The sequence below is a fragment of the Salinivibrio kushneri genome, from assembly GCF_005280275.1.
GTDB classification, from domain to species: Bacteria; Pseudomonadota; Gammaproteobacteria; order Enterobacterales; family Vibrionaceae; genus Salinivibrio; species Salinivibrio kushneri.
Map to the genome: position 1 here is coordinate 310,057 of NZ_CP040021.1, position 230,686 is coordinate 540,742.

Sequence of the window (230,686 nt, forward strand, 5' to 3'; positions counted from 1 at the left end):
GCTGTAAACCGTGTTTCTAAAACGGTTAAAGGTGGTCGCATCTTTACCTTCACCGCCCTGACAGTGGTAGGTGACGGTAACGGTCGCGTCGGTTTCGGTTACGGTAAAGCCCGTGAAGTCCCCGCTGCGATCCAAAAATCAATGGAAAAGGCGCGTCGTAACATGATTACTATCGCGCTGAAAGACGGTACTCTGCACCACGCTGTTAAAGGCCGCCACACTGGTTCAAAAGTGTACATGCAGCCAGCATCAGAAGGTACAGGTATCATCGCCGGTGGTGCGATGCGTGCCGTGCTTGAAGTAGCAGGCGTTCAAGACGTTCTGGCGAAAGCATACGGTTCGACCAACCCAATCAACATCGTTCGTGCAACGATTGATGGTCTGGGTGGTACGAAGTCTCCAGAGATGGTAGCTGCGAAACGTGGCATGCCTGTCAACGAAATTCTGGGGTAATACGACATGGCTAAGACAATTAAAGTAACTCAGACTCGTAGCGCTATCGGCCGCTTGCCGAAGCACAAAGCGACCCTGCGTGGCTTGGGCCTACGTCGCATCAACCACACTGTTGAACTTGAAGATACACCGTGCGTGCGCGGTATGATCAACAAGGTCAACTACATGGTTAAAGTGGAGGGGTAATCACATGCGTTTGAATACTCTATCTCCGGCTGCAGGCTCAAAGCCTTCTGCGAAGCGTGTAGGCCGTGGTATTGGTTCAGGCCTGGGTAAAACCGGTGGCCGTGGTCACAAAGGTCAGAAATCACGTTCAGGTGGTTCAGTACGCCCAGGTTTCGAAGGCGGTCAAATGCCTTTGAAACAGCGTCTGCCAAAATTCGGTTTTACTTCGCGTAAAGGCCTCACTTCTGCTGAAGTTCGTCTCGGCGAGCTAGCAAAAGTTGACGGTGACGTGGTAAGCCTTGAAACACTGAAAGCAGCGAATGTTATCGCACAAGACACCCGTACGGCGAAAATCGTACTGTCTGGTGAAATCGCTCGCTCAGTGACAGTGAAAGGTGTTCGTGTCACTAAAGGCGCTAAAGCGGCAATCGAAGCTGCAGGCGGTAAAATCGAGGAATAATTTAGCTCGAGGACGAGGTACAGATGGCAAAACAACCAGGACAAAACTTCAGTAGTGCAAAAGGCGGAGTTGCGGAGCTGAAAAGCCGCTTACTTTTTGTAGCAATGGCATTATTGGTATTCCGTGCCGGCTCTTTTGTACCCATTCCTGGTATTGACGCTGCTGTACTTGCCGATCTGTTCGAACAGCAACAAGGGACCATCATTGACTTGGTTAACATGTTCTCTGGTGGTGCCCTTGAGCGTGCTTCGATACTGGCACTGGGCATTATGCCGTATATTTCGGCATCGATTATTGTTCAGTTATTGTCAGTGGTTCATCCCGCGTTAGCGGAGTTGAAAAAAGAGGGTGAATCTGGCCGTCGCAAGATAAGTCAGTATACCCGCTACGGCACGCTGGTGTTGGCAACGTTCCAAGCAATTGGAATCGCGACCGGGTTACCGAGTATGATGCCAGGTTTGGTGATAAATCCAGGCCCTGCATTTTACTTTACTGCGGTAGTGAGTTTGGTCACAGGTACCATGTTCTTGATGTGGTTAGGTGAGCAAATTACTGAACGCGGCATTGGTAACGGCATTTCGTTGATTATCTTCACCGGGATTGTCGCGGGTCTGCCACCCGCAATTGGACAGACAATAGAGCAAGCGCGTCAAGGCGACATGTCTCCGCTTCTCTTGCTAGGTATCGCAGTGATCGTATTGGCGGTCGTCTACTTTGTGGTCTTTATGGAGCGTGGTCAACGTCGTATCGTTGTTAACTACGCGAAGCGGCAACAAGGTCGCCGTGTCTTTGCAGCGCAAAGCACGCACCTGCCACTTAAGATCAACATGGCAGGCGTTATCCCTGCGATTTTTGCATCAAGTATTATTTTGTTCCCTGGCACGCTTGCTAACTGGTTTGGTAAGGGTGATCAGACAAGCTGGCTAACCGATGTGTCATTGGCACTGAGTCCGGGGCAACCAGCGTACGTAATACTTTATGCGGCAGCGATTATCTTCTTCTGCTTTTTCTATACGGCGTTGGTGTTCAACCCGCGAGAAACAGCAGATAATTTGAAGAAGTCAGGAGCGTTCGTACCTGGTATTCGCCCGGGTGAGCAGACTGCTAAATACATTGATAAAGTGATGACACGGTTAACCCTTGCTGGCGCCATGTATATTACCTTTATCTGTCTGATCCCCGAGTTCATGATGATTGCGTGGGATGTCCACTTTTACTTTGGTGGTACATCACTACTTATCGTAGTAGTCGTAATCATGGACTTTATGGCTCAAGTTCAGACTCATTTGATGTCTCAACAATATGAGTCCGTGTTGAAAAAAGCCAACCTCAAAGGCTACGGCCGCTAATAGGTTGTCTATTTACGGAGTTTAGCAATGAAAGTTCGTGCTTCCGTTAAGAAAATCTGCCGTAACTGTAAAGTGATCAAGCGTAACGGTACCGTTCGTGTGATCTGCAGTGAGCCAAAGCACAAGCAACGCCAAGGCTAATAGCAGAATATTTTTCTTGCAAAATGAGGTCAGGCTGGCTACATTAGCCAGCCCACCTTTTGTATGTGCAAAAGAAGTGGTTATGCCGCTGCGTATCCTCGACGGGCTCTGCAGCGGTTCTACTTGAAAAGTACTAGGAGTGAATAGTGGCCCGTATAGCAGGCATTAACATTCCTGATCAAAAGCATGCTGTTATCGCATTGACTGCGATTTACGGCGTCGGCAAAACCACCTCTCAAGCTATTCTAGCTGAAGTAGGTATTGCTGAAAGCACTAAGATCAGTGAACTATCAGAAGAACAGATCGACCAATTGCGTGACGGTGTGGCTAAATACACCGTAGAAGGCGATCTACGTCGTGAAATTTCCATGAACATCAAGCGTCTTATGGACCTTGGTTGTAACCGCGGTATTCGTCATCGTCGCAGCTTGCCACTACGTGGTCAGCGTACGAAGACCAATGCTCGTACCCGTAAGGGTCCGCGCAAGCCGATCAAGAAATAATCGGGGTAGATAAGTACTATGGCTAAACAAGCAACTCGTGCACGCAAACGCGTACGCAAGCAAGTCGCTGATGGCGTCGCGCACATTCATGCGTCTTTCAATAACACAATCGTGACGATTTCTGACCGTCAAGGTAACGCTCTTGCATGGGCGACCGCCGGTGGTTCAGGTTTCCGTGGCTCTCGTAAGTCAACTCCATACGCTGCGCAGGTTGCTGCAGAGCGCTGTGGTGAAATGGCGAAAGAGTACGGCCTGAAAAACCTCGAAGTGATGGTTAAAGGTCCAGGTCCAGGTCGCGAGTCTACTATTCGTGCCTTGAACGCAGCGGGCTTCCGCATCACTAACATTGTTGATGCGACGCCAATCCCGCATAACGGTTGTCGTCCACCTAAGAAACGCCGCGTTTAATACGCACTAGCGCTGTTTCTTAGAATATTGGAGAAAGATCATGGCAAGATATTTGGGTCCTAAGCTGAAGCTTAGCCGTCGCGAAGGTACTGACTTATTCCTTAAGTCAGGCGTACGCGCGATTGATACCAAGTGTAAAATCGATAACGTCCCAGGCGTTCACGGTCAGCGTCGCGGCCGTCTGTCTGACTATGGCGTTCAGCTTCGCGAGAAGCAAAAAGTACGTCGTATGTACGGCGTAATGGAAAAGCAGTTCCGTAACTACTACAAAGACGCTGCCCGCATCAAGGGTAATACAGGTGAAAACCTGCTTCAGCTTCTTGAAGGTCGCCTAGACAACGTAGTTTACCGCATGGGCTTTGGTGCAACACGCGCCGAATCACGTCAGCTGGTAAGCCACAAAGCGATCCTCGTTAACGGCAAAGTAGTTAACGTACCTTCTTTCAAGGTTTCGGCAAACGACGTGATTAGCATTCGCGAGAAAGCTAAGAACCAGGCGCGTATCAAAGCAGCTCTAGAAGTTGCCGCTCAACGCGAACTGCCAACTTGGATCGAAGTAGACAGCAAGAAGATGGAAGGCACATTCAAGCGCCTACCAGAGCGTTCTGATTTGTCTGCTGACATCAACGAACACCTGATCGTCGAGCTTTACTCTAAGTAAAGCTGAACTAAAGAGAGGACATAATGCAGGGTTCTGTAACAGAATTTCTTAAGCCGCGTCTAGTTGATATTGAACAAGTTAGCTCGACGCACGCAAAAGTAACTCTTGAACCCCTAGAGCGTGGCTTTGGCCATACTCTGGGGAATGCGCTACGTCGTATCCTACTTTCATCTATGCCAGGCTGTGCGGTGACGGAAGTTGAAATTGACGGCGTATTGCACGAGTACAGCACCAAAGAAGGGGTTCAGGAAGATATCCTGGAAATCCTACTTAACCTTAAAGGCCTAGCCGTTAAGGTTGAGGGTAAAGATGAAGTTATCCTTACTCTGACCAAGTCTGGTGCAGGCCCTGTTGTTGCAGGCGACATCACCCATGATGGTGGTGTTGAGATTGCGAACCCAGAACACGTTATCTGCCACCTGACTGATGCAAGCGCTGAAATTAGCATGCGTATCAAGGTAGAACGTGGTCGTGGCTATGTACCAGCGTCTGCGCGTATCGATAGCGAAGACGACGAGCGTCCAATCGGTCGCCTACTTGTTGACGCAACGTTCAGCCCAGTAGATCGCATTGCTTACAAAGTGGAAGCAGCGCGTGTCGAACAGCGTACGGACCTCGACAAGCTGGTCATCGATATGGAAACTAACGGTACACTGGATCCTGAGGAAGCGATTCGCCGTGCGGCAACCATCCTAGCAGAGCAGCTAGATGCGTTTGTTGACCTGCGTGATGTACGTGTCCCTGAGGAGAAAGAAGAGAAGCCAGAGTTCGATCCGATCCTACTGCGTCCTGTAGACGATCTTGAACTAACTGTTCGCTCTGCTAACTGTTTGAAAGCAGAAGCGATTCACTATATCGGTGATCTGGTACAGCGTACCGAGGTTGAGCTTCTGAAAACGCCAAACCTTGGTAAGAAGTCTTTGACTGAAATTAAAGACGTGCTGGCATCACGTGGTCTGTCTCTAGGTATGCGCCTAGAAAACTGGCCGCCAGCATCCATTGCTGAAGATTAATCAGAGACTGATTATTTAGTTAGAAGGATTAGGTCATGCGCCATCGTAAGAGTGGTCGTCAACTCAATCGCAACAGCAGCCATCGTAAAGCGATGTTCAGCAACATGGCTAGCTCGCTGGTAACTCACGAAGTTATCAAAACAACTTTGCCGAAGGCAAAAGAGCTGCGTCGCGTCATTGAACCGTTGATTACCTTAGCTAAAAACGACAGTGTTGCTAACCGTCGTGTAGCATTCGCTCGTACTCGTAACGACGAAGTTGTAGCGAAACTGTTTAATGAACTCGGCCCACGTTTTGCTTCACGTGCTGGCGGTTACACTCGCATTCTGAAATGCGGTGTTCGCTCTGGTGATAAAGCCCCAATGGCTTACATCGAGCTTGTTGATCGCCCAGAGCAAGACGCTGAGCAAGCTGCAGAGTAAGTTTTATTACTTATAAGCAGCACCCAGAAAAGCCAGGCAATTTGCCTGGCTTTTTCTTTATCTGGCCCTTCACCATCGCGTTGTAAAAACGGTCCACGCTTTTCGCGTATAGCCTCACTTTTCGTTTAACTAAGGTGGATAGGTGCTGCGGATAAGAACGAGTCGCGAAATAGTAACTTTTGGTGCTTAGAGAGTAGAAACGGGCATTATTGGCTAAAACAGAGCAGATCGACTAAAAATAGAGCGCTTAAAAGAAAAGTGAAAATTAATGATTGACGCTTGTCACAAACGCTTTAGAATGCCGCCCTACTTAACGCAGACAGCGCGTTAGGGGAGTCAAAAAGAGGTTTTGTTTCACCCGGTTGGGTTGAAAATAAAAGATAAAATTTCTTCTTGACTTTAACGGTAAGGCGCGTAAGATACGCAGCCCTGACCAGGCGAAGCGCCGCTTCGCACAGTCAACGCTCTTTAACAATTTGACCTATGCAATCTGTGTGGGCACTCGTTAAGAATAGACAAAAAGATTTATTCGATGAACTGAGTGACCAAACGACAACTTTTACAGTTGTTCGGCACAGTCAATTCGTTTGTCTCTTCGGAGATAAACAGTAATCAGTATTCATTGAGCAGTTTCTACGGAAACACCAAACTTAAATTGAAGAGTTTGATCATGGCTCAGATTGAACGCTGGCGGCAGGCCTAACACATGCAAGTCGAGCGGAAACGGCAGCATTGAAGCTTCGGTGGATTTGCTGGACGTCGAGCGGCGGACGGGTGAGTAACGGCTGGGAACCTGCCCTGACGCGGGGGATAACCGTTGGAAACGACGGCTAATACCGCATAATGTCTTAGTTCATTACGAGCTGGGACCAAAGGTGGCCTCTACATGTAAGCTATCGCGTTGGGATGGGCCCAGTTAGGATTAGCTAGTTGGTAAGGTAATGGCTTACCAAGGCAACGATCCTTAGCTGGTTTGAGAGGATGATCAGCCACACTGGGACTGAGACACGGCCCAGACTCCTACGGGAGGCAGCAGTGGGGAATATTGCACAATGGGGGAGACCCTGATGCAGCCATGCCGCGTGTGTGAAGAAGGCCTTCGGGTTGTAAAGCACTTTCAGCAGTGAGGAAGGTGGTGTACTTAATAAGTGCATGGCTTGACGTTAGCTGCAGAAGAAGCACCGGCTAACTCCGTGCCAGCAGCCGCGGTAATACGGAGGGTGCGAGCGTTAATCGGAATTACTGGGCGTAAAGCGCATGCAGGCGGTTTGTTAAGTCAGATGTGAAAGCCCGGGGCTCAACCTCGGAACCGCATTTGAAACTGGCAGGCTAGAGTCTTGTAGAGGGGGGTAGAATTTCAGGTGTAGCGGTGAAATGCGTAGAGATCTGAAGGAATACCAGTGGCGAAGGCGGCCCCCTGGACAAAGACTGACGCTCAGATGCGAAAGCGTGGGTAGCAAACAGGATTAGATACCCTGGTAGTCCACGCCGTAAACGCTGTCTACTTGGAGGTTGAGGTTTAGACTTTGGCTTTCGGCGCTAACGCATTAAGTAGACCGCCTGGGGAGTACGGCCGCAAGGTTAAAACTCAAATGAATTGACGGGGGCCCGCACAAGCGGTGGAGCATGTGGTTTAATTCGATGCAACGCGAAGAACCTTACCTACTCTTGACATCCAGCGAATCCTTTAGAGATAGAGGCGTGCCTTCGGGAGCGCTGAGACAGGTGCTGCATGGCTGTCGTCAGCTCGTGTTGTGAAATGTTGGGTTAAGTCCCGCAACGAGCGCAACCCTTATCCTTGTTTGCCAGCACATAATGGTGGGAACTCCAGGGAGACTGCCGGTGATAAACCGGAGGAAGGTGGGGACGACGTCAAGTCATCATGGCCCTTACGAGTAGGGCTACACACGTGCTACAATGGCAGATACAGAGGGCAGCGAAGCTGCGAAGTGGAGCGAATCCCTTAAAGTCTGTCGTAGTCCGGATTGGAGTCTGCAACTCGACTCCATGAAGTCGGAATCGCTAGTAATCGTGGATCAGAATGCCACGGTGAATACGTTCCCGGGCCTTGTACACACCGCCCGTCACACCATGGGAGTGGGCTGCACCAGAAGTAGATAGCTTAACCTTCGGGAGGGCGTTTACCACGGTGTGGTTCATGACTGGGGTGAAGTCGTAACAAGGTAGCCCTAGGGGAACCTGGGGCTGGATCACCTCCTTACTGACGCTATTGTTGCGAGTGCTCACACAGATTGTATAGGTTGAAGTTATAAAGAGGATATGTTCCCAAACATATCAGCGTGTCCCATTCGTCTAGAGGCCTAGGACACCGCCCTTTCACGGCGGTAACAGGGGTTCGACTCCCCTATGGGACGCCATTGGGTTGTTAGCTCAGTTGGTAGAGCAGTTGACTTTTAATCAATTGGTCACAGGTTCGAATCCTGTACAACCCACCACACTATCGTGGGCGATTAGCTCAGTTGGGAGAGCACCTCCCTTACAAGGAGGGGGTCACTGGTTCGAGCCCGGTATCGCCCACCACGCTTTAAAGGTTTTTGCTTAAGAATCTTTAGAACGTGGTTTATTTAGCAATAAACGACATGCTCTTTAACAATCTGGAAAGCTGACAAAGTCATTCTTTAAGAATGACAGTAAAGTTCTCAATCAGTGACATGTAATGTCACTCACACAATCAAGTGTGCTTGGGCTTTGTCTTAGTAATAAGCAAAGTCTCTATTTTGAGTCCGGCAAAAACAAAACCTTAATTGGTTGATGATTCAACACTCAGTGGTTTTGCGACGCAGATTTCTTTTTAAGACAGTCTCGCGCAAAAAAAAACCTCTTGGGGTTGTATGGTTAAGTAATTAAGCGTAGACGGTGGATGCCTTGGCAGTCAGAGGCGATGAAGGACGTACTAACCTGCGAAAAGCGATGGTGAGCTGGTAAGAAGCATTTGAGCCATCGATGTCCGAATGGGGAAACCCACCTGCATAAGCAGGTATCTTAGCGTGAATACATAGCGCTAAGAGGCGAACTCGGGGAACTGAAACATCTAAGTACCCGAAGGAAAAGAAATCAATTGAGATTCCGGCAGTAGCGGCGAGCGACCCCGGAGCAGCCCTTAAGCGGCTTAGGCGTTAGGTGAACAGGTTGGAAAACCTGGCAATAAAGGGTGATAGCCCCGTAACCGACGGCGCCTTAGGCGTGAAAACGAGTAAGACGGGACACGTGATATCTTGTCTGAACATGGGGGGACCATCCTCCAAGGCTAAATACTCCTGACTGACCGATAGTGAACCAGTACCGTGAGGGAAAGGCGAAAAGAACCCCTGTGAGGGGAGTGAAATAGAACCTGAAACCGTCTACGTACAAGCAGTGGGAGCCCCATCACTAAGACACTTCATCTTAGTGAGACGCTATCACTTTGTTGATTGGGTTAACCACGCGCAGCGTGGGTCAACCGCCCAATCCAGCAGAGGTGACTTAGTGATGGGGTGACCGCGTACCTTTTGTATAATGGGTCAGCGACTTAATGTAAGTAGCCAGGTTAACCGCATAGGGGAGCCGTAGGGAAACCGAGTCTTAACTGGGCGACAGTTGCTTGCATTAGACCCGAAACCGAGTGATCTAGCCATGGGCAGGTTGAAGGTTGAGTAACATCAACTGGAGGACCGAACTCACTAACGTTGAAAAGTTAGGAGATGACCTGTGGCTAGGGGTGAAAGGCCAATCAAACTCGGAGATAGCTGGTTCTCCCCGAAAGCTATTTAGGTAGCGCCTCGGACGAACACTACTGGGGGTAGAGCACTGTTAAGGCTAGGGGGTCATCCCGACTTACCAACCCTTTGCAAACTCCGAATACCAGTAAGTGCTATCCGGGAGACACACGGCGGGTGCTAACGTCCGTCGTGGAGAGGGAAACAACCCAGACCGCCAGCTAAGGTCCCCAAGTTATCGCTAAGTGGGAAACGATGTGGGAAGGCTCAGACAGCCAGGATGTTGGCTTAGAAGCAGCCATCATTTAAAGAAAGCGTAATAGCTCACTGGTCGAGTCGGCCTGCGCGGAAGATGTAACGGGGCTAAGCGATACACCGAAGCTGCGGCAATGTCCTTATGGATATTGGGTAGGGGAGCGTTGTGTAAGCTGTTGAAGGTGTGCTGAGAGGCATGCTGGAGGTATCACAAGTGCGAATGCTGACATGAGTAACGATAAAGGGGGTGAAAAACCTCCTCGCCGGAAGACCAAGGGTTCCTGTCCAACGTTAATCGGGGCAGGGTAAGTCGGCCCCTAAGGCGAGGCCGAAAGGCGTAGTCGATGGGAAACGGGTTAATATTCCCGTACTGCTGCTTACTGCGATGGGGGGACGGAGAAGGCTAGGTGGGCCTGGCGATGGTTGTCCAGGTTCAAGTGCGTAGGCTGATTTCTTAGGCAAATCCGGGAAATCAAGGCCGAGACACGATGTCGAGCCACCAAGGTGGTGAAGTCATTGATGCCATGCTTCCGGGAAAAGCCTCTAAGCTTCAGGTAAGTAGGAACCGTACTCCAAACCGACACAGGTGGTCGGGTAGAGAATACCAAGGCGCTTGAGAGAACTCGGGTGAAGGAACTAGGCAAAATGGTACCGTAACTTCGGGAGAAGGTACGCTGCCCGCGGTGAAGTCCCTAGCGGATGGAGCTATGGGCAGTCGCAGATACCAGGTGGCTGCAACTGTTTATTAAAAACACAGCACTGTGCAAAATCGAAAGATGACGTATACGGTGTGACGCCTGCCCGGTGCCGGAAGGTTAATTGATGTGGTTATCGCAAGAGAAGCCATTGATTGAAGCCCCGGTAAACGGCGGCCGTAACTATAACGGTCCTAAGGTAGCGAAATTCCTTGTCGGGTAAGTTCCGACCTGCACGAATGGCGTAATGATGGCCACGCTGTCTCCACCCGAGACTCAGTGAAATTGAAATCGCAGTGAAGATGCTGTGTACCCGCGGCTAGACGGAAAGACCCCGTGAACCTTTACTACAGCTTGGCACTGAACATTGAGCCTACATGTGTAGGATAGGTGGGAGGCTTTGAAGCGGCGACGCCAGTTGCTGTGGAGCCATCCTTGAAATACCACCCTTGTATGTTTGATGTTCTAACTTAGCCCCATTATCTGGGGTGAGGACAGTGCCTGGTGGGTAGTTTGACTGGGGCGGTCTCCTCCCAAAGAGTAACGGAGGAGCACGAAGGTGGGCTAATCACGGTCGGACATCGTGAGGTTAGTGCAATGGCATAAGCCCGCTTAACTGCGAGAGTGACGGCTCGAGCAGGTACGAAAGTAGGTCATAGTGATCCGGTGGTTCTGAATGGAAGGGCCATCGCTCAACGGATAAAAGGTACTCCGGGGATAACAGGCTGATACCGCCCAAGAGTTCATATCGACGGCGGTGTTTGGCACCTCGATGTCGGCTCATCACATCCTGGGGCTGAAGTCGGTCCCAAGGGTATGGCTGTTCGCCATTTAAAGTGGTACGCGAGCTGGGTTTAGAACGTCGTGAGACAGTTCGGTCCCTATCTGCCGTGGGCGTTGGATGATTGAGGGGAGCTGCTCCTAGTACGAGAGGACCGGAGTGGACGAACCGCTGGTGTTCGGGTTGTGTCGCCAGACGCATTGCCCGGTAGCTAAGTTCGGCACAGATAAGCGCTGAAAGCATCTAAGCGCGAAGCTGGCCCCGAGATGAGTCATCCCTAGAGCCTCGAGCTCTCTAAAGGGTTGTTCTAGACGAGAACGTTGATAGGCAGGGTGTGTAAGCGCTGTGAGGCGTTGAGCTAACCTGTACTAATGGCCCGTGCGGCTTAACCATACAACACCCAAGGGGTTTTGGGTTGGACTCAAAATAAGCCAGTTGATTGTGGCGAGAACGAACAGCTTTCTAGATTTGTGTTTTGACTGAAAAGTGAAGACACACCAAATTTTGCTTGGCGACCATAGCGCTTTGGACCCACCTGACTCCATGCCGAACTCAGTAGTGAAACGAAGCAGCGCCGATGGTAGTGTGGGGTCTCCCCATGTGAGAGTAGGACATCGCCAGGCTCTCATTGCTTATCTTGTTGATAGCTCGATGCTTTTGATATCTGCGATGCTCATGTATTGGCATACACTGCGCGTCTCGATTCAAAATCCTCATCGCATCAAACAAGATAACCTAATTAGAGCTTACTGTTAGGCTTTAGTTAGTAACAATTTAATCATCAAAGCGGATATGCGTAAGACTTTGATGACGCGTTTTCGCTGATATAGCTCAGTTGGTAGAGCGCACCCTTGGTAAGGGTGAGGTCGGCAGTTCAAATCTGCCTATCAGCACCAGAATTTTCTTGGCGGCCATAGCGTAACGGCACCACCTGAACCCATGCCGAACTCAGAAGTGAAACGTTGCTGCGCCGATGGTAGTGTGGGGTCTCCCCATGTGAGAGTAGGCCACTGCCAAGAGTTTTTTCGAAGCCCTCCGCATTCGCGGGGGGCTTTTTTCGTTTCTATCTTTCTTATCAATACTGTCTTCTCCTATGCTTAAAACAATGTTGGTCTAAGGGTGATCACTGCTTGAGCTTAATCAGTGACTAGGTTATGTTATTAGATATCTGGACGTCTAAACATCTCTAGGAGGCAGTAATGCCGATTAAAATCCCGGATCAGCTCCCCGCGACTAATATCCTAAGGCGTGAAAACATATTCGTAATGACCGAGACGCGCGCGGTGAGTCAAAACATCCGCCCGTTGAAGGTGCTGCTGCTCAACCTGATGCCAAAGAAAATCGAGACGGAAACGCAATTTATGCGTCTACTCTCTAACAGTCCTTTGCAAGTGGATGTTGAGCTTTTACGGATAGATAACCGGCCAAGCAAAAATACGCCAACCGAGCATCTCGATACCTTCTACCGTCAGTTTGAGGCCGTTCGCGGACGTAATTTCGATGGCCTTATCGTGACAGGCGCGCCACTCGGGTTGGTACAGTTCGAGGATGTGATTTACTGGGAGCATTTACAGGATGTGATGAATTGGGCGCACCAACACGTTACTTCAACCCTCTATATTTGTTGGGCCGCGCAAGCGGGCTTAAAGCTACTTTACGACTTGCCTAAGAAAACTCGTAAGGAGAAGTTATCGGGTGTCTATCAGCACGACATTAATGCTGACTTATGCAAACATCCGCTATTACGCGGCTTTGATGATAGTTTCTTAGCGCCCCACTCGCGCTATGCGGATTTTTCGCCTAACTATCTTGCAGAGCATACGGATCTCGACATCTTAGCAACCTCTAATGAAGCGGGTACCTATCTGGCGGCGACGAAAGATAAGCGCAATGTGTTTGTCACCGGTCACCCTGAGTATGATTCTCATAGCTTGCATCATGAATATCATCGGGATTTAGAAGAAGGGATGGAGCCAGCGGTTCCCCTTAACTATTACCCGGATGATGACCCCTCGCAGCCACCGTATGTGAGTTGGCGCAGCCATGGCCATTTACTGTTTGCCAACTGGCTGAACTATTGTGTTTACCAACAAACGCCCTTCGACTTGGATACCTTCTCTGCGTCTAACTTTACCCTGGATGAATAAAAAAGGCGCCCGCGGACGCCTTTTGCTTTGGGAGCTGTGTGGATTTAGGTTTGATGTGTATCCATTTCGTCTTGTGCTGCGTTTGCTTTATCAACCATGCCTGTCATGGTTGAGCCTTGCACCAAAATGGAAAACACCACCACCGCGTAGGTCATGATGAGGATCAGCTCGCGGACATCGATATTTTTTTCCGGCACCACCATGATGCCAGCGGGCACGGCCATCGCCATCGCCAGTGCGAGACCGCCACGTAACCCACCCCAGCTTAATATACGCACCGCCCAAGGGTTATAAGAACGAAAGCGGTTGAAACCGAGATAGCACATTTTCACGCTAATAAAACGGGCGAGAAGCACAATAGGAACCACCGCCGCCATAATGATCCAGTCTTCTTTATGGAAACTGATTTGCAGCAAGCTAACCCCGATGAGGAGAAAGAGTAGGCTGTTAAGAAATTCATCGACTAATTCCCAGAAGTGGTCGAGGTGATCTTCACTTTCTTTGGAAAAGCCAATAAAGCGGGTCCAGTTACCGATCATGATCCCCGATACCACCATTGCCAGCGGGCCAGAGACATGCAGCATATCGGCCAAGACATAGCCAGCGCTGGGGATAGCCAGCGTTAATAGCAATTCCATCGAGTGATCGTTAGTGGCACAAATCAAGCGATGGAAAAGATAGCCCAGCACTAGGCCATATAAAACCCCGCCAACGGCTTCTTGTAAAAACAAGGCAATGGTACCGCCCACCGTCGGGTTGTTGTCGCCAAAGGCTAGGGTAAAAAGGGTCACAAAGATCACGATACCCACACCATCATTGAATAATGACTCTCCCTCAATTTGTGTGGTGATCCGCGTCGGTGCTTGCAGCTTTTTGACGATAGCAAGCACAGCGATGGGGTCGGTGGGCGATATCAGCGCGCCAAATAACAGGCAGTAGAGGAAATCAAAGGGGATGCCAATTAGCTGAAACACGCCCCAGATACCGGAGCCGATTAACAACACAGAGACCAATAGCCCGCCGATCACCAGGGTTGTGATCTCCCACTTTTGGTCGGAGAAAGAGGGAAGCTTGACGCCAATCCCCCCTGCGAAGAGCAAAAAGCCGAGGACGCCTTTGAGCAAAAACGTATCAAAGTGGATATCTGTCAGTATCTGCTCGGCCATGGCTTTTAGTGGAATTGCTTGGTATTGACCGGCGATCACTATCAGCAAAGACAGTAGGAGCGAGCTGGCGGTGATGGCGATCGTGGTTTGTACTCGGCTTATTTTACTATTAATAAAAGCGATAAAGATGGCTGCAGCAGCCATAAAGCTGAGGATTGCGTAGGTTGACATGCCGCTTCCTAGTGCAACGAGGGAATGAAAAAGTGTGTCGAAATATTAATAGAAATCGCTTTCAAAACGAACAGCTGAATTGAAATAGATCAAAATAAATTGTTATTTATAGACGTCTAGATTTCCATTTCCGCTGTGGTAGGATGAAATGACTGCAACGAGGAAGATGATAAGCGTAATAGTATGGACCGACTAACACAGCAACTGCGCGACCGTATTCTAGTGATCGATGGTGGCATGGGCACCATGATCCAAGGTTTGGCACTGAGCGAAGCCGATTATCGTGGCCAACGTTTTAAAGATTGGCACTGTGATGTGAAAGGCAATAATGATCTCTTGGTGCTGACGCAGCCTGATAAGATCGCTTCGCTACACAGTGATTATCTGGCGGCGGGCGCGGACATTATTGAAACCAACACCTTTAACGCCACCCAAATCGCGATGGCTGATTACGACATGCAGGCGCTGAGTGCGGAAATCAACGGCGCGGCAGCTCGGCTTGCGCGTGAGGTTGCTGATTCGTGGACGGCGAAAACGCCGGATAAACCCCGTTTTGTCGCGGGCGTGTTAGGGCCGACGAACCGAACGTGTTCAATCTCTCCAGACGTGAATGACCCGGGCTTTCGCAATGTCAGCTTTGATCAGTTAGTCGACGTGTATGCCGAGTCCACCGAAGCGCTCATTGACGGCGGTGTTGATATCATCATGTTGGAGACCATTTTTGATACCTTGAATGCCAAAGCCTGTGCATTTGCGGTTGAAAAGGTCTTTGATGCCCGCGGTTTTCGCTTACCCATTATGATCTCCGGCACCATCACTGATGCGTCTGGACGCACCTTATCCGGACAAACCACCGCCGCTTTTTATCACTCGTTGCGTCATGTCGAACCACTGTCGTTTGGCTTAAACTGCGCACTTGGGCCAGCTGAATTGCGCCAGTATGTCAAAGAGCTGAGCGACATTTGTGAGGGCTTTGTCTCCGTCCACCCCAATGCGGGGTTGCCCAACGCCTTTGGCGAGTATGATCTTTCTCCCGAACAGATGGCGACACACATTGATGAGTGGGCGGCGTCTGGCTTTATCAATTTGGTCGGTGGTTGTTGTGGCACCACGCCTGAGCATATTCAAGCGATTAGCGACGCGGTGAAAAAACATGCGCCACGCTCTCTGCCTGACCACCCTGTGGCCTGTCGCTTATCTGGGCTCGAGCCCCTGACCATTAATGCCGATAGCTTGTTCGTTAACGTGGGTGAGCGCACCAATGTGACTGGCTCAGCACGCTTTAAACGCTTAATCGTTGAAGAGCAATACGACGAAGCGCTGGAAGTGGCATTGCAGCAAGTGGAAAACGGCGCCCAAATCATCGATATCAATATGGATGAAGGCATGTTGGATGCCGAAAAGGCCATGGTGCGCTTCCTCAATTTATGCGCGGCCGAGCCGGATATTGCCCGTGTGCCTGTGATGATTGACTCCTCTAAATGGGAAGTGATTGAAGCTGGCCTAAAGTGCATTCAAGGGAAAGGCATCGTCAATTCTATTTCGCTCAAAGAAGGAGAAGAGGCTTTTCTTCACCAAGCACGTTTAGTCCGTCGTTATGGCGCGGCGGTGATCGTGATGGCGTTTGACGAACAAGGTCAAGCCGATACTCAAGAGCGGAAAGTGGAAATCTGTACGCGCGCTTATCATCTTCTGGTCGAGCAAGTCGGCTTTCCACCGGAAGACATTATTTTCGATCCTAATATTTTTGCGGTTGCCACCGGCATTGATGAGCATAATAACTACGCGGTCGATTTCATCAACGCGGTGGCCGATATTAAACAAACCCTGCCGCATGCCATGATCTCGGGCGGCGTCTCCAATGTGTCGTTTTCGTTTCGAGGCAACAACCCCGTCCGCGAGGCCATTCATGCGGTGTTTTTGTATCACTGCATCAAAAATGGCATGGACATGGGGATCGTCAACGCCGGTCAATTGGCGATTTATGATGATTTATCCGAGTCTTTGCGCCTAGCAGTGGAAGATGTGGTGCTCAACAAAGACGATGGGGCGACAGAGCGTTTGCTGGACATCGCCGACAGCTATCGCGATAGCGGGGAGAGCGAGGTCGCAGAAACTGCAGAGTGGCGTAGTTGGCCAGTGGAAAAGCGCCTTGAACATGCACTGGTCAAAGGCATTACCGAGTTTATTGTTGAAGATACCGAGCTGGCTCGCGCCGCGGCAAGTAAACCTCTAGAAGTGATTGAAGGCCCGTTGATGGCAGGCATGAACGTGGTCGGGGACTTGTTTGGTGAAGGCAAGATGTTCCTGCCACAAGTGGTGAAGTCGGCACGGGTGATGAAGCAGGCAGTGGCCTACCTTGAGCCCTACATCAATGCTGAAAAGCAGCAAGGACAGACCAATGGCAAGATCTTGCTCGCCACGGTCAAAGGGGATGTGCATGACATTGGCAAAAACATTGTTGGTGTGGTGCTGCAATGTAATAACTTCGAGATTATTGATCTCGGCGTGATGGTGCCGACCGATAAAATCCTGTCGGTGGCCCGAGAAGAAAACGTCGATATTATTGGTTTATCAGGCCTGATTACCCCATCGTTAGATGAGATGGTGAACGTGGCGAAAGAGATGGAACGTCAAGGGTTTGATATTCCTCTACTTATTGGCGGTGCGACCACGTCCAAAGCCCATACCGCGGTGAAAATTGAGCAGCATTACCATGCGCCCGTGGTCTATGTGCCCAACGCGTCACGTGCGGTTGGGGTATGCTCATCGTTATTATCCGAGACGCAGCGACCGGATTTTGTAGCCCGTTTAGCTAAAGACTATGCGGCGGTACGTGAGCAGCACCAGCGTAAAACCCCGCGCACGGCACCAGTATCCCTTGAGCAGGCGCGCGACAATAAGTGGCAAACGGACTGGGCAAACTATGTGCCTCCGCAACCGGTGAAGCCGGGCGTCCATGTTTACGATGATGTCTCGATAGCGACCTTACGTCAGTATATCGACTGGACACCCTTCTTTATGACTTGGTCACTCAGTGGCAAATTCCCGGCGATTTTGGATCACGAACTGGTGGGTGAGGAAGCGCGTCGTTTGTACCAGGACGCCAATGCTTGGCTCGATCGTTTCGAGGCAGAAGGCTTGGTGGCGGCAAAAGGGGTGTGTGGCCTCTTTCCTGCCAATAGCATTGATGATGATATTGAGGTCTATGGGGATGGGTCTCGCCAAGCGACGCTCACCGTACTGAACCACTTGCGGCAGCAAACGAAAAAGCCACGTGGTGCCAACTATTGCTTGTCGGACTTTATTGCGCCAACAAGCAGTGGCCAGCCGGATTGGATTGGCGCATTTGCGGTCACAGGTGGTATTGGCGAATATGCCTTGGCGGAAGAATACAAAGCGAAAGGGGATGATTATAACGCGATCATGATCCAGGCGGTCGCCGATAGACTCGCAGAAGCCTTTGCAGAGTACCTCCATCAGCAAATTCGGATCACCTTGTGGGGCTATGCGCCCGATGAGACGCTCGATAACGACGCGCTGATCCGCGAGCAATACCAAGGAATCCGGCCAGCGCCGGGTTATGCCGCCTGTCCTGAACACAGTGAGAAAGGCAAAATTTGGCAATTGCTATCGGTAGAAGCGCATACGGGGATGACACTCACTGAAAGCTACGCGATGTGGCCGGGGGCGTCAGTCTCAGGTTGGTATTTTTCCCATCCTGAGTCACGTTACTTTGCGGTGGCGAAGATCCAAAACGATCAGCGAGACAGCTATGCAGCACGCAAAGGGTGGAGCAGCGAAGAAGCGGAAAAATGGCTCGGGCCGAACTTAAACGGCTAACGAAAGAAGCCAGCACATCAATGTGCTGGCTTCTTTCTTCACTCAAATAAGTCCGCGTGTAACCGCTGCACCACCTGGGTGGCATCGTCATCTTCAACCACAACACAGACATTGTGGTTGCTGGCACCGTAGCAAATCATGCGTAGTTTGTGTTGTGCTAAGGCACTGAACACCGGCGCTGTCGCGCCAGCAGTATGATTCATATCATTGCCAATCAGCGCCACCACCGCCAGGTTCTCGCAGATCTCGACATGACATAACTGGGTCAGCTCGGCGATAGCCGCTTCTGGCAGCTGCGGTGCGTCGCCCTGAGTGTTGGTTTGATCAAGGGTTAAAGCGACACTGACCTCTGAGGTGGTGATCAAGTCCACCGAGATTTCAAATCGTGCCAAAACCTCAAATACTTTGGCCAAAAAGCCATATGCATGGAACATGTTTAAGCTGGTCAGTGTCACCATGGTTTGGTTTCGTCGTAAGGCGACGGCACGAAACAGCGGTGCCGAGTGCGCTTGTTCGCGGATCCAGGTGCCGCCTTGCTCAGGCGCGCTCGCAGCCCCGACAAACACAGGAATATGTTGGCGCACTGCAGGCACTAAGGTGGATGGGTGCAGGATTTTGGCACCAAACGTGGCCATTTCTGAGGCTTCGCTAAAACTAATTTCACTGATTGGGCGCGCTTGGTCGGCAATCCGCGGGTCGGTGGTATAAATCCCCGGTACATCGGTCCAAATGGCCAAACTCTCTGCGTCCACGGCTTCGGCGAACAGTGCGGCACTGTAGTCGCTACCACCACGGCCTAAGGTGGTGGTTTGTCCGTGGGCATCCGCGCCGATAAACCCTTGGGTGACCACTCGGTGTGTGGCTAAATGCGGAAGCAATTGGTCGTGGCACTGTGTTCGCGTCTGCTGTGGGTCAGGCTGGGCACAGCCAAACTGGCTGTCGGTGCGCAGCAATTCACGCGCATCGGCCCGTATTGTTGCCATACCTCGGCTGTTGAGTAAATGGGTGAAAATATGGGTCGAGATCAGCTCGCCGCAGGCTACCAACGCATCGGTTAAGGCCGAATCCGGGGTGACAGCTGCTTTTTCGGCATACTCGGCAATGGCGAGATGCCAGTGTTCGACGGCTGTTTGCGTGTTTTGGCAATCAGGAAGTTGCTGCAATATGGCTTGGTGAATGGCATGAATGGCGTCTAATTTGGCTTGGCGCGCGTTAGGGTCGCTGATCCCTTTTGCCAGCGCGACCAAATGATTGGTCACACCGGCGCACGCACTGATCACGATTAAACGGGTTTGCGGGTTTTGCTCGATAACAGCGGCGCTTTGCTGCATCGCCGCTAGCGTCCCGACACTGGTGCCGCCAAACTTAGCGACTGAAATTGATGGTAATGGCCTCACGTCCTTTCCCCTCTCTGGCTAGCAGAGTCAAAAAATTAAAAATGATGGGGAACATCAGAAGTCACATCGTGACCGCGATAAATACCGCGACAAGGTAGGAAGAGCAAACGGCAGGTGTAGTCTGCCAGAAGCGCTCCACCTGTCTGTCCATATGGATGACAAGTGACAGCCTGAAGGATTCAGCCTTCAAGGCCGGCAGCGTATCGACCCCGATCGTACGCCACCTCGGCATTGTCTCCCCTGGTTATCATGCTTAGGAGTGGGGCTCCGCTTGATAACTGCCTGAGAAATGCACCTCTTCTGCATGTTCAGTCATGGGTTGATAACCGCATGAACAGTTTTAACATTACGGGTGTGATCGCAGGGTGTCAACCGTGTTTTTACGCTCGATAGGAGCGCTGCCCAGCGCCTGCCTCTCACCCAGGCAAGAAAAGGCCATTGCCCATTATCGACCCTGACAAGAAAAGCAAATCGACGCTAGCGATCACACAGTTCATGTGCCAGAGGCTAGGGGGATGGCGAAAAAATATGCTATAACGGTGAGCTTCGGTACCAACAACAAGGATTCGTGATGGCTCGTGCAATTTCCGATATTCAGTCTTTTCAACCTGTCGCTCGCACACTGATGGGGCCAGGCCCTTCTGACATTTATCCATCGGTGCTGCAATCATTGAGTAAGCCGACATTAGGGCATCTTGATCCCTTATTCATTGGCATGATGGATGAGGTCAAGCAGCTACTGCAGTACGCTTTTCAAACCGAAAATCCGTTTACCATTGCGGTCTCTGCCCCCGGGAGTGCGGGGATGGAAGCCTGTTTTGTCAATTTGGTGGAGCCTGGTGACACAGTGATCGTGTGTCGCAATGGCGTGTTTGGCGACCGGATGCGAGAAAACGTGGAGCGTTGTGGCGCACACGCGGTGATGGTTGATGATGCTTGGGGCGATCCGGTCAATCCTGAAAAGGTTGAAGCGGCTTTGAAGGCGCACCCGGAGGCTAGCATTGTCGCATTTGTCCATGCTGAGACGTCCACAGGCGCTTGCTCAGATGCACAGGCCCTTGCCACCTTGGCGCGCGAGCATGGCTGCCTCACTATTGTCGATGCGGTGACCTCGCTCGGTGGCGTGCCGTTGAAAGTCGATGAATGGCAGTTGGATGCGGTTTACTCAGGCAGTCAGAAGTGCTTATCGTGTGTGCCGGGCTTATCGCCCGTGACATTCTCGCCCCGTGCAATAGAAAAAATGCAGGCGCGCACTCACAAGGTGCAAAGCTGGTTTCTCGACCAAAGTTTGGTGTTGGGGTATTGGAGCGGCGACGGCAAACGTAGCTACCACCATACGGCACCCGTGAATAGTTTATATGCCTTACATGAAGCCCTGCTTAGATTGTATCAAGAAGGGATTGAAAACGCGTGGCAGCGCCACCGCACGATGCATCAGCGTTTGAAAGCGGGATTAGACAACCTAGGAATTGGCTTTGTGGTCGATGAACCCTATCGTTTGCCCCAGCTTAACGCCGTTTATATTCCTGAGGGCGTGGATGATGCCGCCGTGCGCCAGCATCTTCTCAACACCTATAACTTGGAAATTGGCGCAGGACTGGGCGATCTCGCCGGCAAAGCCTGGCGGATCGGCTTAATGGGCTATGGCGCAAGGGATGAGAACATTGCCCTGTGTCTTAAAGCCCTTGAAGAGGCATTACGCTAGGGCGTCGCATGGTTTGGGAGGGTATGGCGGGTTGTCCATACCTTCGCCGCGTTTGGATACAAATAACGCGCTTCTTGCTGGATATCGCGAGCCCGTTGACGGTCACCGATTTGCAGAGCCACCTGATAGGCGTGCTGGTAGCCAGCAAAGCGTGGTCTTTGCGCCACTTGACGCAATAATTGGTTAAGATGTTGCTGGCGCTCAGTGTCAGAAAAAGTCGCCAAGTTAGCCTGAAAGTGACGGCTTTGTTGTGCGTGGGCCAGCTTTTGCTGCCACCATGGGTGCTGCTGATACAAGGCAAAGCGTTGTGAGCTGAGTAAAGAGTCGCGCAAATAACGATTGGCCAAATACACGGACGACAGGCACACGAGTGTCGCGATGACGAGGGCAGTGATCACGGTGCGACTGGCGATACGTTGGCTGTAACCATGAGTGAGGACTGGGTAGCGGCGATATTTACTGGTGAGGTTATCAAGCCAGTATAGCCAAAGGAGTAACAATATCCCATTAAACCACTGGGTGCCGCTCACCGGATAGATCATCAGTCCTGTGAGCGGAGGAAGCACTAAAGCAATCAAGATCCGCCGTGTTCCTGAGGGCGCACGAAAGATCCTGACGCCGATAGCCATGATCACCAACACATAGCCCAATCCAATCAATAAGCCTCCTTCCAACAGCCAAAATAGCAGTGCACTGGGCAGGTTCACTGGACCCAGATGGCCGGGTTGTGAAGCAGAAAGCAATAGCAAGGCCTGCTTGCCATTCCCCATGCCTACCCCAAAAAACGGCGTTGTCTGCCATTGTTGCCACGCTAACAACAACGCACGTTGCTCGCTGGCGCTCAGCCATTGCCAATTATCTTGACCACTGAGGAAAAATACCGCCAGGATAGCGCCGAGACAGACCGCCACAAGCCAGGCTTTGTGCTGGCGCCTGGAGGCAAAGCGAGCCAAATAGGCTTGCTGTAACACGACGGCACACAAGGCAAAGAGCAGCAGCAGGGGCTGACCTTGCATCGCTAATACGGGAATAAAAATGAAGGGGGTGACGGCCAATAAGCTTTGGCTGATAGGGTGGCGATAGCGGCCACTCGGCTCTCTGGCGAGAATGTATGCGGCTAACGTCAGCCCCGTGAGCAGCAGGGTATGCGTGACCGCTGGGGGCAAGTGAGGCACCCAGTTGTTAAACATAAAAGGTGCCATGCCCGGTGGTGATTGATTGCCCAACACCGACAGCACCGCGAGCCAAGAGGCGAGCAAAAATACCCCGAGTAGCTTTTGCCGCTGCGAATGGTTAAAAACAAACTGCTGAAGGCTGGAGAAGAAACCGAGGCTCAGTATCAAGGCGGCCATAGCATAACCACTATTGAGTGCCTCTGCGTGCGGATAGTAATAAGGAATAATCGCCAGGCCCGTTGCCAAACCAAGCATCCAGGTTAGTCGGCTTGCCCGCCAGGTATGTTGACGCACGACTTCCAAGCAGGCAAACCCTAAGGTAAACGCCAAGGTCAGTAGTGATAACGCTGCCGCAGGGTGACGAATGCCCACTAACGGGAGAGACACCGAATAGAGGGGCAAACAGATTAACCACAAGGCCGCTAACGCAAGCAGAAATGGGGCTGTTAGCGGCTTTCTTATTACGCGACTCGGCGGCAGCGCTGAGGTCATTATCGCTCCAACATAGGTTTGAGGAAGTGAGCGGTGTGGCTACCCAAAACATCGACGATGTCTTCTGGCGTACCTTGCGCGATGATTTCACCGCCGCCGTTACCGCCCTCAGGTCCTAAGTCGATGATCCAGTCCGCGGTTTTTATCACATCCAGATTATGCTCAATCACCACGATAGTGTTGCCCTGTTCACGCAAGCGATGCAAGACATTAAGCAGTTGTTGAATATCATGGAAATGAAGCCCTGTGGTCGGCTCATCGAGGATGTAGAGCGTTTTACCCGTATCCCGTTTAGACAACTCTCGGGCTAACTTAACCCGCTGTGCTTCACCGCCCGATAAGGTGGTGGCGGCTTGGCCTAGACGAATATAGCTCAGGCCCACATCCATCAACGTCTGTAGCTTGCGCTTGATCGCGGGCACGGCGTCGAAAAACTCACGCGCGTCCTCGACAGTCATCTCAAGGACTTCATCGATGGTCTTGCCTTTATAGCGTACTTCCAATGTTTCCCGGTTATAACGCTTGCCTTTACACACATCACAAGGCACATACACATCGGGTAAGAAATGCATTTCCACTTTGATTACGCCATCCCCTTGGCAGGCTTCACAGCGACCGCCGCGCACGTTAAAGCTGAAGCGACCCACTTTATAGCCGCGCGCACGCGCTTCTTGCGTGCCGGCAAACAGCTCACGGATCGGGGTAAAGATCCCCGTATAAGTGGCTGGGTTTGAGCGTGGGGTACGGCCAATAGGACTTTGGTCAATATCGATCACCTTATCAAAGTGCCCCAAGCCATCAATCGATTGATACGGCGCGGGATCAGCGGTGGTCGCGCCGTTCAATTGCTGGTGGGCGACTTTAAAGAAGGTGTCATTGATAAGCGTTGACTTGCCTGAGCCTGACACACCCGTCACGCAGGTAAGGAGTCCGACAGGTAGGTGGAGATCAACGTTTTTCAGGTTGTTGCCCGTTGCCCCTTTCAGGGTCAACATTTTGTTCGGATCGCGCTCAATACGCTTTGCGGGAACCTCGATGGCTTGCTTGCCACTTAGATACTGGCCTGTCAGTGACGACTCACTGGCGAGTATGTCCTCTAAACTGCCTTCGGCAACAATGTGGCCCCCATGTGCCCCGGCCCCCGGGCCAATATCAATGATGTAATCGGCTGCACGTATGGCATCTTCGTCATGCTCGACCACCATCACGGTGTTCCCTAGATCGCGCAGGTGCTCCAAGGTGTCAAGCAAGCGGGCATTGTCACGCTGGTGCAGGCCAATAGAGGGCTCATCCAGGACGTACATGACGCCCACCAAGCCCGCGCCAATTTGGCTGGCCAGTCGAATACGCTGTGCTTCACCGCCAGAGAGGGTATCGGCACTGCGCGATAAATTCAGGTAGTTAAGCCCCACATTGACCAAAAACCGTAGCCGGTCATGGATCTCTTTCATCACCTTTTCGGCAATCTTGGCGCGTTGCCCGGTCAAGGTCAGTTGTTCAAAGAAGTCCAGCGCCTGTTGAATGCTCAGCTCACAAATCTCGGGTAGATTGTGGCCGTCGATAAACACGTGACGAGCTTCTTGGCGTAAGCGTGAGCCACCGCAGCTGGCACAGGGTTTAGTAGCGATATATTTGGCCAGTTCATCGCGCACGGCATTCGATTCGGTGTCACGGTAGCGACGCTCCATATTGTTGAGGATCCCCTCAAACGGATGTTTGCGTACACGAATATCGCCCCGATCGTTGACGTATTTGAACTCGATCTCTTTCGGCCCTGACCCATACAAGAGAATGTCCTGAATGGTGCCGGAGAGATCCTGCCATGGCTCTTCCAAATCAAACCCGTAATGCTCAGACAGCGAGCGTAGCATTTGGAAGTAATAAAAATTACGTCGATCCCAGCCGCGGATCGCGCCCCCCGCCAAGCTAACCGCTGGGTTTTGAATCACGCGTTTAGGGTCAAAATATTGTTGCACCCCCAAGCCGTCACAGGTACCACAGGCACCGGCTGGATTATTAAAGGAGAACAGGCGAGGTTCAAGCTCTTGCATGCTGTAACCGCAGTGTGGGCAGGCAAAGTTGGCGGAAAAGATGATCTCTTCCCCTTCACCGTCCATCCAACTGATCACCGCGCTGCCGCCGGTGAGTTCGAGCGCGGTCTCAAAAGACTCGGCCAAACGCTGTTGCTGATCATCGCGCACTTTAAAGCGGTCGACCACCACCTCAATGGTGTGCTTTTTCTGCAGCTCGAGTGTCGGCGGATCCGACAGATCGCACACTTCGCCATTGATCCTTGCACGGATAAATCCCTGCGCGGCGAGGTTCTCAAGGGTCTTAACATGCTCCCCTTTACGGTTTTTAATGATTGGCGCGAGCAGCATCAGCTTGCTGCCCTCTGGCAGCGCAAGCACTTTATCGACCATCTGACTAATGGTCTGAGCGGCCAAGGTCACATCATGAGTGGGACAGCGTGGCTCACCGACACGGGCATAGAGCAAGCGCAGGTAATCATACACTTCAGTGATGGTGCCGACCGTTGAGCGTGGATTGTGCGAGGTGGACTTTTGCTCTATCGAGATGGCAGGCGACAGGCCCTCAATATGGTCAACATCGGGTTTTTCCATCAAGGAAAGAAACTGGCGTGCATACGCTGACAAGGATTCAACGTAGCGGCGCTGGCCTTCTGCGTATAAGGTATCGAAAGCCAATGATGACTTGCCGGAACCAGACAGGCCAGTGATCACGATCAGCTTGTCGCGAGGGATGGTGAGGTTGATGTTTTTGAGGTTGTGCGTGCGCGCGCCTCTGACGTCGATATTGTCCATTATTATCCTACTACTCAGTCAGCTCACTGGTTGGTCGCCTAGTATGGCATAGACATGACCATGACCAAATAAAAAGGCTGTATATTTACACAGCCTTTACATGAAGGAGAAAACACGCGATCCGACGCGATTAACGTTATCGGCGATTTTTCACCGTCGCTTCGTCTTTATTGCGTCCGCCAAGGTAGTGATGTTGGTAGCAGTGGTTAGTGGCTTCAATAAAGCCTTCCACGCTGCCACAATCAAAGCGCTCACCTTTAAATTTGTACGCCAGTACACAGCCTGATTGTGCCTGTTTGAGCAGCGCATCGGTGATCTGCACTTCGCCGTTTTTACCCGGCGGGGTCGTTTCTAACAGATCAAAGATATCTGGCGTCAGAATATAGCGGCCAATGATGGCAAGGTTGCTTGGCGCATTGCCCGGATCGGGTTTTTCCACCATATTATCTACGCGGAAAAGGTCATCTTTGATCTCTTGGCCGGCAATCACACCATATTTATGGGTCTCATCTTCCGGCACCTCTTCCACCGCGACAATCGAGCAACGGAATTGATTATATAAGGCCACCATTTGTTTGAGGACGCCGTTATCAGGATGGATGCAAAGGTCATCGGCGAGTACGACGGCAAAGGCTTCGTCGCCAACCAGTTCACGGCCGGTTAAAATCGCATGCCCCAGACCGCGCATTTCGTGTTGGCGAATGTAAGTGAAAGAGGCTTTTTCGATGGTGTTGCGGATGTCATCGAGTAGCACTTCTTTGTTGGTGCCACTGATCTGATGTTCCAGTTCATAGTTCTTATCAAAGTGATCCATGATGGCATGCTTACCACGCCCCGTGACGATACACATGCCGTTGATACCCGCTTCCAAGGCTTCATCCACGCCGTATTCAATCAAAGGCTTGTTGACCACTGGCATCATCTCTTTGGGCATCGATTTGGTTGCCGGTAAAAAGCGGGTGCCATAGCCAGCCGCTGGGAACAGACATTTTTTAATCATCTCAGATCCTTTCTTTTATATTGGGTGGCGACGGATCTTTATTCGGTCGACACCACCAAGCGGGTTGCTAGCAAGCGGCTGCTAACAATGTTATCTGGGTCAATAGTTTGCTGGGTTCAGTGCAGCTAAGCAAGTCCTACGCACCAATGCCCACAGATAGCGTGACCACACCCGCGTTGCTTAGTCCGCATGGGCGGAAAAATGTGTCATAAATGCATCGGTAAAGGCCGATAAGGATGCAGAGGGAAGGGCATTAATCCCCGCTGCGGCGGCCCGCCCTCCGCCCGTGACAAACTGCTCTGCCAATTGCGCGGCCCCAGTGGGGCGATTTAAAGGGGCACGAATGCTGACCATCCACTCTCCTCCGGGCATAGGGGTGAGCACAGCATGGGCGCGGTCAGGGTGGTGGTTGGCTAATTGGTTGCCAAGCATGCCGCTGATTCTCCGTGCCCACGCGGTATCAGGGAGCAGATAGACCTGGGCGTTTTCATCGCTAAGCTCGGGGCTGAGGGTTTGGGCGCGCTCCCGATCGTGTTGATACGCATTAGCTAATTCCATCACCATGTCCGGATAAGCACGCATAAAATCATCGGGGGTCGAAAAGCCACACAGGTGGCGGTATAACACCGCGGGCGGGATAATCAGATCATCCAAGCTCGCGCCATAGCTATTGTAGTTGAGGTAGTGGCCGAGCTGCTCTAAGCGTGCACGGGTATGTTCGTCAATACCCGACTGTCGGGCGAGGGCATTAGCCGTGCGATCCAAGTTATCGCCATATGCGCCAACCAACGCCCATTCTCGATACTGGCCACCGAGAAGCTTGTCGATAATAAGCGCGGTACAAGTATTGGCACGGGTATGAATATGCGCGTCTAACAACGGCGAGTCAGGGATGGGGCCACTTTGGTGATGATCGGCGTAGAAAACATGCGCGCCCGAGGCGAGCAGTGTGGCAAGTGGCTCTTGATTTTTCGCCATCGAAATATCGAGTACAGTGACCTGTTCGGTGTCGGTGGGTACCTGTTTTAACAGGGCAATATCGCGTTTCACCCCAGTCACTAACGTGGTGGCTTGTGGGTGTGCTAAGCGCCATTGCACCAGCGCGGTAAGCCCATCTGCATCCCCGTTAAAGACATCAAACCCCATACCGTGACTTCCTTGTTAATTGAGTGACGCGCCATCTTACCTTGATTGACGAGCTTGGCCCAACTAGCGGTGATCGTCGTCAGCGCCAGGGTAGGCCTCAAGCCCTGTTGAGCCAATTAAGGATAAATTGTTTTTCGCCCAAAACACCGCTTGCACCCGGTTTCTGACATTGATTTTCTTGAACACATTATAAAGATGCGACTTGACGGTGTGTTCACTGACGTCCAATGCACGGGCTATATCTTGGTTGGAAGCGCCCGTGACTAGGTGGCGTAGGATTTGTTGTTCACGGTTGGTCAGGACAATGGTCTGCTCATCGATCGCTTGTTGGTGGTGCTGCTGATAATAGTGAATTAACGCGGCCATTTTATGACGGGGTAGCCAGTACTCGCCAGAGAACATTTTTTCGATGCCGTAACACAGATGCCGGATCTCATCTTCTTTTTTGAAGACCCCTTTGATAAATGGCCAGCTGGCGAGTTCTTTGGCACTTAAATCATGTGCATTGAGCAGCGCAAAGACATGTTGGTCGGCAAAGGGGATCAGCGATTGTTTTAGCTGCTCGGTGGCCATATCATCAAAGGCGTTTAAGTCGACCAGCACCAGGCCTGGGCGGGCGGTGAGCTTGTCGGTGATCGCATCGGGCGTGACGAGCTCAACCTCGCTATGGATTTCTTTTTCCAAGCATGTCATCAGTGCAGACACAGACATGCTGGGCTGAGAGATAAGAAGCAGAGTGTAACTATCTGAGGTGGTTTCGGCCTGGTTCATAAGCATCCTACTGATGATGACTCAACATGCGTATCCGCGCGTGACGTCAGTGGGGTGATCACCGACGTCAAGGCTGGGCAAGCTTTCCATCAGTCTAAACCATTTTTATCTTTAAGGTATACGTTGCGAGGGATAACCCATTGTGCCGACGCGTTAACTGCAGAATATGGAAACAGATCGCGTGGAAAAGCTTCGAACCTCTGGGGTGCTCGTGCTAGACTTCCTCCTTATTTATCCAGTTTGCGAAATCGTTTCGCGCGCAACCAAGAAAAGTGGGAGTCACCTATGGCCAGCCGTGGCATAAACAAAGTCATCTTGATTGGTAATTTGGGCAACGATCCGGAAATCCGTTACCTCCCCAACGGCGGTGCGGTGGCGAACCTCAGCCTCGCGACCTCAGAGTCATGGCGTGATAAAAACACCGGTGAGATGCGTGAGAAAACAGAGTGGCACCGTGTTGTGCTGTTCGGTAAAACCGCCGAAGTGGCGGGTGAGTATCTGCGCAAAGGCTCTCAGGTGTATATCGAAGGTCAACTGCAGACACGTAAGTGGCAAGACCAAAACGGGCAAGACCGTTACACCACGGAAGTCGCGGTACAGCCGTTTAGTGGCAGCATGCAAATGCTGGGTGGCCGTGGTGGTCAGAACCAAGGTCAGCCCATGCAGCAGTCACCGCAGCAGCAAGGTGGATGGGGACAGCCTCAGCAGCCTAAGCAACCACAGCAAAACTTTAACCAACAGCCACCGCAACAACAGTCGGCACCACAGCCACAGTCGCAACCTCAGCAGCAATATAACGATTTGCCTGATTTTGACGACGACATTCCGTTCTAAAACGCGCGGCGTGAAATGGCGTGTCAACGCCAAGGTTGTTGCAACGAAAAAGCCCCGGTTGGGGCTTTTTGCGTTTTGGCATGGTCGGTCACTGAACGGAAGGAGTTAGGCGACGCCAGGCCCTGCTTTTAAGAAGTGTGGCAGTTGTGTCGGCGTTGGACATTTTAACTGGCCCATCACTTGCGTCATTTGTTGGGTGAGCATGTCTATTGCATGCTCACCGCCGTGGTGACCCACCGCGCCACAGGCATAGACAAAAGTGCGGCCTAGCAAGGTAAAGTCAGCGCCCATGGCCATCGCTTGGGCCACATTCCCGCCGCTTTGTACGCCACTGTCCATCAATAGTTTAATCTTGTCACCATATAAGCGCTTGATGGTTTGAATGGTATCCAGTGGTGACTCACCAACATCTAACTGACGCCCCCCGTGGTTAGATAAGACCACCGCGTCGGCCCCGAGCGCAACCGCTTGTTTGACATCGTCTGGGTTGACCAAGCCTTTTAGTACCAAGGGGCCGTCCCAGTTGTCGCGGATCACCTTAAGGCTGTCGAAGTCGACGGCGCCCATCACCGTATTGTTCATAAAGTTCGCCAGTTCGCTGGTGGGCATGTTTTTTGGCATGTAAGGCTTGAGGGTTTGCATCTCAGGCACGCCGGCCAGTAACGTCTGCCAGCTCCACGCCGGACACTGCATCATTTGCAGGATATTGCGCAGGTTCATTTTCGGCGGCATCGCCAAGCCATTTTTTATATCGCGCGGACGATAACCGAAGGTCGGCACATCCACGGTCACCACCAGTACCTTATACCCTGCGCGTTTGATACGCCCCATGAGATCCTCACGGATCTTGGCATCCGTCGGATTATAGAGTTGATACCACGCCGTTCCCTCAGAGATCTCGGCGATGGTTTCAAGACTCGCTGAGGATACGGTGCTGAGTACATAAGGAAGCTTTGCTCGATAGGCCGCTTTCGCTAGAATTTCCGGGGCCTTGGGCCACATTAACCCTTGAAGTCCCACAGGGGCGACACCAAACGGCGCGGCATAGCGTTGGCCAAATAACTCGACGGATAAGTCGATCTCTGGGGTAGGTGCAAGCAAGTCAGATTGCAGTTTTACGTGTTCAAACGCCCCGGCATTGTGCGCCACGCCAATCTCATCATGGCAACCGCCACAAAGGTAATCAAAGGCGAACGCGGGGATACGCCGCTTTGCGGCGCGTTTGAGAGAAGGAGTATCAGGGTATTTAGGATTATAATAGGCCATGGGTCTCGTGCCTTGTTGCGGTGAGTGTCTTGGCTCACCCTAGCGCAGTGATTGTTATCGATATATAGATAAAAGATAAAATACTTTTTCCAAAATCGGCTAAGCCCTGATGAAGCTTGGTATTACCTATGCTCTAACGGCACACTAAACGTACAAGCCTTTAACTTTTTGTTTAATAAAGTCGATGAATAATTTGGTTTTGGTGTGGTTGTACTCCAGCTTAGGGTAGTAGGCGTAGGCCGATAACCGTGGTTGCTTAAGGGCTGGCAGCACCGGGACCAATAAGCCTTGGTCGATTTCTTTCTGCACTGTCCCGGCGCCCCCCAAAATGATCCCCATACCAATCACGGCAGCACTGACTAAGGCTTCAGGGTTAGGTGAGACAAAATTCCCGGATAATTGTAAGCGGGTGCCGTCTTCAAACACCCGCTCTTGAGGCTGATGTGAATTACCGTACAGCAAAATATTGTGTTGGGTTAATTGCTCGGGCGCGGTGATAGGAGGATGGCGTTCGAGGTAGGCAGGGGCGGCAAAAAAGCCAGGTTGAAAATCAAATAACTTAGCGGCGATGTAGCTGGCGGAGTTAAAATATTCGAGTTCACGGCTGATCACCACGTCTAGGTTCAGATCCGGCAGCTGACCAGGGGTGAGGGTGGTGAGTTCGACTTTGATTTTCGGGTAAATCTCAAGAAACTCAGCAATAAAGTTGACCAGAAAGCGGTTCCCTGTCACCAATGGTGCCCCGATACGCAACACACCACTGACCTCACCAAAGGTGGAGGTGGTCTCACTGACTAATTGTTGCCAGTCGTCGACCCACGTCTTGGCGCGATGGTAGAAGAGATCGCCCGCATCCGTCATCGACAGACTGCGCGTGGTGCGTTTGAGCAATTGCACGCCCAATTGGCGCTCTAGCCAGCTTAAGCGTTTTGAAAGGGCAGAGCTTGAGGTGTGTAGCTTGGTAGCCGCTTGGGCTAGCGAGCCATGATCCACCACGCAGATAAAGCTTTGTGTACAGGTAATCCAGTCCATGAGTCCTCGTTGCGTAAAAAGACAGCCACCGATTCGTGGTCTAGGCATTCACATTATGATAACCAAGCCTGATAATAGCGGCTATTAGCCCCCAAAGGCGACCCAAGTCAGCAGAGAATCATGGATAGAACAGCCAATGCGATCAAAGTCAGCGGTATGAAGCTGACCAACCGACTCGTAGCATTTGTCACCCTTATTGTGGTGTGCGCCATTTTTGTGTTGTTTATTGGCGGTGCGATCAGTTTTCGCCAGTTAGGGATTGATTTTATCTCGCATTATGTCGATGGCATGGTGGAGGTCATCGATCAAGAGATGGCAGGCGATCAGCGCGATAACCAATACTTTTCGCGTTGGCTCCCCAAGATGTTGAAAGCCAGTGATGTAACGTCCCTAACGATTTACTCGGACGCTGGCATTTTGTATCAATACGAACAAATTCAGTACCAGACAGTTGCTAACCAGCAGGTGATCTCGCGCGATATACCTTTGGAGAGCAACCCTGGTTTTGCCGTCAAATTGACCTTCGTACCGCCTTATGCGGAGTTTGCCTATTCGATTGGTCCATTGTCCTCGTTATCGGCGGCGATTTTGGTGATTGTATTGGGGCTCACATGGGGGATCCGTTGGCTCCGGCGTCAGTTGTATGGCAGTGAGGTGCTCGAGCAGCGTGGCCGACTGATTTTAGCAGGGCGACTCGACGATGCGCAGCAAGGCGATCCCCGCGAGTGGCCAATCCCTGCCAGTGCGGCGTTAACGCAACTGATCGAAGAGCTTAAAGAAGCCCGCCAAGAGCGAAGCCGCTTTGATACCTTTATTCGCACCAACACCTTTTTAGACCAACTTACCGGCGCCGCGAATCGAGTGATGTTTGATAATCGCCTGCATACCCTGGCCAGTGATGATGCCAGCCAAGGTAGTGTGATCTTGGTGCGAGTGGCAGAATGGGAAGATTTGGTGGCGCAGCATGGGCAAGAAGCCGCCGACCAACTGATTCAAGCGATTGGCAATGTCCTGTCTAATGCGATTCAGCGCTTTCCGGATGCGGTGCTGGCGCGCTATTTTGCCTCGGATTTCGCCATTTTACTGGTCAACCAAGCTGGAGACGAAGTGCATCCCTTTTTAGCGCAAATCACCAATGCATTAGATAAGCTCGCCCCCCCGGAGGCACTGGATCAAGACAACTGGTTTCACCTTGGCATGACCTCGTTTGGTGCCAGTGAGCGACGTGGACGATTAATGGACGAAGCCGAACGCGCCCTTAAAGCGGCGGTGCTAACCGGCCAGAATGGTTGGTCACAGTTCGATAAGCAACTCAGCCAACTGGATAAGCGGGGCAGTGTGCGTTGGCGGACGTTGCTCGAGTCGGTGATGGCAGGAGAGGGACCAATGCTTTATCGCCAACCTGTGTTTGCGCGAGATGGCAAAACCCGCCTTCATTATGAACTTTTAGGCCGAATTAAGGACGAAAAAGGCAAGGTACTCAAGGCTTCGCGCTTTTGGCCAGGCGTCGAGTGGGTCGGTATGGATGTGGCGTTTGACAAGGCGACCATGGGTCGCGCGCTGTGGTGGTTAAAAACGCGTGACTATATCGATAACTACGCCGTCAATGTAAGTGCATACTCACTTTGTCAACGTGAGTTTGTGGTGTGGCTGCGCGATATCTTGCTACAAACTCCACGCAGTACCTTGAATCGCTTACTGGTGGAAGTGTCTGAAGGCGCTTTGGTTTCACACTTTGATGCGGCGCGGCCTTGCTTACGAATGATTGCCGCGTTAGGGTGCCGTCTAGTTGTTGACCAAGCAGGTAGAACGATAGTGAGCACTCACTATGTTAAGGATATTCAACCAGCCTATATCAAGCTTCACCGTAGTTTGGTGCGCAATATTGACCAACGACCAGAGAACCAGCTGTATTTACGCAGCGTGTTAGGTGCTTGTGAGGCCACCACTACCGAGGTACTGGCGGTGGGCGTGGAAACCAATGAGGAATGGTCTGTGGTGAAAGAACTGGGTGTCGCGGGCGGACAAGGGCGGCTGCTTGGGGCGGAAATGTCGCCGCATCCGGCACAGAGAAAACGCCGCCGATGGGGGAAGCGATGAGTCCAGCCATCAAGCTCTCCCATCAACAAGGACGCGGATGGTTAGAAGCCTTACTCGTCGTCAGTATTTTGTCGGTGCTGGTGGTGATTGCGATCCCGAAGTTCTACGATTATGAGGCGGATGCCAATGTGTCAGCGCTTAAAGGCTTAAAAAGCGGTATCGAAAGCGCCATGACGCAAACACACGCATTGGCCGAAAAGAAAAAGGTCAGTGATCAGGCTGAACACACACTGACCGTCAATGGCACGTCCATTCGCGTTTCTTATGGCTACCCCGAGATCAGTGCCCTGCCTGAGTTAGTGACGGCGCTGAAGGATGCAACGCGTTGGCAGTTACGACGCTATCCAGATAAGAATCGGGTCGACTTGATCTGGCTGTTCCATGAGCAGCCCGCGACGGATTGTTACTTAACGTATAACGAGGCAACGGCGTCAACGAAGGCATCGACGCAGTTGGTGATCCATCAGTCATGCCAATCACCAACCCGAGAAAGACAACAGGAATAATGCGTTGTTGATGGAAAAATCATCAAAATGACAGCGCATTGAAAAAAAACACAGATCTCATTCAGGTTTACAGCACCGTATCTTGCCGCTTACCTTGCGCGTTGATACATTTAGCTCAATTTGTCTGATTTCATAGCTTGCAGGATTAATCGACCATCATGTTTAAGAAACTTCGCGGGATGTTTTCCAACGATCTATCCATTGACTTGGGAACCGCCAATACACTGATTTACGTAAAAGAACAGGGCATTGTTCTGGATGAGCCGTCTGTTGTTGCTATTCGCCAAGACCGTGCAGGCTCTCCCAAGAGTGTGGCTGCTGTGGGTCATGATGCGAAGCAGATGCTAGGTCGAACACCGGGGAACATTGCCGCGATTCGTCCGATGAAAGACGGTGTGATTGCTGATTTCTACGTCACAGAAAAAATGCTGCAGCACTTTATCAAATCGGTACACGATCACAGCTACATGCGTCCAAGCCCGCGCGTCTTGGTGGCGGTACCTTGTGGCTCAACCCAAGTTGAACGCCGAGCCATCCGTGAGTCGGCATTAGGGGCCGGTGCCCGTGAAGTCTACTTAATTGATGAGCCGATGGCGGCAGCGATTGGCGCAGGCTTGCCCGTGTCCGAAGCCACCGGTTCGATGGTGATCGATATCGGCGGCGGTACCACAGAAGTGGCGGTCATTTCGCTTAATGGCGTGGTGTATTCATCGTCGGTCCGTATTGGTGGGGATCGTTTTGATGAGTCTATCATCAATTATGTTCGCCGAAATTATGGCAGCTTGATTGGTGAAGCCACCGCAGAGCGGATTAAGCATGAAATCGGGTCCGCTTACCCAGGCGATGAAGTGCGTGAAATTGAGGTACGTGGTCGTAACCTCGCTGAAGGGGTGCCGCGTAGCTTCACGCTTAACTCCAATGAGATCTTAGAAGCCCTGCAAGAGCCGCTAACTGGGATTGTCTCTGCGGTGATGGTGGCGCTCGAGCAATGCCCACCGGAGCTCGCATCTGATATTTCTGAGCGTGGCATGGTGATCACCGGCGGTGGTGCGCTGCTACGTGATCTTGATCGCTTGCTGACCGAAGAAACCGGTATTCCAGTGGTCGTTGCCGAAGATCCACTGACGTGTGTCGCGCGTGGCGGGGGTAAAGCGCTGGAAATGATCGATATGCACGGCGGTGATCTTTTTAGCGAAGATTAACGTGACTGCGCCTACAAACAGGTCGTTTTCATTATGAAACCTATGTTTGGCAGAGGACCCTCTCTGCAATTGCGCCTGTTTTTCGCTCTTTTACTATCAGTCAGCCTTATGCTGGCTGATAGTCGTCTTGATGCGTTCGCTGGGGTGCGTTATTTCCTAAACACGTTGGTGGCGCCGCTACAATATGCGTCCAACGTCCCGCGCGACACGCTAGATGAACTGGTGATGCAGTTTCGCTCTCACCAACGTTTGGTGGCAGAGAACCGTGCATTGCGAAAGCAGGTGTTACAACTGGAAAGTGATCAGCTTCTGTTAGCGCAGACAGAGCGTGAAAATCAGCGTCTACGCGAGCTGCTGGGCTCGTCGTTTATTCGTGATGAACGCAAAATGGTGGCTGAAGTCATGGCCGTTGACTCGGACCCTTATAAACATCAAGTCATGCTAGATAAAGGGCGGACCAATGGCGTTTATGAAGGGCAACCAGTGATCAACGAGCACGGGGTAGTTGGCCAAATTGCGTATGTGGGTGCCCACAATAGCCGCGTGCTACTGCTGACCGATCCCACCCATGCGATCCCCGTTCAGGTCATGCGCAATGATATTCGGGTGATTGCGTCTGGGCGCGGGTCGACCCACTACGTCGGGTTGGACAATATTCCTAGCAGCACAGACATTAAAGTGGGTGACAAATTAGTCACCTCAGGACTGGGCGGTGTCTTTCCTGAAGGCTACCCGGTTGGCACGGTGACGGAGTTTTCGTTTGATAACAAGCGCCCGTTTGCGCAAGTGCGCGCCACCACAGCGGTGAAGTTTGATCGTCTGCGTTATCTGCTTTTGGTGTGGCCTACTCCCGAAAAGGGCGAGAACGCGCGCCCGGATCAGCCTGTCGCGCAGCCGTCGTCAGACACCGCACCATCACCTGATACAGCGCCATCGTCAGATGGTGAGGGAGAAGCGCCGTAATGGCAAATGTGACATTTCGTGGCCAGTTTGTCATCTGGCTCTCTTTTATCATTGCGCTGATTTTGCAAGCGGCTCCCTGGCCGGGGGAACTGGCTCCCTTTCGTCCTTCTTGGGTCTTGCTCGTCACGTTTTATTGGGTGCTGGCATTACCCCATCGGGTGAATGTTGGTACGGCGCTAGTACTCGGCCTGTTATGGGATTTAATGTTGGGCTCAACCCTTGGGGTGCGCGGCTTGATGATGGCGATTTTGGTCTACATCGTGGCGCTGAACTTTCAATTGTTACGCAACATGTCGTATTGGCAGCAGGCACTCTTGTTGGCATTACTGACCTTGGCGGGAAAATTGATCGAGTTCTGGGCGGAGTACTTGGTGTCTAACGTACAGTTTAACCCAGAGCAGCTTTGGGCCGGTGTGCTTAACTTTATACTCTGGCCTTGGATCTTTCTGTTATTGCGCCGTTTACGTCGTCGCTTTGCCATTCGCTAACGCACTAATCGTAAAGAGGTATCATGAGCTGTGACTTATATCTGGCCTCGGGGTCGCCTCGACGTCATGAATTACTCACCGAAATGGGGGTGAATTTTTCCCGTGTGGTGGTCGATGTAGCGGAGCAACAACAGGCCGGTGAGTCCCCTTACGCCTACGTGTCGCGCTTATCGCAAGACAAGGCACGAGCAGGGGTGGTGCAAACCGGTGGCCATACCCCGGTGCTCGGTGCGGATACTATTGTGGTAGATGGCGAGCAGGTACTCGAAAAGCCTGATGATAAAGCGGAGGCAGTCCGAATGCTTAAGCAACTGTCAGGACGCGAGCACCAAGTGATGACCGCGGTCACTGTCGCCAATGCCATGAAGCAGATCACCACTGTGGTGACCACCAAGGTATGGTTTTGTACGCTCAGTGATGAGCAGATTGAGGCGTATTGGCAATCGGGCGAGCCCGTCGATAAGGCTGGCGCCTATGCGATTCAAGGGCTGGGCGGTAAATTTGTGACACGTATTGATGGTAGCTATCACGCCGTGGTTGGTTTGCCACTGTATGAAACCGAGCAGCTGCTCAAACAATTTTCGGTCTGAGCGCACATCTGTCGCTAGGCCCCACTTTTGAGAGATTCGGGGAAACCATGAGTGCGGAACTGCTAATAAACGTCACCCCTAGCGAGACGAGGGTGGCGATGATTGATGGGGGGAACCTCCAAGAAATCCATATCGAACGTGAAGCAAAGCGTGGCATTGTAGGCAATATCTACAAAGGCAAAGTCAGTCGTGTGTTGCCTGGCATGCAGGCAGCCTTTGTCGATATTGGCCTAGAGAAAGCGGCGTTCTTACATGCCTCAGATATTGTTCCTCATACCGAGTGCGTGTCGGAAAATGAGAAGCAACAATTCCAAGTGCGCGATATCTCCGAACTGGTTCGCCAAGGGCAAGATATTGTGGTGCAAGTGGTCAAAGATCCGCTGGGCACCAAGGGCGCGCGTCTTACCACCGATATTACCTTGCCTTCGCGTTATCTGGTCTTTATGCCGGGAGCGGCCCATGTTGGGGTATCACAACGCATTGAAAGTGAAGATGAACGTAAGCGCCTAAAAAGCATTGTCAGTGATTACTGTGACGAATTGGGTGGTTTTATTATCCGTACTGCCGCTGAAGGGGCAACAGACAATGAGATGGCACAAGACGCCGCTTTTTTAAAGCGTTTGTGGAATAAGGTGTTAGAGCGTCGCACGCGTTATCCCGCCAAATCCATGCTGTATGGTGAGCTGGCACTGGCACAGCGCATTGTGCGTGACTTTGTCGGGACCGAGCTGGATTTAATTCGGGTGGATTCCAAGCAAGCCTATGAAAAACTCCAAGAGTTCACCTCTGAGTTTGTGCCGGAGCTGGCCGGTAAATTGGTGTATTACGACGGCCAGGTGCCGATTTTTGACATGTACGACACCGAAAATGAAATCCAACGCTCATTGGAGCGAAAGGTTCAGCTCAAGTCTGGCGGCTATCTGATTATCGATCAGACCGAGGCGATGACCACCATTGATATTAATACAGGTGCGTTCGTCGGGCGTCGGAACCTGGATGAGACTATCTTTAATACTAATATTGAGGCCACACGTGCGATTGCTCGCCAATTGCGGCTAAGAAACCTAGGCGGGATCATCATTATCGATTTTATCGATATGAGCACCGATGAGCACCGGCGTCGCGTGTTGCACTCACTCGAGCAGGCGCTCAGCCAAGACAGGGTAAAAACCAATATCAATGGCTTCACCCAGCTAGGGCTAGTGGAAATGACACGCAAACGCACGCGAGAAAGTATTGAACATGTGCTGTGCGGTGGCTGTCCAACCTGTGACGGACGAGGCTCGGTCAAAACGGTAGAAACCGTCTGCTACGAAGTGCTACGTGAAATCACGCGCGTTAACCGCATTTATGAAGCGGATAAGTTTGTGGTGTACGCGGCCCCGGCGGTGATTGAGGCATTGGCAGAGGAAGATTCGCACCTTGTGGCGGAGTTGGAAGTGTTTATTGGCAAGCAAGTGAAAGTGAAATCCGAGCCTTTATACACGCAAGAACAGTTTGATGTAGTAATGATGTAATCCATGGCCTGGATGAGAAAGGGTATGCGCTGGCTAACGGTCAGCGCCATCAGTGTCATCGTGATAACCGCCTTGCTAATCGGCGGTTTGCGCTTTCTATTGCCCAATATGGATATATTGCAAGCCCCATTGCGGCAATGGGTGTCTGAGCAAACCGGCTTTAGTGCGCAAGTGGAAGGCATTGCCGGCCAGTGGCGCAATCTAACGCCGTCATTGCAACTTGAAAACGTCGCGCTCGCCACCAGCGACAACGGCCCCCCGCTGTTAACCGCTCGCGCCATTAATTTGCAATTGGATGTCTCTGCCACCCTCATTCGGCGTCAGCCCGTCTTTTCTCATGTCACCCTCGATGGACTGGTGTTCGATACCGGTCAACTACCCGATAAAAACACCCAAGCGGGTGTGCGAGAGCGACTAGAAGACTTATTCTTGGCGCGGTTGGGACAATTTTCCATCCCCAATGCCAAGGTGATCCTGGTCACCCCTTCGCTGGAAACCCAAACACTGGTGATCAGTGATTTGTTTTGGCGCAATAACCAAGGTGAGCACCAGGTACAAGCCAGGCTTGGCATGCAAGGCACGCAACTCGATAAGGTCCGCGTGAATGCCGCTTTCCGCGAAACGGACGGCTTGAGTACGTTAACGGGCGACGTTTATTTGGCCAGTGAGGCGATGGATATTGCCCCTTGGCTGACGGAAAAGCTGACGCCATCCGCCACGATCAACACCGCGCGTTTAGACGCAAAAGCCTGGGTCAGGGTGGAGCAGGGGCGTGTCGACAATGGGCTATTGTCGATTGATCATTTCGCGTTAGCGTGGCAAGAGGATGAGCACCAAGCGAAGCAATGGGCGATAAAAGACAGTCAGGTTCAGTGGCAGGCCGTCGATGAACAGACGTGGCGTCTCGACACGGATGGGCTATGGGTACAAACCGGCGCGACCACTCAGGCAGCGCTGTCACAGCTCTCTTGGCAGGGGGCGCTCGACAACTGGCGTCTCAATGCGGCGAATGTTGATATTGCCTCTTTACGGCCTTTGCTTGGGCTTGCCAGTCAATCGGCGCAACAGCACAGTGTGGCGGCCGCTTTATCGCCATCAGGCCAGATCCGTTCGTTGGCGTTGAGTAAAGCACCTGACGCCCCGTTGCGTTATCAAGCGACCCTGGATAAGGTCTCAGCCAAGCGCTGGGGCTATCTGCCTGCGTTCCAAGGCCTGAGTGCAACCCTCTCTGGGCAAGGTCAGCAAGGGCAAGCACAGCTTGAGCTTGGCGCACAATCCTTGCCTTACGGCGACTTTTTTCAAGCGCCGCTGCCGCTTGAACACGGTGCGTTGACCCTCAATTGGCAGCCCACCAAACAAGGCTTGTCAGTATGGAGTGAGCAGGCAGTGGTTAAGGGGGCAGACGTGCAAGGGCAAGGCGCATTTCGTCTGGATATTCCCTCAAAAGGCGCGCCTTTTTTGGCGTTATACGTGCAGGCCGACGTATCGGATGCTGGGCAGACATGGCGCTATCTCCCTACCCGGGCATTGCCTGACTCGTTAACCGATTACCTTTCTCGCGCCATTCAAGCCGGACGGGCCAAAGACAGTGAAATTCTTTGGTTTGGTGCCCTCGATGCGTTTCCTTACCAGGATCACAGCGGCATTTTTCAAGCCAAGGTACCGCTTCGCGGCGGGGCGTTTAGCTTTAACACCGCTTGGCCGACGTTGACGGAGCTCGACGCCCGTTTACTGTTTGAAAATGCGCGCTTAGCGATTGAGGGGGACCATGTTCGTTTGGGCGACGCCGTCAGTCGCCAAGTGCAAGCTGAGATTGCCGATATGACCCAGCCGGACAGCGAACTCGATATTCACGCGTCATTGGCGGCAACCGGATCGGCTGTCCGCCAATACATGCTGGCGACGCCTTTAGTAGACACGGTGGGGGCGGCCTTGACTCATGTGCAAGTCGATGGGCTGGTTAATGCTAACCTAGGGCTCAATATCCCGCTCAATGGTGAGCAGCCTCATGCCGAGGGGAGAGTGCGCTTTACCGGCAACCAGGTATCGATTCAGGCACCCGATATGCAACTGGATAACCTATCCGGCGAGCTGGCCTTTAGCGACGACACCCTCACCACTCAGTCGATGCAGGCTCAATGGTTAGGGCAGCCCGTCAACCTCCAGTTTACGGGTGAAACCGTAGCGGCCGGGTATCAGCTTGACTTAGGTATGGATGCGGATTGGGATGTGGTGCCATTGCTGGACATGCTTTCGTTGCCACTTGACGCTTACCTGGCGGGCGGTGCACGTTGGCAGGCGGGGCTCGATTTAACCTTAAATGATACCGGTTTTGATTATCGGCTCGGTGTGGATGTCGATACCACGCCGCTGCAGTCGACGTTGCCCGCGCCACTTAACAAACCACGCTGGCAAAAAGGGCAGGCCCGTATCGAGGCGACCGGGAACAGTGAAGGCTTGACCGGGCGTGTGGCGCTTCCTGGTGTGAATTATCAAGCGCGCATCAATACCCAAGGCCGGCGTCCGCAGTTTACTGCCAGTCAATGGCAGATTGGTGAGCAAGGTAGCCGCTTATTGGCAACGCGTGGTCATCGTTTTGATCTAAAGCTTGAGCAACTCGATCTCGCGGCTTGGAAGCGAGTTTGGCAGCAGGCCAGCCAATCCTGGCCGAGCGGAAGCGGGCCATATCCTGCTTTACCCATGCCGCAGCGTATTAATGCCAAGATCGAGACGGTGAGAGCAGACCCTTTAGCGTTTCACGATGTGTCTTTAGCGGCGCGACACAAAGCCGAGGGCTGGGATCTGTTAATGGGCAGTCGTGAGCTAAGCGGGCAAGCCATGTGGCCGACACAGGGGCGCTTGAACGTTGAGATTGATCATTGGCATATCAATCGTCGGTTAACCGAGGACGAACAGACGACGGATAAGCCGCTTTTTGAACCTGTGGATACCCGGGCGAGTCCGGAAGAGAAAGCTTTGCTTGCTGCGATTCCGCCGACACACTTGGTGATTGAGGATCTGTGGTTGCAAGGGTATCGGCTCGGGCGCGTTGAGGCGGTACTCGATAAGAAAGCCTCACAGGTCGACCTGACTTCTCTGACGCTGGAGAGTGGGAAAAACCACGCGTCCATCAGCGGCCATTGGTTGATTGATGAGCAAGGCCATCATCAAACCGCGTTAACCCTCGCGCTAGGCGGGGAGAGTACGTCAGATCTCATGGGACGATTTGGTATCAGTGGCGGGATCCAAGATGCCAGCTTCACAACGCAAGCCTCGTTAGATTACGCGGGTCTGCCTTGGAAAGTCGATATTGCCAGCCTTAATGGTGATATCCGCTCTGATGTTAAAGACGGCTATATAAGCGGGGTGGGAGGCGCTGGGAAGCTGTTAGGGCTTTTCAGTCTCGACTCCATTCTGCGTAAAATTCAGCTCGATTTTTCGGGCGTATTTGAAGATGGTTTGGCCTTTGATGACATTACCGGGCGGGCTGTGATCACAAATGGCGTGGTTGTGACGGATAATATCCGCATGGATGGGATTGCCGGTGATATGGTTATTAAAGGGATTGCCAATTTGGTGACCAATCGCGTGAACGCCGATGTGCGGTTTACGCCGGATATTACCTCTGGGATCCCAGTACTGAGCGCATTTGCGGTCACGCCGCAGACGGCGCTGTATGTGTTAGCGGTCACCACCGCCATTTCACCCGTGGTGGACGTTTTCACCCAAGTCCGTTATCAAGTAAGCGGGCCGATAGGGACGCCCGATATCCGGGAAGTGTCGCGTGATAAAGAGGCACTCGCTTTGCCAGCCGACGCGACGGAACGATTGCGCCAACAAGCAGAAAACGCCAAGGAGTGAGCATGATGAAAGCAGGTGTTGTCCAGATGACATCCAGCGCCGATCCCAGCCACAACATGAAGGCATTGCAAGCCAGTTTACATCGGTTAAGCGAGCAAGGGGTGAAACTGGCTCTCACCCCAGAAAATGCCCTAGTGTTTGGCGGCAAACAAGATTATCAGCGCCATGCAGAGCGATTGGGTCATGGTCCACTGCAGCAACAGCTTGCCGAACTGGCCCATCATTACGACCTTTGGCTGGTGGTGGGCGCCTTTCCGATTCAAAACGACAATGGCATGTTAAGCAGTACGAGCTTGGTGTTTGACAACGCCGGACACCTGCGCGGCAGTTACGACAAATTGCACTTATTTGATGTAGAAGTGGCCGATGCCCACGGACGGTATTGCGAGTCTGACTACTTTGAGGCCGGTGATCGTCTCGCCACACTCGATACGCCGTTCGGCTGCCTTGGATTAAGTATCTGCTACGATGTTCGCTTTGCCCCCATGTATCAAGCGCTACGCGCCCAAGGTGCCGATATCATAACCGTGCCAGCGGCCTTTACCCGCGTGACCGGTCAAGCGCATTGGGAAACCTTGTTGCGGGCGCGAGCAATAGAAACCCAATGCTGGGTAATTGCGGCAGGGCAGTGTGGTGAGCATAGCAAAGGACGCCAAACTTGGGGACACTCGATGATCATCGATCCCTGGGGACAGGTCGTGGCGTCGCTGGGAAGTGAGCCCGGCGTGACCTGGGCTGAGCTTGATTTAAGCATGGGGGAATCCATTCGGCATAAGATGCCCGTACTGTCTCATACCCGGTTGCAAAGCCAACTGAAATAGCGCACCCTCGGCGCGTTATCTTTTTTCTCGGCTGCCGGCTCGGCAGCCACAACCAAGAGTAAACGAATGAGTCTGGAACAGGTCGAAGAAACCTTGCTGCGCCCGGCGGGCGTGAGTGAGTCGCAACTGCATGCGACACTGGCGCACCTGAGCGGTCGCCAGATTGACTACGGTGATATTTTCTTCCAATCCACCTGGCATGAATCCCTCGCCTTGGAAGACAGCATCATTAAAGACGGTTCATTTAATATCGACCGCGGGGTCGGTGTGAGAGCGATCAGCGGTGAAAAAACCGGATTTGCCTATTCGGATCAGCTCACCCCCGATGCCTTGATGCAAAGTGCCACTGCAGCACGTGGGATTGCCCCGGCTGGCGGGCAAGGCAAAGTGAGCGCGTTTTCTGCGGTGCACGCAAGGCCGTACTATGGTCCTATCGATCCGCTCGCGAGCCTAACCCGCGAGCAGAAAATCGCTCTACTCAAAGAAATAGACAGCTACATCCGTGCCAAAGAGCCACGGGTGAAAGAAGTGAATGCCAGCCTGAACGGCCTTTATGAGCAAGTGCTGGTGGCCGCCACCGATGGCACCTATGGCGCCGATATTCGTCCATTGGTTCGCTTGTCGGTTTCTGTATTGGTTGAACAAGATGGACGCCGTGAACGCGGCAGTGCGGGGGGCGGTGGCCGTTATGGCTATGACGTATTCTTGCAAGAGGATGCCGGTAAGTCACGCGCGCTGCAGTTTGCCGATGAAGCGATTCGCCTAGCCCTGGTCAACCTACGCGCCGACGCGGCACCGGCAGGCACCATGCCCGTGGTGTTGGGGGCCGGCTGGCCAGGCGTCTTATTGCATGAAGCGGTTGGACACGGCTTAGAAGGAGACTTTAACCGTAAAGAGTCATCGGTATTTACCGGTCGCCTTGGCGAGCAGGTCACCTCACCGCTGTGTACCATTGTTGATGATGGCACCATGAATGATCGCCGCGGCTCAATGAGCATCGATGATGAGGGGGTGCCGGGTCAGTACAATGTGTTAATCGAAAAGGGTGTGCTCAAAGGCTATATGCAAGATAAGCACAATGCCAGCCTCATGGGCGTCGCACCCACCGGTAATGGCCGTCGTGAGTCGTATGCGCACCTGCCGATGCCGCGGATGACCAATACCTACATGCTAGGCGGTGAAAGCTCGCCAGCGTCGATGATTGCCAGCGTGGAGCGTGGCTTATACGCGCCAAACTTTGGCGGCGGTCAGGTCGATATTACCTCGGGTAAGTTTGTATTCTCCACCTCAGAGGCTTACCTGATTGAAAACGGTGAACTGACCACGCCAGTGAAAGGGGCGACCTTAATTGGCAGCGGCGTCGAAGCGATGCAGCAAGTCTCGATGGTGGGGAATGATTTGGCCATCGATCCCGGTGTTGGGGTGTGTGGTAAAGCTGGGCAAAGTGTTCCAGTGGGGGTTGGACAGCCGACCTTGAAGCTGGATGCGATGACGGTCGGAGGCACTGAGTCCTAAGTCTGCACGCCAGTGCGGGGCACTGGCGTGGCAATTTACAGGCTTTGGTCGTAAAAGCTTTTGAGATACTGGAAAATCTCGCGATACGCCTTGGGCGGTTTGTTTTGCTGCTGCTCTTTTTTAGCCTGGCGTGCTAGCTGACGTAAACGTTGACGATCGGCATCAGGGTACTGCAACAGCACATCGCTAATCGCACTGTCGCCTTGGTCAATGATGCGGTCACGCAGTTGCTCAAGCTTGTGAAGCTCGACCGTTTGCTGAGCATGCTTATTTTGCAACTTATCAAGCGCAGCCTGAATCGGCTCAGGGTCACGAGAGCGCATAAGCTTGCCAACATATTGCAGTTGGCGACGGCGCGCTTCGTTCTTCAAGCGTTGGGCGTCTGTAATCGCGCTGAGCAAGTCATCGTCGAGCGGGAATTTTTCTAACACGGCTGGTTTGAGTTTGACCAGTGCTTCGCCAAGTTCTTGCAAGGCAAGCATATCGCGTTTCATCTCGGACTTGCTGACCCAGATGATCTCTTCCTCTTCCTCCCAGGGAGCGGGTTTATTTTTACGGCCCATGTTCAACCTCAGTGAGAATGTGCAATGACACGTATGTTAACAAGAAATGCGCCCAAACGCGGGCTTTTTTATCATAGGCGCGTGGCGCTGAGTGTGTCGAACTTGAATGCGAATCAAAAAGGTCAACTATGAGTGTGAAACAACAAGTCGCCGAGCAAGAGCAGCAACTTCGTCAAGCTGTCAGCCGTGCGCTCGACATGGCATCGGCCAAAAGTGACCAGGCGGAAGTGGCGATTACCAAAAGTACCGGCATCAGCGTCAGCTCGCGGATGGGCGAAGTCGAGAACGTGGAGTTCAATCAAGATGGTGCCCTTGGGATCACCGTTTACCGGGATCAGCGCAAAGGCAGCGCATCCACCACTGATTTGTCGGACAAAGCGATCGCGAAAACCGTTGAAGCGGCGCTTGAGATCGCAAGCTATACCTCGCCGGATCCTTTCGGAGGCCCAGCACCTAAAGCGTTAATGGCCTTTGACTATCCTGACCTCGATTTATTCTATCCCGATGAGCCCGAGCCGGATACCGCCGCCGCGTTGGCGATTGAAGCCGAGCAAGCGGCACTGAGCCATGACAGCCGAATCAAGTTCAGCGATGGTGCCAGCTATGACAGCCACTATGGGGTGCGTGTCTATGGCAATAGCCATGGCATGCTCGGCAGTTATCCCTCGAGCCGCCAAGCGCTAAGCTGCTCAGTGATAGCGGAGAGTGACGCAGGGATGGAGCGTGACATGAGCTACACGGTGGCACGGGACAAAGCGGACTTATGGACACCGGCCTTTGTGGGAGTCGAAGCGGCCAAACACGCTGTGGCGCGCTTAAACCCACGCAGTGTGGCGACATGCCAAGTGCCAGTGATGTTCGATCGCAGTGTGGCTACTGGGCTGTTTGGCCATTTGGTGATGGCGATCAGCGGTTCAGCGCTTTACCGCAAGTCCTCTTTCTTATTGGATAAGAAAGGCGAGCAGATCTTCCCAGATTGGCTCACCATCAACGAGTTACCCCATGTACGAAAAGGCGCCGCGAGTGCACCCTTTGATAGTGAAGGAGTGATCACACAAGACAGGCGCATCATTGAAAAGGGGGTATTAAACACCTATCTCGCCACCAGTTATGCCGCGCGTAAGCTAGGCATGGAACCAACCGGCCATGCCGGCGGCATTCACAACTGGTACGTGAGCCACACCGGTCAAGATGCCGATGCCATGCTAAAAACCTTAGGCACGGGATTATTGGTGACTGAGTTGATGGGACAAGGGGTGAACCCAGTGACTGGCGATTACTCACGCGGTGCCGCCGGCTTTTGGGTGGAAAATGGTGAGATCCAATACCCGGTGAGCGGGATCACCATTGCCGGCAATCTCAATGAGATGTTTGCTAACATTGTCGCGATTGGTACCGATATCGAAACGCGCAGCCAAATTCAAACCGGCTCAGTGATCATTGATGGCATGAAGGTGGCCGGAGAGTAACGCCTCGGTCAGCCACCCATTCCTGACGGAGAGACCACCAAGCACGTGTATCGTGCTTGGTGTTTTTTTATCCGGCGATAAAGGCGAGTAACAGCACACCCAATACCAAGCGGTAGATCACGAAGGGTAACATGCCCACCCGTGTCACCAGCTTTAAAAAGGCGTGAATACACGCGTAAGCACTGACAAACGACACCAATAGCCCAACACCGATCGCATCCATGGCCACCGGCTCTGGGCTGGTCGCCAATTGCAGCCCCAGATAGGAGCCTGCGAGGGTAATGATAGGAATCGACATCAAAAACGAAAATCGTGCCGCGGCTTCGCGCGTATAACCGAGCATTAATGCCGCAGTGATGGTGGCGCCTGAGCGCGACGTCCCAGGAATCAAGGCAAGGGCTTGCGCCACACCTATCAGTACGGCGCGGTAGGACGTGGTTTGATACTCATCGCATGTTTGGGTCGCTTTGCGATCCGCCCACCACAATAAGCCACCAAAAATCAGTGTGGTTGCCGCGATTACCCAGGCCGCACGCAGGTAAAGCTCGATCACGTCTTTTAAAAACAAACCGGCCACACACGCTGGGATCGTGGCTAAGACGATCATCCATGCCAATTGACTATCCGAGCTGTGCTCACCTTTGAGAGAGGCAAAAAAGGCTTTAAGGAGATTCCACACTTCACGGCGAAAATACCCCACCACTGCGGCCAGTGTGCCGACGTGTACAGCAACGTCAAAGGCAAGGCCCTGATCGGCCCAGCCAAAAAGCTGTGAAGGCAGAATAAGGTGCGCGGAGCTAGAAATAGGAAGAAACTCGGTTAATCCTTGAATCAAGGCCAAAAAAAAGGCTTCAAAGAGGCTCATGGTGCTTAAATATCCTTCAAATACGTCGGCGTCTCAATCGGCCATAGTGGTTGATCTTGGTCAAAGGCTTGCCAAAGCTGGGAGAACGTCCGGCCATCGCCAGGAATGGCTTGGTCAGGGCAGAGCTCGGCGAGTGGCCACAGGGTAAAGGCAAATTTGTAGATATCATTGCGTGGCAACGTTGGCCCTTTTTCCTGGCAGTGTTCGCCAAAGGTGAGTAGGTCTATGTCTATGGTGCGATCGCGGCATTTGGGGTCGTTGCGCTCTCTTCCTTGTTGCGATTCAATGTCACGAACGGCTTGCCAAAAGTCGTGCAACGGAAGCGAGGTGTGAAGCTCGGCAATCAGGTTGTAAAAGTGAGGGCCTTCAAACCCGACTGGTTCGGCTTCAAAAATGCGGGAAAAGCGGCAGTGTGGGTCAAGCTGGCGCAAGGCTTTAACGGCCTGTTCGATGTGATAATCGCGCTCGATATTAGAGCCGATACTAAGTAATGCTTGTGTCACCGTGTGCCTCGCTCTATGACTACACCCACGTTACGAGCCTGAGCGACTGCGCCTGGCTTGGCCACCCGCACTCTAATCCAGCTGACGCCAAACTGGGTTTGAATTAATTGAGCAACCTCTTCCGCCACGCGTTCGATCAACGCACAGCGGCTGGCCTGTACATGGGCGATAACCGCCTCACTGATACTGGCATAATCAAGCGCTAGCGCCACGTCATCCTGCTGGGCGGCGGGTTGATTATCGTGCGCCATTTCAATATCGAACACCAACTTTTGCTGGATGGTTTGTTCCCAATCGTAGACACCGATAGTGGTGTACACGTCGAGTTGCTCTATGAATACGGAATCCATGTTTTTTCACACTCCGTGACAGGTCGGATACCACTGTGGTAAGAAAGTTCGTATTATTGGATGTGTTCATTGACAGATGGATACGCAATGCGTTCCGATCCATGATAGGTTTATCGATGAACGTCGGCGCACTATAGCAACGAATGCGGCACAAACTCTAGGGATTTCACATGACTGCACTGGCCATTGCCATCATCATCGCTGCCTACTTACTTGGCTCTGTGTCCAGTGCCGTGTTGGTTTGTCGCGCGTTTGGCTTGCCAGACCCAAGAGATCAAGGGTCGAAAAACCCAGGGGCGACGAACGTTTATCGTCTCGGTGGGCGCTTTGCTGCGGCCTGGGTGCTGCTGTGTGATATGCTAAAAGGGATGATCCCCGTTTGGCTAAGCTACCTGATTGGCATTAATCCATTTCTACTGGGCCTTATCGCCATTGCGGCCTGTCTAGGACATATTTACCCGGTCTTTTTCCATTTCCGTGGCGGCAAAGGGGTGGCGACCGCACTGGGCGCCATGGCCCCGATTGGTTTGAGCTTAACTGGCCTGCTGGTGGTGACCTGGGGGTTGGTGCTTGTGTTGACGGGCTACTCGTCACTCAGTGCGATTGTGACAGCGATCGTCGCCCCGCTATTTACCTGGTGGATAAAGCCGCAATTTACCATGCCCGTTGCCATGCTTTCGTGTTTGATTTTGTTTCGTCACTACGACAATATCCGGCGCTTGCTGGATGGTGATGAAAAACCTGTGCTTCTTGGTTGGTGGCGACGTTAGCGACGGGTGAGGGGCAGGTTACGCTAGCGCGTTCGCAGCAAAAAAGGCAGCCTCAGGCTGCCTTTTGTCTGTCTGGTTTGACCAACGACTATGCGTCGGTTTCGACCGCGGCAAGCGTGTCGAGTGGCCAACGTGGCTGGGCTTTTACACCGAGACCCAGATGCTCGCCGTTTTTAAGCCGCTGCATGCCCGCGTAAGCGATCATTGCGCCATTATCGGTACAAAACTCAGGACGAGGATAGAACACATCGCCGCCGCGCTTTTGCGTCAGCGCCTCCAGCTTTTCCCGTAAATGACGGTTGGCACTCACGCCGCCCGCGACCACTAAGCGATTCAGACCGCACTGATCGAGCGCTCGCTTACACTTGATAGCTAAGGTATCGACCACGGCATCTTGAAACGCATAAGCAATATCGGCGCGCGTTTGTTCGTCCGTCTCATTAGCGGCGATGGTATTGGCGGCAAAGGTTTTTAAGCCGGAGAAGCTAAAGTCTAACCCGGGGCGATCGGTCATCGGGCGTGGAAAAGTAAAACGGCCGTGGGTGCCGTTTTCTGCCAATTTCGACAGCAAGGGGCCACCGGGATAATCGAGATTCATCAGTTTAGCCGTTTTATCAAACGCCTCACCGGCGGCGTCGTCAATTGACTCACCAAGAATGCGATATTGACCAATGCCTTTCACTTCGACCAGCTGTGTATGGCCGCCCGAGACCAATAGAGCAATAAATGGAAAAGGCGGCGGGTTATCTTCTAGCATCGGGGCGAGAAGGTGACCTTCCATATGGTGAACGCCCACCGCGGGGACTTGCCATGCATAGGCCAGACTGCGTCCAATGGTTGAGCCAACCAGCAAGGCACCGACTAGGCCGGGGCCCGCGGTATAAGCAATTCCATCAATCTGAGCTGGGGTGAGGTTTGCCTCCGCCATGGCCGCTTTAATCAGCGGCAAGGTTTTTTTAACATGATCGCGCGAGGCAAGTTCAGGCACCACGCCACCATAATCAGCGTGAAGCTTGACTTGGCTGTAAAGTTTATGTGACAGAAGGCCCGCTTGGTCGTCGTAGATGGCGACGCCGGTTTCGTCACAAGATGTCTCTATGCCTAGAATGCGCATCATAACCTCAGAATAACAGCCGATAGATGGAGTGCTTACAGTCATGCTTCACGTATATTGTGATGACCAAAGCGAAGAAGACAGTGTCAGCGCAGGCTGACCGTGCGCGCAATCTTACATGGCTTAGAAGTAATTCGCCAGATGCGCTTTACAATCACCCCCTATTCGGATTAGAATTTCGCACCATTTTTAATCAAGGCTGGCCAATTGTTCGCCAGCAGTAACTGACAACCCCCGAGGTGAAAGGCACATGCCAGTAGTTAAAGTACGTGAAAACGAACCATTTGACGTAGCACTGCGTCGCTTTAAGCGCTCTTGTGAGAAAGCCGGTATTCTTTCTGAAGTTCGTCGTCGTGAGAACTATGAAAAGCCAACGACCGTTCGCAAACGCGCTAAAGCTGCCGCTCAGAAGCGTCACCTGAAGAAGTTGGCCCGCGAAAACCAACGCCGCGTACGTCTGTACTAATAAAGACAGATTCAGGAAGGTGCTATGGAATTGCTTGAACGTCTAAAAGACGCCCAAAAAACGGCGATGAAACAAAAAGACAAGGCGCGTCTCGGGACGCTTCGCCTTGTGATGGCAGCGATTAAACAGCAAGAAGTGGATACCCGTCAGTCGCTAAGCGACGAAGCTATCCTGGCTGTGCTGACCAAAAATGTGAAGCAGCGCCGTGATTCCGTAGCCCAGTACCAAGCAGCCGGTCGTGATGATCTTGCCGAGACAGAGCTTGCCGAGATTGCGGTGATAGAAGAATTTCTACCCCAACCGTTAAGCGATGACGAGGTCGATGCATTGGTGAAAGCAGCGGTTGAGAAAGCCGGTGCATCGTCAATGCAAGACATGGGCAAAGTAATGGGGGTGTTAAAACCCCAAGTTCAAGGCTGTGCTGATATGGGAAAAGTAAGCCAGCGTGTTAAAGCACACCTAGGCTAGTCTTTTCCCACTCTATAACAAGCCGTGCTTTCCTTATTTGGACGGCGCGGCTTGTTTGCTTCTCTCCCTATAAATTTCAGGTTATGGCAGGCAGAATCCCGCGCGCATTCATTGATGACTTGCTTTCACGTCTCGACATCGTTGAGATCATTGATGCACGGGTCAAGCTCAAGAAAAAAGGCAAAAACTACAGTGCCTGTTGCCCTTTCCATAACGAAAAGACGCCTTCATTCAGTGTAAGCCAAGACAAGCAGTTTTATCACTGCTTCGGATGTGGTGTGCACGGCAATGCTATCGACTTTGTGATGGAATTCGAGCGACTGGAGTTTCCTGATGCCATCGAAGAGCTCGCCAGCACCTTAGGCTTAGAGGTACCTCGTGAGCAAACCGGGGGCGGCAACACGCGTCCGAGTATGCCCAGTGATGACAAGCGTCAGATCTACGAGATGATGGAAGCCATTGCGCGTACCTACAGTGGCGAACTACGCACTGATGCGGGGCAAGTGGCCATTGATTACCTCAAACAGCGTGGTCTATCCGGCGAAGTAGTTAAGCAATTTGGTATTGGCTTTGTCCCGGATAAATGGGACACCATTAAGCGCCGCTTTGGTCGCAATCAAGCTGATATTCGTCAGTTGCTCACCGCTGGCATGTTGATTGAGAACGATAACGGCCATAGCTACGACAGGTTCCGTGGCCGCGTGATGTTCCCAATCCGTGATCGCCGTGGGCGAGTAATCGGTTTTGGTGGCCGTGTATTAGGGGATGGCACCCCCAAATACCTTAACTCGCCAGAAACGCCGATTTTCCATAAAGGGCGTGAGCTATACGGCTTGTATGAGGTGATGCAACGCTATCGCCATCCCGAGCGTATACTCGTGGTAGAAGGGTACATGGACGTGGTCGCGTTGGCGCAATTTGGCGTGGATTATGCGGTGGCCTCCTTGGGCACCTCGACCACGGGCGAGCATATTCAAACCCTTTTCCGGCAAACCGGTACTATACTGTGTTGCTACGACGGCGATAGAGCAGGACGCGATGCCGCTTGGCGGGCGATGGAGCAAGCGCTGCCTTATATCCACGATGGCCGCCAGTTAAAATTTATGTTTTTGCCTGACGGTGACGACCCGGACTCTATCATCCGCCAAGAAGGCAAAGAAGGGTTTGAGCAGCGTCTGGGCGAGGCGCAGAGTTTATCGACCTTTATGTTTACCACCTTGCTCAAGCAGGTGGATACCAGTAGCCAAGAGGGGAAAGCCAAGCTGGCGAATTTGGCGGTGCCGCTGATTGAAAAGGTGCCGGGTGATACCTTGCGGCTTTACTTGCGTAATACCCTAGGACAGAAGCTGGGGATTATGGATGATCATCAGCTTGATACCCTGATTCGTCGTCAGGGTCAGCCGGTGAAAGTGCATGGTCAACAGGACATTAAGCGCACGCCGATGCGTGAGGTGATTGCGCTGTTAGTGCAGTACCCCAAACTCGGCCAAGAAGTGCCGCCGTTGCCATCGGCCGATACCATTGATTTACCCGGGTTAGCGTTGTTAAACCCCATCCTTGAGATTTGCCGACAGCGCCCCCATATCACTACCGGTCAGTTGCTAGAGCACTGGCGGGGAACCAAGCAAGAAGCCTTGCTAGCCCGGTTGGCTGGCTGGGATCTACATGTTGACGATGAAAATGCGTCAGAACTTTTTTGCGATTCACTGGATAAAATACTCGCCCAGTGTGTCGAACAACAAATAGCCAAGTTGCAAGCGAAGTCAAATACCGTCGGCTTATCAGTCGAAGAGAAGCGGGAACTGATGCTACTGATACAGAGCCAGTCCGTTTAGAAAGTAGCCAGCAAAGGTGACATTTGTTAAAATTGGCGGTTTGCGTTTCCGCATACTAAATTCTTCACTCAGACCCGAAGTTGGATATCGTCTATGGATCAAAATCCGCAGTCACAGCTGAAGTTGCTTGTCGCAAAAGGCAAGGAGCAAGGCTATCTGACCTATGCCGAAGTTAATGACCACCTCCCGGAAGACATTGTCGATTCCGACCAAATAGAAGACATCATTCAGATGATTAACGACATGGGCATTCAAGTGGTGGAATCCGCCCCTGATGCCGATGAGCTAATGATGTCAGAAACCGTGGCCGACGAAGACGCAGCCGAAGAAGCGGCGGCGGCACTTTCTAGCGTGGAGAGTGAAATCGGTCGCACCACGGATCCTGTTCGCATGTATATGCGAGAAATGGGCACGGTTGAGCTGTTGACCCGTGAGGGTGAGATCGATATCGCCAAGCGTATCGAAGACGGCATCAACCAGGTGCAGTGTTCGGTGGCAGAATATCCGGCCTCGATTGCCTCACTGCTTGATCAGTTCGATAAAGTGGAAGCGGAAGAGCTTCGCTTAACCGACATTATTTCTGGTTTTATCGATCCAGACCAGGATGACGTCGCGCCCACGGCGACCCATATCGGCTCCGAGCTCAGCGAAAAAGAGCTTGATGACGAAGATGATGAAGACGAAGAAAAAGACGATACCGACGAAGACGATGAGAGTGATGAAGATGTTGGTATCGATCCTGAACTGGCGCGTGAGAAGTTCAGCGAGCTTCGTCGTACCTATGCGGCGATGGAAACCGCGATCCAACAGTACGGTCGTTATGATGAGCGTACTAAAGCGTCGATCGATGCGCTGTCTGAAACGTTTAAGCAGTTCCGTCTGATCCCCAAGCAGTTTGATCGTCTGGTTAATGACATGCGTCAAACCATGGACAAGGTGCGCACCCAAGAGCGTTTGGTGATGCGTCTTTGTGTCGACCAGGCCAAAATGCCGAAGAAAACCTTCGTGCAACTGTTTGCGGGCAATGAGTCATCGGATGCATGGATTGACGAAGCGCTGAACTCTGGCAAGCCTTACGCAGAGCGTGTGGCGCGTTACGAAGAAGATCTTCGCCGCTGTGTGCAGAAGCTGAAGATTATCGAAGAAGAGACGGGCTTGTCGGTCGAGCGGATCAAAGACATCAGCCGTCGCATGTCTATCGGTGAAGCGAAAGCACGCCGTGCGAAAAAAGAAATGGTTGAGGCCAACCTACGTCTGGTTATTTCGATTGCTAAGAAATACACCAACCGTGGCCTACAGTTCTTGGACCTTATCCAGGAAGGTAACATTGGCTTGATGAAAGCGGTCGATAAGTTTGAATATCGCCGTGGCTATAAGTTCTCAACCTATGCGACTTGGTGGATCCGTCAGGCAATCACGCGCTCGATTGCTGACCAAGCGCGAACCATCCGTATTCCGGTGCACATGATTGAGACCATCAACAAGCTCAATCGCATTTCGCGTCAGATGCTTCAGGAAATGGGCCGAGAGCCGTTGCCTGAAGAGCTGGCTGAACGGATGTTGATGCCGGAAGACAAAATTCGCAAGGTATTGAAGATCGCTAAAGAGCCGATCTCGATGGAAACCCCAATTGGTGATGACGAAGATTCACACTTGGGTGACTTTATCGAGGACACGACCTTGGAGCTACCGATGGATTCGGCGACGTCGAACAATCTTAAGATGGCGACCAATGATGTGCTGGCCGGTCTGACACCGCGTGAAGCGAAAGTCCTGCGTATGCGCTTTGGTATTGAAATGAATACCGACCATACCCTGGAAGAAGTGGGTAAGCAGTTTGATGTGACCCGTGAACGTATTCGCCAGATTGAGGCGAAAGCGCTGCGTAAGTTACGTCACCCAAGCCGCTCTGAGACATTGCGTAGTTTCTTGGACGAGTAATGACGCGGTTTCAAGCTATCCAATGAGAAAGGCGAGCCAGGTGGCTCGCCTTTTTTATACGACAGAGGCTAAGTAATAAATAAGGTAGCCAGCCCTAAAAAGGCGAGCAGACCGACCACATCGGTGACCGTGGTCAGCGCCATCCCCCCGCCAATGCCGGATCGATATTGTACTTTTTCAGCAACGTCGGTATCGCTACCCCAGCAATACCTGCGACAAACAGGTTAACCATCATCGCGCCTGAGATGATCAAGCCCAGCTCAATATTACCTTTCCATAACACCACTACACCGCCAATGATCATCGACCACACTAGGCCGTTAATCATGCCGACAGTGGCTTCTTTGGCCAACAGCCAGCGGGTGTTGGAATCACCAATATGGCCAACGGCCAGGCCGCGAATCACCAAGGCGACGGTCTGGTTACCGGCCACACCGCCCATGGAGGGAACAATGGTCATCAACACCGCAATCGCCGCCATTTTATCCAGGGTCCCTTCAAACATGTTGGACACCGAGGCCGCGGTTAACGCTGCCAACACATTGATCCCTAGCCAAATACTACGGCGACGCGCACTTTTAAACGCGGGGGCAAAGGTGTCTTCCTCGTCATCAAGACCTGCCATGCTCATCATTGAGTGTTCAGCGTCTTCACGAATAATGTCTACCACATCATCAATGGTGATCCGACCAACCAAGTGATTATGCTCATCCACCACGGGCGCAGAGACCCAATTACGGCGTTCAAACAAGCTGGCGACATCCCCGTCGTCCATGGTGACACTGATCGCTTCATCCGGGGCATCCATGATGTCAGCGATATCGGTATCCGGCTGGTTAACCAACAGGGCACTGATCGGCAAGTTACCAATCAAGCGGCCGTTGGGGTCGATCACATACAGGGTATCTGTGGTGTCGGGTAACTCACCGCGCATCCGCAAATAGCGCAATACCACATCCACGGTGACATCATCACGGATAGTGATGACGTCCGTGTTCATGATCCCGCCAGCGGACTCCTCGGGGTAAGAAAGGGCTTGCTGTACCCGCGTCCTGTCTTGGGCGTCCATTTCCGCCAGCACGTCTTGGGACACGTCTTGCGGTAGGCTGCGGAGCAAGTAAGCCACATCATCGGTTTCCATCCCCTCCGTCGCTGCCGCGAGCTGGTCAGGGGCCATGCGAACCATGATGCCGTCTTTCACATCTTCTGATAGCTCATCAAGGATCTCACCTTGATCTTCAGGATCGGTGAGCTGCCAAAGCACTAGACGGCCTTTCGGTGGAGAGGCCTCTAAAAGGTGTGCTATGTCTTCTGGCTCCATGTCCTCGAGCATACGGCGTACGCGAACGAACATCCCTTGCTCGAGCAATTGAGTGACTTCTTGGAGCCGTTGGTGGGTTAGGTTACTTTGTTCTTGTTCTAGTGTTTCTGCCATCGGCCACTCCCCCAAATGCAATGACTAAAATTCTAACCCAATCAGGGGAGTCTGTCGCATGACAAATCGGTTATCGGCGGGATTTAGCGCGATTCAACGCGCTGGTCTGCGCAGTGGCATAGAAGGGGAGACGATTTAGCTGTCTTCGTCGAAGCCGGCTTCAAATAATGCTTTCACGGCATCGAGAGCAGGCGATGCTTGTGGGCCAGTGGCTGAAACGGTAATGGTTTCACCTTGCGCCGATTCCAGCATCAGCATCGCCATCACACTGTCAGCCGTCGCGGATTTATCCGCGCTTTGCAGTATCACATCAGCATCATAATCTTGCATCAGTTCCACTAATTTGATCGCCGCGCGCGCATGCAAACCTAAGCGGTTACGAATACACACTTGAGCCGATATCGAGGTCACTGTTTTTGCTCCAAGGTACGGTGACGTGTTTGCACTTGCTCGCCCAGCTCCTGAAAATAATCCGATAAGTATTGCGCGACATACACCGAGCGGTGTTTGCCCCCAGTACAGCCAATCGCCACGGTGACATAACTACGGTTGTTATTTTTAAGCGCAGGTAACCAAGACTCGAGAAACCCTTTAATCTGCGCCACTAACATTGCCACGTCAGGCTGGGCGGCAAGAAACATACGCACCGGTTTTTCCAAGCCAGTATGAGGGCGGAGCGCGGGCTCCCAGTGTGGATTGGGGAGAAAGCGAACATCAAACACATAATCGGCATCGGCAGGCAAGCCATGTTTAAAGCCAAAAGATTCAAACACCATCACCAAATCACTACTGGTGCGACCTAGCACCAATGAACGTACGGACTCACTTAAGTCGTGAATCGACAAGCCCGTGGTGTTAATCACCCGATCCGCGTGCTCTTTAATTGGCGCCATCTGCTGACGCTCGGCCAAAATGGCTTGCTCTAAAGAAAGGTTTTGGCGAGACAGTGGATGCAACCGACGCGTTTCACTGAAGCGTTTAATCAGATCTTTATCGTCGGCGTCTAAATAGTACACAGTAACATCGCAGATGTCGCGCAGCGCCGCCAAGGTGTCGGCAACCGGTTCTTTAGCGTTAGGGAAATTGCGAATATCGAGACTGACCGCAATCTTGGCGTCCACATCGTCTTGAGAGACCACAAAGTCACGCAGTAAGTTGACGGGCAGGTTATCAACGCAGTAATAGCCAAGATCTTCCAGCACCCGCAATGCCACTGACTTTCCTGAGCCGGAACGGCCACTAACAATTTTTAGCATCATAGTTCGCTCCCGTCAGCATTGCCCATTATTGGGTAATGATATTGTACAGCTCTTGGTCTGAATTAGCATTGCGCAGTTGACGACACAGCTTTTTGTCATTCAACTTCTCGGCAATCGCGGACAGGGTTTGCAGGTGTACCTTGCACTGCTCGTCGGGCACCAGTAGCGCGAACAGCAGATCGACAGGCCGTTTGTCCACCGCATCAAACTCAATGGGCTGGGCGCATTGTAGCAGCACCCCCACGGCATGTTGGCTATCGAGTGTGCGACCATGGGGAATGGCAATCCCCGCTCCTATGCCGGTCGTCCCCAGCTTTTCGCGACTTAGCATGCATTCAAACAAGGTTTGTGCGTTGGTGCCTAGCTTGTCCGCAGCAACCTGGCTGATAATTTCCAGTGCGCGTTTCTTGCTAGAGCAGTGGACGGCACTGCGGGTGCAGTCCACTGACAGTACTTCTTTCAGTTCCATAGCTTAGTGCTGTTTGAGCTTTTCTTTGTGTTTACTCAGTTGCTTGACCAGCTTATCGGTCAGCCCATCGATGGCCGCATACATATCATGCGATTGTGCTTTTGCATGGATCTCCCCGTTGTTGACGTGGAGCGTTGCTTCTGCAATCTGGTCGAGCTTTTGGACATTCAGTACAACATGGACATTATTAATGTGCTCGAAAAAGCGCTCGAGTTTAGCAAACTTGGTCTCCACATACTCGCGTAGTGGTGGCGTGACGTCGACAGACTGTCCGGTCAGATTGATTTGCATACACACTTTCCTTCTGTTGAGGCGCCTATAGTAGACGCTTACGCTGGTTTGACGGTGCAATACCTAGAGATTCTCGGTACTTAGCAATGGTCCGTCGTGCAACTTTAATGCCTTGCTCGGCCAGCAATGTGGCAATCTTACTGTCGCTAAGCGGCTTATTAGCCGGCTCGTCAGCGACCAATTTTTTGATCAGTGCGCGAATTGCTGTGGATGAGCACTCGCCGCCATTGTCGGTACTGACGTGACTAGAGAAAAAGTACTTCAGCTCGAAAATACCGCGTGGCGTATGCATGAACTTTTGGGTGGTCACACGGGAGATGGTTGATTCATGCATATCGACATCCAAGGCGATGTCGTTAAGCACCATCGGCTTCATGGCCTCTTCCCCATACTCAAAGAAGTCATGCTGATGTTCGACAATACAGCGTGCTACCTTCAGCAAGGTGTCATTGCGGCTCTCGAGGCTTTTGATCAGCCACTTGGCTTCTTGCAGGTGTGAGCGAATAAACTGGCTATCAGAAGGGCTACACCCATTACGGCCATAGGCGGCGTATTGCTCATTCACTTTTAGTTTGGGCACACTATCTGGGTTGATTTGAACCACCCACTGACCTTGATGCTTAAACACGGAGACATCAGGGACGACGTATTCGGCCTCGTTGGTCACAATCAAGTTACCTGGGCGTGGCTCGAGGCTATGAATCAATTGCATCACGGATTTAAGCTCAGGCTCTTTTAGCCGGGTTTCACGCATCAACTGGCGATAATCACGGTTGGCGAGCAAGTCCATGTGTTCGGTGAGCACCTTCCGCGCGTCATCCAGCCAAGGGGTATCGGCGTCGTAGGTTGCCAGTTGCAGCATCAAGCACTCTTGCAGTGTGCGAGAGGCAACGCCTAGGGGATCAAAATGCTGCACGCGTTTGAGCACCGCTTCGACTTCGTCAAGTTCAATCTCTTCGCTGCCTAAGCTATCGAGGATCTCTTCGGTACTCACTGACAGGTAACCTTGATCGTCCACCGCATCAATGATCGCCATCGCAATCACCTGATCGTTTTCCGAAAAAGGCGTCAGCTCGAGCTGCCATTTTAAGTAGTCGTATAGCGTTTGGGTGGTTTCGCCTTGATAAACCGGTTGGTCGTCGTATCCGCTGGCACCTGCGCCCGTGTTGCCCGTGCCAGCCGAGTAGAGATGATCCCAGGTAGTATCGACCGGGAGATCGTCTGGCATTTCGTTCTTTTCAAACGCGTCAGAGGTTTCCATGGTGTCGGCGCTGGCGGTTGCAGTTTCTTGTGCGTCCGCGTCTTTATCATGGGATGGCTCGTGCTGAGTGGCCTCTTGCTCTTGGCCCTCGTCATGCTCCAACAGCGGGTTACTTTCCAACGCTTCTTGGATTTCCTGTTGCAAGTCCAGCGTCGACAGTTGCAACAGACGGATCGCCTGTTGCAACTGCGGTGTCATTGCGAGTTGTTGTCCAAGCTTAAGCTGAAGCGTGGGTTTCATAGAGGCGGTACACCTTTCCTTATTTCAACGACCGAAGAGGTTAAAAACGCTTGCTCTGGCTAACAGGGCAAGCGCTCTTTAGTAACTATAGCCTTGATTGGCAGTTTGTAGCGTGAGCCAGTCCACTATATTTTATCCGAACACGCTCACCAAGCTGGCATGATCGGGCGCACTAGAGTTTGAATTGATCACCCAAATAGACCCGTTTGACATGCTCATCATTAAGCACTTCATCAGGGGTGCCGTGTGCAATCAAGTGTCCTTGGCTGACAATGTAAGCATGTTCACAGACACTGAGCGTTTCGCGCACATTGTGGTCGGTGATCAATACGCCTAAGCCACGATCACGTAAATGCTCGATGATTTTCTTAATATCGATCACCGATATCGGATCGACCCCGGCAAAGGGCTCATCCAGCAAAATAAATTTCGGATTGGCGGCCAATGCACGCGCGATTTCTACCCGACGGCGTTCACCGCCGGATAAGGCCATCCCCAAGCTGTCACGGATATGCTGGATATTAAACTCATCGAGCAAATCTTCTGCCTTGTCTTGGCGCTCTTCTTTGCTTAGCGACTTACGGGTTTGTAGCACCGCCATCAGGTTATCGTAGACGCTCAGCTTACGAAATATCGACGCCTCTTGTGGCAAGTAGCCGATCCCCAAGCGTGAGCGGTTATGCATCGGCTGAATGCTGATGTCTTTGTCATCGATATAGATGGCCCCTTCGTCACGAGCGACCAAGCCGACAATCATGTAAAACGAGGTGGTTTTACCCGCACCGTTAGGGCCTAAAAGACCAACAATTTCACCGGATTTCACTTCTAAGCTGACATCGGCGACCACCTTTCGCCCTTTATAACTTTTGGCCAGATTGGCCGCTGTGAGTGTTGCCATGTCGCCTCTTATTGCTCGTCTGACGTGGATGCATCCTGAGAGGATGACGACTTGGTGCTCGGCTGCAAAATCGTGGTGACGCGTTTGGTGCTATCACTTTCTGCCACAAGCTGTTGCTTGTCGATTTCATAGGTGATCACGTTGCCTTCCACCTGATTGCCACTTTGCTCAAGCATCGCATTGGTCGACATTTTAAGAAATTCATTGCCCACTTCGTAGCGCAGCTTGTTGGCTTCGCCATGAATCTCTTTGCCATCGTCCATGGTTTGCTCAAACGTGGCCGGCTTGCCATAGGCTTCGATGGTTTCATCCCCCTCTTGGCCCTCCGGGCGAATCACGATCAGTTTATCAGCCAAGATTTTAATGCTGCCTTGGGTCAGGACCACATTCTGGGTAAAGGTCACCGTGTTGGTGGCCATATCCAGGTGCTGGCTTTCTGATTGAATGTGAATAGGTTGCTCAGTATCACTGCTTAGAGCCAGTGAGTAATGCGACAGTAGCAACATGGCACCTGCCAGCGCTTTAACGAGGGGTCGTTTCATATCGGCCTCTAACATCGTCTAACAATTCCATCTGGTGGTTACCGAAATTTCCTTTCACCCGTTGACCTTTGGTTTGAAAACGGGTGCCGGTGATCGTCGTCGGACTCTCAGACCAAAAATCTCGCGTGGTGAGATTCAAGGTCACCGAATCAGTGGCTACCGAATCTATTTGTGCATTCGGTAGTAGGTTAAAAATGCGCACGTTGCCCGTCATGGTCAACAGGTGGTCATCGGACAATATTGCGTAGTCTGCACTCACCCGCCACTCTTCCTCTGTGCCTGCTTTGTACGTCCACAGAACGGGTTCATTAAAGTGGGTTTCATCAATCTTGGCATAATGCTCAAGATGCTTGGCGTGTACGGTGTAGCTGCGCACACCATCCGCATCATATTGCACAGTTTGGATCGCTTCGCCAGTAAAAAGCGGCTTTTCAGCATCAGGGGTAACCTGTTGTACTTGCTGCCAGCCATGCTGCACCAATAGATAGTAACCGCTTACGCTACAAAGCACGACCAATAGAAGCAGGCCAAGCCGCCGGATCATAAACTCAAGCCCTTGTGTTGGTCGAGTTCACCACGCGCCTCTAACATGAGATCGCACACTTCACGCACGGCGCCGAAGCCACCGCCTGTTTGCGTGACAAAGTGCGCGCGACGCTTAAGGAGTGGATGACCATCCGCGACACAGCAGGCAAGCCCGACTTTCTCCATCACCGGCCAATCAATTAAGTCATCGCCCATATAGGCGGTGTGGGCGGGTAAAACATCAATATGGCGGCACAAGTCTTGATACGCCGAAAGTTTATCACTTTGTCCTTGATACACATGTTGGACACCGAGCGCCTGCATGCGGTTCGCGACAATCTGCGATTGGCGGCCAGTGATCACCGCGACCTCAATGCCGGCATTCATGATCGATTTGATGCCATACCCATCACGGGTATGGAACGCCTTGAGCTCTTCGCCATGATTGCCCATGTAAACGCGACCATCGGAGAACACGCCATCAATATCACAAATCAGCAACTTTATCGCCGCGGCACGTTGAAATACGTCGGCGGCTACAGGGCCATAAAGGGTGTCAATCACAGTGGAAGCCATTACATTACTCCGGCTTTTAAAAGGTCATGCATGTTAAGGGCGCCAAGCAGCTGGCCGTTTTTGGCAACCAGCAACCCGTTAATTTTACGCTCTTCCATGAGTTTGAGTCCTTCTGCCGCCAGCAGTTCCGGCTCAATGGTGACCGGGTTTTTCGACATCACCGAGCCGATGGTGGTGGTGTGCAGGTCAATGCGCATATCCAGCAAGCGGCGCAAATCACCATCGGTAAACACGCCCGTGAGTTGCCCATGACTATCAACAATCGCTGTCATGCCTAGGCCTTTTTCTGACACCTCTAAAAGCGCATCACGGACGGTGGCGGAGTCCTCAACCACGGGTAAGCGCTCGTCTTGGTGCATTAAATCACTGATACGTAATAATAGCTTACGCCCCAGTGCGCCGCCGGGGTGGGAGAGGGCAAAGTCGTTCGCGGTAAAGCCTCTGGCTTGCATCAACGCCATCGCGAGGGCATCGCCCATCACTAAGGTGGCGGTGGTGCTGGAGGTGGGGGCCAAGGCCAATGGGCAGGCTTCTTGCGGGACATGAATATTAAGATTCACTTTCGCGAGCTGACCCATGCTGGAATTAGGGTTGCCGGTCATACAGACCAAGGGGATCCCGAGGCGTTTAATCACGGGCAGCAAGGTTAAGATTTCACCGGCTTCCCCCGAGTTGGAAATGGCCAGTACCACATCACCTTGGTTTATCATTCCCAGATCGCCGTGGCTGGCTTCCCCTGGATGGACAAAAAACGCGGGCGTCCCCGTGCTGGCCAATGTCGCGGCGATTTTTTTACCAATATGGCCGGATTTACCCATGCCCATCACCACCACTTTCCCCGTGGCATGTAAGATGAGTTGGCAAGCGGCCGCGAAGTGGTCATCGATCGCCGTTTTTAGCTGCGCAATCGCGTCTTGCTCAATGTTGAGCACATCAAGCCCTGCGCGGCGAAAATCAAAACTGTAATCACTCATACTCGTGTCCGTTTAGGCTGCTGCGTTAACAAACAGGTAGCCTTGATAGCCGATATAACAAAGGAGAAAAACAGCGCCTTCAATGCGGTTGATGCTACGTGATTTACCGAGTGCAAAAATCAGCAACATGATGGAAAGCACCAACATAATATAATAATCGCGGCTCATGGCATACTCACTGATCGCTGAGGGGTTGAGTAATCCTGGGATCCCCATCACCGCGAGAATATTGAACACGTTTGAGCCGATAATATTGCCGACGGCCAAATCATCTTCCCCTTTCATTACCCCCGCTATCGACGCGGCGAGCTCAGGCAAGCTGGTGCCAATGGCGATGATGGTCAAGCCGATCACCAAATCGCTCATGCCAAAGTACTGCGCGATGGTCACCGCCGAGTCAACCACTTGATCGGAAGAGACCAGCAGCAATGGCAAACCAATGATGATCCACAGCACCGCTTTCAGGTTACTGACATCATTAGGAATATCCGACTGTTGGTCGGCCAGTATTGGATCGGTGCCACCCGAGTCTTTGCCGATTTTTAGCATCATTAGGATGAAAATCACAAACAGGGTGAACAGCCCCACCCCTTCAAAAAAGCCCAGGTGGTTGTTCCAAAGCAGCACCCCAGCCAAGACGGTGACCCCTAACATCAAAGGCAGCTCGCGGCGAATAATGGTCGAGCCGATAGAAAGGGGCTTGATCAACGCGGTAAAGCCGAGGATTAACGCGATGTTGGCGATATTCGAGCCCAACACATTTCCTACGGCGGTGTCGGTTTTATCTGCTAAGGCAGCATTGGCCGAGACCATCATCTCGGGGGCGGAGGAGCCCATGGCCAGAATAGTCATCCCGATCACCAGCGGAGAGACGCCGTAGTTTTTCGCGATTGCTGCCGCGCCGAACACTAATCGGTCGGCACTCCACACTAGCACGATGAGTCCAACAATGAGTATGGCAACCGCTATGACCATGACACCTATCCTTTGCGTTTATTGATTGGGTTCAAATGAGGTGCAATTCTGACGGCTAACGGGGTAAATGTGAAGCGAAAAGCCCGTGCTTTAGCGATGAAATCAGCGATTTCATTCATCAACATGAGAGTTGTCGCCGTGAAACGGTCGCCATGAAATGGTCGCCATGAAAGAACACGATAAAACGATAGCCACGAAAGGATGGTTAGCCATACAGAGGCTGTCGGCAGTGGTTATTGGCTGACCGGGATCGCGTTTGGCAATACCTGGGCGTACTTGGCGTTACATTTACCGGACGTAAGCTGACCGATGTCTGACACGAAAAGCGAAAAGAAGCTGCTATTATCAGGGATAAGTCACGTCCTGCGGGCGCTGAGGTGCGGCGTGGCTTGTGTTAGGGTGGGTGACGCCTTATTATCAGCCACTTCATTTTGTTCCTTTATAACCATGAGATGCGGCCATGGCAGCACAGAGCCTGATAGATATCAGTGGGATGACTTTCTCACGGGGCAATCGATGCATTTTTGACAATATTGATTTGCAAGTGCCACGTGGCCAGGTAACCGCGATCATGGGGCCATCAGGCATTGGCAAAACCACCTTGCTACGTTTGATTGCCGGTCAGCTTAAACCGGATGCGGGCGAGATTGTGTTTGATGGTCACGCCATTCCTACTCTAGGACGACGCAAGCTGTTTGAAGTCCGTCAGCGTATGAGTATGCTGTTCCAATCAGGGGCGCTGTTCACCGATATGTCGGTGTTTGACAATGTCGCCTTTCCGCTGCGCGAACATACCGCTTTAGACGAGTCATTGATCCACACCATCGTGATGCTTAAGTTAGAAGCGGTGGGGTTGCGTGGTGCACACGACTTAATGCCCAGTGATCTGTCTGGCGGCATGGCACGTCGTGCAGCACTCGCACGCTCGATAGCCCTCGATCCTGAACTGATTTTGTTTGATGAGCCCTTTGTCGGCCAAGACCCGATTACCATGGGCGTACTGGTCACCTTGATCCGCCAACTCAACCAAGCACTAGGGTTGACCTGTGTGGTGGTCTCACACGATGTCCCTGAGGTGATGAGCATTGCCGATCAGGTTTATTTACTGGCTGATAGCCGCATTATCGCCAGTGGCTCGCCCCAGTCGCTGCGTGACAACCCTGATCCATGGGTCAAACAATTCTTAGAAGGCCATCCCGATGGCCCTGTGCCTTTTCGCTATCCCGCTGGCGAGTTAACGCAGGAGATTTTCCGGTGATCAGAACACAAATTGAAGATGTGGGCCGCCGGGCGATGCGTGTGGCCGAGTCCATGGGCCGTGCAACCTTTGTGATGGCAGGCGCACTGATTGGCCGTCCGCAGCCGAGCAAAACCTTTCCATTGTTGGTCAAACAGCTTTATTCGGTGGGCGTTCGCTCACTGGCGATCATCATGGTGTCCGGCTTATTTATTGGCATGGTACTGAGCTTGCAAGGCTATCTGGTATTGTCAGACTTTGGCGCGGAAACCAGCCTTGGGCAAATGGTGGCCTTGTCGCTGCTGCGTGAGCTTGGCCCCGTGGTGACCGCCTTGCTGTTTGCCGGACGCGCCGGGTCAGCACTGACCGCAGAAATAGGCTTGATGAAAGCCACCGAGCAGCTCTCTAGCCTTGAAATGATGGCGGTCGACCCGCTACGCCGAGTGATTGCCCCGCGTTTTTGGGCGGGCGTAATCGCCATGCCACTGCTGGCCGTCATTTTTATGCTGGTGGGCATTTGGGGTGGCGAGTTAGTTGGCGTCGACTGGAAAGGCATTGATCACGGCAGTTTCTGGTCAGTGATGCAAGCGTCGGTTGATCTGGGTTATGACGTGGGCAACGCCCTGATCAAAAGCGTGGTATTTGCGGTGGCTGTGACCTGGATTGCGCTTTTTAACGGCTATGATGCCACGCCGACATCGGAAGGGATCAGCCGCGCCACCACACGTACTGTGGTACATTCATCGTTGGCCGTGCTTGGCCTTGACTTTGTCCTTACTGCACTCATGTTTGGGAATTAATCATGCAACAGAGTCGTAAAACAGAATTTTGGGTAGGCTGCTTTGTCATTGCGGGCATTGCAGCGTTATTGGTCTTGGCGTTTCAAGTGGCAGATGTCCAACGTTGGGGGCGGGCGGATACCTATACCTTAACCGCTGAGTTCGACAATATTGGTGGTTTGAAAGTACGCTCACCCGTCAAGGTGGGCGGCGTGACAGTCGGCCAGGTCACAGATATTTCTTTGAATGCAGAGACGTATGTCCCTCAGGTTACCTTGCAAATAAACGCGGACGCCGGGCGCTTTCCGGAATCAAGTTCGGCCTCGATTTATACCGCGGGGTTATTGGGCGAGCAGTACATTGGTATTACCCCAGGTTTCGTGGATGAAGCCCTCGGCATTGGCTATCTCGAGGCGGGAGATAAAATTCAGGACACCAAATCGGCACTGGTGCTAGAAGACTTGATCGGTCAATTCCTCTACAGCATGGGTGACAAGGAGTAAACAGCATGAAGAAGACATTGATCGCACTGGGTAGCGCCATTTGCTTAATGGTTTCTAGCCTTAGTTCTGTGGCGCAGGCCAGTGAGCCGGTTGATCAATCCAACCCTTATCAGCTGATTGAGCAAGTTGCGGACAACACGTTTAGTCGCTTGCGTAAAGATCGCACCTTATTCCGCGCCGATCCGGACTTGCTGCGAGATGTGGTGAAAGACGAGTTGCTGCCTTATATCCATACCCGGTATGCGGCATCGTTGGTGTTAGGGGCGCAGTATTATCGCAAAGCGACACCGGCGCAGCGTGATGCCTTTACCGAGGCCTTCACTGAATACATGATTGCTTCTTATGCCCAAATCCTGCTCGAATATGATGACCAGGCCGTCGAGGTACAAAAAGATCAGCCGATTGCCCCGGACGATAAAATTGTCAAAGTGCGGGTGGACATTACCGACCCATCACGACCGCCAATTCGCCTTGATTTTAGTTTACGTAAAAATTCTCGGACAGGAAATTGGCAAGCCTATGACGTCACCGCTGAGGGGGTGAGTATGATCCAGTCTAAGCAGTCGGAGTGGAAAGCGCCGCTACGTCGTGATGGCATTGATTCGGTCATCGAACAATTAAAAACCTTGGCTGAGCGCCCCATCCGTCGCGAAGACAAGCAAAAACAGGACGCCTCATGAGCATCCGCTTAACCGCCGGGGACGGGCAACAGTATCACTTGTCAGGGCGATTAGATCGTGACACAGTGCCTGACTTTTGGCGTCAGCGTGACCAGTGGCTCCCCGCCGACACCGCCTTTAGCCTGGATTTAAGCGCGTTGTCACGCGTCGATTCCGCCGGTATGGCGATGTTGCTACACCTTGATAAGCAACTACGTAGCCAGGGGCAACAGGTGCGTTATCAAGGGGTGCCCGAGCAACTTAAATTGTTGTTAACGCTGAGTAATTTAGACACATTTTTTGACGATGCTGAGCATCAAGAAGGGGTTTAAACGTGGAAGCAAGCGAAGTTAAAGCCATTTTAGAGGCCGCTTTTTCAGAAAAGGCTTTGTCAGTGGACGAGCTGCACGTCAAAGGCGATGGCAGCCACTTTGAAGTGATTGCTGTGGCAGAGATGTTTGACGGGATGTCACGTGTGAAAAAGCAACAAACGATCTATGGTCCGCTAACGGATCACATTGCGCGTAATGATATTCATGCGGTCAGCATTAAAGCGATGACACCAGCTGAGTGGGCACGCGATAAAAAGCTGATGCAGCTGTAAGAGGGTCTGATGCAAAAGTTTCGAGTGACGGGCAATGGCCCGCTAAAAGGTGAAGTGGCCATTTCCGGCGCGAAAAATGCCGCCCTCCCGATTTTATTTGCTTCATTACTCGCTGAAGAGCCGGTCGAGGTGGCGAATGTCCCTAAACTGCGTGACATTGATACCACCATGGCACTGTTATCTCGCCTGGGTGCCAAGGTGAGCCGCAACGGCTCTGTCCATGTGGATGCCAGTGACATCACCGAGCTGTGTGCGCCGTATGATTTAGTCAAAACCATGCGCGCGTCTATTTGGGCGCTTGGGCCTTTGGTAGCACGCTTTGGTAAAGGCGAAGTGTCATTGCCAGGCGGCTGCGCGATTGGTGCCCGCCCAGTAGACTTGCACATTAATGGCCTTGAGCAGCTGGGTGCCACTATTACCTTGGATGAAGGCTATGTGCGTGCGACCGTGGATGGCCGCTTGCAAGGGGCGCATATTGTGATGGACAAAGTCAGCGTCGGCGCGACGGTCACCATCATGAGCGCGGCCACTCTGGCTGACGGCACCACAGTGATTGAAAACGCGGCGCGTGAGCCAGAAATCGTTGATACTGCCAAGTTCCTCAACATGCTGGGTGCCAAGGTGTCAGGTGCAGGCACGGATCGGATTGAAATTGAGGGGGTAGAACGCCTCGGCGGCGGCAAGCACTCAGTGGTGGCCGATCGGATTGAAACCGGCACCTTCTTGGTGGCCGCGGCCGTGTCTGGTGGGCATATTATTTGCCGCCATACCTCGCCCGAGTTACTCGAAGCGGTATTGCACAAGCTCGAAGAGGCGGGGGCGAAGGTCGTCACCGGTGATGATTTTATCGAACTCGATATGACCGACCGCGAGCTAAAAGCGGTGAATGTACGCACCGCACCGCATCCCGGGTTTCCGACTGATATGCAAGCCCAGTTTAGCCTGCTTAATTTGGTGGCCAAGGGCACGGGCATTATCACCGAAACCATCTTTGAAAACCGCTTTATGCATGTGCCTGAACTGCAGCGCATGGGCGCTCATGCAGAAATTGAGGGCAATACCGTGATCTGTGGTGACACCGACAGCTTAAGCGGGGCGCAAGTGATGGCGACCGATTTGCGCGCCTCGGCGAGCCTCGTGATTGCAGGTTGTATCGCCAAGGGCGAGACCATTGTCGATCGCATTTATCATATCGATAGAGGCTATGAGCGTATCGAGGATAAACTTCAAGCCTTGGGCGCGAAAATAGAGCGGATTGACGCGGCGTAACCTCGCCTGCACTCGATACACAAACGCCAGCACCCAGCTGGCGTTTTTGATGGCGTGAAGCGATAAGCGCAGAGACCGACAGCGTTAGCGGCGCTGCCTTTCATCGCCCACCTTGACCGGCAGAGTCAGGGTCTCACCATCACGAATAAGGGTCACATCTAGCGTGGAGCCTGGGCGCGTATCGGTGACCATATCCATGGCACTGCGTGCGCCACGTACCGCTTGCCCATCAATCTTAATAATTAAATCTTGCGGTTGGATGCCGGCTTTATCCGCCGGTCCCCCTTGGTCAACTCCAGACACCATCACTCCTCGTTGCTGCTCGGCATCCAGCAGGCGCGCCATTACCGGATTCACATCACGACCATCAATCCCGATATAGCCTCGGATCACTCGGCCATCGGCAATCAGTTTATTCATGATTTTTTCAGTCAACCCGTAGGGAATAGCAAACGAGATGCCATAGGTTTCCAAATCGGTGGCTTGCTGGAATGAGGCGGTATTAATACCCACCAACTCGCCGCGGCTGTTGACCAAGGCGCCGCCAGAGTTCCCTCGGTTGATCGCGGCATCGGTTTGTAAAAAGTCTTGGCGGCCATAAAAGCTCATCCCGGTACGCCCGGTCGCGGAAATAATGCCATAAGTGGTGGTTTGGCCGAGGTTATAGGGGTTACCAATCGCGAGCACCGTATCGCCCACCGCGGGCTGATAGCGCTCGTTGACCGGGATCACGGGTAAGTTATCGGCTTGTACTTTGATCACCGCTAAGTCGGTGCGCTGGTCTTTACCCACCATCTGGGCGGTGAAAATACGGCCATCTTGCAACGCCACAATCACCTGATCGGCCTCGGCGACCACGTGATAGTTAGTGACAATATAGCCCTTAGCGCTCATGATCACCCCAGAGCCTAACCCCTGAGTGTTGAGGGCTAATCGTTCGTTACCAGTGTAGTTGCGGGTGTAAATATTGACCACTGCCGGCGACGCGCGCTTAACCGCGTAATTGAACGACACCAGCTCCACGGGATCGTCCTCGATGCTGTCTGCCATTGAAAAGCCGGATAGCAGACCCGAGCGTAAGTCTGGCACCGCTACCAACAATAAAGCAGCCGTCACCAAGCCAATAATCACAGAGCGAATCAATAACGCCAGCATAAATAATGCCATCCTCAAGCAACTTAACGCGGAGCTAGAGAATAGCATTGTCAGCGCGGGTTGGGGAAATCATCACCGCGGTCTGACCAAAAAAATGCCTGCCGAGAAGGCAGGCATCAATCGATGAACGCCAGGCCTGTTCGCGGTCTAGCGGATCACCAGGTACAAGGAGCTGTTGTCGCGGACGATATTGAGCGCCAGCACACTGGGTTTGTCTTCCAGCAGTTTGCGCAGATCGCCTAAGTTCTCAACCTTGTGACGATTAAGACCGACAATCACATCCCCTTCACGCAGCCCATAGCGCGCGGCGAGTGAACCTTCTTCAATCGCCGTCACTTCTACCCCAGCGGGCTTGGTGTCGTGATTTTTCAGCTCAGCACCGGTGAGGGCTTTGTGTAAGTTGTCGGCCTTGGTTTGCGTTTGGCTCGCCTCTTTAAGGGTGGTGTCCATTTCTAGGTTTTCACCGTCGCGGATAACCCCCAAGGTCACTGGCTTGCCCGCGCCCAAGGTGGCAATTTTAGCGCGTAGCTCGCCAAAGCTGCGGATGCTCTTGCCATTAACCGAGACGATGATGTCCCCGGCTTCCAAGCCTGCCTCTTCTGCTGCAGATTCAGGCATGACTTGGCTGACAAAGGCACCGTGTTTTGTAGCAAGGCCAAAGGCATCGGCCAGCTCCGATGTTAGCTCGCGACCGGTTACTCCCAGCATACCGCGGCGCACTGAGCCGTATTCGATAATTTGGTCGACTAGGCTTTTCGCCATATTGACTGGAATCGCAAAACCAATCCCGACGTTACCGCCATTTGGGCCTAAAATAGCGGTGTTGATCCCCATTAGCTCGCCATTAAGGTTAACCAGGGCACCGCCCGAGTTACCACTGTTGATCGCCGCATCGGTTTGAATAAAGTTCTCAAAGTTTTCCAAATTCAAACCACTGCGCCCTAGTGCAGAGATGATCCCCGAAGTAACGGTTTGCCCAAGCCCAAACGGGTTACCAATCGCCACGGCAAAATCGCCCACGCGCAGTTCGTCGGAGTCCGCGAGCGGAATTTGGGTCAGGTTATCGGCCTCTTCTTCGAGCTGAAGAAGGGCGATGTCAGACATTTCATCGCTGCCAATCAAGGTGGCATCGTACTCGCGTCCGTCTTTGAGCTGCACGCGAATTTGGTCGGCATCATCAATCACATGGTGGTTGGTGACAATATAGCCCTTATCCGCGTCGACAATCACCCCTGAGCCGAGTCCGCGAAATGGGCGCTCTTGGGCTTGTTCTGGCGGTATGTTGGGGCCGAAGAAAAAACGAAAGGCTTCTGGAATACGCTGCTTGGCGACTTTATTGCCTTCAACGGCAATGCTCACCACCGCAGGAGACACCTTCTCTAGCATGGGCGCTAAGCTGGGCATCGCCTCACCGTTAACGGTTTGCGGCAAGGCTGCGTGGCTCGGGAGAGGGGAAAAAGCCGCGCCAAGAGTCAGCGCGGCGATACTCATCGCTAGTAAAGACTTCTTCATCATAGACTCACACTCCGATTGTCGAGGTATGAAGTGAGAGTGGGGGCTATCTGAAAAAGTTCAATCCTCCATCAACTTGTCGCGCGTGACCCTTCGCCGCTTTTGAGCAGTCCAGAGGCGCTGCCTGAGTAGTCTCTTGGCGGCTCACTGGTTGTCTCGGCTTTCACTTCAGTGATTTTACCCAGCCGCTTGGCAAACGGATTATCCTGATCGGGCAAGTTGGGCATCAAATCAGTCGAGGTCTTTGCCATGTGTTGATAGAGCTTGTTGTAATCTTTGGAAAGGGTATCGAGCAGCTCCGCGCTTTGGGCAAAATGATCAACCAGTTCTTGGCGATATTGCTCCAGCTCGTAACGTGACTTTTCTAGCTCCCTTTTCATGTTTTTTTGTTGTTTGAGATCGCGTGTCGTCATGCGGGCAATGAAGAAGCCTACCGCGATACCGATGACGAGAAAGATCAGGCTATTAATCCAGGCCATAACTGCTCCTTGTAGTCACAAGTTGACTGTCCACAGATACCACTGGCGGGTCAGTCAAGACAAGTAAAATCACTTGCCTACCTAATAATATCGTACATTCCCCAATAGCTCAGCAAGGGGGATTCGCTTACTATACACGTCGATGCGTCCTTGCGGTACTGGCAGCGGACGGATTGTGGGTTGGGGCGAGTCCTCTCCGGTTTGGCGGATATGTTACGTTTTGTATCGGGCGTGTTAATATGCGTGCGAGGCGATAATCAATGAGGCTTTCACGGAATGACGCCACTCGAGCATTACAATAACGATCTGACCCATAACGATTTTATTGAAGACCCCGCGCAGCGTATGGCAGTAGAGAAACTCGATGATCTCTACCATCGCTTAGTTGCCAACCCCATTGTTCCCGCCACGCCGGAAAAGCGCAGCTGGCTGCCTTGGCGTAAGCGCGAGCCGGCTTCTGTGACCCCTGTAAAAGGCTTATATTTCTGGGGCGGGGTGGGGCGCGGCAAAACCTACCTAATGGATACGTTTTTCCACGCTTTGCCGTTTGAAAACAAGATGCGGATGCACTTTCACCGCTTTATGCATCGCGTGCACCAAGAGCTGAAAACCTTGGATGGCGAGGTTGACCCTTTGCCACAAATTGCCGATAAGTTCGCCCAAGAAACCCGAGTACTGTGCTTTGATGAGTTTTTTGTCTCTGACATTACCGACGCGATGATTTTGGGGACGTTAATGGAAGCCTTGTTTGCGCGTGGCATTACCTTGGTGGCCACCTCTAACATTGTGCCAGATGAGCTTTACTGGAATGGGCTACAACGTGCCCGTTTCTTGCCTGCGATCGCCTTGATTAACCAGCATTGTGAGGTGGTCAATGTCGACTCAGGCGTCGATTACCGCTTACGCACCCTGGAGCAAGCCGAGATCTTTCACCACCCTTTAGGTGATGCTGCGACTGCGCAAATGCACGCGTATTTTAAGAAGCTTAATGGCGAGGGCGGGTTGAAGCAGGATGTGATCGAGGTGAACCATCGACCGCTGCAAACCATCGAAAACGGTGATGGAGTGGTGCATTTTGGTTTTGCTGAGCTGTGCCAATCAGCACGTAGCCAGAGTGACTATATGGAGCTGGCACGCCTTTATCATACCGTGTTGGTTGCTGATATGCCTCAGCTGACTGGCTTGCAAGACGACGCTGCACGGCGCTTTATTGCCTTGGTGGATGAGTTTTATGAGCGCAGCGTGAAGCTAATTATTTCGGCGGCGGTACCCATGGATAGCCTCTATCAAGGCGAGCGGCTGGCGTTTGAATTTCAGCGCTGCCAATCACGCCTTATTGAGATGCAAAGCCATGACTACCTCGCCTTGCCGCACTTGCCCTAAATAGGATAAAAAGCGGGGCGCAAGCGTTCTGATGGTGCGTGTCCCGCCCTACAGTGGCGTGCAGTAGCCAAACAATCACCAACTTAAAAAATCCATCGAATTTTTTTGCCAAAAGGAGGTGATTTTTTCTCCACTCTTCCCTATAATCTCGCGACCCACCGTTACTGTTGAAAGGCTTAGGCCGAGTGTACCACCACTCGAAGGGGTGATGTATGGGCGCTTAACAGTGGGAGCTTAGGCTCCTGAAGTGAAACTTATTAATCGGGTAATCATTAGCATGAAAACTTTCGTTGCTAAACCAGAAACTGTAAAACGCGACTGGTTCGTTGTAGACGCTGAAGGCAAAACGCTGGGCCGTCTGGCCACTGAAATTGCAACGCGTCTGCGTGGCAAGCACAAGCCAGAATACACTCCTCACGTTGACACCGGTGACTACATCGTTGTTGTCAACGCTGAGAAAGTGGCTGTTACTGGCCGCAAAAAGTCTGACAAGATGTACTACAGCCACACTGGCTACATTGGTGGCATCAAGTCAATCAGCTTTGAAAAACTGATCGCGGAAAAACCTGAACTGGTTATTGAAAAAGCCGTTAAAGGTATGTTGCCACGCGGTCCTCTAGGTCGTGCTATGTACCGTAAACTGAAAGTTTACGCAGGTTCTGAGCACAAGCACGCGGCACAACAACCGCAAGTACTAGACATCTAAGAGGAATAAAGCAATGGCAGAACAATACTACGGCACCGGCCGTCGCAAAAGCTCCGCAGCGCGTGTCTTTATCAAGCCAGGCAGCGGTAACATCGAGATCAACAAGCGTTCTCTCGACACTTACTTCGGTCGCGAAACCGCTCGCATGGTCGTTCGTCAGCCGCTTGAGCTGGTAGAAATGACCGAGAAGCTAGACCTGTACATCACCGTTTCTGGTGGTGGTATCTCTGGTCAAGCTGGCGCAATTCGTCACGGCATTACTCGTGCCCTGATGGAGTATGACGAGTCACTACGTCCTGCGCTACGTGCAGCTGGCTTTGTTACGCGTGACGCTCGTCGCGTTGAGCGTAAAAAAATTGGCCTACGCAAAGCACGTCGCAGCCCGCAGTTCTCGAAGCGTTAATCGACGTTTCAGTCAGATTTGCTGCAAAAAGCCTGGTGGCAACGCCAGGCTTTTTTTATTCATCAATTTAACCAGCATTCTCGCGTGTAATACTCATTTATTTCCTTTCAAAACAGTGTATAAGCACTCACTTTCCAACATTTTTATTACCCTTTCCTCAATTCTGTGCACACCGCTCACATTTGTTACAAAAAGGTAGCTTTATCTTGTCAAAAAGTAGGGTTTTCTCTATCATCTAGCCGACGTAATAGCAGCTAAGATTTAATCGAACTGATCCCAGTCAGCCGTTATTACATATTCGTTTTTAAGTAAGCCGTACGCTCCATGGACGCAAAGGACACAATAAAAATCCAAGCGGGAGCACATGGGAGAATGTTGGATGAGCAATGCGCCAGTGAATACCGGCCGACGCCGTTTCCTGACTGCGACGACGTCAGTTGTTGGCGGTTTAGGGGCCGTAGCAGTTGCCGTACCTTTTATTAAGTCTTGGAACCCAAGCGCGAAAGCCAAAGCGGCGGGCGCGCCTGTCGAAGTCGATATCAGCAAGCTACAAGACGGACAAATGATCCGTGTTGAGTGGCGAGGAAAACCTGTATGGATCGTGCGTCGCAGTGATGCGGTCGTCGAAGAGCTGTCTAGCTTCGAGGACCAGCTTCGTGATCCCGGTTCGGCACAGCCGCAACAGCCAGAATACGCAGCCAACCAGACCCGCTCTATTAAACCTGAAATTTTTGTCGCGGTTGGTATCTGTACCCACCTAGGTTGCTCGCCAACCTATCTGCCTGACAGCTTCAGTGAGCAAGTGAGTGGGGTGAAAGCCGGGTTCTTCTGCCCGTGTCATGGTTCTAAATTTGACATGGCAGGACGCGTATTCCAAGGCGTACCTGCACCACTGAACCTGGTCGTTCCACCTTACATGTACTTGGACGACAAACGGGTACTCGTGGGACAAGATGAGGGGACTGCGTAATGGAAAACTTGCTGAACTGGGTTGAGAAACGCATTCCAGCGATGAATGCGTATCGCAAACACATGACTGAGTACCCCATGCCGAAGAACTTCAACTTCTGGTATATGTTTGGTGTGCTCGCAATGCTGGTTCTGGTTAACCAAATTCTGACTGGGATTTGGCTAACGATGAACTACGTACCGTCAGCGGAAGGCGCGTTTGCGTCTGTTGAATACATCATGCGTGATGTGGAGTACGGTTGGCTCCTCCGATATATGCACTCCACTGGGGCCTCGGCCTTCTTTGTGGTGGTCTACCTGCATATGTTCCGCGGCCTCATTTACGGCTCCTACCAAAAGCCACGTGAGCTGTTATGGCTATTTGGTATGCTGATCTTCCTGGTGCTGATGGCTGAAGCCTTTATGGGCTATCTGCTGCCATGGGGGCAAATGTCGTACTGGGGGGCACAGGTTATCATCTCCTTGTTCGGGGCTATCCCAGTTATTGGTGATGATTTGACGCTATGGATCCGTGGCGACTACGTTGTCTCTGGCGCGACCTTGAACCGTTTCTTTGCGCTTCACGTGGTTGCACTACCGATTGTGCTCTTGCTGCTCGTGGCGTTGCACGTACTTGCACTGCACGAAGTGGGCTCCAATAACCCGGATGGTATCGACACTAAACTGCCGAAAGGTGAGGCAGACGACGATGGCCAGCAGTCACAGTTCAAGTTCCACCCTGACTACACCAAGAAATATAAGATCATTGATTCGATTCCTTTCCACCCTTACGGGACAGTGAAAGATTTGATTGGTGTGGGTGTGTTCGGCATCTTGTTTGCCTACGTGATTTTCTTTAATCCCGAAATGGGCGGCTATTTCCTTGAGCCACCCAACTTTGAAGCGGCTAACCCGCTGAAGACCCCTGAGCACATTGCCCCTGTTTGGTACTTCACGCCGTTCTACGCGATTTTGCGTGCGATCCCAGACAAGCTAATTGGTGTGATTGCCATGGGCGCGTCGATTGTGATGCTGTTCATCCTGCCGTGGCTTGACCGCTGCCGTGTGCGCTCATACCGCTACCGCAGCAAGCTGCACTTGGCGAACATCGTCCAATTTGTGATTGCCTTTATTGCTCTGGGTATTCTGGGTGCGTTGCCAGCAACCCCAACCTACACCTTGCTGGCGCAGATCTTCAGCTTCTGTTACTTCATGTTCTTCGTGCTGTTGTTCTTCTACAGCAAAAATGAGGCAACAAAACCGCTACCAGAGAGGGTGACATTCAAATGAGAAAATGGATTGTAATCTTGTGCGCGCTGTTGCCCTCTTTGGCGATGGCCGCCGGTGGTAATGTCCACTTGGACGAAGCCAACAATGATTTGACGGACAAAGCCTCATTGCAACGTGGCGCCAAACTGTTCATGAACTACTGTTTTGGTTGCCATGCTACGCAGTATCAGCGTTATCAGCGTGTGGCCGAAGATCTCAATATTCCTAAAGACTTGATGGAAGACAACCTGATTGTCGATAAGAATGCCGATTACGGCGAGTTGATGAAAAACGCCATGACACAAGAGGCGGGCGCGCAATACTTCGGTGCACCGGCACCTGATCTAACCTTGGTGGCACGTGTACGTGGCGTGGATTGGCTATATACCTATTTACGTTCGTTCTACGTCGACCCATCGCGTCCATTTGGCGTGAATAACACCGTGTTCCCGAACGTGGGTATGCCACACGTGCTTGAAGAGCTTCAAGGCACACCCCGTAAAGTGTACGAAACACGTATGGTGGACGGTGAGCCGGTGGAAGAGTTTGTTGGCCTTAAATCTGACGGCAATGGCGAACTCAGTGCCAGCGAGTACGATAATGCGGTGCGCGATCTGGTTAACTTCCTTGAATATTCAGGGGAGCCGGTGAAGCTAGAGCGCCAGCAGTTAGGCTGGTGGGTGATTGGTTTCTTCGTGGTATTCTTGATTTTGGCGTACTTCCTCAAGAAAGAATATTGGCGCGATGTGCACTGATCGGTTAATCTAGTGTGTTGCTAATCCGCAATGGGGACTTTAGGTCCCCATTGCTTTCTATTGATATTGAACATCCTGGAGGGGTTGATGGCTGTTGCTGCCAATAAACGCTCGGTGATGACGTTATTCTCTGACGCATCTGATCTCTATAGTCATCAGGTACGCATCGTCCTCGCAGAGAAAGGTGTCAGTGTAGAAATCGAGCTGGTGGATCCGAATAATCTGCCAGAAGACCTGGTTGACTTAAATCCTTATAACTCTGTTCCAACCTTGGTAGACCGTGAGTTAGCGTTATATAACGCGGATATCATCATGGAATACTTGGATGAGCGTTTCCCTCACCCGCCATTGATGCCGGTATACCCTGTTGCTCGTGCACAAAGCCGTTTGATGATGTATCGCATCAAGCGCAACTGGTATACCTTGGTTGACCAAATTATGGAAGGCAGTGCTGACGACGCTGATAAAGCGCGTAAGCAGCTGCGTGAAGAGCTTCTGGCGCTGGCACCGGTATTCGCCGAAGATCCATACTTTTTAAGCGAAGAGTTTAGCCTGGTAGATTGCTATTTAGCGCCGCTGCTGTGGCGTTTGCCTGCGCTAGGCATTGAGCTAACTGGCCCAGGTGCGAAGCAAGTAAAAGATTACATGACGCGTCTGTTTGAGCGTGATTCGTTTCTCGCCTCACTGACAGAAGCTGAACGTGAAATGCGACTAACAGGTCAATAATGTCTACATCAGAATTTGCGATGACACCACGCCGCCCGTATTTAGTGCGTGCGTTTTACGACTGGTTATTAGATAACGATCTCACCCCCCACATGGTGGTGGACGCGACTTTGCCGGGCGTACAAGTGCCGTTTGACTACGTTAAAGACGGGCAAATTGTCCTCAATATCGCCCCGCGTGCGGTCGGTAACTTGGAACTGAGCAACGAGCACGTGTGTTTTAATGCGCGCTTTGGCGGCAAGCCCCAGCAAGTGCTGGTGCCTATGGCGGCGGTGCTCGCCATCTACGCACGTGAAAATGGCGCGGGCACCATGTTTGATATGGAGCCAGCCTATGCCCACGCTGATGATGAGGAGATGTTTGAACAAACCGCCCCATCCAGCGAGGGAGAAGACGATGAAGAGCCGTCTTTAGTATCAGTCGACAGCGTTGACGATCCTGAGGCGTTGCCGCAAGCCGATGACGAAGACGACACGCCGGCCGCGCCAAACAAAAAAGGCAAGCCGACGCTCACCGTGGTGAAATAACCGCATCGCACGTTCTCCTTGAAGGTGAGACACAAAAAACCAGCACGCATGTGCTGGTTTTTTTATGCCCAAGCGTAGTGCTCATCGCACAGGTGCGAAACTAAGGCGCCTCACGACGCCTGTATCCGCTGCGGGGGTATCAGTGACGCTCAGTCATGATTTCGCGTGAGAATACTTTCTCACAGTATTTGCAGCGCAGCTTCACATCATCTGCTTCACTTAGCACGCGGAATGAGCTATCGACCGCCGGCTCACCGTGGGCAATACAGTTAGAGTTTGGGCAGCGGAATACGCCTTGAATCACTTCCGGCAAGGTCAGTGGCAGCTTGGCCACTACTTGATAGTCTTCGATTTGATTCACGGTCGCCTGTGGTGCATACAGTGCGAGTTGACTGGCCTGATCTTCGCTGATCACCACATTCTCGATTTTGATCAGATCTTTGCTGCCCAACGCCGACGAGGGCAGGTTCAGACCAATGGTGATCCGCTGATCGCTGCCGTGCATTTGAAACAGGTTTAAGATCTTAAAGCCAATATGCGCCGGGATATGATCGATCACTGTGCCGTGACAGATGGCTTCAACTTGTAGTTTGTTATCCGTGCTCATTGTGCAACTCCTTCAACCTGTTCGTTTAACACCAGTGCCAGCAGGGCTTCTCGGGCATAGACGCCGTTCTCGGCTTGTTCAAAGTAATAGGCGTGTGGGGTTTTATCGACATCCACGGTAATTTCATCCACGCGCGGCAGCGGATGCATCACCTTCATGTTGGGTTTGGCATCACGCAACATGGCCGCATTTAAAATGAACGCCGCTTTAATGTGCGCGTATTCTGATTCATCAAATCGCTCTTTTTGCACTCGTGTCATATACAACACATCCAGCTCAGGCACCACATCGGTGATGCTACTGTGAAGGCTATACGGGTGGCCCGCGGCAGTCAGCTCATCAAGGAGGTGCTCAGGCATCGCCAGCGCATCTGGGGCGATATAGAAAAAGCGGTTCCCCTCGAACTTTGACAAGGCTTGCGTCAGCGAATGCACGGTACGGCCATATTTTAGATCGCCCACCATGGCAATATTGAGATTATCGAGCCGGCCTTGGGTTTCGTAAATTGAGAACAGATCGAGTAGGGTTTGGGTTGGATGCTGGTTAGCACCATCACCGCCGTTGACTACCGGCACACCTTCAGAGAACTCCGAGGCCAACCGTGCGGCACCTTCTTTTGGATGGCGCATTACAAAGCCATCGACATACGAGGAAATCACCCGGACTGAGTCGGCCAAGGTTTCGCCTTTTTTGCCTGACGAGGTATTGCCACCGTCGGGGAAGCCGATCACCGAGCCGCCCAGGCGCTGAATCGCGGTTTCAAACGACAAGCGTGTACGCGTCGACGCCTCAAAAAAGCAGCTGGCAATCACTTTATTTTTTAATAGCGTCGGGTTAGGGCGCGCTTTTAGCTCGCCCGCCGTGGCGACGATTAACGCCAGCTCGTCGCGGCTGAGCTCGGGAATGGAAATAATATGTTTGTTATAAAGCGTATTGGCCATAACGCGAGTCCCTTTCTTTGCAGTGTGCTACAGGCAAAAAAAAACCTCCGAAACGGAGGTTTTTACGATCACGACCAATGCGGATACCGTCCCGCAATGGGGCGGATAAATCGCTGTTTGTAGGTGGAATAACCAACATAACGTCTGGCCGTGTAATGAAATCTGGCCGAATTATACGCCCCTATTTATGTCGTGCAAGCAAAAGTGCAATCGTTTACGTGCTTGCGTTGACGAGTGTGGCAACCATCACAGCCTTGATGGTATGCAGTCGGTTCTCTGCCTGATCAAAGACGATCGACTGCTCAGATTCGAACACCGCGTCGGTCACTTCCAGCCCATTGAGCCCGTATTGATCGGCAATTTGTTTTCCTACGCCAGTCTCATCGTTATGAAAGGCAGGCAAACAGTGCATAAACTTAGCATGTGGGTTTGCGGTGGCGGCCATTAAGCTTGGATTCACCTGATAAGGGATGAGATCAGCCACGCGCTGCGCCCAGGCCGATTCGGGTTCACCCATCGACACCCAGATATCGGTATACACAAAGTCACAACCGTTCACCGCTGCGGTGTCTTCGGTTAAGGTGAGCGTTGCGCCAGTATTGGCGGCGATATCTTGGCAGGTCGCGATCAAATCGGCCTCAGGCCAATAGGCTTTAGGGCCAATCAGGCGCAGATCCATCCCCATTTTCGCCGCGCCGACCAATAGCGAATTACCCATGTTATTGCGCGCATCCCCCACATACGCAAACGCGATTTGATTAAGCGGCTTGTCACTGTGCTCTTGCATGGTGAGCAGATCAGCCAACACTTGGGTGGGGTGAAAATCATCGGTTAAGCCATTCCACACCGGCACCCCGGCATGCGCGGCGAGCGTCTCGACCACTTCTTGACCGAAGCCACGGTATTGAATGCCATCGTACATTCTCCCTAATACCCGCGCGGTATCCTTCATGGTTTCTTTATGGCCAATTTGGGTGCCGCTAGGGCCGAGGTAACTGATTTGCGCGCCTTGATCAAACGCCGCCACCTCAAAGGCACAGCGCGTACGGGTCGAGGTTTTCTCAAAAATCAGCGCAATGTTTTTGCCCGTTAGCTGTGGGGTTTCCTCTCCGCGGGCTTTGGCCGCTTTTAGTGCGGCGGCATCATCAATCAGATCGTAGATTTGCTGAGGTGACAAGTCGAGTAAGGTGAGCAGTGATTGCTGGTAGAGGTCGCTTTTCATATCTATCCCTAAATAACGCGTTAAATTGAATATTAAATCGATATTTTTGTTTAATTATTCTTTGATGGTAAAGCGCGTGCCAGTAAGATGCAAGCGACAAAACCGAGCGTAAAGGCCATCAATTAACCATCAACACACCGTATTGATGGTTTTATGACCGCGAAAGAGGGATTTAATCAAGCGCTGACAATGCTGATAAATTGGCGACAAACTAGACAATCCTTTTACCGCCTTATAGCGAGAGGATGACAGGGCCGCGCGATGAGTACGAGATAGTGTTCATGTCCTCAAGGGCAAACGACAATACTAGGAAGGAGAAGATGATGAAAACACAAAACAAAGCACTGACTCTTAGCGCGCTCATGATGATGGTTGGCCTCGCCGGCCCCGCGATGGCCAACGAAGCCAGCCAACCACAAGGCGACCAGCCCGTGGTAACTTGCCCAGACGGCGACACGGATTGCGACACGCAGCCAATGCCAGAAGACGACAACAGTACCTGGCCGGCGGAAGAAAGCCAAGACCCCGCCATGCAATAAGGCGGTAACCTCCTAAGCAAGCAAAGCGTGAGTGCCGCCACATTGGCGGCGCTTGTTTATCCCACCACACGCTAAGTGCTCAAAAAGCATACTGAATTCGCCCCCCTTACAGCTAGACACCCTGTGAGCCTTCCCCTATAATCCCATTCCATTCGGCCCCTTAGCTCAGTGGTTAGAGCAGTCGACTCATAATCGATTGGTCCCCAGTTCAAGTCTGGGAGGGGCCACCAGATATAGCAAGGCGTAGCAGGTTAGTACCTACTACGCCTTTTTTGTACCTGCTGATTTTTAGTCAAACAAGGAACGGGTACAACTTCCGTTTTCGCATTAGAAAAAATCAGCGGGGTAACACTGAGAGATGCTCAACACTCCGATCCTGCTAGCAGTCCTATTTTCCCTGGCTGATACAAACGCCCACTAAAATGATTTATCCGTTGCGCCTAGGTAACTTCTTGTACCCATCTCACAAAATATGGCTTATCTAACACTTTGGACAATAGCGCACGAAAACCAAAACAGCCCTTGATACACTAGCTTCAAATCTACCAACTCGATGGCGTGTTAGGTGCCGACAACTGATCGGCGGTAGCATGGCTAAACACTGGACGGTTAACCAGCTTATCTGCCAGATACACTCATTAGCGTGCGCCGTTTATCCGTGACCGATTCACACTATCCCAGAACGGATGATTAAAAGAGCTTATTAGTCATATAGTTACAGATTTGTGTTTGGGGATAGTGTGAATACCAGAATAGAGATAGGCGGCATGCACACTTTCGCGGAAGAGCAGTATCCACTAGAGGTGAGAAATTCTATTGGTAACAGCCAGTTAGGTAGAAGAGAGTGCGGATAACGGTTTTGGGAAATCGTGCGTGCGCACTAATACAATGTTATAACTTTTATTGGGAAAACGAGTGAGAAATAGAAATCAGGAGTTACTTGAGATTTTAGTTGGTCTGATAGGGGACTTAACTATTTCAGTTAGCCTAATACGCGAGTATGAGTCGAAACCATACATGCATAAACCAGAATTAAAAACTAGTCGACAATGCATATGGAGACTTTGTTTTAACTCTATTGTTTTAAATTGCTGTAAGTACGTTGAGTTAAACCGTAAGTATTCACGCGAATTCAACGAGATGACGAATGAGCTCAATCAACTCCGTGGTCAATTCAATGAGCAAATTACAAGCAATAAGTCTTTATTAATTCTGCGCGATGACTATGTCGCTCATGTGAACTCGAAGAAAACAAAGAAGAGTTTAACTCCTAGTGAAGTCCAAGAACATATTATTACAATGATTGGCGGCAGCACTAACGCTGCTAAGTTTCTGGATTGGGTTTGTCCAGACAGTTTCGAAGCGTCGAACCCGAATGAAAGTTTGGTCGGTGTGGTAACTCAGCTAAGAGATCTGCTGGCGTCAAAGTTATAACAATAAAATTTAAGGGTGATTCACAACGCTAGGCACCCTCACTTCAAGCAAGCTTAGTGTTTATGGCACAATGCTTTAGGTAGATGGTTAGCGTTGTTCACACCTTAATTTGTCGTTAGCTTCATCTAGAGTGGCTGGTAAAAATTTTTGTTGAGTTAAAACAGTTAACATTGACTATATAGGGAAATTAATATGACTGAATATACAGATAGCGACCGTAATAATTTTGTAGATAAAGCTTTAAGGGAGGGGCGTCATGCCGACATTGTGAAGACTAAGTTTGCTAATGAAGCTCAGGTTGTTCAATATTTGCGAAGTTTAGCGGATAAAATAGAAAATGGGGCTTGTCACGTTGATGAATCATCGGTATCAATTGAGAAGCTTACTCAGCAGTATTCTCTTGAAGTTAAATTAACTGACACCAATTAGTTGTAATTTCGACTTCTTAAAGAAAAAAGCTAACAAATAAGAATCAGTGTCGCGCAGCCGACACTTTATTTGGGTGTTGAACAAGTCCGTTGCTTTATTAAGTAAATCTCTCGAATGCGGATAGGTGGGCGCTGCATCTGACATTTTTTAGCGCGTGTAGAGGTATCGGTGAGTTTGGCCATCTGATTAGAGGTGTTAATAGACACTTCTAAGTACGGATCGACGATTATGTGGTTCTGTGGTGAATCGGAGACAAATAACCATGAACCCAGGGCGAGCGCCCCACCAATTGCAGCAACCGCCAAAGCAGGAGCTTATGCGGTTACGCCAATAAACATTTAAGTTAAATTCATGGCATGTATCCCGTTAATTTTAATAAAATCAAACTCAATATAAGTACAACATAACCCCACATTCCTAATGCGTTAATCCACATAAATACTTTAAATTTTTTAGAATCTGTTTGTTCGCGATGTCGAATAAAGGGATAAGCAATGCAGTAATTGATAAACCGACTTCCGATATCCCAAGTCATTTGGTGCTTCGGACGCATATAGCCGTAATTGTCGTAATACTTATTCAAATCTTTAGCTAGCTGCTTATCTATGAAAATAATGTGCTTAAAGCTCCCTAGAGAAACAACAGAAATCATAATTGCTCCTGGAATCGACCAAGCAAGAGCATAAGTTCCAAAGACCAAACCTAAGGTAGCAGCAAGAAGTTCATACCAAGCCATTAGAAAGCTGCCTCAATATCCGCAATGATGTCTATCGAGCTTTCATACAAGAAATACAATCCATCACCAGCAGCCTTACCAGCCGCACCGCCAGCGACACCACCAATAGCACCACCGGCAACCGCGCCACCCATTGCAGCGACCGCCAGAACCGGAGCCGATGCGGTTACGCCAACAATAATTTAAGTCAAATACTTACCAATCACCATTAACACAAAAGATAAAATGTAACTCCACATACCTAGCGCATTAACCCACATAAAGACTTTAAATTTTTTAGAATCTGTTTGTTCGCGATGTCGAATAAAAGGATAAGCAATGCAGTAATTGATAAAACGACTTCCGATATCCCAAGGCATTTGGTACTTTGGACGCATATAGCCGTAATTGTCGTAATACTTATTCAAATCTTTAGCTAGCTGCTTATCTATGAAAATAATGTGTTTAAAGCTCCCTAGATAAACAACAGAAATCATTATTACACCAGGGATAGACCAAATGATGGCATAGTAAAAGAAAAAAAATGCTACATCCTTAATCATAATTAAGAACCCCAAGCATACATTTCATCTACAAACCATTTACTAGCAGTTGCTCCAGCGACACCACCAATAGCACCACCGGCAACTGCGCCACCCATTGCAGCGACCGCCAGAACAGGAGCCGATGCGGTCACACCAATCACTAGCGCAACACCAGAAACGGCAGCGACAGCAAGCCCAACGCCAGCATTGCCACCTTGAATACCACCGACGACACCGCCAATAAACCCGCCGATTTCACGGGTTGTTGTCTGACCACAATCTCCCGCTCCATCGACCTTGCACGCCTCATGGATATTATCCACACCACTGGCAGCACCGAGCACTAGCCCGACATACCCCAAACCTCTAGCAGCGGAAATTCCTATCGCTATATTGCCAATACGCTTGCCCAACTCTTTCACAAAGCCTGTTTTTAATATTTCATCCGCATTGTGAATGACGGACTTCGTGGAGAGTTTGAGATTACGCTTGATTTGCGTGTAAACAGGGAGTTTAACGTTACGCTTGGAGAGCATTGCAAAAGAGCCATCAAGCTTTTTAAATAACGCCGCACGGTCAGCAACAAATGCGCCGTAACTCATGCCTCCAGTACGGCTCGCCATCGCGACTTGAGAAGCATAAAGCGTATTAATCTCTAACAGGACATTTTGAATGTTCTTTAAGTATTGGTGGACAAGCGAAGATGTTGCCCCAACGCCCGTCGCCACTTGAGCGTAATAATCCGTTGGCAATCCATCATTACGAACTCTTTCATCCAATTGATGAGAAAAAAGCTCAAAGTGACGGTTAAGGGTAGCCACTTCCTCATCCGAAAGTTTGCCTAATTCCGCACTGGCTATCTTGGCTTCTTCTATCCACTTATCGAGCAATTCCTGCTCGTGTTTTTTGTCTGGTTTCGTGGTGGGCAGTAAAACAATCTCACCCTGACGCACAGGCTCATTGAGGTGTGCATTACACTGCTTGATGGTTTGCTTTTGCTCAGCGGTGGTTTCAGAGGTAAACAGACTGTCCCACAAGGCAGATTGTGATTGAGTCACCGGTGATTGCATCCAACCTAATTCAAAGCTGACTTTCTTTTGAAGCTGTTGCCATTCCTTTTCTCGTTCTTGAATCCGCTCTCTACGCTGTCTTTCCACTTTTTCTCTGGGGGATTCTTCGGTGGCGACGGGCGCCTCTACCTCGTTTTTTACTGGCATCAGCGAGCCGGTGGGCGCAAAATTTCTAGCCGTCGCGCTTTCTACTGCCGCCTTTGACGCGGCCACTTGCCTCGCCATCTCACAACTCGTACAACGACATACTGACGGGTTGGGATGCATCAAAGGACACCGATGAGGCTTAGAAGGGTCAAAGATATCGGGTAAGCTCATATCACTCTCCACGCAGTTGAAATGAGTATGCGCATCGTATCATTACAGAGACGATAAATTGGTGCGTAATATTTTGGATATATGTTAAATGGTCAACATCCCTATCAAAAACGCCTCTTAGAAGCGCCACAATATCGCCCTCTACTTGCCCAAACTCATACGCCATAAGTTCGGGCAGTCGAATTACTTTGTAACCCACTACATTGCCCGCCAGTCAATAATCATGGCGATGCATTTTACTCAGTAAGCTAGATTTTTGGATACTTTTTTTGTTATCGCTAGGTTAACTCTGACCAAACCGTGAAGTGGCTCCAATAGATTTATTGAGCGGGCCTTTAATAATCTGCCAAAGCTACGGCGCATACACATGTAAACTACTTATAATGATGCTCTGTATCGCAACAAATGTGGATAGGCGCAAACTGTAGTGGCCAACTAAGATTGGTCACGGTGTTAGAGCGTGTGAGGACAGGGATCCGTTCAGCAGAATTTGGGCAACCAAACTCGACAAATTCGGCTTGAAGATTTTGTAACGATTTCAGTTCATGGTTCAAGTCTCGTATGCATTCCCACGCAGGAGCGTGGGAACGAGTAATAGAGATCCAGGGCAGTAAAGTCACAGTGAAAAAACGCAGCCCCACGGCTGCGTTTTGGCTTTCTATCTCCAGTCCACCATTACTTTGTCGGTTCGATGGTCAGTGGCTCCCAGGTGGCGATGGTGTTGCCGCCGGCGCTGGGGTGGTCGCGGTATTCGCGGCCTTTGAGTAGGGTGTAGTAGACATCGACAAAGTCATCATCGTTGGTCAGCCAGCCGTCAGGGATGGCTTCGATGATCTTACCGGTGATTTTGGTGATCACACCGTAAGCTTGCACTTCAAGGTCCGGGATCGCGGCAATGATGTCGCTCGCTACCTCGTTAAGCTTTAAGGCCAATTCTTTGTAGTTGGTGCCGTCGTCTTGCTCCATCAAGATCACGTCCGCCGCGCCCCAGCGATAACGCTCCCAGTGGATCATCACCTGGTTGGGGTGATAGGTAGTTTGGTCATAATCCAAATAAGGCATATCGACAATATCGAGCGTCGGTTCGTCGCGGCTGGGGTTCACGCCAGTCACAATCGCGTACACTTCTGCCGCACCGGATATCCACGGTTCTTGATCGTCTTCCAGGCGAATGGTTTTTAGCACCGTGGTATCAATCGGCTCCGCGGGCTCTTGTGCCATCATGCGCGCACTTCGGCGCATCCGTGGGGCAGGGTTCTGCTCGGCCAAGGTGCGACGCATCACTTCCAGACCGGCTTTAAGAGACGCTTTACCATTGGTATCCACCACCAATACCGGGCGGTCTGGCATTTGATAGACGTCTAGCCAATGGGTGTTGCCTTCGATATCAAATGCTTCGATTTGGGTCCAGGTCTTTTCATCGCCTGCCGGTTCAAAAGCAAACAAAGGCGCTTGGCCGGCCTGCCAGCGCGCCAGCATACTGGGGTCGGCTAAGCGTACTTCGAGCAGTTGGTCGGCGACGTCTTCGACGCCTTGCGCTTCACGCAACGCACGGTCAGCGCTGTGTAGCTGAGTATCCAGGCTGCGTTTGCTGCGTGAGCTGCGCGCTTCAGGCTTTGTCAGTGCCGACAAGGGGGCATTTAAGCCATAACTATTAATGTTGCGCTGTAGCGTTGGGGCGATTTGCGCATAGTCTCGGCTAAGCTGTTTGGCGGTGTCGCGCTTGACTGTGACCACTCGGTTGTCTGCATTGCCGGCAAAAGCGGGGGTAAAAGTGTGGGTAAAGCCGACTAATAGCAGCGAAATCAGTATTTTCTTATTCATCGCATGTCCTCTTGTGTACTGCAACTGACGTTAGCGGACTAACGTTTGTATAGTGCGATGTCTCTGTCCTAACACGCTATGTGTAAAGCGCCGAGGTGAGAGTACCGTTCACAAAAAACGTGTCACCTTTTGGCGACGTTAATTATTTCTAGTGCTAGAGTAAATGCTCACTCATCAAAAAGTATGATAGTAGAATGAGGCCTCTTTACCGATTCTTCGGCCGAGCTTTAATAACATCCTGATAATGATGGAGAAGTGATGATGCGGCTTAAAGTTCGGTTGGCGGGCGTGAATGTGGGAGTTTGCCAGTAAACATAACAGTGGACGGTAAAATAAAGCCGCTGGCGAGGCAGCGGCTAACGTTAAACCGGAGAGCCTTAGATACCGTCGCGCTCGAGCGGACAGCTCATACAGCGCGCGCCACCACGGCCTCGTCCTAGCTGGTCGCCGGGGACGGACAGCACCTTGATACCGGCTTTGTCGTATTTCTCGTTGGTGTAGGTGTTGCCTTCATAACCAATCACCACCCCAGGTTTGACCGTGAGCACGTTGTTGGCATCGTTCCATTGTTCACGCTCGGCGGCATAGCTGTCGCCGCCGGTAGTAATGATGTTTAACGGCCCGACGTCGAGTGCTTTTTCAATCGCGGTGAGGTAGCAAGACTGCGCGTCTACGTTAAGGCCGTCTTCGCCTTTGCGGGTCAGGCGCCAGCATGGCAAGTCGGGGCGCATCACGGTGGGGTAAACCGAGAAGGTGTGCACGTCCATGTGGGTCATCACGGTATCTAGGTGCATGCACGAGCGGTTTTTCGGCAGTTGCACTGCAATCACTTCTTTGGCTTGGCCACTAAACAGCAGGCTACGTGCCAGTTGCTCAACTCCTTGTGGGGTGGTGCGCTCGGACATGCCAATTAACACCGCACCACGGCCAATGACTAGCACATCGCCGCCTTCAATCATGGCGTTGTCGTAGTCACGCACTTCATCACCGAGGTAATTAATAAACGCGCTGCCCGCAAATTCAGGGTGCCATCGGTAAATCGCGCGCAGATGGTTGGTTTCACGTTGGCGCGCCGGTTTCGCCATGGGGTTGAGTGATACGCCACCATACACCCAGCACGAGGTGTCGCGAGTAAATAGATGGTTAGGCAGCGGCTCAATCACAAAGTCGGTTTTATCGTGCATGGCCTGCATCATTGAGGATGATTGCACGGGCAAGTCGATATAGCTTAAGCCACCGAGCAGAATGTCAGCCAGGGTGTTGTGGTCAATGTCTGCCAAGTAGGCGCGTACATCACTGGCGAATTGATAACCGAGGCGGTAGTGGTTGAGCTGGGTGTCGAGCAGCCACTGTTTGGCCTCCGGCACGGCCAGGGTTTCGACCAGTAAATCGTGAAGTAGGTAAACGTGTACGCCTTGGTCGGTAAGGGTGCGGGCAAACATGTCATGCTCTTCTCCGGCTCGTTCCACCGCCAATACATCATCAAACAACAGTTCATGACAGTTAGATGGCGTCAGGTGGTTCAACGCTCGTTCAGGGCGGTGAAGCAGTACACGCTTCAGTTGCCCAACTTCAGATCCAACGTAAAACTCACTCATGGTAGGTCCTCTTTTTCCTTAATACGGGCCAGGTAATGAGACAAACAGCGTGTTGCACACACGGGCGGTGTGCTCACCGGTTAGGTGGGAATGCAGGCCGTTTGCACAGGGTGGGCGTGTCTCATCTCCTCCTTGGATGCTCGAATAATGACAACCTTCTCGGGGGAGGTCAATGTTACAAATCACTAACAATCTCGCCGGACTAGCAAGGTCACAGAAAATTCATTAACTTGGCGGTTTTCTCATCAATGACACTATGATGGAACGTGGCATTTTTTGCCAAACCGTGCCATATTGCGCCCGTATTCATTTTCTGGAGTCGCGTCTATGTCACAGGCTGAACTTATCGAACAACAACACCAAGAAACGCGGATGATCATCGAGGAGCTTCTTGCCGATGGCAGTGATCCTGATGCGCTATATACCATTGAGCATCACCTGTGTGCTGATACCTTTGAAGCGCTGGAAGATGCGGCGGTAGAAGCTTTTAAAATGGGCTTTGATGTGGCCGAAGCTGAAGAGCTTGAGCTGGAAGAGGGCGGCACTATCGTCTGCTTTGACGCGGTGATGGAAACGGCCTTGAATGCTGAGCGCATTGATGAGCAAGTTGAAAAGCTGGTGGCATTAGCCGATAAGCACAACATTGATTACGACGGCTGGGGCACTTACTTCGAGTCAAGTGAAGAGGAAGGTCCTGAGGGCGAGTAACGCGCGACCCGATTAAACGACTGAGTATAAAGCCACGAAAACGTGGCTTTTTTTAATGATGATGCCCCAAGTGGGGCGGTGCGGGTTTTACAGCATGGCGACGCTGCCACACCTTTTCATGGAAGAAGTACGCCAAGGTATTGATGCTTGGCTCAACCAGCGCCAGTGCGCCACCGACTAACCAATCGCCACTGATTAAATAGCCTACCAAAAACGCGACGTTAAAGTGCACGACCGCAAAGCTGGCGGTTTTCACCGCGGGACGTGCGCGGCGGCTAAGCTGCCAGAGTTTTTCATGAAGATAAAACGCCCCGGTATTGACGGTGGGTTCGGTCATCGCAATCAGGCTGCCAATGATGATATCGCCGGTCAGCACATAGGCGACGGTAAAGGCGATAGAAAAGTGGATAGCCGCAAAACTGAGTGTCTTCTTCATGGTGAAGCTCCTTATTGGCAACACGCGTTTAATCAATACTGACAGTATGCACAGAGACTGCCGGTAAATAAAAATGGTTCTCACTATCTTTTACATAGAGCAGAGCTATCAAAGGCGATCAGTGATGGGTATAACACTCGTTGAGAAACTGACCAAGCTAATTTTGTGCTGGAGGCATAAAAAAAGCCACACCGAGCGGTGTGGCTTGATAGGCTGAGTGAGCGGAGGGTTATAGCGCCGCGATCGTCGCTTTTTGCTCACCAAGCTTGGTGAGGCTCTCACGGTAACCATCGAGCTTTTCACGCTCTTTCGCCACCACGGCTTCAGGTGCTTTGGCGACAAAGCTTTCGTTACCGAGCTTGCCTTCAACACGCTTGATTTCACCTTCGACGCGAGCGATTTCTTTATCCAGACGTGCCAACTCGGCGTCTTTATCAATCAAGCCCGCCATCGGGATCAAGATCTCCGAGCTGCCGACCAACGCAGAGGCACAAGCAGGCAAGGTTTCGCTACCGTCAAGCACGGTGAAACTGCCGAGTTTCGCCAGCGCATTCAAGGTGGTGCGGTTGCGGGTGGCACGTTCAGCATCACGGCTATCTGCGGCTTTTAACATCACTTCAAGCGGCTGGCTTGGGGCAATGTCGTATTCTGCGCGCAGGTTACGGATGCTGACGATAAACTGCTTCACCCACTCAATGTCTTCGGAGGCTTGCGCGTTAACACGGCTGGCATCAAATTGCGGCAACGGCTGGTTCATAATGGTATCGCCGTCGACACCGTCAACCAATGGTTTGACGCTCTGCCAAATCGCTTCCGTGATGTAGGGGATCACAGGGTGCGCGAGACGCAAGGTTTTTTCCAAGACGGTGATCAGGGTGTAACGGGTCGCACGTTGCTGTGCGTCGTCACCTTTCCACAGTACAGGCTTGGTCAGCTCCAAGTACCAGTCACAGAACTGGTGCCAGATAAACTCATACAACACGCCCGCCGCCATATCGAGGCGATAGTTGTCGAGATGGGTATTGAAGTCTTTCGCCGCTTGCTGGAACTGAGACTCGATCCACTGATCGGCCAGTGAGAATTGCATCTCGCCGCCGCTCATGCCGCAATCTTGCTCTTCGGTGTTCATCAGCACATAACGGCTGGCGTTCCATAGCTTGTTACAGAAGTTGCGATACCCTTCAAGGCGCTTCATGTCCCAGTTGATGTCACGGCCGGTTGAGGCCAGTGCCGCGAGGGTAAAGCGAAGTGCGTCGGTGCCGTGGGCCTCGATACCATTCTCGAAGGTTTTACGGGTCGCCTTTTCAATCTTTTCTGCTAGCTTTGGCTGCATCATGTTGCCGGTGCGTTTGGCAACCAAATCATCAACACTGATGCCGTCAATCATATCGAGCGGGTCGAGCACGTTACCCTTGGATTTTGACATCTTGGCGCCACTTTCATCGCGGATAAGACCAGTCATGTAAATGGTCTTAAACGGCACTTGTGGCTTGCCGTTTTCATCTTTGATGAAGTGCATGGTCATCATGATCATGCGTGCCACCCAGAAGAAGATGATGTCAAAACCTGACACCAACACATCGGTGGGGTGGAAGGTTTTCAGTGCATCGGTGTTTTCTGGCCAACCTAGGGTGCCGAAGGTCCATAGTGCGGATGAGAACCAAGTATCCAACACGTCTTCGTCTTGGCGCAGTGCCACATCGTCGCCAATCTGGTTATCGCGACGTACTTCGTCTTCGTCACGGCCCACATAGACATTGCCTTGATCGTCGTACCAGGCAGGAATGCGGTGGCCCCACCAAAGCTGGCGTGAAATACACCAATCTTGCACATCACGCATCCACGCGAAGTACATGTTCTCGTACTGCTTAGGGACAAATTGAATATCGCCGTCTTCGACAGCTTTTACCGCCGGCTCGGCCAGCGGCGCGGTGCGCACATACCACTGGTCGGTCAGCATTGGCTCAATCACCACGCCGCCGCGATCGCCATACGGCACGGTCAGATCGTGATCTTTAATTTCATCCAATAGGCCAAGCGCATCAAATTCGGCGACGATCGCTTTACGCGCGGCAAAACGCTCCAGGCCTTGGTAGTTTTCTGGCAGGGTGCTATCGAAGGCATCGCTTGGCTGACCTTTATGATCAAACACTTCTGCCTGATCGCGAATGTCGGCGTTCAAGGTCAGGATGTTGATCATCGGTAGCTGGTGGCGCTGGCCGACTTCGTAGTCGTTAAAGTCGTGCGCGGGGGTGATTTTCACACAGCCGGTGCCTTTTTCCATATCGGCGTGCTCATCGCCCACAATTGGAATGCGACGATTCACCACAGGCAGCATCACGTGCTTGCCAATCAGGTCTTTATAGCGCGGGTCTTCTGGGTTGACCGCAACACCGGTATCGCCCAGCATGGTTTCTGGACGGGTGGTCGCCACCACGATGTAGCCTTTGCCTTCAGCGGTTTGAGCGCCATCGGCGAGTGGATAACGGAAGTGCCACATATGGCCTTTCTTGTCCTTGTTTTCCACTTCCAAGTCGGAAATCGCCGTATGCAGCTTAGGATCCCAGTTCACCAAGCGTTTACCGCGGTAAATCAAGTCTTCTTGGTGCAGGCGAACAAACACTTCTTTCACCGCATTAGAAAAGCCTTCATCCATGGTGAAGCGTTCGCGATCCCAGTCGACAGAGGCCCCTAAGCGGCGCAACTGTTGGGTAATGGTGCCACCGGATTCGCCTTTCCATTGCCAAATTTTGTCAACAAAGGCCTCACGACCGTAATCGTGTTTGGTTTTGCCTTCTTCGGCGGCGATCTTGCGCTCCACGACCATCTGCGTCGCGATACCGGCGTGGTCCGTTCCCACTTGCCATAGGGTATTGTTGCCCTTCATCCGTGCGGCACGCGTCAGGGTATCCATAATGGTATCCTGGAACGCGTGGCCCATATGTAGGCTACCGGTCACGTTAGGGGGAGGGATCATGATGCTGAACGCATCTTTGCTGGTATCACCATGAGGTCGGAAATAGCCCGCCTCTTCCCAGCGCTGATACAGCGCTTTTTCGATTGATTGTGGATTATATGTCTTTTCCATAGCGCTCTTGAAAGATCGTCAAGGTTTGGGCGATTGGTCGATGGCCAGGGTATGAAGTTGCAGGCCTGCCAGTCGGTATGCTTTATATCGGTGACGCGCGTGCTGTTTGAGCGTCTCATCGCAAGGGACGAAGTCTACCACTTGTGCAAACGAAGGCGCAAAATTTGATGGCTCTGTCGCCAAATTGATTAGCACACTGCGATGACCCGTATGACGTACGCCAGGCCAGCCGATTTCCACCGGTGCGCCGCCTCGCGGCCCTTCACCGACCAAGTTATGGGGCAAAAATACATCTGGGTCACGTTGCCACAGCAGATCATCGAGTTGATGCGCTTGGGCTTGGTCGTGCGCGGCCAGGTAAATGCGTTGCCCTTGTTGATAGTAGTAAAAAGCCAGTTCGATAGCGGTTGCTACTATGATTTGTGTGTCACGCGTTTGCGTGTCACTGTCTTTGTTTTCACGCGCTTGCTGTTCGGGTGTTAGCCCCGGGCGTTCGGTATCGTCGGCTGGATTAGGCGGCGATAGCAAATAAAAGGTGGCGGTGGGCATATACGCTCCTAAATATGAGAAACGGCCTCCGTCCCAAAAGCAGGGTGTCCGGGTCGCGCGAGCCCAACAACATAGTCGATTGCGCGCGCAGACACCAGTATTGAATAAAGCCTGAACAAAAAAGGAGGCCGATTGGCCTCCTTCTCCTTACTCTTCCACTTCCAGGCCAGAGCGATTCAGTAAGAATTGAACCAACAACGGCACCGGGCGACCGGTCGAGCCTTTTTCTTTTCCGCCACTTCTCCAAGCGGTTCCGGCGATATCCAGGTGCGCCCAGTTGTATTTCTTGGCAAAGCGCGACAAGAAACACCCGGCGGTGATGGTGCCACCACCTTTACCGCCAATGTTGGCCATATCGGCAAACGGGCTGTCGAGCTGCTCTTGGAACTCGTCAGTCATTGGCAGACGCCACGCACGGTCACCGGCTTGCTCTGAAGCATTGATGATATCGTGCGCCAGTGGGTTTTGGTTGGCAATCAAGGCACTAATGTGATGGCTCAAGGCCATGATGCACGCCCCGGTTAAGGTGGCGACATCAATCACACATTCTGGCTCATAACGCTCAACATAGGTGAGGGCGTCACACAGTACTAAGCGGCCTTCGGCGTCGGTGTTGAGCACTTCCACGGTTTGACCTGACATGGTGGTGAGGATGTCACCCGGACGATACGCTTGACCGTCTGGCATATTTTCACAGCCAGCCAGCACCCCGATAACGTTAATTGGTAAGTTGAGCTCGGCCAGCGCGCGCATCACTCCAAAGACCGAGGCAGCGCCACCCATGTCGTACTTCATTTCGTCCATGTTGGCGCCAGGCTTGATAGAAATGCCGCCCGAGTCAAAGGTTAGGCCTTTACCCACCAATACAATCGGTTTGGCGTCTGGGTCTGGGTTGTTCTTGTACTCCATGATTGACATCATCGACTCATTTTTTGAGCCTCGGCCAACCGCCAAGTAAGAATGCATGCCCAGCTTTTCCATTTCTTGCTCGCCGATGATACGGGTTGTGACCGTTTCATAGTCGTCGGCAAGGCGACGCGCTTGCGAGGCAAGGTACGCCGGGTTGGCCACGTTCGGTGGCATGTTACCCAAGTCTTTACAGGCGTTAACACCTGAGGCAACCGCCAAGCCGTGCGCGATAGCGCGCTCACCCAGGTTCAGTTCACGACGTGTTGGCACGTTGAACACCATTTTGCGCAGTGGGCGGCGAATTTCTGGCTTAACGCTTTTGAATTGGTTAAAGGTGTACAGGCTATCTTTGGTGCTCTCAACCGCTTGGCGGACTTTCCAGTAGGTGTCGCGCCCTTTAACGTGCAGTTCGGTTAAGAAGCAGACCGCTTCCATCGACCCGGTTTCGTTCAGGGTGTTGATGGTTTTTTTAATGATTTCTTTATACTGACGCTCGCCCAGCTCACGTTCTTTACCGCAGCCGACCAACAGTACGCGCTCTGATAGGACATTCGGGACATGGTGCAGCAGGAGCACCTGGCCGGGTTTACCTTCCAGATCACCGCGGCGCAACAAGGCGCTGATGTAACCATCGCTGATTTTATCAAGCTGCTCGGCCACAGGGGAGAGGCGGCGAGGCTCAAACACACCGACGACAATACAGGCACTGCGTTGCTTTTCGGGGCTACCGCTCTTTACACTGAACTCCATTTGTACTCCTAGATCCTAAAGACAATTGAGACCAAATGTTGGATAATGCCGCCTCTATGTTGTTGAACGCTCTTCATGCGCCCGGATCAGCCGGCGGTCAACAAATGGCCGAAAGATTAGAAAACAACTAATTAAACCAGAAACTATAGTTATTTGAGTAAAAAAACAAGTTTTCCATAGGTGCCTTCGCTTTGATAATTGTTCGATATTTGATCCGGGAGACGGTTAAGACACAAGTTGCAGTCTTATTTGTGTTATTTCTGGTCTTTTTCAGCCAAAAGTTCATCCGTGTGCTGGCCAATGCCACGGAGGGATCGATCCCGAGTGATCAAATTATTACCTTAGTGGGTTTATACATGCCGTCGATGGCGATGTTGATGTTGCCCCTCAGTTTGTATATCGGGATCTTGATCACTTTTGGCCGCTTATATGCCGAGAGTGAGATCACCGTGATGAACGCCACCGGGATCGGCAATGAATTTCTGATCCGCGCGGCGCTTTATTTGGCGATCATTACCGGCTCGGTGGCCGCTTTCAATGCACTCTGGCTAACACCGTGGGCCAATAACCAAGAGTTAGAAGTCATGGAGCAGCTGGAAGCCAAATCAGGGCTGGAGCTGCTGGTGCAAGGCCAATTTCAAAGCGCCCCTTCCGGTGAGGCGGTCATTTTTGTCGATAATATTGAAGATGATGGCCAAACCCTCAATCAGGTATTTGTTGCCCAGCCAGTGCCGCGTGACTCCTTGTTGCCCAATGTGGTGGTGGCGGATAAAGGCTATGTCTCAGAGTTAACCGATGGCCGCCAAGTACTAGACTTGGTCGATGGCACTCGCACAGAGGGGCTGCCGACCCAGCTTAATTATGGCGTGACCACCTACGAGAACTATCAGGTGTTGATTGGTCAACGCGAAGTGCGCGAGAAAAGCCGCGATTGGGATGCGGTGCCAACGCTGCAATTGTTTGGCGAGTCGAGCTTGAAAGCGCGCGCCGAACTGCAGTGGCGTATCTCCTTGGTATTGTGTATTCCTTTGATGACCATGATTGTGGTGCCATTGTCGGCGGTGAATCCACGCCAAGGGCGGTTTGCTAAGCTATTCCCCGCTATTTTGATTTATCTAGCGTACTTTTTGTCAATCAGTGCCGCCAAATCCGCGGTTGAAGATGGCGATCTCCCCGCTCAAATTGGGCTTTGGAGTGTCAATATCGCTGCCTTGTTATTGGCTGTGGTGCTTGCCGGTTGGGATTCGCTACCGGTGCGAAAACTCAAAGCTAGCTTAAAAGGATCTGCCTGATGTTTCGCATTCTTGATTGGTATATCGGTCGCACGCTGATTGGCACCTCGTCTTTGTGCTTAGCGACCTTGGTGGGGTTGTCAGCGATCATCAAATTTGTGGAGCAGCTGCGCTCGGTGGGTGATGGCACCTACACCATGGGTAAAGCCATTTTATACGTGGTATTGAGTGTCCCCCGTGACATTGAAATGTTTTTCCCAATGGCGGTATTGCTGGGTGCCTTGATTGGTTTAGGGATGCTGGCATCCAGCTCCGAGCTGGTGGTGATGCAGGCGGCGGGCATTTCTAAGCTGCAAATCGGTATGTCGGTGCTCAAAACCGCGATTCCCTTGATGCTCATCGTGATGGTGCTGGGTCAATGGGGCGCGCCTGATGCGCAAAAAGCGGCGCGTGAGTTGCGTGCTATTGCTAAATCAGGCGGCAATGTGATGTCGGTGAGGCGCGGCGTATGGGCGAAAGACGGCAATGACTTTATCTATATTGCTCGCGCCGATGAGCAAGACAACCTGACTGGGGTGAGTATCTGGAAGTTTGACGATCAGCAAAACATGACCAATGTGGTGTTTGCCGAAAGCGCTGACTACCTCAATCAAGACAGTTGGATGCTCAAAGACGTCACCATTACCCGGATGCAAAAGCGCGAAGCGATTTCGAATGTGACGCAAGATCAATTGGTATGGAAAACCACCCTCACGCCCGACAAACTGGCGGTCGTAACGGTGAAACCCGAGGAGTTATCTTTATCGGGCTTGTACAGTTACGTCACCTATCTGAAAGCCTCGCAGCAGGATGCCTCTCGCTATGAGCTTGCGTTATGGCGTAAAGCGGTCCAGCCCTTGTCGATTGCGGTCATGATGTTGCTGGCGCTCAGTTTTGTGTTTGGCCCACTGCGGAGCGTCACCATGGGAGCGCGCGTATTGTCGGGGGTGATCTTTGGCTTTGGCTTTTACATTGCCAATGAAGTCTTTGGGCCAATGAGCTTAGTATACAAATTACCACCAGCGGTTGGTGCCATTACCCCAAGTGTGATTTTCTTAGTGATCACCTTGCTGCTGCTCCGGCGTAAGTTGTAACTCGTTAGGTGCAAACTGTCGCTTGAATAGCGAGTGCTAGAAAAGGATCAAAAAAGGGCCGACATGCTGTCGGCCCTTTGTGTATCACGGATTGGAGAGTCAATGCTTAGAAACGATAGCTCATGCCTAAACGTAGGTCACGCCCTGGCTCAGGCATGCTGCTGCCGCTGCTTAAGGTGAACGAGCTGTGCTCGCTGTATTCCTTGTCGAGTAGGTTGTTGACCGCTAATGAAACCGTCAGCCCTTGGTAGGCCGCTGGCTGCCACTGCGCGCGTACATCATGCACTACATAGCCAGGCTTCTCGTGATCGCCGTCTTGCACATCGGTCAAGCGCTCAACGCCTGTCAGGGTATAACCTAAGCTGACGTCCGTATCGACCAGCTGATATTGCGTATCCCACACCCAAGTATCACCGACTGACGCGCCGATTGCCATTTCGTCGCCTAGAGGATCGCCGTTTTCATCTTCCATGTCGACATGGCTATAGCTAAGCTGCGTATCGAACTGATTGATCGCCCAACCCAGGCGCGCCTCGATGCCTTGGCTAGTGACCTCATCCTCGAGGTTGTAAAGGTAGTGCGGGTCACTGCGGCGATCATACGCCTGGAAGTTTTCTATTCGGGTATTAAAACCGGTGACCGCTAGATTCAGGGTGTCTTGCTTGGTCAACATGCCATAGCCTTGCCACTCAACACCGATTTCTGCTTGTTTAGCCTGTTCGGGTTTTAAGCCTTTTTCTACCTCAACGTCACCGCCAATCAACAATACTTCCCGCGTTTTGGCACCGCGCACGGCTTCGCCGTAGCCGGCATGCAGGCGCAGATTGTCAGTGGCTTGATAGCTCAGCTGCAAGTTAGGAGATATCTCACTGCCATCGACTTCGCCGGCTTGGCCATAGTCGGTGTGGTAATCATCAAAGCGTGCGCCCCATGCAATGCCAAGATCACCGACTGTCATTCTATCTTGTAAAAACAGGCCGATATTACGTGCTTTATCTTGGTTGTTGGCACCGCTGGCTTCATCGTAATCGATATTTTCGGTTTTTTGCTCGAACATATCGATGCCCGTGGTGAGCGCATGTTGCACCACGCCAGTCTCAAAGCGCATCTGGTTACGAATATCGCCGCCGATATTCCGGGCACGGCTAAAGGTTTCGCTTTCAATCCGATCCAGATCTAAGGTGTTTTGGTATAGTTTGGTGGTCAATTCAATCCAGTCGGAATCCGGCGCCCAGCGGTGTTGGAACGATAAGGTTTCGCGCTCGGTTTCTTGATAGCTGCGTGACTGACGGCTGAAGTAGGGCATATGAGCACGGACAAAGTAATCGCCCTGATCGGTACGACGCTCGGCACTGACACGGACATCGTGATCGCCGTGATTGAGCAGTGACAACTTCAGCAGATAACTACGTTGTTGGCTCGCTGTGGCTGGCTGCAGATCTCCGCCGCCGTGACGATAGTCATCACTATTGCGGCCTTTCATGTAGGCAAGAATCCCCAAGGATTCACCTAAGCGGCCATAGACGGCAGAGCTGCCAGAGGTGGCATTGGCTGCGCTTTCAAGGCCGCCTGCGAGGCGGGCCCCGATGGTTTGGCCGGGACGTAGCATGTCTTGTGCGTCTTTGGTTTCAAAGCGCACACTGCCGCCCAGCGCACCAGGCCCGCTGTCGGCACTGGCGGGGCCTGACTCGACCCCGACTCGCTTGAGAAGCTCGGGTTCAATATTTAAACGGCCTTGGTGGTGGAATAGGTAACCCCCTTGTGCGGCACCGTCGACGGTGATGTTGAGATTAGTATCTTCCACCCCGCGCAGATAGACTTTCTGTCCGGCACCGACGCCACCACCGACATTGATGCTGGCGTTGTCTCGGAACATGTCTTCCAGATCTTGCGCCTGACGGGCTTCAAGCTCCTCAGCGCTGACCGCCATATTGCCTTGCAGGCTATCGGCGGTGACGGTCACCGTTTCGACAGGTTGTGTCTCTTGGGCATGTGCGGGGAGGCTAAGGGTGCCCGCGGTGACGAGCGCGAGGGTAAGCGGATTTAAACGTAAATGCATGTCATACTCCTATGCAAATAGTTATCATTTGTTTGTGGTGAGACTATATCAGGCACAAATAGTATTCACTAATAAAAAAACTAATAAAAACCATTATCATGAGTGTTTTTTTCTATTTTGTATGTGATCAAGAGATAGATGTTGCGATTATGTTTTTTCGTGAAGATCAAAAAGAAAGAAAAGGGTAAAGAGAAAGCAATGCGATTGCCAAAGACAAGATAAAGTGTGGGGAAACGCGGATGGTGAAGCAGACGAATACGTACCGACGTCAAAAAGCCGACCACAGAGGTCGGCTTATAGGTGAGTCGCTTGTCGTGAGCGTTAGGTGTGTCACTGTGATGAGTTGTCGTCACCTACATACTGGAAGGCTTTGATTACGCGCTCGACACCACGGACATTGCGGGCGATATCTACCGCTTTGTCTGCCTGCGCTTGGGTGACGGCACCCATTAAAAACACTTCTCTGGCTTCAGTGATCACCTTGATGTTGACCGAACGCAATTGATCGTCAGCTACAAAAGCGGCTTTGACGCGGGTTGTGAGCCAGCCATCGGTGCTGATATCGGCAAGGCCAATCATCGGCGCGTCGCGCACTTCGTTATAGACGACGTCGACATTGTCCAATGCGCGAATGCGCTCAACCAATTGCTCGGTCAGGGCCGGGTCGGTGCTTTGCCCCACTAACAGTGCTTGCCCTTGAAAAGCGGCCGCTTTCGCACGAATTTTGTTTCTAAACGGCGGTTTATTAACAATCCCAGCGGTGTTTAGGCCAATTTGTGTGTCTTGCCACTCCTCGCCGGTGGTGCGTGGGTCGGAGGAGTACACGGTAGAGCATGCTTGCAAGGCAAGCGCAAACATCAAGGTGATTATCAGGCGCATAGTTTATTCTCCGTGAGAAGGGAAGAGCACCTGATCAATAAGGTCGCACAAGCAGTGTACGGTGAGTAAGTGCCCTTCTTGGATCCGTGCGGTACGTTGTGATGGAATGCGGATCTCGACATCACGCTGCCCGAGCAACCCGGCCATTTCGCCACCGTCTTTGCCGGTCATCGCAATAATGGTCATATCACGGGTCACCGCCGCTTCCATGGCTTTGATGATGTCTTTGCTGTTACCACTGGTGGAAATCGCCAGCAAGATATCGCCAGCTTGCCCCAAGGCACGTACTTGCTTAGAAAACACTTCATCATGGCTATAGTCATTGGCCACCGCCGTTAAGGTGGTGGTGTCTGTGGTCAGTGCTAACGCTGGCAGGCTGGGGCGCTCGGTTTCAAAGCGATTAAGCAAGCAAGACGCGAAATGCTGGGCATTGGCGGCTGAGCCACCGTTACCACAACACAGGATTTTATTGCCATTAAGCAGGCTTTGTACCATCACCTGAGCCGATTGTGACAGGTACTCAGGAATTGCCTCAGCGGCAGCTATCTGGGTTTGAATACTTTCGGTAAAGCTCTCTTTGATGCTCTCTAGCATGACTTACCCTTGAACAATGTTTTTAATCCAGTTGACCGCCTCAACACTGCCATCAAAGGTGACGGCGTCAAAGCGAAATTCTGTTTGTGTACTTTTTACCCCGTGGCACTGCATCCAGCGTTCTGCCGCGAGAATTAAACGCTTTTGCTTAGCGGCGGTAATACTGGCCGCTGCGCCGCCAAATCCGCGCCCTTGGCGAAAACGGACTTCGACGAACACCAAGCAGGTGCCGTCTTGCATCACCAGGTCGATTTCCCCGCGGCGACTGTGCGCGTTTTTATCTAAAACGCGGAGCCCGTGTCGCACGAGGTACTGGCAAGCGTGTGCCTCGTAAGCTTGTCCTTTCGCTCTAGGCTGAGGACGTATCACTGCGCATCCTGCTTGGTTTGAGTGGTAATCGGCTCGATGTCTGTTTTGCCAAATCGCGCCCAGTCCAGCTGCCGATGAATAACACAGTGTTCCGCCAGTGATAATTGGCCTGTTTGGCCACTCAATTGGTAGCCAGGTTGTGCCTGCATTTGCGGTAACCCTTTCAGCAGGCCGTATGCATCCATTCCAAGCGCGTGTAAACGCGTGGTGTTATTGCTCGGCGATGGATGGCGCTGCTGGTATTGTTGATACGCTGCGCTTTGGGGGCTAATCAGCAGCGGAATATCACTAAACTCGATGCCCTGCAGCTCGGCTAATTGCCCCATGCCGTCTGCGCGATTGTTACTGCGTGAGCTGGCGTACAGCTTGGGTGGCTGCACATCCGGATTAATGGCCACTTCGATAAAGGGTTTGAGCAAGGTCAGCTCGGCGGCACCGGCGACCATATAAACCGCATCAATATCCCGACGGCTACGCGCTTGTGATTGCAACGGCAAGTCGGTGAGTTGCTTCATTTGAGCGATTCGGCGTTGGCTGGCGTCCAAGCCGAAAATATCACGGATGCGCGCTTGCATTTTATCGCGATCACCCAGCGGTGCTTGTTCTACCTCGGTGTCGGTCAGTGATTGCCAACGCGTAGAAAAGGCGTCGCGCATTCGCTGTCCAAAGGCAGAGTCAGGATAGAGCACCAACGGGAATTGGTACCCTTGTTGGTGCAAGCGATCGGCCGCTTGCGCTGCCTCTTGTTCAGGCGACAAGGTAAAATAGCATACGCCTTGCTGGTAGTGATCATCCGTGGGTTCATTCAGTGCCAACAAAGGCACTTGTCCGGCAATGGCGTTGCTGACGGCGGCTACCTTGTGTTTTTGCAAAGGCCCGACGACAAAATCGACGCCGTCATCAGTGATCCGCCGGGTGAGCGTGTTAACGTCTAACGCGTTGGTGTCATAAAAACGGACTTCAGGGCGTTGTTCGCTATCAGCATCCAGCATGGCCTCGACAAAACCATCGCGAATCGCATCCCCTTGCTCGGAGAATTTGTCAGTCAATGGCAACATCACGCCAACACGGGTCGGTTGGGTGATAGTCAACGCTTGAATGTCGGCTAAGTTATCTGGGAGATACTGGTTGGCGGGATGCGCGGGGTGCGACGCTAAATAGGCATCCAACTGGCTTTGCATCTCAGCAACATCGCCGGTGTAACGACGGGCAATATCAAGTAACGCAATCCAGCCGGCGAGAATGTCATCATCGCTGTTTTGTAGCTGTTTGATTTCATTTTGGCTCAGTAACTGTAAATCTTGCCACAAGGTATTCCATGCCTGCTGCGCGTCATCGGCGTTGGCATAATTTGCTAATTGGTATTGGTTTTTCACCGCACCGAGCGCATTGTCTTGCTGGCGGGCAATCTTGGCCTTTTGCTGGTAAAAACGCACATACTGGCTGTCTGTAAGCTGCCAGCTGGGAGAAAGCGCCAGTACCTGATCGGCTTGGGTGAGTTGGCCGGTTTGTGCGAAAAGCCGCGCACGTGCCAAGGTCCACTCAATACGTTGCTCGGTGTTGAGTTGGCGCTCTGACAAGCGCTGCAATAGCACGTCGGCTTGGTTTAGCTGTTGCTCGTTGATGAGTGCTTTGATCGCCAGTAGATACCAGTCGTTTTGCTTCTCACCTTGGCTGGTTTCTGCTTGCAACAGGTAAAATGTCGAATTCTCCGTTGCCGGCTGACTGATGACATCACGCGCCGTTGGCGTAGACGTCGGTGCACTACATGCAGCCAGCGCTAACGCTAGGGCTACAGGGGTGATAAGTCGTGTTACACTTTGACGCTTCTGGGTAAGTTTAACCATGAACATGTTTCAACCGTGACAACGTTGCCCCTATCTTAATCGCCGAAGGGTTGTTAAACAAATGACTGATGCAAATCTATCCGACCATGCTCATCCCACGCTGTATATTGTGCCAACACCGATAGGCAACTTGGCGGATATTACCCAGCGTGCACTCGATGTGTTAGCCAGCGTGGATCTGGTTGCTGCCGAAGACACGCGTCACACCGCACGATTGCTCTCGCATTTTTCTATCAATGCGAAGACCTTTGCCTTACATGAGCATAACGAGCAGCAAAAAGCGGCGGCATTATTAGCGCGCTTGCAACAAGGCCAGTCAGTTGCATTAGTCTCGGACGCGGGAACGCCGTTGATTAGCGACCCTGGCTACCATCTGGTCACGCAATGCCGTGAAGCGGGTGTGCGCGTGGTGCCTCTGCCAGGCGCTTGCGCGGTGGTGACCGCATTAAGTGCTTCTGGTTTGCCTTCAGACCGCTTTAGTTTTGAAGGGTTCCTACCGCCTAAGACAAAAGCACGTCAGGATACGTTCCGCACCTTGGCTGATGATCCTCGCACCTTGATTTTCTATGAATCGCCGCACCGGATTCGCGACAGTTTAGCGGATATGCGTGAAGTGTTGGGTGAGGATCGGCGCGTGGTATTGGCGCGTGAGCTGACCAAAACCTTTGAAACCATTCATGGGGCACCGTTAGGCGAACTGATTGCGTGGTTAAATGAAGATGCCAACCGGCTACGCGGTGAAATGGTGCTATTGGTAGCGGGTTATCGTGCCGATAAAAGCGCGTTGCCGTCGGCGGCGTGTCATGCCCTCGGTTTATTGGCCGCTGAGCTACCCCTGAAAAAGGCAGCGGCATTAGTCGCGGAATTGTATTCGGTTAAAAAGAACGCACTCTATAAGTGGGGCTTGGAGAATCTGTAGCTAAGCGTGATTTACACTGGCTTGCGTGGTGATTCTTCTATATACTCCCCCGCTCGAGTTGGCCGGGTAACCGCTGCTTTATTGATGTCCCACGGGAGACTGATGAAGGGGAGGAAAGTCCGGGCTCCTCAGGGCAGGGTGCCAGGTAACGCCTGGGAGGCGCGAGCCTACGACCAGTGCAGCAGAGAGTAGACCGCCGATGGCTCTTCGGAGCACAGGTAAGGGTGAAAGGGTGCGGTAAGAGCGCACCGCGCGGCTGGCAACAGTGCGTGGCACGGTAAACTCCACCCGGAGCAAGACCAAATAGGTCCCTATTGGCGCGGCCCGCGTTTGGGGACGGGTAGGTTGCTGGAGCCTGTGAGCGATTGCAGGCCTAGACGAATGGTTACCGCCGTTTTTACGGTACAGAACCCGGCTTACAGGCCAACTCACCTCATTATCGGGCGAGCCTTTTGGGCTCGCCCTCTCTTTTTCAGCGTTTGAATCAGACGATTTGGTTATAACCTGATGTGATCGGTTGGCTTAGCGACTGATTAACCCGCTGAAATATCTTGTTTAATCTCCCTAAGTGTGATCTTTGTCACTGTCATGGCTTGCTTGACTTTCTTTTTACCTGCTACGTACACTTCTGGGTGGGAAAATGTGGTGTAAAGTGGATAATCTTGGTGAAAAAGGGAAAATAGCGCCATGCTACGCGGCGTCAGTGCCATATCGGTCGACAAGAAAGGGCGACTCGCCCTACCCACTCGCTATCGCGATGGCTTAATTACCCATTGTGACGGCCAATTTGTGTGCACGATCGATCACCAGCTCCCTTGTTTGGCCTTGTATCCTGTGCCTGAGTGGGAAGTGATTGAAGACAAGCTTGCACAGCTATCGAGCTTTCAGCCGGCAGAGCGGCGTTTACAGCGCTTGTTACTCGGTCATGCATTTGATTGTGAGATGGATGGCCAAGGCCGGCTATTGTTGTCCGCGGCGCTGCGCCAGTATGCCGGGCTTGAGGGCAAAGCGATGCTGGTGGGCCAACTCAACAAGTTTGAGATTTGGGATGAGCAAACATGGCAGGCACAAATTCGCCAGGATATGGACACACAGGCGGAATCAACCCCGATGATCAGTGAGCGGTTAGCTGACCTCTCTCTGTAAATAATGAAGTGAACTTATGTCAGAACAGTATACCCATGTTTCCGTCCTATTGAACGAATCGGTAGACGGCCTCGCGATAAAGCCAGACGGCATTTATGTCGATGGTACCTTTGGTCGCGGCGGTCACTCTCGCCATATCTTATCGCAGCTGGGTGAAAACGGGCGTTTGTACGCCATTGATCGCGACCCTCGCGCGATTGAAGAAGCCAGCACCATTGACGATCCTCGCTTTCAAATTATTCATGGTCCTTTTTCTGCCATCGAGGCCTATCTGCGTGACCGGGGCTTGAGTGAAAAAGTCGATGGCATCTTGCTCGATCTGGGCGTGTCGTCTCCGCAGCTGGACGATCCTAGCCGTGGATTCAGCTTTATGCATGACGGCCCTTTAGATATGCGCATGGATCCCAGTAGCGGCCAGTCAGCAGCGCAGTGGTTAGCAACCGCTAGCCCAGACGACATTGCGTGGGTGTTAAAAGTGTTTGGTGAAGAGCGTTTTGCTCGCCGGATTGCCAACGCGATTGTGCGTCATCGTGAGGACGAAGAAGCGACACCGCTTACTACCACTAACCAGCTGGCGAAGCTGATTGATCATGCGGTGCCGTTTAGAGAAAAGAAAAAGCACCCGGCAACGCGCAGTTTTCAAGCGATCCGCATTTATATCAACAGTGAATTGGATGAGATTGAGCAAGCACTGCAAGGGGCGCTGGCAAGCCTCGCCCCCGGTGGCCGTTTGTCTGTGATCAGCTTTCACTCGTTAGAAGATCGCATGGTGAAGCGCTTTATTCGCAAACAAAGTAAAGGCCCAGACGTGCCCAAAGGCGTGCCTTTGACTGAAGCGCAGATCGCGGAGCTTGGCTCGGCGGCGATGAAGCCCATTGGTAAGGCAATTAAACCGTCAGCTGATGAGGTGGCGCAAAACGCACGTGCGCGTAGTTCGGTATTACGCATCGCGGAGAAACTAGGGTAAATCATGGAGCCGCGCCCCAGCCTTGCCAAACAGATTCGTCAGGACGTGCTGGCCATCGGTAAGTTGCCGTTGGGGTTGTTGGTGGCGGTGTTGCTATCAGCGATCGCTGTGGTGTCAATGACGCAATCGACGCGCAGTTTGATTGCCAAACAAGATGCGCTGCTTGAGCAGCGCGAAACGCTTGAAGTGGAGTGGCGAAATCAATTGCTGGAAGAAAACGCGTTATCAGAACACAGCCATGTGGAGGCCGTCGCGCGTGAGGATTTTGGCATGATTCGACCAACCAGTGATAACGAAGTGATCGTCAAACGATCTTTGAGTAATAGCCGGTGAAAAAACGTTCTAGCAAGCCTGCCAATCGCCGTACACCGAAAGCGCCACCTGTGCTGATCCAGTGGCGCTTTGGCCTTATTTGCGCGTTTATCGCCTTGGCCTTGGTCGCACTGGTGGCACGTGCGGCGTATATCCAAGTGATTGAGCCCGATAGGCTGCGTCATGAGGGGGACTTGCGCTCAGTACGGGTTGAACAAGTGCATTCCGCGCGTGGGATGATTGAAGACCGCCAAGGTGAGCCGTTGGCGGTCAGTGTCCCCGTGCAAGCGGTGTGGGCCGATCCGGTGACCGTATTTAAACACCAGGGGCTCAACAACGTTGAACGCTGGTACGCGCTGGCTGATGTACTGGGCCTAGACCGCCAGGCGCTGATTGACAAAATTCAAGCGAATCGCAAGCGGCGTTTTGTTTATCTGCAGCGCCAAGTACGCCCCGCAATGGCTGCGTATGTAAACAAGCTCGACTTGCCCGGTGTCGGTCTTAAAGCCGAGTCCCGCCGTTTTTATCCTAGTGCTGAGGTAAGTGCCCACTTAGTGGGGATGACAGGCATTGACGGCCATGGCTTGGAAGGGATTGAACGGCGGTTTGATGACTGGCTTGCTGGAGAGCATGGCAAGCGCACTGTGCGCAAAGACAGATTTGGCCGTGTGGTCGAGCACATTGCCACCGAAGACAAAAAAGAAGGCCAATCGCTCACGCTCAGCATCGACCAGCGTTTGCAAGCCATCGCTTACCGTGCAATTAAGCAAGCGGTGGCTGATTATCGCGCCACGTCCGGTTCGTTGGTGATGGTGGATGTCAAAACCGGCGAAGTGATGGCCATGGTTAACGCTCCCTCTTATAACCCTAACAACCGCAGCTCGCTGAAAAGCTTTAATATGCGTAACCGCGCGATCACTGACGTGTTTGAACCGGGCTCAACCATGAAACCCTTTGTGGTGCTCACTGCGTTGGAAAACGGGGTCGCGGATATGGACACCGTAATAGATACCGGTAATGGCATCATGCAAATCGGGGGCAGTCGCGTGCGGGATGTCTCCAAAGTGGGTAAAGCCAATCTCGCACGGATCCTCAAAAAGTCGAGCAACATCGGTGTCAGTAAGCTGTCGTTGGCGATGCCCGTGGAAACCCTGTTGGGCGAATACGGTAGCTTTGGCCTCGGGGCAAGTACTGGCGTCGAGTTGGTAGGTGAATCGGTAGGGCACTTCCCCTCACGCCGCCGCTGGTCAGACTTTGAACGGGCGACGCTGGCCTTTGGATATGGATTGTCAGTGACGCCGGCGCAACTGGCGCGTGCCTATGCCACGCTCGGCTCGTTGGGCATCAATCGACCGCTGAGTATTTTAAAGCGCGAGGGAGTGACTGAAGGGAAACAAGTCGCCTCGCGTGCAAATGTGTATAAAGTGCTGCAAATGCTAGAGGGCGTGACCCAAGAAGGCGGGAGTGCACGCCGTGCTGCGGTGGACGGTTACCGAGTCGGGGCGAAAACTGGTACCGCGAAAGTGGCAGTAGCGGGCGGTTATGGCGATGAGTATATCGGTTATACCGCGGGCCTGGCACCGATTAGTGATCCCAGACTGGCGATGGTGGTGGTGATCAACGAGCCACAAGGCGACAAGTATTATGGTGGCCAGGTGGCGGCGCCGGTGTTTTCTGATGTGATGAAAAGCGCGCTCCAGATCTTAAACATTGCACCGGATGCGGGCACAGGCCCTGAGTTACAAGTGGCTAAGTATGCAAGTGAAGTGAACCAGAATGAATGATTTAAACCAATGGCTGAGTCCGTGGCTGGCCGATGCGCCGAGCGTCCCAGTCAAGCAGATGACACTCGACAGTCGCTGCGTCGGTGATGGAGATGTGTTTGTGGCGGTGCAAGGCCATCAGGTCGATGGTCGCCAGTTTATTCAGGCTGCGATTGATGCAAGCGCGGTGGCCGTGGTGCAACAAGGTGAAAACGACCAGATAGCCTGGCGCGATCAAGTGCCAGTGATCAGCCTGCGCGCGTTACCTCATGCGCTCTCTGCGATGGCGGCGCGCTTTTATCAGGATCCTCAGCAACACCTCGGGTTGATTGGTGTCACCGGAACCAATGGCAAAACCACGGTGTCGCAACTGATTGCTCAGTGGCTTGACGCGCTCGATCAACGCACAGCCGTGATGGGTACCACGGGCAACGGCTTTATTGGTGCGCTGAAAGCCGCTGACAACACCACTGGGGACGCGATTAGTATTCAAGCGCAATTAGCCGATTTTGTTCAGCAAGGGGCCAGCCATGTCGCGATGGAAGTGTCATCGCACGGTTTGGTGCAAGGGCGCGTGGCCAGCCTTGCCTTTGATGCCGCGGTATTTACCAATTTAAGTCATGATCACCTTGACTACCACGGCACCCTCGACGCCTACGCCGAGGCGAAAAAGCAACTGTTTGCGTTAGGCTCGCCACTTAAAGTCATCAATGCGGATGATAGTGTTGGTCGCTCCTGGCTACAGCAATGGCCAGAGGCTATCGCGGTCGCCATGGACGCAGCTTCACTGGAAGCCCACAAAGGCCGATTTGTGCGCGCGACCTCGGTCGCCTATGCCAGCGACGGTGTGCGGGTGCAGATCGACTCATCCTGGGGACAAGGCGAGATCCATGCCGCATTAGTGGGAGATTTTAATGTCAGCAATTTGCTAGTGAGCTTGGCGACCTTATTGGGGCTGGGCTACCCATTAGCACCGTTATTGGCGGTGGCCCCGCAGTTGCAAGCTGTCACAGGGCGGATGGAGGTTTTTCTCGCTGCTGACAAACCGACCGTCGTGGTTGATTATGCTCACACGCCCGATGCGCTGGAGAAAGCGCTGCTTGCGTTGCGACGTCATTGTAAAGGCGCGCTGTGGTGCATCTTTGGCTGCGGCGGCGACCGGGATACACGCAAGCGGCCGCTAATGGCCCGTTTGGCTGAGCAGCACGCCGATCATGTGGTATTGACCAACGATAATCCACGTAGCGAAGATCCTGAGACTATTACTCAAGACATGCTTACGGGGATGCTGGCGCCAGAGCACGTGTGGGTGAAGCATGATCGTGCCGACGCGGTGACTCAGGTCATTCAACAAGCGAACACTGATGACATTGTCCTGATTGCAGGCAAGGGTCATGAAGATTACCAAATTTTGGCGCACGGCAAGGTGCATTATTCCGACCGAGAGACGGTGGCGGCACAACTCAAGGAGTTATCATGATTCGGACCTCACTCGATACGCTTGCGCATGCGGTGAACGCGACGATATTGCATCGAGAGCTTGTGCCTGAAGATGACCAGATTGGGGCGATCACCACAGATACCCGCGAGCTTGGCGAAGGGGCGATGTTTGTTGCCTTAAAAGGGGAGCGCTTTGATGGCCATGACTTTGCAGAGCAAGCAAAAGCGGCTGGTGCAGCGGCGATAGTGGTCGATCGTCCGCTGGATGTCGCGATACCCCAATTGCGGGTGGATGACACGCGTATTGCCCTTGGCCAACTCGGGGCGTGGGTAAAAAGCCAGTGTCAGGTACCCACCATTGCCATCACCGGCAGCTGTGGCAAAACCACGGTAAAGCAAATGCTGGCGGCTATTCTGGCACAAAAAGGCCCGACCCTAGCTACTGCGGGCAATTTTAATAATGATATTGGGGTGCCATTGACCCTGTTTCGACTGACCCCTGAGCACCAATATGCAGTGATTGAGCTGGGGGCGAACCATATTGGCGAAATCGCCTACACCACGTCGTTGGTGAAACCGGATATTGCTATGGTAACCAACCTTGCCGCCGCGCATCTTGAGGGGTTTGGCTCAATGGAAGGGGTGGCGATTGCCAAAGGTGAGATCTACCAAGGTTTGCCAGAAGGTGGCATTGCACTGGTGAATCAACATAGCCACGGCGACGAAAAGTGGCAAGCGGTGCTGGCCGACAAGCAGGTGATCCCCGTCACTGACACCGAAGCGGCGCCACTGAAGTTGATAGATAGCACGCTCACCGATGCCGGCTGTTATCAAATCACCTTAAATGATGGCCAGATGCAAAAAACGGTCACCTTGCCATTACCCGGGGTGCACAATATCACTAATGCACTGATGGCCGCCTGCGCGGCGATGCAGCTGCCGGGCGTGGGGTTAGACGATGTGGTGAGCGGCTTAGCAGCGATGGAAAATGCCGCGGGGCGCACCCAGGTCACTGAGCCTCGACCAGGCTTGAGGTTGATTGATGACACCTATAACGCCAGTGTGCCGGCAATGAAATCCGCGATTGATGTGCTGGCCAGCTACCCAGGGGAGCGTTGGCTCATTGTGGGCGATATGGCTGAGCTGGGGCAATACAGTGAACAAATGCACCGTGAAGTGGGAGAGCATGCTGAAAAGGCAGAGTTAGACCGCGTGTTCACGACCGGAAACGATAGCCGTGTGATCAGCGAATGCTGTGGCGGTGACCATTTTGATAGTAAAGAGGCGCTCATTGCGCACGTAGTAGCCATGATAAACACACAGACACCTGACACAATTTTAATTAAAGGCGCTCGCGGGATGGCGATGGAAGCCGTTGTTGCCGCCATCAAGGAGGCTTGCTAATGCTTTTATGGTTAGCGGAGGCGCTACAAAACCTTTTACCCTCGATGCGGTTGTTTGAATACCTGACGTTCCGAGCGATTGTGAGTGCCTTAACCGCACTATTGTTCTCGCTATGGGCCGGGCCGCGTTTGATTAAACGCCTACAATCGATGCAAATTGGCCAAGTGGTGCGCGAAGAAGGCCCTGAATCTCACTTTAGCAAGCGTGGTACGCCGACCATGGGCGGGGTGCTGATTGTTGCTGCCATCAGTTTAACCGTCTTTTTATGGGCGGACTTGGCTAACCCTTATGTGTGGGCGGTGATGGTTGTCCTGCTCGGCTATGGCGCGGTGGGCTTTGTCGATGATTATCGCAAAGTGGTGCGCAAAAATACCGATGGCTTGGTCGCGCGCTGGAAGTATTTCTGGCAATCTGCCATTGCGTTAGGGGTGGCGTTTGCCCTGTATGCGCACGGCAAGGACACCGCAGCCACTCAGTTGGTGGTGCCGTTTTTCAAAGACGTGATGCCGCAGCTTGGCCTGTTTTATGTGGTCTTTACCTACTTTGTGATTGTCGGCACCAGCAATGCGGTGAACCTGACGGATGGCCTCGATGGGTTGGCGATTTTGCCCACCGTGATGGTCGCCGGTGGGTTTGCCTTTATTGCGTGGGCAACCGGGAACGTCAACTTTGCCAGCTACCTGCATATTCCGTATATCCAATACAGCAGTGAGCTGGTAGTGGTATGTGCTGCGATTGTCGGGGCGGGGCTGGGCTTTTTGTGGTTTAACACCTACCCGGCGCAAGTATTTATGGGGGATGTGGGCTCGCTGGCATTAGGCGGCGCGCTCGGCACCATCGCGGTATTGGTGCGTCAAGAGCTGCTACTGATCATCATGGGCGGGGTGTTCGTGATGGAAACTGTATCGGTGATCTTACAGGTCGGTTCTTATAAATTGCGTGGTCAGCGCATTTTTCGCATGGCACCGATTCATCACCACTATGAGCTAAAAGGCTGGCCGGAGCCGCGAGTGATCGTGCGCTTTTGGATCATTTCGTTGATGCTGGTGCTGATTGCGCTGGCCACACTCAAGGTACGCTAATCATGCCAGCCGCGAGCCAGCATTCATTAACCGAATTTCGCCATATTGTTGTGATGGGCTTGGGCGTGACCGGCCTGTCGGTGGTGCGTTTTATTGCGCGCCATCACGCTAAGGCATGTATCCGCGTGATGGACTCGCGCATGCAGCCGCCGGGGCAAGACCAACTGCCAGATAACGTCGAGTTGCACACTGGCAGTTGGCAGGCGCAGTGGTTAGCCGATGCCGACTTGGTCGTTACTAACCCAGGGATATCGCTGCAGACGCCAGCGTTGGCGCCAGTCCATGCAGCAGGAACGCCTATTGTGGGAGACATTGAGCTATTTGCCTGGTACTGCGATAAGCCGGTCGTGGCGATCACTGGCTCCAACGGCAAAAGCACCGTCACAGCGCTGGTGGGCGAAATGGCGAAAGCGAGCGGGATTGACGTCGGAGTGGGTGGCAATATCGGTGTCGCGGCGTTGGATTTGCTCGACCGCGGTCACGAGCTGTATGTGTTAGAGCTGTCTAGCTTTCAACTCGAAACTACCGACTCGCTGGTTCTAGATGGCGCGGCCTTTTTGAACTTCTCTGAAGATCATATGGATAGATACGACAGCTTGGCCGATTATCGTGCCGCCAAGTGCCGTATTTTCACCCATGCGACTACCCTGATCGCCAATGCCGATGATCCGCAAACGCACGATGATCTGCAAACGAACACCGCCTCCTCCATGCGTCTATTTGGTTTTCATCAAGGTGACTATTGCCTTATCACCGACCAAGGTGAGGCATGGTTAGCGGCACACGGCCAGCCACTGCTTCCCGTCTCTTCACTGGGACTGGTGGGCCGTCACAACGTGGCGAATGGGCTGGCGGCCATGGCGCTGGCTGACAGTGTCGGCATTAGTCAGCAAGGGCAAAAAGCAGCACTCAGTACGTACGCTGGCCTTCCGCATCGTTGTCAAAAAGTCGCCAAGCATCAGGGCGTGCTGTGGGTTAATGATTCAAAGGCTACCAATGTGGCTAGCACTTTGGCCGCACTCGATGGCCTAGATATTGAAGGGCGGTTACACCTGTTGCTCGGGGGCGATGGTAAAGGCGCCGACTTTAGTCTGTTGCAACCTGGGTTGGCGACGCTGGACGTGTCGCTTTACTGCTTTGGCAAAGATAAAACGCAGCTGGCGGCGCTCGATAACACGGCGCAGTGTGTGGAAACGCTGCACCAAGCGGTCGATGCAGCGGCTTACCAAGCCTGTGCCGGCGACATGGTGCTGTTATCACCCGCTTGTTCAAGCTTGGATCAGTTCACTCATTTTGCTGCCCGTGGGGATGCTTTTATCGCCGAGGTAGAATCGATGATCGCGAGGCAGACATGACTGTAAGCCGACTTCCTCAATTCTGCTGGCAGTGGCTTCGGACGCCGTCTCCGGGCGTGTTGTATGACCGCCAATTGGTCTGGACGTCGCTGCTGTTAATGGTTATTGGGTTAGTCATGGTGACCTCGGCCTCCTTGCCAGTGGGGCTTAGGCTGGCGGATGCGCCTTTTTTGTTTGCCAAACGTCATGCCTTTTATCTGGCGGTCGCCATCGCCGCCTCCGTGGTAGTGATGTACATCCCCGTGCATTGGTGGCAGCGCTATAGCGGCTATATGTTATTGCTCTCGTCGCTATTGTTACTGGCGGTGCTTGCCGTGGGTCGGTCTGTCAATGGTGCCGCGCGCTGGATCTCTGTGGCTGGGATCAATATTCAGCCAGCAGAGATCGCCAAGTTATCCCTATTTGTCTTTTTAGCCGGGTATCTGGTGCGCCGCCATGGTGAGGTGCGTGAACATTTTCGTGGCTTTGCGAAGCCCTTGGCGGTGCTGTTGTTCTTCGCAAGCTTATTGTTGGCGCAACCTGATTTAGGCTCGGTGGTGGTGATGTTTGTCACCACCGTGGGGATGTTATTTATCGCAGGGGCCAAGCTGTGGCAGTTTATTGCACTGCTGATCACCGGGTTGACCTTGGTCGGGGGCTTGATTGTCGCTGAGCCTTACCGAGTTCGCCGTGTCACTGCCTTTTTAGACCCCTGGCAAGATCCGTTTGGCAGTGGCTATCAGCTAACCCAGTCTTTGATGGCATTTGGTCGCGGGGATTGGTTTGGACAAGGGCTCGGTAATTCCATTCAAAAACTGGAATATTTGCCAGAAGCGCATACCGATTTCGTGTTTGCGGTGATTGCTGAAGAGCTTGGCTTGGTGGGCGTCAGCGTCATTTTGTGTTTGATTTTCTACTTGGTGTTTAAAGCCTTATTTATTGGTAAGCGTTGCCTTGAGCAAAACCAACTCTTTGGCGGCTTTCTTGCCTTCGGGATTGGGATCTGGTTTGCGTTCCAAACCATGGTCAACGTAGGCGCTGCCGCTGGCATGCTCCCGACCAAAGGCTTGACTTTGCCATTGATCAGTTATGGGGGCTCCAGTCTGGTCATCATGGCGGTGGCAGTGGCACTGCTATTGCGCATTGATCACGAGTACCGCTTAGCCACGTCGCAAGCGCACCAAAGAAACCCTTATCAAGGTAAAGAACAGAATAATGAGTAAAAAACGATTATTAGTGATGGCAGGGGGAACTGGTGGCCATGTTTTTCCAGGGCTCGCGGTCGCTAAGTATTTAGAAAATCAAGGCTGGGAGATCTGCTGGTTAGGGACGGCGGATCGCATGGAGGCCGATTTGGTGCCTAAATATGGTATCGAGATCGCATTTATTCGCGTTAAAGGCTTGATTGGATCGGGGCTGATGCGCAAGCTACGAGCCCCTTGGATGATTGTCAGTGCGATTTGGCAAGCGCGGCAAGTGATCAAGCGCTTTAAACCCGACGCTGTATTAGGCATGGGGGGCTATGTCAGTGGCCCAGGTGGTATTGCCGCGTGGTTAAGTGGCGTGCCCGTGATCTTGCATGAACAAAATGCGGTGGCAGGCCTAACCAATCGCTGGCTGGCGAAAGTCGCCAAACAAGTGTTACAAGCGTTTCCAGGCGCATTCGATGGCAAGACAGTGGTCGGTAACCCTGTACGTCGAGATGTGTGTGATATCGCTGCCCCCGAGCAACGGTTTAGTGAGCGAGAAGGCGCCTTGCGCGTTTTAGTCATGGGAGGCAGTCAGGGCGCGCGGATCCTTAATCAAACGGTTCCAGAGGCGATTGCGCTCACCGAGCAAGCGGTCACGATTCGCCACCAAGCAGGCAAGCACAACGCTGAGCCGACACGCGATGCGTACCAACAAGCCGGTGTCAGTGACGTCGAAGTCAGTGAGTTTATTGATGATGTCGCCGAGGCTTATGCTTGGGCGGATGTGGTGATTTGCCGCAGCGGAGCATTGACGGTGTCTGAGCTGGCGGCGGCTGGCGTTGGGGCGATTTTCGTCCCCTTTATGCATGCCGATAGGCAACAAGCACTCAACGGTGATTACTTAGTCGCCCGCGGTGCGGCTTTAATGATTGAACAGCCATCACTGACAGCGAGCACATTGGCTGAGACAATCAACCAGCTTGACCGCCCACGCTTGTTAGCGATGGCAAGGGCGGCTAGAGAGGCGGCCATCATTGATGCAGATGCCCGTGTCGCGGACGTTATCGTCACGCACGCCAACAAATAGAGAATAGAGAATGGGTAAATTGGATAATCAGCAGCTGGAAAAAATTCGCACCATGATCCCGGAAATGCGCCGGGTTAAGCGGATCCACTTTGTGGGGATCGGCGGTGCAGGCATGTGTGGTATTGCTGAAGTGCTGATTAATGAAGGTTACCAAATAACCGGCTCGGATCTTGCACAGAATATCGTCACAGAGCGATTGGCATCCATGGGGGCGCAGATTTTTATCGGGCATCAAGCGAGCCATGTCGAACAAGCCAGTGTTGTGGTGGTGTCGACAGCCATTAAACAGGATAACCCGGAAGTGGAAGCGGCAAAGGCGGCGCGCATTCCTGTGGTGCGTCGGGCAGAAATGCTTGCCGAATTAATGCGCTATCGGCACGGCATTGCCGTTGCCGGTACCCACGGCAAAACCACGACGACCGCGATGGTCACACAAATTTTCTCTGAGGCAGGGTTAGATCCCACCTTCGTCAATGGGGGATTGGTAAAAAGTGCAGGCACCAATGCGCGGTTAGGCAGCAGTCGTTATTTGATTGCCGAAGCGGATGAAAGTGATGCCTCTTTTTTACACCTGCAGCCAATGGTGGCGATTGTCACCAACATAGAAGCAGACCATATGGATACCTATGGTGGTAGCTTCGCAAAGTTGCAACAGACGTTTATCGACTTTCTCCATAATCTGCCGTTCTACGGGGTGGCGGTGGTGTGTATCGATGACCCGATCGTTCGTGAGCTGATCCCGTCGATTGGACGCCAAGTGATCACCTACGGGTTCTCGCACGATGCCGATATATGTTTACATGATTACCAACAGCATGGGCAGTGTGGTGTATTTAAAGTGACACGCCCTCATCGGGAAACGCTAACCATACGTTTGAATACACCCGGCCAACATAATGCGCTCAACGCGGCAGCGGCGATTGCGGTTGCCACGGAAGATGGTGTCGATGATGACGCAATCTTACGTGCCTTGGCCAATTTTGCTGGCACAGGGCGGCGTTTTGATCAACTCGGTGAGTTTGCCGTGGATGAGGGGACCGCCCTGCTGGTGGACGATTATGGACATCACCCCAGTGAAGTGGACGTCACCATTAAAGCGGCACGCGCAGGCTGGCAAGATCACCGTTTAGTGATGATTTTTCAGCCACACCGTTACAGCCGCACGCGCGATCTTTATGATGACTTTGCCAATGTGTTGGAAAAAGTGGATGTGTTGCTGATGTTGGATGTGTATTCAGCGGGGGAAACGCCGATTGCAGGGGCTGATGGTAGAAGTTTGTGTCGGAGCATTCGCGCGCGCGGTAAGCTAGATCCTATTTTTGTGCCTAATGCAGAGGCCTTACCTTCGGCATTGGCTAACGTGCTGCAACCTAATGACTTGGTTTTAACACAAGGCGCGGGTGATATTGGTAAAATAGCAAAAAATTTAGCGGCAAAGCAGCTAGACAAGGCTAAAATGGCGCAATAAAACGTCGCTGACGAGATAAAAAGAGCGGTCAATATCGGTGGTTACCAGAATAAACATCGGTTTTTATCGTCTTTGTGGGAAAATGGCGCGCAATCGATCTCAACTTAGTGATGAAAGTGCACGTCTAGGTTGGAGAGCGTCACGCGGGATCGCTATAATCAGTCGGTTTTTTCGCAGTGAGTGTCAAGTCATATCGACACAAGGCGATAAGATAGGTATGAGCATGGTCAATGCCCTGACACGCGTACAAACAGTGATAAAACTGGATCGGCAAACAGGCGCATCACTCGCATTCCTGGTTGGGGTGATCACTCTGATGTTGCTGGGGGCGATACGTGTGATTGATTGGATGAGTGATGAGCAGCAGCTCCCCTTATCGCAGCTGGTGATGGAAGGTGACCAGACACATGTGACCGCGGCACAAGTGCGCAAAGCGGTGTTATCAGGCGGCGAGCTAAAAAGCTTTATGCTGCAGGATGTGAATCGCATCCAAGCGAACATTGAGGCGCTCCCGTGGGTGAAACAGGTCGCGGTAAGAAAGCAGTGGCCCGATACCTTAAAGGTACATATCACCGAATACCGGGCGAGCGCGATTTGGAATGGGCAAAAATTGCTAACGCCAGACGGGGCGGTGTTCAATGGTGCCCCGCAAGATGTCGCTGATAAAAAGCTGGTGTCGCTACACGGTAATACCGGCACGTCGGCAGAAGTATTGCACACGAGTCGAGAGCTCGAACGTCAATTACAGCGAATTGGCTTATCGATTCAGGCGTTATCACTCAACATGCGGCGCTCATGGCGTATTGTGACACGAGATGGCGTACGGATTGAGTTAGGGCGAAAGGCGCGACAAGAAAGGCTAGCGCGACTGGTCCATTTATATCCGCGGATAAAGGCACAAAATAAAGCCATTGCGTATGTCGATTTACGTTATGACACCGGGGCAGCGGTAGGCTGGAAAACAGAGGCAGACGACGCGAATCGCCAAAATTAAGAGATGGTTGAATGAATAAAACGACAGACAAGTCACTGATAGTTGGGCTCGATATAGGGACGTCCAAAGTGTCTACCTTGGTCAGTGAAGTGCTGCCAGATGGCACCATCAATGTGCTGGGGGTGGGCAGTAGTCCCTCTCGCGGAATGGATAAAGGTGGCGTTAACGACTTAGAGTCTGTGGTTAAATCTGTTCAGCGTGCGGTGAATGAAGCCGAGATGATGGCAGATTGCCAAATCAGCTCTGTCTATCTTTCTTTGTCAGGGAAGCATATTCACTGCCAAACTGAGAGAGGGATGGGGACAATATCGGATGAAGATGTTACCCAAGACGACATAGACAATGTGATTCACACTGCGAAGTCGGTCAAAATCAGTGATGAGCAGCGCGTGCTGCATGTGATCCCACAAGAATACAAAATTGATTATCAAGAAGGGATCAAAAACCCGCTCGGTTTATCCGGGGTGAGGATGGAAGCAAGTGTGCACCTCATCACATGTCACAATGACACCGCAAAAAATATTGAGAAAGCAGTCGAACGTTGTGGTCTTAGCGTTGATCAACTGATTTTCTCCGGGCTTTCAGCAAGCCATGCCGTGATCACACCGGATGAGCGAGAATTGGGTGTCTGTGTCGTCGATATCGGCGGCGGCACTATGGATCTGGCTGTGTGGACAGGCGGTGCCCTCCGCCATGCCGAGGTGATCCCGTATGCGGGCAATGTGATTACCAGTGATATTGCCTATGCCTTTGGCACACCACTGGCTGATGCAGAAGACATTAAAGTGAAATATGGCTGTGCATTGAGTGAGCTGGTGAACAAGGACGCCAAAGTGAATGTCCCAAGTGTGGGAGGACGCCCATCAAGGACATTGCAGCGACAAACCTTGTCAGAGGTGATTGAGCCGCGTTGCTCAGAGCTTTTAGGACTGGTGAACCAAAAACTGGTCGCTATCCAAGAAAAGCTGCGTAGCGATGGTGTTAAACATCAAATGGCAGCGGGAATTGTGCTCACCGGGGGCGCATCACAAATGCACGGCTTGGTAGAATGCGCAGAACGCGTCTTCCAAAACCAAGTGAGAGTGGGACAACCGGTGAATGTCACCGGATTGACCGACTATGTGCAAGCACCTTGTTATGCAACCGCGGTTGGGCTTTTACACTACGGTAAAGAAAGCTTGCTGACAGAAACGAGTGAACCAGAACAAAAGCGGGCTGTGGCTAGCTGGATAAACAAGCTGAGTAGCTGGTTTAAGAAAGAATTTTAACCCTGATGCGAACAGGAAGGACGGAGAGAACTCATGTTTGAACCGATGATGGAAATGTCTGACGATGCGGTGATTAAGGTCGTCGGCATTGGCGGTGGCGGTGGTAACGCCGTTGAACATATGGTGCGTGAGTCAATCGAAGGGGTTGACTTCATTAGCATTAACACGGATGCCCAAGCACTGCGTAAAAGCAGCGTAGGCACGGTTATTCAAATTGGTGGTGATATCACTAAAGGCCTAGGCGCGGGGGCAAACCCACAAGTAGGTCGAGATTCTGCCCTTGAAGATCGCGATGCGATTAAAGCTGAGCTCGAAGGTGCCGATATGGTATTTATCGCAGCCGGAATGGGCGGTGGTACAGGAACCGGCGGAGCCCCCATTATCGCGGAAATCGCGAAAGAAATGGGAATCCTGACCGTTGCTGTGGTCACTAAACCATTCAGCTTTGAGGGTAAAAAGCGACTCGCGTTTGCAGAGCAAGGTATCGAAGAGCTGTCAAAACATGTTGACTCGCTGATTACGATCCCGAACGAAAAACTGCTTAAAGTGCTAGGTCGTGGGATTACATTGCTCGATGCCTTTGCCAAAGCAAACGACGTGCTACGCAACGCCGTGCAAGGGATCGCCGAGTTAATCACGCGCCCAGGTCACATCAACGTCGACTTTGCGGATGTCCGCACTGTGATGTCAGAGATGGGACACGCGATGATGGGCAGCGGCGTGGCAACCGGCGAAGATCGCGCGGAAGAGGCAGCAGAAATGGCCATTTCTAGCCCGCTTCTTGAGGACATCGACTTAGCTGGTGCGCGTGGTGTGTTGGTGAATATTACCGCAGGCTTTGATATGCGTCTTGATGAGTTTGAGACCGTGGGTAACACCGTCAAAGCGTTTGCATCAGACAATGCGACTGTGGTGATCGGGACATCGATGGACCCAGAAATGAGCGACGAGCTGCGTGTGACTGTGGTGGCCACCGGAATTGGTAATGAGCGTAAGCCAGATATCACCTTGGTGACCAACTCACAGTCTGGGCAAGCACAGGCAGAGCCGAAAAAGGCACAGCCTTTGCAAGAGAAACCTCAGGCGGCAAGTGCAAACCCTGCGGCGAAAGAGCAGCCTGCTGCATCGTCTTCGAATGCAGCACCAAAATCGCAGACCGAGCATGATTATCTCGATATTCCTGCGTTTTTGCGTAAACAAGCTGACTAATCGCAATTGCTTGGTTTGTAGCCAGTGATGTGCTACCATCACGCTCCCCTTGTCTAAGGTGACAGGGTAATGAGTGACGCAGAGCACACTTTTTTGAGAAAAAGTTGAGATAAGCCGATGATTAGACAGCGAACATTGAAAAGTATGGTCCAAACGACTGGTGTGGGTCTCCACTCCGGGCGTAAGGTTACGCTTACTCTGCGTCCGGCTCCTGCCAATACCGGTGTGATTTACCGTCGCACAGACATGGAGCCACCGGTAGATTTTCCGGCTAACCCTGAGGATGTGCGCGACACCATGTTGTGCACCGCCTTAGTCAATGACGCGGGTGTTCGCATCTCAACCGTTGAGCATCTCAGTGCAGCGATTGCAGGCATGGGGATCGATAACATTATTATCGAAGTGGACGCGCCAGAAATTCCAATTATGGATGGCAGTTCAAGCCCGTTCATCTTTTTGCTGCAGTCTGCGGGTATCGACGTCCAAAACACGCCAAAACGGTTCATTCGCATTAAAAAGCCTGTTCGCATTGAAGACGATGACAAATGGGCGGAGTTGCTGCCATACAACGGCTTCCGCCTTGATTTTGCTATCGAATTCGACCACCCTGCGATTGAATCTGAGCAACAAAACCTGGTGCTAGATTTTTCAAGCCAGTCTTTTATTAAAGACTTGAGCCGTGCTCGTACTTTCGGTTTTATGCGTGACATCGAGTACCTGCAGTCACAAAATTTGTGTCTGGGCGGTAGCTTTGACTGTGCCATCGTGCTGGACGATTATCGTATCTTGAATGAAGAAGGCCTGCGCTTTGACAACGAACTGGTCAAGCATAAGGTGTTGGACGCTATCGGTGACCTTTACATGTGTGGCCACAGTATCCTCGGTGAGATGCGCGCGTACAAATCGGGCCATGCACTGAACAACAAACTGTTGCGCGCGGTCTTGGCCGATCAAGAAGCGTGGGAGTGGGTGACGTTTGAAGAAACAGAGACTTCTCCAGTGGCATTTGCCGAACCGGGGATGGTCTTGGCCTAAGCCCTGTCTGATACGGTAGGCGGTTGCACGGTAACAGCGCAATGCACCACACTAAGGCAGAATAAACCGCTAATACCCAGAGATTGATAGATAGAAAGCCAGAGCTCACTCTGGCTTTTTTTGATCCTCGGCGAGTTTAGCCAACGCCTCGAACCGTGCTTTTAGCTTAGGCGAAGCGCCTTCACCCAGCGCACGCAGTAACTCACCCGAGGCTTGGCTAAGGTGGCGGGGCGGCGCTGCCTCTTTGTCTTCTCGGTCGGCAGCGGCGAGTGCCGGGTTAATCTTCACTTCAATGGTGGTAAGGCTGGCCAAGCCTTTGTTACGCAATACCGACAATAAATGCTGTCGCTCGTAGTTCAGTCGCATCGCCCAGGCGGCGCTGCCTGCTTCTACCACCAATACGCCATCACGATAATTGGCGACGCGGCAAGCTTTTGATGTCTCACCGGGTAACAAGGCTAAGATCAGCTTGTTTAGCTTGGCGAGCTCAACTGCTCGCTGAGCAATATTATTGGGGTCGCTCTCCAACAGATGGAGGGTAGAGCGGGGACGGTGGTCTCTCATCGCGCAATAACTGCCTTTTTTGTCATCAATTCGGCGCCTGAACGGGCGCACAGCGTCTAATTTTCGCTAATTGATCCCTTGAGTATTGGATTTGTCATAGGATGTGAAAGTAATTTACCTTATCATAGATGCTCCACCTCGGCATGTAGCCTACCGCGTTGATATACCGGTATGTCCTGAGGTGATCACCAGAGAGTGAAAAAACCATTCACAGGTAAGTGTCGCATGGGTAAGGCAATGGTGGCGTATTTTTTCCGTGCCATCTACCACATTTACATTCAGTCACGTGGAAATCGTTGTGAAGTGGCGTCATCGCCCTTGAATTCTGTCCGATTTGGCTCCACTTAAGGTAGATGCGTTTTGGCATCTTGTGTTGAATCGATGAGCTTAAGCCAACCCGCGTTTGAACTGAAACACGCCAGCATAGAGGCAGTGTAGCGGCCGCCCATGTGGGAAAACCATTAAAAAGAGTACCGGCAACGCCATGTTATCGAAAGTCCTGACTAAAGTTATCGGAAGCCGTAATGACCGCACCTTGCGTCGGCTGAGAAAAGTTGTTGATGAAATCAACAAACTCGAACCCCAATTTGAAGCATTGAATGATGATGCGCTGAAAGCGAAAACCGTTGAATTCCGCGAGCGCCTTGATCAAGGTGCCGAGCTTGATGATCTCCTTCCTGAAGCCTTTGCCACTGTACGAGAAGCCTCTAAGCGTGTATTTGGCCTACGCCACTTTGACGTGCAAATGGTCGGTGGTATCGTGCTCCACAACGGTCAGATTGCGGAAATGCGCACCGGTGAAGGTAAAACCCTGACCGCGACGCTACCTTCTTATTTGAACGCCTTGACTGGAAAGGCGGTTCACATCGTGACGGTGAATGATTATTTGGCGGAACGTGATGCCGAAACCAACCGTCCGTTGTTTGAGTTTTTAGGAATGACGGTGGGCGTCAATGTCCCCAACATGCCGCCGGAGGCGAAAAAAGCCGCTTACGCGTGTGATGTACTTTACGGTACCAACAATGAGTTCGGCTTTGACTATTTGCGTGACAACATGGCGTTTCGCGCAGAAGATCGTGTGCAACGCGATCGCTATTTTTCGATTGTCGATGAGGTTGACTCGATCCTCATTGATGAGGCACGTACGCCACTGATTATTTCTGGGCCAGCGGAAGACAGCTCTGAGATGTATCAGCGTATCAATGCCTTGATCCCAAGCTTGAAACAGCAAGAGCAAGAAGATACCGAAGACTATCAAGGTGATGGCCACTTCACGGTTGATGAAAAAGCCAAGCAAGTGTACATGACCGAAAATGGTCAAGAATTCGTTGAAGACTTGCTCAAGAAAAACGGCTTGATGGAAGACGGCGATACCTTGTACTCACCGGCGAATATCAGCCTGATCCATCATATTAATGCCGCATTACGCGCCCACGTCTTGTTTGAGCGCGACGTTGACTACATTGTCAAAGACGATGAAGTGATCATCGTGGACGAGCACACCGGACGCACCATGCCGGGACGTCGTTGGTCGGAAGGTTTACACCAGGCGGTGGAAGCCAAAGAAGGGGTGAAAATTCAAAACGAGAACCAAACGCTGGCCTCGATCACCTTCCAAAACTTCTTCCGTTTGTATGACAAGCTCTCAGGCATGACCGGGACCGCGGACACCGAGGCGTTTGAGTTTCAGTCTATCTATGGCCTAGACACCGTGGTTATCCCGACTAACCGGCCAATGGTGCGTAAAGATCACGCCGATCAGGTCTATATGACCGAAAAAGAAAAGTTTGCCGCGATTGCTGAAGACATCAAAACGCGCGCCGAAGCCGGCCAACCGGTATTGGTCGGAACGGTATCGATTGAAAAATCTGAATTACTGTCCAATGCACTGCAAAAAGACGGCATCAAGCACCAGGTGCTTAACGCTAAATTCCACGCCCATGAAGCGGATATTGTTGAGCAAGCCGGTTACCCAGGCACGGTGACAATCGCCACCAATATGGCCGGTCGCGGTACTGACATTGTGCTGGGTGGCAGCTGGAAACAAGTGCTGGGTGATGTCGAAGACCCGACGGAAGCGCAAGTAGAAGCGGCAAAAGAAAAATGGCAGCAGCTTCATGACCAGGTCGTTGAAGCGGGTGGTCTGCATATCATTGGTACTGAGCGTCATGAATCCCGTCGTATTGATAACCAGCTACGGGGTCGTGCTGGTCGTCAAGGTGATCCAGGTTCAACCCGCTTCTATTTGTCGATGGAAGATTCTTTGATGCGGATCTTCGCCTCAGAAAAAGTCTCTAACATGATGAAACGATTAGGGATGGCGGAAGGCGAAGCCATTGAGCACCCTTGGGTCAACAAAGCCATTGAAAACGCGCAGCGCAAAGTGGAAGGGCGTAACTTTGACATTCGTAAGCAACTGCTTGAATTTGATGATGTTGCCAACGATCAGCGTAAAGTGGTGTACGAGCTACGTGATGCGCTCCTAGTTTCTGAAGATATCAGCGAAATGATCGAGCACAACCGCGAGGATGTGGTTAATAACATTGTTAACCAATACATTCCGCCTCAGTCGCTGGAAGAAATGTGGGATGTGCCAGGTCTGGAAAAACGGCTTAAAGCGGACTTTGATCTCGAATTACCGATTCAGCAATGGCTGGATGAGGACGACAAGCTGTATGAAGAGTTACTGCGCGAGCGCATTCTGACGGCCTTGATCGAGGTTTATAAAGGCAAAGAAGAGGCGGTAGGGGCAGAAACCCTGCGTAACTTTGAAAAAGCGGTGATGCTGCAAACCTTGGATACGCTTTGGAAAGAGCACCTCGCGGCGATGGATCATCTCCGTCAAGGTATTCACTTACGTGGCTACGCACAAAAGAACCCAAAACAAGAGTACAAGCGCGAATCGTTTGAGCTGTTTGAGGGCATGCTAGAAGCGCTGAAAACCGATGTGGTGACAACACTCAGCCGTGTCCGCGTGCAACAGCCGGATGACGTTGAGCGTATGGAAGCTGAGCGCAAAGCCCGTGCTGAGCAGGCCGCGCAAAAGCAGCAAGTTAACCATGCGCAAGCTGATAATCAGTTTGACGATAGCGACAGCGCCGAACAGAGTGGTAGCGGCAACGAGACCGTGGTGCGCGATGGACGTAAAGTCGGCCGTAATGAGCCTTGTCCTTGTGGATCAGGGAAGAAATTTAAGCAATGTCACGGTAGAATCTAAGCCCTGACTATGCGTTATCAAAAAGGCCGTTTATCGGCCTTTTTTTATTATCAGGAGAGACTATGAAACGGGTAAGTATTGCCGCTGGCATTATTGTTAATCCGACACAAGACAAAGTCTTTATCACTCGCCGTCATGCTCACGCCCATCAAGGGGGAAAGTGGGAGTTCCCTGGCGGAAAAATTGAAGGGAGTGAAACCCCGCAACGCGCATTGCTGCGTGAATTAAACGAAGAAGTTGGGATTACGGCAAAAGCGGTCAGCCCCTTTATATCGTTAGACTTTGACTTTCCCGACAAAGCATTAAGTTTAGATTTTTTCTTGGTCTCTGACTTTGAGGGCGAGCCGCAAGGCTGTGAAGGACAAGAGGGCGTTTGGGCACCGATTGCCGAATTGGATCATTATCCGTTTCCCGACGCCAACGATGCGGTATTAGAAAAAATTCGCGCTCGATTCTGAGCGCGAGAAAAGTATCGTAGAACAGGGAATAGGGCAGGACGTTTACTCGTGCTGCCCTTCTGACCAGAGGTCATCATCCGAAAGGTCAGGGGCCCCGGGGATGGCTTTTTCTTCACTGGCCCATTCGCCCAAATCAATCAACTGACAGCGTTTGCTGCAAAATGGACGATGCGGGCTAACTTCTCCCCAAACCACAGGCTGTTGGCATGTTGGACATTTGACAACGGTAGGGGCATCACTCACGTGGATCTCCTTAACAAACACTGATATGAACAGACATATTGTCGGCGACCTCGTGATCGTCGTCAAATGGCATAAAGCGGATCGCGAAGCGGTTTTTGTGCCCAGATACTAACGGATAAACCCCGAGATCAGGGGATATCTTAAGCCGAATTAAGCAGGCGCCATCCGCTTCTTGTTGGTAGAAACCTTGTTGAATCGTCGCGGTACCGCCATGTGCGCTTTCACGTGTGAGTTGCAGCCAGAACGCCAAAGCGTGACGTAATGGTGCCAGGGTTTCCATCCAGGTCTGAATCGCACTTTGCCGTGCGGCCAGTGGTTGATGGAGCCAGTAGTGGAAATTGGGGAGATCAAAGCTACAGCTCCCCCCTGGAATCGAAAAGCGCTGCTTAATACTGGTTAAAAAACGGTCTTCTTTTAACGCTTGGCCGAAGCGTTTGGCCTGTAATACCGCGCGCTGGTGCGCGGCGAGTTGATTGAGCAACTGGTTGAGCTGACCCTGATCAACCTGGGGTACGTCAGTCCAGGCTTTGAGTTTTTTCTTGAGTTTGTCCAAATCCTTGGCGAGATCCGCTTTTACTTGCACTTGATCTAAAATCTCCAGCAGATCAAACAGGCTGCGGAAAAATTGAATATGATGACAGGGTGCGGAAAGCCCGCTCACTTCGTCCAGTTGAGAGAGCAGGTACTCCAGGCGCAAGTAAATTCGCACCTGTTCATTGAGTGGGTGTTCATACAAAGTGAGGCTGGTCATAAGCGTTTAGCTGTCCTGTCCGACTATGGGTCGGCGTTTGCCTGGGTTGCCAAGGTTAAATACGTGTGATGTAAGGCATCAACTTGTCGATCAAGTTCCGCTTCGGTTTGCGTATTATCGATCACATCATCGGCGACGGCGAGGCGTTGTGCGCGACTGGCTTGTGCGGCCAAAATCGCGTGAACTTGTTGTTCACTCACGTGATCACGGGCGAGCGTGCGCGCGATTTGTGTTTGCTCGTCCACATCGACGACCAACACTCGTTGCGCCAATGACGTCAGGTTATTCTCTACTAACAAGGGCACCACAAGCAAACAATACGCTGAACTGGCCTGCGCACAGGCTTGGATCATGCGTTGGCGGATCATGGGGTGAAGCAGGTTATCGAGCCATTGCTTGTCGTCTGGATGACTAAACACCCGCTCACGAAGCCAGGCACGATCTAGGCTGCCATCTGGATTTAATGCTGGTGTGCCAAAACGCGCGACAATCGCGGCCAGACCGTCACTACCGGGCGCAACCGCCTCACGAGCGATCACATCGGCATCAATGATATCAATGCCCTTGGCGGCAAAACGATTGGCAACCGTGGTTTTACCACTGCCAATCCCTCCGGTTAACCCGACCACAACGGTCATTAGCGCACTCCTAGAATGTGTGAAAGATACCAGTGTAACAGGCTATCGCCCCAAAGCAGACTTAGCCAACCTGCGACGGCAATAAAGGGGCCAAAGGCAAACGCGTGCTGCAGGCTCTTTTGTTGTTGGCGAAGCAATAATCCCCCAACGATAGCGCCACTGAGTGAGGCGAATAAAATCAGTAGCGGCAAAGCTTGCCAACCGACCCAAGCGCCCAGTGCCGCAAACAGTTTAAAATCACCATAGCCCATGCCTTCTTTGCCAGTGGTAAGTTTAAAGGCCCAAAAGAGGCTCCAAAGGCTGACATAACCGACCATAGCACCAATGACACTTTCACTGAGGGTGATAGGACTGATGCCGCAGAGAGCGAGGCCGATTCCGGCCCACATTAAGGGTAAGGTGAGTTGGTCGGGCAGCAACAGGGTTTCCCAATCAATGAGAGTCAGCGCCAGCAAGGTGAGACTTGCCGCCATCACCGCGATGGCCCATGCCGGTGAGGAAATAAGCCATGCCGGTAACACACAGACAATAGCACTGGTGACCTCGACCAGTGGGTAGCGTGGACTGATCGCCGTGCCACACTGACGGCAGCGGCCTTTTAACATCAGCCAACTGAGCAAAGGAATATTATCGTACCAGGCAATCGGCTGCTGGCACGTTGGGCAGTGTGAGGCGGGAAAACACAAATCAAAGCGCTGCGCATCAGGCGCGTCAATGTCAGCATCGGGAAACGTCGCCAAGCATTCTTGACGCCAACGGCGTTCCATCATAATGGGCACGCGTGCGATGACCACATTTAAAAAGCTACCGATAATCAGACCAAATAAGCCAGCAAAAAAAATGAATAACGGTGATGAGAATATCAACATGGGACCTTCTGGGCATTAACCTTGTGCGCATCATAGCGCCTTGCGGTGTCAGACTCTATCTTGGCTAGCCAAGAACAGACATCAGATTGAAAATGGGTAAGTACATGGCCACCACTAAGCCGCCAATCAATAGCCCGAGTACTAAAATTAACAGGGGCTCGATGATTTTACCGAGGTTGTCTACGGTGTTGTCGACTTCGGCTTCATAGATTTGTGCGATGCGGTTGAGCATATTATCGAGCGACCCCGACTCTTCGCCGATCATCACCATTTGCGTCACCATCACGGGGAAGCTGTTACTGTCACGCAAGGCTTGATAAAGCGGAATACCAGTGGCCGTGTGCTGATACACCGCCTTGAGTGCGTGGACATAATACGCGTTGGTCATGGATTTCGTCGCGGCTTGTAAGCCAGAGAGTAACGGAATACCGGCACTAAACGTGGTGGCTAGAGTACGGGAAAACTTGGCGATGCAGGCTTTGCTCACCACTTCACCAATGACGGGCAGTCGGAGTAGCCAGCGATGATAGTGATATTGGTAGGTCGTGTTTTTACGCTGTAGCAACTGGTGCGCGGCGGCAAGACCCGCCACGATCAGCGTGATGGTCAACGCGTGCTGGCTCACAATGTCGGATAAGGCGAGCACTTGTTGGGTCAGCCAAGGCAAATCGGCCCCGAAGGAATCAAAAATACGTTTAAACTTCGGGATCACGGACACCAGCAGGTAGGCACTGACGCCCAAGGCCACGCTGACCACGATGCTGGGATAAATCATGGCTTTGATGACTTTACTGCGAAGTAACGCCTGCTTTTCACGGTATAGGGTTAAGCGAGCAAAAATCTCCGGCAGTTGCCCGGTTTGCTCACCCGTTGCGACTAAATCGCAATAAAAGCGATCAAACAAGGGGCTCGCGTGCGCTAGCGCCTCACTCAAATTGGTTCCCGCCTCCAGTTGCTGGCGAATATGACGCACCAGCAAGCGCATTTCGGCTTTGACCTGATTGAGCGCCATGAGGTTCAGGGCTTGTACGATAGGGATCCCAGACTCAAGCAAGGTGGTGAGATCACGTGAAAACTGGGTGATATCCGCTGCCTTGGCTTTATGACGACGCTGCTGAAAGCTCGATAGCCGGCGGCGTATGAGGCGGCTGGGGACGATAGATTGGTTCGCTAGCTCTTGGCGTGCGTCTCGCTCTGTGTAGGCGAACACCTGCCCTTTTTTTTCACCACGGGCGGCGGCTTGACGCCAATGAAAGATAAACAGGGTGGATTTGGCCATGCAGACTCCTTAGGCAAGCTGAATAATGCGGGTAAGCTCTTGGATGCTGGTGATCCCTTGGTTGAGTTTGGCAACCCCAGACTCGGCCAATCGCCACATACCTTCTTCGGTGGCCAGTTGAGTGAGTTCCACCGCGCTGGCATTTCGGTAAATGGCGCTGGTTATCTTTTCTGTCACGGGGAGCACTTCGTACACCCCAGTCCGTCCTTGATAACCCTGATAGCACTGGTAACAGCCGTGGGGATTGGCTTGGTAGAGCGTGCTTGGGGTTAAGCTTGGATAGAGGTTGGCTAAATACTGAATGCGTGGGTCATCAGATGGGTGCGGCTGTTTACAAACAGGGCATAAACGGCGTACCAAACGCTGAGCCACCACCAAAGTTAGAGAGCTGGCAAGGTTGTAGGGCGCAATGCCCATATGGGATAAACGGGTGATGCTTTCGGCCGCCGAATTGGTATGCAGCGTTGATAACACCAGGTGACCGGTTTGCGCGGCCTTGATCCCGATCTCAGCGGTGTCGAGATCGCGTATTTCTCCCACCATCACCACATCGGGATCTTGGCGCAAAAAGGCACGGAGTGCGGTGGCGAAATCTAAACCGATGCTAGGATTAACATTGACTTGATTGATGCCTTCTAGCTGGATCTCAACCGGATCTTCGACGGTGGCAATATTACGCTGCGGCTGGTTGAGATACCTGAGCCCACTATACAAAGAGACGGTTTTGCCGCTTCCCGTTGGGCCGGTAAACAAAACCATCCCTTGCGGCCTATCCAATGCGTCTTGATAGTGCTGGCGCTGCCATTCGGTTAAGCCTAAATCATGTAGCGTCAGTTGCTGCTGGCCATTATTCAACAAGCGAACCACCACCTTCTCGCCCCAAACGGTCGGTAAGGTGGAGACGCGCATATCGACGGTGTGATCGGCAGTGAGGGTCAGCTTAATGCGCCCGTCTTGTGGTAAACGTCGTTCGGCAATATTGAGTTGGGCCAAGATTTTGAGTCGAGTCGACAGCCGCCGCGAGACCCCCGCAGGAGGGTGGGCATAGGTGTGCAATAAACCGTCTTGGCGAAAGCGAATTTGGTAGTGATGTTCAAAGGGCTCGAAGTGTACGTCGGAGGCGTTTTTACGTACCGCATCCACCAATATCTGTTGAATGTAACGACTGATCGGCGCCTGATCACTTTGTAGCTCAGCGCTGTCTTCTTGTGGGCTATCGGTGACGGTCAGGGCGGCTAAGTCTTGATCACTGATGGTGATGCCATCGCCGGTGCCATCGATATCTGCGCCGTATAAGTGGCGCAGCGCGGCATCCAAATCCGGCTGACTGAGTACCACTAAACGGACATTGAGCCCAGTAGAAAAGCGAAAGTCGGCGACCGCCTCCGTGTTATCTGGGTCACTGACGCCGAGCAACAGCTCTTTGCCTTGCTGGGCCAGCGGCAACACTTGATGGCGCTGAATCAAATCGCGCCTATCTAGGGCATAACAGGTGTCTTTAAACGGGTACTGATGGCTTTCCGAAAAAGGCAGGTGGTGCTGACTCGCGAGAGTGTGGGCGAGCGCGGTGGGGTCAACCCCGGCATCGAGTAAACGGGAGACGCTAAGCGGTGTGCCATCGCCAATGCCCAACGCATGGCGCTGGACATCGGTCAATAAACCGGCTTGATACAACGTAGCGGTTGGGAGCATCGTGAGTCCCTGTTTTATATTCGCTTAAGGTGTTGGCTTTTTGGTACCCGACTTACTGCTGCAACCATCGACTTTAATATTTGTTGCCGGTTGCTCGCACGTCCACTTGCCTTCAGGGGACCGTAAGAGTGTGACTTTATTACCTTCCGGCATCCCCTGCACGGCTATGTTCATGTTTCCCTTAACGCCACTAGTCTCAGTGAACGTTACATCATCAGGAATACCAAGGTCGCCTCTTTTATCACTTTCTGGGAACTTACCCTCTTCCATAATATGCGCTTCTACCACGGAGCGCATATTGGTTAACGTGGCAATTGCGGCAGTGACTTTGGCTTTATCTTGATACTTTTGGTATTGCGGAATGGCGATGGCAGTTAGGGCGCCAATAATGCCTAATACCACCAGTAACTCAATCAAACTAAACCCTTGTTGCTTTTGCATCCTATTTATCTCCTTTCCATCATGGTGGGCCGCCAACGCGGTGGCCGCGAGTGCAGTGACTTTACGCTTGTGAGCGTGGCGCAAAAAAGAGGGAAGAGATGAGTTTGAGACTGAAGGGTAAAAGCTGGATGTAACAGTATTTTTTTCTAATCTAGTGTTCGACTCACCACAAATTTTTTGTCACGAAAGAGTGATAAAAAGGCCGCCCATCGTGGCGGCCTGGTCGATTCTGCGTTAATACATGTATTATTTAAAACGCATGGATAAATCGAGCGCAGTCACGTGCTTGGTAAGCGCCCCCACGGAAATATAATCCACTCCGGTGGCGGCGTATTCTGCCAACGTCTCGAGCGTGACGTTCCCCGAGACTTCTAGCGCCACACGGTCTTGATTTAAGGCAACCGCTTCGCGCATCATCGGCACGCTAAAGTTATCCAGCATCACAATATCGGCACCCGCCTCAATGGCTTGTTTTAGCTCATCCAGATTTTCTGTCTCTACTTCCACCGGTTTATCTGGATTCAGACGACGAGCCTCTTGCACCGCATTGGCAATCCCGCCACAGGCGAGAATATGATTCTCTTTGATCAAATACGCATCAAACACACCAATACGGTGATTGTGTCCGCCGCCACAAGCGACAGCATATTTGAGTGCACTGCGCAGTCCCGGAATGGTCTTACGCGTGTCGAGCAATTTGGTGTGGGTGCCGTTGAGCGCTGCCACATAGGTTGCCGTTTTACTGGCGCAGCCTGACAAGGTCTGGATAAAGTTCATCGCATTGCGTTCACCGGTCAACAAAACACGCGAGGGGCCTTGTAAGGTACACAGCGATTGATTGGCGGTGATGGCGTCGCCATCGGCAACATGCCACGTCAAGGTGACGTCGCCACCGAGCTGATGAAAAACTTCATCCGCATAGGCACGGCCACAGAAAACGCCATCTTCTCGGGTGATCAGTGTCGCGGTGGATACCGAGTCGGCCGGGATCAGGCTAGCGGTGATGTCTTTGCTGGCGTCGATGTCGCCACCCAGATCTTCTCGCAGTGCGTCGTTCACCGCGCGGGTCACGTCGGCGCGGAGGTGAGAGGTAAGATAGGCCAGGCGGCGCTCGCTGTCATGGACAGCATGAAAAGGGGTCGATGTCATCATGGCTTACCGCGGTCATCAAAAAAGTGGTCGAATGATAACGCTGGTGATAACGAAATGCAGCTTTTCTCTCTCGTTTCCCTGCGTTCGTCTACCTTTTTGATCATAGTCTGTCTTTTAAATTGTCTACACTTTGGGCAGGAACAGTCAAAGAGGGGATGCGATGAAGCGAGGGTTAGCCCTGGTGGCCATGATAGCGATTGCGTTTATTGGGTTCCGTACGTGGCAGCAACTCAGGCCGCCAGTGTCCGAACCATTATCATCACTGGCTATTGCGGTTTCGCTCACCCCCCTGTCTGCCCCGATTATTGTGGCCAAAGAGCAGGGACTATTTAAAAAGCATGGTATTGCGATGACGCTTAAGCCTGTCCATGGCGGGGTAAAGAGTTTTCAAACCTTAATGTCAGGAGAGGTGGACTTAGCGACTACCTCAGAGACGGTGGTGATGTTTAACAGTTTTGAGCGCGATGATTTTAATGTGCTAACCAGCTTTGTCGAGTCAGATAACGATGTCAAACTCTGGTCTATTGACCGTGAGATTAGCGGCTCGTTGGCGCACGCGCTCGACAATGCACGCGTGGGCATTGTTGCGTCGAGTGCCAGTGAGTATTTCTTTGACTCTTTGCTGCAATTGCACGACATTCCGAGAGAGCGGGTGGAAAAAGTTGGCTATCCTCCCGAAGCACTGCCCAAAGCGCTTCTCGACGAGAAGGTGGATGTGATAGCCATATGGGAGCCCTACGGCTATCAGCTCCTCAAGCAGTCCAACCAGCCGGTGCATTCGCTTGATAGTAAAGGTCTGCACAGCCTCTCTTTTCTGTTAGTCAGTGATCGCTTGTTAGTCAACAAGCAGCACCAGGACATGCAACGGGTTGTTAGTGCGCTAGATGACGCGGTGAACTTTATTCATCAACACCCAGAGCGGGCTAAAGTACAGGTTTCCGCGTATCTTGACATGTCAGACGATAAACTCAGCTGGCTATGGCAAGATTACTTATTCCGCCTTTCATTGAATGATTCGTTACTACTGCGGTTAAAAAACCAAGCGCGATGGGCGCAAGAAGCGGGTTTAGTGGAAGGGAGCACGCCGTCATTCCGCCATATACTCAATCCAGGCCCCTTGGTTGAGGCCACGCAAAAAGTGAGTTTATTAGAATGAAGATCGGTCAGCAGCTCAGTATAGTTGTGTATGCCTGTACGGCGCTCACCTTTATCACGCTGTTAATTACGGTTGAACTTTTTTATAAACAAAATCAAATTCAGTCACGGTTAGACAGCATCATGGCGGTACACTCTCAGATTGATAGCCTGCGTGGCCGTCTATGGTTGTATCGTCAATATCCCAGTGCGCAAACGCGCCAAGATGTGAATCAGTCGACCCATGCATTGCGTGCGCAGTTAGACAGCGATGAACTTGCGTTACCGCCGCAGTCCGCGCAGTCAATCCGGCTCGCGGCAAATAGTATTGACCGCCTATTGTCAGTAACAGCCGGGCAGTTAAGCGTTGCCCCTTCCGTGGATGAAGGGCGTTTGATGCTGTTCTCACGTTTCAATGTGTTGCTACAGGCGATGAGTGAAACGGCCTTTTCGGTACGGCAGCAGGTGATGCACCAATCGGGACAACAACAGAAAAAACTGTTGGTTGTGCATGGCGGCGTGCTGGTGGTTTTAGCCTTGTTGGTGACCATCTTCGTGACCCGCTTACGGCGGCGACTAACTCGTCGCCTAAAGGTATTGCATTCGACCATTACGCAAATTAAGCAAGGTGATCTGACCACGGAGTTAACCTTAACTGACAAGGATGAACTGACTGAGCTAGCTGATCATGTTGATGAGATGAAGCGAGCACTGAGCCACACCATGGTGGACAAAAAGCAGTTGAGCGAAGAAGTCGCACGGCAAACGCAACAGCTTCGTGAGCAGCAGCATCAACTCAAATTCCTGGCTGAACGCGATGAGTTGACGGGCCTCTTTAACCGACGTGCGTTTGAATCACATGTGGAGGTGGCGGTGATGCGGGCCAATCGCGCCCAAACCAATGCGGCGTTATTATTCATTGATTTAAATGATTTTAAGCAAGTCAATGACACCTACGGACATGGGGTCGGTGATGAGCTTCTCAAAGTGGTCGGTCATCGCTTGAAACAATGCGTGCGTCGCTCTGATTTGGTTGGCCGCTTGGGGGGAGATGAGTTCATTGTCTGGCTGGACTTATTAGCGGATAAATCGGCGCTGAATGAAGTGATCACCCGTATCCAAGACGAAATGCACGCGCCAATACAGGTTGCCGATACCTCCTTGTCACTGACCATTAGCATCGGCGTAAGTTGCTTCCCCACGGATGGGCTCGAGCTACAGCAAATGATGAATCAAGCCGATGCCGCCATGTATTACGCCAAAAATCACCCTGAAGCGCGTTGTTGCTTGTATTCCAATCTTCCGACTGACCAGATAAAGTAGCGATTTTGCTCAAGTGGATCGGATATGTCTTTTTCACAGATTGACAATCATTGGTTGGTAGGCGCGCGCGCTTGTCTGTCTCCTCATCATAACCCACGCCCAGATAGCAAGGATATCTCCTTGCTGGTGATCCACAACATCAGTCTGCCGCCCGGTCAGTTCGACGGTCCCTATATTGAGCAGTTTTTTCAGGGGCATCTCGACCCCTCGGCACATCCTTACTTTGCCGAGATCGCATCGCTGCGCGTCTCCGCCCACCTACTGATCCGACGAGATGGAAGTGTGATCCAGTTTGTACCATTCAGTGCGCGTGCATGGCATGCTGGCGCTTCGTGTTTTGACGGTCGGCAGCAATGTAACGATTTTTCTATCGGTATTGAGCTAGAGGGCACAGACACACATCCATACACCGATCAGCAGTACCAATCGTTAGCGGCGATCACGCAGACGCTGATGCAGTCCTACCCAGCCATTACTCGTGATCGAATCACAGGACACCAACATATTGCCCCAGGCCGTAAAACGGATCCTGGGGTAGCGTTTGACTGGAAAAAGTTACACGCACTGATTTAGATGCCTATTGCATTGACTGAACTAAATGGTCTGACCAATTTAAAGGGACGGGATATTCATGGCTGTCAGGCTAAAAATACACAGGTTTCCATGATGTCAATCAAAGTTCAGGTGGACAGAATACCCGCTGTCTGGTAACTTTAGGGATCAATAAAGTAATTGGTCTTACCAATTTACAATCAGTCAATCTCTGTAGCTAAGCGCCAAGCTTGGGGGGCAGATGGTCAATAAATACAATGGCATATCAGCGAATTCGTCAACCTAAACTCTCGGATGTAATTGAAAAAGAGCTCGAGGGCTTAATTCTGGAAGGGACCTTGTCTCCGGGCCAGAAGTTACCGCCTGAACGAGAGTTAGCGACGCAATTTGATGTGTCTCGCCCGTCAGTGCGCGAAGCGATTCAACGGCTTGAAGTCAAAAAGCTACTGACGCGCAAGCAAGGTGGCGGCACCTTTGTCAGTGAACGCCTTTGGCAACGCTTCTCTGAGCCATTGCTAGAGTTATTGGCGGACCATCCAGAAACCCAGCTTGATTTATTGGAGTCACGGCATGCTTTAGAGGGGATTTCTTCTTATTTTGCCGCATTACGGGGAACAGAAGAGGATTTTTCTCGCATTGAAGACTGTCATGACGCCATTCGTCAAGCACAACAAAATGGGGACTTAGAGGCAGAAGCCTCGGCTGTGATGCAGTATCTCGTTGCCGTAACGGAAGCGGCGCATAATGTGGTGTTACTTCACATCATGCGCAGTCTCGCGCCGTTACTGGAACAGAATATTTTGCAAAATTTTGAGCTACTTTATCGCCGTCAAGAGACGGTGGAAAACGTCAGCCGACACCGAGCTGAGATAGTGGATGCGATTACCGCTGGTGAACCAGAAAAAGCCAGACAAGCGTCGCATGCGCACTTGGCTTACATTGAGGAAACTCTGTTGGATCTTGGTCGAGAAGAAAGCCGTCGCGAACGGTCTCTACGTCGAATTCAACAACGCAAGGACGAGTTGGAGTAGCCTTATTCGCACCGATAGAAACGCGAAGGGCACTGCAGCTGCGACAACGTTTGTTTTGTACGAGTCAATCAACGAAAGGATAGATCGCCATGTCTGAAGTCATGAAACATGACGTGGACGCACTTGAAACACAAGAGTGGTTGCAAGCTCTTGAGTCAGTCGTTCGTGAAGAAGGTGTAGAACGTGCCCAGTTCCTTCTGGAGCAAGTATTAGGGCAAGCACGTTTGGACGGTGTTGACATGCCAACGGGCGTGACCACCAACTATGTAAATACCATTCCTGCTGATCAAGAACCTGCTTACCCAGGTGATGTGAATCTGGAACGCCGTATCCGTTCTATCATTCGTTGGAACGCAATCATGATCGTGTTGCGTGCGTCCAAGAAGGATTTAGAGCTGGGTGGCCACATGGCATCATTCCAGTCTTCGGCGGCATTTTATGAAACCTGCTTTAACCACTTCTTCCGTGCGCCTAACGAGAAAGACGGTGGCGACCTGGTGTATTATCAAGGTCATATTTCTCCAGGTATCTATGCACGTGCCTTTGTTGAAGGCCGCTTGAGCGAAGAGCAGCTCGACAACTTCCGTCAGGAGGTCGATGGCAAAGGGGTGTCTTCATATCCGCACCCGAAACTGATGCCTGAGTTCTGGCAGTTCCCAACTGTATCTATGGGTCTGGGTCCGATTGCGTCTATCTATCAAGCGCGTTTCCTCAAATACCTCAACGGTCGTGGCCTAAAAGACACCTCTGAGCAGCGTGTTTATGCGTTCCTCGGTGACGGTGAGATGGATGAGCCAGAGTCACGCGGTGCGTTGTCATTCGCAGCCCGTGAAAACCTGGATAACCTCTGCTTCTTGATTAACTGTAACCTGCAGCGCCTTGATGGTCCTGTAATGGGTAACGGTAAAATCGTTCAAGAGCTGGAAGGCCTCTTTAAAGGCGCCGGCTGGAACGTGATCAAAGTGGTTTGGGGCTCTGGCTGGGACAAACTGCTGGCCAAAGACACCTCAGGTAAATTGCTGCAGTTGATGAATGAAACCATCGACGGTGATTACCAGACGTTCAAATCGAAAGACGGCGCTTACGTCCGCGAACACTTCTTCGGCAAGTACCCAGAAACCGCAGCCTTGGTTGCAGACATGACTGACGAAGAGATCTTTGCACTTAAGCGTGGTGGCCACGAGCCATCTAAATTGTTTGCTGCCTTCAAAGCAGCACAAGAGTGCAATGACCGTCCAACCGTGATCTTGGCGAAAACCGTCAAAGGTTATGGCATGGGTGAAGCGGCTGAAGGGAAAAACATCGCGCACCAAGTCAAGAAAATGGACATGACCCATGTTCACGCGATGCGTGATCGTCTTGGCCTACAAGACTTGTTGTCTGACGACGATGTACAAAACCTGAAGTACCTGAAGTTGGAAGAAGGCTCTGCCGAGTACGAATACCTGCACGCACGTCGTAAGGCACTTCACGGTTATACTCCACAGCGTCTGCCGAAATTTACGCAAGAACTGACATTGCCAAAACTGGACGATTTCTCGGCGTTACTGTCTGAACAGAAACGTGATATCTCCACCACGATGGCCTTTGTGCGTTCTTTGAATGTCTTGCTGAAAGACAAGAGCATTGGCAAGAACATTGTGCCTATCATTGCCGACGAAGCGCGTACATTCGGTATGGAAGGCTTGTTCCGTCAAGTAGGTATCTACAACCCGCAGGGTCAGACTTATACCCCAGAAGATCGCGGTGTGGTGTCTTACTACAAAGAAGACGAAGGCGGCCAAGTACTGCAAGAAGGGATCAACGAGCTAGGCGCGATGTCATCGTGGGTAGCGGCGGCGACCTCTTACAGCACTAATGATCTGCCAATGATCCCATTCTACATCTACTACTCAATGTTCGGCTTCCAACGTGTTGGCGACATGGCGTGGATGGCGGGTGACCAGCAAGCGCGTGGTTTCCTATTGGGTGCGACTGCCGGTCGTACTACCTTGAACGGTGAAGGTCTACAACACGAAGACGGTCACAGCCATATTTTGGCAAGCACGGTACCTAACTGTGTTTCTTACGACCCAACCTTCGCGTACGAAGTGGCGGTGATCATGCAAGACGGTATCCGTCGCATGTACGGTCCTGACCAAGAAAACATCTACTACTACTTGACGCTGATGAACGAAAACTATCATCAGCCAGCCATGCCTGAGGGCGCGGAAGAAGGTATCCGTAAAGGTATCTACAAGTTGGAAACCTATACGGGCGACAAAGCGAAAGTCCAGCTAATGGGCTCTGGCACCATCATGACCGAAGTGCGTAAAGCGGCGAAACTGCTTAGCGATGAGTTCGGTGTGGCGTCTGACGTTTACAGCGTGACCTCGTTCAACGAGCTGGCACGTGATGGTCAAGATGTCGATCGTTTCAACATGCTGAACCCAGATGCAGAAAGCAAAGTGCCTTACATCCAAACCGTGATGGGCACAGAGCCAGCGATTGCTGCGACTGACTACATGAAGAACTATGCTGACCAAGTTCGTGCGTTTGTCCCAGCTGAATCTTACAAAGTACTGGGCACTGACGGCTTTGGCCGTTCAGACAGCCGTGAAAACCTTCGTCGTCACTTTGAAGTGAACGCAGGCTATGTGGTTGTAGCGGCACTTAATGAGCTGGCTAAGCGTGGCGATGTTGACAAGAAAGTGGTCGCAGAAGCGATCAAGAAATTCGACATCGATACCAACAAAGTAAACCCGCTGTTCGCGTAAGAGGCTGAAATAATGTCAATCGAGATTAATGTACCTGACATCGGTGCGGATGAAGTAGAAGTGACTGAGATCCTTGTCAGCGTGGGTGACAAGGTTGAAGAAGAGCAGTCGTTAATCACCGTTGAGGGTGATAAAGCATCCATGGAAGTCCCTGCATCACAAGCGGGTGTGGTCAAGGAAATTAAAATTGCCGAGGGTGACAAAGTCACCACCGGCTCTTTGATGATGATCTTTGAAGCGGAAGGTGCCGCATCAAGCGCTCCTGCGGAAGAGGCGGCTCCCGCTGCCCCTGCTGCAGCACCAGCGGCTGCATCAGAAATCAAAGAAGTGCACGTGCCTGATATCGGCGGTGACGAAGTTGAAGTGACCGACATCATGGTCGCGGTAGGCGACAGCGTCGACGAAGAGCAATCATTGATCACCGTTGAAGGCGACAAAGCGTCAATGGAAGTGCCGGCACCGTTTGCTGGTACCGTTAAAGAGATCAAAATTGCTTCAGGTGACAAGGTCTCAACTGGCTCTTTGATCATGATGTTTGAAGTCGGCAGCAGTGCCCCTGCCGAGGCACCTGCCCAAGCTGCACCTGCGGCCCCTGCTGCGTCAGAATCAAAAGACGTCAACGTTCCTGACATTGGCGGTGATGAAGTCGAAGTGACTGACATCATGGTCGCTGTAGGCGATACGGTTGAAGAAGAGCAATCTTTGATCACCGTTGAAGGCGACAAAGCGTCAATGGAAGTGCCGGCACCGTTTGCGGGTACAGTGAAAGAAATCAAAATCGCCGCGGGCGATAAAGTGTCTACCGGCTCGCACATCATGGTGTTCGAGGTGGCGGGTAGTGCACCTGCGGCACCAGCAGCGGCACCTGCACCTGCTGCAGAGGAAAAATCTGCACCCGCACCAAAAGCGGAAGCACCTGCAGCAGCTAAAGCCGACGCCGGTAAAGACGAGTTTGTTGAAAACAAAGAATACGCGCATGCGTCACCTGTTGTTCGTCGTCTCGCGCGTGAATTCGGTGTTAACTTGGCGAAAGTCAAAGGCACCGGTCGTAAAGGACGTGTACTGAAAGAAGACGTACAAGGCTATGTGAAAGAGGCGCTTAAGCGTCTTGAATCTGGCGCAGCGTCTGGCTCTGGCGACGGCAGTGCACTTGGCCTGCTCCCTTGGCCGAAAGTGGACTTCAGCAAGTTCGGTGAAACAGAAGAAAAACCACTGTCTCGCATCAAGAAGATCTCGGGGGCGAACCTGGCACGTAACTGGGTGATGATCCCGCACGTGACGCAGTGGGATAACGCCGATATCACTGAAGTGGAAGCGTTCCGTAAAGAGCAAAACGCGATCGAGAAGAAGAAAGAGTCAGGCATGAAGATCACCCCATTGGTGTTCATCATGAAAGCGGCTGCTAAAGCGCTGGAAGCTTTCCCTTCATTCAACGCGTCACTGTCTGAAGACGGTGAAAGCCTGATCATGAAGAAGTATGTCAACATCGGTATCGCGGTTGACACGCCAAATGGTCTGGTCGTGCCTGTCTTTAAAGACGTGAACAAGAAAGGCATTCACGAGCTGTCTGAAGAGCTGATGGTGGTATCGAAGAAAGCCCGTGGCGGTAAGCTAACGGCCTCTGATATGCAAGGTGGTTGCTTTACCATCTCTAGCCTAGGTGGCCTTGGCGGTACGGCGTTTACGCCAATCGTTAATGCGCCAGAAGTGTCTATCTTGGGTGTGTCTAAGTCAGAAATGAAGCCAGTATGGAACGGTAAGGACTTTGAACCTCGCCTGATGCTGCCGCTGTCACTGTCTTACGACCACCGTGTGATTGACGGTGCCGAGGGTGCGCGCTTTATTAGCTACCTCAACGGCCTACTGTCTGATATTCGCCGTTTGGTACTCTAATCGCAATACCAACAACCCGACTGGCTGGTCAAAGGTCGGTCGGGAATTGTTGTGCAGCTCACAGGCTATGGGTTTTTATTTTTCAGCCCATTAACATGGCTGTAAACTGTGGCTCCCAGATACCCACAACAATAAAAAAATTACCGCTCTTAGCCTGTCAGGGAATAAGACTATAACGAGGTCAGAATGAGTAAAGAAATCAAAGCGCAAGTCGTCGTCCTTGGCGCTGGTCCTGCTGGATACTCCGCCGCTTTCCGCTGTGCCGACCTAGGTTTGGAAACCGTATTGGTTGAACGTTACAACAACCTTGGCGGTGTGTGTCTAAACGTCGGCTGTATCCCATCTAAAGCCCTACTTCACGTTGCCAAAGTGATTGAAGAAGCCAAAGCCATGGCCGAGCACGGCGTGGTATTCGGTGAGCCACAAACCGATATCGACAAGATCCGCTCTTGGAAAGATAAGGTCATTAGCCAACTGACGGGTGGCTTAGGCGGTATGGCCAAGCAGCGTAAAGTGACAGTCGTCAATGGCACAGGCCGTTTCACTGGCGCCAACACCCTGTTAGTCGAAGGGGAAGAAAGCACTACCATCAACTTTGATAATGCCATCATCGCGGCCGGCTCTCGTCCTATCGAGCTGCCATTTATCCCGCATGATGACCCACGCATTTGGGACTCCACCGACGCCCTTGAGCTCAAAGAAGTACCTGAAAAAATGCTGCTAATGGGTGGCGGCATCATCGGCCTAGAGATGGGCACCGTCTACCATGCACTCGGCTCACAGGTTGATGTGGTCGAAATGTGCGATCAGGTGATCCCTGCGGCAGATAAAGACGTGATCAAAGTCTTTACCAAGCGCATCAGCAAGAAGATGAACCTCATGCTGGAAACCAAGGTGACCGCGGTAGAAGCCAAAGAAGACGGCATCTACGTCACCATGGAAGGCAAAAAAGCCCCAGCAGAGCCTGTTCGCTATGACGCTGTTTTGGTTGCCATCGGCCGTAGCCCGAATGGCAAACTGCTTGATGCGGGCCAAGCTGGCGTTGAAGTTGACGATCGCGGCTTTATCAATGTTGATAAGCAGATGCGCACCAACGTGCCGCACATCTATGCGATCGGTGACATCGTGGGTCAGCCTATGTTGGCGCACAAAGGTGTACACGAAGGCCATGTGGCGGCAGAGGTTATCTCAGGTAAGAAGCATTACTTCGATCCAAAAGTGATCCCATCGATTGCGTACACTGAGCCAGAAGTGGCGTGGGTCGGTAAAACTGAGAAAGAGTGTAAAGAAGAAGGCATTAACTACGAAGTAGCAACCTTCCCATGGGCCGCTTCAGGTCGTGCGATTGCGTCTGATTGTTCGGACGGTCTGACCAAGATGATCTTCGATAAAGATACGCACCGTGTGATCGGTGGTGCTGTCGTGGGTACCAACGGCGGTGAGCTGCTGGGTGAAATTGGTCTTGCTATCGAGATGGGTTGTGATGCCGAAGATGTCGCGCTGACGGTTCATGCTCACCCAACCTTGCACGAATCGGTTGGTTTGGCTGCAGAAGTGTTTGAAGGCTCAATCACCGATATGCCTAACCCGAAAGCGAAGAAAAAGAAATAAACCACGCGTTTATATTTTTCTGACTCAGCCCCGCCATGCGGGGCTTTTTTGTGCCTGTGAACCCCTGTGGGTCCTGAACAAAAAAAGCGGGCCAAGGCCCGCTTAGTGCGTCAGTCGGTAGCATCGCAATGGTTTAAAGCTTGAAGCTCCCTACTAGGGTATCCAGACGTTGGGAAAGATCGCGCAGTGACTCACTCGCTTCTGCCATGGTGTTGGCGGTATCAGCGGTTTGCTGTGAGCTGTGGTTAATCTCTTCGATATTTTGGTTAATATCGTTGACCACGGTAGACTGCTCTTCAGTCGCGGTGGCCACCTGAGTGTTCATGTCCGAGATTTGTACAATCTGCTCGTTGATTGCATTGAGCGATTGTGACGCCTCATCGGAGGCATTGACCCCTTCAGCGGTCATGGTGCGGCTTTGTTCCATGGCATCTACCGCGTTGCGCGCTTCTTGCTGCAGGCGGTCAATCATAGTCTGGATTTCGTCGGTGGAGTCAGAGGTGCGACTGGCCAAGCTGCGTACTTCATCGGCGACAACTGCAAAGCCACGTCCTTGCTCGCCGGCTCGCGCCGCTTCAATCGCCGCATTCAGCGCCAGCAAGTTGGTTTGCTCAGAGATACCGCGGATCACATCCAAAATACCGCCAATCGAATCGGTGTTTTCAGCCAAGGCGCTGATCACTTTCGACATATTCTCCATGTCATCAGCCAGGCGAGCGATGGTATCTCGTGCCTGGGGGTCACCACGCCTTGGCCACTTGCCGCATCATCAGAGGCTTGGTTGGCGGCACTGGCAGCACTGGCGGCATTGCCTGCAATCTCATTAACGGTCGCCCCCATTTCATTGATGGCGGTAACCACTTGCACGGTGCGATCTCGCTGATACTCGCTTTGTGATTGGGTGGCGCCAGCTTGTGATGACACTTGCTCGGCCGCACTACGCAACTCACCACCGGTGCGGGCAACGTCTGAGACTAAACGATGGATTTTCTCCACAAAGCTATTAAAGCCAGAGGCGAGTTGACCAATCTCATCTTGGCTGTTGATATCCACGCGTTGGCGCAGATCCCCTTCACCTTCACCAATTTCACGGAACACGTTGGCGACATATTGGATGGGTTTGGTAATGGTCGCGGCAAGCCAGACGGCAACGACGATAAAAATGAGACCGACGACGACCGATACCATCAGGATTTGATTGCGCGTTTCATTGAGAGGCGCGTAAACCTCTTCGGCAGGGACATCGGCGATAACAAACCAATCCATGGAGGGCACATAACTGGATGCCAGCAGGACTTCTTCACCATTAATACGGGTGTCGAGCAGGTTAAAATCGCCTTTTTGCAGCAAGCTGCGCGCTTGGCCACCATAAATATCGCTTAAGGTTTGCTCGCCCATTAGATTGGTGTCGCGGTGCAGTTGCACTAGGCCGTCAGCGTTGACCAAGAAGACAAAACCCGATTGTTCAATTTTAAATTGATTCAAAAAGCGGGTCATGTCCTCCAACGAGCGTGAAAAACCGGCTAATCCTTTACCGTTAAGCTGTTGAAAGTTGACGAACAGTTTGAGCTCGCCATTATCCTCTTGGAATACCTGGGCCATGGTGGCATTGCCACTGTCGAGGAAGTTGTAAAACCAACTGTCTTTTTCACGCGTTAACACCCGTAAAAATCCGTTCTGATTCCAATACTGCCCGGTGTTGCGGTTGGCAATGGAGGCATCATTCAAATCGTATTGCTCACGTAATACGTTGAGCTGTTTGATCACGCGGGTTTCTTCTGCAGACGTAATATCTTGGTTGATGATATCTAGCATCACAGGGTTAGAAGCCAGCTGACGTGCGGCCGATTGTAGCTGGTTTACCTCACTATCAATGGTATCTCTAAACTGGGTGAGGGTGGTGGGAAGCTCGTTTTCTAACAGGCGCTTTTCCATGATGTCGCGTGCTTGGCTTAAGCTCATATAACTGATGATGGCGGTGGAGGCGATCACCGCGGAGACAAATGCCAACACGAGTTTTTTTTTGATCGTGAGTTGCTTTAGCTTCATGCCCTTCTCTCTATTGGGTCTATTAACAGACGATAGGTTAGCGTGACAAAAATGTGATGATGTTTATGGCACTAACATCTAAGTTAGCAGATATGTGTGAATGATTGGTTATGTATCGACCATGAAACAATAAAATTGAAGCCTTTGCTCAGGGTTATTGATAAAAATGACACTTTACTCGCGCTTTCAACATAAAGCGGTAAAAGTGCGTCGTCGTTTGCGGGAGATAGGGCGCAAAGCAATGGTAGTCGGATCACTGCGCGATGGCGAAAAGCGGTGTAGAATCAGTGACAACCGCGACAGGCTCTGGGTAACTTATACCGAGAGGTGTGGAGTAGCGTACCGCGTCACTACGACCTAAGTATTATGTTTCACAAAACGAGTAGATTTTAATTTTAGGTTAAAAATGCTATCCTCACGCAGCGGTTACGTGCTCGAACCCTCGTCTTGCTGGAAAATTTTAATAAACTTCGCCGGATAAGCGTGATACGAGTACTAACACTTTCCAAGGATGTTGGATCACACGATCTGACCGAGAAAAGAGGAAATAGTCGTGCTTGAAGCCTACCGTAAACACGTCGAAGAACGTGCCGCTCAGGGTATTGTGCCTAAACCGCTTAACGCTGAGCAAACCGCCAGTTTGATAGAACTGCTGAAAAACCCGCCCGCTGGCGAAGAAGAAACCCTCGTTTATTTACTGGAAAACCGAATCCCACCCGGTGTGGATGAAGCCGCTTACGTGAAAGCCGGCTTTCTTGCCGCCCTAGCTAAAGGCGAGGCGCAATCACCCTTGATTAGCCCCGAGCGTGCCACTGAATTACTTGGCACCATGCAAGGTGGCTACAACATCGAGCCGCTGATCACCTTACTTGATGATGACAAGCTTGCGCCCATTGCGGCGAAAGTGCTGTCTCATACCTTATTGATGTTCGATGCGTTTTACGACGTTGAAGACAAAATGAAAGCAGGCAATGCCTACGCTAAGCAGGTGATGGCGTCGTGGGCGAACGCTGAGTGGTACCTGGAAAAACCACAAATTCCTGAAAAAGTGACACTGACGGTGTTCAAAGTCTCGGGTGAAACCAACACCGATGACTTGTCACCCGCGCCAGATGCTTGGTCACGTCCAGATATTCCCTTACATGCTCTTGCGATGCTGAAAAACGAGCGCGAGGGTATTCAGCCGGACAAACCAGGAGAGATTGGCCCGATCGAGCAAATGAAAAAGCTGGAAGAAAAAGGTCATCCACTGGTTTATGTCGGTGATGTGGTCGGTACTGGCTCGTCTCGTAAGTCGGCAACTAACTCGGTGTTGTGGTTTATGGGGCACGATATTCCTAACGTCCCTAACAAGCGCTCAGGTGGTTTTTGTTTAGGTGGCAAAATCGCGCCTATTTTCTTTAATACCATGGAAGATGCGGGCGCTCTGCCGATTGAACTTGATGTGAGCAAGCTCAACATGGGCGATGTGATTGACCTGTATCCGGCCGACGGCAAAGTGTGCAAGCACGGCACCGATGATGTCCTATCTACCTTCCAACTAAAAACGGACATCCTGTACGATGAAGTGCGTGCGGGTGGACGTATCCCCTTGATCATTGGCCGAGGACTGACCGATAAAGCCCGCGAAAGCTTAGGGCTTGAGCCCTCTGAGGTGTTCCGTCGCCCACGTCCGGTGGCTGATTCCACCAAAGGCTTTACCTTGGCACAAAAAATGGTGGGCAAAGCGTGTGGCGTTGAGGGCGTGCGCCCGAACACCTATTGTGAGCCAAAAATGACCACCGTGGGCTCACAAGATACCACCGGGCCCATGACGCGCGACGAGCTGAAAGATTTGGCCTGCCTTGGCTTTACCGCTGATTTGACCATGCAGTCGTTCTGCCATACCTCGGCTTATCCAAAGCCGGTGGATGTGGAAACCCACCATACGTTGCCAGACTTTATTATGAACCGTGGTGGTGTGGCGCTGCGTCCCGGTGACGGTGTGATCCACTCGTGGCTCAACCGTATGCTGCTGCCTGATACCGTAGGTACTGGTGGCGATTCACATACTCGCTTCCCCCTCGGGATCTCTTTCCCGGCAGGCTCTGGCTTGGTCGCGTTTGCCGCGGCAACTGGGGTCATGCCTTTGGATATGCCAGAGTCCGTATTGGTACGCTTTAAAGGCGAAATGCAACCCGGGGTGACGTTGCGTGACCTGGTTCATGCTATCCCTTACTTTGGCATTCAAAAAGGGCTGCTGACGGTGGAGAAATCGGGCAAGATTAACGAGTTCTCTGGCCGTATTTTGGAGATCGAAGGGGTTGAGCACCTGACGGTTGAGCAGGCGTTTGAGCTGTCAGATGCATCAGCGGAGCGTTCAGCGGCTGGTTGTACCGTTAAGTTGTCGCAAGACTCTGTGGCTGAGTATTTAGAGTCGAACATTGTGATGCTTAAGTGGATGATCTCTGAGGGCTATGGCGATCGCCGTACCATCGAGCGCCGCATTCAAGCTATGCAACAGTGGCTGGAAAACCCAAGCTTGATGGAAGCAGATAAAGATGCCGAGTATGCGCATGTGCTTGAAATCGATCTGGCTGACATCAAAGAGCCAATTCTGTGCGCGCCGAATGATCCCGATGATGCGCGTAGTTTGTCAGATGTCGCAGGCGACAGTGTTGATGAAGTCTTTATCGGCAGCTGTATGACCAACATTGGTCACTTCCGCGCAGCGGGTAAACTGCTGGACAAGTTTGGAGGGAGTTTATCTACCCGTATGTGGGTGGCACCACCGACGAAGATGGACAGAGATCAGCTCACCGCCGAAGGCTACTACGGCATTTATGGCCGGGCAGGGGTGCGCATAGAAACGCCAGGATGCTCGTTGTGTATGGGTAACCAAGCGCGTGTGGCAGAAAAGTCTACCGTACTGTCGACCTCGACGCGCAACTTCCCGAACCGACTGGGTACGGGCGCCAATGTCTATCTCGCATCAGCGGAGTTGTCTGCTGTCGGCGCGATCCTTGGCCGTATTCCGACCAGAGAGGAATACCTTGAGTACGCGGAGCAAATTAATGCGACCGCTAGCGATACCTATCGCTACCTCAACTTCCATCAAATGGATGCCTACACCAAAAAAGCGGATGATGTGATTATTAAAGCCGCGGTATAAGCGTCTTTTACTCGCAGGCTCACAGAAAGCGCCCCCGTTGTTAGGGGGCGCTTTTTTGGATTTAACCTTTAGGTAACACTCATGTGTAACCGGCTAATCGGATCAAGCGTGCTATGTTTTCACCGGTGCGCATGAGGTTTTTCTTGCTATTCATCAGCGCGTCACTCAATTCACAAGGGCCCGCTTGAATGGGGAAGATTGCGGTGACACCGGTCTGATAAAGCGCTTCGCAATCGTCACCGACACTGCCGGCGAGCACGATGACAGGGACATCATCGGCATGTGCGATTCTGGCGATAGCAGCCGGCACTTTGCCGTGCTGCGTTTGCCCATCGACACGGCCTTCGCCCGTGATCACCCAATCGGCTTGCGCTAACACGTGGTGGGCATGGGTGCGTGAGAGCAATAAGTCGACACCGGGCTCAAGCTGCGCGCCAAGTAATCCGCCGAGTGTTGCACCCATCCCGCCAGCCGCGCCAGCGCCTGAAAAGTGGCAAATGGACTGTCCTAATTGCAGGTGGCAAATACTGGCAAAGCGGTGCAGGTATTGCTCCAAGTCTCGAATATCTTCTTCCCGGGCGCCTTTTTGTGGTCCAAAGACGGTAGTGGCACCATGTGGTCCACATAAAGGGTTATCGACATCGCAGGCGGCAGTGAGTTTGACCGTGTTAAGGCGAGCATCCAGTCCGTCAAGATCCAGAGTCATCAGCGAGCCGAGCCCTTCTCCTGTAGGTGGTATCGGTTTGCCTGCGCCATCAAGAAGCTTGGCGCCGAGGGCGGTTAGGATCCCTGCACCGGCATCATTGGTGGCACTGCCCCCCAAGCCGATAATGATTTCGTCAATATCATGGTCAAGCGCGGCACGAATCAGTTCGCCGGTCCCTAAGCTGGTGGTATGACGAGGATGGCGTGCGTGCTGTGGCACTAAGGGAAGGCCTGAAGCACTGGCAACATCGATAACGGCCAGACGATGTTCGCGATTGATAACAAATTCGGCGGTCACCGAGCGAAAGTCAGGCCCAGTGACCTCGCAGTGATAGCGCTCGCCACCAAGCTGATCGAGAAAGCTTTGTGCAAAGCCCTCACCACCATCCGCCATTGGCAGTTGCGAGAAACGGGCGTTAGGTAAAATAGGCACCATGCCAGCCTCAATCGCCTGTGCAACATGGCGAGCACTAAGGCCTTCTTTAAATGAATCCGGTGCGATCACGATATGCATTTGCCTATCCTTTGCTGCCTACTGTTATTCCATTTAAGTATGGTTGAAGTGACATTTGGATGACAGCCCCGGCTTGGCAATTCTGGCAAAAAGCAGGACAATAGCGTGCCAAATTTGGAGGTCAGTGTGGATTACGAATTTTCTCGCAACAGTTTTGATGACAGCTACCGGATTGTTTTTTCTATGGGACATGAAGCCATAGGACGTTGGCTATTGGATGAACTCGGCACTGAGCTGGCTCAAGTGACATCCTGTCTACATACTCTGCAGCAACTTGAATCAGAGCAGCAGTGGCGCGGGCATACGTTCACGCTTACCGCCAATCGTGATGAGGTCGTGGTGGTGGCGAATGCCATGCTGCAACCTGCCTCGGATGATGCGCAAACCACGCTCAATGAGCAGGCGCTGACCTTTTACGATGAAGAAAGTTACGCGGCGTGTGGTTACCAAGATTTTTTAGTGATGTTGGACGCTTACCAAGACTTCATTGCCCGTTACGGTCGACGTTAAGTGCTGAGGTTCACTGAGTGAGCGATGCATGGATGAGCACGTATTCCCCTATGCGTGCTTTGAATAGATAGATCTCCCCCTCGTTTTTTTCTCCTTATTCTCGTGTCGATGTTCCCCATTGGTGCAATTGCCTATCGTTCCCCTTGGCATGCGCGGTGTTGGTGAATAATTCGCACTTAAATGGTGCAAATGAACGCCCTTACATGTGTTTTTAATTTAAGTTGTTGATTTTAATTGATTTAAATCTTGGCACGGCTCTTGATAGTTAGATGATGATGCAAACACAAGGACGCAGGAGAAGGATATGAAACTGATTAGCGCCATTATCAAGCCGTTCAAGCTTGATGACGTACGTGAAGCGTTGGCGGATGCTGGCATTGACGGCATGACTGTCTCAGAGGTGAAAGGCTTTGGCCGCCAAAAAGGGCACACAGAGTTATACCGTGGTGCTGAATATCAGGTCGATTTTTTACCCAAAGTAAAATTAGAAATCGCTGTGCAGAGCGAACATGTCGACAGTGTGGTGGATGCGATCGCTCAAGCCGCACAAACCGGCAAGATCGGCGACGGGAAGATCTTCGTCTTTGATCTTCAGCAGGCGGTGCGGATCCGTACTGGCGAGATGGATCTGGAAGCAATTTAAAAACAGGGAGTAAAGACAATGGAACTGGTAAACACGGTGACTGAATTGCGCTACGCGCTCGACACCTTTTTCTTTCTTTTATCTGGTGCGTTAGTGATGTGGATGGCGGCTGGCTTTGCCATGTTAGAGGCAGGCCTAGTGCGCTCGAAAAACACCACTGAGATACTGACCAAAAATATCTGCCTCTACGCCATCGCGTGCACTATGTACCTGTTGGTGGGTTATAACATCATGTACGTGGATAACAGTGGCGGTGGCTTTGTCCCTTCTTTTGGGACCTTGATTGGTACGCAAGGGGCAGACGCGGATCACTCGCTTGAATCAGACTTCTTCTTCCAAGTGGTGTTTGTGGCAACCGCGATGTCTGTGGTGTCAGGCGCGGTAGCTGAGCGTATGAAGCTGTGGGCATTCCTGGTGTTCTCTGTCGTCTTAACCGCGGTGATTTATCCGGTTGAAGGTTACTGGACCTGGGGCGGTGGTTTTCTTTCAGAAGCAGGCTTTAGCGACTTCGCAGGCTCCGGGATTGTTCACATGGCCGGTGCCGCTGCGGCCCTAGCAGGTGTCCTGCTCTTGGGGGCGCGTAAAGGGAAATACAGCAAAAATGGCAAAATCAATCCCATCCCTGGCTCAAACCTGCCTCTGGCCACACTCGGTACCTTCATCTTATGGTTCGGCTGGTTTGGTTTTAACGGTGGCTCACAACTGATGGTCTCGGATTTTGAAAACGCTACGGCGGTCGGACAAATCTTCTTGAATACCAACGCGGCGGCGGCGGCCGGTGCGATAGCAGCCTTGCTGGTGTGTAAAACCCTTTGGGGAAAAGCCGATTTGACCATGGTGCTTAACGGTGCGTTAGCCGGCTTAGTGGCCATCACGGCGGATCCTTTATCGCCTTCACCCGTGGCAGCGCTGATTATCGGTGCGGTATCAGGTGTGATTGTCGTATTCAGTATTATCGGTCTAGACAAGGTAAAAGTGGATGATCCTGTCGGTGCGATCTCCGTGCACGGTGTGTGTGGCTTCTTCGGCTTGATGGTTGTGCCTTTAAGTAACACCGGAGCGACGTTTGGTGCGCAGCTTCTGGGCGCGGCGGTAATTTTTGCTTGGGTGTTTGCGGCAAGTTTCCTCGTGTGGCTAGTACTGAAAAACACCATGGGGATCCGTGTCACCGAAGAAGAGGAGATGTCAGGGATGGATCTACACGACTGTGGTATTGATGCATATCCCGAATTTGTCAGCGTAAAATAGTCAGTTACACGCAATTCGATTAGACTCTGAAACGAAACCTTACATTTTTAATGTAAGGTTTTTTTCTTTTTGCCTCGGATCATATTGAGCACCAGGTTATTAGTTGTATACTAACGAAACTGAGATTCGTTATCATTTATCATCATATTTAAGGACTGCCACGATGAAAAAACTACTGATTGCCTCGGCTATTACCGCAAGCCTATTAGGAACCAGCGCCGCGGTCGCATCCGAAGAAGTCAATGTTTACTCGTATCGCCAACCTTTCTTGATTGAGCCTATGTTCGATGCGTTTACCGAAGAGACCGGCATTGAAGTGAATGTTAAGTTCGCTAAAAAAGGCATGGCGGAAAAGATCAAGCAAGAAGGAGAGTACAGCCCGGCTGACGTACTGCTAACCGTTGATATCTCGCGCCTTAAAGAGCTGGTAAACCAAGACGTAGTGCAGCCTGTGCAAAGCGATCTCATCGATCAAAACGTGCCTGAGCAGTTCCGTGATAGTGAAGATAAGTGGGTCGCGCTAACCACACGTGCACGTGCGGTATACTCTTCTCGCGAGCGTGTCGGCAAACTGGGTGACGATTTTGATTATCTCGACTTGGCAAAACCAGAATGGAAAGGCAAGATTTGCACCCGTTCAGGCAAACACCCATACAATGTTTCTCTGGTGTCAGCTATCATCGAAAACCACGGTGAAGCGAAAGCCAAAGAGTGGCTTGAGGGCGTAAAAGACAATCTCGCACGTAAACCACAAGGCAATGATCGTGCACAAGTGAAAGCGATCAAAGAAGGCCTGTGTGACGTCTCACTAGGTAATAGCTATTACCTGGGCAAAATGCTGAACGACGAAGAACAAACAGCGTGGGCGGAAGCGGTTTACTTGAACTATCCAGGCCAGAATGCTTACGGTACGCACGTGAACGTGAGTGGCATGGCGATGGCGAAGTACGCACCGAACGAAGAAAACGCGCTAAAACTAATGGAATTTTTAACGTCAGACAAAGCACAGCATATGTATGCTGAGGTGAACTTCGAAGAGCCGGTGAAGCCGGGTGTTGAGCAGTCTGAGCTGGTGGCGTCTTGGGGCGACTACAAGCATGACCCAATGCCGCTTGAGGCGATTGCGGATAACTACAGCCAGTCAGTGAAACTGCTGGATGAAGTTCAGTTCGACCTGTAAGCCATTGCATAGGGGCGGCTGCCGCCCCTGTTGTCTTTCTCTGACGCCTTAATGTAGTAGGCCATGCGAGATAGATTACCCATGATAAAAACCAGCAGTTGGGGCCTAGCCCTATTGCTGGTTTTGCCGATCTTAGCGATCTTTTATACCGCGGTGGGCGATACCGGGGATATTTTTCCCCATTTGTTCGAGACCGTACTACCGACTTACACCTTGAATACCAGCTTATTAGTGGCTGGCGTGGTGGCGATTGCGATCATTCTCGGGGTTCCCACCGCCTGGATGCTGGCCATGTATCAGGTACCGGGTAGCCGGCAACTGCAGTGGGCGATGGTGCTTCCGCTTGCGATGCCGGGCTATATCATCGGTTATATCTATACTGACTGGTTTGATTATGCGGGTCCATTGCAACGCGGCTTGCGGGCGCTGTTTGAATGGCAAACGGTCAATGATTACTGGTTTCCCGATATGCGTACCTTGCCAGGTGCGTGTTTTGTGCTGGCGTTAGTCTTATACCCTTATATCTACCTGCTCACCCGTGCCGCGTTTATGGAGCAGAGTGTCACCTTGACCCACTCAGCGCGTTTGCTCGGTTGCTCACCGATGCAAAGCTTTCGGCGCATTTCTTTACCGTTAGCACGGCCGGCGATTGCGGTAGGTGCCTCTTTGGTGGCAATGGAGGCACTAGGCGATTTTGGTACGGTCAATTACTTTGCGGTCAGCACTCTTACGACCGCGGTCTATGATACCTGGTTGAGCTATTCGAGCTTAACCGCTGCCGCTAAAATCTCAGCGATCATGCTGGTGGCTATCTTCCTTTTGATCAGTGCGGAACGTTATGGGCGACGCAAACAAGCGCAATTTAGTCCAAGCTCGAGCAGTGATGCGATTGAGAAAATGCCCTTAACAGGCTGGCGTAAAGTGGGGGTGTTAGCTTGGTGCTGGAGTTTATTGTCACTGGCGTTTATTTTACCCCTGCTACAGCTATTAGTTTATGCATGGCACTACTACGAAAAAAATGCGGTCAGCGAGTTTGCCACTTTTAGCTATAACAGCTTTTATACCTCCAGTTTGGCGGCTCTGATCGCGGTGGGTATTGCGTGGACCGTGAATGTGTATCGCCGCCTGCGTGGGCATGGGGTCAGTGTTGCCCCCATGCGGTTGGCGTCGATGGGCTATGCGGTGCCGGGGACGGTGCTTGCTATTGGTGTGATGTTAGTACTGACCCGCGGTGATCACTTCATTAACGATATTGCCACGCATTACGGCTGGGGACGGCCTGGCCTCCTATTATCTGGCACCATGGTGGCCTTATTGGTCGCGTTTGTCGTGCGGTTCAGTGCCGTCGCCATTGGCAGTATTGAATCAAGCATGGCCAAAATTCCTCCGTCACTGGATATGGCGGCGCGAACCATGGGATGCACCACCACAGGGGTGATTCGCCGAGTGCATTTACCCTTAATTCGGCGGGGCACGCTGATTGCGATGCTGTTGGTGTTTATTGAGTCGATGAAAGAGCTCAATGCAGCGATTCTACTACGCCCTTTTAATTTCGAAACACTGGCCACGTATGTATACAACTTTACCTCGGATGAGCACTTGGAGTATGCCGCCTTACCTGCCATTTTGTTGGTCGTGGTTGGCTTGGTTCCCCTTATCCTGATTAACCGGTCATTGGAGCAAAAATATCAATGAAGTGTGCGCTCGCGATAGAGAATTTGACCTGCAGTTATAACGGTACGCCTGTTTTAAAGGATTTATCGCTGCAAGTCGCGCCGGGAGAGATTGTGTGCTTGCTCGGTGCCAGTGGCTGCGGGAAAACCACGTTGCTAAAAGCCATGGCTGGATTAATGCCATTATCGTCAGGAAAACTATCGATTGGGTGCAAACTCATGGATGATACTCAGCATTCAATCCCGCCAGAGCAACGCAATATCGGGATGATTTTTCAAGACTATGCGCTGTTCCCACACCTCACGGTGGCAGACAACGTGGGGTTTGGTCTGTCTGGATTCAGCGCGGCGGCGCGCAGTGAGAAAGTGGCTGAGATGCTCAAGTTGGTGCGTCTGGCGGAGCTGGGAGACCGCTATCCTCATCAGCTCTCGGGCGGCCAACAACAGCGGGTGGCGATAGCGCGCGCGCTGGCCTATGAGCCGGATTTGTTGTTGCTTGATGAGCCCTTTTCAAATATTGATACTCAAGTTCGTCATGATTTAATTGAGGAAATCCGACGCATTTTTAAATCCCAAGGGGTGACGGCGATCCTGGTGACGCATAGCCGAGAGGAAGCATTCGCGTTTGCCGATAAGCTAGCGGTAATGAATCAGGGGCTCATTGAACAGTATGGCGATACTACAGAGGTATATTACCAACCTGCGAGCCGCTTCGTCGCTGATTTTCTTGGCCAGGGCTCTTATGTGCCGGTAACGGTCTCGTCGCAAGAACAAATGCAGACACCGCTCGGCCCTTGGCCTCGTCCGGTGCATTGTCATCCAGGCCCGCATTGGTGGCTACTGAGACCGCAGTTTCTTAGCATTCGTGCTGATGAGAAGGGGGAAGGGCAGGTACTGTCTCAGCAGTTTATGGGAGACAGCAGCCGTTACACCATCGATATCCACGGTCAAAAACTATCGGTGCACGCGCGCGAGCCGCTATTGGTTGGGGATAAAGTCAGTTTACATATTCGCCCTCACGAGCCCGTCCTGTTCAATGATGGCCCGAGCTTTATTGATGATTAAGACGGCAGAACTAAAAAAGCCAACCGAGGGGTTGGCTTTCTACTAGGTTGACCACCTGGTTAGCTTTGTTGGCACAGTACATCAATATAGTGCTGAGCCATGGCGTTTAAAGCCGTTTTATCTGGTTGTTGGTGCGCCTGTAAAAACAGCACATAGCACACCCCAGCTAACATACTGGCAAGCTCACGCGGTTGGTAACGGTCGACCATTTCACCTTTTGCCATCCCGTTCTCGAACACGTGCTCGAACTGATCCATCGCATCTCGACTGCCTTTGACAAAGCGTGGCCAAATATCCTCGCGAATAGAGGTACTCCATTCAAACCAGACTTTCATCCAAGCTTTGTCTGCCAGTGCCGTGTCGATAATTTGCGAGGTAATGCAGTTTAGCGATGCTCGCATTGATTGATCTTGCTCGGTGCACTCATTAATGAGTTTTATGAAGTGTTTCTCGGTCTGGGCCAAGATCTCTTCCACCAAGTCTTCACGGGTTGGGAAGTAGTTAAATACGGTCGCGACAGAGACGTCTGCCATTTCGGCAATATCGGCGTGTCCGGCACGACCAATCCCGCGTTTCGCAAACACATCTAAGCCACACCCTAATAACTGCTCTTTGCGGCGCTCGGGCGATAGCCGCGTCCTTGTTCTCTCATTTGATTGAGCCATCCTAAAACCTGCCAACTTATTTTTGGTTTGTACAAATTAATTATTGTTTGTGCTAATGATTTTATTATTAGCGAGATCGAGTTTATACCAGCCATTTATGGCCTGACAACGGCTAGAAGCCTGATCTAGGCCTTAAAAATGTAATTTTGCCTGCAAAAAAAGTCATGCATTACAAAAAACGCAGGCAGGGATTATTTTTTCTTATCAATCAGCGTGATAGCCAACTAGTGTGCAGGTGCATAAGCGGCAAAAACGCACTCGCTGGGATCCGCAATCGATTTAGTGCTAGACTATGCCACCTTTGTTAGTGACCTCCCTTTTGTGGAGAGACAACCATCGGGGCAGATATGAAACACACCGTTGAAGTGATGATTTCAGAGCAGGACGTACAGGCGCGAGTCAAAGCCTTGGGCGCCGAGATCAGCGAGCACTATAAAGACTCATCGGAGTTGGTATTAGTGGGGCTGCTGCGTGGCTCGTTCGTTTTCATGGCGGATTTATGCCGTGCGATTGATATGCCGCACGCGGTCGACTTTATGACCGCATCAAGTTACGGCAACAGCATGGAAAGTACGCGTGATGTGCGTATTTTGAAAGACTTGGATGATGATATTAAAGGCAAAGACATACTCTTAGTCGAAGATATCATCGATACCGGCAATACGCTAAGTAAGGTGTGTGAAATCCTGTCTTTGCGCGAGCCAAATTCAGTACGTATTTGTACCTTATTAGATAAGCCAGAGCGCCGAGAAGTTGACGTTAAGGTTGATTGGTTGGGCTTTACGATTCCAGATGAATTTGTGGTCGGTGTGGGCATTGATTATGCGCAAAAGTATCGCCATCTGCCGTACGTTGGTAAAGTGATTCCGTTGGATTAATTTTCACGGTGATTGGCAACGCTGATCATCGCGTAGAGCGACAGGGCGTCTCACGAGCAATGAAAAACCGAGCGGTCGCTCGGTTTTTTTGTGCCTATGGGAGTCAGTAAGGGTGAGTCAGTAAGCGCCTTCTCGCTCGGGAGCCGGCGCGCGCTGATAATGCGCAGGGGATAACCCCAGCATTTCTTGTAGACAAGACGCCACCGCGACCGATGACCAAGTGCCAGTGAGTACGCCAACAAAGAGCGTCAGCGCAAAGCCATACAAGGCATCGCCACCCAATACCAACAAACATCCGATGGTAAATAGCGTGGTGCCAGCGGTAATCAAGGTGCGCGAGAATGTCTCACAGACCGCAATATTGGTGCTGACATACACACATTGGTTCGGTTTGGCTCTGAGCACGTCGCGCAGCCGATCGCCGATCACAATGGAGTCATTGAGCGAGTAACCGATCACGGCGAGGAGCCCGGCAATGACATTGAGATCCATCGGCACCGCAAGCATTGCGAGTAGGCCCAAGGTAAGCGTCACATCGTGCACCAGCGCTCCCACTGCCGCCAGGGCGAGACGCCATTCAAAGCGAATGGCCAAATAAAGCATGATGGCTAACGAGGCAACCAGCAGTGCTAACCCGCCTTGTTCAAACAGCACCTGCCCCACTTGAGGGCCGACGACGTTCGCTTGAACTAAAGTGACGGGCATGGCGAGCGCGCGGCTGATTTGGGCGATGACCTGTTGCGGATCTTGCCATTGGGACGCATGAGGTAAAATGAGTTGCCATTCGCCCTGAGTGGTACTTGGCGTGAGTGCTGCCAACTCGCCAAACTGACTGTGCAGGGCGGCGATCAGCGGTTCACTGCCAGTTAGGCTAGGGAGGGCGAAATCAATCACGATACCGCCGGTAAAATCGATGCCCAAGTTTAGGCCATAATAAACGATCGCCCAGAGGCTGATCAGGATAAGCAGTCCCGAGAGCGCTAAGCTGGCATAGCGGACGTGTGTCAGTTTCATAAACAGGCTCCTTAAATGGTCACGGCGCGGCGGCGGTCGCGTCCCCAAATTGGATTGATAATGGCTCGCGTGCCGACAATGCCGGTGATCATGCTCGCGCATAGTCCCAGAATCAGTGTGGTGGCAAACCCTTGTAATGGTCCTGAGCCGACCGCATACAAGCAGACCGCGGAAATTAAGGTGGTGATATTGGCGTCAAAGATGGTGCTAAAGGCCGCTCGATAACCGGTATCAATAGCATTGGCAAGGCTGTTCCCCGCGCGCAAGCGGTCGCGAATACGCTCAAAGATAAGCACATTGGTATCGACCGCCATCCCCACGGTTAACACCAAGCCGGCGATCCCCGGTAGGGTCAGGACTGCGCCGGGCAGCAGCGCGAGTAGACCGACTTGCATCATCAAGTTGGCACCCAGCGAGACAATCGCGACCCAGCCAAAGCGGCGATACCAAAGCACCATAAAGATAGCCACACCTATCATGCCGACGGCCAGTGCAGAAAACCCTGCCTTGATATTATCGGCCCCTAAGGTCGGGCCAATCGCGCGTTCTTCAACGATTTTAATCGGTGCGGTGAGTGCGCCAGCGCGTAACAACATCGAGAGGTTACGGGCTTCTTCTGGGCTAGACAGGCCCGTGATCCGGAATCGATCGCTGAGCGCACTTTGAATCGTCGCGACGTTGATCACACGCTCGTTGGCAATCAGATCGCCCTGCTCATTAGCTTGATACTCACGGTACACAGTGGCCATGGGATCGCCTAAGTGACGTCGGGTAAAGGCCAGCATGGTTTCGCCTCCGGGGCCATCTAAGCGAATATCCACTTGTGGACGACGCATTTCATCAACGCTGGTGCGCGCATCAATAATGTGTTCCCCACCCAAAATGGCATGACGTGCTAACGGCACTACATTGTGCTGTGCGTCATACAGGCGTTTCGGGCTGGTAGTATCGAGGGCATAGAACGCGAGTGAGGCTGTCGCGCCAATGACATTTTTAGCTTGCTTGGGATCGTGCACGCCGGGCAGTTCGATACGAATATAGTCTTTACCCTGACGTTGTACACTCGCTTCGGCCACACCTAAGGCATCGATACGTTTGCGAAGAATATCGATATTCTGACGCACGGCTTGATGGCTCATCGCGTCTTGCTCGGTATCGGTCATCTGCCAGCCATTCGTGGTGCGATTGAATCGCCATTGGGGATAATGCTCGGTAAACCAAGCGCTGGCTTTGCTGCGATCGCTGGCACTGAGCATCGGCAATTGCACCGTGGTGTTATCTTTGGTGTTGACCGTGGCGTTAGCGGGTAAGTGCTTGCTGTCTAACCAAAGGTTGAGGCTTTGTACTAACGCCTCGGCTTGATGGGCGAGTGCTTGGTCGGTATCAACCCAAAGTAACAACTGTACACCGCCACGCAGATCGAGCCCTAGTTTTACCGGCTCGGCACCGAAGCGCGACAGCCATGTGGGTGCTGCGGATAAATAATCGAGGGTGATCTCCGCATCGGTCCCTAGGGCGCCTTTTAATTGCTGTTGTACGTTCTGTTGCTGGCTAATATCGGGCGTAATTAAGGTCACCGTCCCTTGCGAGTCATAACGTACTTCACTCACGGTCTCAGGATGGGTTTTAAGCCAGTTTTGCAGTGCTTGATGCGAGTGATGAGACACGCTCACCACCGGGTGGTCGCCAAAAAAGCTTGGCAACGCCTGCAGGGTCAGGACGATTAACATCAGCACCAATGCGGCGTAGTGCCATAAAGAATACCGATTGGCGGGGGATAATTTATTCATTCGTTCTCCTTGGCTGTGCATCACGCACAGCAAAACCGAATACCGAGCGCCAGCTCGATATTGTGATTAGGGGGAAAAGGCGCGACGGCCTTTAGGAAAGCGAACGATTAACGCGAATGAATAAAGCGATATTGCAGGTTGTGTTCTCGCCAGCCACCGAGGCGGGGGAGCGAAAAGGCAAGATACTGGCGTGGCAGACACACCCCAAGTACGCACAAAAAGGCAATCAGGTGCCAAGCCAGGCGAATGTGCGGGGGAGGAAGAATCGCGGCTAAATGTGGCGGTTGGGTGTCGTCATCAGGCAATGCAGCAGGCAAGGCGACGCTGGCTCTCGCGGTAGAAACGAGCGCCGGAGTTTGCTCAAGGGCATGGACTTGGCTGCTTTGTTGAAACGGTGAAACCTGCGCTTGCGCCGCCACATTGACCAGCACCGCAAACAGCATCATACCCGCCATCAGCCAAAGGGTGAGCGGAGAGCGGTGCGTTGTTGATGATGAAGCGTGCGCGATCGGAGTCATGGCGGTGTTGTACGACGATTACGCCGCGATCACAAGCGTTACTGTGTCAGCGCTGTGTCAATTCTCGTAAGAAACCGGTGCAGCAGAGTTGGGCACCAGATGACTCATCGCCGATTGATAGTTGATTTCCAGTGATGCCTGACTATTGGCGGTCATCCCTAGATCCCGTAAGATCCCGTCGGTGGTGTCGTAAAACCAGCCATGGACCTTCACATCTTGGCCGCGCTCCCAGGCCGCTCGCAAAATCGTTGAATTGCCCAGATGATAAACCTGTTCGGCGACATTGATCTCACACAGCCGGTTACCACGAGCTTGTGCGGGCAGTTGGCTAAGGTAGCTTTTGTGCTTGAGGTAGAGATCACGAATATGCAGTAACCAGTTGTTAATTAAACCCAGCTCAGGGTTTTCAATCGCTGCATGTACCCCGCCACAACCATAGTGGCCACAGACAATAATGTGTTTGATTTGCAGCACGTCGACGGCGTACTGCACCACGGATAAACAATTGAGATCGGTATGAATCACTTGATTGGCGACATTACGATGAACAAAAAGCTCACCCGAGTCTAAGCCAGTCAGGCGCTCTGCGGGGACGCGACTATCGGCGCAGCCAATCCATAAATATTCTGGATGTTGTTCTTTCGCCAATTCGGCAAAAAATTGTGGGTTGGTATCACGAATGTCTTTTGACCAGGCTTTATTGTTGGCGAACAACGCTTTGATTTGGGCCATATCCACTCAATCTTTTGGCAAAGTTATCAATTGCCACTATACCGCAATGAGGGGGCTTGAAATATACTGAGATCAATTTTCACATTTTTTTACACCTTTCGCGTCCAATGGATCACGCTGTTTACCTGCAACACCACTGCTCGGATAGGTTAATCCAAGAAAATTCGTATACTGTTCGCTCTATCATGATCTTAACCGCAGTAGGGGTAGTGCGTGTTTGATAAAGGACGATTTGCGCAGCTGACAGTAAAAGGGGATTTGTTTGGTGGGGTCACTACCGCGATTATCTCATTGCCATTGGCGCTTGCATTTGGTGTCGCCTCAGGCGCTGGCGCGGAAGCGGGGCTATGGGGCGCGATTCTAGTCGGGTTGTTTGCCTCGCTATTTGGTGGTTCATCAACGTTGATCTCCGAGCCCACTGGGCCGATGACAGTGATCATGACCACGGTGCTAACCGCGATGATGGCTCGCTATCCGGAAGGAGGCGTTGCCATGGCGTTCACTGTGGTGATGATGGCAGGCGCGTTCCAAGTTCTGATTGGCAGTTTAAGGCTAGGTAAATACGTTACCTTGATGCCCTACAGTGTGGTGTCAGGCTTTATGTCAGGGATTGGGGTGATCTTGATTTTGCTCCAGCTAGCGCCGTTATTGGGGCAAGCCGCACCTTTTGGCGGGGCGCTCGGTACACTCAAAGCATTGCCTGACTTACTCGCTAATGCCGATTTTAAAGAGGTATTTCTCGGTGTTTTGACGCTTGGCATCTTGTTTTATTTTCCGGCGAAATATCGTCGTTTTATTCCCGCACAGCTTGTCGCACTCGTCAGTATCACTTTGGTGTCGATTTTATTGTTTGATACCGACAGCATTCGTCGTATTGGGGAAATACCCACCGGCTTACCCTCGCTGGTGATCCCGCATATCACGACAGAACATTTTACCGCGATGGTGATTGATGCCCTCGTGCTGGGTACCTTAGGGTGTATTGATACCTTATTAACCGCGGTGATTGCTGACTCACTGACGCGGCAAGAACACAACTCTGATCGCGAGCTGCGTGGGCAGGGCATTGCCAATATGATTGCCGGGTTATTTGGTGCGCTCCCTGGCGCGGGGGCGACTATGGGCACCGTGGTGAATGTACAAGTAGGCGCGCGTTCTCCCTTATCGGGAATTTTGCGGGCGGCGATGTTAGCCGCGGTGGTATTGGTCGCCGGTGCGCTGACCGCGCCCATCCCGATGGCAGTATTGGCGGGCATCGCCTTGTACGTCGGTTTTAATATCCTCGATTGGAGCTTTCTGCATCGTGCCCACAAGATCAGCTTACAGCAGACGGGGATCATGTATGGCGTGATGGCGCTGACGGTATTTGTCGATTTGATTGTTGCCGTTGGCTTGGGGGTATTCATTGCCAACTTATTGGTGATTGAGCGCCTAAGTCGAGAACAAGCCAAGCAAGTGCGGGCCATCAGTGATGCCGAAGATGATGAAGTGCCGCTTGATGACGAAGAGCGTGCGCTGCTTGATGCCAGCAATGGCCAAGTGTTGTTTTTCTATCTTTCCGGGCCGATGATTTTCAGTGTCTCGAAAGCGATTGCACGCCAGCATGCGCACATCAACGAGTTCCGTGTGATGATATTGGATTTAAGCGATGTGCCCATGTTAGACATGACGGTTGGCTTGGCGTTAGAGAACGCGATTAAAGATGCGCGTGAGGCTGAGTGCACGGTGTTTTTACTGTGCCCGCACGATGAGACACGTGAGCAGCTGCAGCGCCTTCACATCGGTGATTGGGTCAGAGACGCGCATATTTTTACCACACGCAAACCAGCATTAGAGGCGGCCAACCGCTTAGTAGAAGTGATGCCATAGCGCACTGTTCAACGTCTCTTACACCTTGATACACACAAACTCGCAAACTGGCGTCATGAGCGGGTTTGTGTGCTGTCATGACTTTTTAGAGGGATCCGCGCGTTTCCCGACTAGCCCAAAACACCCCATCACGATCACTTAAATACAAGATATTTAGTGAATATTTGCCACATTTCTCATCATTTTATTCTTTTTGGTTGAAAACTGACCATGCGTTTCCCCTCCTGATTTGATCTTGTGCACATTCCTATATACTGGCGCGCGCACTGGGGGACCCCCGTGCCAGTGAGTAAAGCCGTCATGGCCGTGATACTGCATACGACTTGAAAGGATCAGCTGTTTTGAAATTCGAACGATTCAAGAACTGGACCCTGAAAGGGGACCTGTTTGGGGGCGTCACCACGGCGGTTATTTCTTTGCCCCTCTCGCTGGCGTTCGGGGTAGCGTCAGGTGCCGGTGCCGAAGCCGGCATGTGGGGGGCCATTTTAGTAGGCCTGTTTGCTGCGTTGTTTGGTGGCTCTTCAACCCTTATCTCAGAGCCGACCGGCCCGATGACAGTGATCATGACCGCGGTACTCACCACCATGGTGTCACGTTATCCCGAAGGGGGCATGGCAATGGGCTTTACCGTGGTGATGATGGCGGGCTTATTCCAAGTGATCTTAGGAACCTTGAAGCTTGGAAAGTACGTCACTTTAATGCCATACAGCGTGATATCGGGCTTTATGTCCGGCATTGGCGTTATCTTGATCATTTTGCAGTTGCCGCCTTTACTGGGGCAAGGCACCCCTGACGGTGGCGTACTCGGGACCCTGCAAGCGCTGCCCGATCTCATCGCGCATACCCAACAAAGTGAGCTGCTATTAGGACTACTGACGCTGGGGATCCTCTTTTCTTTCCCACAAAAATATCGCCGTTATATGCCGGTGCAACTCGTTGCCTTGGTGGTGGTGACTTTGTTGTCAATGTGGTGGTTTGATCTTGAGGCGATTCGCCGTATTGGTGTGATTCCCACCGGCTTGCCCACCTTGATGCTGCCACACATTGACAGTGAGGTACTCACCACCATGATGGTGGATGCGTTAGTGTTGGGGACCTTGGGGTGTATTGATACCTTGCTCTCTGCGGTCATCGCTGACTCCTTGACGCGCGAAGAGCATGATTCGGATAAAGAACTGCGCGGGCAGGGACTGGCCAACATGGTGGCGGGATTATTTGGCGCTTTGCCGGGCGCGGGTTGCACCATGGGCACGGTGGTCAATGTGCAAGTGGGTGGACGTTCACCCTTTGCGGCCATTGTGCGCGCCCTTATTTTAGCGGCGGTGATCTTGGTCGCAGGCTTTTTGACTGAGCCCATCCCGATGGCGGTGCTGGCGGGTATCGCTATTTATGTGGGGTTCAATATCCTTGACCGCACCTTTATCCAACGTGCCCACAAAGTCAGCTTACATCAAACCGTGATCATGTATGGGGTGATGATATTGACCGTGCTGGTGGACTTAATTGTGGCAGTGGGTGTGGGCGTGTTTATTGCCAATATTATTGCCATTGAACACTTAAGCCGTGAGCAAGAAAAGCAGGTCAAAGCGATCAGTGATGCGGATGAAGATGACGTCCCCTTGAGTGAGATGGAAAGGGCTTTATTAGATAGCGCCAACGGAAAAGTGTTGTTTTTCTATCTCTCAGGCCCAATGATATTCAGTGTCTCGAAAGCGATTGCACGTCAGCACAGTAAAATTGAGGAATTCGATGTCATGATCTTAGACCTCAGTGACGTGCCCATGATTGATATGACCGTCGGCCTCGCGCTGGAAAATGCGATCAAAGATGCGGTGGATGCCAATTGCCAAGTTTTTCTGCTCTGCCCCCATCAAAAAACACGGGATCAGCTTGAGCGCTTGCATGTTAAAAATTGGCTCACCGACGATCATACTTTTGATAGCCGTTATGACGCACTCCGTGCCGCGCACCGAGTGACCGAGGTCATGCCTTAAAAGAACGGGAGCTTATGAAAGCCATCGACATCAAAGACCTGGTCAAAACCTATGGGACCAGTGTTAAGGCGCTAAAAGGGGTATCGCTCTCTGTCGAGGAGGGCGATTTTTATGCGCTATTGGGGCCAAATGGGGCGGGTAAATCCACCACCATTGGCATTTTGAGCTCACTGGTGAATAAAACCCAGGGGCAGGTGAGCATTTTTGGCTACGATCTCGATACCCAAAAGGTGGAGGCCAAAAAGCAGATCGGACTGGTGCCACAAGAGTTTAACTTTAACCAGTTTGAGAAAGTGGAACAAATCGTGGTGAACCAAGCGGGTTACTATGGTGTGCCCCGCGACCAAGCCAAATTACGCGCGAAAAAATATCTCTCGCAGCTCGATTTATGGGATAAGCGCCATGAGCCTGCCCGTAATTTATCGGGGGGCATGAAGCGTCGCTTAATGATTGCCCGCGCGTTGATGCATGAGCCTCGCCTGTTGATTTTGGACGAGCCAACCGCCGGTGTCGATATTGAGCTGCGTCGTTCCATGTGGGACTTTCTCACCGAGATAAACCGGCAAGGGATCACCATCATTCTTACCACCCATTACCTTGAAGAAGCCGAAACCTTGTGTCGCAACATCGGTATTATCAATCGAGGAGAGCTGGTGGAAGATACCTCCATGAAGGCCTTGCTGGCGAAGCTGGACGCAGAGACGTTTATCCTTGATTTACAGCCGGGGCATAAACTGAGCACCTTAGACGGTGTTAATTGGCAGAAAACCGATACCAATACCTTGGAAGTGGAAGTGAATAAGTCAGTCGGATTGACCCCTGTCTTTGACCAGTTGTCGCAACAAGGGGTGCAGGTGCTGTCGATGCGCAACAAGGCAAACCGCCTTGAGGAGTTATTTGTCACCTTAATTCAGCAAAATGGGGAGGAGCGTGCATGAATGCTTTGTATTGGGTGGCCTTTCGCACCCTGATTCATAAAGAAGTGGCGCGCTTTACCCGTATCTGGGTGCAAACCTTGGTGCCGCCCGCGATTACCATGAGCCTCTATTTTATTATTTTCGGTAATCTTATTGGCTCGCGGATTGGCCAGATGGAAGGTTTCTCCTACATGGAGTATATCGTGCCCGGGCTTATCATGATGTCGGTGATCACTAACTCGTACTCGAACGTGGCATCGTCCTTCTTTAGTGCCAAGTTCCAACATAATATTGAGGAGTTGTTGGTCGCCCCCATTCCAAACTACGTGATCATTGCCGGCTACATTGGTGGTGGTATGTGTCGGGGGTTAGCGGTCGGCGCCTTGGTGACCATGACCTCCCTATTCTTCGTCGATTTGCAGATAGCGCATCCGCTGATTGTGATTACCACCGTGGTGTTGACCTCGGCGGTGTTTGCACTGGGTGGACTGATTAACGCTATTTTCGCCAAAACCTTTGACGATATTAGCCTGATCCCTACCTTTATCTTGACGCCATTAACTTACCTAGGGGGTGTGTTTTATTCGCTCTCCCTGCTGCCTGAGTTTTGGCAGGGCGTGTCAAAACTGAACCCGATTGTGTACATGGTGAACGCGTTCCGGTACGGCTTTCTTGGCGTGTCAGATGTCGGCATCATGACATCGTTTGGGGTGCTGATGCTGTTCATCATCGGGCTGTATGCCCTGGCGTGGGGCTTGATTTCCAAAGGAACAGGCTTGCGTAGTTAACGACCTCGCAGTACCAATAATTCGGTTTGATACCGGATACAAAAGCCCCGGCCATCATGGCCGGGGCTTTTTATTGCTGGCTTGAACAATGACGCCTGATGGTGTGCTGACGCTTAGTTAAACAAACCTTTTAGCCACCCGACAGGGTCTGACTGACCACAGCGTTTGGCAAACTGCCCATCAATGTCCCAAATCGGTAGCGACATTTCACCACGACAATTCAGCTGGTACTGACTGCCTTGCTGGGTCACGGCGACTGTGGTGACGTTCGCCGGCCATGATAACGTCAGCGCACTGGCGCCTCGGCGACTGAGATAATCATCATAGACACGCAATGCTCCTGAAGCGCCGGTGAGCCCAGTTGATTGGTTATCGTCGCGGCCAAGCCACACCGTGGTGACTTCTTTATCATCGATACCGACAAACCAACTATCGCGGTTATCATCTGTGGTACCGGTTTTGCCCGCGAGTGCCACATTGCCATGGCGACGCGTCAAGTAGCGTCCCGTCCCTTGCTGAACGACCTGCTTCATCGCGTATAGCGTCAGCCAGCCAGCTTGCTGAGGCACGACACGCTCTGCTTTTGGCCAGTTTTGATAAAGGTTTTGTCCCTCTTTGGTGGTGACCGCGCGTAAGGCGGTTAAGGGGGCACGTTGCCCACCACTGCCGAGCGTTTGGTAGATTTGGGTAACGTCGAACGGACTCATGCTAAACGCGCCAAGAAGCAAAGACGGTACTTGAGGGATATTCTCGGTATTGGCGCCCAGTTTGCCGAAGGTCTTGACCACCTCATCTAACCCCAGCTGCATGCCGAGATTTACCGTCGGGACGTTATAAGACTTGGCAAGAGCGGTGAGTAAGGACACACGGCCTCGGTATTGGCGGTCATAGTTGCGCGGTTGCCAGCGACTGCCTTGACTGCCTTCTAAACGAATGGGTTTATCGTCAATCTTGCTGGTGAGCTGGAAACGTTCCGGGTGGCTCAACGCGGTCAGATACACCGCCGGTTTTGACAGTGAGCCGATGGGGCGTTTGGCGTTTAATGCGCGATTAAAGCCTGCGAAGCCCGGGCGTGCGCCGCCGACCATGGCACGGACTTCACCGCTGCGGCGGTCGGCAATAACCGCTGCCGCTTCAAGCTTGTTACCTGCTCGGCCTTTAAGTGCCTTGACCTTATCGACGACTGCGCCTTCAATCGCTTGCTGTGAGACAGGGTCGAGCGTGGTAAATATACGCAGCCCTTCGCCCGCGGCATATTTGTCCCCGACATTGTGGCGGATCTCTTCTTTGAGCTGATCAAAGTAGGCGGGCTGGGGACGCGATAGTGTGGGGGTGGCCTGAATATCGAGCGGACGACTGGCGGCGGCATCATAATTGGCACTGGTGAGCAGATTTTGCTCGAGCATCAAGCGTAATACCAGGTCGCGTCGTGTTTTCGCGCGTTCAGGGTGGCGGAAGGGATTGTAATAAGATGGCCCTTTTACCATGCCAACCAGTAGCGCGAGTTGATCAACACGTAGCTCACTGATAGGACGACCGAAATACAAGCGCGCCCCTAAAGGAAAGCCGTGTACCGGCTCACCACGGTTTTGGCCGAGGTAAACCTCATTGAGATAGGCCTCAAGGATTTTGTCTTTGCTATAGCGAAAATCCAGGATCAGTGCCATGTAAGCTTCTTGTACCTTACGCCACAAGGTGCGATCACGGGTGAGAAACAAGTTCTTAGCTAACTGTTGAGTCAGCGTCGAGCCTCCTTGCACGGTGCGCCCTGCGCGAATATTGGCGACGAGTGCACGTAAAATACCGGTAGGCGAAACGCCTTCGTGATGATAGAATTCTCTGTCTTCCGTGGTGATCAAGGCTTCAACTAAAAACTCAGGGAAACGCTCTCGTGGCAAGAATAAACGTTGCTCACGAATACCGGACTCCATCATGCCCAATAGCTTGGGTTCGATACGCAATAATCCCAGCGGTTGTTGGCTGCTTACCTCGGTGATTTTACCCACTTGGCCGTCAGCAAAGCTCAACATCGCATGACGTGCCGGCGCGGGCCCATCTTCAAAATCAAATGGACGACGAATGATCTCCAGCCGGGTGCTTGACGCCGAGTACTCGCCAGGGCGTTTTGGGGTGCGTACCTTCTGATAATTAAGCGCATCCAGTTGCTGTCGTAGCTGTGAGAGGGAAAAATCGCTACCAGGAGACAGGTTGATGACTCGGCCATAAACGACCCCAGGAAGTTGCCAAATCTGGCCGCTGAATCTGTCTTGGATTTTGCCATCTAGATAGATCCCTAACATGACCACGGCGGCAATCCCGACGAGGCTGCACTTTAGCCCTAAGCCTAACAGGCGTTTCCCCCAACTTGGCTTAGTCGGCGTCTTCTTGGGCTGGCGTTTGGGTGATGAACGTTTTTTATTGCTCGGGCGTGAGCGTGTTTTTTTTTCTGCCATACAATAGCTTAACTCTGATTAAAATGGCGCTTGGTTTTTCGGGTTGGCACATGGTTGGCCGGATCATCAGGCCAAAGGTGTTTAGGGTAGCGCCCTTTCATTTCTTTTTGCACCTCTTTGTAGCTGCCTTGCCAAAAGCCCGCCAGATCTTGGGTAATTTGTAGCGGGCGTCCAGCGGGGGAAAGTAGCTCTACTTGTACCGTCACCTTGCCGTACGCCAGGGTGGGCGTTTGGGCCTGCCCGTACATCTCTTGCATTTTCACCGCTAAGACGGGCGCACTGTCTGGCGTATAGCGCAAAGGATAACGTGAGCCCGTTGGGACGGTCATATGTGTGGGCAGCGCCGCGTTCAATTGTTGGGTGACCGCAAAGCCGAACCAAGCTTCTAACACGGGCTTGAGATCTAGCTGCTGCAGGGTTTGCCAGCGCGACATGCCGTGAATAAATGGCGCGAGCCAGGTATCGAGCGATGCCAATAAGTCGTCGTCGCTAAGTGGCGGTAGCATAATATCTAGTCCCCAGGCTTGCGCGCAGCGGGCGCGGGTGAGCAAGGACTGGCTGCTGCGTTGCCAGTTCAACGCATCAATGCCTTTTTGGCGTACGGCGTCTAATAATCCTTGCGCCTGCTGCTCAGCACTGAGTGTATTCAGTGGCTCACGATAAAGCACTAATTCGCCGAGGCGTTGCTGTTTTTCTGCTTTTAGCGTGCCGCGATGGTCGTCCCATTGTACGACCTCATGTTGACGTAATAAGTCGGGGCGCATCTGTTGTAGCGTGTCCAGTGAAAGCGCCATGGCACTGTAGGCGCGGCTGTCGTGTTGCTCGCCGGCCATCACATCACAAACCACGATTGCCTCAGCGTGACTGAGTGCGTCTTGACTATCGAGTGTCACGCCGTGACCATTGGCCATCATAAAGCGTCCCGTTTTTCCCCGTCTCAATGCGACTCTATCTGGCCAAGTGTTAGCGGCCAGCAGTGGCAACATGGCTTCATCGAGGGAGCGTTGCAATCTTATCCCAAGTGTCCGTGCCAGTGATTGGGCGCGGTCTTGATAGTCTTTGTGAGCCATGACCGATTGTAATTGGTCAACCAGCGCCAGCGATGATCTTGAGGTCATGGGCTTGTCGGCCCAGGCGGCGAGCCAGCAGGCGGTGGATAACACAGAGGTGTCCTCCTTTTCAGCCCGAGCCAACATGGCGGCAGCGCGTGGGCTAGCCGCCAATTGAATGGCACGTTGCCCCAGCGCGGTGAGTCCTTGGCGCGTATCAATCAGCCCCAATTGTGTCAGCCTGATACAGGCCGCTTGCCAATGCTTGGTGGGCGGCACGTCAAGCCAATGTAAATCTTTCACATCACAGCCCCACTGGATGACATTGAGGGCAAGATCGGTTAAGTCTTCTCGTAAGATCGGCGCGGTAGGAGTGGCTGGTAAGCGTTGAAACTGCTCTTCGCTGTATAGGCGTAGGCACTGTCCTTCCTCAAGGCGACCGGCGCGACCTGCGCGTTGAATGGCAGCACTGCGTGTGATCTGCCGTGTTACTAGCTTATCGATACCCGTTTGTGCTTGATGGATAACCATCCGCTCAAGTCCCGCATCGATCACTAACCGGATCCCTTCGATGGTTAAACTGGTCTCAGCGATATTAGTTGTGAGCACTAACTTACGCCTCCCAGGAGAAGGAGGGGCGATCGCGGCGTGTTGCGCCGAGGCGTCAAGGCTACCGTGAAGACGATGCAAATCCATGTCATCAGGGAGGCGCCCTTCTAGGGCAGCATAAACCTGTCTAATCGTGCTCACACCGGGGAGAAAGAGTAGGGCCGATCCCGCGTGTTGAGCGATAAAATCAAGGCTGGCGCTAGCCACTGCGCTGGCCCATTGTGAATGCCGTGACAGTGGGTGATAGTGATAATGAATCGGGTAGCTGCGCCCTTCAGTTGTCAGGGTCAGGGCGTCGGGTAAATGTTGCGCCAAGGCGTGGTTATCTAAGGTCGCAGACATGACCACCAGACGCAGATCATCTCGCAAGCCAGCTTGGCAATCTAGACTCAAGGCGAGCGCGAGATCGGCATGCAGGCTGCGTTCGTGAAACTCATCGAACATGACCACACTCACGCCATCAAGCATGGGGTCGGTTTGCAGCAAACGTGTCAGCACCCCCTCAGTGACCACCTCTACACGCGTTTGAGCACTGACTTTGGTCTCTCCCCGCATGCGTAAACCGATGGTTTGGCCTATCGGCTCACCCAGATGATGGGCGAGGAAGCGGGCAATATTGCGCGCGGCGAGCCGACGGGGCTCTAGTAGCACGATTTTTCCCGGCAGTGAGGCCTGCTCAAGCAACGCAAGGGGTAAGCGCGTCGACTTACCCGCGCCCGGTGGTGCGGATAAGAGGATCTGCGGATAGGTCGCGAGCCCGTCTATCAGGTCGGGTATCACGGCATCAATGGGAAGCTGAGACAAGAATTCGCCCTTTGTGTCAGAATCAAAGTGACTATTTTAACGGACTGAGCGTAAAAGGAGAGCCCATGCGACTATTTTTCGCATTAGGTTTGGACGAGAAAACCAATCAAGCCGCTCGGGAGCAACTGGTTCGCTACCACCATCATCTTTGTGGTGAGGGGCGCGCGGTGCCCGATCAGAACTTACACCTCACCTTGGCGTTTTTAGGTGAGGTCCCTGATACCAAGCTCTCTGCGCTCCAAGCCGCGGCAAGTAACCTGGCTCTGCCTGCGTTTTCTCTCACAACCTCAGGTGTTGAAGTATGGGATCAGCCGAAAATTGCGTGTGTGACGTTCAACCAACCCCCGCCGGTATTGTTTGATCTAGCCCATCACTTACAAAGCTTACCCGTTTGGCACGCAAAAGCGGACAGTCATGCGTTTACGCCGCATATTACCTTGCGTCGTGGCGTCAAGGATCAACAAGCTTTACACCTACCACCTCTGCCAACACAGACATTTGCCTGTCAACGGTTTGGGTTATATGCTTCGCCTTCCTCCGCGTCGGATGAATCGATACCGCGAGATAATGAGGGGCGGGCGTTATACCAATGCCTGCATCAATTCAGCCTTTGTTAATCATCAGCAGGAACGGCAGATGCAGTTTTCCCCACCACTAGCGTCGGCAACCTTAGTACGCCGCTACAAACGTTTTTTAACCGATGTCACGCTGGCTAATGGCGAGTCGCTGACCATGCATTGTGCCAATACCGGGGCGATGACCGGTTGTGCGACGCCAGGCGATACGGTTTGGTATTCCACCTCCGATAATAGCAAACGTAAATACCCGCATAGTTGGGAGCTCAATCATACCCAGCAGGGACACTGGATTTGTGTCAACACGGCGCGTGCTAACCCCTTAGCGGTTGAAGCGGTGCAGGCAGGTAGTATTCCTGAACTAGTGGGGTATCGACAATTACAGACGGAAGTACGCTATGGCAGCGAAAACAGTCGCATAGACCTACTATTACGTGACGATGACAAACCTGACTGCTATATAGAAGTAAAGAGTGTCACATTATTGGAGGAAGACGGCTGGGGGGCGTTTCCGGATGCTGTCTCCAAGCGTGGGCAAAAGCACTTGCGTGAATTGATGGCGATGGCAGAGCAAGGACATCGTGCGGTCTTATTATTCGTTGTTTTGCACTCAGGGATTGAAAAAGTCACAGGCGCCCCCCATATCGACCCGGATTATAACCAGTTATTAAATCAGGCGCTGGCGTCAGGGGTAGAAGTGATCTGCTATCAGGCTCAGATGTCGCCGAGTGAGCTAAATCTGGTTAATTCCGTACCTTTTGTTGGTCATACTGCAAAAGTGTAAGCATGTTCACATTGGGCGTTGCGCGGCGTAAATCAAAGATTGCCACCCTAAAGGCTTTCTGCTATAGATAGCGCCCTCATTTGACAGACACGGGTCATGTCAAGGTTTTTTAGGAGAAGCTGAATGCCAGAAAGCAAAGAAAAGAAATCGCTGGGCATCCTGGCCATTGCCGGATTAGAGCCATACCAGGAGAAACCTGGAGAGGAGTATATGGGAGAGGCTCAGCTTGAGCATTTCCGTAAAATCCTCAATGCGTGGCGTAATCAGCTCAGGGAAGAAGTCGACCGCACCATGAATCATATGAAAGATGAGGCGGCCAATTTCCCCGATCCTGTCGATCGTGCAGCACAGGAAGAGGAATTCAACCTAGAGCTGCGTAACCGCGATCGCGAGCGCAAGCTGATTAAGAAGATCGATAAGACATTGCAGCGTATCGAAGATGATGACTTCGGCTTTTGCGACTCGTGTGGTATCGAAATTGGGGTGCGCCGCTTAGAAGCTCGCCCAACAGCAGAGTTGTGTATTGACTGTAAAACACTGGCTGAGCTAAAAGAAAAGCAAATGGCTGGCTAACGCTGGCGCGTTATATTTGCACTCATTGTTCGCTCGCCTTGGTTGGCAGAGAGAAAGCAGACAGATAAAAGGGAGCCTCGGCTCCCTTTTTGTGTTTTAGGGTGCTTGTGTTAGCGCAAGATCCCCGTACAATTTGCGCTATTCACTCTCGCTGCAGGCGTCGCAACTACTGTCTATGCGCTTATCATGACTTCGCAGACCGCTTATATTGGCCGTTTTGCCCCTTCCCCGTCGGGCCCGCTACACTTTGGCTCATTGGTGGCGGCACTTGGCTCGTATTTAGATGCGCGCGCACACCATGGGCAGTGGCTGGTTCGGATTGAAGATATCGATCCGCCTCGCGAGCAGCCGGGCGCCGCGAGTGACATTTTGCGCACGCTGGAGGCGTTTGGTTTTGCGTGGGACGGAGAGGTGCGTTACCAAAGCCAGCACCTTTCTGATTATCAAGCGCAGATTGACGCTTGGTTAAGCGCTGGGCAGGCGTATTATTGCACCTGTACCCGGCGGCAAATCAAAGAGGCGGGTGGCGTTTACCGAGGTTGGTGTCGTGATAAAGATAAAGGGGCGCAAGCGGCGGCGGTGAGACTAAAAAGCCCTGTCGAGGTACTCGCTTTTCAGGACAGGTTGCATGGTACGCTTGGTCTTGATGCGCACCTTGCCAATGAAGACTTTATCATCAAACGACGCGACGGCTTGTATGCGTATAATCTTGCGGTGGTACTCGATGATATCGATCAAGGCGTGACCGATATCGTGCGTGGGGCGGATTTGATTATGCCGACAGGGCGCCATATCGCGTTGTACCAACAACTCGGCCAACCCGTGCCGCGTTATTTACACCTGCCTCTGGCTGTCAATGCAGAGGGACATAAGCTTTCTAAGCAAAACCGGGCCCCTGCCATTGATAATCAAGCGCCGCTTCCTGCTTTACGCGCAGCGATGACGTTTCTTGGTTTGCATGGAGTGGCTGAGCAAGAGGTGGAGAGTCCCACCCAATTATTAGACCTGGCGGTTACGCGTTGGTCGTTGGCACAGATACCGAGAAAAACGGAAGTGACGACAGCATTCTAAAATGGCCCACCCTGATATATTATATGCCGCTGTTTCATGGCCCGAACAATTAAATACGAGGTGAGCTATCTTTAATCGAGTGACCAGCTTTTGCCGTAAGGTTCTGAATCGTGATAGTAAAACACGCGCAATTGAGGATCTTAAGTTGGAAGTTATCCCCCGCAAAGCACATGGCATTTCGCGCAAAGGTATCAGCGAAAATGCGCTGAAAGTGCTTTATCGCCTGCACAAAGCGGGCTTTGAAGCGTACCTCGTTGGTGGCGGTGTGCGAGACCTTTTATTGGGGCGTGAACCCAAAGACTTTGATATTGCCACCGATGCCACCCCAGATGAAGTCAAAAAGCTGTTTCGTAACTGTCGACTCATTGGGCGGCGTTTTCGTCTTGCCCACATCCTATTTGGCCGCGATGTGATTGAGGTGGCCACATTCCGAGGCCACCACGGCAAAGGCGAGAAAGATAAGCAAACGGCTCGCTCAGAAGATGGGATGCTATTGCGTGACAATGTATATGGCACCATCGATGAAGACGCGCAGCGCCGTGACTTTACGGTGAACGGGCTGTATTACAATATCGCCGACTTTTCTATTCGGGATTACGCAGGGGGGCTTGATGATCTCAATAACCGCGTTATCCGCCTGATCGGTGATCCTGAAACGCGCTACCGTGAAGATCCAGTACGGATGTTACGCGCGGTGCGCTTTGCGGTTAAGCTCGATATGACGATTAACAGCGCGACCGCCGCGCCGATTGTCGAGCTTGCGCCGTTATTGCAAGATATCCCAGCCGCTCGAATGTTTGAAGAAAGCTTGAAGTTGTTGCAATCCGGTCAAGGGGTCGCGACATATCAAATGTTGCGCGAGTACAATTTATTTCAGCAACTCTTCCCGGCAGTGGCCGCACACTTTACCGAGACACAAACCAGCCAAACAGAGCAAATGCTAGAGCAGGTATTACGCTCAACCGATAAGCGGGTGGTTAACGAACAACGCATTAACCCGGCTTTCTTATTTGCCGCCATGCTTTGGTATCCTTTGGTGACACGGGCGGAAGAAATGGCATTTGAAAGTGGCTTGAGCTACTACGACGCCTTCATGGTGGCCGCCAGTGATATTGTGGATGAGCAAGTGAAGACCATCGCCATTCCGCGGCGCTTCACCGCCATGATACGTGAAGTGTGGCAATTGCAAATGCGCATGACGCGTCGCACCGGGGCGCGTGCGTTTAAAACGTTGGACGAGAAAAAATTCCGTGCCGCGTTTGATTTGCTTGAGATGCGCGGTGCGGTAGAAGGTGAAGAGACAGAAGCGCTGTGTGCGTGGTGGCGAGACTTTCAGCGTGCGGATCAAAGTGGCCGCCAAAAAATGGTGCGTGCGATCAATAAAGCTCATAATACGCGTAAACCCAAGTCTCGTCGACGTAAAGGGCCGCCACGTCGGCGTAAACCGCAGTCAAATTCAGACGCATGAATCGGGTATATATCGCCATTGGCAGCAATCTCGGTGATCCTGTAGAAAAAGCCAAACAGGCGATTGCTGCGTTAAAGTCACTGCCGCAGAGTCATTTTGTGGCAGCGTCAGCCCTTTATACCAGCAAACCCATGGGGCCGGCCGATCAGCCCGATTATGTTAATGCCGTCGCGGCGCTGGACACTCAGCTTGACCCTCTGACACTATTGGATGCAACACAAGCGATTGAGCTTGATTATGGCAGGGAACGCAAAGCAGAGCGTTGGGGACCAAGAACCTTGGACCTTGATATTCTACTCTATGGCAATCGCGTCATCGACGAGCCGCGACTGACGGTGCCACATTATGGCATGAAAGTGCGTGAGTTCGTGCTTTATCCACTTGCCGATATCGCCCCCGACTTGTGCTTGCCTGATGGCAGCACCCTCGCCGCGTGCCTGACGCGCGTTGATCGCAATGGTTTAACCCGTATTTGCGATCACGTTTAATCGGTGGGCCCCAGTTTCAGGCTTTGGGAGACACAATGAAAAAAATCACAATTACCGATCTGATCACTTGGAAGCAGCAAGGACAGAAATTTGCGTCCTTGACTGCCTATGATGCGAGCTTTGCTCAATTGTTTGAGCAGCAGGATGTGCCTGTTTTATTGGTTGGCGATTCGTTAGGCATGGTGCTGCAAGGTAAAAGCGATACCTTGTCGGTATCGGTTGACGAGCTGGCGTACCACACCCGCTGTGTCCGAGCAGGGAGTCCAAATAGTTTGCTAATGGCCGACATGCCATTTATGAGCTGTGCCACCCCTGAGCAAGCCTGCACCAATGCCGCAGCATTGATCAAAGCGGGCGCCAATATGGTCAAAGTCGAGGGCGGATCATGGTTGGTTGATACGGTGAAAATGCTCACCGAGCGCGCCGTGCCGGTTTGTGCGCACTTAGGTCTTACCCCGCAATCGGTGAATATCTTTGGTGGCTTTAAAGTACAAGGCCGTGAGGAAGAAAAAGCCGAGCAAATGGTAGCCGATGCGGTCGCGCTAGAAAAAGCCGGCGCGCAGATCATTGTGCTGGAATGCGTTCCCGCTTCACTGGCCAAGCGCATTACTGAAACCGTGTCTGTGCCTGTGATTGGCATTGGCGCGGGCGGTGACACAGATGGTCAAATTTTGGTCATGCATGATATGCTCGGCGTATCGGCAAACTACATGCCTAAGTTCTCGAAAAACTACTTGGCAGAGACCGGTGATGCGCGTGCGGCAGTGGCTAAGTATGTGCAAGAAGTGGCGAGTGGCGAATTTCCCGGTTCCGCCCACACGTTTAAATAGAGAGACCGAGTATGCAGGTAATTTCTGAGGTGGCGCCACTGCGCGATCACATTAATCAGTGGCAAAAAGCGGCCAAGCGCATCGCCTTTGTACCGACCATGGGGAATCTCCATCAAGGGCATTTAACCTTGGTTCGCAAAGCCCGGGAGCAAGGCGATGTGGTGGTGGTCAGCATTTTTGTTAATCCGATGCAATTTGATCGCGCGGACGACTTAACCAACTACCCGCGTACATTGGATGATGATTTGACCAAGTTGCGTGAGGAGGGCGTGGAGTTGGTGTTTACACCAACGGCCGATACCCTCTATCCACACGGACTGGATGCACATACTAGAGTTGAGGTGCCAGGACTTTCAACCATGTTAGAAGGGGCATCGCGCCCCGGTCATTTCCGTGGTGTCGCCACCGTGGTGAGCAAACTCTTTAATTTGGTGCAGCCGGCGGTGGCCTGTTTTGGCGAAAAAGACTTTCAGCAATTGGCGGTGATCCGCAAATTGGTGGCAGACATGGCTATGCCGATTGAAATTATTGGTGTGCCTACCGTGCGTGAAAGTGATGGGTTGGCGATGAGCTCTCGTAATAACAACCTAACCGTCGATGAGCGTCAACGTGCACCAGTGCTGGCGAAAACCATGCGCTGGATGAGTGCGCAAATGCGTAATGGGAGTCGTGATCTCGATGATCTGATTGAAGATGCTCACGATCAACTGCGTGCGGCGGGGTTACAGCCTGATGAATTTTATATTCGTGACGCCACGTCTCTTGCGCAATTGCATGAAAACAGCCGACAAGCGGTGATTCTCGTCGCCGCCTATCTTGGTACGACACGCCTTATTGATAACCTGACGGTGGAGCTGCATCGAGCCGTCGAGAAAGCGGACAAAGCTGATCCTAGTGGCGATTAATGTGTCGTCGCTTAGCCGTCAGCGTCCATAAAATACGAAATCCGGGTGCGCGGCTTCAGGTATTCTTTTACCGCGTCTGGCAGTTTAGAGATAGGCACAGCCGTGTCTATCTCTAGCTCACTGTCACGCATGTCAATGATGGTGGCTTGATCAGAAGGAATATCCGGATCATAAATCATCACATTGGGTTTAAGCAGGGCAGAGCTGTTCACCGAGATAATCATGCCGAGATCGTCATTCGACAACTTTACCACCGTTCCTGGCGGATAAACGCCCATCATCTTGACAAATAGTGCCAACAGACGCGGGTTGAATTTGGCTTTATTGTCTTTAAAAAGATGAGACAAGGCGGCAAAAGGCATCCGTGCGGATGCGCCAAACTGAGGACGACATAAGCGGTCAAAAAAGTTCACCATACTGACAATCTGCGCCGCTTCGTCGATGTCATCGCCCAATAGGCCTTTGGGGAAGCCACTGCCGTTAGCAAACTCGTGGTGCTGGGCAATGATGGTTTCGACCTCAGGGGTACACTCTTCCATTTCTGCTACTAGCTCCGCCCCATAATTAACATGTTGACGGTAGTAATTCATTTCCGGCTCTGTCAGTCGCTCCTTTTTTCGCACGATGGCCGACGGCACCTTCTTGGTACCGATATCATGCAGCACCGCGCCGGTGATCAGCGAGCGAAGCTGGTCATTGTCGTACCCGTTACTGCGTGCCAACATCAGCGCGAGAACGGCCACATTCAGTGAGTGCGCATACATGTCTTCTGCCAAACTCGGATCGTCCATCAGGTGCAGGGTGACATTCGACTCGCTACCAAAGACCATCATGCTATCGACGAGCATGCGGACATCCTCGTTCGCTGCTTGAGGACGGTTGGCCGCTTTCATATTGATCGCCCGCAGTTGTGCCATTGAACGTTGATAGTGCTTCTGCACTTTTTGAATGCGTGCGCGAAAGCGGCGTTGCTCTTCTATTCGCTGTTGTTTTTCCTGCTCCATCGCCGCTTTTTCTCGGCTGACTGCATGTGGATCGACTTCATCCGGGTTTTCTTTTTTTTCTGTCAGCGCGGGTAAGGGGACCGTTGTACTTTTATCTGGGTAGTAGTAGACAAAGCTTGTTGGGAGCGAGCGTATTACCTTCGCTTGTGCCTCGCTTTCTATTTGAAAACGATTAAGCATAAATGGATGATCGCGCCATTTTAGCGGCAGTTTGATATAAAGACCGGCTTGAAGTCGCTCTGTTGAGAGTTTAATGCTACTGGCTGACATGCGTTAATGACACTCGATCCATGAGGTAAAAGACAAGAATAACCACCAACAGATTACCATAAACAGGCGCTGTTGAGTAAAAAGCCTAATCGCTATCGCACTGAACGAAAATTGACTTAAAGGGTAGCAAAAGTGTCAGAGTAGGGGGGATTCGCTGTCGCAGTAAGGTGCGGCCTGCAAGGTGCGGCCTGCAAGGCCACCGACACGTGTCGGCATAAAAAAATCCCCACTCGTTTGAGCAGGGATTTTTCTTAAATATGGTGCCCGGAGGTGGAATAGATTGCGGCCTGCAAGGTGCGGCCTGCAAGGTCACCGACACGTGTCGGCATAAAAAATCCCCACTCGTTTGAGCAGGGATTTTTCTTAAGTATGGTGCCCGGAGGCGGAATCGAACCACCGACACGGGGATTTTCAATCCCCTGCTCTACCGACTGAGCTATCCGGGCTAAGGTGCTCTATTTAATAGCATTAACCTAAGAATGTCAAAGTCTATTTAACTGACGCATTCCATGGGTATAAACCTAAATTCCTGCCTGGCATATCGACTTTTTGTGATCTTATTCATTAATTTACATTGACAAAAAGCCACATAAAGGTGTCTTTGCTTTGTCATTTATCCCACCTGATTTTCTTATCTTATTGTTTTTTAATTTTTATTTTTGATGGTGCTGATTCATAAACAAGGCATTGACCAAAACCTCCTCAGCAAAAATAAGGCCTTATATAAGTTGTTCGATTGATTATTGCTACACTTATTCAACAAGCAAATGAGATGTCTTTTTTGACAACCGTTTAGGGCGGTTCAGCCATGCAAATAGAACTCGGAGAATCTCTCGACGTTTCTCACGTACAGCAAGCCAAAGCGGACTGGGAGGCGAAAGTCGCGGACGCCTCTTCATGTGTGATTGACGCGAGCCAACTGAGCCGAATCGATGGTGCTGGCCTGCAGTTGTTATTGGCGTGGGTACTGACTTGTGATGATGTTGAGTGGTTGAACGTCCCTGACTGCCTGTTTATCTCAGCGCAACAGACTGGCATGACCACCTTATTGAAACTACATAGTTGATCGACGGAGTTGGAGTAAGAGGATGGCAAATATACTCGCAGCGGATGATTCGGTATCCATTCGGCAAATGGTGAGCCACACATTAAAGGAGGCAGGTTATCACGTTGAGACGGCCAACGACGGGGCCGATGCATTGCGAAAAGCAAAGTCTAAAACGTTTGATTTGATCATCTCCGACGTCAATATGCCAGTAATGGATGGCATTGAATTTGTTAAACAAGTGAGAGAGGTGCAGCAATATAAGTTTACGCCTATCTTGATGCTTACCACCGAAGGCTCTGCTGAGAAAAAGTCGGCGGGGAAGGCGGTGGGCGCGACTGGATGGATCGTCAAACCCTTTAACCCCGATACCTTATTGAAAACACTCAAGCGTGTGCTGTAAGGCACATCAACGGAGGGGGATATGGCCATGGATATGGATCAATTGCGACGCATTTTCTACGAGGAATGTCGCGAGAACCTTGAAGTGCTCGAAAGAGGCCTGCTCGCACTCGACCTCGGTGCAGCAAATTTTGAATCCATGAATACCATTTTCCGTGCCGCGCACTCGATTAAAGGTGGCGCGGCGACTTTTAATCTTGACGATATCAGCCACTTCACCCATGTGATGGAAACCTTGCTTGATGAGGCACGCGAGGGCAACCGACAACTCGATAGGCAAACCATTGATATTCTTCTGCGTGGTGTGGATTGCATTCTCGCGATGCTTGAGGCTTACGAAAATGACGCTGAGTACGACAAAAGCGAACCCGATGCAGTCAATGCCGCCCTCAATGCGATCATGGATAGTGATGATTCTGCCTCTTCCTCATCAAACGATCTCTCCTCGGCGCCGTTGTCGACTGACCTGGCCCCGCAAGAGCCGGCCGGCTCAGATATCGAAAAGTGGGCAATCTGCTTTGTGCCGGACCCAGCGATGTTATTTTCAGGCAATGATCCTGTGCGGATTTTGCGTGAGTTACATGCATTACCTGGTGGGGCGGAGGTTCGTTGTGACCCTACCCACCTACCAAACTTTGCGCAGCTAGACCCAGAAAAGCTGTATTTACGGTGGGATATTCAGGTTGATGGTCATGTCCCACGCGATGAAATCGAAGCGATTTTCGAATGGGTTGAAGACGAATGCGATCTCACCATTACCCCCATTCATCGTAGCGTGCCCAGTGATATGGATGCCGCGTCTACTGCGGCGGAAGCGCCTGCCACTGAGCCACAAACGCCGGAAAATGCCTCATCTTCCGAGCCACCCCCCGCTGTCAAGAAAGCTAACAAACCCGCGGTGAAAAGTGATGCCAGTGTCTCCTCGATCCGCGTGGACATCGATAAAGTCGATAACCTAATCAACCTCGTGGGCGAGCTAGTGATTACGCAGTCGATGTTGGCAGAGTTAAGTAGTGACTTCTCCCCTGAGCGGCTTGAGCAATTGCAATCTGGCCTTGAGCAACTGATGCTCAATACCAAAGAGCTGCAAGAAAGCGTGCTCAATATCCGTATGTTGCCCATCAGTTTTGCTTTTAACCGCTTCCCTCGCTTGATTCGCGACCTATCCTTGCAATTGGGAAAGCGAGTGGAGTTGGTGATTGAGGGGGAGAATACCGAGCTAGATAAAACCGTGCTTGAGCGCATTTCTGATCCGCTGGTTCACTTGGTTCGCAACGCGGTTGATCATGGCTTAGAAACCCCGGCAGTACGCATGGAAAAAGGTAAGCCAGAAACTGGGATGGTGCATCTGAACGCTTATCATCAAGGTGGCTCGATTGTCATTGAAGTCAGTGACGATGGCTCAGGTTTGGATAAAGAAAGGGTTTGGCGAAAAGCACTTGATAAAGGGCTGATTTCTGATGATATCCCGCTCTGTGAATTGACGGATAGCCATGTATTTAACCTGGTGTTTTCCCCAGGCTTTTCAACCGTAGAACAGGTGTCTGATGTTTCTGGACGGGGGGTGGGCATGGATGTGGTACGGCGTAATATCGAGCAGTTAGGTGGCAATATTGATGTGCACTCAACGGTAGATCAAGGCTGTTCCTTCAAAATCAGCTTGCCGCTGACACTGGCGATTTTGGACGGTCAACTGGTGAAAATCGCAGAAGAAGTCTACGTAGTGCCTTTGATCTCTATCATTGAATCGCTTCAGGTGGATAGTCGCCAAATTAAGACCGCATCCGGTGTGCAGCTCTATCGCTTGAGAGAAGAAAATATTCCCATTCTTCGACTCAAAGAAGAATTTGGCTTGGGCAGCACTGACGATGATCTCGATAAACAACTGCTGTGTTTGGTGGAAGCGGGAGATAAAAAGGTCGGCCTGTTACTTGATGAGCTACTTGGTCAGCAGCAAGTGGTGATTAAAAGCTTGGAGTCCAATTACGCTCGCGTACCGGGTATTTCTGGCGCGACCATTTTAGGCGATGGCTCTGTTTCTCTCATCTTAGATATTCAAGGCTTGATCACGCAGTTTTTAGCCCGTGTCAGTGATGCGAGCGGCCATATTGCCGCGGCATAAGGAGATGATATGCAGACGGGAGTGGAATCAGACACTGTGCTTGATATTGATGACCGTGTTGAGCAACTGCAAGGCAGTGATTATCTGAGTTTCGAACTCGATGGCGAGCTGTATGGCGTGGACATTCAAACGGTGGAAGAGATCCGTGTTTGGTCACCTCCCACGCTTATCCCACGCTCACCGGCATTTATTCTTGGCGTGATCAACTTGCGTGGGATGATCGTGCCGGTGATGGATCTACGCATCCGCTTTCAGGCCTCTCAAGTGGACTATCATCGAGAGACGGTGGTGCTGATTCTGCGAGCCAGCGAGATGGCCAATGGCAAAATTATGGGCGTCGTGGTTGATGCCGTCTCGGATGTGGTTGACCAAGGGGAGGGACAAATTATGCCTCCACTCGGTGATTCTCAAGTGATTGCTTATGTCAGCGGCTTACTCAATGTTGGCGAACGGGTGATGTCATTGGTGAATGTCGATGAGCTGTTGCGTATCGAGCGATGGATATAGGAGAGAGCATGACGCAATCGCGAGAATACTTAAGTTTCTTACTCGAAGATGAAGAATACGGCGTCCATATACTCGATGTGAAAGAAGTAAGAGGGTGGTCGGACGTTCGCCGTATCCCTAACACCCTGCCGCATATGTTAGGGGTGCTGGAGCGACGGGGAGAATACATTCCGATTATGGATATTCGTCAGTGCTTTGACATGCCCCCCGCAACGATCAGCGCCACGAGCGTCATTATTATCGTGCGTAGCCAACAAGGGGTGTCGCTTGGCATCGTGGTGGATGCGGTAGCAGAAGTACACAATTTGGAAGAGCAGCAAATTAAGGATCCTCCGGGGCTTCATCATCAGGATGAGTGGTATATGGAAGGGATTGCGGCGGTGAATGACAGACACCTGGTATTAATTAATTTGGAGCAGTTGTTCGACTTTGATCAGTTACAACAAAGCGCACAACCAGAAAGTGCAAACGAGGACTAGAATATGGCGTGGTTTAAAAGGGAAGCAAAGCAAGACAACCAACAGACCAAACAGAATGTGCAGCTTCTCGCGGCACTGAATGTCTCGCCTGCTGCACTTGTGATGCTTGATAGTCAGCAGCACGTCACCTTAATTAATCGACGTGCGCTGCAACTGTTGCAATGTTACCAGGCTGCGATTCGCGAACGTGGCAATGAGGATTTTATCGCGAAAAGTGAGGTACTCGTTGGTCAACCCATGAGCCGAATACTCGCGACTGACTTAGTCGACTACCAACAGTGGCAGCAGCTTATCGACGACAAACCATCTGTCCAAACCATCGAGTTAGGCGCGGGTAAGTTGCGGGTGTCTGCCAGTAAAGTCGCTGATGGAGATGGCTACAGTGTTGAGCTGTGTGATGTGACGGCACGTGCCCACCAAACCGAAGAACATAAACGCCTTAAAGCGGCACTGGACCATACCCACAGTGCCTTTGTCTTACTCGGAGCACACGGTGAGATCACGCATGTGAATGAGCAGGCAGTGACATTGTGCAAACAGTATGAGAAAGCCTTCTGTGCGAAAAATAGTGCCTTTGCCGCCAGCCGTGACGACATTCTTGGCAAATACATTGACTACTTATTCCCTCAACTGCAGCGCGAAACCTTTCTTAATCCTGAAAAAATGCCCATTAACCGGGATATCCGCCTTAAAGAGGCGCGTTTTGAGTTTCATGCTACCGCCAACTACGACCGTCATGGAAAGCATATCGGCACGACGATTGAGTGGCGTGATGTCACGATAAAGCGCAAAAAAGAGTCAGAGCACTCGTTGCTTGCTGCCATTGTGGAAGGAATGACCACCAATGTCATGCTGGCCGATAAAGACGGCATTATTCGTTACCTCAATCCGGCTGTGACCAAATTATTCAAAAGTCGTGAGAGTGAAATGCGTGAAATCTTCCCCAACTTCTCAGTGGATAAGCTGGTGGGGTCCAGTATCGATCAATTCCATAAAAATCCTGCGCACCAACAGTCTGTGATTGCCAACCCTGACTGTATGCCTTACCGAGCGGAAATTACGTTGGGAAAACTCGAATTTGCGCTGAGTTGTATTGCGCTTTATGACGATGATGGCGAATACATCGGGCCAGGGTTGCAATGGGAAGATATTACTGAGCAGATGGATGGCCAGCGCCAGGTTGAACGACTGATTGCGAGTGCTGCGGAAGGCAACCTCACTGCAAGAATGAACACCAGTCAATACCGTGGCTCTATGGCGAAACTCGGCAACGGTATCAATCAATTATTGGATAGCTTTATTGATCCGGTGAACGAGTCTATTCGCGTCATGCAGGGCGTATCTAAAGGCGACCTGAAAATGACCATGTCGGAAGACTACAAAGGCGACTTTGACGTTCTCAGCCGAGCGATTAATACCTCGATCAACAATGTTCGTAATATGGTTGAAAAGATCACGCACTCGTCGGCAAGGGTGGCGTCAGCGTCAGCCGAAATTGCTGAGGGTAATAATGATCTCAGTGAGCGCACCGAAGAGCAGGCAGCTAACTTACAAGAAACTGCGGCGAGCATGGAGCAAATGACCGCGACGGTAAAGCAAAATGCCGAGAGCGCATCATCGGCGAATTTGGCGTCGAGTAAGGCCAGTGAAAAAGCGAGCAAGGGCGGTGATGTAGTCAAAGAAACCATTGAAGCGATGGCGGAAATCAATGATGCCAGCAAGAAAATTGCCGATATTATTGGGGTGATTGATGAAATCGCCTTCCAGACCAATTTGCTTGCCTTGAATGCGGCGGTGGAAGCGGCGCGTGCGGGGGAGCAAGGACGCGGTTTTGCCGTTGTGGCGGGTGAAGTGCGTAGCTTGGCACAACGCAGTGCGGGCGCAGCGAAAGAGATTAAAGACTTAATCAAGGACAGTGTGGAAAAAGTCGCGCAAGGCTCGAAGCTGGTGGATGATTCAGGCGCGATGCTTGGAGAGATTGTCGCCTCTGTGTCTGAGGTCTCTCAGCTCATTGATAGGATCAATGTGGCAAGTCAAGAGCAAGCCACAGGTATTGATGAAATCACCCGTTCCGTGGCTCGGATGGATCAAATGACGCAACAAAACGCGGCCTTAGTCGAAGAGGCTGCAGCTTCTAGTCAGGCGATGCGGGAAGAAGGTGCCGAGTTAATCAACCTGGTTGGTTTCTTTCGAGTTGACATCGATGCTGAAAAGTTAGCGGATCTTCATCCTCCTCACACTCAACGTAAAAGCGCGCCCAAGCACGCCAATAAAGCCGTTTCCAAGGCAAGAGGGCAATATTACCGCAATGGAGAAGCCGCCTACGAGCCTCGCCAAGTGAGCAGTCATCAAAAGCCTTCGAGTGATGAGGTCAGCGATGAGTGGGAGGAATTTTAACCATGACTGCGCCAGTGAATGCGTCATCTGGTGCTTACGATTTTAGTCAGCGTCATTTTAAATATGTACAAGTGTTTATGGCGAATGAGACGGGAATTTTTCTTGCGGATAAAAAGAAAAATATGGTGTACGGCCGTCTGGTGCGTTGCCTACGTAGAACAGGCATGGCGACGTTTGATGACTACTTCGCGTTGGTTGAGCAGAGTAAAGACGAACGAGTCGCGTTTGTTAATGCACTGACCACCAATAAAACCCAGTTTTTTCGTGAGCGCCACCATTTCGAGTTTTTAGCCCGCGAATTGATCCCCTATTGGCAAGCGGCTAAGCAAAAGCGTATTCGGATTTGGTCTGCGGGCTGCTCGACGGGGGAAGAGCCTTACACCATTGCCGCTGTACTTGCAGGGCATGGGTTGTTAGAGAGGCAATGGGATGTACAAATCCTCGCCACTGATTTAGACACCCATGTGCTCAATACGGCTCGCAAAGGCCTTTACAGTTTGGATGCTGTCCATTCGATTCCAGAAATTTATTTGCAAAACGGATTCTTAAAAGGAAAAGGCGTCAAGCAAGATCTATTCAAGGCCAAGCGCCAGCTTCGGGATGCGATCCGTTTCGAGCCACTTAACCTGAAAGGAGAGTGGTCTCATAAGCAAGCGATGGATGCGATTTTTTGTCGTAACGTGATGATTTATTTTGATCGCGCCACACAGCAACGGCTGCTTGAGCGGTTCTGGCACCAGTTAGTACCGGCGGGGGTACTTTTTATCGGCCATTCTGAAGGACTCGGAAAGATGGCGGAGAAGTTCGATAATTTAGGTCACACCATATACCGTAAACGGGAGTGATATGCGCCAAGCCCTGGAATTACACCGGCATGCTCAAGAGAAAACACTCACCCGTTTTTTTAGTCCTGAGCACGACAAGCACATGGTGAAGCTACAACCGGGCGATGTTTATGTCAGCGCTAATGATGAGTTGATTGCCACTGGCTTGGGCTCATGCATAGCTGCGTGTATTTGGGATCCCGAATCTCAAGTGGGCGGCATGAACCATTTTATGTTGCCTCTTAAGTGCGAAGAGGCAGAGAGTGCTTGGACAGCGGAGCCGTATTTGTCTCATGCTGCCCGTTACGGTAATTACGCCATGGAAATACTGATTAATTCTTTGCTTCAACAAGGGGCGGTAAAAAGTCGGCTAAGAGTGAAGTTATTCGGTGGTGGTAACATTATGAGGCAAAATATTGCCATTGGCCGCAAAAATATCGACTTTGTTCGTCAATATGTCACCAATGAGCAGCTTCTCTTGGTGTCGGAAGATCTTGGACAGGTCTTTCCTCGCCAAGTGCTCTTCGATCCTCGCACGGGTAAGGCTTGGGTGAAGAAAATCCAGTCACTGAGTCAGCAATTGGTGGCGGAAGAGAGCCAGTACAATCAGCGCTTGCTGCGAGAGTCTTATGAGGATGGCACCGATGAGCAAGACGTGGAGCTATTCTGATGAGCCAATATCGTTACAAAGTATTGGTGGTTGATGATTCCTTGCTCTATCGCACCCTAATCAGGGAATGCTTAGACAGTGACAGCGAGTTAGAGGTCGTTGGCTTGGCTGCCGATCCTTACGAGGCGCGTGAAAAAATTAAAAAGTTTAACCCGGATGTGATCACGCTCGATGTTGAAATGCCCAAAATGGATGGCATCCAGTTTCTTAAAAACCTGATGCGTTTACGACCGATGCCAGTGATCATGGTGTCGACCCTGACCCAGCATGGCGCAGATGTCACCCTGACAGCACTGGAGGTTGGGGCGGTGGATTATGTACCTAAACCATCATTGAACCTTGCCACTGCCATGATCCGTGAGCGTGAGGAGCTGATCAGCAAAGTGAAGATGGCGGCGCAGGCGAGTGTTGGCCACACAAACCTTTGGAATAAACCGCCGAACGTCACCATCGACCGTCAGCATTTCAACCGTAGTGGCTATCAAGTGATCGGGCTAGGGGCATCGACGGGCGGGACAGAGGCACTACGTGGTATCCTCGAGCGCTTACCCAAGCACATGCCACCCATTGTGGTCACACAGCATATCAAAGCAGCGTTTTGTGGCCCTTTTGCCGAGCGATTAGACCGCGTATGTCGATTGCAAGTTGAAGCCGTCACATCAGACACAGTGCTGTTGGCGCAAGGGCGCGTGTATGTCGCGCCTGGCGATCGACACCTCACCGTGGTCAACCGGCAAGGACATTTGTACTGTCAGCTCTCCGATAGTGCTCCCGTTGAGCGCCACCGCCCTTCCGTGGATGTGATGTTTTCATCCATCGCAGGCTCTGTCGGCAGACAGTCGATTGGCGTGATATTGACCGGAATGGGAAGAGATGGCGCCACTGGGCTATTGAAAATGCGCCAAGCGGGGGCGCTGACTGCCGCGCAAGACCAAGCCAGCTCTGTTATATGGGGAATGCCTCGCGTGGCAATTGAACGAGGGGGAGCGGCAAAGACGCTGTGTTTAACGGAAGTCGCGAATTTTTTAGTGGAGGCCATTTATGGGGACTAAGTGCGTTATCGCGACTTAGAGTGTGGGCGAGTAATACGGCATGGCGATAGCCAAACAAAAAAAACGCTAACCTTTCGGCTAGCGTTTTCTTTAAAAGTGGCTCCCCCAACTGGACTCGAACCAGTGACATACGGATTAACAGTCCGGCGTTCTACCAACTGAACTATGGGGGAATAATGGTGCCTCGAGGCGGAATCGAACCACCGACACGGGGATTTTCAATCCCCTGCTCTACCAACTGAGCTATCGAGGCAATGGTGCCGGCTGCCGGAGTCGAACTGGCGACCTACTGATTACAAGTCAGTTGCTCTACCAACTGAGCTAAGCCGGCACACAAATCGCGAAATACTGTGTGTCACACCATTATTTCATTATATGGTGCCCGGAGGCGGAATCGAACCACCGACACGGGGATTTTCAATCCCCTGCTCTACCGACTGAGCTATCCGGGCCAACGGGGCGCTATTAAACGGATTTTCCGTCTCACCGTCAACTGTTTTTTTGAAAAAAGTGCTGATATCGCATTGCTTGAATAAAAACTCAGCGAAGTGCGACAAAAACAGGCAAAAATCGGCGCTGACCACCCTTTATTGGGGGAGTTTAGAAAACGCTTTTTGATAGCGGGTGACCTTTTGTAAGTAGCGCCGTGACTCCGAAGAGGGATGGCGATGGGTCAGTGCCCAATAGACTTGGTTCGGGCGCAGCTTGTTTAAATCCTGCATGGCCCGACGTCTATTCGTATCAAATGTGCGCAGCACATTGCCTGTCCCGCCGTTATAGGCTGAAATCATGCTGTAGTGCAGAGACAGTGGATCGCGCACCGCTTTAAGGTAGCGGTTTTTGAGAATATAAAAATAGGCGGTGCCAGTATCTATATTCCGCTCTGGATCAAAGAGATACTTGGGGGTAGGTTGGCCACTGCGTTTTTTGACTAATTTGAACACATCACGTCCGGCCGTCTTGGGCACCACTTGCATTAGGCCATAGGCATTGGCCCAGCTCACCGCATAAGGGTTAAAACTGCTTTCGGTTTTGATGATCGCATAAATCAGCTTTTCCGAGATGCCATAACGCTTGGACGCACGGCGGACGATATCGGCATATTGATAGCTGCGCTTGGCGGCATGATCCTTGACCATGGGAATGGTGACGTAATACATGTTTTGAAAACGTACTTTTTTCTTTTTTAAGCGCTTATCAATCAGGTAATTCGCAAAGCGATTGGCGCGCCACTCCCAAGTAATGGTTTTTCCTTCATGATCCACCACTTGGCCTTCGAGAAACGGACGCCCATTGAGTGGCACTTTCGCCGCAGAATAGAGATCGACGGAGGCCGGATCTCTTGGCGTAAGCAAGGTGGTGACAATGGCTTGTTTGAGGTGGGACTTCGGTGCATCCGTGGCGACGGTTTCCACGCGGATAACACCGCGTTCAAAATCAATGCGCGCCCGGCTTTTGTAATTGTCTGTGTATTTGACGTAATCCCGTTTGCCTGACACGAACACTTGGTTTTCGCCCCAGCGCACCTCAATGTTGCCAGTGAATTGGCTAATCAGTTGATTAAGGGCGTCGATGTCTTTTTCGAACTGGCCGGGGATGGGCGCTAGGTTTTTGGCAAACCGATTGGTGGTTTGATAATCCACGCCCACATATTTTTCTACGCTTTCGCGGCTACAACCGGACAGCAAGGTGCTAAAGCAGCACACCAACAAGCAAAGTATTCGCGTCATCGTTTATTGCATTAGTATAAAAAACACCCGCACTGAGACTAACACAATGCGGGTGTTTTGTAGCCTTGACGATGCCCGAGTGTGGGCGGGACCGCGTTAATTAAGCCTCGGGTGGCACATAGCCGTCGATGTGCACATCTTGGCCTTCAAATAAAAACTTGACCATTTCTTCTTCGATCACCTTGCGGTGCTCAGGATCCATCATGTTGAGTTTCTTCTCGTTGATGAGCATGGTCTGTTTTTTCTGCCACTCAGCCCAGGCTTCTTTGGAAATGTTGTCATAAATGCGTTTGCCCAGCTCGCCGGGATAAAGCTGGAAATCTAGCCCGTCGGCTTCTTTTTGTAGACGTTGGCAAAATACGGTACGGCTCATAATCTAGGCTCCTTGTCATCGCCTGTGAGGTGTTGTTGGCGCTCGTGTTCTAATAAGGTTAACAGCTTTTTCACGGGTGCGGCTAACCCAACTTTTGCTGGTTGCGACAAGTTATACCAAAGCCCTTGGTTCGCTTCCATGATGATTTGCGGTCGCTGATTCACACACACCTTGACGGGGACAATGTCTAGGTGGAAGTGGCTAAATGTGTGTCTAAACGCGGTGAGCACCTCAGTGTGAGTCGGTTTGATCCCCTGCAGCTTATCGGCAATATCGTCATCAAGTGTCTGCTCTGATGCTTCCGGTAAGCACCATAGCCCGCCCCATAGTCCACTGGGCGGACGCTGCTCTAACCAGATATCGTCTTGGTATTGAATAAGTAAAAAGCTGACTTGCTTTACGGGCAGAGTTTTTTTGGGCTTTTTACCGGGAAAATCAAGCTGACGGCCTTGCGCGCGCGCTTCACAGCGGTCTGCGACCGGGCAAAGCTCGCACTTAGGCTTGCTGCGAGTACACACCATGGCACCCATATCCATCATCGCTTGGTTGTATTTATCGGTATCCGTGGTGGGCGTGAGTGCCTCAGCGATTTCCCAAAGCTTGTTTTCTACCGGCTTTTTTCCCGGCCAGCCCTCGACGGCATAGCAGCGTGCCAAGGTGCGTTTGACGTTGCCATCCAAAATAGGGTGGGGCTGATTAAGCGACAGCGATAGCACTGCGCCGGCAGTTGAGCGCCCGACACCAGGTAGCGCCATGACTTGCTCGAGTGTGGTCGGAAACACGCCGTTGTGCTCGCGGGCGATCACTTGTGCGGCTTTGTGTAGGTTGCGGGCGCGGGCGTAATAGCCAAGTCCTGTCCATAGGTGCAACACTTCGTCTTGTTCGGCATTGGCGAGATCGGTGACTGTTGGAAAGCGCGTCATAAAACGCTCAAAGTAAGGGATCACCGTACTCACTTGGGTTTGCTGCAGCATGATCTCGCTGAGCCAGACCTTATACGGGGTTTTGTTTTTTTGCCAAGGCAGAGTTTTACGGCCATATTGCTCGTACCAGTTTAAAATGGCGTCGGAAAAAGATTGACTCACTGTGCTCTCTCTTATTGTTTTGCTCACACGTGCACAAAGGCAGGTCACAGGGTACACTAACGAGCAGGCACACTAATAGGATCAGTGCGGCCAACTTGCGCAATGGCGAAAACTTTGCATAATGCGCAGTCCGTTTAGATTTCCAACAATCGATGGTCTTTTTCACCACCATCACTAACACTGCATCACAGGCACTCAATCATGACTGAAGTCACTAAAACCGAACTGACCGAGGATGGCAAAGTTATTCGTAAAGTACGCAGCTTTGTGCGTCGCGAAGGCCGTTTAACCAAAGGCCAAGAGCAAGCGCTCAACGAATCTTGGCCGACCATGGGCATTGACTTCGAGGCGACCGAACTGGACTGGCTGCAGGTGTTTGGCAACGACAATCCGGTGGTGCTGGAAATCGGTTTCGGTATGGGCGCTTCTTTGGTGGAGATGGCTAAAAATGCCCCCGAGAAAAACTTTGTGGGTATTGAAGTCCACACCCCAGGCGTGGGTGCTTGTTTGATGGCCGCGCGCGAAGCCGGTGTCACCAACCTACGTGTGATGTGTCACGATGCGGTCGAGGTGTTTGAGCAAATGCTGCCAAAAGACAGCCTCGACACCGTGCAACTGTTCTTCCCTGATCCTTGGCATAAAAAACGTCACCATAAGCGCCGCATTGTCCAACTACCGTTTGCTGAAATGGTACGTGACAAGCTGAAAGTGGGTGGCGTATTCCACATGGCCACTGACTGGGAAAACTATGCCGAACATATGATTGACGTGATGGAAGCCGCGCCTCACTATCAGAACGTGGCGCAAGAGGGGCTTTATGTCCCACGCCCTGACGATCGTCCTCTGACTAAATTTGAGCAGCGTGGACAGCGCCTTGGCCACGGTGTTTGGGATATCAAATACACGCGCACCGCCTAAAAGACGCGTGTATCACTCAGCATCTGTTACGCACTTAAAGCCAACCTGAGGTTGGCTTTTTTGTCCTATGTTGTAGAAGGAACCTGCCCTTGAAACCCAGTGCGCAATTACTCGAGCAAATTCTTGACGATGTTCGGCCATTAATTGGACAAGGCAAGGTGGCTGACTATATTCCCGCATTAGCCGATGTAGCCAATCACAAACTCGGGATCGCCGTGTGTTATAAAGATGGCGATGTGATCCGTGCCGGCGATGCGGATGAGGCATTCTCTATTCAATCGATCTCCAAGGTGTTGAGTCTGACACTGGCGATGCAAAACTATCAAGCTGAGGAAATCTGGACGCGTGTGGGCAAAGAGCCCTCTGGACAAGCGTTTAATTCGTTAATCCAGCTTGAGATGGAGCAAGGGATCCCGCGTAACCCCTTTATTAACGCCGGTGCATTGGTCGTCAGCGACATGCTACACACGCGCCAGTCTGCGCCTCGTCAACGGATGCTTGAATTTGTACGCCACCTCGCGGGTAACCCTCATTTGTGTTACGACAAGGCAGTGGCGGACTCCGAAATGCTGCACAGCGACAGAAACGCAGCGATTGCCTATCTGATGCGTGCATTTGGCAATTTTGATAATGATGTGGTGCCAGTATTAACCAACTATTTTCATTATTGTGCGTTAGAGATGAGCTGTGTCGATTTGGCAAAGGCGTTTTTCTACCTGGCCAATAAAGGGACACCGCTAAGTGATGACACCGCTATCTTGAGCCCGACACAAAGCAAACAGATGAACGCCTTATTGGCGACTTGTGGCTTGTACGATGGTGCGGGTGAATTTGCTTATCGCGTAGGCATGCCAGGTAAATCCGGGGTAGGCGGGGGCATTATTGCCGTTGTGCCTGGTGAGATGTCGATTGCCGTCTGGTCGCCGGAGCTAGACCCTTCGGGCAATTCCTTAGCGGGAACGGCTGCGTTGGAGCTATTATCGGCTCGAATTGGCCGCTCGATATTTTAGTGTCAACCTCGATATTGCGCCTATGATAAGGGCAATATGCATACCTTTAAGTACAAAAAAGCCCCGCAGTCACCTGTGGGGCTTTTTAGCATCACGGCGATACCGCGATAACATCAAGGAGCTAGGCGTCAGCGGCCAATGTGGCGAAAGCATGGTCAGCGGCCGCGAGCGTGGCATCAATTTCTTTTTGCCCATGCGCTAAGCAGGTAAAGCAAGCCTCAAACGCAGAAGGGGCCAAGTACACGCCTTGCTCGAGCATCAAGTGGAAGAAACGCTTGAAGCGCTCGGTGTCACACTGTTGCACATCTTTAAAGCAGGTGACGGTTTCTTGCTCGGTGAAGAAGAAGCCAAACATCGCGCCTGCTTGGTTCGTGGTCAGCGCAATACCGTGTTTGTCAGCTAAGGATTTGAACCCTTCTGCGAGCTGATGGGTCACATGGGTCAAGTAATCGTGGTTACCTGGCTGGCGAAGCTCAGACAAACAGGCGTGACCGGCCGCCATGGCGACGGGATTCCCGGCGAGTGTTCCCGCTTGGTATACTGGCCCTGTCGGAGCCAAGTATTCCATTACCTCACGACGTCCCCCGAATGCCCCCACTGGCATACCACCACCGACAATTTTGCCTAATGTGGTTAAGTCAGGTTTGACGTCGTAGTAAGCTTGCGCGCCACCTAATGCCACGCGAAAGCCAGTCATGACTTCATCAAAAATCAGTAAGGCACCGAACTCATCACACAGTTCGCGCAGGCCTTGTAAGAAGCCGGGTTGCGGCGGCACACAGTTCATGTTGCCGGATACCGGCTCAACAATGATACAAGCCACCTCGTCAGGATAGGTCTCAAACGTTTGGCGCACCGAGTCTAGGTCGTTATAGGTGCAGGTCAGAGTGTGCTTGGCAAAGTCGGCCGGCACCCCTGGAGAGTTGGGTTCACCGAGGGTGAGGGCACCAGACCCCGCTTTGACCAGCAAGCAATCGCCATGGCCGTGATAGTTGCCCTCAAATTTGATGAATTTATCGCGTTTGGTAAATCCGCGCGCAAGGCGAATGGCGCTCATGGTCGCTTCAGTGCCTGAGTTCACCATGCGTACCATTTCCATCGAAGGCACTAACTCTGCTACCAGCTCCGATAAGGTTGTTTCACTCTCGGTTGGCGCACCAAAGCTGAGGCCACGCTGAGCAGCATCCACCACGGCTTCGCGGATTGCGCTGTGATTATGGCCTAAGATCATCGGCCCCCAAGAGCCAACAAAATCGATATAAGCTTTGCCGTCGGCATCAAAAATGTACGCGCCGTCAGCACGCTCCATGAAGACAGGGTCGCCGCCGACACCGGCAAAAGCACGCACGGGAGAATTCACGCCACCGGGAATGGTGCGTCTAGCTTGTTGAAAAAGTTGTGCTGATTTGGTCATGACATATCCTGTTTGGTAAGGCTTGGCCTAAATTGCGTTGGCGTATTTTAACCAAAGATACGGAACACTGGCGAGGTAGAGTATGATTTCGTTAAGACAAGATTGGCAATTAATACGTACTGATCACAGTTGCGATCAAACGCGCAATACTTGAACACTTTACTCAGGTATTAGATAATCCCATACTTAGCACAAAGAGCATGTGAGGTAACAATGAGCGAAGCACCTTTGCCGTTAGAGTTTTCTGAGGCCGCGGCAACCAAGGTAAAGACGCTGATTCAGGAAGAAGAAAACCCCAACCTGAAGTTGCGCGTCTATATCACCGGTGGTGGCTGTAGCGGCTTCCAATATGGTTTTACCTTCGATGAAAACGTCAATGAAGGGGATATGGAGATCGAAAAAAGCGGCGTGATGCTGGTGGTTGATCCTATGAGCTTACAGTACCTGATGGGCGGTAAGGTTGACTACACCGAGGGCCTTGAAGGATCGCGCTTTTTCATTGATAACCCTAATGCCACAACGACTTGTGGTTGTGGTGCGTCATTTAGCGTTTAATCGTGTTGTGGCGATACCGCTGACGACAATCAAAAACGGCGCCTGCAGGCGCCGTTTTTGATCCGCAGAGCTGATTAGCCGCCACGGTTATAGTGGTTAAGGCTGCCAACTGTGGCCAACAGCTGGTTAAACTTACTCAACTGAGCCATGCGTGACTCAGCCAAACGCACAAACGCCTTCTTTTGTTCACCTTGAAGAGACTTGGCTTCAGGCAGTTTTACCGTCCGCGGGTTTTTATGGACACCGTGAACGAGAAACTCATAGTGCAAGTGTGCACCCGTCACCCGCCCTGTTGAACCTAGCGTACCGATAATATCCCCTTGTTTGACGCGCTGACCGGTTTTCACTTTACGCTTGGTCAGGTGCAAATACTTGGTGATATAGGTCGAGCTGTGGCGGATAAACACATAGTTGCCGTTGAAGCGGTTGTATGAGGCTTTCATCACCACGCCGTCCCCGGCGGCTTTGATTGGGGTTCCCACTGGCGCAACATAATCGGTGCCACGGTGCGGCTTCACACGGCCAGTGACTGGGTGCAAACGACGTGGGTTGAAGTTTGAGCTGACATAGCGGAAGTTAACCGGTGAGCGCAAAAACGCCTTTTTCATCGCCTTGCCGCTCGGTGTGTAGTACTTGCCATTTTTGGCGCGTACTGCCGTGAAGGTATCCCCTCGGTTGGTGAAGGTGGCGGCGAGGATATTGCCACTGCCTATATGCTCTCCTTCGACAAATTCTTCTTCGTACAGCACTGAAAAGCTATCGCCATTGCGAATATCAAGGGCAAAATCCACATCCCAGCCAAAAATCCCCGCGAGTTGCATGATCTGATTTGGGTTTAATCCAGCATCAGAAGCAGCTTGCCAAAAGTTTGACTTGATAGTCGCACGGGCAAAGTTTAGCTGCGTATCAACGTGCTTGGTTTCCAGCCGTGATTGATAGCTCTCATCAATTTTATTCACGATCAGGGTTTCGTTACTGCCTCGTGGTTGAATGAGCTGCACCAGCTCGCCGTCATCATCAACCCCTAGACGTACTTCATCGCCTGGGTTTAAGTAAGCGAGACTTTGCGTTCTTTCGTCGGCATTGACGAGACGATAGAGGGTGGTTGGGCTTAATCCCGCACGGCTAAACAGTAGCGCCATGCTCTCGCCAGGCTGTACTTCATAGGTTTGCCAGTGGATATTGCGCTTAAACTGCGCGGGCATTTCATCTTTGGGAGGCAGGAGTGAGACGGCCTCAACCGGTAAAGGGTAGTGCTTTCCCGGTTCGAAATTAGGTTTAGGGCGCGGCGTATCGGTGCCGTCTGGTACCAACATTAACAAGACAATGAATGCGCTTAATGCACCGATAACGAGTTTATGTAACTTGGGTAAGGCTGCGAGTTTATTTAACGGCATGAAGACTATGTTGAATCACTACGAATAAAGTTATGACAGTCAGACACCCAATCGGTTTTATTGGGGATGATGCCCTGAAGTAGATTTGACACGGCTGACACAAAGACCACATACATCTTTTGACGGCAGCCGCTGCGCGCACCTTGTACACACTCTATCAGTTTAACTGGTTTCAAAAACTGTCGCTATTCGAGTAATATGTCGGTTTATCACATTTTTGCCTATTGGGTAGGAGCAAGAGACTATGGCGAGCCTGGAAGCCGCGCTAGCAGAGCTAAAACGTGGCGTAGATGAAGTAATCCCGGAAGACGAGCTGGTGGCGAAGCTGAAAGAGGATCGTCCTCTTCGCATCAAACTTGGCGCGGATCCCACCGCACCCGATATCCACCTGGGTCACACAGTGATCCTTAATAAGCTGCGAGCTTTTCAAGCGCTTGGCCACGAAGTGATCTTCTTGATTGGCGACTATACCGGTATGGTAGGTGACCCAAGTGGTAAAAATACAACCCGTCCGCCTTTGACGCGTGAGCAGGTGCTGCAAAACGCAGAGACCTACAAAGAGCAGGTGTTCAAAATTCTGGATCCGGCGAAAACGCGTATCGAATTTAACTCGAAATGGCTAGGAGAGCTGGGCACAGATGGCATGATCCGTTTGGCAGCAAGCTCCACCGTGGCTCGCATGCTTGAGCGTGATGACTTTAAAAAGCGCTATACCAGCAACCAAGCCATTGCTATCCATGAGTTCATCTACCCACTGCTTCAAGGGCACGACTCCGTCGCGCTAGAAGCGGATGTTGAGTTGGGGGGCACCGATCAAAAATTCAACTTGCTGATGGGGCGCGAGCTACAAAAACAAGCAGGACAAAGCCCGCAAGTGGTGATGACCATGCCACTACTGGTTGGATTAGACGGTGTGAAAAAGATGTCTAAGTCAGCACATAACTACATTGGTGTAAGCGAGCGCCCGGATGACATGTTCGGTAAGATCATGTCGATTTCTGACGATCTGATGTGGGATTACTATGAGCTGCTGTCTTTCCGCCCACTTGAGGAGGTGGCACAGTTTAAGCAAGACGTACAAGCCGGGAAAAACCCGCGTGATATTAAGATCTTGCTAGCCAAAGAAATCATCGCGCGTTTCCACTCCGAAGCCGATGCTGATGCCGCTGAACAAACGTTCGTCAATCGTTTCCAAAAAGGCGCAATGCCGGATGAGATGCCAAGCTTTACCTTCGAGCAAGGTATGGCGATTGCTAATCTGTTAAAAGAAGCTGGGCTGGTTAACTCCACTTCGGATGCATTGCGTATGGTTCGCCAAGGCGCGGTGAAAATTGATGGTGAAAAAGTCGAAGATACCAAGCTAGTGCCAGCGGCGGGTGAAGCCGTTTACCAAGTAGGTAAGCGCAAGTTTGCTCGGGTGACGCTCAGCTAAATACCTTGTATGCGTCAACTAAGAAAGCCCTTGCCATGACGCAAGGGCTTTTTATTTAGCGGTCTAGTGCGAACGGCGGTAAGGATAAATGCCAGCGGATCGCCGCTAAGCGAATCAATAGTGTGGTGACCATACCGACAATAGAGGCCGTGACAGTGCCTGGGCTGACTTGAACGGCGAGGGTGTGAACGATACCGCCGGCAATACAGGCAGTGGCATAGACTTCTGTTCTCAGCACCATAGGCACTTCGCGTGCGAGCACATCACGAATAATGCCGCCACCACACGCGGTAATCACGCCCATGATCACCGCCACCAAGGGAGATGCGCCATAACTGAGGGCTTTATCGACGCCGATACCCACAAAGACCGCCAGCCCAACGGCATCGGCGCAAGGCAACACGTACCAGGGAAGACGACGAGGGTGACGAATAAGTAGCATAGTGGCGACACAGGTGGCCAATATCACCCAAATATAGGTGGTGTCGGTAATCCAAAATGCCGGTGTGGCACCGATTGCCATATCTCGGACTGTCCCGCCGCCTATAGCGGTGGCACAGGCGAGAACCACTACACCAAAGGGATCCATACGTAAACGACCCGCCACCAGCACACCGGAAATCGCGAACACGGCCGTACCGAATAAGTCGAATAAATACAAAATCATGGTCTGAGTCATGCTAAATCCTATTGCGCCTGACGGACTTTATCGAGGGCGGTACAAATTTGCTCGGCCGCGTTTAATGCGCGAGGGGTCGCGCGAGTGAGCCAATCCGGGTTAAGTGGCCAAGTAAACTGGTGCGTCGTATTAGGCAGCAAGTCGGCCATCGAATCCCAACTGTCTGGTGGCTGCTCGCCCGTGTGGAAAAGCACCTTGGGGGTACGTGTGATGACTTGCTCCATGTTTACTTGTGGATAGGCGGCGGCGCTATCGGCGAAGATATTTTTCCCGCCACACAAGCGAAATAACTGACTCGGCCAAGCGCGGTTACTGGCGGTCATCAGTGGCGTGTCACTGAGTAAATAAAAGTAGGGAACGGGCTCTGCATCGCGGTATTGGGCGTTTAATTGCGCCAGTTTTTGATCAAAGGCGTTGGCATTGCGCGTGGCAATGTCTGGGCTCTCGCTATAATCGCCAAGCTCGCGAATAAACTGACTAATATCACTGAGCGTGTTGGGATTGAGGTAACGGATGGTAAAGCCTAATTCCGCCAGTGCTTCCAGAGGTTTAGGTGGGTTCCCGCCGCGCCAAGCTAAAATAAGATCGGGTTGCAGGGCGATAATGCGCTCGAGTTTGACGCCCCGATAGTTGGCCACGCGTTCAAGCGATTGCGCTGGCTGCGGATAATCACTGTAAGCACTGGCGGCGACCATATTAGGACCCAGCCCAGCGGCATAAGCTAGCTCGGTGGCATGGGGAGCGAGGCTAATCACTCGCAGCGGGGTGGCGTGTGCAAAAGGCATCCATATTAAAGCCAAGACAAGCCACCAAGCTTGCAAGCGAAAAAGGGTAAAAAGGGCACGAAAACGCGGCATCAATCAGTGTCCTTAAACGATTAAAACCAAAGAGCATAACCCGAGCCAGATTAAAACACTGTGGGTTAACTTCAAGCGCAGCAATAAAAGGTGATAACAAGCAGGGGTGACCCCATAGCCAATTTTGGTTCTCAAGGTCTTGGTGCCTTGATAGACAGCTGGGCCGCCTAGAGAGAGCTGGAAGCGACTGCCCGCGCAGGCGAGTAGCCAACCTGATCCAAGCGTTCGCCAGCGTCTGCCCTGCTGCCAGCCGGTTTTCAGGTGTGACCAAGGTTGACGGCTCATTGCCACGATCATCGCAAATAGCCCCATTGGCACTATATCCAACAGGTTCAATAAGCGGGCACTGGCCAAGCCAAATGGGTAGTAGCTTAAGCGGCTTGGGGTCCAAACGCGGTGAAGGTGTACCAAGCTGGTGTACAGCAAGGCACCTACGCCGCCTGCCAGCAGATAATAAAATATCACGCAAACACAGTGTCGCGCGGTGCCGAGAAGCAGTGTTTCCGCTGCCGCTTTCCCTATTCCAATCAATGACAGAGACTCGGTTTCACGGTTGACGCGGGTGGCGAGCAACGCGCGCGCTGCACCTTTGTCATGTTGGTCTATTGCATGGGCGATGGTATGGCCAAACTTATCGATCGGTCGCCAATCAAGTGCGAGCCAGAGCAATATGGCATCGAACAGGGGGCGCGACCACACCAGCTCGCGGGTGGCGATTAAAAAAATCGCGAGGGTGCCACCCATCAAGATTAAGGCGAGCGCACCGGCAAGCTTACGCTGGCGCTTAGGGTCTGTGTCTTTATTGACTTGGCTCGCGAGCAAGTCGGCATACTGCCGCCAGTATTGAAACGGGGAGTATTGACCGGGCAATGGGAGTAGCCAGTGCACAAATACCGCCAACCACAGTGCCCATAAGCGTCCTTGGTCGGCGGCGTAGATCATCCATTGTTGCGGATTGAGCAAATCATCCATGGGGGCGTGCGATTAGGCGTCGATCATTGTGACCATGTTTTCCACCATGGCCGATGAGCTTTTGGCCGCTAATGGCAGAAACTCTTCAAAGGTCATGGGTGACTCTTTTTCGGCCACGACATCCGAGATGGCACGCACCACCACAAACGGCGTGGCAAACTGGGCACACACTTGCGCGATCGCTGCCGCTTCCATTTCGGCGGCCACCGCATCTGGGAAGTGGGTATGGATATGTTGGCGGTGGGCCTCGGTGTGGACAAAGGTATCGGCGGTACAGATCAAGCCACGCACCACATGTGTTTGGCTGTCCACGGCTTTTTCCGCGAGTTGCATTAACGCTTCATCGGACTCGAAGACCGCTGGTTGCTGCGGCACTTGTCCCATTTGATAGCCGAATGAAGTGGCATCAGCATCGTGATAACAGACTTTTGAAGACACCACCACATCACCCAGATTGAGTGAAGGCTCAAACGCACCGGCCGACCCTGTGTTGATCACCCAATCGGGCTTGAATTGTGATAGCAGCAAACTGGTACCAACGGCAGCGGCAACTTTACCGATGCCAGACTGAAGTAACACGATATCATGGCCTTGCAAAGTGCCCGTATAAAAGGTGCAGCCGCCTTCTTGATGAGTGGCGCTATTTTCCAGCTTGTCGCGCAGTAGAGTGACTTCTTGCTCCATGGCGCCAATAATACCGATTTTCATGCTGATAACCCTGTTAGTGTAAATGCCGTTAGTGTACATGAGGCAATAAAAAAGTGCCTCCTTTGAGGCACTTCTGGATCGATAACATCGATGTCTACGTGAAGGATATCAAACGGTATGTCGCCCGCGTTATACTTCTAAGTAGTCCATGATGCCGTCCGCGGCTTTGCGACCTTCATCAATGGCCGTCACCACCAAATCGGAGCCGCGCACCGCATCGCCCCCGGCAAAAATTTTGGGGTTCGTAGTTTGGTACAAGATATCCCCTTTGGCGGGCGCTTGGATTCGCCCGCGCTCATCAAGAGCGACGTCGTAGGGTTCTAGCCATTCCATTGCGTGCGGCTGGAAACCGAAGGCCATGATCACCGCATCCGCTTCCAGCACATGCTCACTGCCTTCAATCGGCTCTGGGCGGCGGCGACCCGCGGCATCAGGCGCTCCGAGCTGGGTTTTTACCACAGTAACCCCACTCACATTGCCGTTACCGTCAACTTCAATCCCCAGCGGTTGCAGGTTGAACATAAAGTTCACCCCTTCTTCGCGGGCATTTTTCACCTCACGGCGCGAGCCAGGCATGTTTTCCTCATCCCGACGGTAGGCACAGGTGACACTGGCGGCTTGTTGGCGAATTGAGGTACGGACACAGTCCATCGCGGTATCTCCCCCTCCAAGCACCACGACACGTTTCCCCGCCATATCGATGAACGGTGGGGCGTTATCCAGTGCCATCACCTTGTAAGTATTGGAGACTAAGAAGGGCAGGGCATCAAAGACGCCAGGTGCATCTTCATTAGCCAGCCCTGCACGCATGTACTTATAGGTACCTACCCCTAAGAAAACGGCATCGTAGTCGTTAACCAAGGTTTGCATGTCAATATCTTTGCCCACTTCGGTGTTAAGGCGAAACTCAACGCCCATCTCGGTAAAGACGCGCTGGCGATGTCGCATCACATCTTTTTCGAGCTTAAACGATGGAATGCCAAAAGTGAGCAAGCCCCCAATTTCTGGGTAGCGGTCAAAGACCACGGGTTTGACCCCGTTGCGGACCAGCACATCGGCGCAGGCGAGCCCCGCTGGGCCGGCACCAATCACGGCGACCTTTTTGTCTGTCCACTCGACGTGTGACATGTCAGGCTTCCAGCCCATTTCAAAGGCTTTGTCCGTGATGTACTTTTCGACATTGCCGATGGTGACGGCGCCAAAGTCGTCGTTGAGGGTGCAGTCACCCTCGCACAGACGGTCTTGTGGACAGACACGGCCACATACCTCGGGCAAGCTATTGGTTTGGTGTGATAACTCTACCGCTTCAATTATCCGCCCTTGGTTGGCAAGTTCCAGCCATTGAGGGATATAGTTATGTACCGGACACTTCCATTCGCAATACGGGTTACCGCAATCAAGGCAGCGATCGGCTTGTGCTGATACTTCCTTTTCGGTGAAGGGTTCGTAGATTTCGACGAACTCAATTTTGCGCGTTTCAATCGCTTTCTTACGCGGGTCAATGCGTTGTACATCAATAAACTGATAGATGTTCTGGCTCATGGGTCCCTCCTTTTACTGCGCCTGAACGCGCAACTCGGTCGCGCTGCGACTTTGATGGCCTAACAGCGTGTTCACATCTGCCGCCTTGGGTTTAACCAAGTAGAAGTGGTGAACCCAATGATCGAACGCATTCAGCAGCTGTTGTGCACGATCCGAGCCGGTCAGCTCAAGATGTTGCGCAATCAATCCACGTAAATGCTCTTGATGGATAGTGAGTGTCTCAAGTGACAGTGCCTCGACTAATTCAGGATTGATATGGGCATGGAAGTCGCCCTGCTCATCCAGTACATAGGCAAAACCACCGGTCATCCCGGCGCCAAAGTTGACCCCAGTGCGACCGAGAATGGCCACTACACCCCCCGTCATGTATTCACACGCATTGTCGCCCGCGCCTTCCACGATGGCATGGACGCCAGAGTTACGCACCGCAAAGCGCTCACCGGCTTTACCCGCTGCAAACAATTTACCTCCCGTCGAACCGTATAAGCAGGTGTTACCCATGATGGTGGACTCGTGGCTGGCAAATGCTGAGCCGACAGGGGGGCGGATCACTATTTGTCCGCCGCTCATACCTTTTCCGACGTAGTCGTTGGCATCCCCGATAAGGGTGATGTTCACCCCCGCGGCATTCCATACTCCGAGAGACTGGCCGGCGGTCCCTTGCAGCTGCACATCCAGTGGGTTGGCAGCCATCCCGGTATTGCCGTAACGTTTGGCAATTGCGCCAGACAAGCTGGCACCGACTGAACGGTCGGTATTACGAACCGATTTGTAGATGCTGGCACTGTGGTTAGCGGCAATGGCTTCACCCAGTTCACCAAGTAGCGCTTGGTTCAGCTCGGCTTTATCAAATGGGGTATTCGGTTCACTGCAATACAAGGTCTTACCAGGCCATGGCGTCGGCGCATCGAGAATATGGCTCAAATCAAGCTTCAGTTGCTTGGCGGTAAAGCCATCGACGGCTTCCAGGAGGTCGGTACGGCCAATCAGATCGGTGAGCTTTTCCACGCCCAGTTCGGCCAGTAGCTCGCGCACTTCTTCCCCTAGGCCTTTGAAGAAGTTCATCACTTGCTCGGGAAGGCCTTTGAAGTGCTCACTACGCAAGGTTTCATCCTGGGTCGCGACCCCGGTGGCACAGTTATTGAGGTGGCAAATACGAAGGTATTTACAGCCAAGTGCCACCATAGGAGCAGTCCCAAAGCCAAAGCTTTCTGCGCCTAAGATAGCCGCTTTGACGATGTCTAAACCGGTTTTTAGTCCCCCATCGACTTGTAAGCGGATCTTATGGCGTAAGCCGTTTTCAACCAGTGCTTGCTGGGTTTCAGCGAGACCCAATTCCCACGGGCTGCCGGCATATTTCACCGAGGTGAGTGGGCTTGCGCCTGTTCCACCGTCGTACCCTGAGATGGTTATTAGGTCGGCATATGCTTTGGCGACCCCGGTGGCAATGGTGCCAACACCGGGTTCTGAAACCAGCTTGACCGACACGAGTGCTTGTGGGTTCACTTGTTTTAAATCGAAGATCAGCTGCGCCAAATCCTCAATCGAGTAAATATCATGGTGTGGTGGGGGTGAAATCAAGGTCACGCCGGGGACGGAGAAACGCAGTTTAGCAATTTCTGCGGTGACCTTGTGGCCAGGCAGTTGTCCGCCTTCACCCGGTTTGGCACCTTGCGCGACCTTGATTTGCAGCACATCCGCATTGGTCAGATAGTGCGGGGTGACGCCAAAGCGCCCCGATGCAATTTGTTTGATGCGTGAATTGCGCTCGCTATTGAAACGACGTGGATCTTCCCCCCCTTCGCCCGAGTTAGAGTGGCCACCAAGACGGTTCATGGCAATAGCCAGCGCTTCGTGCGCTTCCGGGCTCAAGGCACCGATAGACATCGCCGCCGAGTCAAACCGTTTGAACAGCTCCGTGGCTGGCTCTACGCGCTCGAGCGCGAGCGGTGAGGCGGCTTTTTTCAGTTGCATTAAATCGCGCAAGGTCGCCACAGGGCGCTGGTTCACGGTGTTGGCGTAGGTCTTGTAGTCCATGGTCTCGCCAGAACGCACCGCGCTTTGCAAGTTGGTGACCACATCGGGATTGTATGCGTGGTATTCGCCATCGTGGACATACTTGAGTAAACCACCGTGCTCAAGCGGTTTGCGCTTGATCCACGCTCGGCGAGATAGGTTGATCAAATCTTGTTGGAAATCATCAAAGTTGGCCCCTTGAATGCGGCTAGCCACGCCTTTAAAGCAAAGCTCAATCACATCTTGGTGCAAGCCAACCGCCTCAAACAGCTGTGAGCAACGGTAAGAGGCAATGGTTGAAATCCCCATTTTTGACATGATCTTGTAAAGGCCTTTATTGATACCATTACGGAAGTTGACCATCACATCGCGATAAGGCTTATCGACGGCACCAATATCGACCAAATTCGCCAGTGTTTCATAGGCTAAGTAAGGATAAACCGCCGTGGCACCAAACCCGAGCAACACCGCAAACTGATGCGGGTCACGGGCGCTGCCGGTTTCGATAATGATATTGGCATCACAGCGCAGGTTTTGGTTAACTAAGCGCTTTTGCACCGCACCGACGGCCATGGCGGCAGGGATCGGAAGTGTCTCTTTATTGATGCTGCGGTCAGAAAGCACCACCAAAACCGTCCCATCACGGACACAGCGCTCGGCCTGATCGCATAAATCGAGGATGGCTTGGTGAAGATCTTTCTCACTCGGATCGTAATTAATATCTAAAATAGTGTTGCGATAATAGGTATCGTCTAGCTCGAGCAGTTGCACCAGATCCGAGAACAAAAGCACCGGAGACTTAAATGCGACCCGCTCAGCGTGGCCATCGGTTTCGCAGAACACATTCATTTCACGGCCAATACAGGTGGCCAGAGACATCACGTGGTTTTCACGTAAAGGATCAATCGGTGGGTTAGTCACCTGGGCAAATTTTTGCCGGAAGTAATCGCTGACACAGCGTGGACGCGACGACAACACGGCCATGGGCGTATCATCCCCCATGGAGCCAGTGGCTTCTTGGCCAATATCGCCCAGCACTTTGACGACCTGGTCCACTTCCTCATTCGACATCCCAAACAGCTTTTGATAGGTCTTAAGCTGGGCATCTTTAAGGTTTCGGCTGCCTTCACTGGTGTCAGGATCCAAGTTTTCGAATGGGGTAAGACGACGGACATGTTGATCTAACCACTCGCGATACGGGTGACGGCTTTTTAGCTCATCATCGATTTCACCCGAGTGCCAAATCTTCCCTTCGCGGGTGTCGATGACTAAAAGCTCACCGGGCCCGACGCGGCCTTTCTCTGACACCTCGTCAGGCGCGTAATCCCAGATCCCAATCTCGGAGGCGAGAGTAATAAACTTATCTTTGGTGACCACATAGCGCGCTGGACGCAGGCCATTGCGATCAAGGTTACAGGCGGCATAGCGGCCGTCTGACATGACAATACCCGCAGGCCCGTCCCAAGGCTCCATATGCATGGAGTTAAAGTCGTAAAACGCACGCAGCTCATCATCCATGTCTGGATGATTTTGCCATGCGGGCGGCACCAGTAAGCGCATCGCCCGGAATAAGTCCATCCCGCCGGCGAGAAAAACTTCCATCATGTTGTCGAGGCTTGAGGAATCAGAGCCTGATTCATTCACAAACGGGGCGGCTTGATGTAAGTCAGGCAACAGAGGGGAGTTAAACTTGTATGCACGGGTACGCGCCCACTGACGGTTCCCCTCAATGGTGTTGATCTCGCCGTTGTGGGCAAGGTATCTAAAGGGTTGGGCGAGCGGCCAGCGTGGCTGGGTATTGGTACTAAAACGCTGGTGGAACAAACAGATGGATGACTCTAAGCGCAGATCCGCGAGATCGGTGTAAAAGCGTGGTAGATCCGCTGGCATACACAACCCTTTGTAAACAATGGTTTGTGTGGATAGGCTGGTGACATAAAAGTCTGCATCGTCTGCCAGGGCTTTTTCTGCACGGCGGCGCGCAATATACAGGCGTCGCTCTAAATCGCGTGCGCGCCAGCCTGCTGGACCATTAACAAACACTTGTTCAATGACAGGCTGAGACTGTTTGGCGATGTCTCCGAGTACATCTGGGTTGGTCGGTACGGTCCGCCATCCCACCACTGAGAGTGTTTCTGCGTTGATTTCTTGCTCGAAGCGTTGTTTGGCTTGTTGGGCTTTTGCCGGATCGGCACTGAGAAAAATCATGCCAACCGCATACAGGCGGCTTAGCTTCCATTGATTTTGTTCGGCAATAAGGCGGAAAAAGCGGTCGGGCTTTTGCAGCAGCAGCCCACAACCATCGCCTGTCTTGCCGTCAGAGTTGATGCCACCTCGGTGGGTCATGCGGTCAAGTGCAGCGATGGCAGTACGAACCAGCTTGTGGCTGGGCTCCCCCTCTTGATGGGCGATAAGGCCAAAACCACAGTTATCTTTTTCCAACATTGGGTTGTACAGCGACATTGCAATTCTCCCTTGCTACTGCGTTACGCGCAGTGATTGCATTTATTGTCGTGATCCTCCTGACCACTCTGAACAGCTTCGCTTTGTGACTCTGCGCTCGTTATGTTGTGATTTTTTAACGAGAAAAGTCGGTCATTTACTCCCTAACTCACTGTTTTATCGATGGATTGACAGAGAGTGCACGGGCAAAGCGCTATTCAGCGACCTTCCAAATTAACGGCAAACCTTGCAAAGGTCAAATTTTTATATGCATTCTTTATGCATAGTAATCAACGTCTATCTTGATTATAACTGGCTGATATTAATTTGTTTTTTATCGAAACCCTGCCAAATAATATCTATTCGCAATTATGCTATTTTGTTAAATAATTATTAAATAAAAGGTGAATTCGAGTAGATATTCTAGCTTTGAGCAGAAATAAAGAAGGGTGCGTTATATGCCTTCTCTTTCATAGCAAAAAGCACTGTCGATTGATGTAATAAAATAACAAATGATATTCACAAAGCTGTGAACAGGACAATCACGCGTTCTATCAAAATTGTGGCAGAATACGTCGCCGGTGAGGCGTTGCGTCAATACGATCAAGGACAGTCATTAGGCAGACAGGAGTGGCATGGGGTTTTTTAGTTTTAGCTTGGTTCTAGTGTTAGGCGTGTTGCTCGGTTACGGGTGGCGCGCGCGTCGATCGACACTGGCGTTATCCGATTGGCGGGTGTACATGGCTGGGTTAGACACGCCGCATGCGATTGTCGCGGCCGATGATGGTGATATCTTGTACGCCAACGCTTCTTGTGTGGCGTCTTTTTCACTGGTAGGCAGCCATAACCGCTTTAAAACCGCCAATGAAAAGCAGCAGCAAGCGGTGCGCGCCTTTATTGTGGCGCAGCGCTGGCCTCAGCCGTTTTCTAATGTTGAAGCCAAGGTAAGCGCCCCGGGCGCAAATCGGGTGCGGGTTGAGGTGACCTTATCTGGCTTGCCGATCCGCTGTTGTGGTAAGCGTGCCTGGCTTATTTCACTTTCTGCCTCTGAACCCAACACGCAATGGCACCTGCAGCAACAAGAACAAGGTGTGCTTTTAAGCGTGATTAATTCCTTGGCGGAGCTTGTCTGTTTTCAGGATGTGGAGGGCAATGTGGTAGGCACGAACGCCGCCTTTGATCGTTTCTGGCAAGGACGTGAGCAGGAGGCTGTGCTTTGGCAAGCCGGTGAACCGCTCTCTGAGCCGCGAACCGTGCGTACCTGGGCGACACAACCTCACGATGAAAGCTGCTTGTTGGAAACCAATATCACGACGCTTAAAAATGACAAGCAGGAAGTGATAGGCACATTGAGTATCAGCCATGATGTGACCAATTGGCACCAGATGCAGGAGCGGTTGCAAAAAGAAGCACAACGACGTCACTCGGTTGAGCAAGTGCTGGAGCAGCGAAGTAACTTGCTCAGTGCGATTTTCCAAGCCAGTGTCGACCCTATCGGCATTTTTGATCAAGACTATTACCACCTTGCTTGCAATCAAGCGTATGCGGATGCGCTTGGCACCACCATTGACGCACTCGAGAATGCTCCCGCGCAACATGTGGTGGATCCGGAGATATTTGATCAGCACAAAGCGCGCGATAAGCAGGTGCTGGAAACGGGTGGAACCATTACCTATGAAGATGTCATTTTAACCGATACGGGCGAGCAAACTTGGTATGAGGTGACCAAATCACGCATTCAAGATCCGGTGACCTTGGCTCCGGCTGTGCTGCTGATGGCACGAGACATTACCGAACGGAAAGAGACACAACAACAGTTAGCCGATGCCATCATGGCACTGCAAGATCTCAGCTTTATTGATAGTCTCACGCAAGTGGCTAACCGACGCAGTCTTGACGAGCAATTAAGTACACTCTGGCGCTCACACGCCAGAGAGCAGACACCGCTTGCGTTTATTCTCTGCGATATTGATCATTTTAAGCTTTACAACGATCACTATGGCCACCAGCAAGGTGACTGGGCCTTACAGCAAGTGGCTAAGGCGCTCAAATCGTCCGTTCATCGCCCGATGGATATGGTTGCCCGCTATGGGGGGGAAGAATTTGCGATTGTCTTACCACAAACAGGGCTAAATGGCGCGATGGATGTGGCTGAAAGGGCGAGGCAAGCGATATTGGCGGCGAACATCGAGCACTTGGATGCGGCATCAACCCAACAATTGACGATGAGCCTGGGGGCGGCCTGTATGATCCCAGCGCCGGAACAAGATTATGGTGACTTGGTACAATTTGCTGATCGCGCGTTATATCAAGCCAAACGACATGGCCGCAATCGTGTGAGTGTGCAGCAAGGTGCGTCTCATTCACGCCCATCAACCACGCAACGAGCCTCGGTGGCTGAATCTATTCACTTCGAACCTGGCGGTTAATAAGCCTATATGAAACAACTTAAAGTCCTTGCCCAATATTACGTCGACTTACTGGTCAAATTAGGGATTGTACGTTTTAGCATGCTACTGGCTTTAGCGCTTGTGGCGCTGGCGGTAGTGGTGCAAGTGGGGATCACCTTAGTCCTTGAGGGCACGGTTCAAAATATTGATATCATCCGCTCGGTTTTCTTTGGCCTGGTGATCACGCCGTGGGCGGTCTACTTTTTGTCGGTGGTGGTCGATCAGCTGGAAGAGTCTCGTCAGCGGTTATCAAAACTGGTCTCCAAGTTGGAAGAGATGCGCGCGCGTGATATGCGCCTCAACCGCCAACTGACCGAAAATATTGAGCAACTCAACTCGGAAATTGAAGAGCGAGAGAAAGCAGAAAGTGCGCGCCAGCAGGCGATTAAAGATCTAGAAAACGAAGTCTATCAGCGTGAAAAAGCACAGCTTGAGCTAGCAGAGCAAACCGCGTTACTACGCTCTTTTATCGATGCGTCTCCGGATTTGATTTATTACCGCAATGCTGATGGCCAGTTCTCGGGCTGTAACCGAGCGATGGAAGAGCTAACCGGTTATGACGAGAAAACACTCAAAGGGCTGACACCTTGGGACGTTTATCGCGAAGATATTGCTGAAAAAGTGGTAGAAACCGATCAGCAAGTGTTTGATGCCAATGTGTCGATAACCTATGAGCAATGGCTTGAATATCAAGACGGGCGTAAAGCCTATTTTGAATTACGCAAAGTGCCTTTCTTTGCCCGAGATGGTCGGCACCTTGGGCTGCTTGGGTTTGGGCGAGAAATTACCGAGCGTAAGCGCTACCAAGATGCACTGGAAAAAGCGAGCCGAGAAAAAACCGCGTTTATTTCCACCATTAGTCATGAATTACGCACCCCGCTTAACGGGATTGTTGGTCTAAGTCGCATGTTGCTGGAGTCAAACCTGGATGATAAGCAACGTAATTATCTGCGGACGATTTATGTCAGTGCGATCACGCTGGGCAACATTTTTAACGATATCATTGATTTAGATAAATCCGATCGCAAGCGCCTGTCTCTGCATCCCACCAGCGTGGACTTCAATGAATTTGTCACCGAAATCGACAATATTTCCGAGTTAATGGCCGAGCAAAAGGGCTTACGCTTTGAGCTTGAACGGGTCACTGAGTTGCCTGACTATGTGGCGGTTGATACCACGCGGCTGCGACAAATCCTATGGAACCTCGTCGGTAACGCGGTCAAATTTACCAAGCAAGGCTGTGTGATCGTGACAGTCAGCGCTGACGTGACAGGGGACCATGCCGACTTATGTTTCGAAGTCGAAGACAGTGGCATCGGGATCCCCGCCGATGAACAAGACAAGATTTTTGCCATGTATTACCAAGTCAAACAGGCGGGAGAAAACCTGCATGCCGTTGGTACAGGGATTGGCTTAGCGGTCTCGCGCAAATTAGCACGTTTGATGGGGGGAGATATTACCCTCGATAGTGAAGAAGGCGAGGGGAGTACCTTTACGGTCACACTCCGTGTACCACTGAGCGAGCCTGGGGAGGCCGAGACCCCGGCATTGGCACCTGTGGAGAATACGCTACGCATCTTATTGGTAGAAGATATTGAACTCAATGTTACCGTTGCCACCAGTTTACTGGAAAGTCTGGGGCATCAGGTGACCGTCGCCCGTGATGGGCAATCGGCGTTAGATGTGTTCTCGCCTGATGCGTTCGATCTGGCGTTGCTCGATATTCAATTGCCCGATATGACCGGGTTTGATATCGCGGCCACTTGGCGTGAGCAGTACGTACAATTGCCTCCTTTAGTTGCACTGACTGCCAATGTTATCAATGATAAAAATAGCTATCTCGCCAACGGAATGGACGATGCGATCAGTAAACCCATTAGTGTGAGTGCACTTAATCAGGTGATTGAACAGCATGCGCTATCATCCACCACGATGACGGATGTCGAGACAGCGAGTGATCCTGTGCCCAGTCGTCCTATTGCGAATGAACAAGCAGAGCGACTGCTCGATATGGACATGCTTACCGGTTACGTGGCGTTAGTAGGGGTAGACCCTGTGAAGCAAAGCATTGAAATGTTTGAGTCAACCATGCCAGAGTACATCGCCATTCTCGACTCGAATATGACGGCAAGAGATCAAGAGGGCATTGTCTCTGAGGCGCATAAGATAAAAGGTGCCGCGGGATCAGTGGGGCTCAAGCATATTCAAAAAGTGGCGCAGAAAGCACAATCCCCCGAATTACCTGCTTGGTGGGAAAACATTGCTGATTGGATTGATGAAATCAAAGATGGTTATCAGCACGATCTGGATGTGCTTAAAGCCTGGTTAGATGAGCAAGAGTAACCATGATTGACTCACCCGTCTAAAAAGAGAAAAGGCGCTGGGTAGGCGCCTTTTCGCTCTCTATTTGCATCCTGCGGAGCGTTCACCGCACGTTTTCAAACAGGCAAGTTATTGCTCTTCAATTTCACCGCAGAAGCGATAACCTTCACCATGGATGGTCGCAATAATTTCAGGTGTGTCATTGTGCGATTCGAAATGTTTGCGGATCCGGCGGATCGTGACATCCACGGTACGATCGTGCGGTTTTAGTTCACGGCCCGTCATTTTCTTCAGCAGCTCGGCACGCGTCTGAATTTTGCCTGGGTTTTCACAGAAGTGAAGCAGGGCACGGAACTCAGAGCGAGGCAGTTTAAAGGTTTCCCCTTCCGGGTTAATGAGCGAGCGACTATTGATGTCGAGTGTCCAGCCGTTAAAGATATACACATCGACATTACGCTTCTCGTCGCTGTCGTTGACACTGCTCATGGCACGCGTGAGCAGGTTACGTGCACGGATGGTGAGTTCGCGTGGATTGAACGGCTTGGTAATGTAATCATCGGCACCGATTTCGAGTCCGAGGATCTTATCAACTTCATTGTCACGTCCAGTGAGGAACATCAACGCCATGTCGCCTTGTTCACGCAGCTCACGTGCGAGCAACAAGCCGTTTTTGCCTGGCAAGTTAATATCCATGATCACTAGGTGAACATGGTGGTTAGACAGGACTTGATGCATTTCGTCGCCATCGCTGGCTTCAAACACATTGTAACCTTCCGCTTCAAAGATACTTTTCAGCGTGTTACGTGTGACCTGTTCATCTTCTACAATCAGAATTTGCGGGGTTTGCATTGGCGATACCTAATATCTAAATAGAATCCGGTTGCACTTCACAGTCTAGACCGCCTAGCCTGTGAAAAAAATTTACAAAAATGCGAGGAGTGTCTACCGTGAACCTCGCAACTAACATATGGCACGCCATCCATAGAGAAGTGTTCGTCGATGCTAGACAACGCACCGTGAGTTCCAGCTTAAGACGGGGCGTGGCGGCGTTCGTTGACCACCAAGCCAATCACTCTGATATCCATTAATTATCGCCAATTGTATTCATTTAACAGCACGCTAACAATATATTAGGATAAGGGTTGATGATTTTTTTCATCCTTTATTGACCCCAATCAAAAGCATGTTAAGTGTCAGTTAGCGACGCGTTTTAACTTAACTTTATGAATATTCGCGCATAATTAGTCATTAAGCATAGTATGAGTCACGAGCAGGTGTAAACAATGTGTGATCCTGATAACCAGCAAGAATTGTGGAAAACTTACCAATCGATCGCGTTTCACGCCCCTCAAGCGCCAGATGCCGACGCATTTGCTATTCTTACCGCATTTAATCCGCGTAGCCAACCTTTATCTGAGAAAGAGAATCAATCGCGTAATGATCAGCTGGAAAGTGCCATGGTGCAACAAGGGATACGCTATTGGCCAATGAATGGCGGTGCGCCAGATGGGAGTTGGTATGAACCGGGTTTTGCGGTTGCTTTAGATAAGCACGAAGCGATGTTATTGGCGCAACAATGGCAGCAAAATGCTATCTATTGGGTAGAGAATGATAGCTTGTGGTTGTTGCCTGTTTTGATGGATACGTTTACACCGCAATCACTGAACGTGCGCTTTTCATCCTTGTTGACGGCCCCCACTCGCTAAATTTTCCTCACGACGAAAAAAGGAGAAAGGAATCATGGACGATAAATTGCCGGACTTATGTGATAACCACCCAGAGGCGGTGCAATGGCTACCTGTGCAGTGGCAAGACTATGGTGGCAAGCGCTGTTTTGAAGGGCGGGTGCGCACGGTACGTTGCCATCACGATAATTCCAAAGTGAAAGCGATGCTAGCAACCCGCGGTGAAGGGCAAGTGCTGGTGGTGGATGGCTCTGGTGCGATGGATAGAGCTTTGCTGGGCGATCTTATCGCGCAAAGTGCGGTAGATAATGGCTGGGCAGGGGTGGTGATTGCTGGGCCGGTTCGCGATGCGGCGACGTTAGCGACCTTGCCGATTGGCATTAAAGCCTTGGGTGTCTGCCCAATTAAAACACAAAAACGGGATCAAGGTGAGGTCGATGTGGCGTTGGCACTTGAAGGGGTATCAGTGATGGCAGGGCATTACCTATACGCCGATGCTAATGGCGTGGTGGTGTGTGCAGAGCCACTGACCGGCTAATCTGAGCCGCGAGCTAAAAGTGCAATCCAACCCCGAGTTGGTAAATCGATTCGGGGGAGGTCTCGGGACGAAACTCGACATCGAGCCCGGCATTGACATCAATCGATTCACTCAACTGGTAGCGACTGCTTACGCCCCACTGGTTGATCAGCGTATCGTCATTATCACGGCTAATTTGGCTCGAAAGGCGCAGCTTGTCGGTAAAACGGTATTCAATCCCACTTAATAACCCCTGTTGCGTGGTGTGTTGATCGTTTTCGCTTTTCAGTTGCGTGCCCATATAAACAGACACATTGCTGAGTGGGTAACGATAACCTGATTGAATGGTCCAACTGTCAAAGCCTTGTGTCGCCGATGGGATAGACTGAATAAAGAAGTGATCAGACATCCCTGTCGGCAGCGTTTGCCAAGTGAACGGGTGGCCCCACGCAGGTGCTGCCACAGCTTGCAAGACGAGGGTCAACAGTCCTAATTGTTTTATACTCAAATCTTGTGCCTCATTGTTCTTTTTAGGCGTAGCGCAGTTTACGAAGATGCTGATTCGCTGCGATCAGTGTAGACAAAAAATAGAGACTGCTGCCGAATTTTGCCTCACGCCTCACGCCTCACGCCTCACGAAGAGGGTCGATAGACCAAGATGTCAATGTATTGACGATTCGCCATTGTATTGGCGCACAAAGGCGGTAACTCTCCCGTGTGCCGTTAATACACGATGACTAAGCAACGATTAGGCCATTTTTGCTGAGAGCGTCGTATGTCCTAATCGGTTTTCTTCGCTGTAGGGGCGAACATCATGAAAATGCCCGGCCTTTACCTGGCTTTGCAGTTGCTGCCAATAACCGGCTTCGAACAGCTCTGGATGAAGTCGGTCAAACTCGTCGGCGACGGTGCGATTAACCAGTAAGAACGTGCGAAATTCTTCCGGGAACACGTCATTGTCGCCCACACTGTACCAAGGCTCTGCAGCCAGCTCATCTTCTGGGTAGCGAGGCGGCGGAATACGGCGAAAGTTCACCTCGGTGAGGTAAGAAATTTCATCATAATCATAGAAAATAACTCGGTTGTGACGACTGACGCCAAAGTTTTTAAACAGCATATCGCCAGCAAAGATATTAGCGGCGGCCAGTTCTTTAAGCGCGTCACCATATTCTTGTACGGCTTGGGTGATGGCGTCCGGCTCGGCTTGCTCGAGATAAATATTTAACGGGATCATCCGTCGTTCCATGTAGAGGTGACGAATGCGCACTTCGTTGTCGGTGACGTTGACGCAGGAGGGGGCCACCTCGAGGAGTTCGTCAATCAAGGCATCGCTAAAACGGTCTCGTGGAAAAATGAAGTTGCTATACTCTTGGGTGTCGGCCATGCGTCCTACTCGGTCGTGCTCTTTTACCAAGCGGTATTTTTCCCTGACTTGGGCGTGGGTCATTTGTTTTTGTGGCGCGAATTTGTCTTTGATGATTTTAAACACGAACCCATAGGAAGGCAGGGTAAACACTGACATCACCATCCCTTTAACCCCAGGCGCAATATCAAATAAATCATCTGAGTTATCTAGGTGGTAAAGAAATTCGCGATATAGCTCGGTTTTACCGTGTTTTTGGCAGCCGATCGCCGTGTAAAGCTCGGCGGGTGTTTTATTGGGCATCAACTGGTTAAGAAAGTCTACCAATGCCGCCGGGACAGGGGCATACACCATGAAATACGAGCGGGCAAAACCAAACACGATGCTGACATCATCACTGTCGGTAAGACACGCGTCGATGTACAGCTCCCCTTGCTCGGAAATCGCCAGCGGCAGCACTAAAGGTCGACGTTGGTTAGCCATATCGAGTCGACCGATAAGGTAAGCGCCTTTGTTGCGGAAAAAAGGCTGACGCACCATCTCGAGGGTAAAGCTCATGGTAAGCTGCGGACCAAACCGTGCTTGCAGTATTTGGGTGATACGCTTGAGATCGCCACTTTTATCCCGCCAAGGTAGGGTAAACGGCGTGCTATCGAGCATCCGCTCTAAAGTGGCGTAAATGCCTGCTTGCGATTGAAAGCGCCTTAACAAGGGAGTGGGGTATTTAGGGATCCGTCCCCCTTGGGAGCTTTGCACGAATAGCTTATCGCGGCGGATGTTGCGGTGTTCAAAGATCCGGCAATAAACCGAGTTAAAAAAGCTCTCGGCGATATCGTATCTCGGGTAGTCATCAAGCAAGGTGACGTAAGCGGCTTTGACTGCCATTAGAAAGGAGCGTGTGGCATGTTCTTTTCCCAGCATGGCACCTAGCTGCTGACTGACAAGGGCAACATGATGGTCATAGAACTGGATACGCGTTTTAAGCGCTTGTTGAACACTTTTCCAGTCTTGTTGCTCAAAGCGCTCTTGCGCACCGGAGGTGACATCGAGAAACCGGCCATACATAGCATCCGAGCCTTGTAGAATGGTATTGGCGACTAACTGAGCCATCGCTTCTTGGGTCATTCGCGCTCCTTGCGATCTGGTTGCTCCCTTGTTCAAGCTCGCAGAGTTTTGTTGAAAAAGCAATCAGGATCACTTTTTTGTTGACCTAAGCAACATGATTCGATACACCTAGAGAGAATCAAACAAAACAAATGATAAACGCAACACACATGCAACTAACGATCAGCACCCAGACCACCACAACCACCATTATTATTACTGGCACAACGTGTGTTGGTGCGGGCTGATACGCACAGAATTTCCAAAAAAGCCCGTACCTTCTCAGGTACGGGCTTTTTTTTATCGTAGAGAGAGGTTCCAAACGGATGCGAGTTTTAAAATTTGGTGGCACGTCGCTTGCCGATGCTGAGCGCTTCAGCCGCGCTGCCGATATCATTGTCAGTAACCAAGGGCAGAGCGATGTATCTGCCGTGTTATCCGCCCCCGCGAAAGTCACAAACATTCTCGTTTCTGTGGTCGATAATACGGTCAAACATGGTGAAGCGGAGTTGCCGCTTAAAGAGCTCGAGCAGCTTTTCGCCGATTTGTTCCATGGTCTTGCTGAGCGGCAGCCCAACCTTGATACCCAGCCACTTTTCGATAAATTAACGCGTAGTCTCGGCCAACTTCGTCAATATGTGCATGGCATGAGTTTGTTGGGCCTTTGTCCCGATAGCACTTATGCGCGCGTGGTCAGCAAAGGCGAGCGTTTATCAGTCGCCGCAATGCATGCGTTGCTCGAAGCGCGTGGCTATGCGGTATTTGATATCGACCCAGTGGCATACTTTGCCGCTTCCGGGAGCCATCTAAGTGCTGAAGTAGACATCGAAGCCTCATCGCAACGTTTCAAACAATCACCCGTTCCAGCTAAGCACATTGGCCTGATGCCAGGGTTTATGGCGGGAAACGAAAATGGCGAGCTGGTGACCCTTGGACGCAATGGCTCTGATTACTCGGCGGCGGTACTCGCGGCGTGTGTACGTGCCGAGTGTTGCGAGATTTGGACGGATGTCGACGGTGTTTACAACTGTGATCCTCGCCTCGTACCGGATGCGCGCTTGCTTAAATCATTGAGCTATCAAGAAGCGATGGAGCTGTCTTATTTTGGCGCCAAAGTATTGCATCCCAAAACCATTGCGCCCATCGCACGCTTCCACATCCCTTGTTTAATCAAAAATACCGCCAACCCGCAAGCCGAAGGCACCTTAATTGGCGAAGACAGTGGTGAGGATAAGCTGGCCATTAAAGGGATCACTACGTTAAGCGATCTGAGTATGGTCAACCTATCAGGCCCGGGTATGAAAGGTATGGTAGGGATGGCATCACGCGTGTTTGGTGCGATGTCATCGGCGGGGGTGTCAATTGTGTTGATTACCCAATCTTCTTCTGAATACAGCATCAGTTTTTGTATTCAAAGCCGGGACAAAGAAAAAGCCGATAAGGTGCTGAGTAACCATTTTGAGCTTGAACTGAAAGATGGTCTGCTCGAGCCTGTCGAGTTTATGGATAACTTGTCGATTGTCTCCTTGGTAGGCGATGGTATGCGCACTTCGAAAGGTGTTGCCTCTCGCTTTTTCACCTCGTTGGCGGAGGTAAACGTCAATATCGTTGCGATTGCTCAAGGTTCATCGGAGCGTGCTATCTCTGCGGTTGTTCCTTCAGAGCGGGTCTCTGAAGCGGTTAAAGCCTGTCATGAAAACTTATTTAATAGCCAACATCACTTGGATGTATTTATCGTCGGTGTCGGTGGCGTGGGCGGTGAGCTGATTGAGCAAATCCGTCGTCAGCAAGCCAAGCTCCAGCAACAAGGCATTGTGATGCGGGTCTGTGGTTTAGCGAACAGCAAAGGGATGTGGCTGAATAGCCAAGGCATTGATTTGAATAGCTGGCGCGATGAACTTCCCAACCACCTATCGACGTTTAGCCTCGCGGGGATGATCCAGCTGGTTCAGCGCAATCACATCATTAACCCTGTGTTGATCGATTGCACCGCCGATCAGCAGGTCGCCGAGCAATATGCTGATTTCTTGCGTGCAGGCTTTCACGTGATCACTCCCAACAAGAAAGCCAATACCAGTAGCATGGCTTACTATCACCAGTTGCGTCAGGCGGCCCGCGCGACTCACCGCAAATTTATGTATGAGACCACGGTGGGTGCAGGTTTACCGGTGATTGAAAATCTACAAAACTTGATTGCGGCCGGGGATGAGCTGTCACGCTTTTCTGGGATTTTATCAGGATCGCTTTCCCACATTTTCGGCAAGTTAGATGATGGCGCCAGCTTTAGCGAGGCGACCCAGGTCGCACGTGAAAACGGTTTTACCGAGCCGGATCCGCGTGACGATCTGTCGGGCATGGACGTAGCACGTAAGCTCTTGATTCTGGCACGTGAAGCCGGCATGGAACTTGAGCTTGACGATGTTGAGGTTGAACCTGCGCTTCCGCCTGGCTTTGATCAATCTGGCGATGTCGAAAGTTTCATGGCACGTTTGCCGCAAGCCGATGACTATTTTAAACAATGGTCAGAGGAAGCCGCCAAAGAAGGCAAAGTCTTGCGGTATATTGGTGGTATTGAAGACGGACGTTGCTTTGTCAAAATCCAAGCCGTATCCGATGATGATCCTATGAATAAAATCAAAGAGGGTGAGAACGCGTTGGCCTTCTATAGCCGTTATTATCAGCCGATTCCTTTGGTGCTGCGAGGCTATGGCGCGGGAACCGCCGTGACCGCGGCTGGGGTGTTTGCGGACTTAATGCGCACCCTAGGTTGGAAGTTAGGAGTCTAGTCATGGCAGTCCGTGTTTATGCACCCGCATCGATTGGTAACGTGAGTGTCGGGTTTGATGTCTTGGGGGCAGCGGTGAGCCCTATCGACGGCAGTTTATTGGGTGATGTGGTAGAAGTGGCAGACGGTGGAAACCAGGCGTTTTCATTGCGCTGCCAAGGCCGATTTATCGATAAGCTACCTGCGAACGAGCAGGATAATATCGTTTATCAAGCGTACCTGGCTTATGCCGAGGTACTTAAAACCCGTGACTTGGCGGTGAAGCCGGTGGCGATGGTGCTTGAAAAGAATATGCCGATTGGATCAGGACTTGGCTCCAGTGCATGCTCGATTGTCGCCGCGCTCGATGCGTTAAATCGCTTTCATGACCATGCGCTCGATAAGAGCCGCATGTTAGCGCTGATGGGAGAGATGGAAGCGTCCATTTCCGGTAGCTTACATTATGACAATGTCGCGCCGTGTTATTTGGGTGGCGTTCAGCTCATGCTGGAAAGCCAAGGGGTGATCAGTCAAGCGGTGCCGCACTTTGAAAACTGGTATTGGGTGATGGCCTATCCGGGCATCAAGGTGTCGACGGCAGAAGCACGTACCATCTTGCCCGCCCAGTACCGTCGGCAAGATGTGATCGCTCATGGTCGCTATATCGGCGGCTTTATTCACGCGTGCCACACACAACAGCCTAAATTGGCGGCGAGTTTAATTTGCGACGTGATTGCCGAGCCGTATCGGCAAAAACTGTTACCGGGATTTGCGGACGCTCGCGACTATGCCGCCAGTTGTGGTGCATTAGCCACAGGGATCTCGGGGTCAGGACCGACGCTGTTTAGCATTTGTGATGATCGACAGGTGGCAGAGCGGTTAGCGCAGTGGTTGCGAGAGCACTATGTACAAAATAATGATGGCTTTGTTCATGTATGTCGCATTGATGGACAGGGCGCAAAAGAAATAGGAAGTCAGGCATGAAGCTATACAACATCAAAGATCACAGTGAAACTGTGTCATTCTCGCAAGCTGTCCAGCAAGGGCTCGGTCGCGGGCAAGGGTTATTTTTTCCTGAAAGCTTGCCCTACTTTGACGATATCGAGGCATTACTGGCCATGCCTTTGGTGGCGCGCAGTAGCAAGATTTTATCCGCATTAATTGGCGATGAACTGCCAATAAGCCAAGTGAGTGAACTGGTTAGCAATGCGTTTAGCTTTGCTGCGCCACTTGAACAAGTGGATGACCATATTCATGCGCTAGAGCTTTTCCATGGTCCGACATTGGCCTTTAAAGACTTTGGTGGCCGTTTTATGGCGCAGTCGCTGGCAGCGGTATCGGATGGTAAAAAGATCACCATCCTCACGGCGACATCTGGGGATACCGGGGCGGCGGTTGCCCACGCCTTCTACGGTATTGATAATATCGACGTGGTCATCTTGTACCCGAAAGGCAAAATCAGCCCGCTGCAGGAAAAACTCTTTTGTACACTTGGCGGCAATATTCATACGGTCGCGATCAATGGCACTTTTGATGATTGCCAAAGCATGGTCAAGCAAGCCTTTGATGATAGCGAGCTGCGTCAGGCCATTGGCCTTAATTCAGCGAATTCCATCAACATTAGCCGCTTAATGGCCCAGATTTGTTACTACTTCGAGGCGGTGGCGCAGCTCCCTGCGCATAAACGCGATCAGGTGGTGATATCGGTGCCCAGTGGTAACTTTGGTAACCTTACCGCAGGGTTGCTTGCTAAAGCGATGGGACTGCCGATTAAGCGCTTTATTGCGGGTACCAATGCCAATGATACGGTGCCACGGTATCTCGATTCAGGCGAGTGGGCACCGCAGCAAACGGTCGCCACCTTGTCCAACGCGATGGATGTGAGTCAGCCCAACAACTGGCCACGTATCGAAGAGCTTTTCCGCCGTGAGCAGTGGAGGCTGAGTGAACTTGCCTCAGGGCGTGCTGATGATGAAGAAACGGCTGAGAGCTTAAAGTCGCTCTCTCAGGCCGGTTACTTGTGTGAGCCTCATGGTGCGATTGCATACCGGCTGCTGGCGGAGCAGCTTGAAGAAGGGGAAGAGGGGATCTTCTTGTGCACCGCCCACCCGGCCAAATTTAAAGAATCGGTTGACGCGATCCTCGGTAAAGATATTCCTCTACCTGGGCCGCTGGCGAAGCATGCGCAAATGACGTTGCTTTCACGCGAGCAAGAGCCTGATTTCCAAACGCTACGAGACTACCTGCTTGAAGTGAATGGTTAAGGTTTAGCCAGTTATCGCGATTATTAATACAACAACAGCCCGCGATTGCGGGCTGTTTTATTTGACACACACTCTGGTTTGCCTTGAACCGCTTCTTATAGGGAGCTGGTAAAGGTGCGGGTGATTACGTCACGCTGCTGCTCAGGCGTCAGTGAGTTAAAGCGTACCGCATAGCCAGAGACACGAATCGTTAGCTGTGGGTACTTCTCTGGGTGCTTAGCCGCGTCTTCCAGTGTCTCACGCTTGAGTACGTTGACATTAAGGTGCTGACCGCCTTCGTTGACCGCTTGTGTTTCGATATTCACTTCGCGGTAATCGAATTCACCCAAAGAAGATAGGGCAACTTCCTGATCCGCTTCAAAGCCTTGTTTGGCACAGACACAGCGTGCTTGATCGGTGTCTTTATCGATCAACCAAATAGAATTAACGAGTTCATCATTGGCTGCTGAGGTTACTTGAATACCCGTGATCATGGCCTATCCCCTTTTATGATAGTGACTTTTTATGATGTAAGATTTCATCATTTTGAGTGTCTATATATACCCTTTTTAGAGTGGGGTTTTATTGACATAAATCAAGTTTATTGTGTTCTTAACGTTATGATATTTATCTTATATCAATCTTTATTTATCTAATGCGGTTACTGTAGCACGCGCCCTTCCTCCCGACTAGCACTTGCGCAATACTTTAATGAAAATTGTAGTAATAAAATTACAAAAGAAAGCGTCGTGTGTGCGCAAAAAAGAGGCAAATTTGCACCACTTGTGCTCATTTTGCGGCTCATACTGTTCGGGGTGTTGGCTAATGGTATGATTTTATTGCGTTTGTAAAGTTGGCATTAAAATTTCATTGTCTACGATGAATCCATAATGATGAGGAAAGCACCATGATGAAGCCAACCATGACTCGTGCGAGCTTACCGGCCCCCAACCGTGCGGTACAAGGCCGCTGTCAGCGTCATTACCACGCTCATACCGAACGAACAAAAGATCGTTCTACACACTGATTTTGCCAAGCTGCCTCGTTAGAATAGCGCCAATGTGATCAAAAGGAGCAACCATGACTCAGGCGCAAACGTGGCAGCAAGTGCTGGCTGATGAGAAACAACAAGCTTACTTTCGCGAAACCCTCGCCTATGTTGAACAAACACGTGCCAATGGCGTGACGGTTTTTCCACCGAAAGAAGATGTGTTTAACGCCTTTCGCTATACTGAGCTGGGCGACGTCAAGGTGGTGATTCTGGGCCAAGACCCGTATCACGGGCCGAACCAAGCTCACGGGCTGTGCTTTTCTGTGCGTCCAGGCGTGAAAACACCACCGTCATTGGTCAATATCTACAAAGAGCTTGCCACCGATATTGAAGGCTTTACGCCACCTTCTCACGGGTATTTAAAAAGCTGGGCAGAGCAAGGTGTGTTGTTGCTTAATACCGTGCTCACCGTGGAGCAAGGGAAGGCACACTCCCACGCCAAACTGGGATGGGAAACCTTCACGGATCGTGTCATTGAGGCGGTAAACCAACAATGCCAAGGCGTGGTGTTCTTATTATGGGGCGCGCACGCCCAGAAAAAAGGCAAAGCGATTGATCGTCAGCGCCATCATGTACTCACCGCGCCTCATCCGTCGCCACTGTCAGCGCATCGTGGCTTTTTTGGTTGTCAGCACTTTTCACAAACCAATGCGCTGTTGCAAGCGCAGGGAAAAATGCCCATTGATTGGCAGCCTTATCTCGATACGGAGTAGGCGAAGTCGCTGATGGGGGATAAAAAAGGTGCTCGATGAGCACCTTTTCACAATCCTATATTGAGGGTGAGTTAATCGAGGTCCAGTTGAGAGAAATCGCCAAAAATATCGATTTCTTCCAATTCTTTTTTTAGCCGCTGTTTGTCTTTCAGCGCTTCAATTTCTCTCCATTTACGTTTGACTGGTTTTGCGCGTCCGTTGCGTTGTGGCTTGTCTTGCTCGAATAGATCGTTAAAGGCAATGTTTTCCATAGTCACCTCTTTTTCACCTTGCGGTCAGTTTCTAAATACCACAGCTTCCCCTAACGTAAAATTGAAGTATTTCTCATTTGTGGCAGTCAGATGAAGTTTTTATGAGACTGCAATCACTGATTTTTAAAATCAGTGACTGTTGCCCCAGCCGTGATGGGTTTGAATTGACCTAGGCGGTGGTTCACGCGAAGATTGCGCCGCATCGCTATTATCCTTACTAAATCACGACGAGGGACAGTCCATTGAGCCTACTCACTTTTATTAATGATCTGATTTGGGGCTCGGTGCTCATTTATGTGCTCATCGGTGGCGGAATCTTTTTTACCTTAAAATTAGGGGGGATTCAGTTTCGTCACTTTTCTCATATGTTTTCGGTTATGCGTCATAGTCGACGTCGTGAGGGGAGCAGTATTTCGTCTTTCCAAGCCTTGTGTACCGGGCTTGCCGCGCGTGTTGGCACGGGCAATATGGCTGGGGTGGCGGTTGCCCTGTCATTGGGTGGCCCGGGGGCGATTTTTTGGATGTGGCTAATGGCATTCCTCGGCATGGCCACAGCGTTTGCCGAGAGCACGCTGGCACAAGTGTATAAAGTACGGGATCCCGACGGCTATTTTCGCGGTGGTCCAGCCTATTACATGGAATATGGGTTAGGCATGCGTTGGATGGGCGTGCTTTTCTCGATATTGCTGATCCTGGCGTTTGGCTTGGTGTTTAATTCGGTGCAAGCTAACTCTATCTCACAAGCGGCACAGGTGGCATTTTCATGGCCGCCGGCCTATGTTGGTGCGGGATTGGTGCTGGTCAGCGGATTGATCATATATGGCGGGCTACGCCAAATCGCGCGCACGGCCGAAGTGATTGTGCCCGTGATGGCACTCCTGTATTTGTCGTTATCCGTGTATGTGGTCGTCACCCATCTTGAGCAGGTACCTGCGGTATTCATGCTGGTGGTAAAGAGCGCATTTGGCCTTCACGAAGCGGCATCGGGGGCATTGGGTTACACCTTGGCACAGGGCATGATTCAAGGCATCAAGCGCGGCTTGTTTTCGAATGAAGCTGGCATGGGGTCAGCGCCCAATGCCGCCGCTTCGGCGACGCCTTATCCGCCTCATCCTGTTTCGCAAGGCTATGTGCAAATGCTCGGCGTGTTTGTCGATACCTTGGTGATCTGCACCGCTACCGTAGCGATTATTCTGCTATCAGGTGAGTACATTCCCGGCGGCGAAATCACGGGAGTTGAGTTGACTCAGCGGGCGTTAAGCGCACAAGTGGGTGACTGGGGGGAGCAGTTTGTGGCCGTCGCGATTTTCTTCTTCGCCTTTACCTCTATTATTGCAAATTATTCGTATGCAGAAACGAACCTGTTATTTATCAATCAGCGTTGCCGTCCGGCGTTGCCGTACTTCCGTGCCTTAGTTTTAGGCATGGTCATGTTTGGGGCGCTGGCGGAACTGCCGCTGGTATGGACCCTCGCGGATGCGTCTATGGGGATGATGGCACTGGTAAACATGATTGCGATTTTTTTGTTATCGGGCATCGTCAAGCGTTTGGCAAAGGATTATCACACTCAACGTTCATTGGGGCGACTGCCTGTGTTTGACAGTCGTCGTTTTCCTGAGCTGCACAGTCAGCTTGATGATAAGGCATGGCCACTCCCCAAACGTTAGCCATCGGTCAGTGCGATGTGCGGTGGCGGGCGGTGGTTTTTTTATGCGGGAATGATAGGCTTAGCAAAGATATTTAACAAAAGGGCGAGCAACATGCTGATAGTGGTTTCTCCTGCAAAAACCTTGGATTATGAAACGCCATTGCCGACAGACCGTTATACCCAACCTCAGCTGACTGAACACTCAGAGGCGTTGATTGAGGTTTGCCGCCAGCTGACGCCGGCAGACATTGCCTCGCTGATGAAAGTCAGTGATAAAATCGCCAGTCTTAATGCTGTGCGTTTTTCTGAATGGTCTCCCTCTTTTACCCCAAATAATGCACGACCCGCTGCGCTTGCCTTTAAAGGGGATGTGTACACAGGGCTAGATGCCAATTCAATGTCCGAGCAAGACTTCGATTGGGCTCAAGATCATTTTCGTATGTTATCCGGCTTGTATGGCCTGTTGCGGCCGCTCGACTTGATGCAGCCCTACCGCTTAGAGATGGGCACCAAGTTGTCGACGCCACGCGGTGATAACCTCTATCAGTTCTGGGGAGATATCATCACAGAGGCACTGAATGATGATTTGGCGGCGCAAGGCAGTGAGCTATTGGTGAACCTTGCCTCTAATGAATACTTTAAAGCGGTTAACAAGAAAGTGCTTAACGGCGACATCATCACCCCGGTGTTTAAAGATTATAAAAACGGTCAATACAAGGTGATCAGCTTCTATGCCAAAAAAGCACGTGGCATGATGGCGCGTTATTTGATTGATCAGCGCGCGAGTTCAGTGGCAGACATTAAAGCGTTTAATGTGGCAGGCTATTATTTCAGTGAAGCGGACTCAAAAGGCAACGAGTTGGTATTTCTGCGCGACGAGCAATAA

The 230,686-nt window shown here is 51.8% G+C and carries 198 protein-coding genes, 10 tRNA genes, 4 rRNA genes, 1 other RNA gene, 2 pseudogenes, 1 riboswitch and 1 other annotated feature (1 of these 217 cut by a window edge); of the genes and pseudogenes, 129 read left to right on the top strand and 86 right to left on the bottom strand.

The annotated features are described in order from the left end of the window. The 19 genes from rpsE to metA all read left to right on the top strand — a co-directional run. A protein-coding gene (gene rpsE, locus FCN78_RS01530; protein WP_046074803.1) for a 30S ribosomal protein S5 crosses the window boundary here: on the top strand, positions 1 to 453 show its 3' portion. 45 nt of this gene lie to the left of the window's left edge; the window shows 453 of its 498 coding nt (coding positions 46–498); its start codon lies beyond the left edge, outside the window; it ends in the stop codon at positions 451 to 453. Between the two features lie 6 nt (positions 454 to 459). Then, a complete protein-coding gene (gene rpmD, locus FCN78_RS01535) occupies positions 460 to 639 on the top strand; it encodes a 50S ribosomal protein L30 (protein WP_069362268.1) in 180 nt (59 codons plus the stop codon). A gap of 4 nt (positions 640 to 643) precedes the next feature. Further along, the gene (gene rplO, locus FCN78_RS01540; protein ID WP_069362269.1) at positions 644 to 1,078 is read left to right on the top strand and encodes a 50S ribosomal protein L15; all 435 of its coding nucleotides are present in this window, start codon (positions 644 to 646) and stop codon (positions 1,076 to 1,078) included. Positions 1,079 to 1,101: 23 nt separating this feature from the next. Continuing rightward, on the top strand, positions 1,102 to 2,427 hold the full coding sequence (gene secY / locus FCN78_RS01545; RefSeq protein WP_046074806.1) for a preprotein translocase subunit SecY: 1,326 nt from the start codon (positions 1,102 to 1,104) through the stop codon (positions 2,425 to 2,427). 27 nt (positions 2,428 to 2,454) lie between these two features. Beyond that, positions 2,455 to 2,568 carry a 50S ribosomal protein L36 gene (rpmJ, locus tag FCN78_RS01550; protein ID WP_021024484.1) on the top strand — a complete coding sequence of 38 codons (114 nt, stop codon included), beginning with the start codon at positions 2,455 to 2,457 and terminating at the stop codon, positions 2,566 to 2,568. 146 nt (positions 2,569 to 2,714) lie between these two features. Beyond that, positions 2,715 to 3,071: a 30S ribosomal protein S13 gene (rpsM, locus tag FCN78_RS01555; RefSeq protein ID WP_069362270.1), complete on the top strand. Its 357-nt coding sequence runs from the start codon at positions 2,715 to 2,717 to the stop codon at positions 3,069 to 3,071. Positions 3,072 to 3,089: 18 nt separating this feature from the next. Next, positions 3,090 to 3,479: a 30S ribosomal protein S11 gene (rpsK, locus tag FCN78_RS01560; protein WP_021024486.1), complete on the top strand. Its 390-nt coding sequence runs from the start codon at positions 3,090 to 3,092 to the stop codon at positions 3,477 to 3,479. Positions 3,480 to 3,519: 40 nt separating this feature from the next. After that, positions 3,520 to 4,140, top strand: coding sequence for a 30S ribosomal protein S4 (gene rpsD, locus FCN78_RS01565; RefSeq protein WP_046074808.1), 621 nt, complete (start codon positions 3,520 to 3,522; stop codon positions 4,138 to 4,140). 23 nt (positions 4,141 to 4,163) lie between these two features. Next, the gene (locus tag FCN78_RS01570; RefSeq protein ID WP_046074809.1) at positions 4,164 to 5,153 is read left to right on the top strand and encodes a DNA-directed RNA polymerase subunit alpha; all 990 of its coding nucleotides are present in this window, start codon (positions 4,164 to 4,166) and stop codon (positions 5,151 to 5,153) included. Between the two features lie 35 nt (positions 5,154 to 5,188). Beyond that, complete coding sequence (gene rplQ / locus FCN78_RS01575; protein ID WP_046074810.1) at positions 5,189 to 5,575, top strand: 50S ribosomal protein L17; 387 nt, start codon at positions 5,189 to 5,191, stop codon at positions 5,573 to 5,575. Positions 5,576 to 6,227: 652 nt separating this feature from the next. Beyond that, positions 6,228 to 7,796, top strand: a 16S ribosomal RNA gene (locus tag FCN78_RS01580). Positions 7,797 to 7,877: 81 nt separating this feature from the next. After that, positions 7,878 to 7,953, top strand: a tRNA-Glu gene (locus tag FCN78_RS01585). Positions 7,954 to 7,955: 2 nt separating this feature from the next. Then, positions 7,956 to 8,031 (top strand) — tRNA-Lys (locus FCN78_RS01590). A 9-nt stretch (positions 8,032 to 8,040) separates the two neighbouring features. Continuing rightward, positions 8,041 to 8,116, top strand: a tRNA-Val gene (locus tag FCN78_RS01595). Positions 8,117 to 8,429: 313 nt separating this feature from the next. Further along, positions 8,430 to 11,415: ribosomal RNA gene (locus FCN78_RS01600) — 23S ribosomal RNA — on the top strand. A 114-nt stretch (positions 11,416 to 11,529) separates the two neighbouring features. Continuing rightward, a 5S ribosomal RNA gene (gene rrf, locus FCN78_RS01605) occupies positions 11,530 to 11,645 on the top strand. 197 nt (positions 11,646 to 11,842) lie between these two features. Beyond that, positions 11,843 to 11,918: transfer RNA gene (locus FCN78_RS01610), tRNA-Thr, on the top strand. Between the two features lie 7 nt (positions 11,919 to 11,925). Beyond that, a 5S ribosomal RNA gene (gene rrf / locus FCN78_RS01615) occupies positions 11,926 to 12,041 on the top strand. The 16S, 23S and 5S rRNA genes sit together here with 4 tRNA genes alongside, the layout of an rRNA operon. Before the next feature lie 180 nt (positions 12,042 to 12,221). Further along, entirely contained in the window at positions 12,222 to 13,169 is a 948-nt protein-coding gene (gene metA, locus FCN78_RS01620) for a homoserine O-acetyltransferase MetA (RefSeq protein WP_077484117.1), read from the top strand. 44 nt (positions 13,170 to 13,213) lie between these two features. Here metA and FCN78_RS01625 read toward each other — a convergent pair whose 3' ends face one another. After that, positions 13,214 to 14,506, bottom strand: coding sequence for a cation:proton antiporter (locus tag FCN78_RS01625; RefSeq protein ID WP_077484119.1), 1,293 nt, complete (start codon positions 14,504 to 14,506; stop codon positions 13,214 to 13,216). A 183-nt stretch (positions 14,507 to 14,689) separates the two neighbouring features. On the opposite strand from FCN78_RS01625, the gene metH reads away from it, so the two are divergent. After that, positions 14,690 to 18,349 (top strand): methionine synthase, encoded by a 3,660-nt coding sequence (metH, locus tag FCN78_RS01630; RefSeq protein ID WP_077659027.1) that lies wholly within the window; start codon positions 14,690 to 14,692, stop codon positions 18,347 to 18,349. 38 nt (positions 18,350 to 18,387) lie between these two features. Here the strand turns inward: metH and lysC are convergent, their stop codons facing one another. Further along, positions 18,388 to 19,746 (bottom strand): lysine-sensitive aspartokinase 3, encoded by a 1,359-nt coding sequence (gene lysC / locus FCN78_RS01635; protein ID WP_077659028.1) that lies wholly within the window; start codon positions 19,744 to 19,746, stop codon positions 18,388 to 18,390. Positions 19,747 to 19,866: 120 nt separating this feature from the next. Beyond that, positions 19,867 to 20,054: riboswitch (Lysine riboswitch) on the bottom strand. Between the two features lie 263 nt (positions 20,055 to 20,317). On the opposite strand from lysC, the gene FCN78_RS01640 reads away from it, so the two are divergent. After that, positions 20,318 to 21,451 carry a pyridoxal-phosphate-dependent aminotransferase family protein gene (locus FCN78_RS01640; protein ID WP_077659029.1) on the top strand — a complete coding sequence of 378 codons (1,134 nt, stop codon included), beginning with the start codon at positions 20,318 to 20,320 and terminating at the stop codon, positions 21,449 to 21,451. Here FCN78_RS01640 and FCN78_RS01645 read toward each other — a convergent pair. From FCN78_RS01645 to FCN78_RS01665, 5 genes are all read right to left on the bottom strand, one after another. Further along, positions 21,448 to 23,118: a Wzy polymerase domain-containing protein gene (locus FCN78_RS01645; RefSeq protein WP_077659030.1), complete on the bottom strand. Its 1,671-nt coding sequence runs from the start codon at positions 23,116 to 23,118 to the stop codon at positions 21,448 to 21,450. The genes FCN78_RS01640 and FCN78_RS01645 overlap by 4 nt on opposite strands. Next, positions 23,118 to 25,943, bottom strand: coding sequence for an excinuclease ABC subunit UvrA (uvrA, locus tag FCN78_RS01650; protein WP_077659031.1), 2,826 nt, complete (start codon positions 25,941 to 25,943; stop codon positions 23,118 to 23,120). The genes FCN78_RS01645 and uvrA overlap by 1 nt, the downstream gene beginning before the upstream one ends. A gap of 136 nt (positions 25,944 to 26,079) precedes the next feature. Further along, positions 26,080 to 26,943 carry a UTP--glucose-1-phosphate uridylyltransferase GalU gene (gene galU / locus FCN78_RS01655; protein ID WP_069361765.1) on the bottom strand — a complete coding sequence of 288 codons (864 nt, stop codon included), beginning with the start codon at positions 26,941 to 26,943 and terminating at the stop codon, positions 26,080 to 26,082. Between the two features lie 180 nt (positions 26,944 to 27,123). Continuing rightward, positions 27,124 to 28,089, bottom strand: coding sequence for an acetyltransferase (locus FCN78_RS01660; protein WP_077659032.1), 966 nt, complete (start codon positions 28,087 to 28,089; stop codon positions 27,124 to 27,126). Positions 28,090 to 28,152: 63 nt separating this feature from the next. Continuing rightward, positions 28,153 to 28,860: a LuxR C-terminal-related transcriptional regulator gene (locus tag FCN78_RS01665; protein ID WP_069361767.1), complete on the bottom strand. Its 708-nt coding sequence runs from the start codon at positions 28,858 to 28,860 to the stop codon at positions 28,153 to 28,155. Between the two features lie 285 nt (positions 28,861 to 29,145). Between FCN78_RS01665 and FCN78_RS01670 the strand changes: the two genes are divergently transcribed. Further along, positions 29,146 to 29,694: a single-stranded DNA-binding protein gene (locus FCN78_RS01670; RefSeq protein ID WP_069361768.1), complete on the top strand. Its 549-nt coding sequence runs from the start codon at positions 29,146 to 29,148 to the stop codon at positions 29,692 to 29,694. Positions 29,695 to 29,799: 105 nt separating this feature from the next. Here the strand turns inward: FCN78_RS01670 and FCN78_RS01675 are convergent, their stop codons facing one another. Both FCN78_RS01675 and FCN78_RS01680 read right to left on the bottom strand, forming a co-directional pair. Then, positions 29,800 to 30,960: an alpha-hydroxy acid oxidase gene (locus FCN78_RS01675; RefSeq protein ID WP_077484127.1), complete on the bottom strand. Its 1,161-nt coding sequence runs from the start codon at positions 30,958 to 30,960 to the stop codon at positions 29,800 to 29,802. A gap of 144 nt (positions 30,961 to 31,104) precedes the next feature. Further along, positions 31,105 to 31,992, bottom strand: coding sequence for a LysR family transcriptional regulator (locus FCN78_RS01680; protein WP_069361770.1), 888 nt, complete (start codon positions 31,990 to 31,992; stop codon positions 31,105 to 31,107). A 120-nt stretch (positions 31,993 to 32,112) separates the two neighbouring features. Between FCN78_RS01680 and csrD the strand changes: the two genes are divergently transcribed. The 10 genes from csrD (at position 32,113) to tldD (ending at position 45,555) form a co-directional block, all read left to right on the top strand. Then, on the top strand, positions 32,113 to 34,092 hold the full coding sequence (gene csrD, locus FCN78_RS01685; protein ID WP_069361771.1) for an RNase E specificity factor CsrD: 1,980 nt from the start codon (positions 32,113 to 32,115) through the stop codon (positions 34,090 to 34,092). Further along, the gene (locus FCN78_RS01690) at positions 34,089 to 34,598 is read left to right on the top strand and encodes a hypothetical protein (protein WP_077457729.1); all 510 of its coding nucleotides are present in this window, start codon (positions 34,089 to 34,091) and stop codon (positions 34,596 to 34,598) included. Before csrD ends, FCN78_RS01690 begins: the two co-directional genes overlap by 4 nt. A gap of 158 nt (positions 34,599 to 34,756) precedes the next feature. Next, entirely contained in the window at positions 34,757 to 35,800 is a 1,044-nt protein-coding gene (locus FCN78_RS01695; RefSeq protein ID WP_046073887.1) for a rod shape-determining protein, read from the top strand. 33 nt (positions 35,801 to 35,833) lie between these two features. Beyond that, entirely contained in the window at positions 35,834 to 36,763 is a 930-nt protein-coding gene (mreC, locus tag FCN78_RS01700) for a rod shape-determining protein MreC (RefSeq protein ID WP_077457725.1), read from the top strand. Continuing rightward, a complete protein-coding gene (gene mreD / locus FCN78_RS01705; RefSeq protein WP_046073888.1) occupies positions 36,763 to 37,251 on the top strand; it encodes a rod shape-determining protein MreD in 489 nt (162 codons plus the stop codon). Before mreC ends, mreD begins: the two co-directional genes overlap by 1 nt. Positions 37,252 to 37,274: 23 nt before the next feature. After that, the gene (locus tag FCN78_RS01710; RefSeq protein ID WP_077520974.1) at positions 37,275 to 37,841 is read left to right on the top strand and encodes a Maf family protein; all 567 of its coding nucleotides are present in this window, start codon (positions 37,275 to 37,277) and stop codon (positions 37,839 to 37,841) included. A gap of 47 nt (positions 37,842 to 37,888) precedes the next feature. Further along, positions 37,889 to 39,358 carry a ribonuclease G gene (gene rng, locus FCN78_RS01715; RefSeq protein ID WP_077651060.1) on the top strand — a complete coding sequence of 490 codons (1,470 nt, stop codon included), beginning with the start codon at positions 37,889 to 37,891 and terminating at the stop codon, positions 39,356 to 39,358. A gap of 12 nt (positions 39,359 to 39,370) precedes the next feature. After that, a complete protein-coding gene (locus tag FCN78_RS01720) occupies positions 39,371 to 43,219 on the top strand; it encodes a YhdP family protein (RefSeq protein WP_459550363.1) in 3,849 nt (1,282 codons plus the stop codon). A gap of 2 nt (positions 43,220 to 43,221) precedes the next feature. Further along, a complete protein-coding gene (locus tag FCN78_RS01725) occupies positions 43,222 to 44,040 on the top strand; it encodes a carbon-nitrogen hydrolase family protein (RefSeq protein ID WP_077649959.1) in 819 nt (272 codons plus the stop codon). Between the two features lie 66 nt (positions 44,041 to 44,106). After that, positions 44,107 to 45,555, top strand: a complete 1,449-nt coding sequence (gene tldD / locus FCN78_RS01730; RefSeq protein WP_077659034.1) for a metalloprotease TldD — start codon at positions 44,107 to 44,109, stop codon at positions 45,553 to 45,555. 35 nt (positions 45,556 to 45,590) lie between these two features. Here the strand turns inward: tldD and yjgA are convergent, their stop codons facing one another. Further along, positions 45,591 to 46,118 carry a ribosome biogenesis factor YjgA gene (yjgA, locus tag FCN78_RS01735; RefSeq protein WP_046073894.1) on the bottom strand — a complete coding sequence of 176 codons (528 nt, stop codon included), beginning with the start codon at positions 46,116 to 46,118 and terminating at the stop codon, positions 45,591 to 45,593. Between the two features lie 128 nt (positions 46,119 to 46,246). On the opposite strand from yjgA, the gene pmbA reads away from it, so the two are divergent. After that, positions 46,247 to 47,587, top strand: a complete 1,341-nt coding sequence (gene pmbA / locus FCN78_RS01740; RefSeq protein WP_077457715.1) for a metalloprotease PmbA — start codon at positions 46,247 to 46,249, stop codon at positions 47,585 to 47,587. 67 nt (positions 47,588 to 47,654) lie between these two features. Here the strand turns inward: pmbA and FCN78_RS01745 are convergent, their stop codons facing one another. The 3 genes from FCN78_RS01745 to folB are packed head-to-tail and all read right to left on the bottom strand — an operon-like array spanning position 47,655 to position 49,305. Beyond that, a complete protein-coding gene (locus FCN78_RS01745) occupies positions 47,655 to 48,452 on the bottom strand; it encodes an undecaprenyl-diphosphate phosphatase (RefSeq protein WP_077659035.1) in 798 nt (265 codons plus the stop codon). Positions 48,453 to 48,457: 5 nt separating this feature from the next. Further along, a complete protein-coding gene (folK, locus tag FCN78_RS01750; protein WP_077659036.1) occupies positions 48,458 to 48,955 on the bottom strand; it encodes a 2-amino-4-hydroxy-6-hydroxymethyldihydropteridine diphosphokinase in 498 nt (165 codons plus the stop codon). Continuing rightward, entirely contained in the window at positions 48,952 to 49,305 is a 354-nt protein-coding gene (gene folB, locus FCN78_RS01755; protein WP_077520963.1) for a dihydroneopterin aldolase, read from the bottom strand. Before folB ends, folK (FCN78_RS01750) begins: the two co-directional genes overlap by 4 nt. Positions 49,306 to 49,475: 170 nt before the next feature. On the opposite strand from folB, the gene plsY reads away from it, so the two are divergent. Then, positions 49,476 to 50,075, top strand: a complete 600-nt coding sequence (gene plsY, locus FCN78_RS01760) for a glycerol-3-phosphate 1-O-acyltransferase PlsY (protein WP_077457707.1) — start codon at positions 49,476 to 49,478, stop codon at positions 50,073 to 50,075. A gap of 88 nt (positions 50,076 to 50,163) precedes the next feature. On the opposite strand, the gene tsaD is transcribed toward plsY, so the two are convergent. Further along, positions 50,164 to 51,189 (bottom strand): tRNA (adenosine(37)-N6)-threonylcarbamoyltransferase complex transferase subunit TsaD, encoded by a 1,026-nt coding sequence (gene tsaD / locus FCN78_RS01765; RefSeq protein ID WP_069363298.1) that lies wholly within the window; start codon positions 51,187 to 51,189, stop codon positions 50,164 to 50,166. Positions 51,190 to 51,439: 250 nt separating this feature from the next. Between tsaD and rpsU the strand changes: the two genes are divergently transcribed. From rpsU to rpoD, 4 genes are all read left to right on the top strand, one after another. Next, complete coding sequence (gene rpsU, locus FCN78_RS01770) at positions 51,440 to 51,655, top strand: 30S ribosomal protein S21 (RefSeq protein ID WP_046073901.1); 216 nt, start codon at positions 51,440 to 51,442, stop codon at positions 51,653 to 51,655. A 24-nt stretch (positions 51,656 to 51,679) separates the two neighbouring features. After that, positions 51,680 to 52,123, top strand: a complete 444-nt coding sequence (locus tag FCN78_RS01775) for a GatB/YqeY domain-containing protein (protein WP_077659037.1) — start codon at positions 51,680 to 51,682, stop codon at positions 52,121 to 52,123. 83 nt (positions 52,124 to 52,206) lie between these two features. After that, positions 52,207 to 53,958, top strand: coding sequence for a DNA primase (dnaG, locus tag FCN78_RS01780; protein WP_069363300.1), 1,752 nt, complete (start codon positions 52,207 to 52,209; stop codon positions 53,956 to 53,958). A 93-nt stretch (positions 53,959 to 54,051) separates the two neighbouring features. After that, positions 54,052 to 55,899 carry an RNA polymerase sigma factor RpoD gene (rpoD, locus tag FCN78_RS01785; RefSeq protein WP_069363301.1) on the top strand — a complete coding sequence of 616 codons (1,848 nt, stop codon included), beginning with the start codon at positions 54,052 to 54,054 and terminating at the stop codon, positions 55,897 to 55,899. A gap of 68 nt (positions 55,900 to 55,967) precedes the next feature. Here the strand turns inward: rpoD and mgtE are convergent. From mgtE to FCN78_RS01845, 12 genes and pseudogenes are all read right to left on the bottom strand, one after another. Next, a pseudogene (gene mgtE, locus FCN78_RS01790) lies at positions 55,968 to 57,334 on the bottom strand (magnesium transporter). Between the two features lie 135 nt (positions 57,335 to 57,469). Beyond that, the gene (locus FCN78_RS01795; protein ID WP_069363303.1) at positions 57,470 to 57,745 is read right to left on the bottom strand and encodes an HPr family phosphocarrier protein; all 276 of its coding nucleotides are present in this window, start codon (positions 57,743 to 57,745) and stop codon (positions 57,470 to 57,472) included. Continuing rightward, the gene (rapZ, locus tag FCN78_RS01800) at positions 57,742 to 58,593 is read right to left on the bottom strand and encodes an RNase adapter RapZ (RefSeq protein WP_069363304.1); all 852 of its coding nucleotides are present in this window, start codon (positions 58,591 to 58,593) and stop codon (positions 57,742 to 57,744) included. Before rapZ ends, FCN78_RS01795 begins: the two co-directional genes overlap by 4 nt. A gap of 25 nt (positions 58,594 to 58,618) precedes the next feature. Then, positions 58,619 to 59,062, bottom strand: a complete 444-nt coding sequence (gene ptsN / locus FCN78_RS01805; protein WP_069363305.1) for a PTS IIA-like nitrogen regulatory protein PtsN — start codon at positions 59,060 to 59,062, stop codon at positions 58,619 to 58,621. Between the two features lie 3 nt (positions 59,063 to 59,065). Continuing rightward, positions 59,066 to 59,353 carry a ribosome hibernation promoting factor gene (gene hpf / locus FCN78_RS01810; RefSeq protein ID WP_046073909.1) on the bottom strand — a complete coding sequence of 96 codons (288 nt, stop codon included), beginning with the start codon at positions 59,351 to 59,353 and terminating at the stop codon, positions 59,066 to 59,068. Between the two features lie 25 nt (positions 59,354 to 59,378). Further along, positions 59,379 to 60,854, bottom strand: a complete 1,476-nt coding sequence (locus tag FCN78_RS01815) for an RNA polymerase factor sigma-54 (RefSeq protein WP_077457699.1) — start codon at positions 60,852 to 60,854, stop codon at positions 59,379 to 59,381. A gap of 172 nt (positions 60,855 to 61,026) precedes the next feature. Then, the gene (gene lptB, locus FCN78_RS01820; RefSeq protein WP_046073911.1) at positions 61,027 to 61,752 is read right to left on the bottom strand and encodes an LPS export ABC transporter ATP-binding protein; all 726 of its coding nucleotides are present in this window, start codon (positions 61,750 to 61,752) and stop codon (positions 61,027 to 61,029) included. 8 nt (positions 61,753 to 61,760) lie between these two features. Further along, complete coding sequence (lptA, locus tag FCN78_RS01825; protein ID WP_077484491.1) at positions 61,761 to 62,294, bottom strand: lipopolysaccharide transport periplasmic protein LptA; 534 nt, start codon at positions 62,292 to 62,294, stop codon at positions 61,761 to 61,763. After that, the gene (gene lptC, locus FCN78_RS01830) at positions 62,275 to 62,838 is read right to left on the bottom strand and encodes an LPS export ABC transporter periplasmic protein LptC (protein WP_069363307.1); all 564 of its coding nucleotides are present in this window, start codon (positions 62,836 to 62,838) and stop codon (positions 62,275 to 62,277) included. The genes lptA and lptC overlap by 20 nt, the downstream gene beginning before the upstream one ends. Then, a complete protein-coding gene (gene kdsC, locus FCN78_RS01835) occupies positions 62,835 to 63,395 on the bottom strand; it encodes a 3-deoxy-manno-octulosonate-8-phosphatase KdsC (protein WP_077659038.1) in 561 nt (186 codons plus the stop codon). The genes lptC and kdsC overlap by 4 nt, the downstream gene beginning before the upstream one ends. Beyond that, positions 63,395 to 64,369: a KpsF/GutQ family sugar-phosphate isomerase gene (locus tag FCN78_RS01840; RefSeq protein ID WP_077659039.1), complete on the bottom strand. Its 975-nt coding sequence runs from the start codon at positions 64,367 to 64,369 to the stop codon at positions 63,395 to 63,397. Before FCN78_RS01840 ends, kdsC begins: the two co-directional genes overlap by 1 nt. Positions 64,370 to 64,381: 12 nt before the next feature. Further along, complete coding sequence (locus FCN78_RS01845) at positions 64,382 to 65,344, bottom strand: calcium/sodium antiporter (protein ID WP_046073915.1); 963 nt, start codon at positions 65,342 to 65,344, stop codon at positions 64,382 to 64,384. A 460-nt stretch (positions 65,345 to 65,804) separates the two neighbouring features. Between FCN78_RS01845 and mlaF the strand changes: the two genes are divergently transcribed. From mlaF to murA, 7 genes are read left to right on the top strand one after another with little or no spacing between them, the layout of a single operon-like run. Then, on the top strand, positions 65,805 to 66,602 hold the full coding sequence (mlaF, locus tag FCN78_RS01850; protein WP_077659040.1) for a phospholipid ABC transporter ATP-binding protein MlaF: 798 nt from the start codon (positions 65,805 to 65,807) through the stop codon (positions 66,600 to 66,602). Continuing rightward, positions 66,602 to 67,381 carry a lipid asymmetry maintenance ABC transporter permease subunit MlaE gene (gene mlaE / locus FCN78_RS01855; RefSeq protein WP_369801985.1) on the top strand — a complete coding sequence of 260 codons (780 nt, stop codon included), beginning with the start codon at positions 66,602 to 66,604 and terminating at the stop codon, positions 67,379 to 67,381. The genes mlaF and mlaE overlap by 1 nt, the downstream gene beginning before the upstream one ends. Before the next feature lie 2 nt (positions 67,382 to 67,383). Beyond that, positions 67,384 to 67,863, top strand: a complete 480-nt coding sequence (gene mlaD, locus FCN78_RS01860; protein ID WP_069363313.1) for an outer membrane lipid asymmetry maintenance protein MlaD — start codon at positions 67,384 to 67,386, stop codon at positions 67,861 to 67,863. Positions 67,864 to 67,868: 5 nt separating this feature from the next. Continuing rightward, complete coding sequence (gene mlaC, locus FCN78_RS01865) at positions 67,869 to 68,543, top strand: phospholipid-binding protein MlaC (protein ID WP_069363314.1); 675 nt, start codon at positions 67,869 to 67,871, stop codon at positions 68,541 to 68,543. Then, positions 68,540 to 68,854 (top strand): STAS domain-containing protein, encoded by a 315-nt coding sequence (locus FCN78_RS01870; protein WP_077600035.1) that lies wholly within the window; start codon positions 68,540 to 68,542, stop codon positions 68,852 to 68,854. The genes mlaC and FCN78_RS01870 overlap by 4 nt, the downstream gene beginning before the upstream one ends. A gap of 2 nt (positions 68,855 to 68,856) precedes the next feature. Further along, positions 68,857 to 69,126, top strand: coding sequence for a BolA family iron metabolism protein IbaG (ibaG, locus tag FCN78_RS01875; RefSeq protein ID WP_077484160.1), 270 nt, complete (start codon positions 68,857 to 68,859; stop codon positions 69,124 to 69,126). Between the two features lie 9 nt (positions 69,127 to 69,135). Beyond that, positions 69,136 to 70,395, top strand: coding sequence for a UDP-N-acetylglucosamine 1-carboxyvinyltransferase (murA, locus tag FCN78_RS01880; RefSeq protein WP_069363317.1), 1,260 nt, complete (start codon positions 69,136 to 69,138; stop codon positions 70,393 to 70,395). A gap of 84 nt (positions 70,396 to 70,479) precedes the next feature. Here the strand turns inward: murA and degS are convergent, their stop codons facing one another. The 3 genes from degS to zapG form a co-directional block, all read right to left on the bottom strand. Continuing rightward, on the bottom strand, positions 70,480 to 71,550 hold the full coding sequence (gene degS / locus FCN78_RS01885) for an outer membrane-stress sensor serine endopeptidase DegS (RefSeq protein WP_077659041.1): 1,071 nt from the start codon (positions 71,548 to 71,550) through the stop codon (positions 70,480 to 70,482). A gap of 147 nt (positions 71,551 to 71,697) precedes the next feature. Further along, positions 71,698 to 73,062: a Do family serine endopeptidase gene (locus tag FCN78_RS01890; RefSeq protein WP_106407177.1), complete on the bottom strand. Its 1,365-nt coding sequence runs from the start codon at positions 73,060 to 73,062 to the stop codon at positions 71,698 to 71,700. A 71-nt stretch (positions 73,063 to 73,133) separates the two neighbouring features. Continuing rightward, positions 73,134 to 73,541: a Z-ring associated protein ZapG gene (gene zapG / locus FCN78_RS01895; RefSeq protein WP_069363320.1), complete on the bottom strand. Its 408-nt coding sequence runs from the start codon at positions 73,539 to 73,541 to the stop codon at positions 73,134 to 73,136. 276 nt (positions 73,542 to 73,817) lie between these two features. Here zapG and zapE point away from each other — a divergent pair, with 276 nt between their 5' ends. The 8 genes from zapE (at position 73,818) to sspB (ending at position 80,258) form a co-directional block, all read left to right on the top strand. Further along, positions 73,818 to 74,924: a cell division protein ZapE gene (gene zapE / locus FCN78_RS01900; protein ID WP_077659042.1), complete on the top strand. Its 1,107-nt coding sequence runs from the start codon at positions 73,818 to 73,820 to the stop codon at positions 74,922 to 74,924. Positions 74,925 to 75,201: 277 nt separating this feature from the next. Then, complete coding sequence (gene rplM / locus FCN78_RS01905) at positions 75,202 to 75,630, top strand: 50S ribosomal protein L13 (protein WP_077649969.1); 429 nt, start codon at positions 75,202 to 75,204, stop codon at positions 75,628 to 75,630. A 13-nt stretch (positions 75,631 to 75,643) separates the two neighbouring features. Further along, positions 75,644 to 76,033 carry a 30S ribosomal protein S9 gene (rpsI, locus tag FCN78_RS01910; protein ID WP_069363322.1) on the top strand — a complete coding sequence of 130 codons (390 nt, stop codon included), beginning with the start codon at positions 75,644 to 75,646 and terminating at the stop codon, positions 76,031 to 76,033. A 379-nt stretch (positions 76,034 to 76,412) separates the two neighbouring features. Continuing rightward, positions 76,413 to 77,003, top strand: a complete 591-nt coding sequence (petA, locus tag FCN78_RS01915; protein ID WP_046073929.1) for a ubiquinol-cytochrome c reductase iron-sulfur subunit — start codon at positions 76,413 to 76,415, stop codon at positions 77,001 to 77,003. After that, positions 77,003 to 78,271, top strand: a complete 1,269-nt coding sequence (locus FCN78_RS01920) for a cytochrome b (protein WP_069363323.1) — start codon at positions 77,003 to 77,005, stop codon at positions 78,269 to 78,271. Before petA ends, FCN78_RS01920 begins: the two co-directional genes overlap by 1 nt. Further along, entirely contained in the window at positions 78,268 to 79,005 is a 738-nt protein-coding gene (locus tag FCN78_RS01925; protein ID WP_046073931.1) for a cytochrome c1, read from the top strand. Before FCN78_RS01920 ends, FCN78_RS01925 begins: the two co-directional genes overlap by 4 nt. An 87-nt stretch (positions 79,006 to 79,092) precedes the next feature. Next, entirely contained in the window at positions 79,093 to 79,731 is a 639-nt protein-coding gene (gene sspA / locus FCN78_RS01930; protein WP_046073932.1) for a stringent starvation protein SspA, read from the top strand. Further along, on the top strand, positions 79,731 to 80,258 hold the full coding sequence (sspB, locus tag FCN78_RS01935; RefSeq protein ID WP_077659043.1) for a ClpXP protease specificity-enhancing factor: 528 nt from the start codon (positions 79,731 to 79,733) through the stop codon (positions 80,256 to 80,258). Before sspA ends, sspB begins: the two co-directional genes overlap by 1 nt. Before the next feature lie 139 nt (positions 80,259 to 80,397). Here sspB and pyrI read toward each other — a convergent pair whose 3' ends face one another. The 3 genes from pyrI to argF form a co-directional block, all read right to left on the bottom strand. Next, complete coding sequence (pyrI, locus tag FCN78_RS01940) at positions 80,398 to 80,865, bottom strand: aspartate carbamoyltransferase regulatory subunit (protein WP_077659044.1); 468 nt, start codon at positions 80,863 to 80,865, stop codon at positions 80,398 to 80,400. Further along, on the bottom strand, positions 80,862 to 81,806 hold the full coding sequence (gene pyrB / locus FCN78_RS01945) for an aspartate carbamoyltransferase (RefSeq protein ID WP_069363327.1): 945 nt from the start codon (positions 81,804 to 81,806) through the stop codon (positions 80,862 to 80,864). Before pyrB ends, pyrI begins: the two co-directional genes overlap by 4 nt. Positions 81,807 to 82,020: 214 nt before the next feature. Further along, on the bottom strand, positions 82,021 to 83,028 hold the full coding sequence (gene argF / locus FCN78_RS01950; protein WP_077659045.1) for an ornithine carbamoyltransferase: 1,008 nt from the start codon (positions 83,026 to 83,028) through the stop codon (positions 82,021 to 82,023). Between the two features lie 320 nt (positions 83,029 to 83,348). On the opposite strand from argF, the gene FCN78_RS01955 reads away from it, so the two are divergent. The 4 genes from FCN78_RS01955 (at position 83,349) to FCN78_RS01970 (ending at position 85,430) form a co-directional block, all read left to right on the top strand. Beyond that, positions 83,349 to 83,567 carry a hypothetical protein gene (locus FCN78_RS01955; RefSeq protein WP_131825565.1) on the top strand — a complete coding sequence of 73 codons (219 nt, stop codon included), beginning with the start codon at positions 83,349 to 83,351 and terminating at the stop codon, positions 83,565 to 83,567. Positions 83,568 to 83,721: 154 nt separating this feature from the next. Next, positions 83,722 to 83,797 (top strand) — tRNA-Ile (locus FCN78_RS01960). Positions 83,798 to 84,707: 910 nt separating this feature from the next. After that, positions 84,708 to 85,001, top strand: coding sequence for a hypothetical protein (locus FCN78_RS01965; protein WP_235607557.1), 294 nt, complete (start codon positions 84,708 to 84,710; stop codon positions 84,999 to 85,001). Between the two features lie 192 nt (positions 85,002 to 85,193). Then, positions 85,194 to 85,430 (top strand): hypothetical protein, encoded by a 237-nt coding sequence (locus FCN78_RS01970; protein ID WP_077659048.1) that lies wholly within the window; start codon positions 85,194 to 85,196, stop codon positions 85,428 to 85,430. Positions 85,431 to 85,779: 349 nt separating this feature from the next. Here FCN78_RS01970 and FCN78_RS01975 read toward each other — a convergent pair whose 3' ends face one another. From FCN78_RS01975 to arcA (FCN78_RS02000), 5 genes are all read right to left on the bottom strand, one after another. Further along, positions 85,780 to 86,166: a hypothetical protein gene (locus tag FCN78_RS01975; RefSeq protein WP_077605723.1), complete on the bottom strand. Its 387-nt coding sequence runs from the start codon at positions 86,164 to 86,166 to the stop codon at positions 85,780 to 85,782. Between the two features lie 182 nt (positions 86,167 to 86,348). Next, the gene (locus FCN78_RS01985) at positions 86,349 to 86,708 is read right to left on the bottom strand and encodes a hypothetical protein (RefSeq protein WP_077659049.1); all 360 of its coding nucleotides are present in this window, start codon (positions 86,706 to 86,708) and stop codon (positions 86,349 to 86,351) included. Between the two features lie 2 nt (positions 86,709 to 86,710). Then, positions 86,711 to 87,985 (bottom strand): hypothetical protein, encoded by a 1,275-nt coding sequence (locus FCN78_RS01990; RefSeq protein WP_201258651.1) that lies wholly within the window; start codon positions 87,983 to 87,985, stop codon positions 86,711 to 86,713. A gap of 768 nt (positions 87,986 to 88,753) precedes the next feature. Next, positions 88,754 to 89,902: a DUF3103 family protein gene (locus FCN78_RS01995; protein ID WP_077649247.1), complete on the bottom strand. Its 1,149-nt coding sequence runs from the start codon at positions 89,900 to 89,902 to the stop codon at positions 88,754 to 88,756. Between the two features lie 377 nt (positions 89,903 to 90,279). Beyond that, positions 90,280 to 91,500: an arginine deiminase gene (gene arcA, locus FCN78_RS02000; RefSeq protein ID WP_077659050.1), complete on the bottom strand. Its 1,221-nt coding sequence runs from the start codon at positions 91,498 to 91,500 to the stop codon at positions 90,280 to 90,282. Between the two features lie 327 nt (positions 91,501 to 91,827). Here arcA (FCN78_RS02000) and rraB point away from each other — a divergent pair, with 327 nt between their 5' ends. After that, the gene (gene rraB / locus FCN78_RS02005; protein ID WP_077659051.1) at positions 91,828 to 92,208 is read left to right on the top strand and encodes a ribonuclease E inhibitor RraB; all 381 of its coding nucleotides are present in this window, start codon (positions 91,828 to 91,830) and stop codon (positions 92,206 to 92,208) included. A gap of 52 nt (positions 92,209 to 92,260) precedes the next feature. Here the strand turns inward: rraB and FCN78_RS02010 are convergent, their stop codons facing one another. The 4 genes from FCN78_RS02010 to pepA form a co-directional block, all read right to left on the bottom strand. Continuing rightward, the gene (locus tag FCN78_RS02010; protein WP_077456443.1) at positions 92,261 to 92,644 is read right to left on the bottom strand and encodes a DUF2061 domain-containing protein; all 384 of its coding nucleotides are present in this window, start codon (positions 92,642 to 92,644) and stop codon (positions 92,261 to 92,263) included. 229 nt (positions 92,645 to 92,873) lie between these two features. Further along, positions 92,874 to 95,732, bottom strand: a complete 2,859-nt coding sequence (locus FCN78_RS02015; protein ID WP_077659052.1) for a valine--tRNA ligase — start codon at positions 95,730 to 95,732, stop codon at positions 92,874 to 92,876. An 18-nt stretch (positions 95,733 to 95,750) separates the two neighbouring features. Continuing rightward, positions 95,751 to 96,281 (bottom strand): DNA polymerase III subunit chi, encoded by a 531-nt coding sequence (locus FCN78_RS02020; protein WP_077649244.1) that lies wholly within the window; start codon positions 96,279 to 96,281, stop codon positions 95,751 to 95,753. 147 nt (positions 96,282 to 96,428) lie between these two features. Continuing rightward, positions 96,429 to 97,940: a leucyl aminopeptidase gene (pepA, locus tag FCN78_RS02025; RefSeq protein WP_077520909.1), complete on the bottom strand. Its 1,512-nt coding sequence runs from the start codon at positions 97,938 to 97,940 to the stop codon at positions 96,429 to 96,431. A 191-nt stretch (positions 97,941 to 98,131) separates the two neighbouring features. Here pepA and lptF point away from each other — a divergent pair, with 191 nt between their 5' ends. Further along, the gene (lptF, locus tag FCN78_RS02030; RefSeq protein ID WP_069363338.1) at positions 98,132 to 99,232 is read left to right on the top strand and encodes an LPS export ABC transporter permease LptF; all 1,101 of its coding nucleotides are present in this window, start codon (positions 98,132 to 98,134) and stop codon (positions 99,230 to 99,232) included. Next, positions 99,232 to 100,305 carry an LPS export ABC transporter permease LptG gene (gene lptG / locus FCN78_RS02035; protein ID WP_069363339.1) on the top strand — a complete coding sequence of 358 codons (1,074 nt, stop codon included), beginning with the start codon at positions 99,232 to 99,234 and terminating at the stop codon, positions 100,303 to 100,305. The genes lptF and lptG overlap by 1 nt, the downstream gene beginning before the upstream one ends. A 106-nt stretch (positions 100,306 to 100,411) precedes the next feature. On the opposite strand, the gene FCN78_RS02040 is transcribed toward lptG, so the two are convergent. From FCN78_RS02040 to FCN78_RS02060, 5 genes are all read right to left on the bottom strand, one after another. Beyond that, positions 100,412 to 102,364 (bottom strand): TonB-dependent receptor domain-containing protein, encoded by a 1,953-nt coding sequence (locus FCN78_RS02040; protein ID WP_077659053.1) that lies wholly within the window; start codon positions 102,362 to 102,364, stop codon positions 100,412 to 100,414. Between the two features lie 330 nt (positions 102,365 to 102,694). After that, positions 102,695 to 103,243, bottom strand: a complete 549-nt coding sequence (locus FCN78_RS02045; protein ID WP_077520903.1) for a BON domain-containing protein — start codon at positions 103,241 to 103,243, stop codon at positions 102,695 to 102,697. A 3-nt stretch (positions 103,244 to 103,246) separates the two neighbouring features. Then, positions 103,247 to 103,837, bottom strand: coding sequence for a phosphoheptose isomerase (locus tag FCN78_RS02050; protein WP_046073955.1), 591 nt, complete (start codon positions 103,835 to 103,837; stop codon positions 103,247 to 103,249). 3 nt (positions 103,838 to 103,840) lie between these two features. Next, positions 103,841 to 104,206 carry a YraN family protein gene (locus FCN78_RS02055; protein ID WP_077649241.1) on the bottom strand — a complete coding sequence of 122 codons (366 nt, stop codon included), beginning with the start codon at positions 104,204 to 104,206 and terminating at the stop codon, positions 103,841 to 103,843. Next, positions 104,203 to 106,053 carry a penicillin-binding protein activator gene (locus FCN78_RS02060; protein ID WP_158014691.1) on the bottom strand — a complete coding sequence of 617 codons (1,851 nt, stop codon included), beginning with the start codon at positions 106,051 to 106,053 and terminating at the stop codon, positions 104,203 to 104,205. The genes FCN78_RS02055 and FCN78_RS02060 overlap by 4 nt, the downstream gene beginning before the upstream one ends. Positions 106,054 to 106,114: 61 nt before the next feature. Between FCN78_RS02060 and rsmI the strand changes: the two genes are divergently transcribed. The 17 genes from rsmI to lpxC all read left to right on the top strand — a co-directional run bounded on the left by rsmI (position 106,115) and on the right by lpxC (position 124,671). Beyond that, on the top strand, positions 106,115 to 106,972 hold the full coding sequence (gene rsmI, locus FCN78_RS02065; RefSeq protein WP_077484222.1) for a 16S rRNA (cytidine(1402)-2'-O)-methyltransferase: 858 nt from the start codon (positions 106,115 to 106,117) through the stop codon (positions 106,970 to 106,972). Between the two features lie 54 nt (positions 106,973 to 107,026). Next, an RNA gene (gene rnpB / locus FCN78_RS02070) (RNase P RNA component class A) lies at positions 107,027 to 107,407 on the top strand. A gap of 252 nt (positions 107,408 to 107,659) precedes the next feature. Continuing rightward, a complete protein-coding gene (mraZ, locus tag FCN78_RS02075; protein WP_069363346.1) occupies positions 107,660 to 108,118 on the top strand; it encodes a division/cell wall cluster transcriptional repressor MraZ in 459 nt (152 codons plus the stop codon). A gap of 16 nt (positions 108,119 to 108,134) precedes the next feature. Further along, positions 108,135 to 109,085: a 16S rRNA (cytosine(1402)-N(4))-methyltransferase RsmH gene (rsmH, locus tag FCN78_RS02080; protein WP_077659054.1), complete on the top strand. Its 951-nt coding sequence runs from the start codon at positions 108,135 to 108,137 to the stop codon at positions 109,083 to 109,085. Between the two features lie 3 nt (positions 109,086 to 109,088). After that, positions 109,089 to 109,418, top strand: a complete 330-nt coding sequence (gene ftsL / locus FCN78_RS02085; RefSeq protein ID WP_069363348.1) for a cell division protein FtsL — start codon at positions 109,089 to 109,091, stop codon at positions 109,416 to 109,418. Next, the gene (locus FCN78_RS02090) at positions 109,415 to 111,181 is read left to right on the top strand and encodes a penicillin-binding transpeptidase domain-containing protein (protein ID WP_069363349.1); all 1,767 of its coding nucleotides are present in this window, start codon (positions 109,415 to 109,417) and stop codon (positions 111,179 to 111,181) included. Before ftsL ends, FCN78_RS02090 begins: the two co-directional genes overlap by 4 nt. Further along, complete coding sequence (gene murE / locus FCN78_RS02095; RefSeq protein WP_077659055.1) at positions 111,174 to 112,640, top strand: UDP-N-acetylmuramoyl-L-alanyl-D-glutamate--2,6-diaminopimelate ligase; 1,467 nt, start codon at positions 111,174 to 111,176, stop codon at positions 112,638 to 112,640. Before FCN78_RS02090 ends, murE begins: the two co-directional genes overlap by 8 nt. Beyond that, entirely contained in the window at positions 112,637 to 114,004 is a 1,368-nt protein-coding gene (locus FCN78_RS02100; protein WP_077659056.1) for a UDP-N-acetylmuramoyl-tripeptide--D-alanyl-D-alanine ligase, read from the top strand. The genes murE and FCN78_RS02100 overlap by 4 nt, the downstream gene beginning before the upstream one ends. Continuing rightward, the gene (gene mraY / locus FCN78_RS02105; RefSeq protein WP_046073965.1) at positions 114,004 to 115,086 is read left to right on the top strand and encodes a phospho-N-acetylmuramoyl-pentapeptide-transferase; all 1,083 of its coding nucleotides are present in this window, start codon (positions 114,004 to 114,006) and stop codon (positions 115,084 to 115,086) included. The genes FCN78_RS02100 and mraY overlap by 1 nt, the downstream gene beginning before the upstream one ends. A gap of 2 nt (positions 115,087 to 115,088) precedes the next feature. Next, entirely contained in the window at positions 115,089 to 116,441 is a 1,353-nt protein-coding gene (murD, locus tag FCN78_RS02110; RefSeq protein WP_077659057.1) for a UDP-N-acetylmuramoyl-L-alanine--D-glutamate ligase, read from the top strand. Next, positions 116,438 to 117,643 carry a cell division protein FtsW gene (gene ftsW / locus FCN78_RS02115; RefSeq protein WP_077659058.1) on the top strand — a complete coding sequence of 402 codons (1,206 nt, stop codon included), beginning with the start codon at positions 116,438 to 116,440 and terminating at the stop codon, positions 117,641 to 117,643. Before murD ends, ftsW begins: the two co-directional genes overlap by 4 nt. Continuing rightward, positions 117,633 to 118,697, top strand: coding sequence for an undecaprenyldiphospho-muramoylpentapeptide beta-N-acetylglucosaminyltransferase (gene murG, locus FCN78_RS02120; RefSeq protein ID WP_369801986.1), 1,065 nt, complete (start codon positions 117,633 to 117,635; stop codon positions 118,695 to 118,697). Before ftsW ends, murG begins: the two co-directional genes overlap by 11 nt. A 10-nt stretch (positions 118,698 to 118,707) precedes the next feature. Beyond that, positions 118,708 to 120,165 carry a UDP-N-acetylmuramate--L-alanine ligase gene (gene murC, locus FCN78_RS02125; protein WP_069363355.1) on the top strand — a complete coding sequence of 486 codons (1,458 nt, stop codon included), beginning with the start codon at positions 118,708 to 118,710 and terminating at the stop codon, positions 120,163 to 120,165. A gap of 217 nt (positions 120,166 to 120,382) precedes the next feature. Beyond that, on the top strand, positions 120,383 to 121,159 hold the full coding sequence (locus FCN78_RS02130) for a cell division protein FtsQ/DivIB (protein WP_069363356.1): 777 nt from the start codon (positions 120,383 to 120,385) through the stop codon (positions 121,157 to 121,159). 11 nt (positions 121,160 to 121,170) lie between these two features. After that, complete coding sequence (gene ftsA, locus FCN78_RS02135; RefSeq protein ID WP_046073971.1) at positions 121,171 to 122,427, top strand: cell division protein FtsA; 1,257 nt, start codon at positions 121,171 to 121,173, stop codon at positions 122,425 to 122,427. A 33-nt stretch (positions 122,428 to 122,460) separates the two neighbouring features. Then, complete coding sequence (gene ftsZ, locus FCN78_RS02140; protein WP_046073972.1) at positions 122,461 to 123,636, top strand: cell division protein FtsZ; 1,176 nt, start codon at positions 122,461 to 122,463, stop codon at positions 123,634 to 123,636. A 117-nt stretch (positions 123,637 to 123,753) separates the two neighbouring features. Continuing rightward, entirely contained in the window at positions 123,754 to 124,671 is a 918-nt protein-coding gene (gene lpxC, locus FCN78_RS02145; RefSeq protein WP_069363357.1) for a UDP-3-O-acyl-N-acetylglucosamine deacetylase, read from the top strand. A 105-nt stretch (positions 124,672 to 124,776) separates the two neighbouring features. Here the strand turns inward: lpxC and FCN78_RS02150 are convergent, their stop codons facing one another. Then, complete coding sequence (locus FCN78_RS02150; protein WP_069363358.1) at positions 124,777 to 125,235, bottom strand: DUF721 domain-containing protein; 459 nt, start codon at positions 125,233 to 125,235, stop codon at positions 124,777 to 124,779. A gap of 484 nt (positions 125,236 to 125,719) precedes the next feature. Between FCN78_RS02150 and secA the strand changes: the two genes are divergently transcribed. After that, positions 125,720 to 128,452, top strand: a complete 2,733-nt coding sequence (gene secA / locus FCN78_RS02155) for a preprotein translocase subunit SecA (RefSeq protein ID WP_077456477.1) — start codon at positions 125,720 to 125,722, stop codon at positions 128,450 to 128,452. A gap of 62 nt (positions 128,453 to 128,514) precedes the next feature. After that, entirely contained in the window at positions 128,515 to 128,910 is a 396-nt protein-coding gene (gene mutT / locus FCN78_RS02160) for an 8-oxo-dGTP diphosphatase MutT (protein ID WP_069363360.1), read from the top strand. A 42-nt stretch (positions 128,911 to 128,952) separates the two neighbouring features. On the opposite strand, the gene yacG is transcribed toward mutT, so the two are convergent. From yacG to nadC, 8 genes are all read right to left on the bottom strand, one after another. After that, positions 128,953 to 129,153 carry a DNA gyrase inhibitor YacG gene (yacG, locus tag FCN78_RS02165; protein WP_069363361.1) on the bottom strand — a complete coding sequence of 67 codons (201 nt, stop codon included), beginning with the start codon at positions 129,151 to 129,153 and terminating at the stop codon, positions 128,953 to 128,955. 10 nt (positions 129,154 to 129,163) lie between these two features. Then, on the bottom strand, positions 129,164 to 129,904 hold the full coding sequence (gene zapD, locus FCN78_RS02170) for a cell division protein ZapD (protein ID WP_077659059.1): 741 nt from the start codon (positions 129,902 to 129,904) through the stop codon (positions 129,164 to 129,166). 23 nt (positions 129,905 to 129,927) lie between these two features. Then, a complete protein-coding gene (coaE, locus tag FCN78_RS02175) occupies positions 129,928 to 130,542 on the bottom strand; it encodes a dephospho-CoA kinase (protein WP_077659060.1) in 615 nt (204 codons plus the stop codon). Further along, positions 130,542 to 131,411 carry a prepilin peptidase gene (locus FCN78_RS02180; protein WP_077659061.1) on the bottom strand — a complete coding sequence of 290 codons (870 nt, stop codon included), beginning with the start codon at positions 131,409 to 131,411 and terminating at the stop codon, positions 130,542 to 130,544. Before FCN78_RS02180 ends, coaE begins: the two co-directional genes overlap by 1 nt. A 64-nt stretch (positions 131,412 to 131,475) precedes the next feature. Further along, positions 131,476 to 132,690 (bottom strand): type II secretion system F family protein, encoded by a 1,215-nt coding sequence (locus FCN78_RS02185; protein WP_069363365.1) that lies wholly within the window; start codon positions 132,688 to 132,690, stop codon positions 131,476 to 131,478. 9 nt (positions 132,691 to 132,699) lie between these two features. Further along, positions 132,700 to 134,382, bottom strand: a complete 1,683-nt coding sequence (gene pilB, locus FCN78_RS02190; RefSeq protein ID WP_077659062.1) for a type IV-A pilus assembly ATPase PilB — start codon at positions 134,380 to 134,382, stop codon at positions 132,700 to 132,702. Between the two features lie 24 nt (positions 134,383 to 134,406). Further along, positions 134,407 to 134,823 (bottom strand): pilin, encoded by a 417-nt coding sequence (locus FCN78_RS02195; RefSeq protein ID WP_077659063.1) that lies wholly within the window; start codon positions 134,821 to 134,823, stop codon positions 134,407 to 134,409. A 246-nt stretch (positions 134,824 to 135,069) separates the two neighbouring features. Next, entirely contained in the window at positions 135,070 to 135,975 is a 906-nt protein-coding gene (nadC, locus tag FCN78_RS02200; protein WP_106407178.1) for a carboxylating nicotinate-nucleotide diphosphorylase, read from the bottom strand. 160 nt (positions 135,976 to 136,135) lie between these two features. On the opposite strand from nadC, the gene FCN78_RS02205 reads away from it, so the two are divergent. The 7 genes from FCN78_RS02205 to lpdA all read left to right on the top strand — a co-directional run bounded on the left by FCN78_RS02205 (position 136,136) and on the right by lpdA (position 146,275). Next, complete coding sequence (locus FCN78_RS02205; RefSeq protein WP_077659064.1) at positions 136,136 to 137,131, top strand: ABC transporter substrate-binding protein; 996 nt, start codon at positions 136,136 to 136,138, stop codon at positions 137,129 to 137,131. Continuing rightward, positions 137,128 to 138,432, top strand: coding sequence for a diguanylate cyclase domain-containing protein (locus tag FCN78_RS02210; protein WP_077456493.1), 1,305 nt, complete (start codon positions 137,128 to 137,130; stop codon positions 138,430 to 138,432). Before FCN78_RS02205 ends, FCN78_RS02210 begins: the two co-directional genes overlap by 4 nt. Before the next feature lie 24 nt (positions 138,433 to 138,456). Beyond that, entirely contained in the window at positions 138,457 to 139,005 is a 549-nt protein-coding gene (gene ampD, locus FCN78_RS02215; protein ID WP_077456495.1) for a 1,6-anhydro-N-acetylmuramyl-L-alanine amidase AmpD, read from the top strand. Between the two features lie 236 nt (positions 139,006 to 139,241). Then, a complete protein-coding gene (gene pdhR / locus FCN78_RS02220) occupies positions 139,242 to 140,015 on the top strand; it encodes a pyruvate dehydrogenase complex transcriptional repressor PdhR (protein ID WP_046073985.1) in 774 nt (257 codons plus the stop codon). Between the two features lie 89 nt (positions 140,016 to 140,104). Further along, positions 140,105 to 142,771 (top strand): pyruvate dehydrogenase (acetyl-transferring), homodimeric type, encoded by a 2,667-nt coding sequence (gene aceE / locus FCN78_RS02225; RefSeq protein WP_077456497.1) that lies wholly within the window; start codon positions 140,105 to 140,107, stop codon positions 142,769 to 142,771. 12 nt (positions 142,772 to 142,783) lie between these two features. Further along, entirely contained in the window at positions 142,784 to 144,664 is a 1,881-nt protein-coding gene (aceF, locus tag FCN78_RS02230; RefSeq protein WP_077520851.1) for a pyruvate dehydrogenase complex dihydrolipoyllysine-residue acetyltransferase, read from the top strand. Positions 144,665 to 144,850: 186 nt separating this feature from the next. Next, positions 144,851 to 146,275: a dihydrolipoyl dehydrogenase gene (lpdA, locus tag FCN78_RS02235; protein WP_077659065.1), complete on the top strand. Its 1,425-nt coding sequence runs from the start codon at positions 144,851 to 144,853 to the stop codon at positions 146,273 to 146,275. 133 nt (positions 146,276 to 146,408) lie between these two features. Here lpdA and FCN78_RS02245 read toward each other — a convergent pair. Next, positions 146,409 to 148,324, bottom strand: a pseudogene (locus tag FCN78_RS02245) (methyl-accepting chemotaxis protein). 553 nt (positions 148,325 to 148,877) lie between these two features. On the opposite strand from FCN78_RS02245, the gene acnB reads away from it, so the two are divergent. After that, on the top strand, positions 148,878 to 151,475 hold the full coding sequence (gene acnB, locus FCN78_RS02250; RefSeq protein ID WP_077456505.1) for a bifunctional aconitate hydratase 2/2-methylisocitrate dehydratase: 2,598 nt from the start codon (positions 148,878 to 148,880) through the stop codon (positions 151,473 to 151,475). A 79-nt stretch (positions 151,476 to 151,554) separates the two neighbouring features. Here the strand turns inward: acnB and FCN78_RS02255 are convergent, their stop codons facing one another. Beyond that, a complete protein-coding gene (locus FCN78_RS02255) occupies positions 151,555 to 152,694 on the bottom strand; it encodes a glycerate kinase (RefSeq protein ID WP_077659066.1) in 1,140 nt (379 codons plus the stop codon). A 126-nt stretch (positions 152,695 to 152,820) separates the two neighbouring features. Between FCN78_RS02255 and FCN78_RS02260 the strand changes: the two genes are divergently transcribed. From FCN78_RS02260 to FCN78_RS02285, 6 genes are all read left to right on the top strand, one after another. Then, the gene (locus FCN78_RS02260; protein WP_069363376.1) at positions 152,821 to 153,204 is read left to right on the top strand and encodes a YacL family protein; all 384 of its coding nucleotides are present in this window, start codon (positions 152,821 to 152,823) and stop codon (positions 153,202 to 153,204) included. 304 nt (positions 153,205 to 153,508) lie between these two features. Further along, positions 153,509 to 153,847 carry a P-II family nitrogen regulator gene (locus tag FCN78_RS02265; RefSeq protein ID WP_069363377.1) on the top strand — a complete coding sequence of 113 codons (339 nt, stop codon included), beginning with the start codon at positions 153,509 to 153,511 and terminating at the stop codon, positions 153,845 to 153,847. Positions 153,848 to 153,865: 18 nt separating this feature from the next. Further along, on the top strand, positions 153,866 to 155,095 hold the full coding sequence (locus FCN78_RS02270; protein WP_069363378.1) for an ammonium transporter: 1,230 nt from the start codon (positions 153,866 to 153,868) through the stop codon (positions 155,093 to 155,095). 163 nt (positions 155,096 to 155,258) lie between these two features. Further along, the gene (locus tag FCN78_RS02275) at positions 155,259 to 156,275 is read left to right on the top strand and encodes a Fe(3+) ABC transporter substrate-binding protein (protein ID WP_077659067.1); all 1,017 of its coding nucleotides are present in this window, start codon (positions 155,259 to 155,261) and stop codon (positions 156,273 to 156,275) included. 63 nt (positions 156,276 to 156,338) lie between these two features. Further along, positions 156,339 to 157,970, top strand: a complete 1,632-nt coding sequence (locus tag FCN78_RS02280) for an ABC transporter permease (protein ID WP_046073998.1) — start codon at positions 156,339 to 156,341, stop codon at positions 157,968 to 157,970. Further along, positions 157,967 to 159,013 (top strand): ABC transporter ATP-binding protein, encoded by a 1,047-nt coding sequence (locus FCN78_RS02285; protein ID WP_069363381.1) that lies wholly within the window; start codon positions 157,967 to 157,969, stop codon positions 159,011 to 159,013. The genes FCN78_RS02280 and FCN78_RS02285 overlap by 4 nt, the downstream gene beginning before the upstream one ends. A gap of 59 nt (positions 159,014 to 159,072) precedes the next feature. On the opposite strand, the gene FCN78_RS02290 is transcribed toward FCN78_RS02285, so the two are convergent. Next, complete coding sequence (locus tag FCN78_RS02290) at positions 159,073 to 159,678, bottom strand: TetR/AcrR family transcriptional regulator (protein ID WP_077456511.1); 606 nt, start codon at positions 159,676 to 159,678, stop codon at positions 159,073 to 159,075. 347 nt (positions 159,679 to 160,025) lie between these two features. Here FCN78_RS02290 and hpt point away from each other — a divergent pair, with 347 nt between their 5' ends. Continuing rightward, a complete protein-coding gene (gene hpt, locus FCN78_RS02295) occupies positions 160,026 to 160,556 on the top strand; it encodes a hypoxanthine phosphoribosyltransferase (RefSeq protein ID WP_069363383.1) in 531 nt (176 codons plus the stop codon). A 117-nt stretch (positions 160,557 to 160,673) separates the two neighbouring features. On the opposite strand, the gene secF is transcribed toward hpt, so the two are convergent. The 4 genes from secF to can form a co-directional block, all read right to left on the bottom strand. Then, positions 160,674 to 161,570, bottom strand: coding sequence for a protein translocase subunit SecF (secF, locus tag FCN78_RS02300; protein ID WP_201258652.1), 897 nt, complete (start codon positions 161,568 to 161,570; stop codon positions 160,674 to 160,676). Positions 161,571 to 161,581: 11 nt separating this feature from the next. Further along, a complete protein-coding gene (gene secD, locus FCN78_RS02305) occupies positions 161,582 to 163,360 on the bottom strand; it encodes a protein translocase subunit SecD (protein ID WP_235607558.1) in 1,779 nt (592 codons plus the stop codon). 107 nt (positions 163,361 to 163,467) lie between these two features. Further along, positions 163,468 to 163,878, bottom strand: a complete 411-nt coding sequence (locus tag FCN78_RS02310; protein ID WP_131825566.1) for a hypothetical protein — start codon at positions 163,876 to 163,878, stop codon at positions 163,468 to 163,470. A 57-nt stretch (positions 163,879 to 163,935) separates the two neighbouring features. Continuing rightward, positions 163,936 to 164,610, bottom strand: coding sequence for a carbonate dehydratase (gene can / locus FCN78_RS02315; protein ID WP_069363387.1), 675 nt, complete (start codon positions 164,608 to 164,610; stop codon positions 163,936 to 163,938). 213 nt (positions 164,611 to 164,823) lie between these two features. On the opposite strand from can, the gene FCN78_RS02320 reads away from it, so the two are divergent. The 4 genes from FCN78_RS02320 (at position 164,824) to FCN78_RS02335 (ending at position 170,178) form a co-directional block, all read left to right on the top strand. After that, positions 164,824 to 166,479 carry a SulP family inorganic anion transporter gene (locus FCN78_RS02320; RefSeq protein WP_077659071.1) on the top strand — a complete coding sequence of 552 codons (1,656 nt, stop codon included), beginning with the start codon at positions 164,824 to 164,826 and terminating at the stop codon, positions 166,477 to 166,479. 341 nt (positions 166,480 to 166,820) lie between these two features. Then, entirely contained in the window at positions 166,821 to 168,473 is a 1,653-nt protein-coding gene (locus FCN78_RS02325) for a SulP family inorganic anion transporter (protein WP_077659072.1), read from the top strand. Between the two features lie 14 nt (positions 168,474 to 168,487). Further along, positions 168,488 to 169,411 (top strand): ABC transporter ATP-binding protein, encoded by a 924-nt coding sequence (locus FCN78_RS02330; protein ID WP_069363390.1) that lies wholly within the window; start codon positions 168,488 to 168,490, stop codon positions 169,409 to 169,411. Further along, positions 169,408 to 170,178 carry an ABC transporter permease gene (locus FCN78_RS02335; protein ID WP_069363391.1) on the top strand — a complete coding sequence of 257 codons (771 nt, stop codon included), beginning with the start codon at positions 169,408 to 169,410 and terminating at the stop codon, positions 170,176 to 170,178. The genes FCN78_RS02330 and FCN78_RS02335 overlap by 4 nt, the downstream gene beginning before the upstream one ends. A gap of 113 nt (positions 170,179 to 170,291) precedes the next feature. Here the strand turns inward: FCN78_RS02335 and mrcB are convergent, their stop codons facing one another. Together mrcB and hrpB are read right to left on the bottom strand one after the other, a co-directional pair. Further along, positions 170,292 to 172,631 (bottom strand): penicillin-binding protein 1B, encoded by a 2,340-nt coding sequence (mrcB, locus tag FCN78_RS02340; protein ID WP_077659073.1) that lies wholly within the window; start codon positions 172,629 to 172,631, stop codon positions 170,292 to 170,294. 8 nt (positions 172,632 to 172,639) lie between these two features. Further along, positions 172,640 to 175,093 (bottom strand): ATP-dependent helicase HrpB, encoded by a 2,454-nt coding sequence (gene hrpB, locus FCN78_RS02345; RefSeq protein ID WP_077659074.1) that lies wholly within the window; start codon positions 175,091 to 175,093, stop codon positions 172,640 to 172,642. A 65-nt stretch (positions 175,094 to 175,158) separates the two neighbouring features. On the opposite strand from hrpB, the gene thpR reads away from it, so the two are divergent. The 8 genes from thpR (at position 175,159) to panC (ending at position 181,787) form a co-directional block, all read left to right on the top strand. Beyond that, positions 175,159 to 175,710 carry an RNA 2',3'-cyclic phosphodiesterase gene (gene thpR / locus FCN78_RS02350; protein ID WP_077659075.1) on the top strand — a complete coding sequence of 184 codons (552 nt, stop codon included), beginning with the start codon at positions 175,159 to 175,161 and terminating at the stop codon, positions 175,708 to 175,710. 19 nt (positions 175,711 to 175,729) lie between these two features. After that, a complete protein-coding gene (gene sfsA / locus FCN78_RS02355; RefSeq protein WP_069363395.1) occupies positions 175,730 to 176,452 on the top strand; it encodes a DNA/RNA nuclease SfsA in 723 nt (240 codons plus the stop codon). Between the two features lie 123 nt (positions 176,453 to 176,575). Then, complete coding sequence (dksA, locus tag FCN78_RS02360) at positions 176,576 to 177,025, top strand: RNA polymerase-binding protein DksA (protein ID WP_046074011.1); 450 nt, start codon at positions 176,576 to 176,578, stop codon at positions 177,023 to 177,025. Positions 177,026 to 177,211: 186 nt separating this feature from the next. Beyond that, positions 177,212 to 178,096: a tRNA glutamyl-Q(34) synthetase GluQRS gene (gene gluQRS / locus FCN78_RS02365; RefSeq protein ID WP_077659076.1), complete on the top strand. Its 885-nt coding sequence runs from the start codon at positions 177,212 to 177,214 to the stop codon at positions 178,094 to 178,096. A gap of 103 nt (positions 178,097 to 178,199) precedes the next feature. Continuing rightward, positions 178,200 to 179,564, top strand: coding sequence for a polynucleotide adenylyltransferase PcnB (gene pcnB, locus FCN78_RS02370; RefSeq protein WP_069363567.1), 1,365 nt, complete (start codon positions 178,200 to 178,202; stop codon positions 179,562 to 179,564). Next, the gene (gene folK / locus FCN78_RS02375; protein ID WP_069363397.1) at positions 179,561 to 180,052 is read left to right on the top strand and encodes a 2-amino-4-hydroxy-6-hydroxymethyldihydropteridine diphosphokinase; all 492 of its coding nucleotides are present in this window, start codon (positions 179,561 to 179,563) and stop codon (positions 180,050 to 180,052) included. The genes pcnB and folK (FCN78_RS02375) overlap by 4 nt, the downstream gene beginning before the upstream one ends. Positions 180,053 to 180,087: 35 nt before the next feature. Further along, positions 180,088 to 180,882, top strand: a complete 795-nt coding sequence (gene panB, locus FCN78_RS02380) for a 3-methyl-2-oxobutanoate hydroxymethyltransferase (RefSeq protein ID WP_069363398.1) — start codon at positions 180,088 to 180,090, stop codon at positions 180,880 to 180,882. Between the two features lie 11 nt (positions 180,883 to 180,893). Continuing rightward, positions 180,894 to 181,787, top strand: coding sequence for a pantoate--beta-alanine ligase (gene panC, locus FCN78_RS02385; protein WP_077659077.1), 894 nt, complete (start codon positions 180,894 to 180,896; stop codon positions 181,785 to 181,787). A gap of 11 nt (positions 181,788 to 181,798) precedes the next feature. Here the strand turns inward: panC and FCN78_RS02390 are convergent, their stop codons facing one another. Together FCN78_RS02390 and FCN78_RS02395 are read right to left on the bottom strand one after the other, a co-directional pair. Further along, positions 181,799 to 183,061, bottom strand: a complete 1,263-nt coding sequence (locus tag FCN78_RS02390) for a cyclic di-GMP phosphodiesterase (protein ID WP_069363400.1) — start codon at positions 183,059 to 183,061, stop codon at positions 181,799 to 181,801. Between the two features lie 370 nt (positions 183,062 to 183,431). Beyond that, positions 183,432 to 183,507, bottom strand: a tRNA-Phe gene (locus FCN78_RS02395). A 362-nt stretch (positions 183,508 to 183,869) separates the two neighbouring features. On the opposite strand from FCN78_RS02395, the gene FCN78_RS02400 reads away from it, so the two are divergent. From FCN78_RS02400 to FCN78_RS02440, 9 genes are read left to right on the top strand one after another with little or no spacing between them, the layout of a single operon-like run. Further along, on the top strand, positions 183,870 to 184,127 hold the full coding sequence (locus tag FCN78_RS02400) for an STAS domain-containing protein (protein ID WP_077456543.1): 258 nt from the start codon (positions 183,870 to 183,872) through the stop codon (positions 184,125 to 184,127). A 22-nt stretch (positions 184,128 to 184,149) separates the two neighbouring features. Then, a complete protein-coding gene (locus tag FCN78_RS02405) occupies positions 184,150 to 184,509 on the top strand; it encodes a response regulator (RefSeq protein WP_069363402.1) in 360 nt (119 codons plus the stop codon). Between the two features lie 21 nt (positions 184,510 to 184,530). Beyond that, on the top strand, positions 184,531 to 186,630 hold the full coding sequence (locus tag FCN78_RS02410; protein WP_077659078.1) for a chemotaxis protein CheA: 2,100 nt from the start codon (positions 184,531 to 184,533) through the stop codon (positions 186,628 to 186,630). Positions 186,631 to 186,639: 9 nt separating this feature from the next. Beyond that, positions 186,640 to 187,137, top strand: coding sequence for a chemotaxis protein CheW (locus FCN78_RS02415; RefSeq protein WP_077456547.1), 498 nt, complete (start codon positions 186,640 to 186,642; stop codon positions 187,135 to 187,137). An 8-nt stretch (positions 187,138 to 187,145) separates the two neighbouring features. Beyond that, entirely contained in the window at positions 187,146 to 187,616 is a 471-nt protein-coding gene (locus FCN78_RS02420; protein ID WP_077484315.1) for a chemotaxis protein CheW, read from the top strand. A gap of 3 nt (positions 187,617 to 187,619) precedes the next feature. Beyond that, entirely contained in the window at positions 187,620 to 190,013 is a 2,394-nt protein-coding gene (locus tag FCN78_RS02425; protein ID WP_077659079.1) for a methyl-accepting chemotaxis protein, read from the top strand. Between the two features lie 2 nt (positions 190,014 to 190,015). Continuing rightward, the gene (locus FCN78_RS02430; RefSeq protein WP_077659080.1) at positions 190,016 to 190,858 is read left to right on the top strand and encodes a CheR family methyltransferase; all 843 of its coding nucleotides are present in this window, start codon (positions 190,016 to 190,018) and stop codon (positions 190,856 to 190,858) included. Between the two features lies 1 nt (position 190,859). Further along, positions 190,860 to 191,507, top strand: coding sequence for a chemotaxis protein CheD (locus FCN78_RS02435; protein ID WP_069363408.1), 648 nt, complete (start codon positions 190,860 to 190,862; stop codon positions 191,505 to 191,507). Continuing rightward, positions 191,507 to 192,559: a protein-glutamate methylesterase/protein-glutamine glutaminase gene (locus FCN78_RS02440; protein WP_069363409.1), complete on the top strand. Its 1,053-nt coding sequence runs from the start codon at positions 191,507 to 191,509 to the stop codon at positions 192,557 to 192,559. Before FCN78_RS02435 ends, FCN78_RS02440 begins: the two co-directional genes overlap by 1 nt. Positions 192,560 to 192,656: 97 nt before the next feature. On the opposite strand, the gene FCN78_RS02445 is transcribed toward FCN78_RS02440, so the two are convergent. From FCN78_RS02445 to mutY, 7 genes are all read right to left on the bottom strand, one after another. Continuing rightward, positions 192,657 to 192,732 (bottom strand) — tRNA-Asn (locus FCN78_RS02445). A 4-nt stretch (positions 192,733 to 192,736) separates the two neighbouring features. Next, a tRNA-Phe gene (locus FCN78_RS02450) sits at positions 192,737 to 192,812 on the bottom strand. Between the two features lie 2 nt (positions 192,813 to 192,814). Next, positions 192,815 to 192,890, bottom strand: a tRNA-Thr gene (locus tag FCN78_RS02455). Between the two features lie 45 nt (positions 192,891 to 192,935). After that, positions 192,936 to 193,011, bottom strand: a tRNA-Phe gene (locus FCN78_RS02460). Positions 193,012 to 193,146: 135 nt separating this feature from the next. Continuing rightward, positions 193,147 to 194,289, bottom strand: a complete 1,143-nt coding sequence (mltC, locus tag FCN78_RS02465; RefSeq protein WP_077520808.1) for a membrane-bound lytic murein transglycosylase MltC — start codon at positions 194,287 to 194,289, stop codon at positions 193,147 to 193,149. Positions 194,290 to 194,389: 100 nt separating this feature from the next. Next, the gene (locus tag FCN78_RS02470) at positions 194,390 to 194,662 is read right to left on the bottom strand and encodes an oxidative damage protection protein (RefSeq protein ID WP_046074030.1); all 273 of its coding nucleotides are present in this window, start codon (positions 194,660 to 194,662) and stop codon (positions 194,390 to 194,392) included. Then, on the bottom strand, positions 194,659 to 195,747 hold the full coding sequence (gene mutY / locus FCN78_RS02475; RefSeq protein ID WP_077659081.1) for an A/G-specific adenine glycosylase: 1,089 nt from the start codon (positions 195,745 to 195,747) through the stop codon (positions 194,659 to 194,661). The genes FCN78_RS02470 and mutY overlap by 4 nt, the downstream gene beginning before the upstream one ends. Positions 195,748 to 195,948: 201 nt before the next feature. Here mutY and trmB point away from each other — a divergent pair, with 201 nt between their 5' ends. Both trmB and glsB read left to right on the top strand, forming a co-directional pair. After that, complete coding sequence (gene trmB / locus FCN78_RS02480; RefSeq protein WP_077659082.1) at positions 195,949 to 196,665, top strand: tRNA (guanosine(46)-N7)-methyltransferase TrmB; 717 nt, start codon at positions 195,949 to 195,951, stop codon at positions 196,663 to 196,665. An 89-nt stretch (positions 196,666 to 196,754) separates the two neighbouring features. Beyond that, positions 196,755 to 197,675 (top strand): glutaminase B, encoded by a 921-nt coding sequence (gene glsB, locus FCN78_RS02485; protein WP_077484331.1) that lies wholly within the window; start codon positions 196,755 to 196,757, stop codon positions 197,673 to 197,675. 121 nt (positions 197,676 to 197,796) lie between these two features. Here the strand turns inward: glsB and hemL are convergent, their stop codons facing one another. After that, positions 197,797 to 199,089, bottom strand: a complete 1,293-nt coding sequence (gene hemL / locus FCN78_RS02490) for a glutamate-1-semialdehyde 2,1-aminomutase (RefSeq protein ID WP_069363414.1) — start codon at positions 199,087 to 199,089, stop codon at positions 197,797 to 197,799. A gap of 213 nt (positions 199,090 to 199,302) precedes the next feature. Here hemL and erpA point away from each other — a divergent pair, with 213 nt between their 5' ends. Next, positions 199,303 to 199,644 (top strand): iron-sulfur cluster insertion protein ErpA, encoded by a 342-nt coding sequence (gene erpA / locus FCN78_RS02495; RefSeq protein ID WP_021022145.1) that lies wholly within the window; start codon positions 199,303 to 199,305, stop codon positions 199,642 to 199,644. Between the two features lie 74 nt (positions 199,645 to 199,718). On the opposite strand, the gene FCN78_RS02500 is transcribed toward erpA, so the two are convergent. Further along, the gene (locus FCN78_RS02500; RefSeq protein WP_077599623.1) at positions 199,719 to 201,041 is read right to left on the bottom strand and encodes a peptidoglycan DD-metalloendopeptidase family protein; all 1,323 of its coding nucleotides are present in this window, start codon (positions 201,039 to 201,041) and stop codon (positions 199,719 to 199,721) included. Between the two features lie 244 nt (positions 201,042 to 201,285). Here FCN78_RS02500 and tyrS point away from each other — a divergent pair, with 244 nt between their 5' ends. Further along, positions 201,286 to 202,473 (top strand): tyrosine--tRNA ligase, encoded by a 1,188-nt coding sequence (gene tyrS, locus FCN78_RS02505; protein ID WP_077659083.1) that lies wholly within the window; start codon positions 201,286 to 201,288, stop codon positions 202,471 to 202,473. Between the two features lie 55 nt (positions 202,474 to 202,528). On the opposite strand, the gene FCN78_RS02510 is transcribed toward tyrS, so the two are convergent. The 6 genes from FCN78_RS02510 to gltB all read right to left on the bottom strand — a co-directional run bounded on the left by FCN78_RS02510 (position 202,529) and on the right by gltB (position 211,710). Then, the gene (locus FCN78_RS02510) at positions 202,529 to 203,140 is read right to left on the bottom strand and encodes a TRIC cation channel family protein (protein ID WP_069363568.1); all 612 of its coding nucleotides are present in this window, start codon (positions 203,138 to 203,140) and stop codon (positions 202,529 to 202,531) included. Positions 203,141 to 203,160: 20 nt separating this feature from the next. Next, positions 203,161 to 204,009 (bottom strand): vitamin B12 ABC transporter substrate-binding protein BtuF, encoded by an 849-nt coding sequence (gene btuF / locus FCN78_RS02515; RefSeq protein WP_077649202.1) that lies wholly within the window; start codon positions 204,007 to 204,009, stop codon positions 203,161 to 203,163. Between the two features lie 12 nt (positions 204,010 to 204,021). Then, a complete protein-coding gene (locus FCN78_RS02520; RefSeq protein ID WP_077659084.1) occupies positions 204,022 to 204,981 on the bottom strand; it encodes a cobalamin biosynthesis protein in 960 nt (319 codons plus the stop codon). A 12-nt stretch (positions 204,982 to 204,993) separates the two neighbouring features. Continuing rightward, on the bottom strand, positions 204,994 to 205,689 hold the full coding sequence (mtnN, locus tag FCN78_RS02525) for a 5'-methylthioadenosine/S-adenosylhomocysteine nucleosidase (protein WP_077659099.1): 696 nt from the start codon (positions 205,687 to 205,689) through the stop codon (positions 204,994 to 204,996). Positions 205,690 to 205,818: 129 nt separating this feature from the next. Continuing rightward, positions 205,819 to 207,231 (bottom strand): FAD-dependent oxidoreductase, encoded by a 1,413-nt coding sequence (locus tag FCN78_RS02530; protein ID WP_069363419.1) that lies wholly within the window; start codon positions 207,229 to 207,231, stop codon positions 205,819 to 205,821. Positions 207,232 to 207,243: 12 nt separating this feature from the next. Then, on the bottom strand, positions 207,244 to 211,710 hold the full coding sequence (gene gltB / locus FCN78_RS02535) for a glutamate synthase large subunit (RefSeq protein WP_077659085.1): 4,467 nt from the start codon (positions 211,708 to 211,710) through the stop codon (positions 207,244 to 207,246). 614 nt (positions 211,711 to 212,324) lie between these two features. Here gltB and FCN78_RS02540 point away from each other — a divergent pair. Both FCN78_RS02540 and arcB read left to right on the top strand, forming a co-directional pair. Beyond that, positions 212,325 to 214,118: a GGDEF domain-containing protein gene (locus FCN78_RS02540; protein ID WP_077659086.1), complete on the top strand. Its 1,794-nt coding sequence runs from the start codon at positions 212,325 to 212,327 to the stop codon at positions 214,116 to 214,118. A 9-nt stretch (positions 214,119 to 214,127) separates the two neighbouring features. Continuing rightward, the gene (gene arcB / locus FCN78_RS02545) at positions 214,128 to 216,482 is read left to right on the top strand and encodes an aerobic respiration two-component sensor histidine kinase ArcB (protein WP_077484344.1); all 2,355 of its coding nucleotides are present in this window, start codon (positions 214,128 to 214,130) and stop codon (positions 216,480 to 216,482) included. Between the two features lie 108 nt (positions 216,483 to 216,590). On the opposite strand, the gene arcA (FCN78_RS02550) is transcribed toward arcB, so the two are convergent. Continuing rightward, positions 216,591 to 217,310, bottom strand: a complete 720-nt coding sequence (arcA, locus tag FCN78_RS02550; RefSeq protein WP_077650490.1) for a two-component system response regulator ArcA — start codon at positions 217,308 to 217,310, stop codon at positions 216,591 to 216,593. Positions 217,311 to 217,744: 434 nt separating this feature from the next. On the opposite strand from arcA (FCN78_RS02550), the gene FCN78_RS02555 reads away from it, so the two are divergent. Next, positions 217,745 to 218,167, top strand: a complete 423-nt coding sequence (locus tag FCN78_RS02555; RefSeq protein ID WP_069363424.1) for a DUF3293 domain-containing protein — start codon at positions 217,745 to 217,747, stop codon at positions 218,165 to 218,167. A 34-nt stretch (positions 218,168 to 218,201) separates the two neighbouring features. Next, positions 218,202 to 218,684 carry a putative 4-hydroxy-4-methyl-2-oxoglutarate aldolase gene (locus FCN78_RS02560; RefSeq protein WP_069363425.1) on the top strand — a complete coding sequence of 161 codons (483 nt, stop codon included), beginning with the start codon at positions 218,202 to 218,204 and terminating at the stop codon, positions 218,682 to 218,684. 13 nt (positions 218,685 to 218,697) lie between these two features. Here FCN78_RS02560 and FCN78_RS02565 read toward each other — a convergent pair whose 3' ends face one another. Continuing rightward, positions 218,698 to 219,171, bottom strand: coding sequence for a hypothetical protein (locus FCN78_RS02565; protein ID WP_077456574.1), 474 nt, complete (start codon positions 219,169 to 219,171; stop codon positions 218,698 to 218,700). Between the two features lie 240 nt (positions 219,172 to 219,411). After that, positions 219,412 to 221,151 (bottom strand): bifunctional isocitrate dehydrogenase kinase/phosphatase, encoded by a 1,740-nt coding sequence (gene aceK, locus FCN78_RS02570; RefSeq protein WP_069363426.1) that lies wholly within the window; start codon positions 221,149 to 221,151, stop codon positions 219,412 to 219,414. Between the two features lie 165 nt (positions 221,152 to 221,316). Next, positions 221,317 to 221,433, top strand: a sequence feature (Thr leader region). Between aceK and thrA the strand changes: the two genes are divergently transcribed. The 3 genes from thrA to thrC all read left to right on the top strand — a co-directional run bounded on the left by thrA (position 221,433) and on the right by thrC (position 226,158). Next, positions 221,433 to 223,916 carry a bifunctional aspartate kinase/homoserine dehydrogenase I gene (thrA, locus tag FCN78_RS02575; RefSeq protein WP_255377424.1) on the top strand — a complete coding sequence of 828 codons (2,484 nt, stop codon included), beginning with the start codon at positions 221,433 to 221,435 and terminating at the stop codon, positions 223,914 to 223,916. Its footprint overlaps the feature before it by 1 nt. Positions 223,917 to 223,918: 2 nt before the next feature. Further along, the gene (thrB, locus tag FCN78_RS02580; protein ID WP_069363428.1) at positions 223,919 to 224,878 is read left to right on the top strand and encodes a homoserine kinase; all 960 of its coding nucleotides are present in this window, start codon (positions 223,919 to 223,921) and stop codon (positions 224,876 to 224,878) included. Then, positions 224,875 to 226,158, top strand: a complete 1,284-nt coding sequence (gene thrC / locus FCN78_RS02585; protein WP_069363429.1) for a threonine synthase — start codon at positions 224,875 to 224,877, stop codon at positions 226,156 to 226,158. The genes thrB and thrC overlap by 4 nt, the downstream gene beginning before the upstream one ends. A gap of 95 nt (positions 226,159 to 226,253) precedes the next feature. Here thrC and grcA read toward each other — a convergent pair whose 3' ends face one another. After that, positions 226,254 to 226,631, bottom strand: a complete 378-nt coding sequence (gene grcA, locus FCN78_RS02590; RefSeq protein ID WP_046074059.1) for an autonomous glycyl radical cofactor GrcA — start codon at positions 226,629 to 226,631, stop codon at positions 226,254 to 226,256. A gap of 586 nt (positions 226,632 to 227,217) precedes the next feature. On the opposite strand from grcA, the gene ung reads away from it, so the two are divergent. Beyond that, positions 227,218 to 227,901 (top strand): uracil-DNA glycosylase, encoded by a 684-nt coding sequence (gene ung / locus FCN78_RS02595; RefSeq protein WP_077659087.1) that lies wholly within the window; start codon positions 227,218 to 227,220, stop codon positions 227,899 to 227,901. A 71-nt stretch (positions 227,902 to 227,972) separates the two neighbouring features. Here the strand turns inward: ung and FCN78_RS02600 are convergent, their stop codons facing one another. Continuing rightward, the gene (locus FCN78_RS02600) at positions 227,973 to 228,152 is read right to left on the bottom strand and encodes a DUF3545 family protein (protein ID WP_046074061.1); all 180 of its coding nucleotides are present in this window, start codon (positions 228,150 to 228,152) and stop codon (positions 227,973 to 227,975) included. A 242-nt stretch (positions 228,153 to 228,394) separates the two neighbouring features. Here FCN78_RS02600 and FCN78_RS02605 point away from each other — a divergent pair, with 242 nt between their 5' ends. Together FCN78_RS02605 and yaaA are read left to right on the top strand one after the other, a co-directional pair. Continuing rightward, entirely contained in the window at positions 228,395 to 229,819 is a 1,425-nt protein-coding gene (locus tag FCN78_RS02605; protein WP_077599234.1) for an alanine/glycine:cation symporter family protein, read from the top strand. A gap of 93 nt (positions 229,820 to 229,912) precedes the next feature. After that, a complete protein-coding gene (gene yaaA / locus FCN78_RS02610; protein WP_069363432.1) occupies positions 229,913 to 230,686 on the top strand; it encodes a peroxide stress protein YaaA in 774 nt (257 codons plus the stop codon).

Coding starts and splice junctions, on each gene's coding strand:
- rpmD (WP_069362268.1), top strand. CDS start 460: ATGGCTAAGACAATTAAAGTAACTCAGACTCGTAGCGCTATCGGCCGC.
- rplO (WP_069362269.1), top strand. CDS start 644: ATGCGTTTGAATACTCTATCTCCGGCTGCAGGCTCAAAGCCTTCTGCG.
- secY (WP_046074806.1), top strand. CDS start 1,102: ATGGCAAAACAACCAGGACAAAACTTCAGTAGTGCAAAAGGCGGAGTT.
- rpmJ (WP_021024484.1), top strand. CDS start 2,455: ATGAAAGTTCGTGCTTCCGTTAAGAAAATCTGCCGTAACTGTAAAGTG.
- rpsK (WP_021024486.1), top strand. CDS start 3,090: ATGGCTAAACAAGCAACTCGTGCACGCAAACGCGTACGCAAGCAAGTC.
- rpsD (WP_046074808.1), top strand. CDS start 3,520: ATGGCAAGATATTTGGGTCCTAAGCTGAAGCTTAGCCGTCGCGAAGGT.
- FCN78_RS01570 (WP_046074809.1), top strand. CDS start 4,164: ATGCAGGGTTCTGTAACAGAATTTCTTAAGCCGCGTCTAGTTGATATT.
- rplQ (WP_046074810.1), top strand. CDS start 5,189: ATGCGCCATCGTAAGAGTGGTCGTCAACTCAATCGCAACAGCAGCCAT.
- metA (WP_077484117.1), top strand. CDS start 12,222: ATGCCGATTAAAATCCCGGATCAGCTCCCCGCGACTAATATCCTAAGG.
- FCN78_RS01625 (WP_077484119.1), bottom strand. CDS start 14,506: ATGTCAACCTACGCAATCCTCAGCTTTATGGCTGCTGCAGCCATCTTT.
- metH (WP_077659027.1), top strand. CDS start 14,690: ATGGACCGACTAACACAGCAACTGCGCGACCGTATTCTAGTGATCGAT.
- FCN78_RS01640 (WP_077659029.1), top strand. CDS start 20,318: ATGGCTCGTGCAATTTCCGATATTCAGTCTTTTCAACCTGTCGCTCGC.
- FCN78_RS01645 (WP_077659030.1), bottom strand. CDS start 23,118: ATGACCTCAGCGCTGCCGCCGAGTCGCGTAATAAGAAAGCCGCTAACA.
- uvrA (WP_077659031.1), bottom strand. CDS start 25,943: ATGGACAATATCGACGTCAGAGGCGCGCGCACGCACAACCTCAAAAAC.
- galU (WP_069361765.1), bottom strand. CDS start 26,943: ATGATTAAAAAATGTCTGTTCCCAGCGGCTGGCTATGGCACCCGCTTT.
- FCN78_RS01660 (WP_077659032.1), bottom strand. CDS start 28,089: ATGGGGTTTGATGTCTTTAACGGGGATGCAGATGGGCTTACCGCGCTG.
- FCN78_RS01665 (WP_069361767.1), bottom strand. CDS start 28,860: ATGAACCAGGCCGAAACCACCTCAGATAGTTACACTCTGCTTCTTATC.
- FCN78_RS01670 (WP_069361768.1), top strand. CDS start 29,146: ATGGCCAGCCGTGGCATAAACAAAGTCATCTTGATTGGTAATTTGGGC.
- FCN78_RS01675 (WP_077484127.1), bottom strand. CDS start 30,960: ATGGCCTATTATAATCCTAAATACCCTGATACTCCTTCTCTCAAACGC.
- FCN78_RS01680 (WP_069361770.1), bottom strand. CDS start 31,992: ATGGACTGGATTACCTGTACACAAAGCTTTATCTGCGTGGTGGATCAT.
- csrD (WP_069361771.1), top strand. CDS start 32,113: ATGGATAGAACAGCCAATGCGATCAAAGTCAGCGGTATGAAGCTGACC.
- FCN78_RS01690 (WP_077457729.1), top strand. CDS start 34,089: ATGAGTCCAGCCATCAAGCTCTCCCATCAACAAGGACGCGGATGGTTA.
- FCN78_RS01695 (WP_046073887.1), top strand. CDS start 34,757: ATGTTTAAGAAACTTCGCGGGATGTTTTCCAACGATCTATCCATTGAC.
- mreC (WP_077457725.1), top strand. CDS start 35,834: ATGAAACCTATGTTTGGCAGAGGACCCTCTCTGCAATTGCGCCTGTTT.
- mreD (WP_046073888.1), top strand. CDS start 36,763: ATGGCAAATGTGACATTTCGTGGCCAGTTTGTCATCTGGCTCTCTTTT.
- FCN78_RS01710 (WP_077520974.1), top strand. CDS start 37,275: ATGAGCTGTGACTTATATCTGGCCTCGGGGTCGCCTCGACGTCATGAA.
- rng (WP_077651060.1), top strand. CDS start 37,889: ATGAGTGCGGAACTGCTAATAAACGTCACCCCTAGCGAGACGAGGGTG.
- FCN78_RS01720 (WP_459550363.1), top strand. CDS start 39,371: ATGAGAAAGGGTATGCGCTGGCTAACGGTCAGCGCCATCAGTGTCATC.
- FCN78_RS01725 (WP_077649959.1), top strand. CDS start 43,222: ATGATGAAAGCAGGTGTTGTCCAGATGACATCCAGCGCCGATCCCAGC.
- tldD (WP_077659034.1), top strand. CDS start 44,107: ATGAGTCTGGAACAGGTCGAAGAAACCTTGCTGCGCCCGGCGGGCGTG.
- yjgA (WP_046073894.1), bottom strand. CDS start 46,118: ATGGGCCGTAAAAATAAACCCGCTCCCTGGGAGGAAGAGGAAGAGATC.
- pmbA (WP_077457715.1), top strand. CDS start 46,247: ATGAGTGTGAAACAACAAGTCGCCGAGCAAGAGCAGCAACTTCGTCAA.
- FCN78_RS01745 (WP_077659035.1), bottom strand. CDS start 48,452: ATGAGCCTCTTTGAAGCCTTTTTTTTGGCCTTGATTCAAGGATTAACC.
- folB (WP_077520963.1), bottom strand. CDS start 49,305: ATGGATTCCGTATTCATAGAGCAACTCGACGTGTACACCACTATCGGT.
- plsY (WP_077457707.1), top strand. CDS start 49,476: ATGACTGCACTGGCCATTGCCATCATCATCGCTGCCTACTTACTTGGC.
- tsaD (WP_069363298.1), bottom strand. CDS start 51,189: ATGCGCATTCTAGGCATAGAGACATCTTGTGACGAAACCGGCGTCGCC.
- rpsU (WP_046073901.1), top strand. CDS start 51,440: ATGCCAGTAGTTAAAGTACGTGAAAACGAACCATTTGACGTAGCACTG.
- FCN78_RS01775 (WP_077659037.1), top strand. CDS start 51,680: ATGGAATTGCTTGAACGTCTAAAAGACGCCCAAAAAACGGCGATGAAA.
- dnaG (WP_069363300.1), top strand. CDS start 52,207: ATGGCAGGCAGAATCCCGCGCGCATTCATTGATGACTTGCTTTCACGT.
- rpoD (WP_069363301.1), top strand. CDS start 54,052: ATGGATCAAAATCCGCAGTCACAGCTGAAGTTGCTTGTCGCAAAAGGC.
- rapZ (WP_069363304.1), bottom strand. CDS start 58,593: ATGATGCTAAAAATTGTTAGTGGCCGTTCCGGCTCAGGAAAGTCAGTG.
- ptsN (WP_069363305.1), bottom strand. CDS start 59,062: ATGGAACTGAAAGAAGTACTGTCAGTGGACTGCACCCGCAGTGCCGTC.
- hpf (WP_046073909.1), bottom strand. CDS start 59,353: ATGCAAATCAATCTGACCGGACAGTCTGTCGACGTCACGCCACCACTA.
- FCN78_RS01815 (WP_077457699.1), bottom strand. CDS start 60,854: ATGAAACCCACGCTTCAGCTTAAGCTTGGACAACAACTCGCAATGACA.
- lptB (WP_046073911.1), bottom strand. CDS start 61,752: ATGGCAACACTCACAGCGGCCAATCTGGCCAAAAGTTATAAAGGGCGA.
- lptA (WP_077484491.1), bottom strand. CDS start 62,294: ATGAAACGACCCCTCGTTAAAGCGCTGGCAGGTGCCATGTTGCTACTG.
- lptC (WP_069363307.1), bottom strand. CDS start 62,838: ATGATCCGGCGGCTTGGCCTGCTTCTATTGGTCGTGCTTTGTAGCGTA.
- kdsC (WP_077659038.1), bottom strand. CDS start 63,395: ATGGCTTCCACTGTGATTGACACCCTTTATGGCCCTGTAGCCGCCGAC.
- FCN78_RS01840 (WP_077659039.1), bottom strand. CDS start 64,369: ATGAGTGATTACAGTTTTGATTTTCGCCGCGCAGGGCTTGATGTGCTC.
- FCN78_RS01845 (WP_046073915.1), bottom strand. CDS start 65,344: ATGGTCATAGCGGTTGCCATACTCATTGTTGGACTCATCGTGCTAGTG.
- mlaF (WP_077659040.1), top strand. CDS start 65,805: ATGGCAGCACAGAGCCTGATAGATATCAGTGGGATGACTTTCTCACGG.
- mlaD (WP_069363313.1), top strand. CDS start 67,384: ATGCAACAGAGTCGTAAAACAGAATTTTGGGTAGGCTGCTTTGTCATT.
- mlaC (WP_069363314.1), top strand. CDS start 67,869: ATGAAGAAGACATTGATCGCACTGGGTAGCGCCATTTGCTTAATGGTT.
- FCN78_RS01870 (WP_077600035.1), top strand. CDS start 68,540: ATGAGCATCCGCTTAACCGCCGGGGACGGGCAACAGTATCACTTGTCA.
- murA (WP_069363317.1), top strand. CDS start 69,136: ATGCAAAAGTTTCGAGTGACGGGCAATGGCCCGCTAAAAGGTGAAGTG.
- degS (WP_077659041.1), bottom strand. CDS start 71,550: ATGCTGGCGTTATTGATTCGCTCTGTGATTATTGGCTTGGTGACGGCT.
- FCN78_RS01890 (WP_106407177.1), bottom strand. CDS start 73,062: ATGAAGAAGTCTTTACTAGCGATGAGTATCGCCGCGCTGACTCTTGGC.
- zapG (WP_069363320.1), bottom strand. CDS start 73,541: ATGGCCTGGATTAATAGCCTGATCTTTCTCGTCATCGGTATCGCGGTA.
- zapE (WP_077659042.1), top strand. CDS start 73,818: ATGACGCCACTCGAGCATTACAATAACGATCTGACCCATAACGATTTT.
- rplM (WP_077649969.1), top strand. CDS start 75,202: ATGAAAACTTTCGTTGCTAAACCAGAAACTGTAAAACGCGACTGGTTC.
- rpsI (WP_069363322.1), top strand. CDS start 75,644: ATGGCAGAACAATACTACGGCACCGGCCGTCGCAAAAGCTCCGCAGCG.
- petA (WP_046073929.1), top strand. CDS start 76,413: ATGAGCAATGCGCCAGTGAATACCGGCCGACGCCGTTTCCTGACTGCG.
- FCN78_RS01920 (WP_069363323.1), top strand. CDS start 77,003: ATGGAAAACTTGCTGAACTGGGTTGAGAAACGCATTCCAGCGATGAAT.
- FCN78_RS01925 (WP_046073931.1), top strand. CDS start 78,268: ATGAGAAAATGGATTGTAATCTTGTGCGCGCTGTTGCCCTCTTTGGCG.
- sspA (WP_046073932.1), top strand. CDS start 79,093: ATGGCTGTTGCTGCCAATAAACGCTCGGTGATGACGTTATTCTCTGAC.
- sspB (WP_077659043.1), top strand. CDS start 79,731: ATGTCTACATCAGAATTTGCGATGACACCACGCCGCCCGTATTTAGTG.
- pyrI (WP_077659044.1), bottom strand. CDS start 80,865: ATGAGCACGGATAACAAACTACAAGTTGAAGCCATCTGTCACGGCACA.
- pyrB (WP_069363327.1), bottom strand. CDS start 81,806: ATGGCCAATACGCTTTATAACAAACATATTATTTCCATTCCCGAGCTC.
- argF (WP_077659045.1), bottom strand. CDS start 83,028: ATGAAAAGCGACCTCTACCAGCAATCACTGCTCACCTTACTCGACTTG.
- FCN78_RS01955 (WP_131825565.1), top strand. CDS start 83,349: ATGATGAAAACACAAAACAAAGCACTGACTCTTAGCGCGCTCATGATG.
- FCN78_RS01965 (WP_235607557.1), top strand. CDS start 84,708: ATGACGAATGAGCTCAATCAACTCCGTGGTCAATTCAATGAGCAAATT.
- FCN78_RS01970 (WP_077659048.1), top strand. CDS start 85,194: ATGACTGAATATACAGATAGCGACCGTAATAATTTTGTAGATAAAGCT.
- FCN78_RS01975 (WP_077605723.1), bottom strand. CDS start 86,166: ATGGCTTGGTATGAACTTCTTGCTGCTACCTTAGGTTTGGTCTTTGGA.
- FCN78_RS01985 (WP_077659049.1), bottom strand. CDS start 86,708: ATGATTAAGGATGTAGCATTTTTTTTCTTTTACTATGCCATCATTTGG.
- FCN78_RS01990 (WP_201258651.1), bottom strand. CDS start 87,985: ATGGCGAGGCAAGTGGCCGCGTCAAAGGCGGCAGTAGAAAGCGCGACG.
- FCN78_RS01995 (WP_077649247.1), bottom strand. CDS start 89,902: ATGAATAAGAAAATACTGATTTCGCTGCTATTAGTCGGCTTTACCCAC.
- arcA (WP_077659050.1), bottom strand. CDS start 91,500: ATGAGTGAGTTTTACGTTGGATCTGAAGTTGGGCAACTGAAGCGTGTA.
- rraB (WP_077659051.1), top strand. CDS start 91,828: ATGTCACAGGCTGAACTTATCGAACAACAACACCAAGAAACGCGGATG.
- FCN78_RS02010 (WP_077456443.1), bottom strand. CDS start 92,644: ATGAAGAAGACACTCAGTTTTGCGGCTATCCACTTTTCTATCGCCTTT.
- FCN78_RS02015 (WP_077659052.1), bottom strand. CDS start 95,732: ATGGAAAAGACATATAATCCACAATCAATCGAAAAAGCGCTGTATCAG.
- FCN78_RS02020 (WP_077649244.1), bottom strand. CDS start 96,281: ATGCCCACCGCCACCTTTTATTTGCTATCGCCGCCTAATCCAGCCGAC.
- pepA (WP_077520909.1), bottom strand. CDS start 97,940: ATGGAGTTCAGTGTAAAGAGCGGTAGCCCCGAAAAGCAACGCAGTGCC.
- lptG (WP_069363339.1), top strand. CDS start 99,232: ATGTTTCGCATTCTTGATTGGTATATCGGTCGCACGCTGATTGGCACC.
- FCN78_RS02040 (WP_077659053.1), bottom strand. CDS start 102,364: ATGCATTTACGTTTAAATCCGCTTACCCTCGCGCTCGTCACCGCGGGC.
- FCN78_RS02045 (WP_077520903.1), bottom strand. CDS start 103,243: ATGCGCCTGATAATCACCTTGATGTTTGCGCTTGCCTTGCAAGCATGC.
- FCN78_RS02050 (WP_046073955.1), bottom strand. CDS start 103,837: ATGCTAGAGAGCATCAAAGAGAGCTTTACCGAAAGTATTCAAACCCAG.
- FCN78_RS02060 (WP_158014691.1), bottom strand. CDS start 106,053: ATGGTTAAACTTACCCAGAAGCGTCAAAGTGTAACACGACTTATCACC.
- rsmI (WP_077484222.1), top strand. CDS start 106,115: ATGACTGATGCAAATCTATCCGACCATGCTCATCCCACGCTGTATATT.
- mraZ (WP_069363346.1), top strand. CDS start 107,660: ATGCTACGCGGCGTCAGTGCCATATCGGTCGACAAGAAAGGGCGACTC.
- rsmH (WP_077659054.1), top strand. CDS start 108,135: ATGTCAGAACAGTATACCCATGTTTCCGTCCTATTGAACGAATCGGTA.
- ftsL (WP_069363348.1), top strand. CDS start 109,089: ATGGAGCCGCGCCCCAGCCTTGCCAAACAGATTCGTCAGGACGTGCTG.
- murE (WP_077659055.1), top strand. CDS start 111,174: ATGAATGATTTAAACCAATGGCTGAGTCCGTGGCTGGCCGATGCGCCG.
- FCN78_RS02100 (WP_077659056.1), top strand. CDS start 112,637: ATGATTCGGACCTCACTCGATACGCTTGCGCATGCGGTGAACGCGACG.
- mraY (WP_046073965.1), top strand. CDS start 114,004: ATGCTTTTATGGTTAGCGGAGGCGCTACAAAACCTTTTACCCTCGATG.
- murD (WP_077659057.1), top strand. CDS start 115,089: ATGCCAGCCGCGAGCCAGCATTCATTAACCGAATTTCGCCATATTGTT.
- ftsW (WP_077659058.1), top strand. CDS start 116,438: ATGACTGTAAGCCGACTTCCTCAATTCTGCTGGCAGTGGCTTCGGACG.
- murC (WP_069363355.1), top strand. CDS start 118,708: ATGGGTAAATTGGATAATCAGCAGCTGGAAAAAATTCGCACCATGATC.
- FCN78_RS02130 (WP_069363356.1), top strand. CDS start 120,383: ATGAGCATGGTCAATGCCCTGACACGCGTACAAACAGTGATAAAACTG.
- ftsA (WP_046073971.1), top strand. CDS start 121,171: ATGAATAAAACGACAGACAAGTCACTGATAGTTGGGCTCGATATAGGG.
- ftsZ (WP_046073972.1), top strand. CDS start 122,461: ATGTTTGAACCGATGATGGAAATGTCTGACGATGCGGTGATTAAGGTC.
- lpxC (WP_069363357.1), top strand. CDS start 123,754: ATGATTAGACAGCGAACATTGAAAAGTATGGTCCAAACGACTGGTGTG.
- FCN78_RS02150 (WP_069363358.1), bottom strand. CDS start 125,235: ATGAGAGACCACCGTCCCCGCTCTACCCTCCATCTGTTGGAGAGCGAC.
- secA (WP_077456477.1), top strand. CDS start 125,720: ATGTTATCGAAAGTCCTGACTAAAGTTATCGGAAGCCGTAATGACCGC.
- mutT (WP_069363360.1), top strand. CDS start 128,515: ATGAAACGGGTAAGTATTGCCGCTGGCATTATTGTTAATCCGACACAA.
- zapD (WP_077659059.1), bottom strand. CDS start 129,904: ATGACCAGCCTCACTTTGTATGAACACCCACTCAATGAACAGGTGCGA.
- coaE (WP_077659060.1), bottom strand. CDS start 130,542: ATGACCGTTGTGGTCGGGTTAACCGGAGGGATTGGCAGTGGTAAAACC.
- FCN78_RS02180 (WP_077659061.1), bottom strand. CDS start 131,411: ATGTTGATATTCTCATCACCGTTATTCATTTTTTTTGCTGGCTTATTT.
- FCN78_RS02185 (WP_069363365.1), bottom strand. CDS start 132,690: ATGGCCAAATCCACCCTGTTTATCTTTCATTGGCGTCAAGCCGCCGCC.
- pilB (WP_077659062.1), bottom strand. CDS start 134,382: ATGCTCCCAACCGCTACGTTGTATCAAGCCGGTTTATTGACCGATGTC.
- FCN78_RS02195 (WP_077659063.1), bottom strand. CDS start 134,823: ATGCAAAAGCAACAAGGGTTTAGTTTGATTGAGTTACTGGTGGTATTA.
- nadC (WP_106407178.1), bottom strand. CDS start 135,975: ATGATGACATCGACCCCTTTTCATGCTGTCCATGACAGCGAGCGCCGC.
- FCN78_RS02205 (WP_077659064.1), top strand. CDS start 136,136: ATGAAGCGAGGGTTAGCCCTGGTGGCCATGATAGCGATTGCGTTTATT.
- FCN78_RS02210 (WP_077456493.1), top strand. CDS start 137,128: ATGAAGATCGGTCAGCAGCTCAGTATAGTTGTGTATGCCTGTACGGCG.
- ampD (WP_077456495.1), top strand. CDS start 138,457: ATGTCTTTTTCACAGATTGACAATCATTGGTTGGTAGGCGCGCGCGCT.
- pdhR (WP_046073985.1), top strand. CDS start 139,242: ATGGCATATCAGCGAATTCGTCAACCTAAACTCTCGGATGTAATTGAA.
- aceE (WP_077456497.1), top strand. CDS start 140,105: ATGTCTGAAGTCATGAAACATGACGTGGACGCACTTGAAACACAAGAG.
- aceF (WP_077520851.1), top strand. CDS start 142,784: ATGTCAATCGAGATTAATGTACCTGACATCGGTGCGGATGAAGTAGAA.
- lpdA (WP_077659065.1), top strand. CDS start 144,851: ATGAGTAAAGAAATCAAAGCGCAAGTCGTCGTCCTTGGCGCTGGTCCT.
- FCN78_RS02255 (WP_077659066.1), bottom strand. CDS start 152,694: ATGCATATCGTGATCGCACCGGATTCATTTAAAGAAGGCCTTAGTGCT.
- FCN78_RS02265 (WP_069363377.1), top strand. CDS start 153,509: ATGAAACTGATTAGCGCCATTATCAAGCCGTTCAAGCTTGATGACGTA.
- FCN78_RS02270 (WP_069363378.1), top strand. CDS start 153,866: ATGGAACTGGTAAACACGGTGACTGAATTGCGCTACGCGCTCGACACC.
- FCN78_RS02275 (WP_077659067.1), top strand. CDS start 155,259: ATGAAAAAACTACTGATTGCCTCGGCTATTACCGCAAGCCTATTAGGA.
- FCN78_RS02280 (WP_046073998.1), top strand. CDS start 156,339: ATGCGAGATAGATTACCCATGATAAAAACCAGCAGTTGGGGCCTAGCC.
- FCN78_RS02285 (WP_069363381.1), top strand. CDS start 157,967: ATGAAGTGTGCGCTCGCGATAGAGAATTTGACCTGCAGTTATAACGGT.
- FCN78_RS02290 (WP_077456511.1), bottom strand. CDS start 159,678: ATGGCTCAATCAAATGAGAGAACAAGGACGCGGCTATCGCCCGAGCGC.
- hpt (WP_069363383.1), top strand. CDS start 160,026: ATGAAACACACCGTTGAAGTGATGATTTCAGAGCAGGACGTACAGGCG.
- secF (WP_201258652.1), bottom strand. CDS start 161,570: ATGAAACTGACACACGTCCGCTATGCCAGCTTAGCGCTCTCGGGACTG.
- secD (WP_235607558.1), bottom strand. CDS start 163,360: ATGAATAAATTATCCCCCGCCAATCGGTATTCTTTATGGCACTACGCC.
- FCN78_RS02310 (WP_131825566.1), bottom strand. CDS start 163,878: ATGACTCCGATCGCGCACGCTTCATCATCAACAACGCACCGCTCTCCG.
- can (WP_069363387.1), bottom strand. CDS start 164,610: ATGGCCCAAATCAAAGCGTTGTTCGCCAACAATAAAGCCTGGTCAAAA.
- FCN78_RS02330 (WP_069363390.1), top strand. CDS start 168,488: ATGAAAGCCATCGACATCAAAGACCTGGTCAAAACCTATGGGACCAGT.
- FCN78_RS02335 (WP_069363391.1), top strand. CDS start 169,408: ATGAATGCTTTGTATTGGGTGGCCTTTCGCACCCTGATTCATAAAGAA.
- mrcB (WP_077659073.1), bottom strand. CDS start 172,631: ATGGCAGAAAAAAAAACACGCTCACGCCCGAGCAATAAAAAACGTTCA.
- thpR (WP_077659075.1), top strand. CDS start 175,159: ATGCGACTATTTTTCGCATTAGGTTTGGACGAGAAAACCAATCAAGCC.
- sfsA (WP_069363395.1), top strand. CDS start 175,730: ATGCAGTTTTCCCCACCACTAGCGTCGGCAACCTTAGTACGCCGCTAC.
- dksA (WP_046074011.1), top strand. CDS start 176,576: ATGCCAGAAAGCAAAGAAAAGAAATCGCTGGGCATCCTGGCCATTGCC.
- gluQRS (WP_077659076.1), top strand. CDS start 177,212: ATGACTTCGCAGACCGCTTATATTGGCCGTTTTGCCCCTTCCCCGTCG.
- folK (WP_069363397.1), top strand. CDS start 179,561: ATGAATCGGGTATATATCGCCATTGGCAGCAATCTCGGTGATCCTGTA.
- panB (WP_069363398.1), top strand. CDS start 180,088: ATGAAAAAAATCACAATTACCGATCTGATCACTTGGAAGCAGCAAGGA.
- panC (WP_077659077.1), top strand. CDS start 180,894: ATGCAGGTAATTTCTGAGGTGGCGCCACTGCGCGATCACATTAATCAG.
- FCN78_RS02390 (WP_069363400.1), bottom strand. CDS start 183,061: ATGTCAGCCAGTAGCATTAAACTCTCAACAGAGCGACTTCAAGCCGGT.
- FCN78_RS02400 (WP_077456543.1), top strand. CDS start 183,870: ATGCAAATAGAACTCGGAGAATCTCTCGACGTTTCTCACGTACAGCAA.
- FCN78_RS02405 (WP_069363402.1), top strand. CDS start 184,150: ATGGCAAATATACTCGCAGCGGATGATTCGGTATCCATTCGGCAAATG.
- FCN78_RS02410 (WP_077659078.1), top strand. CDS start 184,531: ATGGCCATGGATATGGATCAATTGCGACGCATTTTCTACGAGGAATGT.
- FCN78_RS02415 (WP_077456547.1), top strand. CDS start 186,640: ATGCAGACGGGAGTGGAATCAGACACTGTGCTTGATATTGATGACCGT.
- FCN78_RS02420 (WP_077484315.1), top strand. CDS start 187,146: ATGACGCAATCGCGAGAATACTTAAGTTTCTTACTCGAAGATGAAGAA.
- FCN78_RS02425 (WP_077659079.1), top strand. CDS start 187,620: ATGGCGTGGTTTAAAAGGGAAGCAAAGCAAGACAACCAACAGACCAAA.
- FCN78_RS02430 (WP_077659080.1), top strand. CDS start 190,016: ATGACTGCGCCAGTGAATGCGTCATCTGGTGCTTACGATTTTAGTCAG.
- FCN78_RS02435 (WP_069363408.1), top strand. CDS start 190,860: ATGCGCCAAGCCCTGGAATTACACCGGCATGCTCAAGAGAAAACACTC.
- FCN78_RS02440 (WP_069363409.1), top strand. CDS start 191,507: ATGAGCCAATATCGTTACAAAGTATTGGTGGTTGATGATTCCTTGCTC.
- mltC (WP_077520808.1), bottom strand. CDS start 194,289: ATGACGCGAATACTTTGCTTGTTGGTGTGCTGCTTTAGCACCTTGCTG.
- FCN78_RS02470 (WP_046074030.1), bottom strand. CDS start 194,662: ATGAGCCGTACCGTATTTTGCCAACGTCTACAAAAAGAAGCCGACGGG.
- trmB (WP_077659082.1), top strand. CDS start 195,949: ATGACTGAAGTCACTAAAACCGAACTGACCGAGGATGGCAAAGTTATT.
- hemL (WP_069363414.1), bottom strand. CDS start 199,089: ATGACCAAATCAGCACAACTTTTTCAACAAGCTAGACGCACCATTCCC.
- erpA (WP_021022145.1), top strand. CDS start 199,303: ATGAGCGAAGCACCTTTGCCGTTAGAGTTTTCTGAGGCCGCGGCAACC.
- FCN78_RS02500 (WP_077599623.1), bottom strand. CDS start 201,041: ATGCCGTTAAATAAACTCGCAGCCTTACCCAAGTTACATAAACTCGTT.
- tyrS (WP_077659083.1), top strand. CDS start 201,286: ATGGCGAGCCTGGAAGCCGCGCTAGCAGAGCTAAAACGTGGCGTAGAT.
- FCN78_RS02510 (WP_069363568.1), bottom strand. CDS start 203,140: ATGATTTTGTATTTATTCGACTTATTCGGTACGGCCGTGTTCGCGATT.
- btuF (WP_077649202.1), bottom strand. CDS start 204,009: ATGCCGCGTTTTCGTGCCCTTTTTACCCTTTTTCGCTTGCAAGCTTGG.
- FCN78_RS02520 (WP_077659084.1), bottom strand. CDS start 204,981: ATGGATGATTTGCTCAATCCGCAACAATGGATGATCTACGCCGCCGAC.
- mtnN (WP_077659099.1), bottom strand. CDS start 205,689: ATGAAAATCGGTATTATTGGCGCCATGGAGCAAGAAGTCACTCTACTG.
- FCN78_RS02530 (WP_069363419.1), bottom strand. CDS start 207,231: ATGAGCCAGAACATCTATCAGTTTATTGATGTACAACGCATTGACCCG.
- gltB (WP_077659085.1), bottom strand. CDS start 211,710: ATGTCGCTGTACAACCCAATGTTGGAAAAAGATAACTGTGGTTTTGGC.
- FCN78_RS02540 (WP_077659086.1), top strand. CDS start 212,325: ATGGGGTTTTTTAGTTTTAGCTTGGTTCTAGTGTTAGGCGTGTTGCTC.
- arcB (WP_077484344.1), top strand. CDS start 214,128: ATGAAACAACTTAAAGTCCTTGCCCAATATTACGTCGACTTACTGGTC.
- arcA (WP_077650490.1), bottom strand. CDS start 217,310: ATGCAAACCCCGCAAATTCTGATTGTAGAAGATGAACAGGTCACACGT.
- FCN78_RS02555 (WP_069363424.1), top strand. CDS start 217,745: ATGTGTGATCCTGATAACCAGCAAGAATTGTGGAAAACTTACCAATCG.
- FCN78_RS02560 (WP_069363425.1), top strand. CDS start 218,202: ATGGACGATAAATTGCCGGACTTATGTGATAACCACCCAGAGGCGGTG.
- aceK (WP_069363426.1), bottom strand. CDS start 221,151: ATGACCCAAGAAGCGATGGCTCAGTTAGTCGCCAATACCATTCTACAA.
- thrB (WP_069363428.1), top strand. CDS start 223,919: ATGGCAGTCCGTGTTTATGCACCCGCATCGATTGGTAACGTGAGTGTC.
- thrC (WP_069363429.1), top strand. CDS start 224,875: ATGAAGCTATACAACATCAAAGATCACAGTGAAACTGTGTCATTCTCG.
- grcA (WP_046074059.1), bottom strand. CDS start 226,631: ATGATCACGGGTATTCAAGTAACCTCAGCAGCCAATGATGAACTCGTT.
- ung (WP_077659087.1), top strand. CDS start 227,218: ATGACTCAGGCGCAAACGTGGCAGCAAGTGCTGGCTGATGAGAAACAA.
- FCN78_RS02600 (WP_046074061.1), bottom strand. CDS start 228,152: ATGGAAAACATTGCCTTTAACGATCTATTCGAGCAAGACAAGCCACAA.
- yaaA (WP_069363432.1), top strand. CDS start 229,913: ATGCTGATAGTGGTTTCTCCTGCAAAAACCTTGGATTATGAAACGCCA.